At 68.4% G+C, this 230,686-nt stretch carries 204 protein-coding genes, 4 tRNA genes, 3 rRNA genes, 6 pseudogenes and 1 riboswitch (2 of these 218 only partly in view); of the genes and pseudogenes, 109 read left to right on the forward strand and 108 right to left on the reverse strand.

Translation table 11 applies throughout. The features are described from left to right. Both HNR23_RS21175 and HNR23_RS21180 read left to right on the forward strand, forming a co-directional pair. A protein-coding gene (locus HNR23_RS21175; RefSeq protein ID WP_184078050.1) for a metallophosphoesterase crosses the window boundary here: on the forward strand, positions 1-534 show its 3' portion. The gene continues 375 nt to the left of window position 1, outside the view; the window shows 534 of its 909 coding nt (coding positions 376-909); its start codon lies off the left edge, out of view; its stop codon occupies positions 532-534. Between the two features lie 67 nt (positions 535-601). Beyond that, positions 602-1,297: a DUF6597 domain-containing transcriptional factor gene (locus HNR23_RS21180; RefSeq protein ID WP_184078052.1), complete on the forward strand. Its 696-nt coding sequence runs from the start codon at positions 602-604 to the stop codon at positions 1,295-1,297. Here HNR23_RS21180 and HNR23_RS21185 read toward each other — a convergent pair. Both HNR23_RS21185 and HNR23_RS21190 read right to left on the reverse strand, forming a co-directional pair. Then, positions 1,284-1,688 (reverse strand): VOC family protein, encoded by a 405-nt coding sequence (locus HNR23_RS21185; RefSeq protein ID WP_184078054.1) that lies wholly within the window; start codon positions 1,686-1,688, stop codon positions 1,284-1,286. The genes HNR23_RS21180 and HNR23_RS21185 overlap by 14 nt on opposite strands. Positions 1,689-1,802: 114 nt before the next feature. Then, positions 1,803-2,228, reverse strand: coding sequence for a DUF1761 domain-containing protein (locus tag HNR23_RS21190; protein WP_184078056.1), 426 nt, complete (start codon positions 2,226-2,228; stop codon positions 1,803-1,805). Positions 2,229-2,608: 380 nt separating this feature from the next. On the opposite strand from HNR23_RS21190, the gene HNR23_RS21195 reads away from it, so the two are divergent. Then, on the forward strand, positions 2,609-3,853 hold the full coding sequence (locus HNR23_RS21195) for an MFS transporter (protein WP_184078058.1): 1,245 nt from the start codon (positions 2,609-2,611) through the stop codon (positions 3,851-3,853). 33 nt (positions 3,854-3,886) lie between these two features. Further along, positions 3,887-4,777, forward strand: coding sequence for a LysR family transcriptional regulator (locus HNR23_RS21200; RefSeq protein ID WP_184078060.1), 891 nt, complete (start codon positions 3,887-3,889; stop codon positions 4,775-4,777). A 45-nt stretch (positions 4,778-4,822) separates the two neighbouring features. Here HNR23_RS21200 and HNR23_RS21205 read toward each other — a convergent pair whose 3' ends face one another. After that, positions 4,823-4,996 (reverse strand): hypothetical protein, encoded by a 174-nt coding sequence (locus HNR23_RS21205; RefSeq protein ID WP_184078062.1) that lies wholly within the window; start codon positions 4,994-4,996, stop codon positions 4,823-4,825. Positions 4,997-5,765: 769 nt separating this feature from the next. On the opposite strand from HNR23_RS21205, the gene HNR23_RS21210 reads away from it, so the two are divergent. The 5 genes from HNR23_RS21210 (at position 5,766) to HNR23_RS21230 (ending at position 8,837) form a co-directional block, all read left to right on the forward strand. After that, complete coding sequence (locus HNR23_RS21210) at positions 5,766-6,005, forward strand: hypothetical protein (RefSeq protein WP_184078064.1); 240 nt, start codon at positions 5,766-5,768, stop codon at positions 6,003-6,005. Continuing rightward, a complete protein-coding gene (locus HNR23_RS21215; RefSeq protein WP_184078066.1) occupies positions 5,998-6,159 on the forward strand; it encodes a hypothetical protein in 162 nt (53 codons plus the stop codon). The genes HNR23_RS21210 and HNR23_RS21215 overlap by 8 nt, the downstream gene beginning before the upstream one ends. Before the next feature lie 96 nt (positions 6,160-6,255). Continuing rightward, positions 6,256-6,966 (forward strand): hypothetical protein, encoded by a 711-nt coding sequence (locus HNR23_RS21220; RefSeq protein ID WP_184078068.1) that lies wholly within the window; start codon positions 6,256-6,258, stop codon positions 6,964-6,966. Continuing rightward, the gene (locus HNR23_RS21225; RefSeq protein WP_184078070.1) at positions 6,963-8,081 is read left to right on the forward strand and encodes a methyltransferase domain-containing protein; all 1,119 of its coding nucleotides are present in this window, start codon (positions 6,963-6,965) and stop codon (positions 8,079-8,081) included. The genes HNR23_RS21220 and HNR23_RS21225 overlap by 4 nt, the downstream gene beginning before the upstream one ends. A gap of 168 nt (positions 8,082-8,249) precedes the next feature. Continuing rightward, positions 8,250-8,837 carry a DUF4352 domain-containing protein gene (locus HNR23_RS21230; RefSeq protein ID WP_184078072.1) on the forward strand — a complete coding sequence of 196 codons (588 nt, stop codon included), beginning with the start codon at positions 8,250-8,252 and terminating at the stop codon, positions 8,835-8,837. A gap of 129 nt (positions 8,838-8,966) precedes the next feature. Here the strand turns inward: HNR23_RS21230 and HNR23_RS21235 are convergent, their stop codons facing one another. After that, positions 8,967-9,158 (reverse strand): DUF397 domain-containing protein, encoded by a 192-nt coding sequence (locus HNR23_RS21235; RefSeq protein WP_184078074.1) that lies wholly within the window; start codon positions 9,156-9,158, stop codon positions 8,967-8,969. 4 nt (positions 9,159-9,162) lie between these two features. Next, positions 9,163-9,996 carry a helix-turn-helix domain-containing protein gene (locus tag HNR23_RS21240; protein WP_184078076.1) on the reverse strand — a complete coding sequence of 278 codons (834 nt, stop codon included), beginning with the start codon at positions 9,994-9,996 and terminating at the stop codon, positions 9,163-9,165. 186 nt (positions 9,997-10,182) lie between these two features. Here HNR23_RS21240 and HNR23_RS21245 point away from each other — a divergent pair, with 186 nt between their 5' ends. From HNR23_RS21245 to HNR23_RS21270, 6 genes are all read left to right on the forward strand, one after another. Then, positions 10,183-10,653, forward strand: a complete 471-nt coding sequence (locus HNR23_RS21245) for a hypothetical protein (protein WP_184078078.1) — start codon at positions 10,183-10,185, stop codon at positions 10,651-10,653. Continuing rightward, positions 10,650-10,895 (forward strand): hypothetical protein, encoded by a 246-nt coding sequence (locus HNR23_RS21250; RefSeq protein WP_184078080.1) that lies wholly within the window; start codon positions 10,650-10,652, stop codon positions 10,893-10,895. Before HNR23_RS21245 ends, HNR23_RS21250 begins: the two co-directional genes overlap by 4 nt. Next, on the forward strand, positions 10,892-11,335 hold the full coding sequence (locus HNR23_RS21255; RefSeq protein WP_184078082.1) for a hypothetical protein: 444 nt from the start codon (positions 10,892-10,894) through the stop codon (positions 11,333-11,335). Before HNR23_RS21250 ends, HNR23_RS21255 begins: the two co-directional genes overlap by 4 nt. Positions 11,336-11,805: 470 nt before the next feature. Beyond that, positions 11,806-13,026, forward strand: coding sequence for a helix-turn-helix domain-containing protein (locus tag HNR23_RS21260; RefSeq protein WP_184078084.1), 1,221 nt, complete (start codon positions 11,806-11,808; stop codon positions 13,024-13,026). A 124-nt stretch (positions 13,027-13,150) separates the two neighbouring features. Beyond that, positions 13,151-13,624, forward strand: a complete 474-nt coding sequence (locus HNR23_RS21265) for a hypothetical protein (RefSeq protein ID WP_184078086.1) — start codon at positions 13,151-13,153, stop codon at positions 13,622-13,624. Next, entirely contained in the window at positions 13,621-13,929 is a 309-nt protein-coding gene (locus tag HNR23_RS21270) for a hypothetical protein (RefSeq protein WP_184078088.1), read from the forward strand. Before HNR23_RS21265 ends, HNR23_RS21270 begins: the two co-directional genes overlap by 4 nt. 130 nt (positions 13,930-14,059) lie before the next feature. Here the strand turns inward: HNR23_RS21270 and HNR23_RS27295 are convergent, their stop codons facing one another. From HNR23_RS27295 to HNR23_RS21290, 4 genes are all read right to left on the reverse strand, one after another. Further along, positions 14,060-14,539: a phage terminase small subunit P27 family gene (locus HNR23_RS27295; RefSeq protein ID WP_281381862.1), complete on the reverse strand. Its 480-nt coding sequence runs from the start codon at positions 14,537-14,539 to the stop codon at positions 14,060-14,062. 264 nt (positions 14,540-14,803) lie between these two features. Continuing rightward, positions 14,804-16,015 (reverse strand): phage major capsid protein, encoded by a 1,212-nt coding sequence (locus HNR23_RS21280; protein ID WP_184078091.1) that lies wholly within the window; start codon positions 16,013-16,015, stop codon positions 14,804-14,806. 26 nt (positions 16,016-16,041) lie between these two features. Continuing rightward, positions 16,042-16,524 (reverse strand): hypothetical protein, encoded by a 483-nt coding sequence (locus tag HNR23_RS21285; RefSeq protein ID WP_184078093.1) that lies wholly within the window; start codon positions 16,522-16,524, stop codon positions 16,042-16,044. Then, positions 16,521-18,587: an AAA family ATPase gene (locus tag HNR23_RS21290; RefSeq protein WP_184078094.1), complete on the reverse strand. Its 2,067-nt coding sequence runs from the start codon at positions 18,585-18,587 to the stop codon at positions 16,521-16,523. The genes HNR23_RS21285 and HNR23_RS21290 overlap by 4 nt, the downstream gene beginning before the upstream one ends. A gap of 511 nt (positions 18,588-19,098) precedes the next feature. Here HNR23_RS21290 and HNR23_RS21300 point away from each other — a divergent pair. Together HNR23_RS21300 and HNR23_RS21305 are read left to right on the forward strand one after the other, a co-directional pair. Beyond that, complete coding sequence (locus HNR23_RS21300; protein WP_184078098.1) at positions 19,099-19,644, forward strand: helix-turn-helix domain-containing protein; 546 nt, start codon at positions 19,099-19,101, stop codon at positions 19,642-19,644. Then, positions 19,644-20,840, forward strand: a complete 1,197-nt coding sequence (locus HNR23_RS21305; protein WP_184078100.1) for a tyrosine-type recombinase/integrase — start codon at positions 19,644-19,646, stop codon at positions 20,838-20,840. Before HNR23_RS21300 ends, HNR23_RS21305 begins: the two co-directional genes overlap by 1 nt. A gap of 116 nt (positions 20,841-20,956) precedes the next feature. Here the strand turns inward: HNR23_RS21305 and HNR23_RS21310 are convergent. From HNR23_RS21310 to HNR23_RS21325, 4 genes are all read right to left on the reverse strand, one after another. Continuing rightward, positions 20,957-21,030 (reverse strand) — tRNA-Pro (locus HNR23_RS21310). A gap of 91 nt (positions 21,031-21,121) precedes the next feature. Then, positions 21,122-24,097 (reverse strand): BTAD domain-containing putative transcriptional regulator, encoded by a 2,976-nt coding sequence (locus HNR23_RS21315; protein ID WP_184078101.1) that lies wholly within the window; start codon positions 24,095-24,097, stop codon positions 21,122-21,124. Between the two features lie 192 nt (positions 24,098-24,289). Then, entirely contained in the window at positions 24,290-24,523 is a 234-nt protein-coding gene (locus tag HNR23_RS21320; protein WP_184078103.1) for a hypothetical protein, read from the reverse strand. Positions 24,524-24,569: 46 nt separating this feature from the next. Next, a complete protein-coding gene (locus HNR23_RS21325; protein ID WP_184078105.1) occupies positions 24,570-24,791 on the reverse strand; it encodes a hypothetical protein in 222 nt (73 codons plus the stop codon). A 461-nt stretch (positions 24,792-25,252) separates the two neighbouring features. Here HNR23_RS21325 and HNR23_RS21330 point away from each other — a divergent pair, with 461 nt between their 5' ends. After that, entirely contained in the window at positions 25,253-26,242 is a 990-nt protein-coding gene (locus HNR23_RS21330; protein ID WP_184078107.1) for an NUDIX domain-containing protein, read from the forward strand. 43 nt (positions 26,243-26,285) lie between these two features. On the opposite strand, the gene HNR23_RS21335 is transcribed toward HNR23_RS21330, so the two are convergent. Further along, positions 26,286-27,086: a PhzF family phenazine biosynthesis protein gene (locus HNR23_RS21335; protein ID WP_184078109.1), complete on the reverse strand. Its 801-nt coding sequence runs from the start codon at positions 27,084-27,086 to the stop codon at positions 26,286-26,288. Positions 27,087-27,444: 358 nt separating this feature from the next. On the opposite strand from HNR23_RS21335, the gene HNR23_RS21340 reads away from it, so the two are divergent. Then, positions 27,445-27,873 carry a hypothetical protein gene (locus HNR23_RS21340; protein WP_184078111.1) on the forward strand — a complete coding sequence of 143 codons (429 nt, stop codon included), beginning with the start codon at positions 27,445-27,447 and terminating at the stop codon, positions 27,871-27,873. Between the two features lie 101 nt (positions 27,874-27,974). Here the strand turns inward: HNR23_RS21340 and HNR23_RS21345 are convergent, their stop codons facing one another. Further along, positions 27,975-29,264, reverse strand: coding sequence for an activator-dependent family glycosyltransferase (locus HNR23_RS21345; protein ID WP_184078113.1), 1,290 nt, complete (start codon positions 29,262-29,264; stop codon positions 27,975-27,977). A 40-nt stretch (positions 29,265-29,304) separates the two neighbouring features. Beyond that, positions 29,305-30,576, reverse strand: coding sequence for a cytochrome P450 family protein (locus tag HNR23_RS21350; RefSeq protein ID WP_184078115.1), 1,272 nt, complete (start codon positions 30,574-30,576; stop codon positions 29,305-29,307). 723 nt (positions 30,577-31,299) lie between these two features. Between HNR23_RS21350 and rfbA the strand changes: the two genes are divergently transcribed. From rfbA to HNR23_RS21375, 5 genes are all read left to right on the forward strand, one after another. Then, on the forward strand, positions 31,300-32,193 hold the full coding sequence (gene rfbA / locus HNR23_RS21355; RefSeq protein ID WP_184078117.1) for a glucose-1-phosphate thymidylyltransferase RfbA: 894 nt from the start codon (positions 31,300-31,302) through the stop codon (positions 32,191-32,193). A 27-nt stretch (positions 32,194-32,220) separates the two neighbouring features. Next, entirely contained in the window at positions 32,221-33,213 is a 993-nt protein-coding gene (rfbB, locus tag HNR23_RS21360) for a dTDP-glucose 4,6-dehydratase (protein ID WP_184078119.1), read from the forward strand. 108 nt (positions 33,214-33,321) lie between these two features. Beyond that, the gene (locus HNR23_RS21365) at positions 33,322-33,900 is read left to right on the forward strand and encodes a dTDP-4-dehydrorhamnose 3,5-epimerase family protein (RefSeq protein WP_343070649.1); all 579 of its coding nucleotides are present in this window, start codon (positions 33,322-33,324) and stop codon (positions 33,898-33,900) included. Positions 33,901-33,957: 57 nt separating this feature from the next. Then, positions 33,958-34,908: an NAD-dependent epimerase/dehydratase family protein gene (locus tag HNR23_RS21370; protein WP_184078121.1), complete on the forward strand. Its 951-nt coding sequence runs from the start codon at positions 33,958-33,960 to the stop codon at positions 34,906-34,908. A 61-nt stretch (positions 34,909-34,969) separates the two neighbouring features. Continuing rightward, on the forward strand, positions 34,970-36,436 hold the full coding sequence (locus HNR23_RS21375; protein WP_246421821.1) for an NDP-hexose 2,3-dehydratase family protein: 1,467 nt from the start codon (positions 34,970-34,972) through the stop codon (positions 36,434-36,436). A gap of 107 nt (positions 36,437-36,543) precedes the next feature. Here HNR23_RS21375 and HNR23_RS21380 read toward each other — a convergent pair whose 3' ends face one another. After that, complete coding sequence (locus tag HNR23_RS21380; protein ID WP_184078123.1) at positions 36,544-37,653, reverse strand: DegT/DnrJ/EryC1/StrS family aminotransferase; 1,110 nt, start codon at positions 37,651-37,653, stop codon at positions 36,544-36,546. A 407-nt stretch (positions 37,654-38,060) separates the two neighbouring features. Between HNR23_RS21380 and HNR23_RS21385 the strand changes: the two genes are divergently transcribed. Both HNR23_RS21385 and HNR23_RS21390 read left to right on the forward strand, forming a co-directional pair. Next, positions 38,061-38,879 (forward strand): DUF2786 domain-containing protein, encoded by an 819-nt coding sequence (locus tag HNR23_RS21385; protein WP_184078125.1) that lies wholly within the window; start codon positions 38,061-38,063, stop codon positions 38,877-38,879. Positions 38,880-39,224: 345 nt separating this feature from the next. After that, positions 39,225-39,650 (forward strand): PPOX class F420-dependent oxidoreductase, encoded by a 426-nt coding sequence (locus tag HNR23_RS21390; RefSeq protein WP_184078127.1) that lies wholly within the window; start codon positions 39,225-39,227, stop codon positions 39,648-39,650. 19 nt (positions 39,651-39,669) lie between these two features. Here the strand turns inward: HNR23_RS21390 and dnaN are convergent, their stop codons facing one another. The 4 genes from dnaN to HNR23_RS21410 form a co-directional block, all read right to left on the reverse strand. Next, complete coding sequence (gene dnaN / locus HNR23_RS21395) at positions 39,670-40,824, reverse strand: DNA polymerase III subunit beta (RefSeq protein WP_184078129.1); 1,155 nt, start codon at positions 40,822-40,824, stop codon at positions 39,670-39,672. A gap of 177 nt (positions 40,825-41,001) precedes the next feature. Continuing rightward, positions 41,002-41,457 (reverse strand): DUF4442 domain-containing protein, encoded by a 456-nt coding sequence (locus HNR23_RS21400; protein ID WP_184080680.1) that lies wholly within the window; start codon positions 41,455-41,457, stop codon positions 41,002-41,004. A gap of 168 nt (positions 41,458-41,625) precedes the next feature. Then, on the reverse strand, positions 41,626-42,762 hold the full coding sequence (gene alc, locus HNR23_RS21405; protein WP_343070650.1) for an allantoicase: 1,137 nt from the start codon (positions 42,760-42,762) through the stop codon (positions 41,626-41,628). Between the two features lie 154 nt (positions 42,763-42,916). After that, positions 42,917-43,822 (reverse strand): LysR family transcriptional regulator, encoded by a 906-nt coding sequence (locus HNR23_RS21410; protein WP_184078133.1) that lies wholly within the window; start codon positions 43,820-43,822, stop codon positions 42,917-42,919. 502 nt (positions 43,823-44,324) lie between these two features. On the opposite strand from HNR23_RS21410, the gene HNR23_RS21415 reads away from it, so the two are divergent. From HNR23_RS21415 to HNR23_RS21430, 4 genes and pseudogenes are all read left to right on the forward strand, one after another. Beyond that, a tRNA-Ser gene (locus HNR23_RS21415) sits at positions 44,325-44,413 on the forward strand. A gap of 19 nt (positions 44,414-44,432) precedes the next feature. Next, positions 44,433-45,031 (forward strand): annotated as a pseudogene (locus HNR23_RS21420) (IS1634 family transposase); the annotation flags it as partial. Positions 45,032-45,121: 90 nt separating this feature from the next. Then, on the forward strand, positions 45,122-45,607 hold the full coding sequence (locus HNR23_RS21425) for a winged helix-turn-helix domain-containing protein (protein WP_184078136.1): 486 nt from the start codon (positions 45,122-45,124) through the stop codon (positions 45,605-45,607). Between the two features lie 16 nt (positions 45,608-45,623). Then, positions 45,624-46,175 carry a transposase gene (locus tag HNR23_RS21430; RefSeq protein ID WP_184080682.1) on the forward strand — a complete coding sequence of 184 codons (552 nt, stop codon included), beginning with the start codon at positions 45,624-45,626 and terminating at the stop codon, positions 46,173-46,175. A 123-nt stretch (positions 46,176-46,298) separates the two neighbouring features. Here the strand turns inward: HNR23_RS21430 and HNR23_RS21435 are convergent, their stop codons facing one another. Together HNR23_RS21435 and HNR23_RS21440 are read right to left on the reverse strand one after the other, a co-directional pair. Beyond that, complete coding sequence (locus tag HNR23_RS21435) at positions 46,299-47,228, reverse strand: IS3 family transposase (RefSeq protein ID WP_184078138.1); 930 nt, start codon at positions 47,226-47,228, stop codon at positions 46,299-46,301. A gap of 247 nt (positions 47,229-47,475) precedes the next feature. Then, entirely contained in the window at positions 47,476-48,342 is an 867-nt protein-coding gene (locus HNR23_RS21440; RefSeq protein ID WP_184078140.1) for an SAM-dependent methyltransferase, read from the reverse strand. Positions 48,343-48,565: 223 nt separating this feature from the next. On the opposite strand from HNR23_RS21440, the gene HNR23_RS21445 reads away from it, so the two are divergent. The 18 genes and pseudogenes from HNR23_RS21445 (at position 48,566) to HNR23_RS21520 (ending at position 63,447) form a co-directional block, all read left to right on the forward strand. After that, entirely contained in the window at positions 48,566-49,150 is a 585-nt protein-coding gene (locus HNR23_RS21445; RefSeq protein ID WP_184078142.1) for an ArsR/SmtB family transcription factor, read from the forward strand. A 132-nt stretch (positions 49,151-49,282) separates the two neighbouring features. Beyond that, positions 49,283-49,573: a transposase gene (locus HNR23_RS27680; protein ID WP_394353796.1), complete on the forward strand. Its 291-nt coding sequence runs from the start codon at positions 49,283-49,285 to the stop codon at positions 49,571-49,573. Between the two features lie 114 nt (positions 49,574-49,687). Then, positions 49,688-50,284, forward strand: coding sequence for a DDE-type integrase/transposase/recombinase (locus HNR23_RS27800; RefSeq protein ID WP_184078144.1), 597 nt, complete (start codon positions 49,688-49,690; stop codon positions 50,282-50,284). A gap of 246 nt (positions 50,285-50,530) precedes the next feature. After that, a complete protein-coding gene (locus HNR23_RS21455) occupies positions 50,531-52,498 on the forward strand; it encodes an AfsR/SARP family transcriptional regulator (protein WP_184078146.1) in 1,968 nt (655 codons plus the stop codon). 85 nt (positions 52,499-52,583) lie between these two features. Further along, positions 52,584-52,859: an acyl carrier protein gene (locus tag HNR23_RS21460; RefSeq protein WP_184078148.1), complete on the forward strand. Its 276-nt coding sequence runs from the start codon at positions 52,584-52,586 to the stop codon at positions 52,857-52,859. A gap of 3 nt (positions 52,860-52,862) precedes the next feature. Further along, positions 52,863-53,909 carry a methyltransferase gene (locus HNR23_RS21465; protein ID WP_184078150.1) on the forward strand — a complete coding sequence of 349 codons (1,047 nt, stop codon included), beginning with the start codon at positions 52,863-52,865 and terminating at the stop codon, positions 53,907-53,909. Positions 53,910-53,913: 4 nt separating this feature from the next. Further along, the gene (locus HNR23_RS21470; protein WP_184078152.1) at positions 53,914-54,189 is read left to right on the forward strand and encodes an acyl carrier protein; all 276 of its coding nucleotides are present in this window, start codon (positions 53,914-53,916) and stop codon (positions 54,187-54,189) included. Then, positions 54,189-54,641: an SRPBCC family protein gene (locus HNR23_RS21475; protein ID WP_184078155.1), complete on the forward strand. Its 453-nt coding sequence runs from the start codon at positions 54,189-54,191 to the stop codon at positions 54,639-54,641. Before HNR23_RS21470 ends, HNR23_RS21475 begins: the two co-directional genes overlap by 1 nt. Positions 54,642-54,696: 55 nt before the next feature. Continuing rightward, a complete protein-coding gene (locus HNR23_RS21480) occupies positions 54,697-56,226 on the forward strand; it encodes an amino acid adenylation domain-containing protein (RefSeq protein ID WP_184078157.1) in 1,530 nt (509 codons plus the stop codon). Between the two features lie 19 nt (positions 56,227-56,245). Further along, the gene (locus tag HNR23_RS21485) at positions 56,246-56,575 is read left to right on the forward strand and encodes a TcmI family type II polyketide cyclase (protein WP_184078159.1); all 330 of its coding nucleotides are present in this window, start codon (positions 56,246-56,248) and stop codon (positions 56,573-56,575) included. A gap of 97 nt (positions 56,576-56,672) precedes the next feature. Next, entirely contained in the window at positions 56,673-57,017 is a 345-nt protein-coding gene (locus HNR23_RS21490; protein WP_221308197.1) for a cupin domain-containing protein, read from the forward strand. Between the two features lie 2 nt (positions 57,018-57,019). Then, on the forward strand, positions 57,020-58,285 hold the full coding sequence (locus HNR23_RS21495) for a beta-ketoacyl-[acyl-carrier-protein] synthase family protein (RefSeq protein ID WP_184078163.1): 1,266 nt from the start codon (positions 57,020-57,022) through the stop codon (positions 58,283-58,285). Further along, positions 58,282-59,502, forward strand: coding sequence for a ketosynthase chain-length factor (locus HNR23_RS21500; protein ID WP_184078165.1), 1,221 nt, complete (start codon positions 58,282-58,284; stop codon positions 59,500-59,502). Before HNR23_RS21495 ends, HNR23_RS21500 begins: the two co-directional genes overlap by 4 nt. Positions 59,503-59,515: 13 nt before the next feature. Further along, complete coding sequence (locus HNR23_RS21505; protein ID WP_343070651.1) at positions 59,516-59,890, forward strand: antibiotic biosynthesis monooxygenase family protein; 375 nt, start codon at positions 59,516-59,518, stop codon at positions 59,888-59,890. Positions 59,891-59,942: 52 nt separating this feature from the next. After that, complete coding sequence (locus tag HNR23_RS21510) at positions 59,943-60,647, forward strand: thioesterase II family protein (RefSeq protein ID WP_343070775.1); 705 nt, start codon at positions 59,943-59,945, stop codon at positions 60,645-60,647. Next, positions 60,634-61,644, forward strand: coding sequence for a methyltransferase (locus HNR23_RS21515; RefSeq protein WP_184078171.1), 1,011 nt, complete (start codon positions 60,634-60,636; stop codon positions 61,642-61,644). The genes HNR23_RS21510 and HNR23_RS21515 overlap by 14 nt, the downstream gene beginning before the upstream one ends. 187 nt (positions 61,645-61,831) lie before the next feature. Then, positions 61,832-62,074: pseudogene (locus tag HNR23_RS26995) on the forward strand (transposase family protein); the annotation flags it as partial. A 197-nt stretch (positions 62,075-62,271) separates the two neighbouring features. Then, positions 62,272-63,447, forward strand: coding sequence for an ISL3 family transposase (locus HNR23_RS21520; protein ID WP_221308198.1), 1,176 nt, complete (start codon positions 62,272-62,274; stop codon positions 63,445-63,447). 175 nt (positions 63,448-63,622) lie between these two features. On the opposite strand, the gene HNR23_RS21525 is transcribed toward HNR23_RS21520, so the two are convergent. The 4 genes from HNR23_RS21525 to HNR23_RS21540 form a co-directional block, all read right to left on the reverse strand. Continuing rightward, the gene (locus HNR23_RS21525; protein ID WP_184078173.1) at positions 63,623-64,906 is read right to left on the reverse strand and encodes an activator-dependent family glycosyltransferase; all 1,284 of its coding nucleotides are present in this window, start codon (positions 64,904-64,906) and stop codon (positions 63,623-63,625) included. A gap of 227 nt (positions 64,907-65,133) precedes the next feature. After that, positions 65,134-66,606, reverse strand: a complete 1,473-nt coding sequence (locus tag HNR23_RS21530) for an MFS transporter (protein WP_184078175.1) — start codon at positions 66,604-66,606, stop codon at positions 65,134-65,136. Positions 66,607-66,726: 120 nt separating this feature from the next. Next, positions 66,727-67,806 carry an Lrp/AsnC family transcriptional regulator gene (locus HNR23_RS21535; protein WP_184078177.1) on the reverse strand — a complete coding sequence of 360 codons (1,080 nt, stop codon included), beginning with the start codon at positions 67,804-67,806 and terminating at the stop codon, positions 66,727-66,729. Positions 67,807-67,938: 132 nt separating this feature from the next. Further along, the gene (locus HNR23_RS21540; RefSeq protein ID WP_184078179.1) at positions 67,939-68,709 is read right to left on the reverse strand and encodes an SDR family oxidoreductase; all 771 of its coding nucleotides are present in this window, start codon (positions 68,707-68,709) and stop codon (positions 67,939-67,941) included. A gap of 242 nt (positions 68,710-68,951) precedes the next feature. On the opposite strand from HNR23_RS21540, the gene HNR23_RS21545 reads away from it, so the two are divergent. The 3 genes from HNR23_RS21545 to HNR23_RS21555 all read left to right on the forward strand — a co-directional run bounded on the left by HNR23_RS21545 (position 68,952) and on the right by HNR23_RS21555 (position 71,960). Further along, on the forward strand, positions 68,952-70,598 hold the full coding sequence (locus HNR23_RS21545) for an FAD-dependent monooxygenase (RefSeq protein ID WP_184078181.1): 1,647 nt from the start codon (positions 68,952-68,954) through the stop codon (positions 70,596-70,598). Positions 70,599-70,660: 62 nt separating this feature from the next. Continuing rightward, positions 70,661-70,990, forward strand: coding sequence for an antibiotic biosynthesis monooxygenase family protein (locus HNR23_RS21550; protein WP_184078183.1), 330 nt, complete (start codon positions 70,661-70,663; stop codon positions 70,988-70,990). 52 nt (positions 70,991-71,042) lie between these two features. Further along, positions 71,043-71,960 (forward strand): alcohol dehydrogenase catalytic domain-containing protein, encoded by a 918-nt coding sequence (locus HNR23_RS21555; RefSeq protein ID WP_221308199.1) that lies wholly within the window; start codon positions 71,043-71,045, stop codon positions 71,958-71,960. Between the two features lie 80 nt (positions 71,961-72,040). Here the strand turns inward: HNR23_RS21555 and HNR23_RS27695 are convergent, their stop codons facing one another. The 9 genes and pseudogenes from HNR23_RS27695 to HNR23_RS21590 all read right to left on the reverse strand — a co-directional run bounded on the left by HNR23_RS27695 (position 72,041) and on the right by HNR23_RS21590 (position 78,633). Next, a complete protein-coding gene (locus HNR23_RS27695; RefSeq protein ID WP_394353797.1) occupies positions 72,041-72,337 on the reverse strand; it encodes an NDP-hexose 2,3-dehydratase family protein in 297 nt (98 codons plus the stop codon). After that, positions 72,240-72,446 (reverse strand): annotated as a pseudogene (locus tag HNR23_RS27305) (NDP-hexose 2,3-dehydratase family protein); the annotation flags it as partial. The pseudogene HNR23_RS27305 and the gene HNR23_RS27695, both read right to left, overlap by 98 nt. Positions 72,447-72,516: 70 nt before the next feature. After that, positions 72,517-73,620 carry an ISAs1 family transposase gene (locus HNR23_RS21565; RefSeq protein WP_343070652.1) on the reverse strand — a complete coding sequence of 368 codons (1,104 nt, stop codon included), beginning with the start codon at positions 73,618-73,620 and terminating at the stop codon, positions 72,517-72,519. 119 nt (positions 73,621-73,739) lie between these two features. Beyond that, complete coding sequence (locus tag HNR23_RS26375; RefSeq protein WP_246422445.1) at positions 73,740-74,048, reverse strand: NDP-hexose 2,3-dehydratase family protein; 309 nt, start codon at positions 74,046-74,048, stop codon at positions 73,740-73,742. Beyond that, a pseudogene (locus HNR23_RS26380) lies at positions 74,031-74,684 on the reverse strand (NDP-hexose 2,3-dehydratase family protein); the annotation flags it as partial. The gene HNR23_RS26375 and the pseudogene HNR23_RS26380, both read right to left, overlap by 18 nt. Before the next feature lie 42 nt (positions 74,685-74,726). Further along, a complete protein-coding gene (gene rfbB / locus HNR23_RS21575; RefSeq protein WP_184078187.1) occupies positions 74,727-75,767 on the reverse strand; it encodes a dTDP-glucose 4,6-dehydratase in 1,041 nt (346 codons plus the stop codon). Continuing rightward, entirely contained in the window at positions 75,764-76,831 is a 1,068-nt protein-coding gene (locus HNR23_RS21580) for a glucose-1-phosphate thymidylyltransferase (RefSeq protein WP_184078189.1), read from the reverse strand. Before HNR23_RS21580 ends, rfbB (HNR23_RS21575) begins: the two co-directional genes overlap by 4 nt. 121 nt (positions 76,832-76,952) lie before the next feature. After that, the gene (locus HNR23_RS21585) at positions 76,953-77,543 is read right to left on the reverse strand and encodes a dTDP-4-dehydrorhamnose 3,5-epimerase family protein (RefSeq protein WP_221308202.1); all 591 of its coding nucleotides are present in this window, start codon (positions 77,541-77,543) and stop codon (positions 76,953-76,955) included. 40 nt (positions 77,544-77,583) lie between these two features. Beyond that, positions 77,584-78,633, reverse strand: a complete 1,050-nt coding sequence (locus tag HNR23_RS21590; RefSeq protein ID WP_184078191.1) for a Gfo/Idh/MocA family protein — start codon at positions 78,631-78,633, stop codon at positions 77,584-77,586. A gap of 204 nt (positions 78,634-78,837) precedes the next feature. Between HNR23_RS21590 and HNR23_RS21595 the strand changes: the two genes are divergently transcribed. After that, a complete protein-coding gene (locus HNR23_RS21595) occupies positions 78,838-79,257 on the forward strand; it encodes an ester cyclase (protein ID WP_184078193.1) in 420 nt (139 codons plus the stop codon). Positions 79,258-79,476: 219 nt separating this feature from the next. On the opposite strand, the gene HNR23_RS21600 is transcribed toward HNR23_RS21595, so the two are convergent. After that, positions 79,477-80,660 (reverse strand): IS3 family transposase gene (locus tag HNR23_RS21600; protein WP_246421823.1). Its coding sequence is split into 2 segments (ribosomal slippage): positions 79,477-80,414 and positions 80,414-80,660, totalling 1,185 coding nucleotides; the frame shifts between segments, so codons are not numbered across the junction. A 234-nt stretch (positions 80,661-80,894) separates the two neighbouring features. On the opposite strand from HNR23_RS21600, the gene istB reads away from it, so the two are divergent. Beyond that, positions 80,895-81,683, forward strand: coding sequence for an IS21-like element helper ATPase IstB (gene istB, locus HNR23_RS21605; RefSeq protein ID WP_184078197.1), 789 nt, complete (start codon positions 80,895-80,897; stop codon positions 81,681-81,683). Here the strand turns inward: istB and HNR23_RS21610 are convergent. Next, complete coding sequence (locus HNR23_RS21610; protein WP_221308203.1) at positions 81,598-83,064, reverse strand: reverse transcriptase/maturase family protein; 1,467 nt, start codon at positions 83,062-83,064, stop codon at positions 81,598-81,600. The genes istB and HNR23_RS21610 overlap by 86 nt on opposite strands. A gap of 615 nt (positions 83,065-83,679) precedes the next feature. After that, positions 83,680-83,934, reverse strand: a pseudogene (locus HNR23_RS21615) (DDE-type integrase/transposase/recombinase); the annotation flags it as partial. Positions 83,935-83,938: 4 nt separating this feature from the next. Between HNR23_RS21615 and HNR23_RS21620 the strand changes: the two are divergent. Next, entirely contained in the window at positions 83,939-84,202 is a 264-nt protein-coding gene (locus HNR23_RS21620; RefSeq protein ID WP_184078199.1) for an IS3 family transposase, read from the forward strand. Between the two features lie 256 nt (positions 84,203-84,458). On the opposite strand, the gene HNR23_RS21625 is transcribed toward HNR23_RS21620, so the two are convergent. The 4 genes and pseudogenes from HNR23_RS21625 to HNR23_RS21645 form a co-directional block, all read right to left on the reverse strand. Beyond that, positions 84,459-86,255 (reverse strand): BTAD domain-containing putative transcriptional regulator, encoded by a 1,797-nt coding sequence (locus HNR23_RS21625; RefSeq protein ID WP_184078201.1) that lies wholly within the window; start codon positions 86,253-86,255, stop codon positions 84,459-84,461. Positions 86,256-87,189: 934 nt separating this feature from the next. Further along, positions 87,190-87,576, reverse strand: coding sequence for a transposase (locus HNR23_RS21630; RefSeq protein ID WP_221308204.1), 387 nt, complete (start codon positions 87,574-87,576; stop codon positions 87,190-87,192). A gap of 86 nt (positions 87,577-87,662) precedes the next feature. Continuing rightward, a pseudogene (locus HNR23_RS27700) lies at positions 87,663-88,304 on the reverse strand (transposase family protein); the annotation flags it as partial. Between the two features lie 191 nt (positions 88,305-88,495). Further along, positions 88,496-89,230 carry a helix-turn-helix domain-containing protein gene (locus tag HNR23_RS21645; protein ID WP_184078207.1) on the reverse strand — a complete coding sequence of 245 codons (735 nt, stop codon included), beginning with the start codon at positions 89,228-89,230 and terminating at the stop codon, positions 88,496-88,498. A gap of 490 nt (positions 89,231-89,720) precedes the next feature. Between HNR23_RS21645 and HNR23_RS21650 the strand changes: the two genes are divergently transcribed. Further along, positions 89,721-90,620, forward strand: a complete 900-nt coding sequence (locus HNR23_RS21650; RefSeq protein ID WP_184078209.1) for a phosphorothioated DNA-binding restriction endonuclease — start codon at positions 89,721-89,723, stop codon at positions 90,618-90,620. 284 nt (positions 90,621-90,904) lie between these two features. Further along, positions 90,905-92,662 (forward strand): ATP-binding protein, encoded by a 1,758-nt coding sequence (locus HNR23_RS21655; RefSeq protein WP_184078211.1) that lies wholly within the window; start codon positions 90,905-90,907, stop codon positions 92,660-92,662. A 169-nt stretch (positions 92,663-92,831) separates the two neighbouring features. On the opposite strand, the gene HNR23_RS21660 is transcribed toward HNR23_RS21655, so the two are convergent. The 9 genes from HNR23_RS21660 to HNR23_RS27805 all read right to left on the reverse strand — a co-directional run bounded on the left by HNR23_RS21660 (position 92,832) and on the right by HNR23_RS27805 (position 102,861). Continuing rightward, positions 92,832-93,320, reverse strand: a complete 489-nt coding sequence (locus tag HNR23_RS21660) for an SRPBCC family protein (RefSeq protein WP_184078213.1) — start codon at positions 93,318-93,320, stop codon at positions 92,832-92,834. Then, positions 93,320-93,550, reverse strand: a complete 231-nt coding sequence (locus tag HNR23_RS21665; protein ID WP_246422450.1) for an acyl carrier protein — start codon at positions 93,548-93,550, stop codon at positions 93,320-93,322. The genes HNR23_RS21660 and HNR23_RS21665 overlap by 1 nt, the downstream gene beginning before the upstream one ends. A 25-nt stretch (positions 93,551-93,575) precedes the next feature. Next, a complete protein-coding gene (locus HNR23_RS21670) occupies positions 93,576-94,871 on the reverse strand; it encodes a beta-ketoacyl synthase N-terminal-like domain-containing protein (protein WP_184078217.1) in 1,296 nt (431 codons plus the stop codon). Further along, entirely contained in the window at positions 94,868-96,145 is a 1,278-nt protein-coding gene (locus HNR23_RS21675) for a beta-ketoacyl-ACP synthase II (RefSeq protein WP_184078219.1), read from the reverse strand. Before HNR23_RS21675 ends, HNR23_RS21670 begins: the two co-directional genes overlap by 4 nt. Then, positions 96,142-96,570 carry a cupin domain-containing protein gene (locus HNR23_RS21680; protein ID WP_184078221.1) on the reverse strand — a complete coding sequence of 143 codons (429 nt, stop codon included), beginning with the start codon at positions 96,568-96,570 and terminating at the stop codon, positions 96,142-96,144. Before HNR23_RS21680 ends, HNR23_RS21675 begins: the two co-directional genes overlap by 4 nt. Continuing rightward, positions 96,567-96,938: a TcmI family type II polyketide cyclase gene (locus HNR23_RS21685; RefSeq protein ID WP_184078224.1), complete on the reverse strand. Its 372-nt coding sequence runs from the start codon at positions 96,936-96,938 to the stop codon at positions 96,567-96,569. The genes HNR23_RS21680 and HNR23_RS21685 overlap by 4 nt, the downstream gene beginning before the upstream one ends. A gap of 113 nt (positions 96,939-97,051) precedes the next feature. Beyond that, complete coding sequence (locus HNR23_RS21690; RefSeq protein WP_246421824.1) at positions 97,052-99,001, reverse strand: AfsR/SARP family transcriptional regulator; 1,950 nt, start codon at positions 98,999-99,001, stop codon at positions 97,052-97,054. Positions 99,002-99,287: 286 nt separating this feature from the next. After that, positions 99,288-99,737, reverse strand: coding sequence for an anthrone oxygenase family protein (locus HNR23_RS21695; RefSeq protein ID WP_184078228.1), 450 nt, complete (start codon positions 99,735-99,737; stop codon positions 99,288-99,290). Positions 99,738-99,978: 241 nt separating this feature from the next. Beyond that, positions 99,979-102,861: a nucleotide-binding protein gene (locus HNR23_RS27805; protein WP_343070653.1), complete on the reverse strand. Its 2,883-nt coding sequence runs from the start codon at positions 102,859-102,861 to the stop codon at positions 99,979-99,981. A 239-nt stretch (positions 102,862-103,100) separates the two neighbouring features. Here HNR23_RS27805 and HNR23_RS21705 point away from each other — a divergent pair, with 239 nt between their 5' ends. Together HNR23_RS21705 and HNR23_RS21710 are read left to right on the forward strand one after the other, a co-directional pair. Continuing rightward, positions 103,101-104,084, forward strand: coding sequence for an NAD(P)H-quinone oxidoreductase (locus tag HNR23_RS21705; protein WP_184078230.1), 984 nt, complete (start codon positions 103,101-103,103; stop codon positions 104,082-104,084). A 54-nt stretch (positions 104,085-104,138) separates the two neighbouring features. Continuing rightward, positions 104,139-104,705: a bacterial proteasome activator family protein gene (locus tag HNR23_RS21710; RefSeq protein WP_184078232.1), complete on the forward strand. Its 567-nt coding sequence runs from the start codon at positions 104,139-104,141 to the stop codon at positions 104,703-104,705. Between the two features lie 88 nt (positions 104,706-104,793). Here the strand turns inward: HNR23_RS21710 and serS are convergent, their stop codons facing one another. Further along, positions 104,794-106,065, reverse strand: coding sequence for a serine--tRNA ligase (gene serS, locus HNR23_RS21715; RefSeq protein ID WP_184078234.1), 1,272 nt, complete (start codon positions 106,063-106,065; stop codon positions 104,794-104,796). A gap of 269 nt (positions 106,066-106,334) precedes the next feature. On the opposite strand from serS, the gene HNR23_RS21720 reads away from it, so the two are divergent. After that, entirely contained in the window at positions 106,335-106,517 is a 183-nt protein-coding gene (locus HNR23_RS21720) for a hypothetical protein (RefSeq protein ID WP_184078236.1), read from the forward strand. Between the two features lie 572 nt (positions 106,518-107,089). On the opposite strand, the gene pheA is transcribed toward HNR23_RS21720, so the two are convergent. The 7 genes from pheA to HNR23_RS21755 all read right to left on the reverse strand — a co-directional run bounded on the left by pheA (position 107,090) and on the right by HNR23_RS21755 (position 113,257). Then, the gene (gene pheA, locus HNR23_RS21725) at positions 107,090-108,037 is read right to left on the reverse strand and encodes a prephenate dehydratase (RefSeq protein WP_184078238.1); all 948 of its coding nucleotides are present in this window, start codon (positions 108,035-108,037) and stop codon (positions 107,090-107,092) included. Between the two features lie 78 nt (positions 108,038-108,115). After that, on the reverse strand, positions 108,116-108,685 hold the full coding sequence (locus tag HNR23_RS21730) for a DUF4446 family protein (protein WP_343070654.1): 570 nt from the start codon (positions 108,683-108,685) through the stop codon (positions 108,116-108,118). A gap of 43 nt (positions 108,686-108,728) precedes the next feature. Continuing rightward, positions 108,729-109,568 carry a glycosyltransferase family 2 protein gene (locus tag HNR23_RS21735; RefSeq protein ID WP_184078240.1) on the reverse strand — a complete coding sequence of 280 codons (840 nt, stop codon included), beginning with the start codon at positions 109,566-109,568 and terminating at the stop codon, positions 108,729-108,731. Between the two features lie 82 nt (positions 109,569-109,650). After that, on the reverse strand, positions 109,651-110,007 hold the full coding sequence (locus HNR23_RS21740) for an anti-sigma factor antagonist (protein WP_184078242.1): 357 nt from the start codon (positions 110,005-110,007) through the stop codon (positions 109,651-109,653). Between the two features lie 103 nt (positions 110,008-110,110). Continuing rightward, positions 110,111-110,611 carry an ATP-binding protein gene (locus HNR23_RS21745; RefSeq protein ID WP_184078244.1) on the reverse strand — a complete coding sequence of 167 codons (501 nt, stop codon included), beginning with the start codon at positions 110,609-110,611 and terminating at the stop codon, positions 110,111-110,113. A gap of 245 nt (positions 110,612-110,856) precedes the next feature. Continuing rightward, positions 110,857-112,761, reverse strand: coding sequence for a PAS domain S-box protein (locus HNR23_RS21750; protein ID WP_343070655.1), 1,905 nt, complete (start codon positions 112,759-112,761; stop codon positions 110,857-110,859). Between the two features lie 163 nt (positions 112,762-112,924). Further along, complete coding sequence (locus tag HNR23_RS21755; RefSeq protein WP_184078246.1) at positions 112,925-113,257, reverse strand: rhodanese-like domain-containing protein; 333 nt, start codon at positions 113,255-113,257, stop codon at positions 112,925-112,927. 89 nt (positions 113,258-113,346) lie between these two features. On the opposite strand from HNR23_RS21755, the gene HNR23_RS21760 reads away from it, so the two are divergent. After that, positions 113,347-113,820 carry an SSI family serine proteinase inhibitor gene (locus HNR23_RS21760; protein WP_394353799.1) on the forward strand — a complete coding sequence of 158 codons (474 nt, stop codon included), beginning with the start codon at positions 113,347-113,349 and terminating at the stop codon, positions 113,818-113,820. A gap of 98 nt (positions 113,821-113,918) precedes the next feature. On the opposite strand, the gene HNR23_RS21765 is transcribed toward HNR23_RS21760, so the two are convergent. Next, positions 113,919-114,485 carry a TenA family protein gene (locus tag HNR23_RS21765; protein WP_221308866.1) on the reverse strand — a complete coding sequence of 189 codons (567 nt, stop codon included), beginning with the start codon at positions 114,483-114,485 and terminating at the stop codon, positions 113,919-113,921. Positions 114,486-114,664: 179 nt separating this feature from the next. Continuing rightward, positions 114,665-114,747 (reverse strand) — tRNA-Leu (locus tag HNR23_RS21770). Positions 114,748-114,996: 249 nt separating this feature from the next. Here HNR23_RS21770 and HNR23_RS21775 point away from each other — a divergent pair. The 11 genes from HNR23_RS21775 (at position 114,997) to HNR23_RS21825 (ending at position 128,088) form a co-directional block, all read left to right on the forward strand. After that, the gene (locus HNR23_RS21775) at positions 114,997-115,758 is read left to right on the forward strand and encodes an FhaA domain-containing protein (protein ID WP_449406842.1); all 762 of its coding nucleotides are present in this window, start codon (positions 114,997-114,999) and stop codon (positions 115,756-115,758) included. Positions 115,759-115,823: 65 nt separating this feature from the next. Continuing rightward, positions 115,824-115,976: a hypothetical protein gene (locus HNR23_RS21780; RefSeq protein ID WP_184078251.1), complete on the forward strand. Its 153-nt coding sequence runs from the start codon at positions 115,824-115,826 to the stop codon at positions 115,974-115,976. A 50-nt stretch (positions 115,977-116,026) separates the two neighbouring features. Continuing rightward, on the forward strand, positions 116,027-116,494 hold the full coding sequence (locus HNR23_RS21785; protein ID WP_184078253.1) for an FHA domain-containing protein FhaB/FipA: 468 nt from the start codon (positions 116,027-116,029) through the stop codon (positions 116,492-116,494). Beyond that, the gene (locus tag HNR23_RS21790) at positions 116,491-117,936 is read left to right on the forward strand and encodes a Stp1/IreP family PP2C-type Ser/Thr phosphatase (RefSeq protein WP_184078255.1); all 1,446 of its coding nucleotides are present in this window, start codon (positions 116,491-116,493) and stop codon (positions 117,934-117,936) included. Before HNR23_RS21785 ends, HNR23_RS21790 begins: the two co-directional genes overlap by 4 nt. Next, positions 117,929-119,368, forward strand: a complete 1,440-nt coding sequence (locus tag HNR23_RS21795) for an FtsW/RodA/SpoVE family cell cycle protein (RefSeq protein ID WP_184078257.1) — start codon at positions 117,929-117,931, stop codon at positions 119,366-119,368. The genes HNR23_RS21790 and HNR23_RS21795 overlap by 8 nt, the downstream gene beginning before the upstream one ends. Further along, on the forward strand, positions 119,365-120,807 hold the full coding sequence (locus tag HNR23_RS21800) for a peptidoglycan D,D-transpeptidase FtsI family protein (RefSeq protein ID WP_184078259.1): 1,443 nt from the start codon (positions 119,365-119,367) through the stop codon (positions 120,805-120,807). Before HNR23_RS21795 ends, HNR23_RS21800 begins: the two co-directional genes overlap by 4 nt. After that, positions 120,804-122,399: a serine/threonine-protein kinase gene (locus HNR23_RS21805; RefSeq protein ID WP_343070656.1), complete on the forward strand. Its 1,596-nt coding sequence runs from the start codon at positions 120,804-120,806 to the stop codon at positions 122,397-122,399. The genes HNR23_RS21800 and HNR23_RS21805 overlap by 4 nt, the downstream gene beginning before the upstream one ends. A 333-nt stretch (positions 122,400-122,732) precedes the next feature. Further along, positions 122,733-124,079 (forward strand): FtsW/RodA/SpoVE family cell cycle protein, encoded by a 1,347-nt coding sequence (locus HNR23_RS21810; protein WP_184080698.1) that lies wholly within the window; start codon positions 122,733-122,735, stop codon positions 124,077-124,079. Then, positions 124,076-125,536: a peptidoglycan D,D-transpeptidase FtsI family protein gene (locus HNR23_RS21815; protein WP_184078261.1), complete on the forward strand. Its 1,461-nt coding sequence runs from the start codon at positions 124,076-124,078 to the stop codon at positions 125,534-125,536. The genes HNR23_RS21810 and HNR23_RS21815 overlap by 4 nt, the downstream gene beginning before the upstream one ends. A 338-nt stretch (positions 125,537-125,874) precedes the next feature. After that, positions 125,875-127,689, forward strand: a complete 1,815-nt coding sequence (gene pknB, locus HNR23_RS21820; protein ID WP_184078263.1) for a Stk1 family PASTA domain-containing Ser/Thr kinase — start codon at positions 125,875-125,877, stop codon at positions 127,687-127,689. 144 nt (positions 127,690-127,833) lie between these two features. Continuing rightward, a complete protein-coding gene (locus HNR23_RS21825; protein ID WP_184078265.1) occupies positions 127,834-128,088 on the forward strand; it encodes a cell division protein CrgA in 255 nt (84 codons plus the stop codon). A 210-nt stretch (positions 128,089-128,298) separates the two neighbouring features. On the opposite strand, the gene HNR23_RS21830 is transcribed toward HNR23_RS21825, so the two are convergent. Then, positions 128,299-129,159: a rhomboid family intramembrane serine protease gene (locus HNR23_RS21830; protein WP_184078267.1), complete on the reverse strand. Its 861-nt coding sequence runs from the start codon at positions 129,157-129,159 to the stop codon at positions 128,299-128,301. Between the two features lie 9 nt (positions 129,160-129,168). Further along, positions 129,169-129,696 (reverse strand): peptidylprolyl isomerase, encoded by a 528-nt coding sequence (locus HNR23_RS21835; protein ID WP_184078269.1) that lies wholly within the window; start codon positions 129,694-129,696, stop codon positions 129,169-129,171. A gap of 334 nt (positions 129,697-130,030) precedes the next feature. Here HNR23_RS21835 and HNR23_RS21840 point away from each other — a divergent pair, with 334 nt between their 5' ends. Continuing rightward, positions 130,031-130,729: a YtxH domain-containing protein gene (locus HNR23_RS21840; RefSeq protein ID WP_343070657.1), complete on the forward strand. Its 699-nt coding sequence runs from the start codon at positions 130,031-130,033 to the stop codon at positions 130,727-130,729. 96 nt (positions 130,730-130,825) lie between these two features. Here HNR23_RS21840 and HNR23_RS21845 read toward each other — a convergent pair whose 3' ends face one another. The 6 genes from HNR23_RS21845 to HNR23_RS21870 all read right to left on the reverse strand — a co-directional run bounded on the left by HNR23_RS21845 (position 130,826) and on the right by HNR23_RS21870 (position 137,371). Then, the gene (locus HNR23_RS21845) at positions 130,826-131,476 is read right to left on the reverse strand and encodes a DUF1707 and DUF4870 domain-containing protein (protein WP_343070658.1); all 651 of its coding nucleotides are present in this window, start codon (positions 131,474-131,476) and stop codon (positions 130,826-130,828) included. Between the two features lie 296 nt (positions 131,477-131,772). Further along, positions 131,773-132,693 (reverse strand): DUF6282 family protein, encoded by a 921-nt coding sequence (locus HNR23_RS21850; protein ID WP_221308209.1) that lies wholly within the window; start codon positions 132,691-132,693, stop codon positions 131,773-131,775. Beyond that, positions 132,677-133,399 (reverse strand): RraA family protein, encoded by a 723-nt coding sequence (locus HNR23_RS21855; protein WP_184078271.1) that lies wholly within the window; start codon positions 133,397-133,399, stop codon positions 132,677-132,679. Before HNR23_RS21855 ends, HNR23_RS21850 begins: the two co-directional genes overlap by 17 nt. Further along, positions 133,396-135,606: an isocitrate/isopropylmalate family dehydrogenase gene (locus tag HNR23_RS21860; RefSeq protein ID WP_184078273.1), complete on the reverse strand. Its 2,211-nt coding sequence runs from the start codon at positions 135,604-135,606 to the stop codon at positions 133,396-133,398. Before HNR23_RS21860 ends, HNR23_RS21855 begins: the two co-directional genes overlap by 4 nt. Next, positions 135,603-136,325: a hypothetical protein gene (locus HNR23_RS21865; RefSeq protein WP_184078275.1), complete on the reverse strand. Its 723-nt coding sequence runs from the start codon at positions 136,323-136,325 to the stop codon at positions 135,603-135,605. Before HNR23_RS21865 ends, HNR23_RS21860 begins: the two co-directional genes overlap by 4 nt. Before the next feature lie 113 nt (positions 136,326-136,438). Beyond that, entirely contained in the window at positions 136,439-137,371 is a 933-nt protein-coding gene (locus HNR23_RS21870) for a beta/alpha barrel domain-containing protein (protein ID WP_184078277.1), read from the reverse strand. Positions 137,372-138,104: 733 nt separating this feature from the next. Here HNR23_RS21870 and HNR23_RS21875 point away from each other — a divergent pair. The 4 genes from HNR23_RS21875 (at position 138,105) to HNR23_RS21890 (ending at position 141,514) form a co-directional block, all read left to right on the forward strand. After that, positions 138,105-138,302: a tautomerase family protein gene (locus HNR23_RS21875; protein ID WP_184078279.1), complete on the forward strand. Its 198-nt coding sequence runs from the start codon at positions 138,105-138,107 to the stop codon at positions 138,300-138,302. 44 nt (positions 138,303-138,346) lie between these two features. Next, positions 138,347-139,612 carry a multidrug effflux MFS transporter gene (locus HNR23_RS21880; protein ID WP_184078281.1) on the forward strand — a complete coding sequence of 422 codons (1,266 nt, stop codon included), beginning with the start codon at positions 138,347-138,349 and terminating at the stop codon, positions 139,610-139,612. Positions 139,613-139,848: 236 nt separating this feature from the next. Beyond that, the gene (locus tag HNR23_RS21885) at positions 139,849-140,805 is read left to right on the forward strand and encodes a LysR family transcriptional regulator (protein WP_184078283.1); all 957 of its coding nucleotides are present in this window, start codon (positions 139,849-139,851) and stop codon (positions 140,803-140,805) included. A 286-nt stretch (positions 140,806-141,091) separates the two neighbouring features. Then, the gene (locus tag HNR23_RS21890; RefSeq protein ID WP_184078285.1) at positions 141,092-141,514 is read left to right on the forward strand and encodes a helix-turn-helix domain-containing protein; all 423 of its coding nucleotides are present in this window, start codon (positions 141,092-141,094) and stop codon (positions 141,512-141,514) included. 84 nt (positions 141,515-141,598) lie between these two features. Here the strand turns inward: HNR23_RS21890 and HNR23_RS21895 are convergent, their stop codons facing one another. From HNR23_RS21895 to HNR23_RS21915, 5 genes are all read right to left on the reverse strand, one after another. Continuing rightward, the gene (locus tag HNR23_RS21895; RefSeq protein WP_343070776.1) at positions 141,599-142,738 is read right to left on the reverse strand and encodes an MAB_1171c family putative transporter; all 1,140 of its coding nucleotides are present in this window, start codon (positions 142,736-142,738) and stop codon (positions 141,599-141,601) included. Further along, entirely contained in the window at positions 142,735-143,277 is a 543-nt protein-coding gene (locus HNR23_RS21900) for a hypothetical protein (protein WP_184078289.1), read from the reverse strand. Before HNR23_RS21900 ends, HNR23_RS21895 begins: the two co-directional genes overlap by 4 nt. Next, positions 143,267-144,094, reverse strand: a complete 828-nt coding sequence (locus HNR23_RS21905) for an alpha/beta fold hydrolase (protein WP_221308212.1) — start codon at positions 144,092-144,094, stop codon at positions 143,267-143,269. Before HNR23_RS21905 ends, HNR23_RS21900 begins: the two co-directional genes overlap by 11 nt. Positions 144,095-144,701: 607 nt before the next feature. Beyond that, positions 144,702-144,962 (reverse strand): GntR family transcriptional regulator, encoded by a 261-nt coding sequence (locus HNR23_RS21910; protein ID WP_343070659.1) that lies wholly within the window; start codon positions 144,960-144,962, stop codon positions 144,702-144,704. Between the two features lie 43 nt (positions 144,963-145,005). Then, on the reverse strand, positions 145,006-145,296 hold the full coding sequence (locus tag HNR23_RS21915) for a GntR family transcriptional regulator (RefSeq protein WP_184078291.1): 291 nt from the start codon (positions 145,294-145,296) through the stop codon (positions 145,006-145,008). 311 nt (positions 145,297-145,607) lie between these two features. Between HNR23_RS21915 and HNR23_RS21920 the strand changes: the two genes are divergently transcribed. Next, positions 145,608-145,829 carry a hypothetical protein gene (locus HNR23_RS21920; RefSeq protein ID WP_184078293.1) on the forward strand — a complete coding sequence of 74 codons (222 nt, stop codon included), beginning with the start codon at positions 145,608-145,610 and terminating at the stop codon, positions 145,827-145,829. Then, complete coding sequence (locus HNR23_RS21925) at positions 145,829-146,053, forward strand: hypothetical protein (RefSeq protein WP_221308214.1); 225 nt, start codon at positions 145,829-145,831, stop codon at positions 146,051-146,053. Before HNR23_RS21920 ends, HNR23_RS21925 begins: the two co-directional genes overlap by 1 nt. Before the next feature lie 247 nt (positions 146,054-146,300). Here the strand turns inward: HNR23_RS21925 and HNR23_RS21930 are convergent, their stop codons facing one another. The 5 genes from HNR23_RS21930 to HNR23_RS21950 form a co-directional block, all read right to left on the reverse strand. After that, complete coding sequence (locus tag HNR23_RS21930; RefSeq protein ID WP_184078297.1) at positions 146,301-147,056, reverse strand: hypothetical protein; 756 nt, start codon at positions 147,054-147,056, stop codon at positions 146,301-146,303. Between the two features lie 194 nt (positions 147,057-147,250). Then, positions 147,251-149,671 carry a hypothetical protein gene (locus tag HNR23_RS21935; protein WP_184078299.1) on the reverse strand — a complete coding sequence of 807 codons (2,421 nt, stop codon included), beginning with the start codon at positions 149,669-149,671 and terminating at the stop codon, positions 147,251-147,253. A 54-nt stretch (positions 149,672-149,725) separates the two neighbouring features. Further along, positions 149,726-150,067, reverse strand: a complete 342-nt coding sequence (locus HNR23_RS21940) for a DUF6507 family protein (RefSeq protein ID WP_184080708.1) — start codon at positions 150,065-150,067, stop codon at positions 149,726-149,728. Then, a complete protein-coding gene (locus HNR23_RS21945; protein WP_184078301.1) occupies positions 150,064-150,462 on the reverse strand; it encodes a hypothetical protein in 399 nt (132 codons plus the stop codon). Before HNR23_RS21945 ends, HNR23_RS21940 begins: the two co-directional genes overlap by 4 nt. A gap of 280 nt (positions 150,463-150,742) precedes the next feature. Further along, on the reverse strand, positions 150,743-152,413 hold the full coding sequence (locus HNR23_RS21950; RefSeq protein WP_184078303.1) for a TIGR04141 family sporadically distributed protein: 1,671 nt from the start codon (positions 152,411-152,413) through the stop codon (positions 150,743-150,745). Between the two features lie 192 nt (positions 152,414-152,605). Here HNR23_RS21950 and HNR23_RS21955 point away from each other — a divergent pair, with 192 nt between their 5' ends. The 5 genes from HNR23_RS21955 to HNR23_RS21975 all read left to right on the forward strand — a co-directional run bounded on the left by HNR23_RS21955 (position 152,606) and on the right by HNR23_RS21975 (position 163,001). Further along, entirely contained in the window at positions 152,606-154,735 is a 2,130-nt protein-coding gene (locus HNR23_RS21955) for an N-6 DNA methylase (protein WP_184078305.1), read from the forward strand. Positions 154,736-154,826: 91 nt separating this feature from the next. Then, on the forward strand, positions 154,827-156,863 hold the full coding sequence (locus HNR23_RS21960; RefSeq protein WP_184078307.1) for a type I restriction-modification system subunit M: 2,037 nt from the start codon (positions 154,827-154,829) through the stop codon (positions 156,861-156,863). A gap of 350 nt (positions 156,864-157,213) precedes the next feature. Beyond that, the gene (locus HNR23_RS21965; RefSeq protein WP_184078309.1) at positions 157,214-158,164 is read left to right on the forward strand and encodes a restriction endonuclease subunit S; all 951 of its coding nucleotides are present in this window, start codon (positions 157,214-157,216) and stop codon (positions 158,162-158,164) included. Further along, positions 158,161-161,307, forward strand: coding sequence for a type I restriction endonuclease subunit R (locus tag HNR23_RS21970; protein WP_184078311.1), 3,147 nt, complete (start codon positions 158,161-158,163; stop codon positions 161,305-161,307). The genes HNR23_RS21965 and HNR23_RS21970 overlap by 4 nt, the downstream gene beginning before the upstream one ends. A 119-nt stretch (positions 161,308-161,426) precedes the next feature. Next, on the forward strand, positions 161,427-163,001 hold the full coding sequence (locus HNR23_RS21975; protein ID WP_184078312.1) for a protein kinase domain-containing protein: 1,575 nt from the start codon (positions 161,427-161,429) through the stop codon (positions 162,999-163,001). 106 nt (positions 163,002-163,107) lie between these two features. Here the strand turns inward: HNR23_RS21975 and HNR23_RS21980 are convergent, their stop codons facing one another. The 5 genes from HNR23_RS21980 to HNR23_RS22000 form a co-directional block, all read right to left on the reverse strand. After that, the gene (locus HNR23_RS21980) at positions 163,108-164,337 is read right to left on the reverse strand and encodes a restriction endonuclease subunit S (RefSeq protein ID WP_184078313.1); all 1,230 of its coding nucleotides are present in this window, start codon (positions 164,335-164,337) and stop codon (positions 163,108-163,110) included. Continuing rightward, positions 164,334-165,752, reverse strand: coding sequence for an N-6 DNA methylase (locus HNR23_RS21985; protein WP_184078314.1), 1,419 nt, complete (start codon positions 165,750-165,752; stop codon positions 164,334-164,336). The genes HNR23_RS21980 and HNR23_RS21985 overlap by 4 nt, the downstream gene beginning before the upstream one ends. A gap of 77 nt (positions 165,753-165,829) precedes the next feature. Next, a complete protein-coding gene (locus HNR23_RS21990) occupies positions 165,830-166,015 on the reverse strand; it encodes a hypothetical protein (RefSeq protein ID WP_184078315.1) in 186 nt (61 codons plus the stop codon). A gap of 385 nt (positions 166,016-166,400) precedes the next feature. Beyond that, on the reverse strand, positions 166,401-167,198 hold the full coding sequence (locus HNR23_RS21995; protein WP_184078316.1) for an aminotransferase class IV family protein: 798 nt from the start codon (positions 167,196-167,198) through the stop codon (positions 166,401-166,403). 261 nt (positions 167,199-167,459) lie between these two features. Beyond that, a complete protein-coding gene (locus tag HNR23_RS22000; RefSeq protein ID WP_184078317.1) occupies positions 167,460-168,494 on the reverse strand; it encodes a TRM11 family SAM-dependent methyltransferase in 1,035 nt (344 codons plus the stop codon). A 1,577-nt stretch (positions 168,495-170,071) separates the two neighbouring features. Between HNR23_RS22000 and HNR23_RS22010 the strand changes: the two genes are divergently transcribed. Both HNR23_RS22010 and HNR23_RS22015 read left to right on the forward strand, forming a co-directional pair. After that, positions 170,072-170,626, forward strand: a complete 555-nt coding sequence (locus HNR23_RS22010; RefSeq protein WP_184078319.1) for a PH domain-containing protein — start codon at positions 170,072-170,074, stop codon at positions 170,624-170,626. Then, complete coding sequence (locus HNR23_RS22015) at positions 170,623-172,467, forward strand: PH domain-containing protein (protein ID WP_184078321.1); 1,845 nt, start codon at positions 170,623-170,625, stop codon at positions 172,465-172,467. Before HNR23_RS22010 ends, HNR23_RS22015 begins: the two co-directional genes overlap by 4 nt. A 10-nt stretch (positions 172,468-172,477) precedes the next feature. On the opposite strand, the gene HNR23_RS22020 is transcribed toward HNR23_RS22015, so the two are convergent. Further along, positions 172,478-172,972: an NAD-dependent epimerase/dehydratase family protein gene (locus HNR23_RS22020; protein WP_221308215.1), complete on the reverse strand. Its 495-nt coding sequence runs from the start codon at positions 172,970-172,972 to the stop codon at positions 172,478-172,480. Positions 172,973-173,158: 186 nt separating this feature from the next. Between HNR23_RS22020 and HNR23_RS22025 the strand changes: the two genes are divergently transcribed. Together HNR23_RS22025 and HNR23_RS22030 are read left to right on the forward strand one after the other, a co-directional pair. Beyond that, positions 173,159-175,738 carry a BTAD domain-containing putative transcriptional regulator gene (locus HNR23_RS22025; protein ID WP_184078324.1) on the forward strand — a complete coding sequence of 860 codons (2,580 nt, stop codon included), beginning with the start codon at positions 173,159-173,161 and terminating at the stop codon, positions 175,736-175,738. Between the two features lie 14 nt (positions 175,739-175,752). Next, entirely contained in the window at positions 175,753-175,914 is a 162-nt protein-coding gene (locus HNR23_RS22030; RefSeq protein ID WP_246421827.1) for a hypothetical protein, read from the forward strand. A 94-nt stretch (positions 175,915-176,008) separates the two neighbouring features. Here the strand turns inward: HNR23_RS22030 and HNR23_RS22035 are convergent. From HNR23_RS22035 to HNR23_RS22045, 4 genes are all read right to left on the reverse strand, one after another. After that, positions 176,009-176,084, reverse strand: a tRNA-Ala gene (locus tag HNR23_RS22035). A gap of 176 nt (positions 176,085-176,260) precedes the next feature. Next, on the reverse strand, positions 176,261-176,383 hold the full coding sequence (locus HNR23_RS26385; protein ID WP_017595396.1) for a DLW-39 family protein: 123 nt from the start codon (positions 176,381-176,383) through the stop codon (positions 176,261-176,263). A gap of 274 nt (positions 176,384-176,657) precedes the next feature. Beyond that, a complete protein-coding gene (locus HNR23_RS22040; protein ID WP_184078326.1) occupies positions 176,658-177,491 on the reverse strand; it encodes a helix-turn-helix domain-containing protein in 834 nt (277 codons plus the stop codon). A gap of 305 nt (positions 177,492-177,796) precedes the next feature. Next, complete coding sequence (locus HNR23_RS22045) at positions 177,797-178,111, reverse strand: DMT family transporter (RefSeq protein WP_184078329.1); 315 nt, start codon at positions 178,109-178,111, stop codon at positions 177,797-177,799. Positions 178,112-178,133: 22 nt separating this feature from the next. Next, positions 178,134-178,200: riboswitch (guanidine-III (ykkC-III) riboswitch) on the reverse strand. 145 nt (positions 178,201-178,345) lie between these two features. On the opposite strand from HNR23_RS22045, the gene HNR23_RS22050 reads away from it, so the two are divergent. Beyond that, entirely contained in the window at positions 178,346-178,654 is a 309-nt protein-coding gene (locus tag HNR23_RS22050) for a hypothetical protein (protein ID WP_184078331.1), read from the forward strand. A gap of 312 nt (positions 178,655-178,966) precedes the next feature. Here the strand turns inward: HNR23_RS22050 and HNR23_RS22055 are convergent, their stop codons facing one another. From HNR23_RS22055 to HNR23_RS22085, 7 genes are all read right to left on the reverse strand, one after another. Further along, on the reverse strand, positions 178,967-179,395 hold the full coding sequence (locus HNR23_RS22055; RefSeq protein WP_184078333.1) for a DUF6176 family protein: 429 nt from the start codon (positions 179,393-179,395) through the stop codon (positions 178,967-178,969). Positions 179,396-179,496: 101 nt separating this feature from the next. Then, positions 179,497-180,567 (reverse strand): ABC transporter ATP-binding protein, encoded by a 1,071-nt coding sequence (locus HNR23_RS22060; RefSeq protein ID WP_221308216.1) that lies wholly within the window; start codon positions 180,565-180,567, stop codon positions 179,497-179,499. Then, positions 180,564-182,150: an ABC transporter permease subunit gene (locus HNR23_RS22065; RefSeq protein ID WP_184078335.1), complete on the reverse strand. Its 1,587-nt coding sequence runs from the start codon at positions 182,148-182,150 to the stop codon at positions 180,564-180,566. The genes HNR23_RS22060 and HNR23_RS22065 overlap by 4 nt, the downstream gene beginning before the upstream one ends. Then, entirely contained in the window at positions 182,147-183,187 is a 1,041-nt protein-coding gene (locus HNR23_RS22070) for an iron ABC transporter substrate-binding protein (RefSeq protein WP_343070660.1), read from the reverse strand. Before HNR23_RS22070 ends, HNR23_RS22065 begins: the two co-directional genes overlap by 4 nt. A gap of 344 nt (positions 183,188-183,531) precedes the next feature. Further along, positions 183,532-184,482, reverse strand: a complete 951-nt coding sequence (locus HNR23_RS22075; RefSeq protein ID WP_184078337.1) for a helix-turn-helix transcriptional regulator — start codon at positions 184,480-184,482, stop codon at positions 183,532-183,534. A 144-nt stretch (positions 184,483-184,626) separates the two neighbouring features. Further along, positions 184,627-185,523 carry a class I SAM-dependent methyltransferase gene (locus HNR23_RS22080; protein WP_184078339.1) on the reverse strand — a complete coding sequence of 299 codons (897 nt, stop codon included), beginning with the start codon at positions 185,521-185,523 and terminating at the stop codon, positions 184,627-184,629. Then, complete coding sequence (locus tag HNR23_RS22085) at positions 185,520-186,575, reverse strand: FAD-dependent oxidoreductase (protein WP_184078341.1); 1,056 nt, start codon at positions 186,573-186,575, stop codon at positions 185,520-185,522. Before HNR23_RS22085 ends, HNR23_RS22080 begins: the two co-directional genes overlap by 4 nt. Before the next feature lie 123 nt (positions 186,576-186,698). On the opposite strand from HNR23_RS22085, the gene HNR23_RS22090 reads away from it, so the two are divergent. Next, positions 186,699-187,292 carry a helix-turn-helix domain-containing protein gene (locus HNR23_RS22090; RefSeq protein ID WP_184078343.1) on the forward strand — a complete coding sequence of 198 codons (594 nt, stop codon included), beginning with the start codon at positions 186,699-186,701 and terminating at the stop codon, positions 187,290-187,292. Positions 187,293-187,319: 27 nt separating this feature from the next. Here HNR23_RS22090 and HNR23_RS22095 read toward each other — a convergent pair whose 3' ends face one another. The 6 genes from HNR23_RS22095 to HNR23_RS22120 form a co-directional block, all read right to left on the reverse strand. After that, positions 187,320-187,700 (reverse strand): VOC family protein, encoded by a 381-nt coding sequence (locus HNR23_RS22095; RefSeq protein ID WP_184078345.1) that lies wholly within the window; start codon positions 187,698-187,700, stop codon positions 187,320-187,322. Positions 187,701-187,849: 149 nt separating this feature from the next. After that, positions 187,850-188,779 carry a DUF418 domain-containing protein gene (locus tag HNR23_RS22100; RefSeq protein WP_184078347.1) on the reverse strand — a complete coding sequence of 310 codons (930 nt, stop codon included), beginning with the start codon at positions 188,777-188,779 and terminating at the stop codon, positions 187,850-187,852. A 444-nt stretch (positions 188,780-189,223) separates the two neighbouring features. Further along, positions 189,224-189,339: ribosomal RNA gene (rrf, locus tag HNR23_RS22105) — 5S ribosomal RNA — on the reverse strand. Positions 189,340-189,507: 168 nt separating this feature from the next. Next, positions 189,508-192,610 (reverse strand): 23S ribosomal RNA (locus tag HNR23_RS22110). A gap of 384 nt (positions 192,611-192,994) precedes the next feature. Next, positions 192,995-194,529 (reverse strand): 16S ribosomal RNA (locus HNR23_RS22115). Together the 16S, 23S and 5S rRNA genes form the textbook arrangement of a ribosomal RNA operon. Before the next feature lie 621 nt (positions 194,530-195,150). Further along, the gene (locus HNR23_RS22120) at positions 195,151-196,608 is read right to left on the reverse strand and encodes a cellulase family glycosylhydrolase (RefSeq protein WP_184078349.1); all 1,458 of its coding nucleotides are present in this window, start codon (positions 196,606-196,608) and stop codon (positions 195,151-195,153) included. Between the two features lie 70 nt (positions 196,609-196,678). On the opposite strand from HNR23_RS22120, the gene HNR23_RS22125 reads away from it, so the two are divergent. Together HNR23_RS22125 and HNR23_RS22130 are read left to right on the forward strand one after the other, a co-directional pair. Continuing rightward, a complete protein-coding gene (locus HNR23_RS22125) occupies positions 196,679-197,254 on the forward strand; it encodes a hypothetical protein (RefSeq protein ID WP_184078351.1) in 576 nt (191 codons plus the stop codon). A gap of 56 nt (positions 197,255-197,310) precedes the next feature. Further along, positions 197,311-198,012, forward strand: a complete 702-nt coding sequence (locus tag HNR23_RS22130; RefSeq protein ID WP_184078353.1) for a Crp/Fnr family transcriptional regulator — start codon at positions 197,311-197,313, stop codon at positions 198,010-198,012. 139 nt (positions 198,013-198,151) lie between these two features. Here HNR23_RS22130 and HNR23_RS22135 read toward each other — a convergent pair whose 3' ends face one another. After that, the gene (locus tag HNR23_RS22135; RefSeq protein WP_184078355.1) at positions 198,152-198,565 is read right to left on the reverse strand and encodes a hypothetical protein; all 414 of its coding nucleotides are present in this window, start codon (positions 198,563-198,565) and stop codon (positions 198,152-198,154) included. Between the two features lie 316 nt (positions 198,566-198,881). On the opposite strand from HNR23_RS22135, the gene wrbA reads away from it, so the two are divergent. Continuing rightward, positions 198,882-199,499 (forward strand): NAD(P)H:quinone oxidoreductase, encoded by a 618-nt coding sequence (wrbA, locus tag HNR23_RS22140; protein ID WP_184078357.1) that lies wholly within the window; start codon positions 198,882-198,884, stop codon positions 199,497-199,499. 113 nt (positions 199,500-199,612) lie between these two features. Here the strand turns inward: wrbA and HNR23_RS22145 are convergent, their stop codons facing one another. Beyond that, positions 199,613-201,034: an MFS transporter gene (locus HNR23_RS22145; protein ID WP_184078359.1), complete on the reverse strand. Its 1,422-nt coding sequence runs from the start codon at positions 201,032-201,034 to the stop codon at positions 199,613-199,615. Between the two features lie 223 nt (positions 201,035-201,257). Here HNR23_RS22145 and HNR23_RS22150 point away from each other — a divergent pair, with 223 nt between their 5' ends. Beyond that, complete coding sequence (locus HNR23_RS22150) at positions 201,258-201,809, forward strand: TetR/AcrR family transcriptional regulator (RefSeq protein WP_343070661.1); 552 nt, start codon at positions 201,258-201,260, stop codon at positions 201,807-201,809. Between the two features lie 54 nt (positions 201,810-201,863). On the opposite strand, the gene HNR23_RS22155 is transcribed toward HNR23_RS22150, so the two are convergent. Together HNR23_RS22155 and HNR23_RS22160 are read right to left on the reverse strand one after the other, a co-directional pair. After that, entirely contained in the window at positions 201,864-202,646 is a 783-nt protein-coding gene (locus tag HNR23_RS22155) for an alpha/beta fold hydrolase (protein ID WP_184078363.1), read from the reverse strand. Between the two features lie 57 nt (positions 202,647-202,703). Next, positions 202,704-203,675, reverse strand: a complete 972-nt coding sequence (locus HNR23_RS22160) for a LysR family transcriptional regulator (RefSeq protein ID WP_184078365.1) — start codon at positions 203,673-203,675, stop codon at positions 202,704-202,706. A gap of 118 nt (positions 203,676-203,793) precedes the next feature. On the opposite strand from HNR23_RS22160, the gene HNR23_RS22165 reads away from it, so the two are divergent. The 16 genes from HNR23_RS22165 (at position 203,794) to HNR23_RS22240 (ending at position 229,977) form a co-directional block, all read left to right on the forward strand. Continuing rightward, positions 203,794-204,999: an MFS transporter gene (locus HNR23_RS22165; RefSeq protein ID WP_184078367.1), complete on the forward strand. Its 1,206-nt coding sequence runs from the start codon at positions 203,794-203,796 to the stop codon at positions 204,997-204,999. Between the two features lie 551 nt (positions 205,000-205,550). Further along, positions 205,551-206,147 carry a GNAT family N-acetyltransferase gene (locus HNR23_RS22170; protein WP_184078370.1) on the forward strand — a complete coding sequence of 199 codons (597 nt, stop codon included), beginning with the start codon at positions 205,551-205,553 and terminating at the stop codon, positions 206,145-206,147. A gap of 284 nt (positions 206,148-206,431) precedes the next feature. Next, entirely contained in the window at positions 206,432-207,214 is a 783-nt protein-coding gene (locus tag HNR23_RS22175; RefSeq protein WP_184078372.1) for a 2,3-dihydro-2,3-dihydroxybenzoate dehydrogenase, read from the forward strand. A gap of 16 nt (positions 207,215-207,230) precedes the next feature. Beyond that, a complete protein-coding gene (locus tag HNR23_RS22180; RefSeq protein ID WP_184078374.1) occupies positions 207,231-208,427 on the forward strand; it encodes an isochorismate synthase in 1,197 nt (398 codons plus the stop codon). Then, positions 208,424-210,034: an AMP-binding protein gene (locus HNR23_RS22185; RefSeq protein WP_184078376.1), complete on the forward strand. Its 1,611-nt coding sequence runs from the start codon at positions 208,424-208,426 to the stop codon at positions 210,032-210,034. The genes HNR23_RS22180 and HNR23_RS22185 overlap by 4 nt, the downstream gene beginning before the upstream one ends. A gap of 7 nt (positions 210,035-210,041) precedes the next feature. Then, positions 210,042-210,710, forward strand: coding sequence for an isochorismatase family protein (locus tag HNR23_RS22190; RefSeq protein WP_221308877.1), 669 nt, complete (start codon positions 210,042-210,044; stop codon positions 210,708-210,710). Continuing rightward, positions 210,707-210,961 carry a phosphopantetheine-binding protein gene (locus HNR23_RS22195; protein ID WP_184078380.1) on the forward strand — a complete coding sequence of 85 codons (255 nt, stop codon included), beginning with the start codon at positions 210,707-210,709 and terminating at the stop codon, positions 210,959-210,961. Before HNR23_RS22190 ends, HNR23_RS22195 begins: the two co-directional genes overlap by 4 nt. Positions 210,962-211,037: 76 nt before the next feature. After that, positions 211,038-211,886 (forward strand): siderophore-interacting protein, encoded by an 849-nt coding sequence (locus HNR23_RS22200; RefSeq protein ID WP_184078382.1) that lies wholly within the window; start codon positions 211,038-211,040, stop codon positions 211,884-211,886. A 126-nt stretch (positions 211,887-212,012) separates the two neighbouring features. Next, entirely contained in the window at positions 212,013-213,011 is a 999-nt protein-coding gene (locus tag HNR23_RS22205) for an ABC transporter substrate-binding protein (RefSeq protein WP_184078384.1), read from the forward strand. Further along, positions 213,008-214,039 carry an iron chelate uptake ABC transporter family permease subunit gene (locus HNR23_RS22210; protein ID WP_184078386.1) on the forward strand — a complete coding sequence of 344 codons (1,032 nt, stop codon included), beginning with the start codon at positions 213,008-213,010 and terminating at the stop codon, positions 214,037-214,039. Before HNR23_RS22205 ends, HNR23_RS22210 begins: the two co-directional genes overlap by 4 nt. After that, positions 214,036-215,031: an iron chelate uptake ABC transporter family permease subunit gene (locus tag HNR23_RS22215; protein WP_184078388.1), complete on the forward strand. Its 996-nt coding sequence runs from the start codon at positions 214,036-214,038 to the stop codon at positions 215,029-215,031. The genes HNR23_RS22210 and HNR23_RS22215 overlap by 4 nt, the downstream gene beginning before the upstream one ends. Next, entirely contained in the window at positions 215,028-215,813 is a 786-nt protein-coding gene (locus HNR23_RS22220) for an ABC transporter ATP-binding protein (protein WP_184078390.1), read from the forward strand. Before HNR23_RS22215 ends, HNR23_RS22220 begins: the two co-directional genes overlap by 4 nt. Position 215,814: 1 nt before the next feature. Then, entirely contained in the window at positions 215,815-225,903 is a 10,089-nt protein-coding gene (locus tag HNR23_RS22225) for a non-ribosomal peptide synthetase (protein WP_184078392.1), read from the forward strand. After that, the gene (locus HNR23_RS22230; protein ID WP_184078394.1) at positions 225,900-227,309 is read left to right on the forward strand and encodes an MDR family MFS transporter; all 1,410 of its coding nucleotides are present in this window, start codon (positions 225,900-225,902) and stop codon (positions 227,307-227,309) included. Before HNR23_RS22225 ends, HNR23_RS22230 begins: the two co-directional genes overlap by 4 nt. Beyond that, on the forward strand, positions 227,309-228,382 hold the full coding sequence (locus HNR23_RS22235) for a 3-deoxy-7-phosphoheptulonate synthase (RefSeq protein ID WP_184078396.1): 1,074 nt from the start codon (positions 227,309-227,311) through the stop codon (positions 228,380-228,382). The genes HNR23_RS22230 and HNR23_RS22235 overlap by 1 nt, the downstream gene beginning before the upstream one ends. A gap of 137 nt (positions 228,383-228,519) precedes the next feature. Continuing rightward, entirely contained in the window at positions 228,520-229,977 is a 1,458-nt protein-coding gene (locus HNR23_RS22240) for an SDR family oxidoreductase (RefSeq protein ID WP_184080718.1), read from the forward strand. Between the two features lie 98 nt (positions 229,978-230,075). On the opposite strand, the gene HNR23_RS22245 is transcribed toward HNR23_RS22240, so the two are convergent. After that, a protein-coding gene (locus tag HNR23_RS22245; RefSeq protein ID WP_184078398.1) for a cryptochrome/photolyase family protein crosses the window boundary here: on the reverse strand, positions 230,076-230,686 show its 3' portion. The gene runs 712 nt beyond the window's last position; only the last 611 of its 1,323 coding nucleotides appear in the window; its start codon lies beyond the right edge, outside the window; the stop codon is at positions 230,076-230,078.

Raw genomic sequence — 230,686 nt, forward strand, 5'->3', positions numbered from 1 at the left:
AAGAACCCCGCCCGCTACCTGTGGCGCGACAGCAAGACCGACTACGGCGAGCGGGCCGAACCGGACCTGCCGTGGCAGGAGCTGGGAGCGGCGATGAGCGCGTCGGGGTGGCTGGACCTGAACAACGGCACCGGGCGGCTGAAGGCGGGCGAGGCGGACATCGCCTTCGGCGGCGTGCACGACTCGCACATCGGGCTGGACCGCTACGACGCCATCGCGGGCCCCGCCGCACCGGACGCCGACGTCCGCGTCGGCGTGCTGCACTCCCCCGAACCGGCCAACCTCGACCGCTTCGAATCCGACGGCTACGACCTCCTCCTCGCCGGCCACACCCACGGCGGCCAGATCTGCATGCCCTTCTACGGCACGCTGGTCACCAACTGCGGTATCGACCGCACCCGCGCCTGGGGCCTCAACCGCTACGGCCGCTCCTGGCTCCACGTCTCCGGCGGGCTGGGCACCTCCCCCTACGCCCCGGTCCGCTTCTGCTGCCGCCCCGAAGCCAGCCTGATCGACCTGGTCGCGCGCGGTTAGTCCGCCGATCCGACGCCTGGGGGTGGCCGTCCGGCAGCCACCCGTGCCGTGCATGCACACTGGAAACATGTACTCCGAACGGGGCTCACGTGTCCCCGGGGCGGTGGTGTGGCGGGGGAGGGCCGAGGGGCCCGACGCGGTCGAACAGCGCGTCCTGCCGGACGGGTGCATGGACCTGATCTGGGTGCCGGGCGCCCCGCTGCTCGTGGCCGGGCCGGATACCGTGGCGCACGCGGCGGCCTGGCGGGCCGATACCGAGGTCATCGGGGTGCGGTTCTTCCCCGGCACGGCCCCCGCGATCCTCGGGGTGGCCGCGCACGAACTGCGCGACCAGCGGGTTCCCCTGGTGGAGCTGTGGCCGTCGTCGGCCGTGCGCGCCCTGACCGACCGCCTCGCAAGGGCTCCGGATCCGGCGGACCGGCTGGAGGAGTTCGCGCTCCGACGGCTGGCGCGCGTCGGCCCCCCGGATCCGGAGCTCGTCGCGATCGCGGAGCTCGCGCGTGCGGGGGCGACCGTCGCGGAGACGGCGCGCGAACTCGGCGTCGGTGAGCGGCGGCTGCACCGGCGCTGCCGATCCGCCTTCGGCTACGGTCCCAAGACGCTGGCCCGGATCCTGCGGATGCAGCGGGCGCTGGCGCTCGCCCGCGACGGAGTCGCGTGGGCGGCGGCCGCGGCTCGCACCGGATACGCCGACCAGGCCCACCTCACCCGCGAGGTGACGGCCCTGGCCGGGGCCGCACCCACGGAGCTCATCCGGCGGTAGCGGGCAGGGGGGCGAACAGGTCGACGCTGTTCCCGTCAGGGTCGCCGAGCACCGCGTAGCGCATCCCCCAGAAGGCGTCCCACGGCGTGTGGCGCCCCTCGTGCCCGGCCGCGACGAACTCGGCATAGACCCGGTCCACCTCGGCCGGGTCGTCGCAGCGGAACGCCAACGCCACGCCGTGCCCGCCCTGGGGCGGTGTCCAGTCCGGTTCGAAGGAGCGGATGGTCTCCACCGTGTCCCAAGCGATCCGCAGGCCTCCGGGGAGCGGGGCTTCGACGTGCGGCTGAGTGTCGGCCGACTCCGGAATCTCCAGGCCGAGGCGACGGTAGAACGCCAGGGACGCTCCCATGTCGGCCACGACGAGGCCGACCAGATCGAATCGAGGTGCCATGCCCGCCACGGTAGGCCGCCGGCCCGCAGGGAGTCTTGAACGAATCGGACACCACGGAGATCCGGGGGCGCGGGGGCGTGGTGACGGGCACGCGCAAGGCTTCCGGTCCGAGCGTCACGTCCACAGCGACAGGATCAGACCCGCGATCGCCAGGCCGACGACGTGGTATCCGGCGGTGATGCCGAACCAGACCATGGGCTGCGGCTTCTTCGGGTCGAAATACCCCGCGACGAAGAGCGCCGAGGCGGACAGCCCGACCCCGACGAGCAGCGCGAGCGCGATCCCCTCCCCGACCGCGGCCACCCCGACGGCCGCCAGCAGCATCGCCAGAACGATCACCTGGATCAGGCAGACCACCAGCGGACCGATGTACATCGCCGCGCCGGGCTTCTCCTCGTCGTCGCCCGCCCAGTCGATGGCGCGCATCCACGCCTTTCCGAAAACCGGTCGGGCGAACCACACCGCGCCGAGCCCGAAGTAGACGAGTGCCGCCACGACGATGGCGATCCAGTTCAACTCGCCAAGAACACCGATACCCATGATTCCCCCTCGAACCCATGAGGCAGCGTGCACGGACAAGTATCTCCCGGCCGGTGGTGTGTAGCAATTCTCACGGCCACCCGCTTTCCATCGAGAGCCCGACCTCCACCTGGTCAGACGCCCCTCAGAGGGGAAGCCCGACCCACCCTCCCGCCACGGGGGACGAATTCTTGTCTCCGACCGCTCGCGGAGTGCGCTGATTCGATTCCTGCATGATGCATGCGTTCATGACATTTGTTCCGTGATTCTCGGTTGCCGTAATTTCGGCAGGCGCAGAAGAGCAGATCGGCCACACACCATCGACGACGGAACGCGAGTGGACGACATGCACGAGGAATCGTTCCTCCACCCCGGGAGGACTGGAACGGAGAGCCGCACCCATGAGTGAGGCACACGGCACCCGCACCTCCGAGGTCCGAGCCGACGGAGGAGAGTGGCGGAGGACGGCGCGCCGCGTGGTACTGCTGGCCCTCGGCGCGTTCGCGCTGGGGCTCGACGCCTACGTCGTGGCCGGGCTGCTGCCGTCCGTGGCCGCGGATCTGGATGTTCCGCAGGCGACGGCCGGACAGATGGTCACCGTCTTCACGCTGTGCTACGCCCTGGCCGCGCCGGTGTTCGCCACGCTGCTGTCCGGGCGTCCGGCGCGGGCCGTGCTCGGGCTGGCGCTGGCGGTCTTCACGGTGGCCAACGGGCTGTCCGCGCTCGCATTCGACCTGCCGGTGCTCCTGCTCGCGCGGGCGCTGGCGGGAATCGGCGCGGGTGTCTACTCCCCGATCGCGGCGGCGACCGCGGCGGCAATGGCTGGCCCGGAGCGTCGGGGGCGCAGCCTGGCGATCGTCATGGGCGGGATGAGCATCGGCACCGTGGTCGGGGTACCGGTGGGTGTCCAGCTCGCCGAGTACGTGGGGTGGCGCGGGACGCTGTGGCTGGTCACCGCCCTGGGCCTGCTGGCCCTGGTCGGGGTGGTGGCGTTGCTGCCCCGCACCGAGGCGACCCCGCCACCTCCTCTGCGCGAACGGGTCCGGGTGCTGGGCGACGGCAGGGTCGCCCCCATCGCCCTCGTCTCCTTCCTCGGCGGCGTCGCCAGCCTCGGCCTCTACACCTACCTGGCGACGTTCCTGTCCGATGCCGCGGACGTGGCCAACCCGGTCGGCCACCTGTGGGTGTGGGGTGTCGGCGGTGTGCTCGGCAGTCTCCTGGTCGGCCCCCTCGTCGACCGCACCAAGCGGGCGTATCCGGTCGTCGCCGGTCTCCTCGCCGTTCTCATTGCGGCGCACACCGCCCTGCCGACACTCGCCCCCCATGTGTGGGCCGTCATGGTCCCTCTGGTGCTGTGGGGCGCTGTGGGCTGGGCGCTCCAGGTCCCTCAGCAGCACCGGCTGATCGAGGCCCGGCCGGATCACGCCCCCGTCGCCATCTCCCTCAACAGCTCGGCGGTCTACCTGGGGAGCGCGGCGGGCTCCGCGCTGGGCGGCGCGGTCCTGGCGGCCGGTCTTCCCGCTGCCCGGCTCCCCTACTGCACCGCCGGGGTGGCGGTGCTCGCGCTCCTGCTGCACCTGACCGCGGCCCACTGGACGGGGCGGGGACCGGCGCGCCGGGCGAGCGGGACGTCGCGTCGGCGCTGAGGACTGCGGTCCACGGCCTCTAGCATGATGCGGATGGTTGTAGGTCTGCACCACCTCCGCTGCTTCCTCGCCCTCGCGGAGGAACAGCAGTTCACCGGGGCCGCCGAGCGGCTGGGCATCTCCCAGCCGACGCTGAGCCGCAGTATCCGCCGCCTGGAGGAACTGCTGGGGCGGACGCTCGTCGACCGCGCCTCGCGGCACACCCGGCTCACCGCGGAGGGCGTGCGCCTCCACGGCGAGCTGCGCGTACTCCTGCCCCGGCTCGAAACCGCCCTGCGGCCCGCGGGTGCGGAGGCGCCGCTGCGGCTGGGCTACGCGTGGGGTTTCCCCATCGGCTGGGGCAGGAGCGCCATCGGCAGGTTCGAGCAGCGCCACAACGTCCTGGTCCACACCGTGCGCCGCGATGACCGGCTCGCCGGACTGGCCGACGGCACGGTCGACGCGGCCCTCGTCTGGGGCGCGGTCGCCGACCCCGACATGACGACGACCGCGCTGCACACCGAACCCCGTATCGCCGCGGTCTCCACCCGGTCCACCCTCGCGGGCCGCCACGAACTCACCTGGGCCGAACTGGGCCGGCGCTGCATCGTCCTGAACACCGTCAGCGGGACCCTCACCCCCGACCACTGGCCCACCGACGCACGCCCGGAAGTGGGCGCGGAGAGCACCAACATCGACGAGTACCTGCACGCCGTGGCGTCCCGCCGGGGCGTGGGGGTCCTCCCGGTCTCGGTGTCCCTCCACCACCACGACCCGGACGTGCTCTACATCCCCATCACCGACGCCCCGCCGGCCGTCCTCACCTACGCGGTCCCCCGCCAGGCCGCCCACCCACTGGCCGAACACCTCGGAATTACGCTGCACGACCACGCACACAGCGCACCCCATGAGCGCCCGGAACTCGCCCGCAACGAGCGGCCGTAGTCACTGCGCACTTCCCCCTCCATGGGCAGGGTGCTGTGCACGTGGTCAGGCCGGGGGAGCCGCCGGCCGCAGTCCCGCAGCGTGCGGTTTCGGATGCCCCAGCACCGCGTAGGCCAGTGGCCACAGGGCGACGATCGCCGCGACGCTGCCCACGTAGAACGCCGTGAACGCGAAGATCCCCAGCGCAACGGCCGAGATGACCAGCGCGGCAACGACCACCCCGGCTGGAACGCCAGCAACACGGCGCTGGCGACGATGAACGGGAACGCCCACAGGCTCCACCGGTTCTCACCCGCGTCGCGGAGGTACACCCGGATGGCGAGGAAGGCGAGAATCACGAGAGCGGCCACACCCACCACCGCGATGTGCGCCAGCCCCCAGCGCGTCGGGGCGGCCGCCACCGCAGCGGCGAGCGCCGCGGTGTCCGGCGGCGCTCCGGGGAGGTAGGGGTGGTAGATGAAGCTGAGCAGCAGGGCCAGGGGGCGATGAAGAGGACGGCGGCTTGCCATCGTGCCTGGGTGTCGGCGGACATCGCGCCCACCTCCGAGTGATCGGCGGCCGGGGCACCGTGCCTGGGGCAGCGCCCCTTCACTGAGCCACGTTACGCCTCGCGCCACACCGGAACCAGGACAGGAATGCCCTGCCCACCTGCTCATACTTGGCGATCCGCAGCAGCAGCGGGCCGTATGGCGACAGCCCCGACGCACTGATTCCCGAAGAAGGTTGCCCGACAACTCCGACCTCAGAGTTTGGAGTAATAGCGGGTCATAGTGCATGAACCTCGCGGGATGGCGTGGTCTCGCGTGGTCCGGCGCGGAGTGACGTCTCCCGAAAATCTCCCGAAAACCGAAGCCCTCCCCGAGTGCGATCCACACCGGGGAGGTCTTCCTCGTCCATGACGGTTGGCCGTTTCCGGCCGACTGCAGTGACACACGGCGTTCAGCGGGCTACGGTCCATGTTCAGCATCGAAAAGATCAGTGAGGGCCTATGCGCGATTCCGACGACCCCCTGATGCCCGACAAGCAGAGATTCCCCATGGTGTCCGGGACGGCTCCTCCCAGCGACGAAGCACCGAGCCGGGACCGGCCCTTCGTCCTTCGCGGCGCGCCTACCGTTGTTCCCACCCAAGCCAAGCACCGCAGCCCGGCGCACAAGACGACGGTGCCCCAGACCACCAGCCTGGACAACAAGACCCAGGACGACTCCTACACCGTTCCCGATGACTGACCCGGTCGTCCTGGTCATCGGCGAAGAGGGGGACTGGTCCGCCGACGCGGTCGCCAATGCGGTCGCTGCCGCGGGCGCGGATGCGTTCCGACTGACCACCTACGACTTCCCGCAGCGCATGCCCCTGAGAGCCGACCTGCGCGGGAACGGCTAATCGGGGAGTATCACCACGGCCGCGGGAGAGGTCGAGCTGGATCAGGTGCGCGGGGTCTACTACCGGCGTCCTCGGCGGCCCGAACTTCCCGTAGGCATGTCCGGCCCCGAACGGACATTCGCCCACGCCCAAGCGCGCATCGGACTGGGCGGGGTGCTCGCGTCGCTCCGCGCGAGGTGGATCAACCCGCCATCGGCGCTGGCGGACTGCGAGTACAAGCCGCGGCAGCTGGCGGTGGCCGACGCGGTAGGGCTGCGGACACCGGCCACACTCATCACCAACGACGCAGCGGCGGTGAAGGACTTCGCCGCCGATGTCGGCGATCTCGTCGTCAAGCCGCTCGCGGAACCCTCGGTACAGGAGGCCGGCGGCCTCACGGTGGCCTACTGTCGGCGCATGAGCGCGGCGGACTACAGTGACCTGCGCGGGGTGGAAGCGACGGCCCACCAGTTTCAGGAGTGGATCGACCCCGACTACGCGGTCCGCCTGACCGTTGTCGCCGGCGAGCTGTTCCCGGTGGCCATCCACGCGCGGTCCGAGGCCGCCCGCATCGACTGGCGGTCCGACTACGGCAGCCTGTCCTACGAGGTGATCGACTGCCATGGGGCCGTGCGCGACGGCATCCGCTTGTTCCTGGAGGCGTTCGGGCTGGTGTTCGGGGCGTTCGACTTCGTTGTCAGCCCCAGCGGGGACTGGTACCTGCTGGAGTGCAACGCCGCGGGCCAGTGGGGCTGGCTCGCCGAAGAATGCGACCTGCCCATCGCAGACGCCCTGGCCGCCGAGCTGATCGAGGGACGAGCCCAATGACCGACACCGACACGCCCTGGCAGGCGCGCGCCGCGGCGCTGGCCTCCCACCTCGCCGACAACGGAACAGTGACCGGTAAGCAGTGGCGACGCGCCTTCGAGGATGTGCCCCGGCACCTCTTCGTCCCCGGCCACCCCGTGGCCGCGGCCTACGGCGACGAGGCACTGGCCGTGCAGTACAAGCCTGCTCGAACACCCTCCGGCGACGAGATCCGGCTGCCCACCGCCTCGGCCAGCCAGCCCAGCGTGGTGGCCGCGATGCTGGACCGGCTGGAGGCCGGCGACGGCATGCGAGTGCTGGAGGTCGGAACCGGAACCGGGTACAACGCCGCGCTCCTGTGCCACCGGCTCGGTGATGAGCTGGTGGCCTCTATCGACATCTCCCCTGACCTCGTCGACACGGCCCGGCGGACCCTGTCTGGACTGGGGTACCGCCCCGCCCTACACGCCGCCGACGGCCATGCCGGGTGGGCGGACCACGCACCCTATGACCGGATCGTCGCCACCTGCGCCGTCTCCCACATCCCGCCTGCCTGGATCCGCCAGCTCGCCGAAGGCGGGCGGATCGTCGCCCCCTTGCTGGGAGATGAGAACGCCCTGCTGGTACTGGACAAGACCGCCGCCGATGAGGTCACCGGACGCGTCGACATCTACCCGGCCGCGTTCATGCCGATGCGCGAGCGCGCCGACACTCCGCTGGCTCCCGGCCAGCACCTGGCCGCGTCCGGATCCCGGATCCCCTACTACGGAACGAGTCGGCTGAACCCTGCGCGTCTTGCCGACGCCGACCCCGACCTGCTGCTGTTCTGCCACCTGCATGTTCCCGGCCTGCGCGTCGGTACGGTCGAACGCGCCCACGGAGCAGTGCTCGTGGCCACCTCCGCGTCATCCCGCGCCGAGGTCCCCTTCACCGGGAAGGATGACCAGACCTGGGCCACAGTCCAGCACGGCCCGTACCGGATCTGGGACGTCATCGAACACGCCGTGGCCCGATGGGACTCACTGGGGCGCCCCTGTCGCACACGATTCGGCATCACCGCGCTCGACGACGCCGACCGGCAGTACATGTGGTTGGACTCCCCAGACGGGCAGTACGCATGGCCGCTCCCTCTCTAAGGGGCGCACACAGGCTGTGGATAGATGAGCCGGGGCGCGCGCTCGGCGGCTGACGGGCCGCAGACACTGGGCAGATCCGGCGTTCTCCGGACATGTGGCACAGAGGCGCCGTAGCATCCTGACGGCGCCCGCTCCGCCGACCATCCCCCGATTCGTGTGGAGCGCCGCATGCCCAAGAACCTGGCCATCATCCTCATCGCCGCCGCCTCTGCCGTCGGACTCCTCCTCGGAACCGTGATCGGATGGTTCGGCCACCAGCGGTACCTGGCCGGCCAACTGGAGGCGGCCTTCAGCGACGCCGCCGACGCGATCGCCGAGGATTTCGATGACATGGCCGACGACGACCTCGGCGAGACATCCCGGCTGACCGACGGCCCGCCTGAGGGCGACCCTGACGACGGCGCGTTCACTTACACCGCCACGGACGTCAAGAGCACCGGCACCTACCGCGACGACAGCTGCGGAGAGACGGTGAAGGCTGTCGGCGAACACGTCGTGATCAAGATGGAGGCCGAGAACACCGGCCGAGCCCCCGCAACACCACCGTCGGGGTCCTATGACCACGTCTACGCCTACGACGCCGACGGCGTCCAGTTCTCAGTGCACTCCGACATCTGCGGGTATGCCGACGAGACCAACCCCGGCAACTCTACGAAGTACGAGCTCGTGTTCGACGTGCCGGAGGGAACCGAGCTCACGGCCCTGGAACTCGGCTCGGACGCCGGAGGGGACATCGCCGTCGTCGAGCTCGGATAGCCCAGGATCGAACACGACGGGCTGGCTTCATCCCACGCTTCGGGAATGCAACGAGGTACGCTACCTGTGGGAATTGAGCGCAGAAGCCCCGCAGCCGATGGTTGCGGGGCTTGTGTCTTGCCTGCTGAGTCAGATCTCGTCGGCACCAAGGGTCGCGATGAAGGCGCGCCACTCGGCCGCAGGGAAGGTGATGTGCCCTTGGCCGGGGTGCTTGGAGTCACGAACGGCTGCGTCGTGCGGGGATCTGGCGACTTCGACGCAGTTGCCGCCAGAGGGCTGGCTGTAGCTGGACTTGTGGAATTCGGGAACTGAGCTGCTCATCGGGTCATTCGATCTCTTGCAGGAGGGCTATGGTCTCGCCGGGCCGCAAGGCCGCGAGGCGTAGGTGGGCGAAGAGAGAGTGATAGCGCGATATCTCATCCGGATCCTCTAGATAAATCCCGTCCGTATCAGTTTCCAGGTAGACCACCGTGGGGTCGACATCGACCGGGAATTCCAAGATGACGAACGGTCCGCCCGAGCCGGGGTTGAGTTTGTTCGCCCTGGTCATCTGGATCGTGACGTTGGGCCGCTCCGCCATCTCCAGCAGGTGCCGGACCTGTGCGCGGCGCACCTCGGGATAGTCGTCGAGCCGGTGCAGGGCGCACTCATCGAAGATCGCCGAGATCTCCGGTGGGTCCGCTCCGTCCAGGATCCGCTGACGCGTCATGCGCGAGTCGCAGATGCGTTTGATATCCGCGGGCTGTATGAGGGCCGCCCGGCCGGTGGCCTCGATGTACTCCGGCGTCTGCAGCAGGCCGGGGATCACAACCGGCTCCCAGGTGCTGATAGTGGATGCCTCGGCCTCGAAGCCGACGTATCTCGCTGCCAGGACGTCTCTGTACCGGGTCCACCATCCCCGCTCGCGGGACTGGCGGCACAGGTTCAGGATCTCCTCATACTCCTGACCCTTCGGCAGCTTGCAGGCGTCGAGAATGGCGCGGATCTCCGCGACCGTCGGTCGAGCCTTCACGCCGCTCTCGATGTTGCTGTACGTCGACTTGGTCAGCTCGGCCGCCGCCGCGACCTCTTCACCTGTCATGCGTGCGGACTGACGAACGCGCTTGAGCTCAGCTGACAGTCGGCGCCGCCGGATGGTGGGTGAGTACCTGCTGGTCATGGTGCCCCCGATCGTAGGGCCATGGACGACCGAATAGGACATTCTGGAATCCCGGAATTGAATATCGGACGTCGCACGACTTCTTGGACTCCAGGACTTGAAAACCTGGAATTTAAGTTTAGGCTAGGGGGTAGCTCAACTTCCCACGCCGGGCCTCCCATCCGGCACACCCCAAGGAGCTGCGCCATGCGCATTCCTCTTCTTCTGCTGCCCCCAATCGGTCTGCCACGCCGTCTGCCCGCCGTGTCCCGGCCGGGCACGCCTTCCTCCGCAGACGCTCTCACGCCCACGCGCCCCGAATCCCGCCTGAGTGGTGCTGAGCTTAAGGAGCTCACCGACATCGCCCTGTCGGCCGAGGACTGGGCGATCTCCTACAAGCCCGCCGCTGACGGCCCTTCCGTCTACAAGGCCGCACACGCCGCAAGCGGCCGCAGGATCAGCGCGCGGTCGCTGGTCGACTTCCACCGCCGACTCGACGCGTTCGCCAGGGACGGCAAGGTCCCCCCTCGCTCCGAGCGCGTCCGGACCTACCAGCTCGCCCATGAGACTCGGCAGGCCTTCGCCAATCAACGCCACGACGCCGCCTGCGCCGCGATCACCCACAAGGCCGAGCAAGACGAGATCGCCGAGCGCTGGATGGCGGTGGCCGGACGATGAGCCAGAGCCACGCCCGCATCTACGCGCTGCACGCTGACGAGATCGGCCTCTCCCGCCTGCCCGATGGCGATCTCTCCGGCCTGCGCATCGCAGATGCCGTCATCGTCCTGGACGACGCGTTCCTACTGGCCCGGCAGGACCGCATTCACGCCCTGGAGCGCCTCGCAGAGCTGGCCCGGCAGGCCGCCGGCGAACTGCGTACCGGCCGCCGCGACGACGAGGCGGAGGTGGACCGTCGATGACCCTGTACAGCCACGAGGCGGCCAGCCTCGCCGAGCTGAAGGTCTGGGCGTACTACCACCAGGCCACCGTCACCATCGCCGACGAGTCCTGGGACGCCATCACCTACCGGGCCGACGTGGTCTGCGACGACGGCACCCGATACCGGTGCTTGTACCGCGAGAAGTTCCCGCCGACCGTCGCGATCAAAAGGCGGCGCAACACCTTCACCATCGAAACGCGTCACGGGCCTGCAGGCACGCCGTGCTACCACGTCCGGGTCATCACCCCCCGCCTGAGCGGAAGGGAGCTGGTCGATCCCGGCTACCTCGCCGAGCTGGTCGCCGTCGCGACCATCGAGCGGAAGTGCCGAGCGAGGTGCGGGGCCACAGCGGAGAACCTGCGCATCCTCACCACCGAGCGCACCTACACCGCCGACCACCCGTCCGACTGGAGGGGGTGAACATGCAGCACGCCCTCTGAGCTCACTGCATGCAGGATCGCAACGGCCGTAGGCAGCCACTGATAGCTGCCGCAAACGCAGAATGCCGGGCCCGAAGGACCCGGCATTCTGACTGGTCGGGGTGGCGGGATTTGAACCCACGACCTCTTCTGTTATCAGGCCGTTCGCGCGACATGCGAAGATCCTCCCAATTTGGCCGGTGACCTGCGATATCTCATCACGGGAGATACTGCGGGATCACCGGCCATCCCGCTTCCATGTGCACTGAATATGCAATGCACATCGGCGTCTGACCGAGCGTTCTGTGGCTGTTCAGACGCCGACGTGATCACAGCTCATCCCTAGGATGCACGCTCGTCTACAGCGGGGATTGAGGCCCGGAGTGATCGCGCTGACTGGACTCCTGACACGACCCGAACCGCCGCCGTAGTCTGACGATGATGCGCTGACCTACAGGACGGGGAACGCCCGTGACGAATGATCAGACAGTCGCCGACCGCGTGAGAGAACTCCGGCGCCGTCGGGGACTGACGCAAGAGGAGTTGGCCGAACAAGCCGGGCTGAGCGCGAACGTCGTCCGCAAGATCGAACAGGGCGGCACGGCCCGGATGGAGACCTATAACGCGCTCGGGCGCGTTCTCAAGGTCCGAACGGTGTGGTTCATGACCGCCGAGTCCCCTTCCCCTAAACCCCAGCCGCAGGGGAGCCGCGACGCCGTTCTCGCCGACATCCGTTCGGCGGTGAACCCTCCGGCGGGTCTGTCCGGACGGCTCTACGCCGATGACGACACACCTCCGAACCTCCCGATGCTGTCCCACGCTGTGACGGCCGTCGCCGACGCCTACCAGGCCGACCGATACGACGACGTCGCGCGCATGGCGCCCGCGCTGGTGCGCTCGGCACACGTCCACGTGCGCGCGCTCGACGGCGCCGACCACACCGAAGCGGTTCGCCTACGCGGCGGGGCCTTGAGGATCACCGGCGCCTACCTGATTCAGATCCGAGAACACGACCTCGCCCTAATGGCCTTGCGGGATGCCCTCCGCGACGCCGTCGACGTCGGTGACGAGGCGTTGGCCGCCGCCGCGATCGGGCAGCAGGGATGGGCACTGCTCCGGCAAGCCCGCTTCGACGAAGTGGAACGGCTGTGCATCGCCGCCGCCGACCAGATGGAACCGCGCATATCCAAGGCGACCCCTCAACAGCTGTCGGCATGGGGCTACCTGCTCATGCGGGCCGCTGCCGCTGCCGCACGCAACAACCGCGTGGAGGAAGCCCGGGAGCTTCAAGGCGTCGCTGTATCCGCTGCCGGACCGCTGGCGCAAGAACACGAATGGTTGGGCCGCATGAGGTTCGGCCGCGTCACTGCCGCAATGAACGGCATGCAAGTCGAGTTGGTGACCGGACACCCCGACCGCGCCCTAGAAGTGGCCCGGGACCTTCCGGACAGTCCCGGCGTGACCCCGAACACGCGCCAGCGTCACGCGCTCGACGTCGCCAAGGCCCATGTGCAGCTGGGCGATGCCGACAAGGCCACGGAGATCCTCGGCAGGCTGCGGCGGACTTCTCCCAGCTGGCTCCGTCACCAGCAGTTGGGGCGCGATGTCGCCGAGGACATCGTCAACGGTCCGAAGCGGATGCCCACGCAGGAACAGCGGGAACTTGCCGACTTCCTCGGCGTCCCGATGTAGCTGCCACGCTACGTGGTAGTCCGGTACGGGGTGCGGTGAAACTACCGCGCCCCGTTTCTGTTCCCGCTGGTCTAGCGTTCGTAGCGTCGTCGGCACCCTTCCCCCCAGCGAGAGGTGACCGACGATGAAACGACCGCGCGCCGAGGAACGCGCCGCGCTCCATGGCCCCTGGCCGACCCCGATAGAGATCATCGCCGCCGAGTTCGCCGACTGGGATATCAGCCGCGACCTCGGGACGGACGGCACACACGGCGACTGGCAAGCCCGCCATATCCCGACCGGCGCGGAAGCCAAGGCGCCGACTCCGCGCGCCTTACTGGTCTGCCTGCGAGAACACCGGCGCGTCAACGACCCCGACCGGCCGGTCATCGACCGGCTGAACGACAGGTACCCCGACTGGAAGGTCTGGCGCTCGGTCGATGAGCACGGCCAACCTGCCGCATGGCTCGCTTCGAACAAGACCGCCGGGCCGGAGTTCGCCCCCACCCTGCACGCCGACACCGCCGACAAGCTCGAAGCCCAGTTGAAGGACCCCGGCCACGCGCACGGACTCGCGCACGCCGACGCCGTCACGCGTCGAAGGGGTGAGCGGCTGTGACCACCGCTGCCGACGCCCGATGGGGGCGCACCCCGGCTCACGCCGACCGCCACGCGCAAGCCGCGCGGCTGCAAGCCCGCTATCCGCAGTTCGTCATCTGGCACGGCGAGCACACCGGGGCCTGGTTCGCCATGACCGCCAACGGCCTTATCGAGGCGCCGACGCCCGACGCCCTGACGCGCACGCTGCGTTCACTGGCCGCTGCGTCCGCTGTGCCGCGCACCGACCGCCGTCCCGCGCTCTCCGGGGCAAGCACGGGCACATGGCGGCTCCTCCCCCGACCGCGTCCGCGCCGAGGGAACTGAAGAACGCCGCACGCGGCACGATGGCCCCGGCTCACGAGGGGGAGCCGGTGGCCACCGTGCCTCATCGGGGCGACTTCGACGAACGAAAAGCCAGCCAGCCGACACCACAGGGCCAGCCACTGGGGCCTTCTCAGGTGAAATACCGTTCTGCCCCATCAGGGTCGTCGCCTTCGACAATGTCGATCCCTGCGCGGTCGGAAGGCGAGAGCCCGAAGCGGGCACCGATGCGCGACATCATGTCGGCGTAGTCGCGCGCTACCTGAAGGGCCGGGTTCTTCACCAGATTCCCGCGCTGCCCCTCGACGAGGATCCCGCGACGTGCGACCTCGGCTGACGCTCGACGGTGATTCACCACCGCGTCGCAGTACACCGCGAACAGGTCCACGTCCCACGACGTCAGAACGCCCATTGTTTCCATGTCTGGGGCTAGGCGGTTCCATACGGCGAGTGCAGTATCTCCCCTATCGGTGCCGTCGTCGGACGCCAGCCACGCCGGAGGGTGTACGTCCCCCTCCGATGGGATGGGCTCGTTGGGGTTAATCTTCTGCGGTCGTGCACCTTCCAAAGCTTTCAGTGCGGTGGGGCGAGGTTTGGGGCCGCGTCGGCCCATACTTCCCTCCTGTGATCAGTTTCGAAAAACTCCGACGCGTGGAAGCCGTGTCACCCGCGCGCTGCCCAAGGCAATCGGTCTGGAAAGTGCGACCCCCTATCCCCAGTGGGAGCGGTGGTCACCACCGGGAGGGGGATCCGGTGGTGACCACCATTGGGCGCAGGCACCATGACCAGGCGTCAGTCATCAATCGTGGACAGTGGTGCTATCCGCTCCCGCTGGAACGAGGAGAGGAGGAGCGCACGGGGGGCGGTTGACGCCGGTCTAGCGCCCGTCTCCACCCTGGATGTCAATCACGGCGAAGGCCTGCGGACGCTGGACCGCGATGCCGTAGCGCCCTTCCGCCCGGAGCTGGACGAGGTTGTGGGTGAAGTTGTCGCCGGACTTGTCCGCGTCGAGGACAAGCGAGCCGAGAGACAGCAAGGTCGCCTGCCTCCAGTCGGCAAGGATCGCTGTTCCCTGCGGCACGACCGCAGAAGCGACGCGGGGGAGATTCCCGAAGACGTTGGACTCGGCGAGTTGACCGGATCCGACGAGGAAACCGCCGGACTCATTGCTGTTCTCCCTCATCAGGTCCACGGATTCGAGGTCGCGGGGGTGGAAGACCCACGCTGTCGGAGACTCGGCGAGCATCTCCATCTCCGTGCGCGCCCGGCGAAGGGTTCGCAACGGGTCACCAGCGAACGCCACGTTCACGACTCCGGACGTGTGCAGGATGCCGGTGAAGTTCTCCCCGACACCATCCCCCGCGATGGCCTGGGCTTCGATCGTGGTGAGGACGCCGTTGAACATCTCGGTTTCCAGGAACCGGACAAGGTTCGTGTAGTCCTCGAAGTAGCGCAGCGGAAGCGGCTCCGACACATGGGCGACCACCCGCGCACGATCTTCGACGTTCTCAAAGCTGAAACGGGACGTGGGCTTCAGCCCCCCGTCCGGAACGGGAGCGGCGTTGTTCTCCCTGGCAATCATGCGCAGGAACGAGAAAACCGGTCCGCCCAGCGGCTTGCGCGAGACCAACAGGTCAGTAATACGGCGAGGTGCGGACGGGAGGGTAACCGGGTCACCAGAGAGAGGGGCGGCAACCTCCACCGCCCCGAACGTCAGGGCTTTGACCCCGACCTGTCCGGCCGCCTTGCTGAGCTGGTCAGCAGTTCCTGACGCCCACGCGTCGCCGGTGGCTTCGGTTTTTCTCCACGCCCCGGAGAGGCCATTGTGAGACCATCCAGGCCCCCCGTTCATGGTGGGCGGACCGAGGCGCTCAAGGGGCTCAATAGCCTTCTTGATCTCCTCTTCAGTTTTCGCTTTTTTCAGTTCAGAGTTCAGGCGGTTCGCCCGTTCCACGCTGGCGCGTGCTTCTTCACGCTCCACCTGAGTTGGTTCGCGATTCTCCGCGTCCCATCTATCGGCAATTGCCGTTGCTTTCTTAACCTCAGCGGCCAATTCAGCCTTGATTTGAACACTGCTACGGCGACCCATGTCGGGACTCCTTGTGAAACTCGTGGTCATCGATAAAGGCGACGGCCGGGCGATGTTCCACGGACCGGAGGTTGGCCGGTAATGACGGCGGACCTCGACGGCTGGCGGTGCTGGGCCGAAGAGCACGAAGGGTCTGCGGCGACCTTCTGGCGGCCGCGACTCGTAGCGGTGGTGCGGCGATCCGCATATCGAATGCTTGGCGACACCACCGCTACGTTTCGAACTTCGATTATATTCGACCGCATTTCCGAACTTGCGACGACGCGCGACACCTCATATCCTCCTTCCCATTCGGTGATCTCCACCACGCCCGTCGCTAGCTGATAGGAACGTGATGCGTGGCCATCCTCAAGAGCCCAGAGCGCGATGTTTCCACCTCCTTCGACCGTGAGGACATTCCCGCTCCCCACAAGAGAGATGCGACCCATCACCACATCTGACGGAAGGTGTTCGGCGATGGAAGCGACATAGTCGCGCGCTTCGGCTTCTGTCATGTCAACGGTCTTCATGCTGCTTTCATCTCCTCTTGTGTCGTCTCACATTTCGGGAGCGGGTACGCCCCACCGTCTTCACGGAGGCGTCGGGGTTCCCCGCGCTCCGTCTCCATTTGAGAAGGGACTATCCCCGTAGCGGTCAGGGTCACGCCATGAGAAGCCCCAGTCCCATCCGTCCCACCCCTAAAGGGGTGTGGGACGTGGGACAGGGAACTGTCGGCTGAGCGGGACCGCGTGGGACCAGGTGGGACACCCGAACCCTCCACCACATCCATGGGCACGTAGTGAGCGTGCTTGGGCGTTCCTGCGTCACGGATCATTTCCCGGTTGATCAGGGATTTCACCGCACGATAGAAGCTGCTGCGAGGGACCCCGGAAACCTCACGCAACTGGCCCGGGTTCGCTCCGGCAGTCCCAAACGTGTCTCGCAGTGCCTTCCAGACAGCCCGTTCGGACTCGGTGAGTTCAACGCTGTGTCCCGCGATGGTCTGGGGCTGGAGCACCGCACCATCACCGTGCGGCACGAGCCGCAGCATGACAGGGGCGAAGGGCTCGGCGTCCTTCTGTTTCGTGCAGTCGACACGAACTGTCGTCTTGTCCTTCGTGACCCGAACGAGGGTGGTGGCAGCGCCTTCCAGCGCCGTCGATCCACGCAGGGTGTCCCCGCTGCGTGCCTCGTGATGGACGAGGAGCACACACGCCCGTGTGGCTTCCCGGATGGCGTCGGCAGCAGCAACCAGGCGTCCCATGTCAGTCGAGCTGTTCTCGTCGGCCCCCACAGTCACCCGGGCTTGGGTGTCGATGATCACGAGAGAGGGAGACAGGGACTCGGCGAGCTGAACGAAGGCGTCCCTGTCTGTGGCACTCAGCATCTGCACTGCTACTGGCAGGAACTTCACCTGATCCATTGGAACCCCGTTCCAGGACTCCCATGCCCGGACTCGGCGTCGGACCCCACTCATCCCTTCGGCGACGAGGTAGAGCACTGTTCCCGGAGCGCACACGCTCCGTTCTTGCCACGGTCGGGCGGTCGCGACGCATCCGGCCCAGTCCAATACCAGGAACGACTTCCCATTCCCGGGCTTGCCGTGAACCCATGCGAGGCTGTCCCGGAACAGCATGCCGTCAATGACCGGTTCCGGTTCAGGAAGTCCATCGAGGTCAGCAGAGCCGAGGAGCAGTGTTCGCAACTCAGCGAGCCGCTGAGACACCGCGTCCGACAGCTCGCCCTCATCGTTCCGGTCATCGCTGTCAGCACCATTGTCCGAGTCCTCGATGTCCACCAGGTCGGCAAGGCAGTAGCCGGCGTCGAGATGATCCGAGACATCCGCCCCCTTTCCTTGCAGCGGAGTACGTACCACCCGAACGGATCGGGCGAACCCGAGGAGCGCGCCAGCGACACCGCGCGCCCGTTCCACACCAGGACCGTCGTTGTCGGCGACCACGATCACCCGCGCCCCGTGAAGGGCTTGGCTGTAGGACTGTTCCCACCTCGCCATAGCTCCGTTGATGGCAGTCGTGGCCACGATGCCCACTTCATTGAGCCGGTCGGCGTCCTTCTCACCCTCCACCACATAGACCACACCGCCGCATGCGGCCGCCTCACGAACAGCCGGAAGGTTGTAGAGGACGCGCACCCCTTGAGGCAGGCCGTTCTTCCTGGTCTGCGGGTCATGAGGGATGAACACCTTCACATCGCCGCATATCGGACACGCGTACCGCCGCTGGTAGTAGAGAACTTCCCCATCCCCATCGACGTAGGGATAGATGGCCCTCGGTCGCTGGCTGCGCCACAGACCACGGTGATCGCACTTGGAGGAGCTTTGAGCATCCTCGGCGAAGAGATCGCCCATTCTCATGCCCAACGCTGTCACCACGTCGGCCGTGTCACATCCGGCGAAGCAGTGGAGCACGACCCGAGGGACGTCGTCACCGCGACCGTCCTTCCACGCCACAGACAGCGAAGGATTGTGATCGTCATGGTGCGGACACTGAGCTTGGAAACTGTCTCCACGATCCCGCTGGATCCGGAAGCCTCCGTTTACCAGCGCGTCCCGGATCCGTTCCAGCGGCCTCATCTGTCCACCCCCGACACACGTGAACACACCATCGGGTCACGGTGGCGTACCAGGTGCCGACACCACGGCAGCGGGGGAAGACGACGAGCCGCCGCGCGCCGTTGAGTCCACCCGGACTCAGCATTTACCCTGGTGGAAGTTCGGCAGGCAACTGAACTTCCACGACCCTCGGCGTTGGCGCGCCGGGGGTCGTTTGCGTCTTCGAACCTCACGCGGCAGCACCGCCGCCCTGCATCCGCTCCTCTTCATAGGCCTCGACGTCGGCCAACCGGTAGCGAACGAGACGACCGCACTTGATCCAGCGCGGCCCTTCCCCACGAACCCGCATGTTCGCCAGCGTCTGAGCGCTGGACTGCCACCTCTCCGACAGCTGCACCGGGGTGAGGTGAGGGTCCCCAGCAGACGGAACATTCTTCTTGGCAGGCAAATTTCATCCTTCCAGGCATCAACTGGCCCGCCCGACGATAGGGCGGTATCTTGACTTCTGTCAAACAGGATGTATTCTGCTTGCATGGAAGAATCTAAGCGAGGGCGCACCCACAGCACAGTCGGCCGCACCGGATCCCAGGTCGCCCGGAACCTACGCCGGTTCAGAACCTTTCGAGGCATCACGACTGAAGCACTCGCCGAACAGGTCGCCAACCGAGGCGTACCGATCCAAGCGAGCGCGATCACGAAGATCGAGAAGGAACAACGCCGGGTCTCCGTGGATGAACTCATGGCCCTAGCCGTGGCCCTCAACGTGACCCCGAACTCCCTGCTGCTACCCACAGACGTCGATCGAGATCAACCAGTCGAGATCACCGGCCTGCGCGAGAGTGAACGCATCGCCGCTGGCTATGCCTGGCACTGGGCAACTGGGCTCGGACTGCTCGACGAAGATGCCGGACCCCACCCGTCCGTATTGCCATGGTGGCTGCATGACCAGTTCAACGCCGAACACCTCACCAGCATCATGGAGCGGCTCACTCCGGGGGCCGGAGCACGGGTCACGCCTGATCTGCTCAGAGCGACTAGGGAGGGCGACCCGCAAGCACCCGAGGAGGATGGTAAGTAGTGGCACGGGCATGGGTTTATGACCGCACAAAGGACAAGACCTACTGCGAAGCGGTGAAGAAGGCGAAGGTGGCCAAGCGCACGCCTCCCGCACGATGGATGGTCCGCTACTACGACCCCGCTGGGAAGCTGAAGAGCGCGGGAACCTATAAGAAGAAGCCGGACGCCGAGAAGCGGCAGACGGAGATCGAGGCAAGCCTTCATGAGGGCACCTACCGGAACCCTGCGGACGGGAAGGTGACCTTCGGCGAGATCGCGGAGAAGTGGTTGGCGTCGCGGACCGACGTCAAGCCCGCCACGTGGTGGAAGTACCGGAGCCTGCTGGACAACCACATCCTCGACCGGTGGGGGGACCTTCCCCTCACCGCGATCCACACCGAGGACATCGCCGTATGGATCGCTGAACTTCAGAAGCCGCGTGATGAGGGTGGAAGCAACCTCGGCGCATCCCAGACGTGCCATGCGCATGCGGTGCTGTCCATGGTCCTCGGATGGTGCGTTCCGCGCCGGATCGCGCTCAACCCTGCGAGGGGTGTGACGCTTCCCAAGCCCACCGAAGCGGAGCACGTCTACCTGTCCTATGAGCAGGTGGAAAAGCTTGCGGACGCCGCCGCAAACCTGAGGACGAAGTACAACCAGACGTCAGCGGCCTCGTCGGCGAACCGTGTCTTGATCCTGCTGCTCGCGTACACGGGTCTTCGGTGGAGCGAGGCGGCAGCGCTCCGTGTCGGCAAAGTGGACCTTGAGAAGCGGCGCATCCGCGTCTCTGTCACGTTCTCCGACGTCAAGGGCGAGCTGATCGAGCAGCTTCCCAAGACCGGCGAGCGGCGCACGGTCCCCATCCCCGCCTTTCTGGTGGCCGAGTTGAAACCGCTGGTCGACGGGCGCGACGCGGACGCCTACGTGTTCACCACGAAGAGGGGCGCCCCGCTGCGTATCCACAACTGGCGGAACCGAGAGTTCAGCAAGGCTCGCAAGAGCGCCGGGCTCGACGGGATGGGGCTCACTCCGCACAAGCTCCGGCACACGGCGGCGTCCCTGGCGATCGCAGCCGGTGCCGACGTCAAGGTGGTTCAGCAGATGCTCGGCCACGCCACCGCAACCATGACGCTCGACACTTACGGCCACCTGTTCCCGGACCGGCTCGACGAGGTGGCCGACGCGATGGACGCCGGTCGGATCAAGGCGACTCAGTAGAAACGCGAAAGGCCGACCACCCCGAACCGTGTGCACTGAATGTGCACCGGCCCGAAGCGACCGGCCTTCGCCAATCTCCGGACCAGTCGTCTACCTGCGTAGACGCTGATCTCCAGTCGGGGTGGCGGGATTTGAACCCACGACCTCTTCGTCCCGAACGAAGCGCGCTGCCAAGCTGCGCTACACCCCGAAGCAACGTTGAACAGTCTAGCGGACTCCTAAGGGTGCTCGTGACTGCGATTCCGGAGGGCGGATGGGCCGGGCCGACCGGCCGGGAGGGGTCAGGCGTCGCCCCGGAGGCGCTGGAGTTCAGCCTGGGCGGCCTCGGCCTCGGGGACACCGAGCTCGCCGCAGATCCGGGCTGCGGCGGTGAGGTATTCGACTGCAGAGTCTCGATCGATGATGTCAGGGGGCAGGGTGCCGAGGCCGAGGAGGGCCCTACCCTCCGCGTGGCGTTCGCCGCGCTCGCGCGCGAGGTCGAGGGCCTGCCCGTGCGAGTCGCGGGCATCGGCATGACGAGCACCACGCGCGTAGGTAACCCCGAGTTCGTTCAGGATTTCGGCGTCTCCGCTCCGCTGTCCGGTCGACCGGCCAAGCTCCAGCGCGGTGATATGGGCCTCGACCGCAGCATCCAGGTCGCCGAACTCTCGGAAAGCGATCGCAAGCCCATTGCGCGTGTAGATTTCCTGGGCCTGCGAACCGAGGGTCTGAGCGGTCTTCAACGCCTCCTCCAGGTAACGGAACCCTTCGTCGAATTCACCCATGCCGACCTTGACTTCACCCATGATCCGAGGAATATGTGCATCGCCTTCGAGCTGTTCTTCCACGACAATCCGCCGCGCGACCTCACAGAATTCTATAGCCTTTGGATAGTCTCCTAGCACCTGGTACATCAACGCGATATTGGCGCGCTGCATCACCTCCAGCCGACGGTCTCCTTCGGACACGGCACGTTCAAGGACCTTCCATGCGCAGGAAAGCGCATCGTGGAAGCGGCCCATTCGTTCATACACCATGCCGAGATTTCCGTAGACCCGAAGCACGCCTCGCTCCTCGCCGATTTTGTTCAAAATTTCCAGCGCTTCAGACAGAAAACGAATAGATGTTTCAAACCGACCGGACAAGCAATGAGCGATCCCCAGTCCGACCAGCATGATGGAGATCCCTCGTTCATTCCCCTGCGCGCGGCTGATCTCCAGCGCTTTCCCCTGGATAGTGATGAGCAGCTCGGTGCGTCCCTGGAACGCGTAGAAGCGCCATATGGCATCAACGAGCAGCCACGATGCGTCTCCAGCTCCGTCCGATGCGAAAAAGTCGAGAGCATGGACCAGGTTCTCCTGGTGCACCTCGAACCACGCCACCGCCTCCGCCCGGCACGAGATCTCATTTCTGTACCGAGAAATCTCGGCCTCGTCCCTCTCGTAGTCGTGCCCTCTCGGTCCCATCAGGTCGGCAGCGGACTGCGACATGTCCAGGTAGTACTCTGCCATTCGCCTGCGCGCAGCCTCGATGTCCTCCTTGGGAATGATTTCCAGAGCCTTCTGCCGAGCGTAGGCTCCGATGAGGTCATGGAACCGGTAAACATCGACAGCCGACTCTTCCAGCAGGCAGACACTGACCAACTCCTGAAGGAGATCGTCCGCATCAGGGGGTTCATACTTCAGCAACGACGTCGCCCCATGCAGATCGACACTGCTGCCGATCATGATCCCGAGAAACAGGAATGTTCGCTGCTGGACCGCGTTAAGGCTCTGGTACGAGAGCTCGAAGACCGCCTCGACACTGTGCCCGTCAAGACGTAGTTCACGGAATCTCCGTTGGTGCTCTCTGAGGCGTTGCTCGACGTGCGCGAATGTCCAACGCGGTCGGCTGAGCATACGTCCGCCCACGATGCGCAGCGCGAGGGGGAGTCCCCCGCACAGGCTCACGACGACCTGTGCCTGCTCCGGTTCCTGTTCCACCCGCGCCGTGCCGAGGATCGCAGAGAAAAGCTCAAGGGAGGATTCCTCGTCCAGCATGCCGAGCGAGATGTACCGCGCCCCACTCACGACTGCGATGTCCTGGCGTGAGGTCACAAGGGTTAGCGATCCCGGAGCCGCCGGCATCAGTGGGCTGACCTGTGCCGAACTGACCGCGTTGTCGAGCACGACAAGTACGCGTTTTCCCGCGAGCATCGCCCTCCACAGGGCCGAACGTTCCTCCACCGACTCTGGAATCGCGTCCGGCTCGACTCCCACTGCGCGCAGCAGAACACCGAGAGCAGCGAGGGCATCCAACGGCTTCTGGTCGACAGTGAAACCGTAGAGATCGATGAAGAGTTGACCGTCCGGGAAATGTTCGACCAGTCGATGCGCGGCATGCACGGCCAGTGTCGTCTTTCCCGCACCACCCGGACCCGCGATCACGACGGCCTCAGCGCGGCCCGAGCTGTGTTCCCCGATATCGATGAGTTCCTGAAGGGGCCGTTCCCGACCGGTGAAGTCAGGGATGTCGCGGGGAAGATCATTGCGCGGAACGAATTCCGATGAGGGCTCCGCAGCAACATCACTGCGACCATCGGAAGCAGGATCTGCCGGTGTGGCAACAAGGCGGACCGCGCTCAACGAGCCGTCCACGCCGGTTTCGGTGTCCTTCAGAATCCGCTCGTAGAGCTCCTTGACGTCCGGGCTCGGGTCCACCCCCAGTTCCTCGGCCAGGTGCTGCCGGGTTTCGTGGAAGACGGCGAGGGCGGAGGCACGCTGGCCACTGCGGGAGAGCGCGGCGATCAGCAGGTACTGCAGGCGCTCCCGCAGTGGATCCTCTCGCACCAACGGCGTCAGGCGGGTCACGATCTCGGAGTAGAGGTGCAGAGAGAAGGCGCATTCAGCCCAGGCAGTGACCGCGGCCCAGCGCTCCTCCAGCAACGGCCGGCACACCGAGTACCAAAGCTGGTCGGATCCGGTCCCGGAGAAGGGCTGCCCCCGCCAGCAGGCCAGGGCCTTGTTCCACAGGACGAGCGCCTCCGCCGGATCTCCTGCTGTTCGCGCACGGGCAACCAGGTCACGATAGCGATGGAGGTCGACCTTGTCGGGCTCGACTTGCGCCAGGTACCCACCCGCCGTCGTCTGGATGACATCAGGGAATGCACGCCGCAGGTGCGAGATCTGCACCTGGATCACCGAACGCGCGGTGCGCGGCGGATCATCATCCCAGAGGTAACCGATCAGCCGTTCGACCGTCACCTCTTTGTCGAGATCCACCAAGAGCGCGCCCAGCACACAGCGTTGTCTCGGCCCTCCAACGGGAACCGATTCACCGTTGGACCAGGCCGTAATCGGACCGAGCACACCAAATTCCACAAATGGCACTGTAGCAAGACCATTTGCGGCAACTGGATAAATGTCGCAGCACCCGCAGCGCACCCCCTCCCATAGGCGCTGCGGGCGCGGAAACGTTACGCTGGGAAACCGTCAGACCCCGACCTTCTCGGGCTGCCCCTCCCTCCTCAGGGGATCTTCCCTGCCCTCGCGGGGATCCTCCCGGTCCATCTCACGCTCGGCAGGACGCGGGAACGGATCGATCTCGCGTTCGATCGGGTCCTTGAAGGGGGTTGCCTTCGCGATCGCACGCCACTTCAGACGTGCGACCATCGCCGCGACCTGCTTCTCCCTGCTGGTCCCCCCAGCAGCCATGAGCTGCGTCATTTGCACTCCTTTGTCCTGAAAGTAGCTCCTGTCAGGACGCGGAGCCCTACGGCCAGTCGACAGCTAGGTCGTCTAGCTCCTCGTCATCCCCCCAGGGCTCCATGTCCTCCTCGCGAGGAACATCGTCACCTGCAGGGCCAGCCTTCCCAGACGCCAAGGCCCCGAGCCCGCATCCCCCCGGATCGACCGTCTCGGCATTTCCGGCCAGGAGACCCGCCACGATCTCGTGGAATTCGATGTCGACACGGTTCGGCTCAGTGACCAGCATGAGACTTCCTCTGTTCTTTCTGGTGACCGGAAAGATCTGTCCCCTACGGCGGACTTCCCCCCTGGATGAACGCCGGACCGGTACCCGCAGGCCGTCCTCCTGCGGGGAACCGGTCGCGCCGAACACCCTTGACTCTAGGGAGGTCGACTTGCGAGCCGCTTTCGGTTCACTTACGGCAGCCGAGGCGACAGACAACCGGGTAATGATCAGCCCCTCCAGCGGGCACATGGCCTCCCGTTACACGCCGTCCGTCACCCTTCGCATTCTTCATGCCACGCTCCACGCGCCAGCTTTCTCCCCCATCGGTTCAGGGGCGCGATCGGGGAAGTGGGTGGTCAGTTCCGTTCCGAACAGGCAGTCTGGAGCGATGGGCGCAGATGGGTCGCCCCGGCCCCTGCCGCCTCGGTTCTGCGGTGGTTCGATGCCAGGCTCCGGCGCGGGGTTCTGGCCCGGGAGGTGGGATGAGCGCGAGTGACGGCGACGGCTGGGTGCGGCTGCCCGACGGGTCGCGGCGGTGGGGCCGTTTCGGTGCCTCGGGCCTGCTGCTGCACGCCGGGGACGGCGGCGGCGACGGGGCGGGCGGGAGCAGCGGCGGGTACGTGCTGTTGCAGCACCGGGCCCTGTGGGGCCACATGGGCGGCACCTGGGGGACACCGGGGGGTGCCCTGGACAGCGGGGAGTCCCCGGTGCAGGCGGCGCTGCGCGAGTTCGGGGAGGAGGTCGCCGGCGACCTCGGCGATGTGGCGCTCAACGGTGTGCACCGCCAGGAGCACGAGGTCTGGCGGTACGACACGGTGCTGGCGCATTCGGCTCACCGGTCGGCTTTCACCCCCGGGAGCGCGGAGAGCACCGAGATCCGCTGGGTCGCACTCGACGAGGTGGAGCGGCTGCGGCTGCTACCGCCGTTCCGGAGCATCTGGCCCGGGTTGCGGGAGGCGCTCACCCAGCGGCTCGTGGTCGTCGTGGACGCCGCAGCGGTTCTCCGCCACCGGCAGGGCGGCCACGGGGCATGGCCGGAATCGGCCGCCGGTGATGCCGCCGTCGCGGCGGCCGGGCGCCTGCGCGACGAGCTCGCCCTCCTGGCCGCGTCCGGAGTCGACGGAGCGCTGCTCCCCGACGCGCTGGCGCTGACCCCGCTGCACCGCTGGTTCCCGCACATCCTGCTGCTGGTCGACGGCGACGCTCGGTCCGTGGCGTCGGTCCCGGGCGTGGAGGTGGTGGCGACGCCTCGCGGGAAGGCTGCGAGCGGCGCGGCCTCCGGTCGGCCGTGCGGACCAGGTGCGAACGGTGCGAACAGTGCGAACGGTGCGCACGCCCCGCGCACCCTTGTCGTCACCACACCCGAGAGTGCGGACGGCGGACGCGCAGCGGCCGGTGCGGGCGATCCCGGTGGCGGGGGCTCGGCTCCGGTCGCGGTGCCGCCGGACTGGCTGCTCAAGGCGGCCACCTGACCCGGCCGGGTTCCGTCCGGTGTGGCCGCCCCTACCGGCCCGGTCAGCCCCGGAGATCGCCCTCGCTGACGGTCACGGCCGATCCCCCGATGAAGACGCGGTCCGGGGCGGCCGGCGGCATCTCCAGGTACAGCCGGCCGCCGCGCGCGGAGCACTGGAACGCGGTGAACGCGTTCTGCTTCAGCCTCCGCGCCCAGTACGGCGCGATCACCGTGTGCGCGCTACCCGTGACCGGGTCCTCCGGCACCCCGACCCGGGGGGCGAAGAAGCGCGACACGCACGCGTCGGGCGACCCCTCGTCGGCGCGCGCCGTGACGATCACCCCGCGGCAGTCGAGCGCGGACAGGGCGGCCATGTCGGGGGTGATCCCGCGGACGGTCCGCGCGTCGGCGACCTCGACGAGGATGTCGCAGGTACCCGCGGTGCCGGTCCACACGGGTGCCGCGCCGAGCGCCTCGGCCAGCCCCTCGAAGCGCTCGGGGGTGGGGGTGTTGGCGGGGAAGTCCATCCACAGCCGCCCCTCGCGGGGGGTCACGGTCAGCACACCGCTGGAGCGGGTGGCGAATCGGATCGGCCCGTCGACCCCGTCCTCGACCAGCGCGTGCGCGGCGGCGAGCGTCGCGTGCCCGCACAGCGCGACCTCGACGGAGGGGGTGAACCAGCGCAGCGCGTAGTCCGCGGTGTCTCCGTCGGGGACGATGAACGCGGTCTCGGAAAGGTTGAACTCGGCCGCGACCTGCTGCGCCCAGGCCTCGTCGTAGGGGCCGTCGAGCAGCATGACGGCGGCGGGGTTTCCGGCGAAGGGCCGGTCGGTGAAGGCGTCGATCACGCGGAAGCGACTCATGCCAGCAGAACCTATCTCCCTGCTCTGCCTCCACGTCCACCCCCTTTTCTGCCGACCGGGCACTTCGGCGGCGGCCCGATCGTTGGGAGGGTCGAGCCGGTCGACCGTCCGCCCGCGCCGCAACGCCCCGGATACCGGGGCGCGGACACGGGGTACGGACACCGGCGGAGACGCAGACCTGAACCGCAGGCTCGGCCGCGTCCGCGCCGCCCGACCTCCGGGGAGGGTGCACGGGGACGCGTCAGGGGTAAGTCAGGGATGTGCCCTGATGCGCCGTCGAGCGCCGCGGGGCATGCTAGGGAAACATGACCCGGCCGTGGGCCGGGGACGGGCAGCGCCCACGAGCAGAGGAGCGGACATGACGCTGGAGCGCGGCAACGCATTCACTCCCGTCGCCTCGGCGACGATGATCTGGCCTTGGGGGACGGCCGTCGCCGCCGGAGCGGTCACCGGTCTCGGTTCGTTCCTGCTGAACACGAGCCTTTCCTCCGGACTCACCACCGGGATCTTCTTCTTCGCCCTGGTCGGTGGCGCGGTGGCGCTGCTGGGCAGCAAGGGCGACCGCCGCGCCCGGCGCTACGCGGGCGCCTACCCGTGGCGCTTCGCGTCGGCTCCCGCCATGCTGGCGGGTGGCGGTGTCGCGGTGGTCACCTACCTGACGGCCGTGATCACCAGCGGGGCCATCATCGGCGGCCTGTTCGCCGCGGTCGGTACGGGTCTCCTCACCGCCGCCGTCGTCTGGGGCATCCTCGGCGTCATCGCGATGGTCGCGGGGAACCGGTCCTGACGGCCGCCGCCCGACGGAACTGAACATGCGGGGTCCCCGGGAGGTAGTACTTCCCGGGGACCCCGCATGTTCGGCGCACGGCTCCGGGCCGGGCGAAGGACTCACACCAGAGTGCGTGCGGCGACCTGGCCGCGGAACTTCGCGGTGAGGCGCTCCAGTTCGGGCACGAGCTCGGCCGGGGTGGGCTCGGACTCCTTCTCCCGGCGCAGCCGGTCGGCCTGCTGGGCGTAGGAGGGCCGGTTCAGCATCGCGATGACGCCGTCGCGAACGGCGTCGGCGGTGAGGTCGTCGGGGTGGATGAAGATCCCGGCGCCGGTCTCGGCGAACTTCCGCGCCTTGACCGGCATGTCCCACTGGTCGGCGACCATGAGCTGCGGCACGCCGTTCACCAGCGCGGCGCCGAAGGCCCCGGCGCCGCCGTGGTGGATGATCGCCGAGCAGGTCGGCATCAGTGCGTGCAGCGGCACGAAGTCGACGACACGGGTGTTGTCGGGGACGGTGCCGACCTCCTCGACCTGTTCGGCGTCGAGCGTGGCGATGAGTTCGATGTCGAGGTCGGCCAGGGCATGCACCAGGTCGGCGACGGACACGGCGTTGCCGCCCAGCCCCTCGCGGGCGGTGAGGCCCAGGGTCAGGCAGACGCGCGGCCTGTCGACCGGCTCGTCGACCCACGCGGGCACCTGCGCCGGGCCGTTGTAGGGCACGTAGCGGACCCCGATGGTGTGCTGGTCGACGGGGAGCCGCATGCTCGACGGCATGGTCGCGTCGATGGTCCAGTTTCCGGTGGCGACGTCCTCCGAGTAGGGGGTGTCGAACCGGTCCAGGGTCCAGGTCAGCCACTCGGCGAGGGGGTCCTCCCGGTGGGCCGGCGGCTGCCGGTCGCGCAGCGCCAGGAACTGCCGGCGTCCGCTCGCCTGGACGTCGAGCGACCAGAGCACACGCGCGTGCGGCACCCCGGCGGCGTGGGCGGCGATGCCTCCCGCGTAGAAGAGGTGCTCCCACAGGACGAGGTCGGGCTGCCAGGAGCGGGTGAACTCCACGAGGTCGTCGACGGTGGCGTCGTTGTTGATCAGCGCCAGCACAAGGGAGGTGGCGACCGTCTCGAATCCGATGGCGTCATCCCAGGTGAGCGGCGTCTCCATGTCGTCGGGCAGCCGGGGCGCCTGCACGGCGGCCTTGCCGGTGCGGCTCATGATGTGCTCGCGGATGTCGGTGATGGCGTGGTCCCGGCCGACGGGCACCGGGGTCATGCCGGAGTGCAGGACGGCGTCGGTGAGCGAGGGCTGGCCGGCGACCCGCACCTCGTGGCCGGCGGCGGTCAGCGCCCAGGCCAGCGGGACCAGGTTGAAGTAGTGCGATTGCATGGCGAACGACGTCAGGAGAACACGCATCGGGTCGTTGCACTTCCTTACTGGTGACGGCGGGGGCGGCTCAGGATGCGGACGCGGGGAGTTCGAGCGGGCCGCGGGTGACGGGCCTGCGCCGGGGGTGGACGACCGGCGCCGTTCGTCGCAGCCCCGGCAGGTGTTCGGCCAGCGCCCGCAGCCCGGACTCCGCCTGGAGCAGGGTCAGGGCGGCGACGGGCTCATGGTGCGGGCCGGCGGGGAAGGCGATCTGCGGTGCGGTGTGCGAGCGGGTGATGTCGAAGCGGTCGGGTCGCGGGTGGCGGCCGGGGTCGCGGCCGACGGCGGCCGTGAGCACGGCGACGTGGGCGCCCTTGGGGAGCCGTTCTCCGGCCAGTTCCACGTCGTGGCGGGCGACGCGCGTCTCCAGGTGCACGGGCGGGTCGTAGCGGAGCGTCTCCGCGACGGCCGAGGCGGCGAGGTCGGGTGAGGTGCGCAGCAGGTCCCACTGGTCGGGGTGGTCGAGGAGGGCGAGTACGGCGTTGCCGATGAGGTCGGCCGCGGCCGACACCCCGAGGGTCGACAGCAGCATCCGGACGGGGTGCGGGAGGGCCGCTCCGACGGGGGTGTCCGACTCGGCGCCGCCCGGAGCGGACAGGCGGGTGAGCAGGAGGTCGAGGTCGGCGAGGGCGGCGTCGAGCGCGCGCACCGTCTCCACGCGCTGGGCGGCCAACAGGCTGTCGGGCAGTGCGGCGGCCCCGGTGCAGCGGTCGGCGAATCGCTCTCGCTCGCCCTCGGGGACACCGATCAGGTCGGCTGTCACGGCGATGGCGGCGGGGCGGGCGAAGTCGCCCATCAGGTCGAAGCCGACGGCGGCGGCGCACCGTTCGGCGCGTCCGCGGTAGACCGCGTGGATCGCGGTCCGGTGCCCCGCCAGGGCCTCGGCGCCGACGTGGGGTTCCCACTGCGGGCGGAGGCGCTCGGCGTCGTCGCGCTCCAGAAGCGGTCGGCCGCTCCCGAAGAAGGGGAGGACCTGCGGTTCGGCGGCGCGGCCGGCGGCGTCGGCGAGGGCGAAGTCGGTGCCGTTCAGGACGCGTTCGGCGATGTCCGCGTCGGCGGTCACCCAGCTTCCGGCCATGCTGAAGTGCAGTGGACCCTGTTCGCGCGCCGCGGCGTACAGCGGGTGGGGGTCGTCGGTCTGGCCGCGCAGGATGAGGGCGTAGGTGTCGCCGTGGGATCCGAAGTGCCACTGCAGCGCCCGGGTGGTGCCGAGGTGGAATCCCAGCTCGCTGTCGGTGACGTCGGATACGTCATGGTCCAGAAGTCGTCGGATGACCGTTGTCTCGCGGTCTTTTTCCATCGGCCTTCTCCTCGTCGCCGTGCCTGTCGTCAATTTCGGGTCGCCTGTGGAATGCGCCCGCGCCAGCCGTACGGGCTGCGGAATGGTCGACATCGGAACAAGGCGGAGTCGGCCTTTGTCTGCGGTGGTCGTCAGGGCCGCGGCGTGCGGACAGGTCGCCCCTCCGCACCCCTGCGCACGGCCCCGGCATGGCGTTCGCGAATAGGCGGGGGTCGACCCCCGAGTCGCTCCACCGTCCACGGAGCGAAATCCACAGCCGCGCACTGGCTGTCGGAAAAATCCTACGGATCCGTTCCTGTGGCCCCAACCCCTAAGTCCGGATGCTCCACCCCTCACCACGGTGTCCGCGAGAGATTTTCGGTTTTCCGTGTACGGTGCGACACGACAAAGGTACAGAATGTCCATAATTGCGACACTGGGTCCGCAAATATTGGCCGAGCCCCGCTCGGTTCCATCACGCATTGCGGCCGCCCGATCGCAACGGCTTACGTCGACGTCAAGATAGTCGGCGGCGACCACTCCCACCCCTGAATAACGGCGGCAGCCACCCCTAGTTCACGACCGAACCCTGGCCCTCGTAGCGGTACGCGAGCTAGCTTCGGCACCGTCGGGCCGCGTGCGCATGCCCGGTCGCCTCCGGTCCGCGACCCTCGCGCCTTACACGGGCGCAGCACACCATCCCCATGTCCGACTCGTTGTCTGTCGATGTCTGGTGGTCGAATAGTGAAGGGCATCATCCTCGCGGGAGGGTCGGGAACACGGCTGCACCCCGTCACCCTGGGCGTTTCCAAGCAGCTGATCCCGGTCCACGACAAACCGATGATCTACTACCCGCTGTCCGTTCTGATGCTGGCCGACGTGCGGGACATCCTCATCATCAGCACCCCCGACGACCTCCCGCAGTTCCGGCGCCTCCTCGGTGACGGCGGGCACCTCGGGCTCCACATCGACTACGCCGAGCAGCCCCAGCCCAACGGCCTGCCCGAAGCGTTCACCATCGGCGCCGAGCACATCGGAAACGACACCGTCGCCCTCGCGCTCGGCGACAACATCTTCCACGGCAACTCCTTCTCCGACCTGCTGGAAAAGGAGGCGCGGCTCACCGAGGGCTGCGTCCTCTTCGGATTCCAGGTCAAGGACCCCGGCCGCTACGGCGTGGCCGAGGCCGACAGCGAGGGCCGCCTCATCTCCATCGAGGAGAAGCCCGCCTCCCCCCGCTCCAACCGCGCCATCACCGGGCTGTACTTCTACGACAACGACGTCGTCGACATCGCCAAGAACCTCCGCCCCTCCGAGCGCGGCGAGCTGGAGATCACCGACGTCAACCGCGTCTACATGGAACGCGGCACCGCCCGGCTGGTCGACCTGGGACGCGGCTTCGCCTGGCTGGACACCGGAACCCACGAGTCGCTGATGCAGGCCGGCCAGTACGTGCAGGTCCTGGAGGAACGCCAGGGCGTGCGGATCGCCTGCGTCGAGGAGGTCGCGCTGCGCAAGGGCTACATCGACGCCGACGCCTGCCACCGGCTCGGAGCCGCCATCGGCAAGTCCGACTACGGGCGCTACGTCATGAGCATCGCCGAGGAGTTCCGGCCGCACCGGCCGGAACAGGACTGACGGACCGCAGGCAGGAAACACGCGATCATGCGCATACTCATCACCGGCGGGGCCGGGTTCATCGGCTCCACCTACGTCCGCCGCCTCCTGGCCGGGGACTACCCCGAGCAGGCCGGGGCGGACGTCACCGTGCTCGACAAGCTCACTTACGCGGGCAACCGGGCCAACCTGGCACCCGTCGCCGACCACCCCCGCCTCTCCTTCGTCCAGGGCGACATCGCCGACCGCGCGCTCGTCGGCGACCTGACCGCCGGGACCGACCTCGTGCTGCACTTCGCCGCCGAGTCCCACGTCGACCGGTCCATCGCCGGCTCCGCCGAGTTCGTCACCACCAACGTGCTGGGGACCCACACCCTGCTGCAGGCCGCTCTCGACAACGGTGTGACCACGTTCGTGCACGTCTCCACCGACGAGGTGTACGGATCGATCAGCGAGGGGTCCTGGCCCGAGACCGACCCGCTGGAGCCCAACTCCCCCTACTCCGCCTCCAAGGCCTCCTCCGACCTGCTGGCCCGCGCCTTCCACCGCACCCACGGGCTCGACGTGCGCATCACCCGCTGTTCCAACAACTACGGGCCCTACCAGCACCCGGAGAAGGTCATCCCGCGGTTCGTCACCAACCTGATCGACGGTGAACCGGTCCCGCTGTACGGCGAGGGCGGCAACGTCCGCGACTGGCTGCACGTCGACGACCACTGCCGCGGCATCGCCCTGGTCGCCGGCAAGGGCCGCCCCGGCGAGGTCTACAACATCGGCGGCGGCACCGAGCTCAGCAACCGCGAACTGACCGAACGGCTGCTGGAGGCCGTGGGGAAGGACTGGTCGATGGTGCGCCGGGTGCCCGACCGCAAGGGCCACGACCTGCGCTACTCCGTCGACATCTGCAAGATCTCCACCGAACTCGGCTACACCCCCCAGGTGCCCTTCGACGACGGCCTCGCCGCCACCGTGGCCTGGTACCGCGACCACCCCGAGTGGTGGCGCCCGCTGACCGCCCCCACGGCGACCGCCGCGGGCTGACCCGACCGCACCCGCCGCCGCGCCCCGCACCGGCCCGGCGGCCCGAACCCGACCGACACCGGCCGACCCCGACCGGCGCCCCCGGAACACCGCAGGCACGAGGAAGAGATGGCCACCACCATGAAGTACCGCGAGCTCGCCGTCGAGGGAGCCTACGAGTTCACCCCCACCGCGTTCCCCGACGAGCGGGGGCTCTTCGTCTCGCCCTTCCAGGAGCCCGCGTTCCTGGAGGCCGTGGGGCAGCCCTTCACCGTCGCCCAGACCAACCACAGCAGGTCCACGCGCGGCGTCATCCGCGGCATCCACTACACCGCCGCCCCCGGGCAGACCAAGTACGTCTACTGCCCGCGCGGTCGGGCGCTCGACATCGTGGTGGACATCCGCGTCGGCTCACCCACCTTCGGCGTCTACGACATCGTGCAGGTGGACTCCGAGTCGTTCCGCGCCGTCTACTTCCCCATCGGGCTGGGTCACGCCTTCGTGGCGCTCGAAGACGACACGGTCATGTCCTATATGGTCTCCAGCAGCTACGACCCCGCGCGCGAGCTCGCCATCCACCCGATGGACCCGACCATCGGCATCCCCTGGCCCACCGACATCGAACCCGTCATCTCCCAGCGCGACCAGGCGGCCCCCACTCTCGACCAGGCCAGAGAACAGGGCCTACTGCCCACCTACGGCGGCTGACCGCCTCCGGGCCGCGCACGTCCACCCCTCGTCGTCCGGGATCGGAAGAACACCGCGATGCCCCAGGAACCCTCCACACCCGCCCGCTCCACCGTCGTCATCGGTGCCACGGGCAACCTCGGCCGCCACATCTGCACCGCGTTCAGCACCGCCGGCCACGACGTCACCGGGGTGGCCCGGTCCACGGCCGAGGGCATCGACGCGGCCCGCCTGCTCCCGATCGACGCCGCCGCCGACCCGGCCGAACTCAGGGACGCGCTCGCCGCCCACGACCCCGACGTGGTCGTGAACGTGAGCGGCGGCTGGGGCACCACCGAGCGAGAGATGCACGACGCGCACGTGCTGCTCGTCGAGCGCCTGGTCGCGGCGGCCGCCGGACTCGACCGGCGCCCCCGTCTCGTGCAGGTCGGCACCATCCACGAGTACGGCCCGGTACCCCAGGGCACCTCCGTCGACGAGCAGCACGACGGGGTGCCGCTCGCGGACTACGGGCGCACCAAGCTGGCCGGGTCGAGCCTCGTGCTGGAGGCGACCGCCGACGGGCTGATCGACGGGGTGGTGCTGCGCGTCGTCAACGTCTGCGGCCCGGGCACCCAGGCGGCGAGTTTCCTGGGGTCGCTCGCGGCGCGGCTGTGCGGCACCGAGCCCGGCGCGCCCATCGAGCTCACCATCGCCGAGGCCGAGCGCGACTACGTGGACGTGCGCGACGTGGCCGACGCCGTCCTCCGGGCCGGCACGGGCGGTGCCGAGGTCGTCGGCAAGGTCGTCAACATCGGCTGCGGCCGCGCGGTGAGCATGCGCACGCTCGTCACGACGCTGGTCGAGGCCGCGGGGCTGGACCCGCGGGACATCGTCGAGGTCCCGGCCGAGATCAGCAGCAAGGGCGGGGACTGGACGCAGGCCGACATCACCCGCGCCCGCGCACTGTTGGGCTGGGTCCCCACGACGCCGCTCCGTGCGTCGATGGCGGACATGTGCGCCGAGATCCGTTCCACGTCAGGCGCGTGACCGCCCCGGTCACGTGCGCCGCTCCCGACCGGTCCCGGTCGGCACGTCACGGTGAGGACATATGACGATTCAGGGCCTGTCCGTGCCCGGTGCGGAGGCCGCCGACGGCGCTCCGGCCGCGCGCATGGCGCGCTCGCTGCTGGACCCGCACGACTCCACCACCCCGCTGCCCGCGTTCCTGCGGTGGCTGGAGGAGTGCGGCCGGCAGAACGAGACCGAGGTCAGGCGGGTGCGCCTGGACGAGCTCGACCAGTGGAGCATCGATCCCGCAACCGGCAACATCGGGCATGCGAGCGGCCGGTTCTTCACGATCGAGGGCCTGCGGGCGCACCGGCCAGGGGGGCCGGTGGAGCGGTGGACACAGCCGATCATCCGGCAGCCGGAGATCGGGATCCTCGGCATCCTGGTGAAGGACTTCGGCGGTGTCCCGCACTGCCTGATGCAGGCCAAGGTCGAGCCGGGCAACCACAACGGAGTCCAACTCTCCCCCACCGTTCAGGCCACCCGCAGCAACTACACGCGGGTACACCAGGGGCGCGCCGTCCCCTACATCGAGTACTTCCGCGACACCGCCCGCCACCGGGTGCTCGCCGACGTGCTGCAGTCGGAGCAGGGGGCGTGGTTCTACCGGAAGCGCAACCGGAACATCGTCGTGGAGGTCACCGAGGACGTGGAGGTCCTCGACGGGTTCTGCTGGGTGTCGGTGGGGCAGCTGCACACCCTGCTGTCCACCCCCGACCTGGTCAACATGGACAGCCGCACGGTGATGGCGTGCATGCCGATGTCGGCGGCCGACCCCGCCACCGGGGCACCGGATCCGCGGGCCGACGACGGCGGGCTGCGCGCGGCCGTCGCCCGCTCCACCGCGGCGAGCGACGAGGAGCGGTTCCAGGGCACACTGCACTGGATCACCCGGACCCGCGCGCAGCACGACATGTGGGCCGACCTCATCCCGCTGAACCGGGTCGAGGGGTGGGAGCTGGCCGACGGCGTCATCCGGCACACCGACGGGCTGTTCTTCGAGATCATGGGCGCGGGCATCACGACCGGCGGGCGCGAGGTACGCCAGTGGACGCAGCCGCTGCTGCACCCGCGGGGGACCGGCCTGGCCGTGCTCTTCGTGCGGCGGATCGGGGGTGTGCTGGAGGTCCTGGTGCGCGCGCATGTGCAGCCCGGGCTGATGGACGTCCTGGAACTCGGCCCGACCGTGCAGTGCACCCCGGCCAACCATGCGCACCTGGCGCCCGAGCTGCGCCCCCGCTTCCTGGACGAGGCGCTGGCCGCCCCTGCTGAGGCGGTCCGCTTCGACACGGTGCTGTCGGAGGAAGGCGGCCGGTTCCACCACGCCCGGACCCGCTACCAGATCGTGGAGACCCCGCCCGACGGGTCGGTGGACGCGGGGCCCGAGCACCGCTGGGTGACCCTGCGCGAACTGTCCCGGCTGCTGCGGCACAGCAACTACGTGAACGTCGAGGCGCGCACACTCGTGGCGTGCCTGTACGGCCTGCTGGTGCCGGACGGCCGTTAGGGAGCTCCCGCCGCCGTCGGGCCGCCCATGGAAGCGGGCCGGGCCCTTCCTTTCACGGAAGGGCCCGGCCCGCTTCCGGTCGTGGGGCCGGAGCCGGTGAGGTCTCCTCAGAGGTTCTTGAGGACCTCGCGCAGCGACTCGATGACGTGGTCCTGCCGGTCGCGCGGCAGCGACGGGTACATCGGCAGCGAGAAGATCTGCTTGGCGAGGGCCTCGGTGACCGGTAGCGAGCCCGTCTCGTAGCCGAGCTTGGCGAAGCCGGTCATGGTGTGCACCGGCCACGGGTAGCTGATGTTGAGGGAGACCCCCTTCTCCTTGAGCCCCTCGATGATCCGGTCGCGCTCGGGGTGGCGCACCACGTAGACGTAGTACACGTGCTCGTTGCCGTCCTCGACGCGGGGGAACACCAGGTCGGTGTCGGCCAGCGCCTCCTCGTAGCGGCGGGCCACCGCGCGGCGCGCCTCCACGTACCCGTCGAGGCGGGCGAGCTTTCGGCGCAGGATCTCGGCCTGCAGGTCGTCGAGGCGGCTGTTGTGCCCCGGAGTCTCGACGACGTAGTAGACGTCCTCCATGCCGTAGTAGCGCACCCGGCGCAGCCGGGCGGCGACCTCGTCGTCGGAGGTGATGGTCGCGCCGCCGTCGCCGTAGGCGCCCAGCACCTTGGTGGGGTAGAAGGAGAACGCCGCGGCCCTGCCGAACGTCCCGGCCAGCCGCCCGTGGTGGCGCGCGCCGTGCGACTGCGCGCAGTCCTCCAGGATGGGCAGCCCGTGCTTGTCCGCGATGGCCGCAAGCGGCGCCATGTCGACGCACTGGCCGTACAGGTGGACCGGCAGGATGCACTTGGTCCGCCCGGTGATGGCCGACTCGACCTGGGAGACGTCCATGAGGAAGTTCTCCTCGTGGACATCGACGAAGACCGGGGTGGCGCCGATCTGGTCGATCGCGATGACGGTGGGCGCCGCCGTGTTCGACACGGTGATGACCTCGTCGCCGGGGCCGACGCCCAGGGCGCGCAGCCCGAGCACGATGGCGTTGGTGCCGTTGTCGCACCCGACGGCGTGCTCGACGCCGTGGTACGCGGCGAACGCGCTCTCGAACCCGCGCAGGTTCTCGCCGAGGATCAGCTGGCCGGAACGGAAGACCTGCTCCACGGCCTCGTGGATGTCGTCCCGTTCCTTCTCGTATTCCTCCAGGTAGCTCCACACGCGAATCGTCATGCGTCCCACCTCCAAGCGGGGTCGGTCGAGAGATGATGGACCGGCGGCGGGAACCTGACCCGACGGATACCTGCCGGCGCACGGCGCGTGCGGGCCGCCCCGGTGCGACCAGGTATCAATCAATCGCACGGCTTCTGGCCGGACAACCCCTAACTGCCTCCGACAACGCCCCTAATCGGCGCCCCCGCATGTCGCGCGCGACCACGCGGCGCACGTGCGCGATCGCCGCCCGTTCCGGGCACGGGAGGAGCCCGGGCCGACCGGTGCTGAGCGCCCGTCGCCGCTCCCCCCGTCCCCGGGCGTGTGGATAACGGCCCTCAGCTGGTCAGGCCGAGCCGGTAGTCTCGGTGGCGGTCGCAGAAAGGAGCCAGGTGCCATCCGACGCACGAAGTGAATCCCGTCGCAAGATGATCGAGCGGGTCCGTGGCCTGCTCCGGATGGCCGAGGACCCCGCGGTCACCGACGCCGAGAGCCAGGCGTTCACGGCCAAGGCCGCCGAGCTGATGACCCGGCACGCCATCGCCGAGGCCGAGGCGCGCGCCGAGCGCGGCGAAGAGCTGGAGCAGGTCACCCGGTTCGACTTCACGGTCTCCGGTGTCGGCGGGCACGGCAAGGCCCGGGTCAAGGCGCTGGCCGGAATCGCCGCCGCCTACGGCTGCCAGTCGGCGGTGCGCGGTAACACCTCGGCGAACACCGACCGCACCCTCATCATCGTGGGCACGGCCACGGCGCTGGACGCGCTGCGCGTCCTGCTGCCGTCGATCACCATGCAGATGGAGGCGTCGGCGCGGTTCACCGCCCGCAACCACATCGCCGACCTGCGCGAGATGCGCAACTACGACCGGTCGGCGCTGGCCACCGAGCGCAGCCGGTTCTACCGGTCGTTCATCCGCGCCTACGGCTACGCGGTGGCCGAGCGGATCCGCGAGTTCCGGGCGCGGCTGCGGGACGGCTCCGGGGCCGAGTCCCCAGCGCGGTCGGGCGGGACGTCGGCGTCGGGCGACGGGACGTCGGCGATCGGCGCCGAGGTGGTGCTGCGGACCGATGTCGACCGCGTGCAGGAGGAGTTCGAGCGGCGTTTTCCCCAGCTCCGCCCGACCCGGCCGGAGCGCACGCACCACCGCGCCGGGTACCGGGCCGGATATCTGCGCGGACGCAGCGCGCAGCTGGGTATGGAGACCGGTGTCGGGCAGGGCGGCGGCGCCGCGCTGACCGACGGCGAGTAGGCCCGAGGCGCCGACCGCCCGGTCGGACCGGATCTCACCCTGTCCCCTGTCGACACCCGCCGTGGGGTGTCCTTCCCCCCACCGACCGGGATTTCTGTGGATAACCCTGTGGACAACCTGGGGATAAGTCGGGGAAAACCTCACGCGGTCAGAAATGGCTGTGGATAAACCTCCGGAAGCGATTTCTTACGGCCACTTCTCGCGCGGGGCCGTCGGCGGTGAGCGGCGGCGTTCCCGCATCCGCCGGAGCCCACGCGAGAACCGGGTGTTGGAAGGTGACTCAGGTCACTCTGTGGGGAAGGGTGAGGGTAACGCACCGTATCCCCCGACCGGGAGTTGACGAGTATGTCGGCAGCCACCCTCCTCAGGCACTTTCATGGCTACAAGACGGCCCTTCTGACCACCTACCGCCGTGACGGCATGCGCTGCGTCAGCACACCCGTGAGCATCGTCGTCGACCGCGACCGGGTGCTCTTCCGCACCTGGGCGGATTCGGGCAAGGCCAAACGGCTGCGCGCGCACCCGGTCGCCGACCTGCGGCCCTGCACGTTCCGCGGCAGGCCGACCGGGCCGGCCGTCCGCTGCGAGGTGCGGCTGCTCGACGGCGACGAGGAGCAGCGCGCCGCGCGCATGCTCGGCCGACGCCACCCCTTCCTCCAGCGCTGGGCGGTGCCGATCTCACACCGGATGCTGCGCTACCGCACCCTCCACTACGAGCTGCGGCCGGTGGGCGACGAGACACCGCGCAGCGCCGAGGGGTGGCCCGACTGAGCCGCGGCCGGTGACGGGCTCACGACACCCGCAGCGGCATCACCAGGTAGCGGAACTCCGGGCGGCCGCCGTCGTCCGGGGGAACGTCGCTGATCACCGCGGGTTTGGTCGGGATCGTGAAGTTCAGGTGGGCGGTCTCCCCCTGCACCGCGCCCAGGCCGTCGAGGAAGTACTCGGGGCTGAAGGCGATCCGCATGGGGTCACCGTGGTACTTGATCCCCAGCGCCTCCACCGCCTGGGCGTCGTCGCCGGAGCCCGCCTCCAGCACCAGCTCGTCGGCGGTGAACGAGAGGCGCAGCGGGGTGCTGCGGTCGGCGACCAGCGCCACCCGCTTCACGGCCTCGATGAGCGGCGCGGTGGCGACCTCGGCGCGCGCGGAGAAGTCGCCGGGGAAGCGGGACTCGTACTTGACGAAGTCGCTGTCGATGAGCCGGGTGGTGGTGCGGCGGCCGTTGTTCTCGAAGCCGATCATGCCCTCGCCCGGCGACGGCGTGACACCGCCGCCCGCGGCGACCGTGGACAGCGCGATGTCGACGTTGGAGCCGGGGACCAGGGAGCGCGCGATGTCGTTGAGGGTGCGGGCCGGGACCAGCGCGGCGGCGGACAGGTCGGGGTGGGCCGGGCGCCACCACAGTTCGCGCACGGCGATCCGGTAGCGGTCGGTGGCGGCGAGGGTGAGCGTGTCGCCGGAGAAGGCGAAGTTGACCCCGGTGAGCATGGGCAGGGTGTCGTCGCGGCTCGCCGCCGGGGCCACCTGGCGGATCGCGGTCGCGAACGCGTCGGCGGCCAGGGAGCCGGTGGTGCCGGGCATGGCGGGCAGGCTCGGGTAGTCCTCCAGAGGGAGCGTGAGCAGGTTGAAGCGGGCACTGCCGCAGGTGACCAGCGCGCGGGTGGCGTCGCACTCCACGTCCACCGGGTGGGCGGGAAGGTTGCGGGCGATCTCGGACAGCAGGCGGCCCGAGACCAGGACGGCGCCGCCGGCCTCGGCCTCGACCTCGACCTCGGCGCGGGCGGACACCTCGTAGTCGAAGCCGGACAGGCGCAGTCCGGTGGAGCCGCCGGGCAGCTCCAGGCGCATGCCGGCGAGCACGGGCATCGAGGGCCGTGCCGGCAGGGCGCGGGCCGTCCACGCCACGGCGTCGGCGAACGCGTCGCGGTCTACTCGGAATCTCACGCGGTCCTCCTGCTGCTCGGCTCTCCCCTAACAGGACTTGCCCCGGTGGGGGTCACCGTATCCAGACCGGACGACATTTCGGCCGAACCGCCGGACGCACGCGCGTCGGCCCGGCCGGTCGGGCGGCCGGGCCGGAGAAGGGGACCGACGGCCCGCCCGTCGTCCCCTCTTCCACGGTCATTTCTTCGGCTTGAGCGTCCAGACCACGGTCATCGCGCCGGTGACGGTCCCGTCCTCGGTGCGCAGTTCGATCTCGACGGCGAACTCGGGCCGCTTGCCGGCGTCGAGCTCGGCGATGACCTCGTCGCGGGTGCGGGTGAGCCGCGCGTCGGCGATGACGTCGCCCATGGCGAGCTTCTGGTAGCCGATCTCCGCATTGACGGCGAGCGGGACGGCGCGGTTCAGCTGGTCGCCGAAGGCACCGATCACGATGGCGCCGGATGCCGATTCGGCCAGCGTGAACATGGCGCCGGCGTGCGGGCCGCCGACGTGGTTGTGGTGCTTGTCGTTGTCCGGAAGCCGCATGACGGCCCGGTCGTGGTCGAGCTCGATGAACTCGACGCCGAGGGTCCGGGCGAACGGCACGGCCGCGAGGAATCCGGACTTGACCAGCTCCGCCTGTTCGGCGCTCATGGTTGTCATGGCGACCAGGTTACTCGCCAGTAACCAGTGCGCCAAGATCCCCGGGAACCCGAATCGGCAGGCAGCACCGGAAAACCAGGAAAAAGGAAAACCCGCCACCTCACCCTCCGGACGAACCGGTAGGGGCGCGCGGGCGAGGCGGCGGGCGTCGAGGCGGGCTCAGCGGGAGTCGGCCGGCGCTCCGGTCAGCGCGCCCCACCGCTCACCGAGGGCCTTCTCCCCGGCCGGGGTCAGCGAACCGTACAGCCGGACGCGCGCCAGCCCGCCGTCCGGGAACACGTCCAGCCGGACGTGCGTGACGGGGCGGCGCTCCCGACCGCCGAGGTGGAGGCGGTGCACGGTGTCGGGCTGCACGGCCACCCGGTCGAGCAGCGGGAACCACGCCTCGGCATCGGCGGGGTCCGCCACCGTCGCGTCGCACCCGTGGACCGCCACCCAGCCCGGGGCGTTGCCCTTGTAGTAGGCGGTGTCGATCTCGATGGCCCGGATCTCGCCGTGCCCGGCGAGGCGCAGCCGGACCCAGTCATTGCCCCGGTCGCGTCGGCGCCGGTTCTCCCAGCCGTCGTCCATCTTGCGCGAGCGGTCCGGGAGGATCATGTTCGCCGGCGAGGAGTAGAAGCGGTCCGAGGCGTCCTCGACCGCGCCGCCGTTCTCCAACGCGGCCAGGTCGACGGTGCCCAGCGCGGCGATCCAGGCCGGATCGGCGACGACCTCGCCGTGGACGCGGAGCCGGGCGATGCCGCCATCGGGGAACTGCTTGAGCCGCAGGTGGGTGAAGCGACGCTCGGCATCGACCGCGAAGCCGTTGGCGGCATGCCCCCGGACCCGGCTGCGCGGGACGATCTCGACCCAGGTGACATCGTCGGCGAGCAGCCGCTCGGGGGAGGGCGCGCCGTCGACGTGGGCGGCCTCGATGGCGACCTGCTGCGGGTAGTTGCCGCGGAAGTGGGCGGTGTCGACGATGACGCCGCGGACGACGCCGGGCGCGCCGAGCCGGATGAGCGCCCAGTCGTGGTCGTCATCGCCGGGGTGCGGGTCGTCGGCGCCGGCTCCGCGTCGGCGCCGCGTCTCCCAGCCGTCCATGACCTTGCCCTTGTGGCCGAACGCCTCGGGGTCGAAGTGGGCGGGCTCGGGGCGCAGCAGGTTCTCGCGCTCGGCGAAGAACTCGTCGTTGGCGGCGATCACCGAGCCGCCCAGGCGCCGGTCGGCCAGGTCGACCAGGTCGGTGAACGCGAACTCGCCCCCGCGGTAGTCGGCGTAGGGGTCACCGCCGCTGTACGGACGTGCGTCGTTCACGTGCGGATCCTGAGCCGGGGATGCCACCAATGGGAATCAACCTCTCCACAAGTCGTGAATCACCACAAAACCCCTACACCACGTACTGTTGCACCGGCCGAACGGCCACGTACAGCCAAACTTTTCACTCACGCTGTTAAGCCGAGGTGAACACTCACCCACGGCCCGCCGCGGCCTCGCCCAGCGCCCGGAGCACCCGCGCCACATGCGGGCGGTCCTCGGCCCCGGCCCGAACCGCGGACACCACGTGCCGCCGCGGCCGGTCGGCCGGCAGTTCGCGGATGACGGCCCCGCCGCCACTCCGCGGCGCCGCCAGCCGCGGCACCAGCGCGACCCCCAGCCCCGCGCCGACCATCGCCAGGATGACCGCCCAGTCCGCGGCGACGTGCGCGCGCTCCGGGACGAACCCCGCGTCGGCGCACGCCGTCAGGGTGATGTCGCGCCAGGGCCCGGAGTCGCCGTAAATCCACGGCTCGCCGGCGAGATCGGCCAGCCGCAGCCCGGGCGCGTCGGCCAGCCGATGGTGGACGGGAAGTGCGACGTCCAGAGGGTCGGCCAGGAGGGAGGAACGGGTGAACCGCGCGTCGCCGGAGGCGGGGGCGTCGACGGCCAGCGACAGCGCGATCTCGATGTCCCCGCTGGCCAGCAGGTCGTAGACCTCGGCGGCCTCGGCCTCGCGGACGCGCACGGCCAGGCGCGGGCAACTGCTCCGCAACCGCTCGACCGCGGGGATCACCACCCCGGGGATCGCGGTCGCGAACGCCCCGACCCGCACCTCCCCGGCCTCGCCCCGCCGGTGCTCCTCCAGCTCCGCCCGCCCGCGCTCCACCTGCGCGAACAGCGCGTCGGCGTGCCGCAGCACCACGTGCGCGGAGCTCGTCAACCGCACCCGCCGCCCATGTGCTTCGAGCAGCGGCACCCCCAGCTCCCGGGACAGCACCGCCAACTGCTGCGACACCCCCGAGGGCGTCATCCGCAGCGCCTCGGCCGCCGCCCGCACCGTGCCCAACTCGTCAAGCGCCCGGAGCAACCGGAGCTTGCGCAGGTCCCAGTCGTTCATACATGAACACTAAACAAATCCGCCGCGACCACGCACTGGCGCCGCACACCCCACCACCCACCCCGGACACGGGAAGGCCCCCGCCACCCAGACATCACGCCTGACCAGCGGGGGCCTTCCCGAACGATGGCGGAGGGTGTGGGATTTGAACCCACGAAGCCCCGGAAGGACTTAGCGGTTTTCAAGTGCGTTACGATCAGTCACAGCAAGTAGTAATTGCAGGTCAAAAGCCATAAACTGACCAATCGACCAAAGATTCCAAAACCGTTAGCCATCCACCGCCAACCAACGGGCACGGACACCCCATGTAGTAATCACAGGTAGAAGCGGTGCATTTCATAACAGAACGTAACCAATCTCCGCCAGTACGACAAGGAGCGCGACACGATGTTTCCGTTCGGAGGGTCTGGGCTGCGGGCACCAGGCACCCCACCCTGGCCGCTTCAGCGAACGCGCCGCCGGTGAGCTAGCATGGCCGCGGAGAGCAGGATCCCTGCCCTCAGGAGGGTTCGCATAGTGGCCGAGTGCAGTGCTCTTGAAAAGCACAAGATCCTTAACGGGGTCTCGTGGGTTCGAATCCCACACCCTCCGCTTCAGCCCACATCAGCGATCGAACAAGTCCGGGTTCCGCACCTACGGCAAGTCCGAGGACTCCCGCGACGACCTGCCCCAGATCGTCATCGGCATGGCCGTCCCCCGGGAGGGCATCCCGGCGCGCTGCTGGTGCTGGCCGGGAAACGCCTCCGACCAGACGCTGATCCGCCAGGTCAAAGACAAGATGCGCGACTGGACGCTGTCCAAGATCGTGTGGGTGACCGACCGCGGCTTCTCCTCCGCCGAGAACATGCGCGTCAAGGAGGTCCGGATCAGCGACACCGCCTGGATCGTGATCTGCCACAACTCCGAGGCGGCTGAGCGGGACAAGCACATATGCGGGCAGCTCGTCCCCCGCCTGGAGGAGCTGATCGCCCCACGTCGTGCTGTGCTGGCTCGCCCCCCCTGCTCGTCCGCATCATCGAGCCCCGGGCCGACACGACCTGTGTCCGGGCCCGCCGCGAGCTCCAGCGCCTGCGCATCGGCACCTTGACCGGCCCCAACGGCACGTTCCTACAGGCCACCGATCTGACCAAGTCCCAGATCGACCTGCTGGCCAAGCTCGGCGTCCCCCGCCCCAAGCAGGTCCTCGACCTTCAGCCCGCACCCCGCTGACCGGCCGGGACACCACCGCCTAGAGAAACGCCCTCTACTGATTTTTGATCTCGGGGTTGACCTGCGACTTCGTCAGCGGTGTCATAAGGCATGGAGGTTCCCCCCGCCCCGAGAACTCCCGACGAACTCCAAGACCGCCGAATGAAGGCCGCCGCCCTGTTCGAGGCCGGCCACCACACCCAAGCCGAGATCGCCCGCCTGCTGGGCACCACCAGGCAGGCCGTCAACAAGTGGCACAAGCAGTGGAAGGCCGGAGGCACCCAGGCCCTGGCCTCCCGCCCCGCCGGAGCCGCCCCCCTGCTGGAAGCCGACCGGGAACACCGCCTGCTTCGCCTGCTCGACCAAGGCCCCGCCGCCCACGGCTGGAACGACCAGATCTGGACCCTGTCCAGGATCAACCGCCTGATCAGCGAACACTTCAACGTGGCCTTCGCCGACCCCTCCGGGGTCTGGCGCATGCTCCAGCGCCTGGGCTACTCCTGGCAGGTGCCCGCCGCCCGCGCCGTCCAACGCGACGAGGAGGAGATCGCCGCCTGGTGCACCGCCACCTGGCCGCAGGCCAAAAGACCGCGCTGAACAGCAGGGCGCCTGGATCGTCTTCGCCGACGAGACCGGGGCCTGCACCGACCCGCCGGTCCGGCGCACCTGGGGCCGACGCGGGCGCACGCCCCTCATCGCCGTCAACCGCGGCCCCCGGGCCAGGGTGCACGCGACCGGGTGGCTGTGCGTCGGCCCTGCGGGCCAAGCAGTGCGGCTGCTCTTCACCACCTCGCGCGCCGGATTCACCCACTACGACTTCCCCGAGCTCATCGACCGGGTACATCGGCGTCTGGGAGGCGGCCCTGTGGTGCTCGTGTGGGACAACCACGCCTCGCACAAGACGAAATGGCTGTGCGGGCGCCTGGAGGCGCGGGAGTGGCTCACGGTGGTGCTGCTGCCGCGATACGCCCCCGAGCTCAACCCTGTCGAGGCGCTGTGGTCCCAGCTCAAGCGGCGTATCGCCAACCGCGCCTACCGGAGCCTGGAGGAGTTGGAAGGTGCCATGCGCTCCTATCTGCTCTCAGCCCAGAAACGCGGTGAGGTGCTTGCTGGATTCGTCAGATCCGCTCACCTGACTCCAGATCCGATCCCGTCAACCACCTAATCAAAGATCAGTAGCTTGTTGATTAACCTCGGCCCGTGGCCCGCACATCGGTGTGGCCACGGGTTTCATTGTTCCCCGGACTGAGGGGTCCGCTGTTTCCGGACAGGGTTTGAACCGCTCATTTCACGCGGCCAGCCGCATCTCTTGATGAGCAGCGTACATCTCCGCTGGCGTGTTGCACCCCAAGGCCGAATGAAGCCGCTTGCGATTGTACCAGAATTCGATATAGCGAATGATGTCCCGGCGGGCGCGCCCCCGGGTGGGATACACCACGCGATTCACCCGCTCGTTCTTCAACACCCCGAAGAACGACTCCGCGAGGGCGTTATCGAAGCAAATCCCGGTTCGGCCAACCGACCTCCTAATACCTTTCCCCTTCAGGAACTCACCGAACTGGGCAGAGGTGTAGTTGCTTCCACGGTCTGAGTGGAAAATCGCCCCTTGCTGGATGCGACCTGCGCGCTCCGCGTGTTCCACGGCCCGCTTGATCAGCGGGGTGCGGTAATTGTCGCCCATCGCATATCCCACGACTTCCTTGGTACAGCAGTCGATCACCGTCGCCAGATACAGCCACCCTTCCCAAGTCGGCACGTAGGTGATATCGCCGACCAGTTTCATGCCCGGCTCGGGTGCGGTGAAGTCACGGCGCACCAGGTCGGGGATGGGCGCGGCCTCCTCCTGCTCGGTGAGCGAGGCGCGGTCCGGGCGCGGCTGGCAGGGCTCCAGGCCCATCTGGCGCATGAGCAGGCGCACCAGCTCGGGGCCGGCCTGCACGTCCCAGCGCTGGAGCTGGGCGTGCACCCGGCGGTGGCCGTAGGTGCCGTCGGAGTCGTCGAAGGCTTTGCGGATGAGCAGCATCAAACGGTCGCGGCGCTCGGCGGTCGCCGATTTCGGGCGGTTCCTCCATTCGTAGTAGCCGGATTTCGACACGCCGACGCGGTCGCACATGAAAGTGACGGGGAAGGCGTACTCCGCGGTGTCATCGAATCGAACCGACTCGATGAACTCGTATCTGTCGCTTACGGGCGATCCTTCGCGAAGTACGCCGCACATTTTTTCAGGAACGCGATTTCCATGTCCTTCTCGCGGTTGAGGCGTTCCAGTTCCCGCAGGCGTGCGCGCTCTTCGAGGTCGAGGCCAAAACTTCCCCTCGTTTCCTTACGGGACCATCTTATTGGGTCCCTGCCCGGAAGCCTCGGGGCACCTCACACCGAATTACGTCGAACCCCGGCCTTGGGCCCACCCGACCTCCTGATCCCACAGCAGCCAGTCCACGTTGCTCAGCCATGTTCTCGTGCTCTCACCGCGTTGCTCGAACCATCCACCAATTGCGGCATTCATGTACCGTGTGCGGATCGAGCAGCGAGGAGACTCTGCGTCCCGCCTCCCTGATCAGCTTCCGTAGGTCCACGGACTCCGCTGTCCAGCCATACTTCGCCAGCCAGGGCTCCGGTTCCCTGGAAGCCAGGCGCAGCAGAATCCCTGCGTCGGAAAACACGTCGACCACTTCCGAGTACCCGGCGTTCTCCTCAAGAGCAGCGCCAAAGTGATCCAGCAAGAGCCTGCTCCCCTTCACAGACATGGCGTTGATCGCGCCCATCAGTCTGTCGCTCTCCGCCTGATTCAGGTGCGGCAGTAGTCCTTCTAATAGCCACACGGTCCGCCGCCAGGGGTTGAACCCCGCGGCCCGCAATGCTCCGAGCCAGTCGCCACGCAGGTCGGCCCATACAGGAATGCGTGTGCAAGCAGGAGCACTCTCGGTTTCGTCGATGATGTGGTCCTTGAGCGCGAACACGTCAGCACGATCGACCTCGAAGAGCTCGATATTCTCCGGCCATAGCAGGCGGAAGGCCCTAGAGTCCAGCCCCGATCCCAGGAGAACGACCTGAACACAGCCGTGACGTGCGGCATCGAGAAGTTCTCGGTCGAAGTAGTAGGTGCGCAGCAAGACGGTGTCGCGAATAAAGGCCGAGATATCTGGGGAGTGTGTCGAGATCAGCCCCGCGACCTTAGCAAGCTTCACGAGGGTGATGCGGGACTGCTGGGCCAAGCGATCTTCGAACAGTCTGTCGTTCCGGTTGCTCTCAGCGGACCGGTCGAGTGCCGCCATCAGCGCAGTGAGACCGACGCCGCCCGGAAATGCCATCGCCTGCTCGTGGCCACCCAAGTCGTTACCCCTTTCAACTCTATCCAGCGGCATGCCCTGCATAGGTTTGCGGACTGAGCGGATATACCTCCAGCTACCTGCCCTGTGCAGACGAATTACTGCACAGTTTTGCCAGATTGAGACGAATTTCGAAGTCCGGACGCCTCAGGCGCCAGCCTCATGCAAATGATTCTTTGCAAAGTTCTCCTTGCAAAAGTTCGTTTGCACTCCTAGCGTGCAGAGCATGGCAGAAATCGAGCAGAGAACCACGTCCCACAACCCCCGCACATTGCAGGCTCTTGCACACCCGCTGCGCATCCAGCTCATCACCGCCCTGCGGGAATACGGACCGGCTACCGCCTCCCAGCTCGCGGCCAGGCTTGGCGAGTCGAGCGGCGCAACGAGTTACCATCTCCGCCAGCTCGCCGCGCACGGTTTCATTGAGGAGGCCTCCGAACGCAGCACGGGACGCGAGCGTTGGTGGAAGGCGACACACCGGGGTACCCGAACCGACAACATCGAGGACTTCATGCACCACCCCGATCCGGCCGTACGTGGTGCTCTGGGCCTGTTCATCCATGAGACCGCGCACACACACGCGCAAGAGCTGTCAGCCTGGCTGCACACGATGCACGAGTGGCCGGAGGCGTGGAATCGCAGCTGGGACCTCAGCAACTTCACCCTTCGGATCACTCCTGACCAGGCGCGTGAACTCGAGGGCAAGATTCACGACTTGATCGAGAGCTACCGCGAGATGGAGGAGGGAGACCCGTCGGAAGACGTCGCACTACGCATCCACGTCCACGCCTTCCCACACACCTCTGAATGACCTCACTGACCCGGTCGGCCCACTGCCCAGAGATTCCGTGAACGGGATTGAGGACCGGGAGCCGACCGGGGTCGCGTCCCGCAGAGTGGTGGAAGTTCGTTCGACTCTGAGGTCTCATCCTCAACGGCTTGCGTGTCAGAAGACCGCCTCGTTCGAATCGCCCATCGCTTTTACACCACTCGGAGGGACACGACCGCCGACCGCTGGGCAACCCCGCCCCAGGTTCCACGAGGGTGGCGTTCCGACCCGGCGCTCCCGGGCGCCTGCCCGGGAAAGGAGTCCTGCGGCACCTACGGCGCCCACAGGATCCAGGCCGACCTGCTCGACATCGACGACATCCGCGCCGGATGCAACCGCATCAGCCGCCTGATGCGCTGCGCGGACCTGGTGGGTGTGCACTGCCGCACCGCCGCAAGGGCCTAACTCGTCCAGGCTCGACGGCCACCGCGCCGCCCGACCTCATCGGACGCGACTTCACCGCCAGCGCCCCAAACGAGACGTGGACGGCCGACATCACCTACGTGCCACCGGTCAGGGTTGTCTCTGTACCTGGCGGTGGTCATGGACCTGTTCTCGCGGTGCATCGTGGGCTGGGCGATGGCCGGCCACATGCGCGCCGAGCTGGTGTGCGACGCGCTGGGCATGGCGATCTCCGCCCGCCGCCCCGGCCTGGGGCTGATCCACCACACCGGCAAGGGGTCGCGGTACACCGGCCTGGCCTTCGGCCGCCGCTGCGCCGAGGCCGGGATCGCCGCCTCGACGGGACGCAGTGGGTCGTGCTTCGACAACGCGGTCACGGAGCGCTTCTTCGCGTCGCTGGAGACCGAGCTGATCGACCGCACGGTGTTCGCCACCCGGACCGACGCAGAGCGGGCGGTGTTCTCCTACATCGAGGGGACGTCGGCCTTCCACTTCTTGCGCCAGGTGCTCACCGCTTGGTCGGAGACGCAGAGCAGGCGGGCGATGGCGGCTTGGGAGAGGTCTCCTTGTTCGAAGAGGGCGGCCGCGGTCATGCGGCGTTGTTCGAGCTGGTCGGGTGTGTGGGGGTGCGGTGTTCGGGGGCATCCCCTATTCCAGGCCGATATCGTTCAGAGTTCAACCATCAGATCAAAGGTCAGTAGCGTCGCCCGGTGATCCGCATCGTGTGCCGCGTGTCTCACGCCGTCCCATCACGTTTCTGACCTGAGCGGAGTCGTCGCCGACTCCGCGAGTGTACCTCCGTATAGTCGCGGTATAGCGATACTCCGCCTAAATATAGCCCCCTTCCGCATCCTTCCTGTCAGGGCTGGGGCAGGTGTTCGCAGACCATTCGGATTGAATGGTGAATTCCTTGTTCGGTGGGCACCTGGAACAGCCCCTTCTGGGCATTTGGAAATTCTCATGCCTTTTCGGACAATATTGTGGAAATGCGGTTCGTCGGCGTTTTCGCATCTGGAATTGCACACGCGTGCCGCATGCGAGGTGATGAAGTTGAAGTTCCGCTTGTTGGGAAATCTCCAGGTCGTGGACGGTCAGAAAAATTTTCTGTTGCCCCCGAAATTGCGCACGATTCTCGCTCAGCTATTAATATCGCGCGGCCAGACCGTGCCGGTGGAAAAGTTCATCGAAGAATTATGGTTGGATCAACCGCCCGCGACGGTCTCAGCCACCATGCAGACGTACATCTACCAACTCCGCAAGATCCTGGGCGCGGGCGGAGAGGCCGGGAAGGGTTACGCGAGCCTGGTGACGGACTCCTCCGGTTACGCGCTCAGGACTGCTCCGGAGGATGTTGACGTGCACTTGTTCGAGAGCCGCTTCACCGCGGGGAAGTTGGCGTTCGAATCCGCTGAATACGCGAACGCCGTCGAATCTTTCGAGGAGGCAGTGGCGGTATGGCGTTCGTCGGCCCTGGCTGACGTGCCCAGAGGGCCCTTCCTGGAGGCATACGCGGTCCGGCTCGAAGAAGCCAGAATGCAAGCGATCGAGCTGAGGATAGAGGCGTACCTCCGGCTCGGCCGTCATCTCGACGTCCTGCCCGAGCTCAAGGCGCTCACCTTGAACCACCCACTCCATGAGGAACTGCATGCGAAGCTGATGCTCGCGCTGCACCGCTCCGGGCGGCGGCCCGAGGCCCTGGATGCCTACCAGCACCTGCGCCACGGTCTCGCCGATGAACTCGGACTCGACCCCTCACCATCCGTGCAGCGGCTGCACCGGGCGCTTCTCGCTGGGGACCCGGACCTCGACCATGAGCGAGCCGTTGACCGGATCGCGGTACCTGCGGTCAACGCTCCTGCTCAGCTTCCCCCCGACATCGCGGAGTTTTGTGGACGCGAAGACGAACTGGCCCACCTGGAGCAGTGCTGTGGTCGGAGCGGGGGCGATTCCACGCCGCGCCTTGTGGCACTGAGCGGGATGGCAGGGGTGGGTAAGACTGCCCTCGCCCTGCGGCTAGCGCATCGGCTACGGCGGCGCTATCCAGACGGCCAGTTTTTCGCCTGCTTCACCGCAGGCCGTATCGACTCCTGTGACCATTCCGTCGATCCGCACGAGGTGATCGGCTCCTTCCTGGGCGGCGCCGGGTTCACTCCGGACCAGATCCCCGGCAACTTGGCAGGCCGCAGTCAGTTGTTCCGCAGCTGGTGTGCGGACCGGAGAGTACTCATCGTGCTGGACGACGTCCATTCGGAGGAGCAGGTCCGCCCGTTGCTGCCGGGCAACCCAGAATGCGCGGTCATTGTCTCCGGCCGCTCGCCTCTGTATGGGCTGGGTGGAGCCCGCCTGGTCGAGGTTGAGCCGATGCCTCCCGAGGACGCTGTCGAGCTGATGTCCATAGTGGCCGGCAGCTATTGGACTGCCCATGAACGCACCACCGCCAGGCGGGTCGCCGAGCTCTGCGACCACCTTCCGGTCGCCGTACGCGCTATCGGCTCCAAGCTGGCCGTCCTGCCGTGCCTATCCCTCGACGGAGTGGTCATCCGGTTGGCGGACCGACGTCACCGGCTCAACGAGCTCAGGGTCGGCAACACCGATCTGTGCCATCGGTTGGAGTGGTCCTACGCCCGCCTTGGCACTGATGCCAGGCACACTCTGCACTTGCTGAGCCGCATGGTCAGCGTCACATTTACCGCTGCGGAGGCCGCTCCTGTCCTCGGACTGCCCGTAGTCGCGGCCGAGGCGGCTCTCACGAGGCTGTACGACAGTCGGTTTCTGCTCGCGTCCTTCGATAACACCTCGGGTGCAACACGTTACCGCCTGCTTGATCTGGTGCGGCTGTTTGCACTGGAACACGGCGAAGAAGAACTGGAAGTCGGTCTTGCGAAGCGCGCCGATTTCGGGGGCCGCGTATCGGCCTTCACTGCCTAGTGAGGGCTTCTTTAGACACCGCTGCCACGATGCGTGACAGAAGCACAAAACGACTGATCGGCAGGGCGGTGAAGAGGAACTGACGATGCGACAACTGACACTCGAAGAGTTGATCGACCTCACGAGAACTCATGCCGGGGAGTCGGAGGCAGGGGCACTCGACGGCGACATCCTCGACGTGCTCTTCACGAACCTCGGGTACGACTCGCTGGCCCTCCTCGAGATCGTTGCTCAGATCAAGCAGCAATACGGAATCGACCTCTCTGACGAGGCGGTGGGGACGCTGCGAACGCCCCGCGAGGTCATCGCGAAGGTCAATGAGGTAATTCGGGAAAAGCAACCGAACCCAAGGGAGTGGTGAGTGGTGAGTGACGTTGAGGAGAAGATCGAGGACACGTTTCTCCCCAATGATCTGTACGGCCTCCAGCTGGTCCTGCTCGCCTCCGGCGGGCGTCTGTCCCAAATCGTGTACGCGCTGGCAGAGCTGGGTATCGCCGACATCTTGGCCGACGGTCCACTGCCGATCTCGGAGATAGCCAAGCGGGCTGGCGCGCACGAGCAGGCTCTGCAGCGGATCTTGCGCTGCACGGCCATGCTCGGCATCTTCGCGGAGGGACCGAGCGGGACCTTCCGTATCACGCCGGTAGCCAAGGCATTGACAAGTGACAACCCGCATGGGGTGCTGCCGCTCATCCGGTACAACCATATGGAGCTCACCTCCCGGCCGTTCGAAGAAATCCTGCATAGTGCCAGGACCGGCAAACCGGCGTTCCACAAGGCCTTCGGTGTTACCTTCAATGAGTACCTGGAGCAGAATCCGGAAGTGGATCGGTTCTGTGATGAGTTCCAGTCCTACTGGGCACGGCAGTTCGCCGAAGAGGAACTGGACCAGTGGAATCTCGGCCGCTTTGAGCGCCTCGCCGACCTCGGCGGCGGTGACGGCTACTTCTTGGCGCAGGCGCTCCGCCGGTACCCCGAGATGACGGCGTATCTGTTCGATCTGCCGTGGATGATCAACAAGGCTGAGCAGGTATTCGAGAAGCACGGGGTGAACGACCGTGCCGAGATCGTCGGTGGCGACCTGCTGAAGGACCCCATCCCCAAAGGTGCCGACTGCTATTTCGTCAAGGCGGTGTTCATGCGCTTCTCCGACGAGGAGGCGCAACGCGCTCTTACCACCATCCGGGAGGCAATCGGAGACACCGGCGCACGACTATTGATCGTCGATTCCGTCCTCAAAACCGGCAACGACTGGGATCACGGAAAACTGCTCGACATAGACATGCTCGTGCTGCACGGCGGCCGCAAGCGGACTCTCGACGAATGGCATGGGCTATTCTCCCATTCCGGCTTCCGCCTCCTAAACGAACCAGTTTTCCATTGGGACCTCCTCGAGTGCGAGCCGGTCTGACCACATGCTGACTTCCCTGGAGGGTGATATGGCGCCGGACGGCGTTTCCCCAATGAGGATTAAAGAAATTCTCACTACGAAGATCGGGCTCGAACAAGAGATTCTCAATGCGGCGGGAGCCGCATCGTTGAGCGAATTGGGGGTGGATTCGATCGGAGTTATCGAATTTCAGAAGGTGGTCTCTGACGAGTATGGGATCGACCTTCCCGACGAAATCTCTGCGATGAACCTTACCCAGATTATCAACTACGTCACCGAAACCATGAGGAGCGACTGCTGATGGCAAGCAGCACCGAAAATTCCGTATACATCGATGCACCCGTGGACGTGGTGTGGCGGCTGACAAACGAGGTGCGGTCCTGGCCGGACCTTTTCACCGAGTACGCTTCCGTCGACGTGCTCCACCAGGAGGGGAACACGATCCGGTTCCGCCTGACGATGAAGCCCGACGACGACGGAACCGTGTGGAGTTGGGTCAGCGAACGCACTATGGATTCGCGGACGAAGACCGTCAAGGCACACCGGGTGGAGACCGGTCCCTTCGAATACATGCACATCTACTGGTCGTACGAGTCTGAGGGGCAGGGCACACGGATGCGGTGGCGGCAGGAGTTCGAGGCCAAACCGGACGCGCCCTTTGGCGACGCTGACATCACAAAGCGCATCAATGACAACACGCGTATTCAAATGAATGTCATCAAGAAGAAGGTCGAGCTTGCCGCCGCGAGCTGAGGCTCGGCCGCTCGTGCCGGACGCTCAAGACAATACGGCCCGTGATTGGATCGCGATGTCAGACGGAACGTTGTATGGCTGGTTCGCGGATTCCGCCGCTCGCTACGGGGAGGCGGTCGCTCTCGAAGCCGAGGGCGTCAACCTGACGTACCGGCAGCTCGACCGGCTGACCGGGAACATCGTAGATGAGATCCTAGGTGTCGAGGGCAGCCTCCCCGACACGGTCGGCCTGTACGCGTCCCGGTCGCTCACCGCGTACGCGGGTTACCTGGCTATCCAACGGCTGGGCTCCACCGTGGTGCCGCTTAACCCGGCATACCCCGTGGGGCGCAACCAGCGCATCGTGCGAGCCGCACGGCCGACGGTAATCCTCTCTCAGGAACCGGACCCTGCGCTTTCTGCGCCGGTCCTTCCCCTAGACGCGGCGCGCCTGGACGAGTTGGGCGAGCGCCCCGTACCGCGGCTGCCGAAGAGGGACGTCCGGCCGACGGACACGGCATATCTCCTGTTCACTTCCGGGTCCACTGGCGCTCCGAAAGGCGTGCCCATCCAGCACCGCAATGTTTCAGCGTATCTGCGCCATGTTATTCCGCGATACGAACTCGGCCCCGGCTGCCGCGTGACCCAGACCTTCGATCTCACGTTCGATCTCTCGGTCTTCGACCTCTTCGCCACCTGGGGTTCGGGGGCAGCGCTCGTCGTTCCTAGTCGGCGCGAGCTGCTGGACCCTGCCGGTTTCGTCTCGGACCGGGATATCACGCACTGGTTCTCGGTGCCGTCGGCAGCCTCGGTCGCAAGGCGGTTGGGGCGTCTGGCCGAGGGCTCCATGCCGAATCTGCGCTGGAGCTTGTTCTGCGGTGAGCGGCTCACCTTGTCCCAGGCCCGGGACTGGCAGCGAGCCGCGCCGAATAGCGTCATCGAAAACCTGTATGGGCCGACCGAACTCACGTTGAGCTGCGCCCAATTCCGGCTGCCCGTCGATCTCGCTTCCTGTCCCACCACGCCGAACGGCACGGTTCCGATCGGCGAGATGTACCCGGACCTCGAGTGGCTGGTGGTTGACGCGGACGGACGTCCGGCAGAGGTCGGCGAGCTTTGCGTCCGCGGGCCGCAGCGGTTCGGCGGGTATCTCGACCAGGCGGACAATCATGGCCGTTTCTTGGTCGATAACGCCGGTCGGCTGTCGGAGTGGAAGGGGAACGGTTCTCCAGCGACCGACGCCTGGTACCGGACGGGTGACGTGGTGCGGTCGGCGGACGGTGCCCTGGTCCATCTGGGACGTGTCGACCATCAGGTGAAGGTTCAGGGCTACCGGGTCGAGCTGGGCGAGATCGAGGCCGAGATGCGGGACTACCCCGGGGTGGGCGAAGCAATCGTAGTCGCCGTGGCGGATCCGGGCGGGGCCACGGTGTTGCATGGTGTCTGCACCGGAGACGGGGATGGTGACGCCCTGCTCGCCGCCCTCCGAGCACGATTGCCCCAGCATATGGTGCCGCGGACCGTCACTTTCTGGCCAGAGCTCCCGCTTAACCCCAATGGAAAGATCGATCGTGACGCGATCACGAAAGAACTCGTAGGCGAGTGACAGATCGTACGGAGGGACAATGCAGCGCGTTCTTTTCATCGACCGCATGGATCCGCAAAACGCCGACCAGGTGGCGAAAATCTGGGCGACCCATGACGCCACTGGGCTTCCGCAGAAGATCGGTGTGGCACGTCGGACGCTCTACCGCTTCCACGGGCTATATGTGCACATGGTGGAAGCCGTAGACGATATCGAGGGCGACCTCGTTGACCGCATCTTCGACGCTCGCAATGTCCCGTCTTTCATCGAGACGGGGGACGCCTTGGCTGGCTTTCTGGAGCCGTACTCGCCCGATTTCCGGAACTTGAAGGACACCGCGGCCGAGGAGTTTTACCAGTGGCACGCCTGACCCGTCTTTTGCAGAGGAGAACCCCGTGTCGGGTCTAGCCAAAATTTCCATGGACGACGCCCCGGCCAGCTCGAGACTGGGCGGGACGATACGTCCGATGCTGACACCCTCGTCGGTGGGCGCGAGCTCGGGCTTTCTCGGAACAATGGTCCTGGAATCAGGTGAGTTCATCGCCGAGCACTATCACCCCTACTCGGAAGAATTCACGATCGTGGTCCAGGGGTCGGTAGTGATGCACCTGGACGGCGCGGAGCTCGTGGTTGACCGCAACGAAGCGGTGATGATCCCCAAGTTCGTGTCGCATCGTTACGAGAACCGCGGAACCGAGACCGCGCTGATTGTCTTCCAGATGTCTCCGCTGGCGCCTAGCCCGGAAGAAGGGCACGTCGAGGTCGAGAAGGCCCCGTTCCCGACCGAGGCTCCGCCAGCTGTGGGGAAGTGACCATGCGGAAAGCCGCCATCACAGGAATGGGTGTCGTCGCTCCTGGCGGAGTCGGCGCTAAGCCCTTCTGGGCACAAATCACATCCGGGCGGTCAGCGACGCGTCCCGTGTCGCTGTTCGACTCCACGGGATTCCGATCGCGGATCGCGGGTGAGGTGGACTTCGATCCAATCGCGTCCGGGCTGACACGAGAGCAGGTCGGCGGCCTAGATCGAATGGTCCAGTTCGCGCTAGTCGGCCTGGCCGAAGCCATAACAGACAGCGGAATCGAGCTCGACCGGCTGGACCCCGCACGCGTCGGGGTGAGCGTCGGCACAGCGGTCGGCCTGACGATGACCCTGGAGAGCCAGTACGCAACCGTTAGCAGGAATGGCCGGGACTGGCTGGTCGACCACACGCTCGCCGCGGATAACGTGTTCGATTGCTTTGTCCCGTCCTCGCTGGCCCGCGAGGTAGCGTGGGCAGCCGGGGCCGAGGGGCCTGCGACCGTCGTGTCCACGGGATGCACATCGGGTTTGGACGCGGTGGGCCACGCGCTGGACCTTATCCGCGACGGCACGGCCGACGTCGTGATCACTGGTGCCACCGACGCCCCGCTCTCGCCGATCACCTACGCGTGCTTCGACGCACTCCGAGCGACATCGCCGGACAACCACGACCCCGAGGGGGCCTGTCGGCCGTTCGACCGGACCCGCAACGGGTTTGCCCTTGGTGAGGGCGCAGCGATCTTCATCCTGGAGGACCTGGAGAGGGCCCTGCGGCGGGGCGCTCATGTTTACGCCGAGCTCGCGGGCTTCGCCACACGTTGCAACGCATACCACATGACTGGGCTCCGTCGCGACGGTGCAGAGATGGCCGCGGCGATCCGTGCCGCTATGGAACAAGCCCGCATACCGGCCGACAGCTTCGACTACATCAATGCGCACGGTTCTGGTACCAGGCAGAACGACGTGCACGAGACAGAGGCGTTCAAGCGGGCCCTTGGGTCGGCTGCCTACAACATTCCGGTGAGCTCGATCAAGTCGATGATCGGGCACGCGCTCGGCTCGGTCGGCTCCATCGAGATCGCGGCCTGCGCGCTGGCTATCGAGCACGGGGTTGTTCCGCCGACTGCCAACCTGCGTGAGCCGGACCCTGAGTGCGACCTGGACTACGTACCCCTGGTCGCCAGGGAAGATCCCGTGGACTCTGTGCTCACCGTCGGCAGCGGATTCGGTGGATTCCAGAGTGCGGCGATCCTACGGCGCCCCGAGGAGGATCGGAGATGACGGTACGTGTCGCCGTGACAGGGATAGGTGTCGTGGCACCGAACGGACTTGGCCTGGACGACTACTGGAAGGCTGTCCTCGCGATCCGCAGCGGAGTCCAGACAATCGACCGTTTCGACGCCTCGCCCTACCCCGTGCGCGTCGCCGGAGAGGTTTCGGACTTCAGTCCGACACAGCATGTGCCGGGACGACTCATTCCACAGACCGACCGGGTTACGCGGTTCGCGTTGGCGGCGGCGGAGTGGGCTCTTCAGGATGCGGGGGTCACCGTTCGGGATCTGGGAGACTTCGACGTCGGAGTGATCACGGCGAACGGTTGTGGCGGGTTCGAGTTCGGGCAGCGCGAACTGCAGAAGTTGTGGAGGGAGGGCCCGCACCACGTTAGCGCCTACCAGTCCTTCGCCTGGTTCTACGCGGTGAACACCGGCCAGATCTCCCTGCGGCACGGCGCCCGGGGAGCCGGGTCGGTCGTGGTGACCGAGCAAGCGGGAGGCCTGGACGCTCTGGCCGCCGCACGCAGGCGGCTACGAGCCGGAGATCTCAGGGTGGCGATCAGCGGTGGACTAGACGCCCCGCTTTCCCCTTGGGGGCTGACCGCGCAGATCCCCAGTGGCAAGCTGAGCAATGACCCCGACCCCGCCCGTTCCTATCTGCCCTTCGACGCCGCGGCCAAGGGGTACGTGCCCGGCGAGGGCGGCGCAATCCTCGTACTTGAGGAGCTTGAGGCGGCCCGCGAGCGCGGCGTACCGACGGTGTACGGGGAGCTTGCGGGCTACGCGGCCACTTTTGATCCCCGTCCCGTTTCCGGACGGCCCTCTACCCTGCCCGAGGCCATTCGGGGGGCGCTCTCCGACGCCACCATGGATCTGGAAGACATCGACGTGGTGATCGCCGACGCGAGCGGAGTTCCGGAGATGGACGCGGCCGAGGCTGCGGCCATCACGGAGGTGTTCGGGCCTCGGGGAGTACCAGTCGCCGTGCCCAAGACAATGACCGGCCGGATGTACGCGGGGGGCGCCCCGCTCGATGTGGTCAGCGCGCTGATGAGCGTTCGGGACGGAGTCATCCCGGCCGCAGCGAACATCGCCGACATCCCGGCGTACTACGACCTCGACGTCGTCGTCGAGCGGGTTCGAGAGGTCGAGGTCCGCGCCGCCCTGGTCCTGGCCCGGGGCCATGGCGGGTTCAATTCCGCGCTGGTCGTGCGCGCCATCTAAAGGAGGCTGCAACGTGGGAGCAATTTCCCGCGAGAACGACTACTACATCCTCGTCAACGTATTCACCGTTGCACCGGAAAACCAAGACCGCATTTACGACGCCATCGTCGACGCAACCGAGATCATTGAGCGGTTTCCCGGCTTCGTGTCGGCCAACATCCACAGGAGCCATGACGGCATGCGGGTCGTCAACTACGCGCAATGGCGCAGCCTGGAGGATTTCGAAGCGATGCGTCGCCACCCGAGCGTGCAGGACCACTTCAAGGCTTGTCGCGCCATCACCGGCGACATCGTGCCGATCTTCTGCGAGGTCGTTTACGTCCACGAGCCCACGTCGGGTGACCGGGCGCTCGGTGGTGACCGTGGGACGGACGACCGTGAATCCTGAGCGGTACGAACGCTGGTTCCTGGGCGCTCCCCCTCCGCCAGAGGCGCGGGCTGTGGTCTTCTGCTTTCCGAACGCCGGGGGCGGGGGCACCCAGTACCTGTCATGGCGGCGTGCATTGCCCTCATCCTTGTGGCTGCAGCCGATCCAGCTGCCGGGCCGAGACAACCGGATCGTCGAACCCCCGGAGTTCGACCCCGGAGAGATTGCGGAGGCCCTGATGCACCGAGTGGACCGACCCTATGCGCTCTACGGCCACAGTATGGGCGGAGTCCTCGCCTGCGAGGTGGTTCGGGAATTGATCCGCCGAGGTGGCCGTCTCCCTGACGTGGTGTACCTCGGGGCTTGCTTGCCACCGCACGTAGACCACGGGTGGGTCCGGCATTGGGCGGGGCTTGACGACGACGAACTGCTGGACGAGGTGGCCGGATTGGGCGGCATCCCGTCTGCGGTGCTCGAGCAAGCCTCGGTGCGGCGGCGCGTCGCCGCGGTTATGCGGTCAGACGTAGTGTGGCTCGACAGCATCCCGCCAGACAGGCTCGGTCGGCTTCCTGTGGCCATCGTCGCCTTTGCTGGCGCTGATGACCCGCTGGTCGGCCCTGCCGCCATGGCCCACTGGGACCGGTACACCTCCGAAGACTTCACGCTGCGGTCGATACGCGGTGGCCACCTCTTCCACATGGAGAACGCGCACGCCCTCACCTCAGCCATCGCGAATGACGTCACTTCCACAGGAGGAAATCTGCATGGGATCCGATGATCCGGATGTCGAACTTCAGTACGTTATGGACATCGCCAGCGGATTCTGGCGGGCGCGGGCGCTGTTCAGCGGCGTGGAACTCGGTCTGTTCACGCAGCTCGCCAAGGGACCCGCGACTGAGACAGAGCTCAGTCAAGTCCTCGGGCTCCACCCGAGCGCAGCGAGGGACTTTTTCGACGCGCTTGTCGCCCTGGGCCTTTTGAACCGGAACGACGACCGCTACGAGAATTCCCCAGCGGCTCACCGTTATCTCGACAAGGAGAAGGATTCCTACGTCGGAGGATTCTTCACCTTTATGAGCCACGCCCTCTACCCTGGGTGGCAGCGCCTCACCGAGCTTCTGCGCAGCGGCAGTCGCCAGGAAGGCGTCGACTCGTTCGATGACTGGTACCGCGATCTTGACCAGGTCCGCGGGTTCATGGACGCGATGGACAGCGTTTCGGCGCCGGTGACGCTCGAACTGATCGGGCGTTTCGACTGGGGGGCGTACGAGAGTTTCGCCGACCTCGGAGGAGCGCGCGGGAACCTCGCAGGGCACCTCGCGAAGGCCCATCCGCACCTGCGCGGCACCTGCTTGGATGTGCCAGCGCTCAGGCCGCTGTTCGACGAGCACATGGCCAAGCTCGGTACCTCGGATCGCATCGGCTTTCAGGGCGCTGACTTCCGCAGTGACCCATTGCCCGAGGCTGATGTCCTCATCTTCGGTCACGTCCTGCACGACTGGGACGAGGAGACACGCATATTGCTGGTGAAGCGGGCTTTTGACGCGATCCGGCCAGGTGGGGCACTGCTCATTTATGAGGAGTTGCTCGATGACGATCGCCGTGGCCCGGCACGGTCTCTGTTGATGAGCCTGAACATGAGGCTTGTCCGTAGCGGGGGTTCGGAGTACACCGTCGGCGAATGCCGCTCGTGGCTGAAGGCGGCAGGCTTCACCGGCATTTCAGTAGAGAACCTCACCGCGACGGAACGACTCGTCGTGGCGCGCAAGGCGTGACCTCAGGGCTACGTCCCACTGGCTCGGCGTCGCCGACCGTGCATCAGGCGCGGCGTGAAGGCGCCGAGCCGCTGCAGTTTGGCGGGAGCGCTGCATGCTTTGGCAATGAGGGTGTGAAATGGGATCTGGGATCTGGCCCATATTTCGTGACGGAAAACGGCCCCTTGTAGGGTCTGGCTTCGCCAGGATGTCCGACGTGTGCCGATCAGCACCTCGACGTCTCCTCCCACACCTCGCCGGAGTCACCCTGGACCGCGTCGAGCAGACCCCCGACCTCATCCGACTCCACGCCCACCCCCGCGCCACCAACGCCGCGTGTCCGGCCTGCGGCAGCACATCCATCCGTGTACACAGCCGCTACCGGCGCAGACTCGCCGACACCGCCCTCGGCACCAGGAGAACCGTCATCGACCTGCACGTCCGTCGGTTCTTCTGCGACACCCCTGCCTGTGAGAAGCGGACCTTCGCCGAGCAGATCACCGGCCTGACCACCCCGTATGCGCGTCGCACGCCCGTCCTGCGCCACGTGCTGGAGAAGATCGCCATCGACCTGGCCGACCGCCCTGGCGCCCGCCTGGCCCGTCTGCTCGGCCTGCTGATCGGACGCAGCACGATGCTGCGGCTGTCATGGTGCTGCCCGACCCGCCCGCCCCCACACCCCGTGTCCTGGGGGTCGACGACTTCGCGCTGCTGCGCGGCCATATCTACGGCACGATCCTCGTCGACTGCGACACCGGCGCCCCCATCGAGCTGCTGGACGGGCGCGAGGCCGAACCGCTGGCCTCCTGGCTGCGTGACCACCCGGGGGTGGAGGTGATCTGCCGCGACCGCTCCGGCGCCTATGCCGAGGCCGCCCGCAGCGGAGCACCCCAGGCACGCCAAGTGGCCGACCGGTTCCATCTCTGGCAGAACCTCGGCAAGGCCGTCGAGCGCTGCGTGGCCGAACACCGCTCCTGCCTGCGCGAACCCGCCGTGCAGGTCGACGACCAGCCCGAAGCTCCCGAGGCCGATGAGGCGCCGGAGGCAGCACCGGGCGACACCGAGCCGCGCGGCCGGTTCGCCGACCGGACTCGCACCCGCCACGCGTTGGTCCACGAACTGCTGAATCAGGGCAACAGCCTGCGCGGCATCTCCATCCAGCTCGGCTGGAGCCGCCACACCGTCCAACCCTACGCCCGCGCCGCGACATGGGAGGAGATGGTGGACGGCAAGTGGGAGCAGCCCCGCTCCACCAAGCTGGACGCCTTCAAGCCCTACCTGCACCAGCGCGTGGAGGAGGGGTGCACCAACGCCGCCCGGCTTCACCGGGAGATCACCGAGCGGGGCTGTCGGGGAAGCTACAGCATCGTGCGTGACTACCTGGGGCCCTCGTGCACCGAACCCGCCCCGGCTCCACCTCCTCCTCCCACGGTTCGCCAGGTCACCGGTTGGCTCACCCGCCACCCCGCCACCTTGGACCAGGACGAGAAGCTGAAGCTGAAAGCGATCCTGGAACACTGCCCACAGCTGCACACCACCGCTGACCAGGTGCGCCGGTTCGGTGAGATGCTCACCGAGCTGCGCGGCCAGGAGCTTCCCGCCTGGATCGCCTCGGTGCAGGAGGAGGGACTGTCCGGCCTGCGCGGCTTCGCCTCCGGAGTGGAGGCCGACTTCGACGCCGTTCAGCAGGGCCTGACCAGTGATCACAACTCTGGTGCGGTCGAAGGGCGGGTGAACCACCTCAAGACCGTCAAACGCCAGATGTACGGCCGAGCTGGGCTTCCGTTGCTCCGGAAGCGCGTGCTCTTGACGGCTTCCAGGTGAGGCCGCCGGGGCCGTTTCCGTCACGAAATATGGGCCAGATCCCAGATCCCAGATCCCGATCGCGGCAACATCGTAGCCAATGCTTCGGGAAACCCGAGAGCTGGCTCACTGGCGAGCCAGGGCACGAACATCGGAGAGCTGGCCTGCCCTCAGGCCAGCTCTCCGGGGACGAAGATCAGGCGTGGTGCTGAGCGGTGAGCCTCTCCAGGTCCGGGACGATCTCATTGGGGCTCGGCATGGCCTGGAACTCCTTGTGCAGGGCATCGGCCCCTGATTGGAAGGACGGGTTCTCCAGTAGTCGCGTGAGCTTCTCCTTCACGTCAGCCGCCGAGAAGTCCTGGCTCGCGATGTCAGGACCGACAAGTCCCGCGCCACGGTCAGCCACGTATCGTGCGATATCCATCGACTGGCCGGTCGCGCGAGCGCCGATCAGCTGCGGCACCTTGTTCGCCACGGCGGCCGCGAAGGTGCCGCCGCTTCCGTGGTGAATGATCGCCGAGCAGGACGGCAGTAGCTGATTGAGCGGAACATAGTCGACCGTGCGTACGTTATCCGGAACGCGGTCTACTGAGGCCAGCTGGTCGGCATTGAGCGTCGCGACCATCTCGACGTCCATATCGGCGACTATGCCGAGCAGCTCCGCCATCGGCAGCTGGCTCTCCTTGCTGAAGAACGCCCTGGTGCTGACGCCTAGGGTAAGGCACACGCGCGGGCGCTTCGGGTGCTCCTGCAACCATCCCGGAACCGCCTGTGCGCCCGTGTACGGGACCCGGCGGACCGAGACATAGTCCAGGTCGACGGGCAGTCTCATCTCAATTGGCATCGGATCGACGCTCCACTGGCCGACCAGCAGATCCTCGTCAAAGGCGATGCCGAGTCGGCGCAGCGTCGGTTCCATCATGTCCGCCATGAGGTCCTCGTGCGGTTCCACTCCCTGCGTGTCCAGGAGCTCGAGGAACTTCGCCCGGGTCCATGCGAAGTAGTCGGGGCCCCAGAGCAGGCGGGCATGTGCGGCGCCACATGCGCGAGCTGCGATGGCACCGGCGAAGCACATCGGATCCCACAGCACCAGATCCGGTTTCCACGCACGGGCGAAGCGTATGAGCTCGTCGGTGAACGGTCGCTCCCCTGCGCCGGGCGTCTCTCTCGGGTAGTGCATCCAGAACGGCGACATCAGCATGCTCCGGATCACCTTCCACAGGCCCGCCTCCGCGGGATCGACCAGCGGATCGATGATGCGGTCCAGCCGCTCGTCGGCAACGCACCCATCGACCGCGGCGGTAAGGTCCACCCGGTCACCGAGTGCCACCGCCGTCAGGCCCGCATCGGTGATCGTGCCCGCCATGTCCGGATGACCGGCGACGCGCACGTCGTGCCCCGCGCCCTGAAGGGCCCACGCCAGTGGCACGAACGGGTGCAGGTGTGTCGGCGAGGGCATTATCGCGAACAGAACTCGCATGAACGTCCTCCATTCATGATTTGCTGGACTGTGATTCCATTTTCCGCTGTTTTACGCGAGCATTTCAAAGTGCTATGCGAGAGTGGATTTCTCTAGAAAATTTTTAGTTAATCCCTATTGGAGTGTGAGAAAATTTGCACCCTGTGTTGCTCAGACTTATTGTGGAAACGGATGCGTCGGCGGGCCCCCGACGCATCCGTCGTTGTAGTTCGATCGGCCGGAAGCTGTCAGTGCACCTTAGTGGGCTTCTCGTTGAGGGACGTCTTGGTGGGGACAGGGCTGCGGATGCAAAACGCCGCGATCAGAGCCACCACGAGTGTGAGCGCCGCGGTGGCCAGGTAGACGGCGCTCACACCATGGGCGGCCGCTGCGTGCAAGATGGTCGGCGTGTCGTGCAGTCCGCTGGTGAGGGCGCGGGCGCCCGCGCCGGGGTCGCTGACCTTGCCGGTGAGCTCGTCGCGGATGGTGGTGGCGAAGACTAGACCCAAGATCGCCACGCCGAGCGCCTGGCCGAGTTGCCGGAAGGTGGCCAAGGCGCCGGAGCCCATGCCGGCCCGCTCGGGCGGGACGGAAGCGAAGACCGCGGATGTGGTGACGGGCATACCGACGCCGACACCGGCGCCCATAACCAGGAGGCCTGGAGCGAGGGCGGTCCAGTCGGCGTCGCCATGGACTAGCACGCCGTTGAGCGCCGCGCCCCCGCCGATGAGGACAAGTGACAGGGGGATGGTCACCCTGGGGGAGACACCGTGGAGACTGCGCCCGGTGAGCGTGGAGGACACAAAGGTGGCCACCGCCAGTGGGAGCAGTGCCAGCCCGGCCGTGATGGGCGTGAGCCCGAGCGCCGACTGCAGCCACAGCGAGGTGAAGACCAGGCAGGCGAAACCCCAGGCGGAGGCGACGGCGGTCAGCATTATGGCAAGGAAGGAGGGGTTGCGTATCAGTGCCAGGTCGAGCATGGGGTGGGACTGCTTCCGCTCGACGACGGCGAAAACCACCAAGGCCACGACGGCCAGAGCGAGCATGCCCAGGGTAGAGGGGGAGGACCAGCCATTCTCGCCGACCTGGATCAGTGCGTAGGTCAGCGTGGCCGAGCAGATCGCGAACGACGCGATGCCCGGGATGTCGATCCGGGCCTGCTCGGGCTGCTGGGACTCTTTGATGAAGGCCATGGTCAGCACGAATGTCAGTACGCTGATGGGAACGTTGACGTAGAAGATGGCACGCCAGCTCATGCCCTGGGTGAGCAGTCCACCGAAGATTGGGCCGACGGCCGCGGCGACGCCGATGACCGCGGACCACACACCCATAGCGGTGCCGCGGTCCCTGCCGCTGTATGTGGTGCCGAGCAGGGCCATGCTGGTGACGAACATGGCCGCACCACCGATCCCCTGAATCCCGCGGGCGGTGATCAGCACGGCTGGGTTGGGCGCGAGGCCGCACAGCAGTGAGGCCGCACCGAAGATGGCCACCGAGAAGAGATAGATCTTGCGTCGCCCGAACAGGTCACCGATCGAGCCCGCACTCAGGGTCAGAGCGGCTAGTACGAGGGTGTAGATGTTCAAGACCCATTGCAGGCTCGTCAGAGATGCGTGCAGTCCCTCAGCGATATCGGGCAGGGCAACGGTCACCACCGTGGTGTCGACGATGAGCATGAACGACCCCAGACACACCGCCGCAAGGGGCCACCACTTGCGCATGAGAAGTCCTTTCGTCCTATGTCTTCCATCGCAGGATCGGACTGGGAGCCCGTGAGGAACCAGCCAAAGGCCGCATTTTGACGAGTATCTGCACTGATAGCTACCACAGGACGAATATCATCATCCGCTGCTGGGCGGTCCGCCGCGCGTTGTAGAGGCCGCGACGTTGCTGGGACGTCCGGTGGTCGGGCGTCCACGCGCAGCCGACCAGTAGGAGGACGTCGGGCGGACCGCGCTCGGTTGGATGGAGCCGGCACGCTTGACGGTGCGGTCGACCGTCGCTGTCTCCAGGCTGCGGACGGCGTCCAGCGCTCCGATCCGCTCTGTCAGATAGCGGTACAGATCCCGGGCATCACGGCAGATCACCGAGGCCATCAGGTTGGTGGGGCCCGTAGTGACGGCGGCGAAGGAGATCTCCGGGTGCTCAGCGAGGGATCGCGCTACTGAGGCCAGAGCGGAGGGCTGCACCGACATCCACAGCCGGGCCTCAGCGTGGTACCCGAGCGCCGATACCGGGAGGTCGACCTCGTAGGACAGGATCCCGGTGCGCCGCAGCAGCATCAGGCGCCGTTTCACGGTCGACTCTGACCAGCCCGTCGCGTCCGCCAGTTCGCCGTAGCCCGCGCGTCCGTCCTGGGACAGGACCTCTAGCAGTGCATGGTCTTCCTCGGAGAGGGTGACCGAGCCTTCGTCCTGATCGACGGGCTCCGGGCGTATCACCTCGGCCTGCTCCGCGGTGAGCGCGACCAGTCCGGACCAGCCGCGCGGGCTGGCGAACCCCTGCAGCATCGAGTGCGCGGTCACCGACACCACACGGTTGGTGCGAGAAAGTCTCTGCAGCAGGAGGGTGTCCTCATCCCCCTGGAAACGGGCCTGAGTACTGCAGATGACCTCGGTTCCTCCCGAGAGCAGATGCACCCAGAATGTGTCGTTGCGGCGCGCGAGGGCGGTGGCGATTGCCTCGGACACGTCCGGTGTGCACTGCAGCCGGATGGTCCAAGCGGTGTACCCCAGGCGCGCGAGGTTGACCGACCCGACCACCCTCAGCAGACCGGCCGTGCGCAGCCGCCGGTAGCGTCGCGCGACGGTGCTGTCAGAGGTGCCGAGCACCCCGGCGATCTTGTTGAACGGAACTCTGCCATCAATCTGAAGCGCGTGCACCAGTTTGCGGTCGACCTGATCGAACGTGGCGATATCCATCCCTTAAGGCTAGTTCGGCGGCGGATTCTCGCGCATCTACCCTAACCTCCGCCGGAGGATGTCCTTGGGACCCTCCGGCAGCTCATGCGAGCGCCATACTGCTTGTATAGGTGCCGGAGGCTCGCTCGACCGCTAGATTCCGAGCCCCAGGCACATTCCCCCCGTGGCATCGACCACGTGGCCGGTGACCCAGCGCGCGTCGTCGGAAGCCAGGAAGGCGACAATGTCAGAGATGTCGGCGGGATCACCGATACGGCCGAGCGCCGTCGCCGCAGCGACGCCTGCCATGACCTCAGGATTCCGCCGCAGCATGGCGATCATGTCCGTGTCGGTGACGCCTGCCGCCACAGAGTTCACGGTGATGTTCCGGGCACCAAGGCTGTGGGCGAGTGTCCGTCCCAAGATGTCCAGGGCGCCCTTGGCCATCCCGTAGACAAGCTCGTGGGACACAGCGATTCTGGTCACCGAAGAACTGATGTTGATGACGCGACCTCCGTCATTTATCAGGGGGAGCGCGCGCTGGATGATGAAGAATGGTGCCCGGACGTTAACGGCGAAGACGTGATCGAATTCCTCCCGTGTAGCACTCTCGATCGACCCGGTGTGCCCGATGGCGGCGTTGTTGACCAGGATGTCGAGTGGACGACCGTCCAGCCCCTCTGCCAGCCCGCTGAACAGCGTTTCGACTTCATCGTCACTCTCCAAGCCGAACTCAGCCCGCACGAGGAAGGCCCGGCCATTGGCCGCCTCGATGGACGCCAAGGTCGCCTCCGCCGCGGCGTCGTTGGTCGCGTAGTGCACGGCGACCAAGGCGCCGTCTGCGGCGAGACGTCGGGCGATGGCTCTCCCGATGCCCCGCGAGGCTCCGGTCACCAGCGCGGCTTTCCCGGTCAGGTTCCCCATCCTGAACTCCTTGCGGGGGTCCGTGAAGTGAATCGCCTCAGTCTCTGCGTGCGGGCCAAAGGCCCGCTGAACGGTCTCTGAAGCCGGCCGGAAGCAGAGCGGGAGTCCATCGGCCTCACTGGGTCGACCTCACAGTGACGTGCCGGTTCATCTGATCTTCAGCGGGTTTGGAGAGACAGACGCGATTCTTTTCGGAGCCTTCCCCAAAAAGCGTCTTCGAGCAGCAGCGGATGGGAATAGCCATGCTTGATGTTCAGGTCCCTGTTCTGGTGGTGGGCGGTGGTCTCTCCGGCCTCGCCGCCGCCCTGTTCCTTAGACAACAGGGAATCGAATGCCACGTGGTCGAGCGCAATACGACCGTCTCCCAGATGCTGCGCTCCACCCATGTGAGTCCGCGCACCATGGAATTGTTCCGCACCCTGGGGATCGAACATAGGCTACGCGAGGTCGCGGAGAGATTCGTCCTCGGTAAGCGCTGGGCTGACCAGGACCTTCCACCGCATCATCTTCCGCGGGTCATCCTCAGGGCCAAGTCGCTGGCTGACGTCGTCAAGGGTGATGCCGTCGTCATGGCGGAAGGCGAGAACGACTTCCATGACATCGGCCCGGCAGAGGCGGTCTGGTGTGGCCAGGACAAGGTCGAGCCGATCATGCGGGACGAGGCCCTTCGTCGTGGTGCGCGGATCAGCTTCAACACCGAGATGGTGTCATTCACGCAGGACGAGGACGGGGTCAGCGTGGTCGTCCAAGACCGTGCCACCGGTGAGCGCCAGACGATCCGCGCACGTTACGTGATCGCCGCGGACGGGGCACACAGCCCCATTCGCAAGCAGCTGGGTATCGAGCGCAGGGGCCACGGCACCCTTGGCCACGTACTCAATGTCCTCTTCGAAGCGGACATCGAGCAGATACTCGAAGGTCGGCGCTTCATGATTCTTTATCTGACGAATCGCGCTGCCCCCGGCATGCTGTTCAAAGTCGACGACCACAGGTGGATCTACGGGATATTCGGCGACCCCGAGATGCTCGACGCCGACCGGCTCACGCCCGGCGAATGCGCGGACCTGGTCCGCACAGCGGCAGGAGAACCCGACCTGCGGGTGGACGTCCACGAGGCCAAGGGGTGGTGGATCGGGCACGGCATTGCCGATTCCTACCGATCAGGCCGGATCTTCCTCATTGGCGACGCATGCCATGTGCTTCCGCCCACCGGCGGATTCGGTGCCAACCTGGGCGTCCAAGACGCGGGCAACCTCGCCTGGAAGCTAGCCGCGGTCCTGCATGGCTGGGGGGGTGAGGAGCTACTCGACACCTACGAGGCCGAACGCCGCCCCATCGGCAAGGAGACCATCGACCAGGCGTGGATGCGGCACATGCGCTGGAGCGCCCCACAGGACACCACCGAACACGACGAGCGTGACCAGACGATCGTCACTACCGCGTACCGCTACTCCTCACCGGCGGTCATCGGACCGGATTACGGCGAGGCCCTCGGTCATGACCTAGCCATCGACGGACGGCCGGGTATGCGGGTGCCGCACGCGTGGCTGACGCTCGACGGCGTCAGGACCTCGTCCATCGATGTGGCCAGCGAGACATTTGTCCTGTTCGCGGCGGAAGAGGGAGACGAGTGGGTCGTCGCGGCGGGCGCCGCCGCCGGCCGGCTGGGGATTCCTTTGCGTGTGCACCGAGTGGGCCCGCGAGGCGACCTGCTCGACCCGCAGGACGAGTTCCGCAAGGCGAGCGGCATCACTCCGCGCGGCGCCCTGCTTGTGCGGCCTGACGGATTCGTGGCATGGCGGGCCGAAGACCTCGACGCCGATGCCGATCGGATTCTCGACGATGCCTTCGCAAAAATCACGGCGTGCGGCCGTTCCGTTCGCTCGTGATCCGTCCGTGCCCGCGCAGGCCGAGCTCGAACCACCTACCGAACGACGAGGAGCTCCCCGAATTGTCCACTGTCAGTATCGCCCCGGAGAATGACCACTTCACCACGATCAACATTTTCAACACTACTCCCGAGAAACAGGACGAGCTAACCGAGGCCCTACTGAAGGGCATGCCACTACTGGACCAGCAGCCGGGATTTGTGTCAACCAGCCTGCACAAGAGCCATGACGGTGCGCGCGTCATTGCGTACGTGCAGTGGCAGTCCAGGGAGGCATTCGAGACGATGCGGGCGCGACCAGACGCACAGGGTCACTTCGAGTTGGTCGGACGTCTCGTCACCTCTGTCGACGCCATTGCCTGCCGGGTCGCTTTCACACATGAAAAATCGTGAATAGCCGACCCGATTCTTCAGTCCGATCACATCTAGGAGCCATATGCAAGCAGTGACCATCTTGTCATTCGGGGGACCGAAGGTTCTGACGGTCGCCGATCTTCCCGTCCCCGAGCCCGGCCGGGGCGAGGTCCGGATCCGTGTGCAGGCTGCCGCGATCCACCCACTGGACATCGTCGCGCGATCTGGATTCCTCGGCCCCATGCTGCCTCTCGGCCCGCGCTATGTCCTCGGTGCCGATGTCGCCGGAGTCGTGGACGCCATCGGTCCCAGCGTGACCGATTTCTCTATCGGGCAGTCGGTGGTAGGTATGTCCAACTGGCCCGACACGAAGGTAGGAACACAGGCCGAGTACGTGGTGCTTCCCACGGAAGTTCTGGCGTCGGCACCCATGGCGGTCGAGCCCGCGCCAGCGGCCACCCTCCCGCTCAATGCCCTCACCGCCCGGCAGGCTCTCGACATCCTGGACCTCTCGGCGGGGCAGACGCTCGCGGTCACGGGGGCCGCTGGCGGTGTGGGCGGGTTCGCCGTCGAGCTGGCCCGGCACCGAGGACTCAAGGTCATTGGCGTGGCGGGCCCTCAGGACGAGGAGTTTCTGACTGGCCTCGGCGCGGATTTCGTTGAACGCTCGGAGGACCCCGGAGCCGCCATTCGCAAGGCCGCTCGCGCTGGAGTGGACGGCGTGCTCGACAGCGCGGCCATCGGGGCTGTGGTCTTGGCCGGTGTCCGTGACGGCGGTGCATACGTGGGCGTCACCCCTCCCTCCCCACCCGAGTCCGTACGCGGTATTCGCACAGGGGTGGTCCTGGCGCGCGGACTGCGATCGCAGCTCACCGAGTTGGTCGAACTTGTGGAGCAAGGGCGAATCACGCTGCGTGCTCCGAGGACCTACCCGATCGAGAGCGTGGCTGAGGCTCACACGACTCTCGCTAAAGGCGGTGTCCGCGGCGGCGTCGTACTGATCCCGTAGTCCTCTCATTCGGGAGGCAGATCGTGGTCCCAAGCCGTTCGGCTCGGGGTCACGATCACGGCGGATATCAAGCGACGAGCTCAGGTGGATGCCGGGATCGTGTTCAGGCAGGCGAGCAGCGTACGGGCCTTCACATTGACGTAAGAGGTGTGCCGGACCAGTGAGGTGAGTTGGGCCGGGGTGACCCAGGCATAGCCGGGTGGGGGAGCGAGGGGGGGTGCGCCTCTCGTCGGCCTCGATGATGACGTAGCGGCTCTCGGCATGCAGAAACCTCCCGCCTTCTTCCGAGTGGACGGCTGAGTAGAGAACGCAGTCCGGGTCGGCTTCCAGCACCTGATCCAGAAATGCCGGACGTGCCGGATATCCCAGGTGCGCATAGTTGCGGGGCGTGCACTGGACAGTAGGGCCGAGTTCAATGGTGCTGCGGAAGCCGCCTTCGACCCGAGCGCGTACCAGGACGTGCGGAATATCGTCGATGGTGCGGATGAGGAATGCAGTGACACCCGTCCCGACCCACGGCTAATGCAAAGTCGGTGCTCTGCGGGGTTCTTACTGGTCAGGGGAGTCCGATGAGGTCGAGTGGGCGTGTGAACGCCTCGTAGGAGACCCACCGGATGGATTCGGCGATGGTGGCGGTGTTCTCCAGCGAGGCGAGCAGGGGGATGGCGAGATTGCGCAGCATCGCCATGTTCTCCAGACCCCGGCCGCAGCGGACCTTGGAGGCGTCCTCGCCGAAGGTGGCGTCTCTGATGTGGTGGAGCGCTTCGATGCCCCAGTGCCGGCGAACGAGGCCCATCAGCCGCTGTGGAGACGCTTTCTCGCAGGTCATGTCGGTGATGTAGTAGCCGGTCCGGCGGGTTTGGACGCCGTCGGCGATGCGGGTGGTGGTGCGCAGCACCTGCACCGCTTGGGCGGCGTGGGGGAACAGCAGCCCGCAGGCGGACAGGACCTTGATGCTGCGGGTCTCGCGTCGGCCGTGCCCCGATTCGCGGGTGCGGGCCAGCACTGGCGCCTTGCCCCATGGGAGCTTCTTGACCTGGGAGAACAGGGTCGGCTGGTTGGCCTTGCAACCGAGCAGGTAGTGCGCGCCGCGCTCTTGGACCAGGTGGGCGGCGGTGGCCTTCTGGGTGTGCAGCGCGTCGGCGGAGACGACGGCGCCGGTGATGTCCAGACCGGCGAGCAGGTCGGCTAGGGCGTGGATCTCGCTGGTCTTGTCCGGCACCCGCAGCTGGGCGGCCACCTGGCCGTGGCCGGTCATCGCGGCCAGCAGGTGGGCCGGGCCGGACTGGCCGCGGGCTGATCCTCGGGCGCATTTGCCGTCCACGATGAGCACGGAAAGGTCGTCATCGCAGTTCAAGGCCGTCAGGTGGGCGGGCGGCAGGGCGATGAGCACACGGCGGATCGTGTCGGCTGAGGGCGGTTGGCGTACCGCGAGGGCGGGGTGGGTGGTGCGGGCGCCCAGGCGGGCCAGGGTGTGCTGGGGCGCGTTGGCCGCCCACTGGCCGATCGCGGCGAACGAGCGTGCTCCGGCCAGGATGGCGCACAGGGCGGTGAGGATGACGCAGCTCAGGGTGTGGCGGCGGCCGCGGGCCGCGCGGGGGTCGGCCAGAGCGCGGATCCGGGAGGACAGGGCGGGGGCGGGCATGGAAGACTGGGGCACCTGAGCTCCTGTGCGCAGACGTTCGACTTTGGAAGGTCTTCCGTCTTGTACAGGGGCTCTTCTGCTGCGCTCAGGCGTTTCCAGAGATCGTCACAGCCCCGTGACCTGGGGATCCGCTCTTATCCGACGGACTTTGCAAGAGCCGTGGTCCCGACCGGCTCGAAGAGAGGCTGGGTCCACCGGGTGACTTCGCGACTCTTCGCCTCTACGGTCACGGCGACGACCTTGAAGTACCGACCTTCCTGATGCTCAATGGCTGCCTGACGGCGTGTCCAACCGGTGACGGCGTCCAGCGGAATCAGGCTGGCCCGCACCTCGTGGCCCGCGCACTCCTCGGTGAACCAGGACAGCAGTTCGGTGTCCGAGAGCACGGCACGCCCGTGCCTGTCCTCGTGAGGCAGGCATGACAGAATGGTTCGGGAATCCATGTTGACGGTGTTCTCGAGGTGCAGCAGCTCGTTAATCTGCCCGAGCGTGAGCCAGCGGAAGTCATCGTGGAGCGGCACTTCCGCGTCCGTCTCGACGACCATATTGCGGTTGAACTTCCGGTAGAATCACGAGCCGTGTTCGGACTGGAGCACGTCGGCGATGACTCGGGATCTATTTGGTCGCATGAAGTGGCGTAGGTACGGCACATCCGCACCGTTGTGGACCTTGGTGTAGTTGCTGCGGGTGGCCTGGACCGTCGGGGCGAGCTGAACCAGCCCGAGGTTGCCCGGTTCCATCTTGGCTTGCAGTAGGAAGTGCAGAACACCGTCGAACTCCTTGGCCAGGATCCCGAGTATTCCCACCTCCGGCTGACTGATGATGCGCTGGCGCCATTCCTCGTGCGGGTTGTGCCCGACCTTGACGTGCAGTCCTTCAACGGAGAAGAAACGTCCGGTCTGATGGAGCAGCTTCCCGGTCCCCTCTTGGAAACACCATCTGTCTAGCTCGGCGAAGGGAATACGCTCCACACGGATTCCCTGCGCTCTACAGCGTTCAGTGAGCCAGTTGAGAACATCAGACGTCGCCGTGTGCGAGCCGTCGATCGCGGCCGACGAATGAGCAATGCGGGTGGTCAAGGCTGAGGGCCACGCGGGGGCGGGCCTCCATTCGGGCAGAGGTCACCGCCGCGCCTCCCCCCGTTCCGTGCCCACGGCCGATTCGCTCGGGGCTAATGCGTCAATGCATTTCAGGGAGGGGTACTTGACGGCCTTCCACCACCCGGGATTTTCTCGGTACCACGCGACGGTCTCGCTCAGTCCCCGGTCAAAGGGAATCCGGGGGGTATAGCCCAGCTCCCGACGGATCTTGCTCTCGTTGAGGGAGTACCGGAAATCGTGCCCCTTGCGGTTGGCGACCCACTGAATCATCGAACAGTCCGCCCCGCACAGCTCCAGGATGCGGTGGGTGATGGCCAAGTTCGTCCGCGCGTTCCCCCCACCGACGTTATAGATTTCACCGGAGCGTCCTTGGGTGAGCACGAGATGGACCGCCCGGCAGTGGTCGTCGACATGCAGCCATTCTCGGACGTTGCGGCCGTCGCCATAGAGTGGGATCCGCTTGCCCTCCAACAGGTTGGTGACGAATAGCGGGATGAGCTTCTCAGGATGCTGGTACGGGCCAAAGTTGTTGCAGCAGCGGGTGATCGAGACATCGAGTCCGTAGGTCTTCCAGTAGGCGTGGGCGATGGCGTCAGATCCTGCCTTAGAGGCGGCGTAGGGAGAGTTAGGCAAGAGGGGGCAGTCCTCAGTCCACGAGCCTTCCGTGATGGAACCGTAAACTTCGTCGGTGGAGACATGCACGATTCGCCGAACCCCGGTGTGTCGGCAAGCTTCCAGGAGGGTCTGGGTGCCCTCCACGTTGGCGGAGACGAACTCGGCGGCAGCCTCGATGGAACGATCCACGTGCGACTCGGCGGCGAAGTGCACCACCGCGTCATGACCGGGCAATAGGTTCAGCAGTAGACCGAAGTCGCGGACATCCCCGGTGACGAACTTCAGGCTCGGATGGCGTAGGGGAAGATTGGCCCTATTGCCAGCGTAGGTGAGTTTGTCGAGGACAGTGATCTGGGCATTCTCGCTACCCGCGTACCCGCCACTGAGTAGGGCCCGGACGTAGTGAGAGCCGACGAAGCCGGCGCCGCCAGTGACCAGAAGCCTCATACTGCCACCTCGACTTGGCAGTGATCGCCGACGACGAGCCGGTGCTGTTGGGTGACACCTCCGCTGGGACCGACCCTGGCGGACCTGCCGATGAGTGAGTGGTGTAGCCCCCGTACCCCTGTGATCACCGCGCCATCCAGGGCCATCGAGCCATCGAGCCGAGCGTCGCGCAGGATGCAGCCGCGCCCGATTGAGACGTGCGGGCCGACGTGGCTGTCGGTCAAAACGGCCGACGCGCCGACGATTACCGGTCCCTCAATCACTGAACGAGTGATCCGGGCCCCTGGCTCGATGACGACCGGGCCACGGATCACGCTCATGTCATCGACCTCGCCCGCCACCGCAGGGCTGAGGCCATCGAGCACTCTGCGGTTGCACTCCAGGACGTCTTCGACCCGGCCGACGTCCTTCCAGTAACCGGTGTATTCAGTGGCTGTGACCCGGATACCCCGGTCGAGCAGCCACTGTACAGCGTCGGTGATCTCCAGTTCACCGCGGGGACTGGGGCCGATGGCGCGGACTGCCTCGTGAATAGCCGGGGTAAAGAAGTAGACTCCGATTAGGGCAAGGTTACTGCGTGGATACGAGGGCTTCTCCACCAACCGCGATACCTCACCGTCCGGGCCAAGCTCGGCCACACCGAAGGTGGTCGGGTCCGACACCTTGTGCAGGACCACGTGAGCTGCGGGACGGTCCGCTGAGAAGTCGCTGGCGAGATCCGAGATCCCGTCCAGGAGCATGTTGTCGCCCAGATACACCACGAAATCGTCGTCACCAAGGAACTCTCTCGCCTGAAGGAGACAGTGGGCGAGCCCGAGCGGTTTCTTCTGGTGGAGATAGGTCAGACGCGTGCCCCATCGGGATCCGTCGCCCAGCGCGGTGATGATCTCGGGAGCCTGGCCCCCCACGACGACGCCTATGTCGGTGATGCCGATGTCTCGGATGTTCTCCAGAACATGATCGATCACCGGTTTGTTGGCGATAGGAAGTAGTTGCTTAGGCATGGAGTGACTGAATGGCCGCAGGCGGAGCCCGGAACCGCCCGACAACACCAAAGCCTTCATAGAGGCATCTCCTCAGAGGATGAAACGGTCTTACCGTGAAAACTGTGCGGAATACGACTGAGGAAGCTCTCGTACACCGGTATTGCTGCAGATCACCGCACTGGCTTCGGTAGGGGGAGCGTCATCCCGCCGCACCGAGTCGTGCATAGAGCGCGAGGCAGTCCTCATAGGTGGGCAACAAACCTGCGGCCGCTGCTTCCGACAGCGTGGGTGCGGCGGCATCCTTGTCGGACATTACCGGGGATTCCGCCAGGTTCCAGGGCAGCCCTAAAGCGGAGTCGAGCGCGTTGATCTCGATCATGGTGCCCGGCATGTACTCGGTGGAGCACAGGTAGCTCATGCACGTGTCATCGCTTAGGGCGAGGAACGCGTGGCCGAGGCCGTCAGAAAGGTAGACGGCGACGCCGGAATCCGCGTCCTGGTGGGTGACGTCGAACATCCCGAACGTGGGGGAGCCGACGCGGAGGTCCACCACGATGTCCAGGGCGGCGCCGCGAACGCACGTGACGAGCTTGGCCTGACCCGGAGGCAGGCGCGTTCCGTGAATGCCGCGGAGCGTATTGCACTGTGACACCGAGTAGTTTGCCTGACGGACACGCAGGGGGTGACCGATGATCCGGGAAATCGCTTCATGGCGGAACGCCTCATAAAAGCATCCACGTCGATCTGGGATCTTTTTGGGCATTATCCTGAAGGCATTCGACACCTTCATCTCGGCTATTTCGATCGTAGCCTTGCCGCTGAGAGCTCTCTCAGAAATCAATGACTCGGGCCTTCGCTCTAATCTCGTCGGACAGCATAGCGTGCCGGATGGCAGCGTTCTGGTGGGGAGTCACATCCGTTCCATCGAGGACTGCGTTGAAAAAGAACCGAAGGACGTTGGCGAACTGGCGGTCGGCCGGAAGGACGATCTCCTCACGGTGGTCTTGGCGGTCGATGTGTACCACTGGCTGATACGTATCGGGCGGTGTAAAGACCCTGTCGAGAAAGATTCGACCGCTACTGCCGGACAACTCGTAGGTTGTGCGGTAAGAGTGCTCCATCCCGAAAGAGACCTCGGCTATCACCCCCTCGGGGGTGCAGAGGAGGGCATTCCCCGAGACCATCACCTGCCGCCTGCTCTCACGACGCAGAACGGCTCCGACCACATCGAGATCCGGCCCAAGGAAGTGGAGAGCCGCCTGGAGGGGATACACTCCGATGTCGAGCAGGGCGCCACCCCCCACTTCTTCCTTATAGCGAATGTCATTTTCCGGCCTGGGGGGGATCGTGAAGCTGCTGGAGAAACACCTCAGTTCACCAATCGTATCCTGTGCCAGGAGTTTTTGCACTGTCGTATGCTGAGAATGGTGTAGGAACATCAGGTTGTCCAGCAGCACGAGCTGTCGCGACCGGGCAAGTTCGATGACCTCCGCTGTGCGCTGGCCGCTGTCAACCAGCGGCTTTTCCACCAGTACGTGCTTCCCCGCAGATAGAGCGGCGGTTATCCACTCGGCGTGCAGCATTGCGGGCAGCGGTATATAGATGGCGTCGATGTCGGATCGTTGCAGCAGATCCTCGTAGTGCGACAGGGCGGCGCAGTCGAACCGGTCGGCGAAACGCTCGCCCTTGGTCGGCTTGCGGCTGGCCACGGCCACGATGTCGATGTTGGGATCGGCACTCATCGCTGGCATAGTGCGGCGCCACGCGATGTCGGCGCATCCGAGGACACCGAAACGTAGGCGACGTTGCGAGTGTGTGGCTTCCACTTCGGGATACCAATCAGTGGTGGGAACAATGACAGGGCTGCGTGACTCGGGCATCGGGCCATCACTCCGCACGGTGAGGGGTAGGGAAGTCCATCGTAGAGGTGTTCCCACGTTAAAGGCGTCTAATTTCTGACGCAAGGCGTCTATCGGTCACCTCTACTCGTTCTCCAGAGCTTCTTTATGGTCGGATGCCGATAATATATAGAGCCGTTCATGCTGCGGACTGTTCCCCCGTTGTCTATACCAGGGAGTGAGTCGATGACGAACGCCGCTGAGGCCAACAAAGCCTTGATCCTGCGTCTGTACGAAGAAGCGGTTAATCAGGGATTATACGAGCAGGTGGCCGACGAGATCACTGCGCCGGACGCAATCATGCACAACGCCCTCTACTCGGGACAGGTCGGCCCCGAGGTCATCAAGTCGACATGGCGGTCGCTGCACGAGTCGTTCAGTTACCTGCGTTTCGAGATTGAAGGAATCGTCGCCGAAAATGACGAGGTAGCAGTGCGCGGGGTGACGACCGGATTGCACACCGGAACCTTCCGCGGGCACGCCCCAACCGGAAAGCGGATATCTCAGCGCGCCCATGTCTTCTACCGTATCAAGGGCGGCTGCATATCTGAGGTTTGGCCGCTGGTGGACCATATGGGGCTGCAGGCGCAGATCCAAGGAGACTGAAGGACGGCAACCCCCTGCGGCAGACGGGCACAAGGCCCGCCCGGCGAGCCTGTCCCAAAAACAGAAGTTGGGGACAGCCACCGTGAGGAGCAACGTGGTGAGGTTCCCCCCGCTTTGCTGGAGACCTGGTTATCTGGATTCGTTCAGCGTGGACGGGATCATAGGTGGTCGGGTGTGTGAGGGGTCCCGCTGTTGCCGGACAGGGTTGAACCGGCTATTTCACGCGGCCAATCGCATCTCCTGATGGGCTGCGTATACCTCCGCGGGCGTGTTGTATCCCAGTGCGGAGTGCAGGCGCCTATGATTGTACCAGTGCTCGATATAGCAAGTGATGTCGCGCCGGGCGCCTTCACGAGTGGGATACACCATGCGGTTCACCCGCTCGTTCTTCAGCGCACCGAAGAACGACTCGGCCAGGGCATTGTCGTAGCAGATCCCGGTTCGGCCGACCGAGCGCTGGAATCCGTGTTCGGCGAGGAATTCGCCGAAACCCCGTGAAGTGTAGTTGCTGCCACGATCAGAGTGGAAGATTGCGCCTGCGGATACCTTTCCGTTTCGCTGAGCGTTCTTCAGCGCTTGGATGATGAGCGGGGTGCGGTAGTGGTCGCCCATCGCGTATCCGATGACTTCCTTGGTGCAGCAGTCGATCACGGTCGCCAGGTACAGCCACCCTTCCCACGTAGGAATGTAAGTGACATCACCGACGAGTTTCATACCGGGCGCCGGGGCGGTGAAGTCGCGCTGGACCAGGTCGGGGATGTCGGCGGTGCCGTCGGGGTCGGTCAGGCACCCGCGGGCAGGGCGCGGTTGGCAGGGCTCCAGGCCCATCTGTCGCATGAGCAGGCGCACCAGCTCGGGGCCGGCCTGCACATCCCAGCGCTGGAGCTGGGCATGCACCCGCCGGTGGCCGTAGGTTCCCTCGGAGTCGTCGAAGGCCTTTTCGATGAGGAGTTTCAGGTGTTCTCGCCGCTGATGGGTTGCTGATTCCGGTCGGGCTCGCCATTCGTAGTACCCCGATCGGGACACGTCGAGGCGGGAGCACATGAAGTCGACGGTGAAGGCGTACTTCGCGGTGTCATCGAAACGCATGGTCTCGATGAACTCGTATTTGTCGCTTACGGACGATCCTTCGCGAAGTACGCGGCCGCTTTTTTTAGAAACTCGATTTCTTTGGCCTGTTCGCGGTTGATCCGTTCGAGTTCCCGGAGGCGGGCGCGCTCGCTCAGGTCGAGTCCGGGTTCTTCGGGGGCGCGGCTCTCTTGATGGCGTTTGACCCACGTGCGCAGGGTTTCGGAGTTGACACCGAGTTCCTTGGCGACATGCGCGATCGGACGCCCGGACTCGATCGCGATTCGTACTGCTTCCTCGCGGAACTCCGGCGAGTACTTGCTTGCCCTGCTCAATTCTTCCCCTCGTTTCCTTACGGGACCATCTTATTGGGTCCCTGTCCGGAAACCTCGGGGCACCTCACACGTCAGTGCTCACGGCCCTGCCCCCAGCCTGCCACCGGAACCCGAAGGCCAGCAGGTCACCAGCCTGACCATGCACCGTCGATCCCATCTTCCCGATGACACCCGGCCTCCGCCCCGGTTGGAGAGCTGGGACGATCTGCTGCGCCACGCCCGGAAGGAGACGCCGTGAACCGCCGCCATTCCCTGACCGAGCCGGCTTCTGATGCCGCGATCGATTCGGCTTGCCGGGCGCTTCGCCTGCCCACGATGCGCGCGCAGTTCTCCGAACTCGCCGATCGGGCCGAGCGCGACCACTTGTCCTACCGGGGGTTCTTGGCCGAGCTTCTGATGGCCCAGTGCGACGACCGGGACCGCCGACGCTCCGAGCGGCGGATCCGGGCGGCGAAGTTCCCTCGGGAGAAGTCGCTGCGCGACTTCGACTACGACGCCAATCCCAACGTCACCCCGGCGGTGGTCAACAATCTGGCCACCTGCGACTGGATCCGGCGGGGAGAGCCGCTCTGCCTGATCGGCGATTCGGGGACCGGTAAGTCCCATCTGCTGATCGCGTTGGGCACCGCGGCGGCGATGGCGGGCTTCCGGGTCAAGTACACCCTGGCCGCGAAGCTGGTCAACGAGCTGGTCGAGGCCGCCGATGACAAGCAGCTGACCAAGACCATCGCCCGCTATGGACGGGTGGATCTTCTCTGCATCGATGAGCTGGGGTATCTCGAGCTTGATCGCCGGGGAGCCGAGATGTTGTTCCAGGTGCTGACCGAGCGCGAGGAGAAGAACAGCGTCGCGATCGCATCGAATGAGTCGTTCGGCGGGTGGGGCAAGACGTTCACCGATCCCCGTCTTTGCGCGGCGATCATCGACCGGTTGACCTTCAACGGCACGATCGTGGAGACCGGCAGTGATTCCTACCGGCTGGCGCATACCAAGGCCCGCCAGCAGCAGGCCGCGATGAGGTAGTCGAGGGGTGGGGCCAGTTCGAGCCGTCATCGCGGGGCCGAATCAGGGCGTCATGACGGTCCGAAGTGGCCCCGGGGTGGGGCCAGTTCAAGTCGTCCTGGTGGGGCCATTTCACACCGTCATAGCCACAGCGCAGCCGGTGCAGCCGGAAGACGTCGCTGGCGAGGAGGTAGTACTGGACGATGCCCCGGTACTCGGCCCCGTAGCGGGCAACGATGCTGTAGTCGTGATCGTTGACCATCGGGTTCCGGCGTGCGGGTTGGCCGCGCGACAAGTACGGAGCGGACTTGGCCTTGACCACGGACGCAGGCACGTGCAGGACGATGGTCCCGTTCAGCGACCGGCGGTTGCGCCGGTCGGTCGCGGAGGGGCGCCGTGTTCTGCGGTTGCGGCTGGCGACCGAGATCTCATAGCCGAGGAACCTGGCCCGCTGGCTGCGGGCATGGGTGACCAGCGTCTTGTCTTCGGAGAGTTCCAGCTTGAGGTCCTCGCGCAGGAACCGCCTCAGACGCTGTTTGATCTGCTCGGCTTCGGCTTTAGGCCCGGCGAACCCGAGCAGGCTGTCATCGGCGTATCTGCAGTAGCGCAGCCTGCGGTAGCCCGGGTCACGGGGATCCTGGCTGGGCAGGCTATGCAGCTGCCGGTAGAGGGATCGCACCTGGGCGCGGTCGCCTCGGCGGCGGGCCCGGACGATCTCCTGCTCGGTCTTGCGGTACTCCGGGTTGCGTGCCCGGAGCCTGCCCCGGGTGAATTCCGGGATCAGCACTGTCTCGATGAAGACGTCCAGCTTGTGCAGGTAGATGTTGGACAGTACAGGCGAGGCGATTCCGCCTTGGGGAACCCCGCTGAGGGTCGCACCCCACCTGAAGTCCTCCAGGTATCCGGCCGTCAGCATGTTCCGCACCAGCCGCAGGAACCGGTTGTCGTGGATCTTCTCCGACAGGATCGCGATCATCACATCGTGGTCGAATGACCCGAAGCAGTCGGCGATGTCGCACTCGACGAACCAGGTGGTCCCGGTCCAGGTGTTGGCCACCTCCCGCAAGGCGGTGTGGCAGCCCTTCCCGGGCCGAAACCCGTGGGAGCGGTCGGAGAACACCGGCTCGTAGTAGGCCTCCAACAACAGCCGCACCACTTCACCGACGAGTTTGTCCGACCAGGTCGGCATGCCCAGCGGGCGCGTCTTCCCGTCCTTCTTGGGGATGTGCACCCTGCGCACCGGGCGGAACCGGTAGCGCTCCTGGCGCATTGCCGCAATGATCCGCTCGATCGTGCGCAGGGACATGCCGTCCACGGTCTCCTGCGTGGCCCCCGGCGTCATCGCTCCGCTGTTGGCGTAGATGCGCCCATAGGCCAGCAGATACAACTGCGGGTTGAACATCTATCGATACAGTTCCTCACACGGCAGGCCCCGCCCGCCGCGCTCACGCAGGACACCCAGCACCGTTTCGGCGCTCTGCATTACGCATACCTCCCGATTCCCGGGGTGTCCGATCACCTGGCCCCCTTCGCCCGTGCAGGCGGCTTTCCCGCCCTCCTTGTCCGGGCGTGACTCCGGCGACTACTACGGGGCCTCCGTCGCCCTGGGGCTCGCGCCCGGTAGGCGATCCCACGTTCGTCACGGTCGTACGTGCCAGCGTGATGTAGGCGTCCCACTCATCTCCTTGAATGCCCTCACTGGGCATCGCTCCTGGCCCCGAAGGGTGCCGCCTTGCTCCAACCCTCAGCGGCAGGGCCGGCGCCGGTTTCAGGCGTCTTTCCGGCGGATGTGAACTTCCATCTTCTGGAGATTGGGATTCAGGCAATCCAGCTTTCGCCATGTCACGCGGGTCCCCCAGAGCACCGCCCCCAACGCCTGGGCCCGGCCCCTGGTTAACTGGCATGCTCTGGTCCCTATAAGCCTTTCGGCATCAGGTCAGCCATCGAACCCAGGAACCTCCCTTCGAGTTCCTCCCGGCTGCGCCGGGGATACGACCGTGCGCCTCGTGGCGCACTTGAAGCGCTCGACCTTGCCGTTGGTCTGGGGCCGGTACGGGCGGGTGCGCTTGTGCTTGATCTTCTGGGCGGCGAGCAGATCGCGCCATAGGCGGGACTTGTAGCAGGACCCGTTGTCGGTCAGCACCCGCTCCACCGTGATCCCGACCGACGCGATGTAGGCGCGGGCGCGTTCCCAGAACCCGGCGGCGGTCTCTTTCTTCTCATCGGCGAGGTTCTCCGTGTAGGCGAGACGGGAGTGGTCGTCGACGGCGGTGACCTTGGTCTGCAGCATCGGCGATTCCTACGACAACGCGCTGGCCGAAGTGTTCCACTCGCTGTTCAAGGCCGAGCTCATTCGCAATCGGGGCCCGTGGACGAGCTTCGATGAGTTGGCGATCGCGGTGGCCGAGTACATCGACTGGTTCAACCGCAGCCTGCACGGAGAGATCGGGCTGGTCCCGCCAGCGGAGTTCGAATCAGACTTCTACCAGCACAAACACGTGTCAGCAGAGGCTGACGCGTCAGTCGGAAGTCTCCACTAAACCCGGCACGGGACAGCGCCGGGCGATGGTGTGGCTGACCTGGAAGCGTCCGGCTACTCGGCGAAGCGGCCACTGGTCGGCGACCACGCAGCGGGCGAGAGACAGGCGGCCGGGGGGTCAGTTTGGCTTCGATGTGGGTAGCGTGGGGGCACCGAGGGCCTTCCGGGTGGTGGGACGTGAGACATCCGGAGCGATCCCGGAGGGCCTCTTGTGTATCAGTCGGGGCTGGTGTTATCGACCTCAGTGACCAGTACATCTAGATCCCCTGCCCGTCGATGTAGGCCGCGATCTGAAGGCAGAACTCCCACAGCGAAGCGAGGCGGCTCGTCGAGATCCGGGACGACGACTCCGCCATCCATCGCTGCACGGACGCGAAGGAGAGACCCTCGCCGTTGTCGCTGGTAGGCTCCGCAGTCGGGAGCGCATCACTCGGGATCGGGGGCCCGGCGCCTGTGAGGGTGGCGAGTGCCCGCCGCTCGCCCACGCCCGCAACCCGCATGCGCGAAACGCAAGTCTGCAGAACACGGGTGTGCACAGCGGTCTGCTCGGCCTTCGCGTACTCCCGCTCCCCTTGCTCCATGAGAAGGAGCAAGAACAGCTCAGGCAGACGGTAGCGGAACCTTCCCTCCCGGTCAGGCCCACCGACGCTGATCACGCGCGCGTCGACTAGTTCCTCCAGCAAGTCTTCCGCTTCACGTTCCGGGACGTTCAGAGCCGCAGCCGCCGCCCAGACAGGAATGGTGTACGTTCCCAACAGCGCGAGGCGCTGCAGGGCCGCCTTCTTCGTAGCTGGCAGCGGGTCGTAGTTCTGCTTCAGGGCGGCCCTCAGGTCCAGATTAGAGATGCGCAACTCATCAAGGCGGCTCTGCGAACCATCGGACATTCGGCGCAGCAACCGGGCTAGTGACCAGTGGGGGCGAGCGGCCAGGCGGGCGGCCGCTATCCGGACTGCCAGTGGGAGATGCTCACAAAGCTCGACCAAGCGTTCCGCAGCCACGGTTTCCGCACCGACCCGACCAGGGCCGATGACCTTACCCAGCAGTTCGAGAGCCTCAGCGCGTTCGAATGGACCGAGATCGACACGTCGGGCGCCATCCAGGACAGCGAGCCGCACTCGGCTGGTCACGATGCCGCGCGCCCGCCCTATACTGGGCAGCAGCATCCGAGCCTGGCTCTCGTTTTGGGCATTGTCAATTAGGATCAGCATCCTTCGGTCCGCGAGTTTGGCGCGGTATAGCTGCGTCCTTTCCTCCAGCGACTGTGGCAGCTCGCCGTCCAATCCCAAGGCCTCGATGAACTTCCCAAGGACCTGGAATAGATCATCGCCCCCCTTCATGTTGACGTACAGGTGGCCGTCAGGGAAGTCCGGGAGGCATTGATTCGCCAGATGAACGGCCAGCGAACTCTTTCCAGTTCCGACCATCCCGGAAATCGCCAGAGGCCCCCTTCCCTCTGATCGCATTTCGGCGAAGAGCCTGCGGAGGTGGGACTCACGGCCGGTGAAATCGGCGAGGTCGGGAGGAAGCAATGCCGGACGCTCCGCCGTCCGCGATGTTACATTCAGTTTCCGCGTCGGCGCCCCGGGGACTTCGAGCGTAAGCTCGCCGTTGAGTATGGACTGGAAGACGTTGTTTAGCATGGCGCTCGGGTCTACCCCGAGATGTTCAGCAAGCAGCTCGCGCCCTCGGCGGTACACTTCCAGCGCATCCGCCTGTCGACCGCAGCAGTAGAGCGCTGTCATCAACTGGGCACGTATGCGCTCGCGCAGGGGGAACCGTTCGACGAGGTCGTTTAACTCCAACACGAGCTGATCGTGTTTCCCCAGCGCCAGGTCCGCCTCCACCCGGCCCTCGAGCGCGGCCATCTTGAACTCGGTGAACCTGGGCTGCTCGGCATCGGCGAGGAACTCCGTGGCACCGGTAAGTGCGGTACCCCTCCAGAGGGCCAAAGCTTCGGAAAGACGAGCCGATGCTGCATCGTAGCACCCTCGCTTCAGGTCATCATATCCGATGGCTGCCAGTCGTTCGAACTCGCCCAGATCAGACGTGATCACGTTGGCTTGCAGGAGGTAGCCAGAGTCCCTTCGCACAATATGGGCGCAGGGCTCGACGAGCTTACGAAGCCTGGATACCTGGGTATGGATCTGAGCACTTACTGTGGCCGGCGGACTATGCCCCCAGAGCAGAGCCTTCAGACGATTACTCGATAGAACACGGCCATCGGCTAGAAGCAATGCCGCCGCGACCGTCTTCGGCTTGGCACCATTGAGTGGCAGCGTCCTCTCATCTTTAACGATCTCAACCGGACCTAGGACTCGAAATTCCATTCTTTCCCGATCCAAGGCGCTCACGCTCACATAGGACTCCCAGCACCAAAGGACGCTCGCTGATCACAGGACACAGATGCATGCACGACCGCCTGGCGCGACAGCGCAGTATGGCTTTAATCTCTCCCCTCACATTGGCGATTGGTGGCCACACGTCACACCCCGCCGAATTTGATCCTCTCTCCTGACAGGACAAACCCACACACTATCTATGTCCAACCTACAATTTCCTCTCATTGCGGTAATTTTGACTGAATTTTGCATGATCGTGGCACAACTGACACCTTTCCACAAGGACCGTGGAACCACTAAAGGATCCGCTGCGCATCGTCATCCCAGCGTGCGCCCACTTCACGCCAGCGGGATGGGCAGCACGCAACCGAGAAATAGCATCCCAGGACACGAAAATGCTCAGCCGCCGGTGCACCAAGAGTCGCGTCATACAGCGGCATACGTGCTACTGATCTGCGATCCAGTGGTTGAAGGCTCAACCTCGATTCTTCAGTGGGGTGGGGCCATTGATCGGTCCGGCGTTTCACCCGTTATGTCCTCGGCCGGTGGAGGGCGGGCCGTCGCGTGACACTGCGGGGTGCGCCGGGCTCCACGCGCCCGGTGCCAGGCTTCTCCTCCTCTCCATTTCCTCCTTGAGTCCTGCCCGCCGTCAGCCGACGGCGGGCAGGACGCTGAGTCTGCTCCAGCAGGCGGCGAACACCTCCGCCCAGAGCCAGGTGCGCTCCAACCGCAGGAAGCGGCGTCGGGTGTGGCGGGCCAGCCGGGCTGGCAGGTGACAGAGGCGTAGCCGCATGGTGTCGGGCCCGGCCCCGGCGAGTGCGTCGTGGTCGTGCAGGGCGAGAAGGCACAGCCAGGCGTCCAGGTCGCAGGCGGTGTTCGCGGCCAGCACCCAACCGCAATTGACCTCCCAGGATGCCGACGCCAGCCGGTGCAGGCCCATCGCCTTGTTGGTGCGCACCCGGTCCTCGACCTCGGCGTGGTCGTGGTGCAGCACGTCGAGGAACTGGCGCTGGTGGGAGCCGGGGATGCCCCGCATCCGGCCGATGTTGGTGGCGGTGATCGAGTAGCGCCACCCAGTCGTGCGTTCGAAAGCGGTCAGGCTCTTGGCATGCCGTTTGGAGGGGCGGACCCGTCGCGCAGCACGGTCTGGACCCCGGGGTGGTCGAGTAGCCATTGCCGGAGGGTGTCGGCGCTGCGGTCGGGCGGGACGTCGATGCGCGCGTTGGTCACGGCGTCGGTGAGCACGGTGGCGTATCGGCGCCCCTTGCGCAGGGCGAAGTCGTCTACCCTCAGCACGCGCGGCACGGGGCGTTGCGGCAGGGGCAGGCGCATCAGCGCCCGAAGCGCGGTGTTCTTCGAGATCCGTGTGGCCGGGGCCGACAGTACTCTCGCGCCTGGCCGGCCAGCTCGCGCACCACCGCGCCGATCCGGGCGGCCAGTCGGGGCGTACGCCGCTGGTAGCGGGCCAGGACGCCGGGCAGCTGTTCTCGGAAGGTCTGCCGGTGGCAGGTGGGGGTGGGGCACACCAGGCGACGGACCCTGACGACGGCGAGCACGTTGCGGGTGTCGAGGGGTGTGTCGGCCACGGTGCGTTGGTGGAAGGCGTGCACTTTGGCCGAGCGGGCACCGCATACCGGGCAGGGGGCCGGTTCCTCGGGGGCGGGCGCGAAGCCGGATCGCTGCCTCGTCGCTGTCTATGTTCTCGATGGCCAGGGGGGACAGGCCGGAGAAGAGGGTCTGTACAAGCTCTATGACGTCACGCATAGCCGAGCGTGACAGGACGATGCCCTACGTCACCACCGGAATGGAGACAGAGCCGTTGTGTTTACAGACCCAAGGGGCGGCACCCCGTAGGAAAAGAGCGTCAGGGACTCGCAGCTGCCAGCGATAGCCGCACTTTGCTCAGTGACGACGGATGATGCCAGGCACGACACCACCAGAAGGAGATAAGGGCCTTAACGGTGGTACCCCCGGTGGGTGTTCTGTTCGATAAACTTCATCAGCGCCTCACGGGAGATGTATTTTCTCGATCCGATCAAGACATGCTCGATCTCCCAACGGTTCACGAGCTCGGTGACTGTTGAGTACGACAGGCCCAGGGCCTTGCCAGCGTCTTTGATACTGAGTAGGAGCGGCCCCTCCTTCGACAGCGGGTTCGGCTTGATCACCGTTGTCTGTTCGGCCTCGATGACCTCCACCTCGGAATTAGTCGTCTTCCATGAGCCGAAATACCCGTAGGGGCGGTCGAACTCCGCCTGCACCCTCTTGGCCGCGTCCTCTTCGTCCGCGGCGCGAACGTAGCGTTCGGCCACCTGTACCCGAGTCACCATCACGCGGTATCGCATAAAGGTCTCCCGAATCTCCACATGGCGGGTCTTGACCGCCCGAGGCTTCTTGGCGGCGGTCCTCCGCACCGCGCGGACCGTCGCGTCCTGCGATTCGACCTCATCTGAGGCTGGGCCTTCGCGTTGGGGGTAGGTGCCGTGCTCCAGGTAGTACCTACCGTCATCGGTCACCGACGCAGACCACGAACCTCTGCGCTTGCTGACCACCACAAGACGCCGACCCTGCAAGGCAATGGCGGTGGCCTTGTAGGTGAAGCCCTTCATGACGCCCTCAGGGCAGCCGTCGCTGATCCATTTCAGGACCTCAAGCTGCCAGGAACTGAGAGGCGGAAACCGGCGCGCCATCCCTCAAGTTGACCACAGCCACCGCGTGACATGGGCGATTCTCGAAAACCAACGGCGTCGCGCACATGTCAGCCGCAGACGACTGCCCCTGATGGCTCCTGCCGTCCGGTTCCCGGAGCTGAAGGGTCTTGACGTGCTTCAAGGAACGTGATAAGCGAGATCGGCCCGGTGTTTCCGTTCTGTTTCCGACGCGGGGTTCCCCGCTCTCATGGCTCACCGAAGAGCAGAAGGCGGGCCAAAAACCCGCAGGTCAAACGGGCTTCCGCTGCGGCTTTCCTCGCGCCGGACGTCGCTTGAGCAGCGCTTTTCAAGACCGCCGCACTCGGCCGCTATGCGAACCCTCCTGGTGGTGCCTTGAGACACCGGAACAGATGCTAGCTCACTTCACGAGGAGCGTGGCGTCCACGGTTCGAGAGCGGGGCCGACCGTGGTGGCCGGTGCCGTGCTCGGCAGCGGATGCCCGTTGCGGTGGGGGTCGTAGACTCCCGCTGTGGATTGGGTCGAGCGGATCGCCGGGATCAGGCGGTGGTCGCGGAACGGGTACCGGGCTCCGCACAAGCCGTTGCTGATCCTGTATGCGCTCGGCCGGTTCCAAGCGCGCGGGGATGAGCCGATCGCCTACCGCACCGCCGAAGGGCACCTGTCGCGGCTCCTTGAGGAGTTCGGGCCGCCGAAGGAGACGACCCCCGCCTACCCGTTTCACCACCTGACCACCGACGGCCTGTGGATCGTGGACACCGCCTACGCCCACGGATCCCCCGGGCCGTACGTCACGCGGCTGCGGGAGTGCGATGCCCGAGGGCGGTTGGCTCCAGAGCTCGTGAATGCGCTGGGGAACGACCCGCCTCTGCTGGGGCGCATCGCGCGGTCGCTGCTGGAGGCCAACTTCGAGCCCTCACTGCACGCCGACATCTGCATGCTCGCCGGAGTGAGCCCCGGCGCGGCCGAACCGGGAGCTGCGGGAGTTCGGCGAACGGTCCGGTCCCGGGACCCGGCGTTTCGGGAGGAAGTCCTCGATGCCTACGGCCACCGCTGTGCGTTCTGCGGCTTCGACGGCCGACTCGACAGGAGCACGGTCGCGCTGGAGGCAGCACACGTGCAGTGGTGGGCCTTCGACGGCCCCGACCACCCCGGCAACGGGCTGAGCCTTTGCTCGCTCCACCACAAGCTGTTCGACCGCGGAGTCCTCGGACTCACCGGCGAGCGCTCGATCGCGGTCTCGCAACGGTTCACCGGCACCGGTCGCAGCGCCGAGGAACTGGTCCTGGCGCTCCACGGCCGCCCGGTCGCCCTTCCGCAACCCGGAGTCCCGGATGTCGAGGTCGAACGCATCGACTGGCACCACCGACAGGTCTTTCGCGCCCCCGCCCGGTCGGCGGCCGCCGCCTGAGGCGGCCGACAGGCGGCATCCGCGCAGGCCTCCGACGCGCCTCGCCCCCAAGGCCGCGTCGCCGCACATCGGTCCATACGACCACCCGGTCAAGGCCTTTCCGAGACTCACCCGAGGTGGTTCCAGGAGCGTTCGAGAGCAGCTGTAGAAAGCCGGGGCATTCTGACTCCCCGTGGCACAGCAGCCGACGGACAGAGCGGAAAGCAGGGAACGGGCCGGAAACCCCCTGCTCGGCCGGTCGCATCGGACTTTCACGCTCAGGATCGAAAGGGAACCAGCCTCCCGTGCGTAAAGTTCTGATCGCCAACCGCGGCGAGATCGCGGTGCGGATCGCCCGCGCCTGCAAAGACGCCGGACTCACCAGCGTCGCCGTCTACGCCGAACCCGACCTCGACGCCCTGCACACCACCACCGCCGACCAAGCCCACGCCCTCGGCGGAACCACCCCCGCCGACAGCTACCTCGACATCACCAAAATCCTCACCATCGCCCAACGCACCGGCGCCGACGCCCTCCACCCCGGCTACGGGTTCCTCGCCGAGAACGCCGACTTCGCCCAAGCCGTCATCGACGCCGGACTCACCTGGATCGGCCCCCCGCCCGCGGCCATCACCGCCCTGGGCGACAAGGTCCAGGCCCGCCACATCGCCCAGAAGGTCGGCGCCCCCCTGGTCGCCGGCACCCCCGACCCCGTCGCCGACGCCGACGAGGCCCTCGCCTTCGCCCGCACCCACGGGCTGCCGATCGCGATCAAGGCCGCCTTCGGCGGCGGCGGGCGCGGACTCAAGGTCGCCCGCACCCTGGACGAGGTGCCCGACGCCTTCGAGTCGGCGGTGCGCGAGGCCACCACCGCCTTCGGCCGCGGGGAGTGCTTCGTGGAGCGCTACCTGGACCGGCCCCGCCACGTGGAGACCCAGTGCCTGGCCGATGCCCACGGCAACGTGGTAGTGGTCTCCACCCGCGACTGCTCCCTGCAGCGCCGCCACCAGAAACTCGTCGAAGAGGCCCCCGCGCCGTTCTTGTCGCCGGAGCAGACCGAGCTGCTCCACACCTCCTCCAAAGCCATCCTGCGCGAAGCCGGGTATGTGGGGGCGGGCACGTGCGAGTTCCTGGTCGGGGCCGACGGCACCGTCTCCTTCCTGGAGGTCAACACCCGCCTGCAGGTCGAGCACCCGGTCACCGAGGAGGTCACCGGCATCGACCTGGTCCGCGAGATGTTCCGCATCGCCGACGGCGAGGAGCTGGGCTACACCGACCCCCCGGCCCGCGGCCACTCCTTCGAGTTCCGGATCAACGCCGAGGACGCCGGGCGCGGCTTCATGCCCGCCCCGGGCACCATCACCGCGCTGAACCTGCCCGGCGGGCCCGGGGTGCGGGTGGACACCGGCTGCCAGGCCGGGTTCACCGTCCCCCAGGCGTTCGACTCCATGGTCGCCAAACTGATCGTGACCGGCGCCACCCGCGCCCAGGCCCTTGAGCGCTCCCGCCGCGCGCTGGGCGAGTTCGAGGTCGGGGGGATGCCCACCGTGCTGCCCTTCCACCGCGCGGTGGTGGAGGACCCCGCCTTCGCCCCCCAGGGCGATGCGCCGTTCAGCGTGCACACCCGGTGGATCGAAACCGAATTCACCACCCCCATCGAGCCCTACACCGGGGAGACCGAGCAGGCCGAGGCCCCCGAGCGCGACACCGTGACCGTGGAGGTCGGGGGCAAGCGGGTCGAGGTCGTCCTCCCCGCCGGACTCGGCGCCGGGTCGGATAGAGCCCTCAAGAAGCCGCCCAGGCGGGGACGGGGCAGAACCGGCCGAGTCGGGGCCTCGGCGGGCGGGGATGCGCTGGTCTCGCCGATGCAGGGCACGGTCATCAAGCGGGTGGCCGAGGACGGCCAGGAGGTCGCCGAGGGCGACACGGTCGTGGTCATCGAGGCCATGAAGATGGAGCAGCCGCTGACCGCCCACAAGTCGGGCACCGTCACCGGCCTGGCCGTCACCGCCGGCGAGACCGTCGCCAACGGCGGCGTCATCTGCGAGATCAAGGACACCTGACACCAGCCCGCCATGCGCGGGGTCCTATGGTCGTCCCTGTGGGCGGTCACCCACGCGGTGTCCCGGGGTGGAAAGCAGCACCGACGAGGGCGGCAGGGGCCTGGGGTGGCGTTCGCCCTACGGTGGGCCCGTGGCCGGGGCGGGGCCGCCCAGCACGACCCTCCTCTCCTCAGGCCGATCCGTCCGTGCCGGATTTCCCCTGGCCATCGGCACGGGCGGCGGCCTCGACCTTGGCCTTGATGATGGGCATCTGCACGCGCGTGTTGCGGTCCAGGCGCGCCTTCATCGCCATGTCGTCGAGAGGGGCGTGGGGTTTCATCTCGAAGTCCTGCTCCCAGCGCATGCGGACACCCTCCGGTTCCTGGACGTAGGTCCAGCGGATGTTCATGTAGCGGAAGACGCCCGTCTCGACCCGGTGGGCCAGAACGGTTCGGGTGGCCTCGTCCATGGTCCGCCGGGAGACCCAGCTCCACACCGTGCCGTTCTCGTCGGGGTGCAGCGCGAGCCGGAAGGTCACGGTGTCTCCGTCGCGTTCGAGGATCTTGGCCTCCGCGTACTCGGTGAACAGCCGCGGCCATTCGGCCACGTCGTTGGTCATCGACCACACCAGGTCCATCGGCGCGTCGATGACGATCGAGTTGTCGGTTCTCGCCGCCATCAGGGGCCTCCCTCCGCCAGTCCGCTGTTGACGTACGCGACGACGTCGCGCATGGTCTGGCCGTTGTCGAGTTCACCGTCGGGGATTCGGACGCCGTACTCCTGCTCGATGCGGTTGCCGAGCTCCAGCACGGCCAGCGAGTCGTAGCCGAGTTCGGCGAAGGTGGTGTCGCCCACCTGTCCGCCGTCCATGTCGACCGCCTCATCGGCCCCCGCGACCGCGAGGAGCATCCGTTTCACGTCGTCTACCGTGATCTCACCGATCCGACCCATGTCCGCCTCGCCTTTCGTCGGGTTCCTGTTCACTCCGGATCGTCCGGTCGCCCGCCCCGAGTACCAGGGCGGAGGTGAATCCGCCGTGGCCGCGGGCCAGGACGAGCGCGGTCCGCGGCCTGATCCGCCGCGGGTGGTCGAGGACCAGGTCGAGCCCGCAGTCCGCGGTCGGCCGCAGCCCGCCGGCGGTGTGCGGTACGACGCCGCTGCCGAGCGCCAGCAGGGCCGTCGCGGCGTCGAGCGCCGCCCCGCCGGCGTACAGCCGCCCCGTCAGGGTCTTCGGCGCGGTCACCGGGACCCCGCCGGGACCGAAGACCTCGGTGATCGCCCTGGCCTCGTCGCGGTCACGCTCGGGTAGGCCGAACGCGTCGGCGAAGACGACGCCGACCGCACCCGGTTCGAGCTCCGCGTCGGCCAGTGCCCGACGGATCACCGACGCCAGCACGGGTGGCCGACCCGCCCATGGGGCCGGGTCGAACCCGGCCGCGTAGCCGAGCAGCGCTCCGTAGTGTCCGGCGCTGCGCCGATCCGCCGACTCGACGGTGAGGAAGGCGCCGCCTTCCCCTGGGACGTATCCGGATGCCGCCGAATCGAAGGGGCGGTAGGCCGCGCCGGGGTCGCTGATCGTCGAGAGTCCGCCCGCCGTCAACTGCGCGACGAGGCCGTAGGGGCACAGCGGGGCATCGGTTCCGCCCGCGAGCACGAGCTGTGAGCCGGTCGACAGCAGCCGCCGGGCCTGGCCGAGTGCGTCCAGCCCGCCAGCCTGCTCGCTGCAGAGCACGCCGCACGGGCCGCGCATTCCGTGCCGGATCGACACCTGTCCCGTCGTCGCCGCGTAGAACCAGGCGATCGACTGGTACGCGCCCACCCACGAGGGTCCCTTCCGGTAGAGGTTCTCCATCTCGTGCTGGCCGAACTCGGTGCCGCCGGACGAGCTGGCGGTGACCACCCCCAGCTCGTACTCGGGCAGTGCCCCGGGGTCGACGCGGGCGTCGTCCAGTGCTTCCTGCGCGGCGGCCAGTGCGAGGTGGGTGAACCGGTCGGTCTGCGGGATCAGCCGTCCCGGGATGTGGTCGCGCGCCTCGAATCCCGGGACCTCGCCGGCGACCTGGACCGGGTAGCCGGAGGGGTCGAAGCGGGTGATCCGGCCGAGACCGCTCGTGCCCGCCAGGACCGCGTCCCAGTGCCGTCGCGCCCCGATCCCGGTCGGTGCCACCACCCCGATACCGGTCACGACGGCCCGCACGCGCCGCCCCGTTGGCACCCCCGTGGCGCTCACGCCGGTATCGCCCTCCTCACCTGGAATCGGCCCAGCACCATCGCGGTCTGGAAGCCGCCGAAACCGCTGCCGACGCTCAGTACCCGGTCCATCCGGTGGGAGCGTGCCTCGTTCGGCACGTAGTCCAGGTCGCAGACGGGGTCGGGCACCGTGAGATTGGCCGTGGGCGGCACGACCTGGTGTCTCAGCGCCAGGGCGCAGGCGGCGACCTCCAGGGACCCGATCGCGCCGAGGGAGTGCCCGATCATCGACTTGATCGAGCTGACCGGGACCTCGTAGGCGCGCTGCCCCAGGCTGCGTTTGAAGGCCGCCGTCTCGTGCCGGTCGTTCTGCTGCGTTCCCGATCCGTGCGCGTTGATGTAGTCGATGGCGGCGGGATCCAGGCGGGCGCGGTCCAATGCGACCCGGATCGCCTCGGCCATCTCGCGCCCGTCCGGTTTGAGACCGGTCATGTGGTAGGCGTTGCTGCGCCCGGCGAAGCCGAGTACCTCGGCGTAGACGGTTGCGCCGCGGCGCCGTGCCGCAGCGGCCTCCTCCAGCACGACGACGGCGGCGCCCTCCCCGAGCACGAATCCGTCGCGCCGCGCGTCGAAGGGCCGCGACGCGTGCCGCGGGTCGGCGTTGTTCGGTGTGGTCGCCTTGATGGCGTCGAAGCACGCCGAGGTGATGGGTGCGAGTGGGGCGTCGGTGGCGCCGGCGAGGACGACGTCGGCGGTGCCCTCTTCGATGAGCTGGACCCCGTGGCCGATGGCGTCCAGCCCCGAGGTGCAGCCGGTGGAGACCAGCGCGACCGGCCCCTCGGCGCCGACCTGCCAGGCGACCTCCACGGCCAGGGTGCTGGGGACCATGTAGCCGTAGAGGTGCGGCACGCCGTAGGTGTGGTCGACGAGCCAGTCGCGTCCGTCGTCGGCGAGGACGGCGTACTCCTCCTCCAGGCTCATGGTGCATCCCACGGCGCTGCCGATGCTCACACCGGTTCGGGAGGGGTCGCGGGCGCCCGGGTCCAGCCCGCTGTCGGCGACGGCTTCCCGGGCCGCCACCACGGCGAACTGCGCGGCGCGGTCCATGCGCCGCACTTCCTTCGGCGTGAGTCCGGCCGCCGACGGGTCGAAGTCGCATTCGGCCGCGACGCGGGACCGGAATCCGGACGGATCGAAGAGGGTGATCCCGCGGGTGGCGGTGCGCCCGGACGACAGCAGGTCCCAGTAGGCGTCGCGGCCGATTCCGCCGGGCGCGACGGCGCCGACCCCGGTGATGACCGACCGACGGCTCACCGCGGGCGGCCCACGTCGGGGTTGGCGGCGTTCGGGTTCGGCGGCCGCTCGGTGTCGACGTGGCCGAGCTCGGGCCGGGGGGCGAGCGGGGAGAGGTGGAAGACGGCCTCCGCAGGTGCGTCCCCGACGTTGACCAGCCGGTGGCGTACGCCGGTCGGGACCAGCAGCGAATCGCCGGGGCCGAGCTCGACGGGCTCGCCGTTCAGCCGCATCTCCAGGCGTCCCGCGACGACGTGGAGGAACTCCTCGGAGTAGGGGTGGTAGTGCTCGGTGACGAATTCTCCGGGGCGCAGCCGCACCACACCCCCGAAGCCGGATGTCGACCCCACGGTCTTGGGGCTCAGGGTGACGCGGATGTCGCCGCCCCGCCTGGTGTTGGGTGTGATCGAGTCCGCGGCGATCCTGGTCGCGGTCGTCGGTGTCACGGCGTTCCCCCCAAGCTCGGTCCGGTGACGGGCGTGATCAACGGTCCCTGGTGCGGAGTCCACGAATAGAAGGGGACCGCCATCGCGTCCCGGGGTTCCTTCCAGTCCGGGTCGAACGGTGAGATATACCGGTAGAGACGGGTGTGTATGTCCCGGTACAGGGGATGGCCGCGCACCTTGTAGAGATCCTGCGTTATGTCCTTTTCGGACTCGACCAGGTGGAAGTAGAGCCCGTGGAACGCGAGCAGGGTACGCCGGTGGACTCCGATCATGGCCGGCAGATCGGAGCCGTCGGAATCCGCGAATATCCCGGCGACGTTCGGCGCGTCCGCGCGGTTCATTCTCGCGACGATCAGAGTTCTGTGCACCGCACCCCCCAGGTCCGCTATTCGTGATTCGATCTTCGGCCGGGAGGCTCAAAATTCTCTTGAAATGGCCTGGAAGTCGCACCGCGGACACGTGCAGCGGATGTCACGGTGGTTCACGCGCTGGGGAGCAGCCATTTCCGGTTCATATCCTGCGACCCATGGCCGATCAGGGATTCGGAACCATGTCCGGGGTCGTTCCGCAACCGTTCGACGGCCAGCCGCACCAGGGGAGGAACGGTGTAGACGGGTTCGGATGCCGCTACCGGATCGGGTCCATCCGGCGCGGTGAACGTCTCCTCCACCAGATAGGCATCGATGAGTTCTTCCAGCAGGCGCTCGGCGAACGTGTTCTTGAGGCCACGCACCGCGTCGCTCGCCTGCCAGTGGACGCGGCCGTCCCGAGCCAGGCGTTCGAGCAGTTCCCGGGACGGGGCGGACAGGTGTCCGTGACTCGCCGCGATCGTCCCCAGCAGCGACTGGGTACCCGCGGGCACGTCGAGCAGGAGGCCCCGGTCGTGGAGGAGGCGGTCGAGCAGCCACTCGGCCGACCGGTCCGGGCGCAGCGCGAGCCGGCCGGCGATGGCCCGAACGGTCAGGGGGAGCCCCTCGCACAGGTCGAGCAGGTGCCGGACCGCCTCCATCCGGTCGCCGGCCTGCCGGCCCCCCACCGCATGTGCGTACAGCTCCACCATCTGCTCCAGCGAGAGCCGGGGCACCATCACCTTCCGCCCGGCCGCCAGGCCGCGACCGCGGAACCGGTTGGTGGCGATGACCGCGGAACCGGTGCCGGCCGGCAGGAACTCCGACAGGCGGGAGACCACCGTGACATCGTCGGCGACGATCAGGACGCGTCGGCTTGCCGTCCAGCTGCGGAACATCAGGGCGAGATCCGCCGGTCGGGTGCGAACGTTCGCGCGTGGAGCCCCCCACGACTCCAGTGCGGCGGCCAGCACCTCGGCGAACCGGATACCGCCCTGCCCGCCCTCCGACATGTCCAGGAAGAGTTGGCCGTCGGGGAAGTGGCGGCGCAGGCGATAGGCCGCCCGCACCGCCAACGCCGTCTTTCCCACTCCCGGTGGACCGTGGATCTCGGCGATGCGCAGCCCGTCGCCGCCCTTCCCTCCGGCTTGCAGGTAGGAGGTGACGGCGGCCAGCTCGGCCGACCGTCCGACCAGGCCGTCGGTGTCGGCGGGCAGCAGGCATGGCCCGGGGGCCGAGCACGCCCGGGCCGGCGGGGCCGCCGCGGGTTCGCCTCCCCTCGGGACGGACGCCGCCTCTCCTGGGTCGACCAGCACGTCCTTGTGCAGTTGCTGCAGCGCCGCCGACGGCTCGATGCCGAGCTCGGTGACGAGCCGGTCGCGCAGCACTCGGAAGACCTCCAGTGCTTCCGGGCGGCGACCGCATCGTTGGAAGGCCCGCATGAGCTGCCCGGCGAGGCCCTCGTGCATGGGATGGGCGTCGACCGCGGCCGACAGGCCGTCGAGGATCGCCCGCTCATGGCCGAGCCGGAGCTCGATCTCGAAGCGCTGCTCCAGCACGCTCTGGTGCTGCTGCTCCAGGCGGACGGACCAGGCCGAAAGCCGCTCGCCGCGGATCACATCCACCAGGGGGCTCCCGCGCCAGCGGTCCAGTGCCTGCCGGTAGGTGGCGGATGCCGCGGCGACGTGGCCGGCACGGCACTGGGCCCTGGCCTGCCGGGCCAGGTGCTCGAACTCGTAGGCGTCGATGGCCAGCCGGTCGGGGAGGCGCAGTTCGTACCCTCCGACCCGGGTGAGCAGCGCCGGTGACGCATCGGTCGCACTGCCGGGGCCGCCCCGACCGGTGTTCCTCCCGGTGGACAGCCCGAGGCTGCGTCTCAGCTGGCAGATGTAGGTCTGGAGAGTGGTCTGCGCGCTGACCGGCGGCCGGTCCGCCCACAGCTCGCTGTAGAGCTGGTCGACACTGACCGATGAATCGACGTTCAGCGCCAAAAGAGCGAGCACTTGTCTCAGTTTCGGCGCCCCGGGGGTAATATCAGTGCCGCCGGAAAATACGCGGAATGACCCCAGCAGAGAAATCTTCATGTCGTCCTTTCCCGCGATCCACGACAGTTCCGATACATCGGCCACCACAGCGCGCAGGAACGGGGAACCCGACCCCAGAGAATGACAGATAGATGCTCCGAAGCTCCTCAGGTTATCCGCACCGAAAGTCCCCCGTTTCACTCCACCCCCGCTTGTGCCGTCTACCGGCAATTCCAGAATAAGCAGAACACGCCGGATCGCGCCATAGCTCGCGCCATGGTTCTTCGAGGTCGAACCGGCGGCCCGGAGTTCTACGACGCGCGGTATCGCCCTTCCACTCGCGAAATCACGCCAGTACCGCTCCGACAGCGGCCAATGTGCATCCCGCGAATGCGAATACGGTCCGAACCAGATGCCAGTCGCGCAATCTGGTGCGCGGATCGTTCCAGTCCGGGCCGATGTCTTCCGGACGAAGCCGCTTGACCTGCCTGTTGAGCGGCACATTCCTGGTCCGCGAAACCACCATGACGCCGGCCATGCAGGCGGCTGCGAGCGCGAAGGACCAGCGGGCCGTACCGGCCGTGCTCACGGCGAGGGCGATACCGAGCACGGCCGATCCGAGCACGAGGAACGGCATGACCCGGTCGGAATAGCGTCCGAGAAGATCGTGGGTGTAGACATACCGGTCCGGCGGCATCGCGTTGAGGGCGGGGACGATGGTGATCGCGACTGCGAAGAAGCCCCCCATCACCACACCTGTGCCGAGGAGCGCGAGGACGCTGAGCAGCTGTGTCACGGTATCCGCCTCCCACCGTGCCGCGGCCGCCCTTTTCGAACACCCGCGGATTCGGATCGAGCGTGCGCGGCTCTCCTCGATTTTCGCTGGAGGATGCCTCGACCGGCCCGCGCCCCGGCCGGCGGCGCCGGGCTCCGGCGGAGGCCGGGCGGACGGGATCCTGGGCATACACGCCGGCGCCCGCTCCCCGGGCTTCGGGAGAGCGGGCGTGGGCGTGGGCGTTCCGGTCGTCCGTCGGCGCCTAGCGCGGCCAGGCGAAGGCCTCGCCGACGGTGGCGGCGAGTTGGAGGTAGGCGTCGCGGGTGGACGGGTGGAGGCGGTCGAGGTCGACCTCGGCGCCCTCTTCCAGGTGGGGGTCCCACGGGACGCGGACCACCGCGCGGCAGCGGCTGGCGAAGTGCTGCTCCAGCCGGTCCAGGTCGATGGTGCTCTTACCGTCGGTGCGCACCATGGACAGCACGACGACCGCGCCCCGGACCAGGTAGCCGTACTCGTGCGCCTCCAGCCAGTCGAGGGTGGCGCTGGCGCTGCGCGCGCCGTCGACCGACGCCGAGCTGACCAGCACCACCTGGTCGGCCAGGCCCAGCACCCCGCGCATGGCCGAGTGGAGCAGCCCGGTACCGCAGTCGGTGAGGCAGATCGAGTAGTAGTGCTCCAGGATCCGGGTGACCTGGCGGTAGTCCTCCTCGCTGAACGCCTCCGACACCGCCGGGTCGCGGTCGGAGGCCAGGATCTCCAGGCGGCTCGCCGCCTGCGAGGTGAAGCCGCGGATGTCGGCGTAGCGCCGGATCGTGTCCCGCTCGTTCAACAGGTCGCGGATGGTCGCCGCGGTCTGCAGCCGCACCTTGTCCGAGAGCGTGCCGCGGTCCGGGTTGGCGTCGACCGCCAGGACGCGGTCGCCGCGCAGCGAGGCCAGCATGGAGCCGAGCGCGACCGTCGTCGTGGTCTTGCCGACCCCGCCCTTGAGGCTGAGCACCGCCACCCGGTGGTGCCCGCCCGCGACGTGCGTGGTGGCACGGGCGGTGAGTTCGCGGCGCCGCACCTCGTTTGCGGACTCACCGGGGTTCACCAGGCCGAACGTCGCCGACTGCACGACCTTGCGCCACCCCTTGGCCTGGGGCTTGGGGCGGTTGCGCACCAGCGAGTCGGCGTCGAGCATGTCGGACGTCTCGCCGGCGCCCTGCTGCCCCTCGCCGTCTCCCACGATGTGGGCGCGGTACTGGAAGGGATGTGCGGCGTCCGGGTGGGGCATGGCGGAGGTCTGCGGACCGTGGGCTCCGGGAGCTCCAGGAGGTCCGGGAAATCCGGGAGGTCCCTGCTGCTGCGGCCCCCAGGGTGCGTTCGGCCCCATGGGCACCTGGCCGCCGGTCGCGTAGCCCTGGGGCGGCCCGGCCGAGGAGGGCCCCGGCTGCTGGGGTCCGGTGTGCGGGTGGCCTCCCGGCCCAGGCGGCGCGTGCGGGCCGGGGCGGCCCTGCCGGCCCGGGTACGGCGCCTGGGGCGGTGGCCCCTGCGGGTGCGGCCCCGGCGCTTGCGGACCGGTGTGCGGCTGCGCGGGGTACGGCTGCTGCGGACCCGTGTACCCGTGTCCCGGGGGCGGCCCCGGCTGCGGGGGGTGCGGGTGCTGCTGCGGGCCGGGATAGGGCGGGTAAGGCTGGGGCTGCTCCGGGCCGTGCGGGGCCTGCTGACTCGGGGCGGACTGACCGTTGGGGAGGTGCGGCGGCACCTGCGGTCCGCTCGGCGACCCCTGGGGAGCCGGGGCGTGGGCGTCCGCCTCGGTGGGCTCGGTGGGCTCGGTGGGGTCCGTGGGGTCCGTGGGCTCGACGGGCGACGCGGACTCCTGACCCACCTGGTCGGTCCGCTCCTCCGACGGCAGGGGTGCCCCCTGCGGGGCCTCCTCGGCGGGGACGGCGGCAGCGTCGAGTGCAGGGTCGACGGTGGGGTCGACGGTGGGGTCGGCCATGGGGTCGACGGACGGTCCCTCGGCCGTCGTCTCCGCGACCGACCGGTCCGGCGTCGGCTCCTCGTCGGCCGCGAGGTCGTGCGGTCCTCCCGCTGACGCGTACTCGGCGGGGGCCGACTCCAGCGGGGGCAGCGGCTCGGGCTCGGGCACGTCGTCGAACGGCGCGTAGCCGGCCGCCTCCGGCTGCTCGTCCGGGAACGCCGGGGGAGCGCCCGTGGGATCGGCGCCCCCGGCGGGGCCCGAGTGGGGCGTCGTCGGGGGGACCGGTGGCCCCCACGCGCCCGGGTCGGACTCGGGCTCCGGCGCGGGCTGCTGCCCTCCGGAGTGCCGGACCTCGGGGTGCCGGGGGTCGGGGAAGGCAGGGGCCTCGGGAGGCGCGGGCGCCTGCCACGCCTGCGGCGGCCCCGCCGGCGCCTGGGGCGCCGGGTACGGAGGTGCGGCGGCCTGCGACCAGTCCGGTGCGGGGTGGCCGTCCTGGGGCCACGCCTGCTGGGCGCCCGACGCGGGGCCATACGGTCCGGGCGGCGCGGGAGGTGCCGGCGGCGCGGCGTGCTCCGGCCATGCCGAGGGCGTGCGGGGCTCTCCCGGCCACGTCTGCGGCGTATCCGACGGAGGCTGGGGTGCGGGGCCGCCGGGCCAGGGGCGGTCGCCCTCCGGCTGCGGTCGCGGCCCGTGCACGGGAGGGGCCGGCTGCGCGGGCGCGGCCGGAGCGGCGGGGTCGCCCGCGTGCGGCGCCGGGTCCCAGGGCGGCACGTACCCGGACTCCGGTGTCGCGTAAGCAGGCGGTTGAGCCGTCTCCGGCCCGACCGCCTGCTGTGGCTGCTGTGGCTGGTAGTGCTCTCCGACCCCGCCGTCCGAGGGCCCCGGGCCGCCAGGCCGGTCCTGGCCCGGTGGTGCGTGCGGGCCGTTCATAAGTGGGGACGCAGCGTCATGCCCGCCCACCGCGTAGGGCGGCGGAGGCGGCATGTCCCCGATCGCGTAGGGGGGCGGGGGAGGGAACCCGCCGTCGCCGAACCAGTCGTCGGCCGGAGACGCGGGCCCCGGACCACCCGGCTGCTCACCCTGTTCCGCGTAGGCGTTCTCCAGCGCGGTGTCGCGGTCACGTTCCCCGTCTCGCGGACGCGCACCCGCGAACTTCGAACCGTCGTGTTCTCTGTGTGCCACCGCGGTTCTCCTCAAGACGCTCTCTGTGGGGGCGTGAACGTTCGCAGCCGGGTGCCCCTTTCCTTCGGGTCGGATCGTGGGGACCGATCCCCCAGCCTCGCGATTTTCTTCAGCTCAGTCAACAAACATAAAACCATCCGAAGGCGACGCGGACACCGCGTACCGACCGACTTCGGACCTGCGTCACACGGCCCTCCGGCATACGCCGACCCCATGCGCATCCTGGGTAGCGTGCAGTCATGCATGCCATCGTGATCAGCGAGCCGGGTGACGCCGACGTCCTCGTGTGGAGCGAGGTGCCCGACCCGGTTCCCGACCTCGGCGAGGTCCTCGTCGACGTCCGCGCGACCGCCGTCAACCGTGCCGATGTCGCCCAGCGCCAGGGCACCTACCCGCCGCCGCCCGGCGCCTCGGAGTACCCCGGGCTGGAGTGCTCGGGCACCATCGCGGAGCTCGGCCCCGGAACAGAGGGCTCGGGCTGGTCGGTCGGAGACGAGGTGTGCGCGCTGCTGACCGGGGGAGGCTACGCCGAGCGCGTCGCCGTGCCCGTCGGCCAGCTGCTGCCCGTTCCCCGCGGGGTCTCGCTCGTCGAAGCGGCAGCGCTACCCGAGGTGGCCTGCACGGTGTGGTCGAACCTGTGCATGGTCGCCGACCTGCGCCCCGGAGAGACACTGCTGGTGCACGGCGGGGGCAGCGGCATCGGCACGTTCGCCGTGCAGTTCGCCTGTGCCCTGGGCGCCCGCGTCATCGTGACGGCGGGCAGTGAGGCCAAGCTCGAACGCTGCCGGGAACTGGGCGCGGCCGTAGCGATCAACTACCGTGAAGAGGACTTCGCCGCACGCGTCAAGGACGCGACGGGCGGCGCGGGCGCCGACGTCATTCTGGACATCATGGGTGGCTCCTATCTGGAGTCCAATGTCCGGTCCCTGGCCGTGGGCGGCCGCCTGGTCATCATTGGGCTGATGGGCGGACGCAAGGCCGAGCTCGACATCGGCCGGATGCTGGTGAAGCGGCTGTCCGTGCAGGCCACGACGTTGCGATCGCGCCCCGCTGAGGAGAAGGCGCGGATCGTCGCCGGGGTCGCGGGGCAGGTGTGGCCACTTCTGGCCGCCGGATCGGTCCGCCCGGTGGTGGATCACACGCTTCCGCTGCACCAGGCCGCCGCAGCACACCGCATCATGGAATCGAGCGCACATGTCGGCAAGCTCGTGCTGACAGTCTGATGACCGACGGCCTGACAGCGCCGGGATATCGAAAAGCCGCAAGGTGAGGGTTGAATGAACGACGCAGCCAACAACCAGCAGCAGGTCCTGATCGTCGGCCCCGGCGGCGCCTCCCTGGGGCCCGCTTCCGACACCGGTGACCCGGAGCAGGGGAAGGCGGGCGCGACCGAGGAGCGCTCGCTGAGCGAGATGGTGGAGCAGCCCGCGAAGGTGATGCGGATCGGCAGCATGATCCGCCAGCTCCTGGACGAGGTGAAGGCGGCCCCGCTGGACGAGGCCAGCCGCGTGCGGCTCCGCGAGATCCACACCAATTCGATAAAGGAACTTGAGGACGGCCTGGCTCCGGAGCTGATCGAGGAGCTGGAGCGCCTCACCCTCCCGTTCACGGACGAGGGCACCCCGACCGAAGCCGAGCTGCGGATCGCCCAGGCCCAGCTGGTGGGCTGGTTGGAAGGGCTCTTCCACGGAATCCAGACGACCCTGTTCGCCCAGCAGATGGCGGCCCGCGCCCAGCTGGAGAACATGCGCAAGGCCCTGCCCGCGGGCGGTTCCGTGCACGCGCAGGAGCAGGGTGCCGACCACATGGGTCCGGGTGGCGCGGGGTCGGGCCCCTACCTGTAGGGGCAGGGGAACCCCAGCCGTACACCGAGGGCCGGGAGCGTCGACGACGCTCCCGGCCCTCGCTCGCGTGATGGCTCGCCCCCCGGGGCTACTTCTTCGTGTTCACCGGTTCCAGCACGTCACGCCCGACGAAGGGGCGCAGCGCCTCCGGGACCACCACGGAGCCGTCCGCCCGCTGGTGGTTCTCCAGGATCGCCACGATCCACCGGGTGGTGGCGAGCGTGCCGTTGAGCGTGGCGGCGAACCGCGGCTTGCCGTCGGCGTCCCGGTAGCGGATGTTCAGCCGCCGGGACTGGTAGTCGGTGCAGTTGGAGGTGGAGGTCAGCTCGCGGTAGCGGCCCTGGGTGGGCACCCAGGCCTCGCAGTCGAACTTGCGGGCCGCGCTCGACCCGAGGTCGCCCCCGGCGATGTCCACGACGCGGTAGGGCAGCTCCAGCTTGTCGAGCATCTCCCGCTCCCAGGCCAGCAGCCGCCGGTGCTCCTCGTGCGCCCGGTCGGGGTGGGCGTAGACGAACATTTCGACCTTGTTGAACTGGTGCACCCGGATGATGCCGCGGGTGTCCTTGCCGTACGAGCCGGCCTCGCGGCGGAAGCAGGAGGACCAGCCGATGTAGCGGTTCGGCAGCGCGTCGGCGGCCAGGATCTCCCCGGCGTGGTACCCGGCGAGCGGGACCTCGGAGGTCCCCACGAGGTAGAGGTCGTCGGCCGGAAGCCGGTAGACCTCGTCGGCGTGCGCACCGAGGAACCCGGTGCCCTCCATGGTCTCGGGCTTCACCAGCACCGGCGGGACCATCGGGGTGAACCCGGCCGCCACCGCCTGCCGCATGGCCATGTTGAGAAGTCCGAGTTCCAGCATGGCGCCGACACCGGTGAGGAAATAGAAGCGCGCGCCGGACACCTTGGCGCCGCGCTCGGTGTCGATGGCGCCCAGCATCTCGCCCAGTTCGAGGTGGTCGCGCGGGGCGAAGTCGAACTCGGGCGGGGTGCCGACCTCCTCCAGCACGGTGAAGTCGTCGACGCCGCCCTCGGGCGCGCCCTGCTCGACGATGTTGGGCACGTCCTTAAGGGTCGCGTCGAGTTCGTCGCCGAGCCGCCCCGCCTCGGCCTCGGCCTCCTTGACCTCGGTGGCGAGCGTCTTGGCGCGGGACAGCAGTACGTCGCGCTCCTCCGCGGACGCCTTGGACACCGACTTGCCGACGCTCTTCTGCTCGGCGCGCAGGGTTTCGAAGCGCGTGAGCGCGGCGCGGCGGCGCGAGTCCAGGTCGAGCAGCCGGTCGACGACGGCGTCGTCTTCCCCGCGGGCCCGCTGCGATGCGCGAAGGCGGTCAGGGTCGTCTCGGAGTGCGCGAAGGTCGATCACGTTCAGCAGGTTACCGGGGATGGGCCGCCGAACCACATCGATCACCCCCGCGAAACCGTCACCACCCTCCCCTAGCGTTCGATGGTGGGCGGGACGCACCGGCGATCGGGATCACAGGGAGAAAATCCGCCGAAGCAGCGTCATGACCCGCGGGAACGCGCGTTAGTAGGAGTGGCGGACGCGACTCGTGAAAGAGCCGGGTCCTGATCCGCCGCCGGTCGCCCGCGAGGCTGCGGCCGGATCGCCCGCGCGGACGAAGGAGGAGCAGGATGACGCGATCGTGGCCGATGAAGCCGCTCGCCGAGATGACGGCCGCTGAACTCGTGGCGGCGCTGCGGCGGCTGGCCCACGTGTCACCGGACGACATCGCACTGGAGAAAGCGCTGCGCGGCCGTCTCGCCCTCGTCCTGGGCGAGGAGCCGGCGGCCCGGCCCGAATGGAGCATGGCATGAGCGTTGGGAAGCAGGAAGAGCGTCACGTCACCCCGCACCTGGGCTGCCGCCTGTGCGCGCGCAGCGGGCGCACCCGTTCGACTCGGTCGACACGGTGGAACGAGACGGACCGGGGCCATGGCCCGCGCGCCGGCCGCACCTCGGCGAAGGGCACGCCCCCGAGGCCGTGAAGACGCGCTCTTCCCGTTGGTCTCGGAGATATCGGGGTGAAAATCGCTCGTGAGACCCCAACATCTCCGAGATCAACGGAGGCAGAAACGGGAAAGCGCCGTGCGCGGGTCAGGGGCGCCCGAATCGGGAGATCGAGTCGATCCGGGACTACTCCCCGCGGTGATCGTGGGAAACAGTCGGGCGAACCGGACGCCGTGAGATGTGCGCCCATGGTCAGCCCGGGGAGAGCCCGAGGCTCCCGGATCGCGGAAATCGCTGCACGCGAAGCGGAAACCCGTGGTTCCGGGCCGCCACGAGTACCGGTCTCGCACCCGCAGCCGCCTGCCTACCTGCCCTGAAAGGCAACCTGACTGCGCTCTCGCGCCCCCTTCCCCGTTGATCTCGGAGAGGGAGGACGGGGGTCAGGCCACACCGCCGCTGCGGATGCGTTCGAGCCAGAGTTCGGCGTCGTGGTAGTCGGCGTTGCTGGTGGCCCGGGGCCGGGTCGGCCGGGCGGGGCCGGTGGACTCGTCCGCGCACGGGTAGCTGCCGAGGAAGCGGACGTCGCGGCAGATGCGGCGCAGGCCCATCAGGGCCTCGCCGAGGGCGGCGTCGGCGACGTGGCCCTGTGCGTCGATGCAGAAGCAGTACCGCCCCAGGCCGTCGCCGGTCGGCCGGGACTCCAGCCTGGTCAGGTTCACTCCGCGCAGCGCGAACTGGTTGAGGAGTTCGACCAGGGCACCGGGGTGGTCGTCGGCGATGAACGCGACGAGGGAGGTGCGGTCGGCGCCCGTGGGGGCGGGGAGTGCGCCGGGGCGGCTGAGCCGGATGAACCGGGTGGCCGCTTCGGACCGGTCGCCGATGTCGTCGGCGAGCGGGCGAAGCCCGTAGCGTTCGGCCGCGATGGGCGCGCAGACGGCGGCGTCGTAGGGCGCGCCGGGTTCCGCCACGGCCTGGGCGGCCGCTGCGGTGGAGGAGACGGTGAACGTCTCGGCCTCGGGCAGGTGGGCCGAGATCCAGCCGCGGACCTGGGCGAGCGCGTGCGGGTGGGTCGCGATCCGCTTGACGTCGGCCAGCGCGGCGCCGTCCCGCGCCGCGAGGGTGAACCGAACGGGGACGGCCGCCTCGGCCGAGATCAGCAGCGGGACGCCGTTGATGAGCTCGGCGATGGTGGTGGTGACACCGCCCTCGACGGAGTTCTCCAGCGGCACCACCCCGCCGTCGACCTCGCCCTTGCGGACCATGGCGAAGACCGCGTCGACCCCGGAGCAGGGCACGGACGCGTCCTCGGTGAGGCCGGGGTGCAGCTGCCGGAGCGCGGCTTCGGTGAACGTGCCCGCCGGTCCCAGGTAGGCGTAACGGTTCGGCATATGCGTCAGGCTATACCCGTCACCGTGCGTGACGTGAGGTAACGGTGATGTGTGCGGCCGCTTCGGTGGCGGCCCCCGTCACGTGGCGGACTCGGGGACCTCCCGCAGCCGGACCGCGGGGCCGGGGTCGGTGACCACATCGCGGGGGTTGCGCGCGTCCTCGCGGCGCTCCGCGTCCTCCTCCGCGGCGGCGCGCCGCGCCGGTTCCAGCGGTGGGATCCGGGAGACGGTCTGGGCGTCGCCCACGGGCACCTGCCCGAGGCCCTGTCCCAGGCGGGCGGCGCGGATGGCGCGGTACTCCTCCGGAGACAGCGTCTCGGCCGCGCGGCCGGCCTGGATGGCCTTGGCGTAGGTACGGGACTCGGTGCGCCCGTTGATCGAGGAGACGACGATGCCGTCGCCCGCGGCGTTGAGCAGCGCCAGCGAGAAGGACCGCGCACCGGACATCTCCTCCAGCGCGTCGTAGCGCACCACCGCGACGTCGCGGATGGCGCGGGTGTCGACCTCCCCGCTCTCGGGGATGTGCCGCGGGACCAGGGCCTCGCGATCACCGATGGCGGTGCGGGACTGCATGAGCGCGTACCCGCCGACGATGAGCCCGCCCATACCGGTCAGCGTGCCGAAGACGGCCAGGGTGATAGTGAACACAATGCGAGCGTAACCGCTCGGCCACGATCGACGCAGGATGCTGCTAGCGTTTCCCGCCCTTGTGGCGCGGGATTTTTCGCGCCACGGACGCCGTGGTCGCACGGACGTTCTCCCGGGCGCGCCGCAGGCGGCGGACCATCGCCGGACGTAGCTCGCGTGCGGCCAGTGCGCGCGCCACGTCGGCGAACTGCCGTGCGCGGTGCAGCTGGGCGTGGAGGTCGGTCCCGGTGGCCCGGTGTTCCAGGGGCACCTCGACCTCGACGACCCGGAATCCCAGGTGCAGCACGTCGATGGTCAGCCCGGTCTCCACGCCGAACCCGGGGGCCAGCGGAAGCGCGGTCTCGAAGGCCGCGCGCGTGACGCATCGCTGCCCGTTGAGGGGCTGCTCGGGCTCCCACCCGGTGGCTCGGCGGATACCGTCGCGGGCAAGGCGCACCACGAACCCGTGCCCGCCCAACCGCATCCGGGTGGCGGGGAAGAGGGCGATCGTCATGTCGGCCTCGCCGGAGACGACCGGCTTGATCAGCGGCGCCGCCCCGGAGGCGGTGGACCCCAGGTCGGCGTCGAGGAAGAGCAGGTGGCGTGGGGGGGCGACGATACCCTCGGCGGCCTCGTGCTCCTCGATGAGCCGAACCCCCTCGGCGCCGGTCTCCATGGCCGCGCCCTTGCCCCGGTTGCGGCTGTGCCGCAGCACCCGGGCCCCGGCCTCGGCCGCGGACTCGGCGGTGGTGTCCCGCGAACCGTCGTCGACCACGACGACGAGGTCGACCCCGGGAAGCTCGCGCACGGCGCGCACGGTCCGGGCGATCCGGACCTCCTCGTCCTTGGCCGCGATGACGACCGCGACACCCGCCGGGCCGCCGCTCGCCGAACCGTCGCTCATGGTGTGTCTCCCGCTCGCCCGCGGGGCGTGTGGCTCCTCGCCCACGCCCGTGTCCCGCCCGGAGGTCCCGGGCGGTCGAGGACTACTTGGCCGCGTTGGTGCCGGCGGTGATCGGAAGGGAGTCGGTCGAGTCCTTGAGGGTGAAGACGGCGTTCAGGCCGGTGACCTCAAGGATCTTCATGACCGCCGGCTTGGGCGCGACGAGTTCGAGGTCGCCCTCCTTCTCGCGTGCGCGCTTCATCGCCGACAGCAGGACGTTCATCCCGGTGGAATCGCAGAACTCCACCCGCGACATGTCGATGATGAGGCGGCGTGCCCCGTCGTCGAGCGCGTCGACCAGCTCGCTGTGCAGCTGCGGTGCCGTGTAAAGATCAATCTCGCCGGACACGGCGACAACCGCGTAATCGGCGCGAGACTGACTTGAGATCTTCAACTCCACAGTCGTGACTGTAGCGGCCGCAGAGGTCGCTGGCCACCTCGTTGGCGGCGTTTCACGGTTTGGGTCACGATCCGACGGTTAGAACCCCCCGATCCGGGGAATGTCATGCCCTCGCGGTCTGCGGCTCGCCGACCCCCTGCGGCACGGCCGCACTCCCGGCCCCCTCCGCCCGCGCGCACGGCTCCAGCGCGTCCACGGCGACCTCCAGCACCGCCCACACCGTGGTCACCCCGCCGTCGACCTCGGTCCCCCACTTGGCGGCGATGTGCTGCACGATCTCCAGGCCCCGACCGCCCAGCGCCGACCTCGACGGCCGCGCGACGCGCGGCAGGGTGGCCGCCCCGCCGTCGGTCACCGCGATCTCCAGCCAGCCGTCGCCGCTGTCGGCACCCACACCCCATGACGCCTCGACGCAATCAGGGGGGAACGGCTCGGGCAGCGGGGCGGCGTGCCGCAGGGCGTTGCTGAGTAACTCGCTCAGGACGAGCGCGGCGTCGTTCACCCGCGCCGAGTCGAACCCCGCGTCGTGCAGGTCGGAACACAGGCGTCGGCGCGCGGTGCTCACGCTCGACGGCGCGTGTGGCAGCAGTACGGCCCTCGACACGTCCCTCTCTCCTGTTCCCCGGCGCCCTTGTGTGCGCTCGGTTCGCCTCAGCACCGACCGGAACGTGACCAGGCCTTTGCCGATGACCGACTCCGGGCGCGCTCGGTATTCCGTTGGCCGGTTTTCGGCAAAGTCGCGACAGTGAACCTCGCCAGGGCCGAAATGCCCCGTTAGGTCCCAGTGGAAACACCCGCGTGCCGCAGAAGTCCCTCGCCGGGAGGATCAGGCCCCGCGGAAGCGCCGACTCATCGCGCCGGATCCGCCGTCTCCGCAGGCAGGTCGGCAATCGGGCCGTCAGCCGACTGTAATGTAAATCTCATTCTCGTGCCACGCTCCCGTGCGTGGGCGGTGACGTCGCCGCCCTGGGCACGGGCCAGGCGGCGCACGATGTAGAGCCCCAGTCCGATACCGCCGAACCTGCGGCGGTCCCCGGCCTCGCCCTGGGCGAACCGGCCGAAGACGCGCTCCTCGTCCCCGGGGGCGATCCCGATCCCCTCATCCTCGACGGTGACGACGAGCCGCCCGTCCTCCGCCTGTGCGCGCAGGCTCACCCGGCCGCCGTCGGGCGAGTACTTGAACGCGTTCTCCAGCAGATGGTCGACGATCACCTCGGTGGCCATGGGGTCCCCGGACACCGCGGGGAGGTCGTCGGGCAGCTCCAGGAGGAGGGTGTGGCGGTCGGAGTAGCCCGCGAACGCCTCGGCGTTGGCCCGCAGCAGCCGCGCCGGGTCGAACGGGGCACGATGCACCCGCAGGTCGCCGTTGCCCGCGTGCGAACCCAGCAGCAGGTTCTCCACCAGCTCGGCCAGGGTCCGGGCGCGCTCGGCGATGGTGTCGACGGCGTTGCGCCGCGCCCCCTCGTCCAGCCTCCCCCACCGCTGGACCAGCGTCCCGGCGAGCCCCTGGATGACGGTGATCGGGGTGCGCAGCTCGTGCCCGGCCGTCGCCAGGAACAGGTCCTTCTGCTCCTCCAGCTCCTTGGCTTCGGTGATGTCGCGGAAGTCCACCACCCGCTCGGCGGTGGCGGGGATGTCGGTCACCAGGATCTCCAGCCAGCGCCCGTTGTCGAGCCTGTGCTTGATCTGACCGTCCACGGACACCGGGAGCGGGAACGGGGGCAGCCTCCCGATGACGTCGGTCGCCGCGTACCCGGTCAGCTCGGCCGCCGACCGGTTCCACTTGCGCACCCGTCCGTCGCGGTCCAGCACGGCGATGCCGTCGGCGCTGGAGTCGACGACGGCGTGCTCGTAGGCGCGCTGCCGCACCATCTCCTGGTAGGCCATGGCGTTGGCGAGCGCGCTGCCGGCGTGGGCGGCCAGCAGTTCCAGCAGCTCCAGTTCGAGGTGGCCGACCTTGCGGCGGCTGTAGAGCGCGTACAGCGCCCCGTACGGGCGCCCCTGCACGTTGGACACGCCCAGGGCGATGGTGTGCAGACCCTCCAGGTCGGCCCAGATGAGGTCGTCCAGGCTGCGGGTCTCGTTGGTGGCCAGCAGCACGGTCTTCCCACTGCGCAGCAGCTCACCGAAGAGGCTGGACTCCAGGGGCGCGGTGTACCCGCGCAGGTGGTCGGAGAGCTGGGTGAGGCTGACCAGGTGCAGCCGGTCGTCCTCGATGAGGACGAAGCCCCCGGCGTCGGCTCCGGTCAGCTCGGTGAGGCTGTGCGCGATGCGGTCGAGCACCGCGCTCAGGTCGAGTTCGGCGTTGATGTCGGCGACGACGTCGGTGAGGCGGCGCACCAGGCGCGCCCGCTCGGTCATGTGCGCCTGGACGGCGTCGTCGGCGGCGGCCGACGTGCTCTGGTAGGGGTGCAGGACGGTGACCCAGCCGGTGGCCTCGCCGGCGTCGTCGAACAGGCAGCTGGTGTCGATCCGGACGTCGATGACGGTGCCGTCGCGGCGCTGCCGCCTGGTCACGATCGACAGCGGGCCGCCGGTGCGCACCCGCTCCAGCACCGCGTGCTGCTCGGCGAGCAGTTCGTCGGGGATGATCGGTGGCGCGCTCCCGGCGATCTCCTCGGCCGACCACCCGAACATCCGCTCGGCTGCCGGATTCCACAGCACGACACGGAACTCGGTGTCCACGGCGACGATCGCGTCGGCCGAGAACGCCAGCACCGCGTCGGCGCTGAGGGGAGCTCGATCGTGGGCCACGCCGTCATAGTGCCACCGACCACCGACCCCGCGGCTGCCGTTTTCCCAAAGCGAGACGGGATAGAAAGACGGGACCGGAGCGGCGGAACGACCGGAATCGGGTAGTTCGCGAGACCGAAAACCGGCCCGATCGCGCCCTGCCTCTTCGGCCCCGTCCCCGGCCTCAGACGACCTGCGGCTGCCCGCCGCCCTCGCTGACCATGGCGCGGCGCGACAACGCCCACGCCTGCATCCCTCCGGCGACGTTGGCCGCCTGCCAGCCCGCCTCGTTGAGGGCCCGCACCGCCTGCGCGGAGCGGCCGCCGACCCGGCACACGACATAGACCTGGCGGTCCCGGGGCACTTCGTCCGCCCGCTGGGCGAGCTCACCGAGCGGGATGTGCACGGCCTGCGGCGCGTGCCCCGCGTTCCACTCATCGGGTTCCCGGACGTCGAGCACGTAGCCGTCGTCCGGGACCGAACCGACTTCGACGACCGGCACGTTGGATTCGAACACGCTGAAAACCCCTCTTCGCTCCATTCGACCGCGGGGAGTGTGATCCAGGGAACCCCGCCGCGACCCCCCGCGTCGAACAGAGTATGCGCATGCACACACGCACCGTGCTGGCACGTCTCGCGCCGCTCGCGGCCATCGGCGTCCTGGTCGCGGGCTGCGGCGGCGATGCCACCCCGGTCACGCCCGCACCGGACACCGCGACCGAGAACGGCGCCGAGGGCGCCGGCACCGAACTGACGATCGAGATCACCTACGAGGAGGGGTCGGAGCTGACCCCCGAGGACGCCGCACCCCGCGAGTGGACGCTCACGTGTTCACCCGCGGGCGGCGACCATCCCGACCCGGAACAGGCCTGCGCCGACCTGGAGAAGGCCGGTGGCCCGGAGGCCTTCGCGGAGGTCCCGGACGACCAGGTGTGCACGCACATCTACGGCGGTCCGGAAATCGCCGCGGTGAGCGGGCACGTCGACGGGACCGAAATCGACACCGTGTTCAACAGGTCCGGCGGGTGCGAGATCGCCCGCTACGACGACATGGGCGCCGTCCTGGAACCCGGCACCTGACGTCCCCGCCCCTCCGTCGATCTCGGAGACACCGGGATGAGAACGGCCCGCGAGGCCCCGAGGGCGACGAGGTCGACGGAGGGCACGGGCGAGCAGGATCAGGGGACGTCCCAGAAGGCGAGCTCGTGGCGCATGCCCTCGGTGAAGAGCCGCCGCGCGCGCCGCGGCTCCGGCTCGGCTTCGTCGAGCATCTCCGCACACCTGCGGGTGAGCTCGGCGAAGCCGGGGTCGGCGTAGGTGTCGATCCAGCGCCGGTACCGGGCGTCGGCGGGCTCGGCGTCGGCCAGCAGCGCGCCCAGTGTCGAGTACCCCCACATGCACGGGTACAGCGCCGCCAGCCCGTCGGTGTAGTCGGCCGCCGCGTCCAGCAGCCAGGAGGTGTAGGCGGCGCAGGCCGGCCCCTTGACCGCCCCCTGGAGGTCGGCCCCGAACTCCAGGGCGAGCGAGCGGTGCAGGTCGAGCTCATCGTGCAGGGTGGAGTGCGCCAGATCGACCAGGTCGCCGACGCGCGGCTGGGGCGCCTGCCAGGCCAGCCGGGCGAACACCCGCACGTAGTCGAGCAGGTAGAGATAGTCCTGTTCCAGCCAGGACGCGAACACCCGCTCGTCGAGGTCGCCGCGGGCGATACCGGCGACGGTCGGATGGCGCAGCTGCTCGGCCACCATCGGGCGGCCGATCTCGTGGAGTTCCTCGCTCACCGGCACACGCACAGTGTGGCACGGCGGGCTTCGCCGCGTGGAGGCGGAGCGGCCGAAGGAGAGCACAGCGGCGGCACAGGGGAGAGAACGCGAAAAGACCCCGATCGGGGAGAACCAACTCCACCGAACCGGGGTCTTCCTCAGTGTGGGCGAGGAGGGATTTGAACCCTCACATCCTTTCGGACACACGGACCTGAACCGTGCGCGTCTACCGTTCCGCCACCCGCCCGAGTGACATATATATAGAGTGTTCGCATCAGGTCCGACCCCCGGTGTTCCGGGCTGTCCGCCTGGCGACAGAGATAAGGCTAGCACGGTCGTGGCACCGGTCGTGCACACATATCCGATGCCTCCCGGCCCCTGCCCCTTCGCGGCCCCCACCGCGAGAGGTGGTGAGAGGTGTGCGTGAAACCAAGGGAACGATTACCCGGTTACGATCGACCAGTAAAAGACCGGAGTAGAGCAAGGGAGGTACCTCGTGGGAGTGCTCCAACGCTTCGAGCGCAGGCTTGGCGGCATGATCGAAGGCACCTTCGCGCGAGCCTTCAAGTCCAAGCTCGAACCAGTGGAGATCGCCAGCGCCGTCCAGCGCGAGATGGACGAGCGGGCGGCCATCGTGGCCCAAGGCCGGACCCTGGTTCCCAACGACTTCGTCGTCGAGCTGTCGGGCGAGGACAAGGAGCACATGGAGGCCCTCGCCGACACCATCGGCCAGGAGCTGGCCAAGCTCGCCCGCGACTATGCCACGGAGCAGGGGTACTCCTTCGTCGGCCCGGTACGCGTGCACTTCAAGTCCGACGAGACCCTGCAGATGGGCCGGTTCCGAATCCGTTCCGGTGTCATCCGCGGGTCCACGGTCGAGAGCGGCGAGATCCGCCAGCCGGTGAGCGACCACCCCCGCGGCGGGCAGCAGGTGCAGGGCCAACCGCGGCTGCTGATCTCCCCCGGCAGCGGCGCGCTGGAGGACAGCCCGGCCGGCCAGGGCATGCAGCAGTCGTTCGAGCTCAACACCCAGGTGACCCTGCTGGGCCGGGGCACCGACTGCGACCTGAGGCTGGTGGACAACGGTGTCTCCCGGCACCACGCGGAGATCCGTGTCGAGGACGACGACGCCGTCCTCGTGGACCTCGGCTCGACCAACGGCACGTTCGTCAACGGGCAGCAGGTCAAGCGGGCCCGGTTGGTGGACGGCACGCGCATCAGCCTCGGCCGGACGACCATGACCTTCCGCCGGGACTGATTTCCCCCACGAACCCGGGGATGCGGGCGAAACCAACAGCGCCCCCCAGGCGTCTGATGGGGCGTATGAAGGACGCGACGGACACCGACGTGATCGTGATCGCCGGCCGCGGGACGCAGACCCGTTCGACCGGGCACAATGGCGGCAGCCCGTGGGACCGCCGTGCCGTGCCGCACGATCCCGCGGTTTCGACGCCGAGTAGACGCGGTGGCGACTGAAGACGGCCGCCATCACAGCCGGAGCACGACAGGGGCCGAAGAGCAGATCAATGTCCGAATTGACCCTCATGCTGATCAAGATCCTGTTCCTCGGGGTGCTGTGGCTGTTCGTGATCATGGCGGTCGGCGTCATCCGCACCGACCTCTTCGGTCCCTCGAAGTCCAAGGACAAGCGCCCGAAGAAGGCCCCGCAGCGCAAACCCTCACTGCCGCGCGGGCGGCGTAACGAGCCGCGCGCCCTCGTCGTCACCAAGGGCCCCCTCACCGGAACCACCCTCAACCTCGCCTCCCAACCGATCACCATCGGCCGTGCCGGCGACTCCACCCTCGTCATCAACGATGACTACACCTCCGGCCGCCACGCGCGTATCTTCACCGAGAACGGCCGCTGGTTCGTCGAGGACCTCAACTCGACGAACGGCACCTTCATCGGCCAGGAGCGCCTGACCCGTCCCCAGCCCATTACGGTGGGACAGCCCATCCGCATCGGCAAGACCGTCCTGGAACTGCGCAAATGACAATCGCTCTCCGCTACGCCGCGTACTCCGACGTGGGATGCCTCCGCGAAGGCAACGAGGACTCCGCCTACGCCGGCCCCTACATCCTCGCGGTCGCCGACGGCATGGGCGGGCACGCCGGCGGCGAGATCGCCAGCTCGATCGCGATCTCGACGCTCATGGCGCTCGACGACGACGTCCCACCGGCCGACGAGATGGCCTCCTCCCTCCAGCAGGCGGTCGACCTGGCCAACTCCACCCTCGCCCAGCGCGTCCGCGAGGAGCCCCGGCTGGAGAACATGGGGACGACGCTGACCGCCATGCTGTGGTCCGGCGCACGCGTGGCCCTGATCCACGTCGGTGACTCCCGTGCCTACCTCCTGCGCGACGGCGAGTTCGGCCAGATCACCCACGACCACACCCTGGTGCAGACCCTTGTCGACGAGGGCAAGATCACCGAGGAGGAGGTCGCCACCCACCCCCAGCGGTCCCTGCTGCTGCGCGCGCTCGACGGCCGCAGCCAGGTCGACCCGGACATCTCCATCAGCGAGGCGCGGGTGGGCGACCGCTACCTGCTGTGCTCCGACGGCCTGTCCGGTGTCGTCAGCAAGGAGACCCTGCACGAGACCCTCACCTCGGAGACCAACCCGGACGCCGCGGCGCGGCGGCTGATCGACCTCGCCAACCGGGGCGGCGGGCCCGACAACATCACGGCCGTCGTCGCCGACGTCATCGACACCGCCACCGACCCGCGCGGCCCGACCCAGGAGCCGGCCGTCGTCGGCGCCGCCGACCAGCGGCGCGAGCCCGTCATGACCCCCGACACCCCGGCAGGGCGCGCCCAGGGGCTCAACAACCGCAGCGGCGACACCGCCGAGATGACCCGGCCGCCGGAGTTCGCCGCTTCCGGCGACGACTCCGAGCCCGAGCGGCGCACCCGCCGCTGGTGGCCGATGGTCGCCGCGTTCCTGGCGGTCTCCGCCCTCGTCGCCGGGGCCGGCTACTACTACGGCTCCAACTACATCAACAACCAGTACTTCATCGGCCCCACCGCCGACAGCAAGCACGTCGCGATCTTCCAGGGGATCAACGAGGACATCGCCGGATACAGCCTGGCCGACCAGGTCCAGGACACCGAGATCCCGCTGGACCGGCTCCCCGAGAGCGAGCGCAACGCGGTCACCAACACCATCCCGATGGGTGACCGGGCCGCGGCCGACGAGCGCGTCGAGGAGCTGCGCGCCAAGGCGCAGGACTGCGAGCGGGACCCGGAGTCCTGCGGGCTGCCGGCCGCGGCGTCCGAGGCCGACGCCGCCGACACGTCCGAGGCCACCGAGACGGCCGAGACGGCCGACCCGGCCGGCGGCTCCGATGACAGGGGCGCCGAGGCGAACCTCCCGCAGGGCGGCACCGGCGGTGCCGGCAACCCGGGCGAGCCCGCCACCGGGGGGCGCGATGAGTGAGCCGACCACCGCGCTGCCGCCGGTCAAGCGGCGCAACGCGGAACTCGTGATGACGCTGTTCGCCATCGGCATCACCCTGTTCGCGATGATCGCGACGGGCCTGACGCGCAACGGCGAGGTCCCGCCCGACCTCATGCTCTACGGGGCGCTCTTCGGCGGGCTGGCGATCCTCGCGCACGTCTTCATCCGCTTCTTCGCGCCGTGGTCCGACCCGCTGCTGCTGCCGCTGGCCGTCCTGCTCAACGGCCTGGGCATCGCGATGCTCTACCGGCTGTTCGAGTCCACGGGCGACACCGACCACGGCAGCGCGTCGAGTCAGCTGATGCTGACGGCGATCAGCCTGGTGGTGTTCGCGGGTGTCGTGTACTTCCTGAAGGAGCCGCGCACGCTGCAGCGGTACCCCTACCTCTTCGGGCTCGCCTCGATCTTCCTGCTGCTGCTCCCGCTGATCCCCGGCCTGGGCATGACCGTCCTGGGCGCCCGGCGCTGGATCAACGTCGGCTTCACCACACTGCAGCCGTCCGAGTTCGCGCAGATCACCCTGGTGATCTTCCTGGCCGGCTACCTCGTCAGCAAGCGCGATGTGCTCTCCCTGGCCAGCAAGCAGATCAAGATCGGCCCGCTCAAGATCCTCGACGTACCGCGGATGCGCGACATGGCGCCCATGGCCGCCATGTGGGGCCTGTGCATCATCGTGCTGGTCATCCTGATGAACGACCTGGGCACGTCGCTGCTGCTGTACGGCACCTTCCTGGCGATGATCTACGTTGCGACGCACCGGTCGTCCTGGATCATCATCGGGCTGACCGCGTTCTTCGGCGCCTGCGCCGCGCTCTACCCGTTCGTCTCGCACTTCCGGGTGCGCATGGTGACCTGGCTGGATGCGTTCAACCCCGAGGTGTTCTGCACGGACGCGGTCCGGTCGAACCCCGAGGCCTACTGCATGATCCCGGGAAACGGCAACAGCCAGCAGCTGGTGCAGGGCCTGTTCGCGATGGCCGAGGGCGGTGTCACCGGGCAGGGGATGGGCGGCGGCAAGCCGGGCTTCGTCCCCGAGGTCTACAACGACTTCATCATCACCGCCTTCGGTGAGGAGCTCGGCCTGGCCGGGCTGATGGTCATGTTCATGGCACTGGCCCTGCTGGCGCAGCGGGGACTGCGGATCGCGCTGGCCTCCAAGGAGCTCTTCATCAAGATGCTGGCCTCGGGCCTGGCATTCGTGATCGCCTTCCAGAGCTTCATCGTCATCGCGGGCGTCACCCGGATCACCCCGATGACCGGCGCCGCCCTGCCGTTCATCGCCAAGGGCGGCTCCGCCCTGCTGTCGAGCTGGATCATGCTCGCGCTGCTGGTGCGGATGAGCAACAACGCGCGCAAGCCGGCCCCGCAGGCCATCCAGGACGAAGGCATGACGCAGGTGATCTCCCGATGAACACGCCCATCCGACGCCTCGCCGTCTTCGTTCTCGCACTGTTCGGCGTGCTGATGCTGAACGCCACCTGGCTGCAGCTGTTCCACGCCGACGCGCTGCGCACCCACGAGTTCAACGGCAGACAGTTCGCCGACCGGCTCAAGGAGCCGCGCGGCACGATCTTCGCCGCCAACGAGACCAAGGTCGCCGAGTCCGAGCCGGTCGGAGGCGACAGCGACAACCTGCAGCGCGAGTACCCCGGGGGTCCGCTGTACGCCCACGTCGTGGGCACGTTCAGCCCCACCGGCGCCACCGGCATCGAGGAGGCGCAGAACGCCCTGCTCACCGGCGACGACGACCGGCTCGCGGTGCGGAACTTCGTCGACACGCTCACCGGCAACGAGCGCGAGGGCGCCAGCGTCGAGCTGACCATCGACCCCAAGGTGCAGGAGGCCGCGCTGGAGGGGCTGAGCGCGCTCGGCAAGAACGGCGCCGCGGTCGCGCTCGACCCGAAGACCGGTGCCGTCCTCGCCTCGGTCAGCGTCCCCACGTTCGACCCCAACGAGGTCACCAGCGTCACCGACCCCGAGGACTCCCTGAAGAAGTGGAACGAGCTGGAGCAGGACAGCGACAAGCCGCTGCTCAACCGCGCGTTCAACGAGCGCTACCCGCCGGGCTCGACGTTCAAGGTGGTCACCGCGGCCGCCGCCCTGGAGGACGGGGCCACCCCGGAGTCCACCAAGGACGCCCCCGCCTCGCTCGACCTGGGTGCCCCGCTGCCCAACGCGTGGGGCGGGCCGTGCAACGGGGGGCAGCCTGACTCGCTCGCGCACTCCATCGAGCAGTCCTGCAACACCTCCATGGCGAACTGGGCGATCGATCTGGGCGGCCAGAAGCTGTCCGACCAGGCCACGGCGTTCGGATTCAACAGCGGCAAGGTGCAGACGCCGCTGGAGGCCGTCGAGAGCCTGTCCCCCGCAGAGACCGACCGCAACACCCTTGGCCGCGCAGGCATCGGCCAGGGCAACAACGAGGCGACCCCGCTGCAGATGGCCATGGTCGCCGCCGGCATCGCCAATAAGGGTGAGGTCATGAAGCCCTACCTGGTGGAGTCGGTCAAGGATTCCGACGCGTCCGTCGTCGAGTCGGCCCAGCAGGAGAAGTTGTCCACCGCCGTCAGCGCCAAGACCGCCCAGGAGCTGACCGACATGATGGTCCTGGTCACCGAGGGCCAGGACGCATCCGCCCCGGGCGCGCAGATCCCGGGGGTGCAGGTGGCCGGCAAGACCGGTACGGCCGAGGTCGGCGACGGATCCACGCACAACTGGTTCATCTCCTTCGCCCCCGCGAACGATCCCAAGATCGCCGTCGCGGTCGTCGTGGAGCGGGGCAACGACAGCGGTGGCCGGGCCGCCGCTCCCGTCGCGAAGAAGATGATGGAAGCGGTGATCAACGAGTGAGCGACCACGGCGCGGACTCCCCCGGGCCTTCCGGTTCCAACGACCTCCAGGACCTCATCCTCAGCGGCCGCTACCGGCTCGACGAGCAGATCGGCTCGGGCGGCATGGGTACGGTGTGGCGGGCCACGGACAACCTGCTCAACCGCTCGGTGGCGGTGAAGCTGCTGCACCCGGCGCAGATGGCGGAGCCCACCGCCCGGGAGCGGTTCCGCACCGAAGGCCGGATCACGGCCGGGCTGTCGCACCCCGGCATCGCCCAGGTCTTCGACTACGGCGAGCAGGACGACCGGGCCTTCATCGTCATGGAGCTGGTGCCCGGCGAGCCGCTGTCCTCCATCCTCAAGCGCAACGACGGCCTGGAGCCGGGCGTCACGCTGGACATCGTCGCCCAGTCGGCGGCCGCGCTGGCCGCCGCGCACGCGCGCGGCGTCATCCACCGCGACATCAAGCCGGGCAACCTGCTGGTGACCGAGGACGGCACGGTCAAGCTGACCGACTTCGGCATCGCCCGCGGAAACGAGTCGGTGACCCTGACCCAGACCGGCATGGTCATGGGCACCGCCCAGTACATCTCCCCCGAGCAGGCGTCCGGTCGGCCGGCGACCTTCGCGTCCGACATCTACGCGCTCGGCGTGGTGGCCTACGAGTGCCTGGCCGGGCGCCCGCCGTTCACCTCCGACACCCCGCTGGCCCTGGCGCTGGCGCACACGCGCGAACCCCCGCCGCCGCTGCCCGACGACGTTCCGGAGCAGCTGCACGCGTTCGTGTTCGAGTTGCTGGAGAAGGACCCGGAGCAGCGGCCCGGCTCGGCGGGCGAGATCGCCCAGGCGGCCCAGCGGCTGCGCGCGGGTATCGGCCCGGACCTGGGCGGCGCGACCACCGCGATGAACCTCGCCGACCCCGGGCAGACCGCCGTGTTCGGCGCCGGCGGCACGGCCTCCACCCGGCCGTCCGGCCTCTCCCCGGCCGTGGGCCGCACCGGCGCGCACACGTCGGCCACTGCGGGCGCCGCGGGCGCCGCGAGTGGCGGGGCGAGCCCGCAGGACGCCGGGCCCGGCCGTCGCTCCAGGCAGCGCGGTCGGCCGAGCATGCCGGTGGTGATCGCCGCGGTCGTGGCCGCGGTGGTCGTGGTCGTGGGTGTGGCCATCGCCGGCAGTATGTGGAACGAGGGGGCCGAGAGCCGCCCCGTCGTGGAGAAGGACCGCAACACCACCCCGAGCCCGAGCCCCGAGACACCGGAGCAGGAGTCACCGGAGCCGGTGCAGGAGCCGCCGCCGCAGCAGGAGGGCAACCCCGGCGGGTGGCAGCAGCCGGACCACAACACCGGCGGGTACGGCCAGGCACCCGACTCCGGGGAGAGCGTGAGCCCCGGCGGTGACTCGCCGGATCCGACGGAACCGGGCGACCAGGGGTCGGACGGCGGCGACGGCGGGGGCGACCCCGGCAACGGCGGCGACCCGGGCAACGGCGGGGGCAACGGCGGTGACCCCGGCCAGGGCGGTGGCGGCGGTGGCGACCCCGGCCAGGGCGGTGGCGGCGGTGGCGACCCCGGCGGCGGTGGCCACGTGGGCGACCCCGGCGGAGCGCTGTAGCCGCACCCGTAGCAGGCACCTCGGCGGTGCCGCGCGCCAAGGCGCGCGGCACCGCCGTGTCGTTGTTCTCGGCGGAGTGCACCGGAAATCCGCCGCCGGAATCCGGTGCACTCCGCCGAGAACAACGGAGCGACGGGGTGGCGTCGGGCGGAGCTCAGGCTTAGAGCGGGGCGGACGGGGACATATAGATCGGTGTGAGTGGATCACTCACACGGCCGCACGGTCGGCAGGCCGGCCGGTGCGCACGGTCGGCACAATGCCCTGGCGGAGGCCGTCGTGGCTGCATCTTCTACCGCACTTCCGCAGGTCAAACGGCGCAACGCCGAACTGGTGATGACGGTCTTCGCCATCGCCATCACACTGTTCGCGATGGTCGAGGCGGGGCTGACCCGCAACGGGGAGATCCCGCCCGACCTCGCCCTGTTCGGCGGCCTCTTCGGGGGGCTGGCGCTCCTCGCGCACGTCTTCATCCGCTTCTTCGCCCCGTGGTCCGACCCGCTGCTGTTACCCCTGGCCGTCCTGCTCAACGGCCTGGGCATCGCGATGCTGTGGCGGCTGTTCGAGGCCACCGGCGACACGGAGAGCGGCAGCGCGTCGAACCAGCTGATGCTGACCGCGCTCAGCATGGCGGTCTTCGCCGGGATCGTGTTTTTCCTCAAGGACCCGCGCAAACTGCAGCGCTACCCCTACCTCATGGCGGTGGGGGCGGTGCTGCTGCTCATGCTGCCGCTGCTGCCCGACCCGATCGGGCGGACGGTCAACGGCGCACGGCAGTGGGTGAACTTCGGCTTCACCGCACTGCAGCCCTCGGAGTTCGCCAAGATCGCGCTGATCATCTTCCTGTCGGGGTACATGGTCACCAAGCGGGACGCGATGGCGCTGGTGAACCGGCAGATCAGGGTGGGGTCCGTCAAGCTGCTGGGGCTGCCCCGGCTGCGCGACACCGCGCCGATGGCGTTCATGTGGGGTTTCTGCATCATCGTGCTGGTCGGCCTGATGAACGACCTGGGCACCGCGCTGCTGCTGTTCGGCACCTTCCTGGCGATGGTGTACGTGGCCACGCACCGGGCCTCGTGGATCGTCCTGGGCCTGGTGCCGTTCTTCGCGGCCTGCTATGCGCTGTACTTCGTCGTCCCGCACTTCCGCGTGCGGGTCAACACGTGGCTGCACCCGTTCGAGCCGGGCATCATCGACGGTCCGGTGGGCGGCAACAGTGAGCAGCTGGTCCGCGGACTGTTCGCGATGGCCGAGGGCGGGGTGGTCGGCACCGGGTTGGGCGGCGGCCAGCCGGGGTTCGTCCCCGAGGTGCAGAACGACTTCATCTTCTCCGCGTTCGCCGAGGAGCTGGGCCTCACCGGCGTGATGACGATCCTGCTGGTGCTGATGCTGCTGGTGGAGCGGGGGCTGCGGATCGCGCTGGCGTCCCAGGAGCTGTTCGTCAAGATGTGCGCCTCGGGGCTGGCGTTCCTGCTGGGCTTCCAGACCTTCGTGGTCATCGGCGGGGTCACCCGGGTCATCCCGCTGACCGGCGCGACCATCCCGTTCGTCGCCAAGGGCGGGTCGGCGCTGCTGTCGAGCTGGATCATCCTGGCCCTGCTCGTGCGGATGAGCAACAACGCGCGCAAGCCGGGACCCCAGGCTCTCCAGGACGAGGGGTCGACGCAGGTGATCTCGCGATGAACCGGTCGATCCGCAGGCTCTCGGTGTTCCTTATGGCGCTGTTCGTGGTGCTGCTCCTCAACGTCACCTGGATCCAGGGTTTCCAGGCCGAGGAGCTGCGGGAGAACGAGCACAACACCCGCCGCTACCTGGATCGGTTGCAGGAGCCGCGGGGGCCGATCGTCATCGGGGAGACGCGGGCGGCGTACTCCACGCCGCTGGAGAGCACGAGCGGCGGCGGCCAGGTGCGCTACCAGCGCGAGTACCCCGAGGGGCCGCTGTACTCCCACGTCGTGGGCACGTTCCGGACCACCGGCGCCTCGGGGATCGAGGACAGCGAGAACGAGCTGCTCAACGGCACCGACGACCGGCTCGCGGTGCGCAACCTCATCGACCTGCTCACCGGGGAGCGGCCCACCGGCGCGACCGTCGCCCTGACCCTCGACCCCGCCGCACAGCGGGCCGCCCGGGACGGCTTGGCGCAGCTGGGCCGCAACGGGGCGGCCGTCGCCCTGGATCCGTCGACCGGGGCGGTACTGGCCGCCTACTCCGCGCCCACCTTCGACCCCGGCGAGGTCACCAGCGTGACGCACCCGCAGGCAGCGGCGGATCGCTGGGAGCAGCTGTCCGCGGCCGACAGCCAGCCGCTCCTCAACCGGGCGTTCAACCAGACCTACCCGCCGGGTTCGGCGTTCAAGATCGTCACCGCCGCAGCGGCGCTGGAGAACGGGGCGACCCCGGAATCCACCCAGCCCGCGCCGGCCGTGCTGGCCCTCCCCCAGGGCGGGACCCTCCCCAACGCGTTCAGCGGACCGTGCAACGACGGCGCCCCCGACACTCTGGCGCACTCCATCGAGATCTCCTGCAATACCTCGATGGCCAACTGGGCCCTGGCGCTCGGCGAGGACGAGATGCGCGAGCAGGCCGAGCGCTTCGGCTTCGACCGCCCCGGGCTGGAGATCCCGTCCCCCGTCGCCCAGAGCGTGTATCCGACGGGGATGGGCGGCAGCAGCCTCGCGCAGACCGGGATCGGCCAGTTCGACGTGCGGGCCACTCCGCTGCAGATGGCGATGGTCGCCGCGGGTGTCGCCAACGGCGGCGAGGTCATGAGGCCCTATCTCGTGGACCGGATCGCCGACGCCGACCTGGAGCCCATCATGCGGACGCGGCCGGAGGCGTACGGCGAGGCGATGAGCGCGCACACCGCCGAGCAGCTGACGCGCATGATGGTCAGCGTCACCGAGGGCGCCCAGGGATCCGGGCGCTCGGCCGCGATCCCGGGGGTGCAGGTGGCGGGGAAGACCGGGACGGCGGAGACGAGCGGGCCGACGCACAACTGGTTCATCGCCTTCGCCCCGGCGGACGACCCCCGGGTGGCGGTGGCGGTCGTGGTCGAGCACGGCGGCGGCAGCGGGGGGACGCTGGCCGCACCCATCGCGCGGTCGATCATCCAGGCCGTACTGGACGCGCCCTCCTGAAGCGAGCCACCGCAGCACACCCGTGAGCAGGGAGAACTCAGGCGGGGCGGGTGAAGGGCCGAGTTGCCCGGGTTCGGCCAGGCGATCCGCGGGTCGGTAGACACGCCACGATAAGCTGACCGACGGAGAACTACACTCCTGTACCGATCGGCGGGATTCGGGTGCCATCGGACGCGGCGAACACCCAAGATGGTACAGCGCACGCGCGCGCCGCCACGAGGTCCGCGGACGCGGGTCCGGCTGTCGAAGACGAGTGGTAAAGGCACCAGACACGAGAACTCACCAGGTGACGGCGGACCGCTGCCGCCACCGCGGAGATACGAGGAACAGTTCACGACATGTCCCAGCCACGGCTACTCGGCGGCCGCTACGAACTCGACGGTGTCATCGGACGCGGTGGCATGGCCGAGGTCTACCGCGCCCGCGACCTGCGTCTGGACCGCATGGTGGCCGTAAAGACGCTCCGCCATGACTTGGCCCGCGACCACACGTTCCAGGCCAGGTTCCGACGCGAGGCGCAGTCCGCCGCGTCGCTGAACCACCCCTCGATCATCGCCGTGTACGACACCGGCGAGGACATGGTCGACGGCGTCTCCATCCCGTTCATCGTCATGGAGTACGTCGACGGCCGCACGCTCAAGGAACTGCTCGACGACGACCGGCGGCTGCTGCCCGAGCGCTGCGCCGAGATCGCCGACGGCATCCTGCGGGCGCTGGAGTACAGCCACCGCAACGGCATCGTGCACCGCGACATCAAGCCGGCCAACGTCATGCTGACCCGGCAGGCCGAGGTCAAGGTGATGGACTTCGGCATCGCGCGGTCGATGGACGACAACCAGGCCACGATGACCCAGACCTCCCAGGTCATCGGCACCGCCCAGTACCTCTCCCCGGAACAGGCGCGCGGCGAGCGGGTGGACGCCCGCAGCGACATCTACTCGACCGGCTGCGTGCTCTACGAGCTGCTCACCGGCCGACCCCCGTTCACCGGCGACTCCCCCGTCTCCATCGCCTACCAGCACGTCCGCGAGGAGCCGGTGCCGCCGGGCGACATCGACCCGGAGATCCCCGAGTGGCTTGAGGACATCACCCTGCGCGCGATGGCCAAGGACCGCGAGGAGCGGTACCAGAGCGCCGACGAAATGCGCCAGGACATCCAGCGCGGCGTCCAGGGCATGCCGACCTCGGCGGCGGCCATGGCGGCCGCGGGGGCGACGACCGCGATGGACCCGGTCGACGACGGCCGCGACGACGGCTACGACGACTACGAGGAGGAGCGCCGGGGCAGCGGCAAGAAGGCGGGGCTGTGGATCGCGCTCGCGCTCGCCGTCATCGCCGCGGCCGGCGTGCTGGTCTGGATGTTCCAACAGGATCCGCCGGAGACCACGGCGGTTCCCGACGTGGTGAACATGTCGCAGTCGGAGGCCGAGCAGAAGCTGAGAGCCGACGGCTTCGAGAACATCAAGGCCGAAGAAGAGAACAGCGACGACGTCGACGAGGGCAATGTGATCCGCACCGACCCGGGTGCGGGGCGCGAGGTGCGGGCCGACACCGAGATCACGCTGTTCGTCTCCACCGGCCCCGGGTCGGTGGAGGTCCCCGACGTGACGGGGATGTCGCAGAGCGATGCCGTCGCCGAACTGCAGGACGCGGGCTTCAAGATCGGGGGCCCGCATAGCGAGACGTCTTCGGCGGTCGACAGGGGCAACGTCACCCGGACCTCTCCCGAGGGCGGCGCCACGGCCGACCCCGGCAGCAAGGTCGACATGTGGGTGTCCACCGGCCCGGAGAAGGTGAAGGTCCCCGACCTCGCCGGGATGACGCGGGACCAGGCGGAGTCGGCGCTCCGGGAGCGCGGGCTGAGCGGGTCGTTCTCCGAGGAGGAGAGCGACGAGCCCGAGGGCCGGGTGATCCGGCAGAGCCCGGGGAGCGGCAGCGAGGTCGACCCCGACAGCACGGTCAACGTGGTCATCGCCAAGAAGAAGCCGGACGAACAGCCTCCGGAGACCCCGACGCCGCCGGACAACGGCGACAACGGGGACAACGGCGACGGCACCCCGGGCTTCCCGCCCGGTTTCGGTGACGGTGGCGATCACAGCGGCGACGACCAGGGCACGCCCTGGTGGGAGTACCCGTTCCGGGGTCGCCCCTGACCGTTCCGGATCGCCGGGCGGTTTTCGGCGAGATGCAGCGCAGCGGCGGTCGGCGGGCCGTCCGGATGCCGACCGCTGCGCAGTGCGTACACTGGGGTAATCTTCACGCGTAAGTACCGGCCGATTCGTTTTGGAGCAGCGACCGTGCCCAAGTCCCGCAACGATCGCAAGAAGAAGGCCGTCTACACGCCACCGCCGTCGTCGGCGAAGCCGAAGGTCAGCCCGCGGTGGCTGGTGCCGACGATGCTCGGGTTCGGCATCCTCGGCATCTTGTGGATCGCGGTGTACTACATCGCCGGGACGATGGTGCCTATCATGCAGGATCTGGGCAACTGGAACCTGGCGATCGGGTTCGGCGGAATCATCATCTGCGTCATCTTGTCCACACGCTGGCACTGACGTCGCATTTCCCGTGTTTCCCCTGCTCAGACAGGGCAATTGGGGCCATCACAACAACCGGTGAACGTTGTATCCACAGAGTTATCCACAGCCTGTGGGGAGTTGCGTCCTGCGCACCGAAAAGCCGTTTCCCGTCCACCACGGGAACACGTGACGGGGCCGGGGAGCAGTGAACTGCTCCCCGGCCCCGTCCGTTTCTCGGCGTCGCCGTCAGCCCAGCCAGTACAGGGTGCCGGCGTAGGCCAGCACCACCAGCAACAGCGCGCAGACACCCGTCGCGGCCGCGTGGATGGCCGTCCGGTGCGGCGCCGACTGGCGCGGCAGGTAGGCGTAGACGCCCGCCAGGGCGAGCCCGGTGACGAGCCCACCGATGTGCCCGGTCCACGAGATGTTCGGGACCAGGAACGTGATCACCAGGTTCACGGCCAGCAGGCCGACGATGAACCGGGTGTCGAGCCCGAGCCGCTTACCGATCACGAACACCGCGCCGAACAGGCCGAAGATCGCGCCCGAGGCACCCACCGACAGCTGGGTCGGCTGCACGAGCAGGGTGAGCACCGACCCGCCGATGGCGCTGAGCACCCACAGGGCCAGGTAGCGGGCGTGGCCGAGCCATCTCTCCAGCTGCGGGCCGATGACGTACAGGGCGAAGCCGTTGAACAGCAGGTGCATCACCCCGCCGTGCAGGAACGCGGCGGTGATCAGGCGGTACCACTCGCCCTCCACCATGGCTGCGCCGCCGTGCATCCCGAACAGCACCGTCAGCTGCGGGGAACCCATCTGCGCCAGGAACACGGCGACGATGAGACCCAGCAGCGTCCACGTCACATAGGGGCCCTGCACGACCTTCCCGCCGAAGGCGGTGCGCGCCTGGCGCATCGACTTCTGCCCCTCGGCGACGCACTCCACACAGTGGAAGCCCACGGCGGCGTCGCGCATGCAGTCGGGGCAGACCGGCCGCTCACATCGGGTGCACCGGACGTAGGTCTCCCGGTCGGTGTGCCGGAAGCAGGTGGGGACGGCGTTCTCCCCTGCCCCGGATCCGGGGTGGGGAGTCGGGGGGAGGCTCATCGGCCGGCCCTAGCCCCGCTCGATCTCGACGGACGTGATGGTGACGTCTTCAAGCGGGCGGTCCTGCGGGTTGGTCGCGACCTTGGAGATGGCTTCGACGATGTCGGTGCCCTCGACGACCTCACCGAAGATGGTGTGCTTATTGTTCAGCCAGTCGGGCGTGCCGACGGTGATGAAGAACTGCGAGCCGTTGGTGTTGGGGCCGGCGTTGGCCATCGCCAGCAGGTACGGGCGGTCGAACTTCAGACCGGAGTCGAACTCGTCCTTGAACTTGTAGCCGGGGCCGCCGCGGCCGTTACCCAGCGGGTCGCCGCCCTGGAGCATGAACTTGTCGATGACCCGGTGGAAGATCGTGCCGTCGTAGAGCTTGGCGGTGGAGGGCTGGCCCGTGGTGGGGTCGATCCACTGCTTCGTGCCCTCGGCAAGGCCGACGAAGTTCGCGACCGTCTCCGGGGACTCCTCGGCGAAGAGCCGGACGACGATCGTTCCCTTGGTGGTGTTCAGCCGAGCATGGATTCGGCCGTTGACTTCGGACACCTGGGTGCCTTTCCGTTGCGATTACGTGCGGTCCCACGTTACCCGCCGTCGTCAGGGGACGGCCGCTCCCCCGGACCATCGGGCAGCCTGAGCGGACCCGTCCGATCGGGGCTCAACAGGGCCAGGCGAGCGAATGCGGGTGACCGTCGCGTCGCGTGTCGAACCGTCGATTCGTGGACGGAGTGGACGTATGTTGAGATACCAGGGGAGATAACACAGGGATAACGGCTGCGCCCGAGCCGTACGACCAGGTCCGAATAGCCGAACATACGCATAAGGACCGGCACGAACGGGCAGGGGGCTACCCACATCCGTCATCGCATGGGAGGTCATTGTGCGCAAGAAGCTCAAGCGTCGCGCGGGCAACGCCGAGGCCGAGGCGGCTCTCGCCCGCCTGCAGGAAGTCGCGCGCGAGCAGGCCGAACGTCTCGGACCCTACGCAGGCCAGGCCAAGGAGAGCGCCGCCCAGGGGCTGCTGCAGGCCCGCGGCTGGACGGCACCGCGCCTGGAGACCGCCGCGCACCGTGTCGAGGACACCGTCGCACCGCGCGTCGCCGACCTGCTCACCGCGGCGGCGGCCCGCGTGGAGCCCAACCGGGCGCGCCGCCGCATGATCACCGCTCGCAAGAACGGGCGCCGGATCCCACGCGTCGTCGTCTTCGCCGGGGTGGCCGCCATGGGTGCGGCGGTGCTGTACGGGGTGCTCAAGCTGCGCCAGGCGTCGCAGGACGCGGAGTGGCAGGAAAACCTCGACCAGGCCCGCGAGCAGGTGCGCGAGACGCGCGACAAGCTCGTCGGCAAGGCGGAGGAGGCCAAGGAGAAGGTGTCCAAGGCCGCGTCGGATCTCAGGGACGAAGCCGGGGACAAGGCGGAGGAAGCCCGTGAGAAGGCGTCCAAGACCGCCTCTCAGGCCAGGAAGAAGGTCGAGGAGGCCGGGGACACGGCCGCCAAGACGGCCACGGAGGTGAAGGAGAAGGCCGAGGAGAAGGCGGAGGAAGCCGCCCAGGAGCTCAACGGCCGCGTCAAGAAGTGACGGCACCCACCGGTCCGGCGATCGGCGCCACCGCGCCGGTGGCGGGGCCGGTGGCGGCGGGGGCCGTCGCCGCGGGGACGGCGGCCGCGGCGACGGTCAATCCTTGACGGCCCGCCAGGTGAAGGGGTACTTCCAGCGCCCGCCGACCAGGGCGACGAGTCCGGCGATCGCCGGCATGAAGACCCACCCGATCATCATGAGCACCCACAGGATGGCGGGGATGACCAGCCACGCCAGGCCGATCATCACGATCGACGCGATCAGAACGGTGAGCTGGTAGTTGAGCGCCTCATAGGCGTGCCTCCGCACATAGGGGGAGGTGCGCCCGCTGGCGAGCACGACGATCAGCGGACCCAGCGCGCTCAGGAAGTACCCGGAGACGTGACCGCCGGCGGCCAGCAGCCGTTCCGAGCCGTTCGGCGGCGCTTCGGGCTGCCCGGGCTGCGCCGGGGGCACGGCGGAGGCGTGTGGCGCCGGGGACTGGTGCGCGTTGCGCGGGACGATGTCGTTGAACAGCGGTTCGAGGTCGGCCGGGAACTTGGCCTTCATCGCGAGCCCGAGCCGCTCCTCGAACTCCTCGTCGTCCAGGCGCCCGTCGGCGTAGGCCTCTTTCAGCGTCTCGGCTGCGGCGTCACGCTCGGCATGCGTCAGGCGGATGGCCGGCTGGGCGGGATCCCACCTGCGATCGGGCACCCTCCCGTCGCGGCCGCCGTGACCCGGTGAGGACATCGGTTCATGCACTGCCACACTCACTCCTCACAGACCACCGGATACCGCGCCCAAGGCCCGGCGGGACAAAGTCCTCCCACACTCAATGCTCCCCTCCATAATGCGCCCGGCCCGCCGGCCAGACCATGGGGGATAGCCCTGAGAAGACCCTGGTTCACCTGAGGACCAGTGCCGACGATAGTCGGATGCGCACCCACAACCATGTGGAGGGGAGTCCGGATGTGCTCGATGAAGCCAATACCTCGGGTGTCTAGCCTCCAGAACCAAGCAACAACCTGCACGTGAGGCGGAGATCCAGATCCGTCAAGAGGACGTCACAGACTCAGCATGCGCAATGGCCCGGTGCGGGTGATTTCGACGATCCGTTCGGCGGTGAGCCCTGCCTCGGTGAAGCAGCGCTGCGTCCAGTCCATCCAGGGCCCTATGTCCATCTGGGATGGCTGGCCAAGGTCGGAGCTGTACACCACCCTGGGAAGGCGGGAGAGAACGGCGGCGAAGTCAGACCAGCTCTGGTAATCGAGCAGCCGCGTGAGCGCGGTCTGCTCCGCCCACACCTGATCCGGTGCGGCTACCTCCACAAGGTCCTGGTAGGCCAGCCCGGTCATGGGATTGGCCGGCTGGTTGAGCAAGAGACGGGGCAGGTCCAGCCGTACCGCCTCCTCGACCAGCAGCCGTACCTCATATCCGTTGCTATGGCCGGTGGAGATGACTATCGGCAAGTCGCGGGCGGCGTGCAGCAGTGCACGGACGTCGCGGCGAAGAACTCGACCATCTTGAGTGACGGTCAGCGGGCGTAGGCCTTCGGCCAACAGTGGGTGTGAGGGGCTTCGGCGCAGGCGGCTGCGGTGGGCACGGCCGGTGACTGTGGGCAAGTGGACGATCAGGCGCAGTCCGCTGTCGTCACCGTGCTGGATGACAGCCTGCTCCACTGCCCGCAGGTCAAAGCCGCCAGCGAGATCGTTGAGCACGAGTGAGCCGGAGACGGGGAGGCCTTGCTGTCGGGCCTCCCATGCCTGGGCAGCAGTCGAGCCGAGGTGGTTCTTCAGAACGACCCAGCCGCCGTGCTCCGCGTAGATCGCAGCGGCAGTGGCGGCATGATGGCGACGCACGTACGCGTCCGGTCCGACGTGGTAGTGGACGTCGATGAAGCGCGCTTCGTAGGCAGAAAGCTGGTCGGTCTGTGCAGTGAGGCAGTCGCCCTTTCCTGCCTCAGCAGACTCAGAGGTCACCATCATCGCCCCCGTCCTCCCACGGCCGCGCGTAGCCGAAGCGGGCGCGTGCCGCGTCCAGCCTGCTGCCACCAAGGACAGCTCGGCGGATACGGGACTCCGTACGTTCCACAGCTTCGGCACGTCGGATGACTTCCGGAAGCGCAGAAGCTGGGATGCGCAGCGCCCCGTTGTCGTCAGCGAACACCCAGTCACCCGGCGCGACCACCGTGCCCTCGATGTCTACCTGCACACCGGTGCGGTCCAGCACGACGCGGTTCTTACCGCTGACCATCGTCACTGCCGTACTGAACAGCGGGTAGCCCAGGGCACGGCCTTCTCGCACATCTCGTACCGAGCCGTTCACGACCGTACCTGCCACGCCGTTTTCCTGGGCGACCGTGCTGAGTAGGGAGCCCCAGTTGGTACAGGTGCGGCTGCCGCCATTGTCAACGACGATGACCGAGCCGGCGGGTACTTCATCGATGTAGTTGGCGGCATTGCGAAAACCGGCAGTGTCCGCAACGGGCCGATAGCGGACGGTGAACGCGGGTCCGCAAGCCACGGTGCCCGGGGTTCGGGGTCTGATATGGGGCAGCATGAACGGTGCGGCGTGCAGACTGTCCATGGCGTGGAGACTGTCCATCGCGTCGGAGACAGCGGCCGTGTCCAGCCGGGACATTCGCTCGCGTAGCGCTTCGAAGTCAGGGTGTGCGGGAGCAAGAGCAGTCATTCGGATACCTCCGGGACGCGGTGGTCAGTGAGGTGCCGGACAACGGACCATCCAGCAAACTCGGTGAAGTAGGTGCCGACCTCGGCTCCGCGATTGGGAATGGTCAGTCCACGTGTGCGCTCGCCGGATGCGTCGCGAACCGTACAGCTCAGGGCGACTGTGCCGGTGTAGTTCTCGCGGTCCCCGTCCTGCCATGTCCCGGACAGGGCGACGCTGAGGGTCTGCGAGCCGCTGCTACGGCGTTCCTCGGCCAGCTTGGCAGCGAAGGCGCCTTCAGTGAGCTGGTCATCGATGTCCAGCGCCAGGTCGTGTTGGTCCAACAGCAGTGCCAACTCCTGGACAGCCGTGCGGTGCTGGTCGGTAACGATGTAGTCCATCAGCGCGGAGTCCACGCGCTTAGCGAGGGTGCCGACCGCGTCTGCCGAGCCGTCCAGCCGGATATCGACGTACGGGTAGTGCCAGCGATAGGCCGACTTGATCGGCAGCCGACTGTCCCGAACAAGCTCGTCCACCAAAGCCGCCACATCTGCCTCGATGATGCCGAGCGTGCGCCGGAAGACCGTGGTCCTCTCGGGCTGGCGAGGCAGGTGTGCGAGGGCCTCGTGCATTGCCTCCGCCAGCATCGGGAGGCATTCCCGGGGCGGGCCAGGAAGCATGATCACTACGCTCCCCTGGGCCTCGGCGCGGCATCCCCATGCCGACCCGTTGGGGTTCGGGAGCAGCTCGGCGCCCTCAGGGAACAGGGCTTGGCGGCGGTTGTCGACGTGGATAGCGACACCGAAGCGGGTAAGGCGTTCCACGACACCCTGCCAGGCTCGCTCTCTGTGCTCCAGGGGACGATTGAGCGCGCGGGCTACGGCACTGCGGGTCACATCATCCGAAGTGGGGCCAAGTCCCCCCATGACCACGATGACGTCGTCGCGCCCGAGGCAGCCTTGGATCGTGTCCGAGATCGCGGCCTCGTCGTCGCGGACGGTGTGGCGAACTCGGACCGCAATCCCGTGCTCGCCGAGTACCCGTGAAGCGTTCCTTCCATTGGAGTCCTCCAGGTCACCGCTGAGGAGCTCGTCACCGATGGACAGGATCGCGGCCGTGGGCATGTCCGGCGCCGAACGACAGGCGTCGATGATTGACGCTGCTGCCTCGGTCGTCGTGGCGGTACCGCCGAGATCGTAGGTCACCCGGTCGCGGCGGCGGGCCACGTGCCTTACGGCCTCCTGAATGCCCTCGGCCTCACTGGCAAAGCCGAGATGCTCCAGCATCAGACCGATGGTCAGGAACGCGGCAGCAGGGTTGGCGCGCCCCTGACCTGCCATGGCCGGGGCACTGCCGTGCACCGGCTCGAAGTAGCCGCCGGCTTCGCCGATGTTGGCGCTGGCGGCCAGACCCAGCCCACCCATGACGCCACCGCCGAGGTCGGAGAGGATGTCACCGAACATGTTCTCGGCAACAACGACGCCGAAGCGTTCAGGACGACGCACCATCCACAACGCGACCGCGTCCACATTGAGCACCTCAGAGATGATCTCCGGGTAGTCCGCGGCGATCGTCTCCAGACGCTGGCGGACGTAGGCGCTGCTATGCCGTAGAACGTTGGGCTTGTCTGCGAGAGTGACCCGCTCGTAGCCACGGTGACGGGCGGTTTCGAAGGCGAACCGCAGGATGCGGTCCAAGCCGTGCGATGTCTGAAGGCGGATGCTGGCCGTGGTGTCGGCATGACCGCTGCGGAGCACGTTGGGATGTTCGGCGACCAGGGGCCACATCTCGTCCGGTACGTCGCGGAAATCGAGACCCGCATACAGCCCCTCTGTGTTCTCCCGGACCACGCAGAAGCGGTAGGGAGTACCGCCGCCGAGGTAGTTCTCCACGGGGCGAAGGTTTGCGAACAGGTCCAGTTGCTGGCGCAGTTGGATGATCGGCGAGACATACTGCGCCCCGCGCTTGCGCAGTTCGGGCTCCAGTTGCGCTGCTGCCTCGCGAGGCGGCTTACTCGTGGTGGCTCCCAGCAGAACGGCGTCGCTGCGGCTGATCAGCTCCCATGTGCGGTCCGGCACGGGGTTTCCCTCTGCGCGCCAGCACTCCCAACCGATGTCGCCGAATTCCAGATCGAGGGGTACGCCGAGGTACTCGATCACCGGAAGCGCGGCATCCAGGACTTCCGGCCCGATCCCATCACCAGGCAGTACTGCGATGGTCTTGCGGTTCATGTTTTGTCGTTTTCTACAAATTGAGCAACGGCGTTGCTGGTCAGGTCAGGTTGGTCCGCCCACGGACGCATACCCGCACGTGGGATACCCGTGTACCCGTGGTTCGACTGTGTCCCGGTGGCGAGGTGCGTGCGCTGTACGAGCAGCGACTGTTCGCCGTACACGTGCAGCAGAGATCCAGGGAAGCCCCGGACACTGGAACGGACATCGAGATCGCGCAGGAGCCGCAGGCCTGCGGCCAGTCGTCGGCCTGCTCGCTCCTGCTCATGCGAATCCGGTCGCTCAATGCTGTCGCTGTCGCGACCCGACCCGACGCCCTCCGGCTGGTGGTCAGGGCCCCTCACGACCTCACCGAGCCGACGCAGCGCTGCGGCCAAGCCGCACGTTCCAACGGTGGCGGCGATCCCTTCCAGCCTGGAATTCAGAGCGTCGTCGGCGACGGTGGGGGCGGACAGGAGCAGGACCTTCGCCTGGTGCGTCCATTCCTGAGCGAGGATCGACTGTACGACCGCCCCGCCAAGCGCGTTTCCGACCAGAACGTCTGGCGCGGCGTCACTGCTCGACGCGAGCAGCCGCACCCACCGATCCGCCAGGGTGCCCAGGTCATCGCCCTCTCTCCAGATCGACAGCGTGTCGTACACGGTGATCCGGTGCCCCGAACCGAGCAGGGATTCTGCGATGCGCTGGAAGAAAGCGCCATGGTCCCAACGGGGCAGCACTGGACTCAGGACAACCGCGTGGAGCGGTGCACCACCCTCGCCAAGGAGAAGGCGGGCAGGCACAGCGGTCGGGTTCTCCACCTGCACAGGTCCCGCTACCGGAGGACGTGGCGTCACCGGGCCCCCGCAGCCTTCAGTTCGCGAGCTGCCGAGAAGGCGTCACCGATCCAATGCGTGGGCAGCTTGCTGCGCTCTTCGACGGACAGGTCGAAGTGACCCAGGATCAGGTCAGGCAATGGAAGAGAAGGCACGGCCTCTTCGAATTCCGCCTCCATGCCATGGGCGAGACTCAGGATTCGGCCCAGGTCATATCCCTGTCCCCGCCCGTGGCGAGCGAGGTAGGCGACCCATTGTTCAGTGACGAGGTTGCCCGGCCCCTTACCCATCCCGAGCACGGAGGAGTCGATCCAGGTCGCTCCCGCATCCACCGCGGCAATCGCGTTGGAAAGCGCCAGACCGAGGTTGTTGTGCGCGTGCAGGCCGATAGCCGCATCGGTCACCGACCGGACCAGAGTGACAAGTTCGGATACCTCATGCGGTAGCAGGCTGCCATTGGAGTCGGCCAGGTATACGACGTCAGCACCAGCATCACCGGACATCGCAGCGAGCTCCGCCAGTCGACGTCGCGGAAGTTGGCTGACTCGCGTGATGTTGACAGTGGTACTGAAGCCAAGGTCTGCGGCCTGCGAAAGCATGGCCAAACCAGGTCCGGGCGCGCCGGACGGCAGGCAGAACCGCACTAGCCGGATGCCGGCCTCGTACATACGAGGCAGGTCGTCCTCCGTGATGTTCTTGGGGTGGAGGATCATACAGAGTCGTTCCGGGGCGACCACGTCGGCAATCGCACGAATGTAGTCGTCTGCTCCCAACCCGGTGATGCCGATATCTGGCATGGGCTTGAATGAACCGTTCCGATATCCGATCTCGATCCACTCCATCCCCGCAGCGGCACTCTCCTTGGCATGGCGAATCGCGTAGTCGAGTGGGAATTCAAAGTTGTTCCTGTATCCACCGTCGCGCAGAGTGACGTCAAGATTGGTAATCATTTTCCCTCCATATGACCTCATCAGGTTCAATGCTTGGCCGAGGCGACTATGGCGGCTGACAAAGAATGTTCTCCGGCTATAACCAAGCCCAGCAGGGCAGCCCGCGAGAAATACCGTTGCCTCCGCCGAAACCGCCCACCTGGGCCCCTCGCCCGACGCTTCGACCTGCCTGCTTCTCGCACCGCCCCCAGACTCAGGACACGCAGGCACCAGGCCACACGAACGCGAAGACCCGCTTGCGTGACCTCGCACTCCCCCTTGTGGCCCTCGATAGCAGCGGGACGCCCGTTCAGGATGCAAACCCCATCGACCGCAAGCGGATGAACTGTAAGCCAGAGACGACAAGCATGTCAACGAATGCAGACATTCCATCCGAATGCGTCAACTATGGCTGTCGCTGCGGGTGGGCCCTTTGGGCAGCTGAGGCCAGGAGTGGGGACCTTCGGGTGTTGCACCGACCTGGCGATTCGTCTGAGCATGAGCGTCGTCACATGGAGGGTCGCCCGACACAACCCAGCAGCACCGCCCGCCGCTGAGTAGAACCCAAGCTCATAGGCGTCCACCGCACCCGAACACCTCACCCTGGCCTCATTAATCGCAATTCGTGATGAGTGTCAGCGCGATTTGCGTCTTGGACGTCACCTCACCTGCTGCTGAAGTGGTTCTCGCCGCCCCCGGTGGAGTAGCCGGGGGCCGCGTGTGATGAGACCACCCACGATCCCGGAGAATCCCGATGCCTCTTATCCAGGTGCAGCAGACCCCCGGCAAGACCGCCGAGCAGAAGGCCGAACTCGTCCGCGAACTGACCAACGCCTACGTACAGGCCACTGGCAGCAAGCCGGAAAGCGTGTGGGTGACCGTGCAGGAGATCGACACCGAAAGTTGGTCGATCGCAGGAGAGACGCTCGCCGCCCGCGCCGCCAAGCGCTGATTCACCACTGATTGATCAGTGAGGCCAGGAGATTGACACGCTCGATGAAGTCCTCCGAGACAACACGCACGCCTTACGCCCTGCTGCTCGCAGTGCTGTGCTCCCTCAACGCCGGAGGGCTGTTCGCCTCCGACATCAACTTGCCAGGGGTGCCGGCCACCGCGCACGCCTTGGACACTCCGGTCGCGTCGGTGCAATGGACGTTCAGCGCCTTCATGATCGGTATCGCGATCTCACAGGCGGTCTACGGGCCGATCTCGGACGCCTACGGGCGCAAGCGTGTCATCGTCTCAGGACTCGGCCTGTTCGTCCTGGCCTCACTGGTGTGCGCGGCGGCGCCGACTGTCGAGGTCTTCGCCGCGGGGCGGCTGTTGCAGGCCCTCGGCGCCGGATCCGGCATGGTCCTCGGTCGGGCGGTGATCAGTGATCTCTACGACGAGAAGGACGCGGCGCGAATGTTCGCCACGGTCATGCCGATCGTGGGCGTCTCCCCGTCCATCGCCCCCCTCATCGGTGGCTACCTGACCACGTACGTGTCCTGGCGCGCTCCGTTCCTGGTCACCGCACTGATCGGGTTGGCAACGCTGGTCGTCATGGCGCGCTCGATCCCCGAAAGCCTGCCGCCGGAACGCCGTAGCAGGCACCTGGGCGCCACGCTCCGGGGCTACCCCAGGCTGCTGGCCCAGCCCTTGTTCTGGGCCTACACCATGAACCTGGCAGTTGCCTACGGTGGCTACTTCGGGTACCTCGCCGCCTCGCCCCTGGTCTTCGAACGAATGGGTCTCGCCACCGAAACCACCAGCTACTGCTACATCACCGTCTCGATCGCCTACGTGGTGGGGAACCTCTCCTCGCGCAGGCTCGTCCGCACCCGACCCATCAACCAGTTGCTGTGGCTTGGTCACGGATTCTTCTTCGCCGGCGCACTGATGATGCTGGGCCTGGGCATCGCGGGAGTCGGCGCACCCTGGGGTCTGCTGGTGCTGGTCTTCATGCCGGTGATGACCTTCGGCAACGGGTTCCTGCTCCCGCTGTCGATGAGTGCGGGCGTAACTGCTTTCCGCACGGCGGCGGGCTCGGCCTCTGGGCTGATGGGAGCATTGCAACTCCTGGGTGCATCGCTGGGGATCTACCTCTCCAGCCTGCTGCCGGCCGGCGACCTGTTCGCTCTGGGCTGGTTCGTGGTGGGAGCCTCGCTCGTGGGAATCGCGGCCTTTGCGGTGTTCCTCTCGCAAGCCGCACAACGGGCCACTACGCAACCAACCGGAGGAGAGCCAACGCACACCATTGCCCCCAGAGGGGATCAGTAGGCGCTCCCAGCATCTCGACGCATGGAGTGACCGACATCATTCCAAGGTTTCGCAGTGAGCCAACGTACCCTGTACACAGGTCGTCGAAGAGCACAGTCATCTCCTGGTATGTTCTCGATCATGCGAACTCCCCACCCGGGGTTCCGGGTTTCGCTGCACGACTGAAAAGGCGGCGAGCGTCATTGGATGGCACTCCCGGCCAGTAGAGACAAGGTCGGAGAAAATGCGGGGATTCAGTGGAACTACGGCAGATCCAGTACTTCGTCGCCGTCGCTGAGCAGTTGCATTTCGGACGAGCGGCGGAACAGCTACACATAGGGCAGCCCACAGTCAGTCAACAGGTGCGTCGGTTGGAGCGCGAATTACGCACTCAGCTCTTCGATCGCTCCACCCGCACGGTCAGCCTCACCCCGGCCGGTCAGGCCCTGCTTCCCGAGGCTCGCGAACTGCTCACGGCCCTGGACTCCCTCACCGCCAAGGCTCAGCACCTGGCCGCCTCTGATACGACCACTTTTCGTGTCGGAATCGGCTCTGCCGTAGGACAGCGCCTGGACGACTTCCTCGATGCGCTGACCACCGCCAGTAACGGCGCATGCTTCGAGTTCCAGACGCTTCCGGCACGTACTCGCCTGGAGCAGTTGCGCGCGGGGCGACTGGACGCGGCGTTCATCCGTGGTATCGACAGTGCCCCGGGTCTGCGGCTTCTCCCACTGTGGTGCGACCCCATGGTGGTCGCACTACCGGCATCACACCCCCGGGCCGCCGAGTCCCGATTGGACTTGGCGGACCTGGCCGAGCTGCCACTGCTTGTGGCCTCCCGCACTGCGAACCCGGTGCTTTTCGAAACCGTGACCGCAGCCTGTCGCAAGGCGGGTTTCGAGCCGACCGTTGGTCCTCCCTCAACCGGGTTACAGGACACCCTGGCCGGAATCAGCGCCGGCACACCGGGCTGGACCCCGATCTACCCGACAGCGGTCAACGCGGTCTCCTCCCGTCGAGTGATGGTGCTCCCTCTCGACGGAGATCCCATCACGATTCGGATGTCTCTCGCACTTCGGGAAGATGCAGATCCCAACCTCATGGAATTGCTCGCCACGGCCAGTGCCCAACTCCGAGATACGATCGCGCGCGAGGGCGAGACGTGTGCTGAATTGACACCAGAGGTTTCGGGCAGTAACGAAATACGCACCTGACGGAGTCCAGGGCCATCAGCGCCGGTCGCTAAGGGAATGACCACTTCCCATCCGATTATTGTGCGTCTTTGTGTGATTTTCCAATCTCGCCTGTCGGCTCACACCGTGAGCCCCGCCGCCGCAGATCGTCCTCTCGCCCCAAGCCTGCACGACGTGTCAACGGGCATGCGGCTCTACCCGCGATGCCAACCACAGGCGACGCAATGTAAGTTGTATATGACACAGCGATACAGGTAGTCGGCTACTGTTGTCCAGGTAGTGGATCACGGGTAGCGAGGTGGTGAGCGTGGCTGACAGCATGACCGACGAGCAGGACACGTTCGCCGCTCGGCTGCAGAGGTTGTTTCACGTGGTCCCGCGCCCGCCCGAGAAGGGTGGCGGTAGCTACTCGGTGGCCGAGGTCGCATCCGGTGTCGGCGTCAGCCGACAGCACCTCTACGACCTGTTGTCCGGTAAGAAGCAGCGGCCCGCGTGGGAGCTGGTCAACAACATCGCGAATTTCTTCGGCGTCTCGGTGGTCTACTTCGGCGACGACACAGCAGCAGAAGAGTACGCACAACAGTTGGAACTGCTGGTTGCCCTTGGCAAGTCAGACGTCAAGGATATAGCACTGCGCCTGGGGCAGCTGTCTCCCCAGCACCGTGGGCTACTGATGAACATGATGGAGCAGCTTCAGTCCCTGGAACAGGACGATGCTGATCAGGATTGAATCGGATTCACAGCAATGAGGACAGCCAGCACCAGAAAACGCAGTTTGCTTTCGTTATTCAGATCAGGCGGACCTGCTGACCTCCTATACGGCACTGTTTCCGACGCGATCAGAAAACTTCCTCCAGGCGCAGGCCAACGCAAGCAATTCCTGAACATCTGCCTCCATCCCGGAGACCGCCGGGGCGGCGATAACGGATGCCTCCGAAACGGGCCCCCGTCCCTCTGATCGGCGTACGATAGCATCCCGCACAAGCTCTGCTTGTCGGATAATCGTTTTGTCGTCGCCAAGGTCAGCAATGTAGGGGCTGAGCGATACAAGGCCATCGCGGCACTCGATGATCCTCCGATAGTAACGGAACCGCATAGACCGGAAATGCAGCATCTCCCGCAAGGGGTGCACCGGAGGAAAGAGCGCGATTTCGGGAAATTGCGAGGACAGCGCCGACCATAGCGGGCGCAATTTACGGTAGTCGCGGCGAGCCTCAAACCAGAGTCGTATTTTCACGACGAGTGTTCGCCCCCCGGGATATCCAATCCCGACAAAGAATGCGATTATGCCAATCGCCAAGATGGGGGTTGTCCATGTTTCTGTACCAGGAATCGGATCGATGCCCAACAGAAGCCGTCCCGACGTAGAAACTACGCGTGGGATATGGGTACCGATACAGTTCACTGCCAGTCCCGCAGAGGCCAGACGGAGACTCAGACGAGCACGCGACCGGGTGTGGTCGGACGCGGTCCACGCGAGGTGAGCACCACGCGCCGTCGCATAGCTCATGTACAGATTCCCAAGCGCATAGAACGCCAGTAGTCCCGGAGTCTGGCCAGCGTCTTCATAATTCACGGCCCCAACGTCGGAATCGATCGAGGCGAATGTGCTGATCAGTGCGAGGCAGGTCAGTAGTGCAATGGCAACCTCGATCCAGCCATGTTTCGGCTTGGCGACTGGAGAAACGGCAGACTGCAGCAAGACAATGAGCAACGCGAAGAAGAGCGTCAGAATTACATTCTGAATGAGCTTAGGCGACTGACCCGGAAATACCTCGGAAGATCCAGCCGCACCGACCATGAGTTGCGCCGATAGCGCCAGGAAAACCATGACAGTGCAAACTACGACGATCCGAAGCCAGTTATCGCGCGGAACGCGAACAAGCTGGACTAGTTTCCACATGGCAGCAAGGCCGGAAGCAGCCCACATAAGGAGATTCGGCAAAAACATCATAGCCACCCTTGGTGATCATCGAATGCGGATCGAAGCCGTCGGGCGGAATGTGTCTTCCGATCCGGAGAGAACTTTAATCGTTCGAGCAGGGTCGACCACTCTTTTATGACTGTCGCTACCATCTCAGCTTCGCGCTCGTGCTCGGGGCCGTAGCCGTCTCGCATCAGTATGCGTCGAATCAACTCGGGAGGAAGGTCCGGAAACACCTGACTCCATAGGTCGGCGTCGTTTTTATTTCCACCGTGGCCACTTATGATATGGCCAATCTCATGCAGAATAATGTGATCTTGGTGGGCAGGCGTTGTTTCTTTTTGGTAATAGATATGATCTGCCTGCGCTGTGCCTACCCACAACCCAAATGCTCCGGGCACCGGTAATGGGTGAGGAACAAGCTTGATCGGGCGTCCGCGATGCTCACCCAACCGCTCACATAGCACACGAACATCCAGGGGCGCATCGAGATCCAGTTGACGCAGAAGCTGTTTCACACCACGTCGAAGCTGAAGATCATTGCGCCAGCCTCTGGCATCACCTTTCATCTGGCCCTGTCTCCATGAACAGACGCTTCAGCTCGACGGCAAGTGCCCATGGGTGACTGACGAGACTGTTGTGACCGCCTGGCATTTCAACGAGGTCGTGATCCAGACGTCGGGCCAGCTTCTGCGCACAGCGGTACTCCCACCCGCCTCGTGACTCCACACCGCCGGTAGCAATGACCGTCGTGGTGTTCGCAGCGGCCACGATCTCATCCGCGCTCAAGGCCGAACGCCGCACCGCCGGAAAGTCCTGGGCGAAGAACCAGCGCAGGTTCTCGTCGATATCACCGACCAGGGGACCCGAGCGCGCTCCCTCCTGCACCGAGTCCTGGCCACCGCCGGTCAGTGAGGCCATGTGGCCGATCGCCGCTCGGACGTCCACCGTCGCAGCAGCCGCGACCTTGTCCAGCTCTGCTTCACGCTCATGGTCCAGGACCAGAGAGGCCATCGGCGGCTCATGCGCTACCAGCATCGAGACCCGATCTGTGTGCCGAACCGCCAAGTGAAGTCCGATGAGCGCCCCGATACTCGCCCCGATCACTCGGGCCGGCTGTGTCGTCGCGGCCGACAGGACCAGCGCCGCGTCGTCAGCGTGGCGCGCCATAGTGATCGGGACAGCGCCTCCGTCCGTGCTTCTGGACAGGCCACGACGGTCATAGGAGATGACTTGGTTGTCCCGAGCGAGTTCGTCAGCGAGCTGTTCGGTCGCGCCCGCTTCACCCATGCCACCCTGGATGATCAAGACAGGTGGGCCCTCGCCGCGTGTCTCGTAGTAGAGCCGGGCTCCGTCGGCCTCGATGGTCCCCTGAAGCGCCCCCACTGCCCCTCGCTTCCCTGGCCGAATTGGTGATCAACTTGCTGACCACGAATGACTGACGACGTGCCGAGGGTAGTCGGACGCGCAACCGTCCAAGAGCAGGATTGTCTGCACAGCCATTCAGGGACGCGATGCTCCGATGATGCTGCTTCGTCTCGGAAGGCGCCCGTGAGCACGGGTGTCGCGCGGCTTTCGACAACGCAGCGCGCTCCTGTTCAGAAGCCTGCGTGTGGCAACGTTCATATGCGACGGGGCTGCTCTGACCGACAGCCTGGTGTTCTCCCGCCTGTCACGAGTGCCGATCGACAGCCATGGCAAACAGGTGTCCGGACGTTGCTGATGAGCGTCACCGGCAGCCGAAACCGCAAACGACATCGTCGAACCCCTGTACCAGGACCTGTGCCTGATCGATGTCCCGGACCACGAGGAGAGCCAGGACATCGGGGACATGCTCGCGCGAGCACGCCTCGCCGACGTCTGACTCATACGACGGTAGGTGTCAAATCAAGTGAGACAGCGGGCTGGTTACGGGATCTGTAGCGTCGCCTCGCGGCGTCTGGCCGGGCCGTTGCCTGAGACCGTGTTGCTCGTACTGCCGCCCGGCGTCCCATCAGTCGCCGTCGGGCTGCTTCACTAACTCATGCCTCCGCGAGACGAACGACCCCATGCCCGGTCTCGTGATCAGTAATCCCTCTTCTCTCAGCGCCCGCACGGCCTTCCGTGCCGTCATCCTGGCAACGCCGAACTCCTGCTCCAGCCGGACCTCGGACACCAGATGCTGCGGCGGGTATGTGCCGGACGCGATGCGTGCCCTGAGCACGTCGGCTATCTGCTCCCACTTCGGACGCGTTGGATCCCAGTCGTCGATCACGATGGCCCCTTCCGAGGCACAGGAAGCGGGGGACAAGGGGACTCTATGACTCCTGGCCAGCTTCGCCTGGACGGTTGTCAGCTGAACGCTTGGCAACAAAGGTGCCGCGTTGCGGGACGACGAACAAGACACCGTCCTCAACAAGGACCTTGATCGCACGCCGGACGGTGGTCCGGGCTGGCCCGTACTCCTGCACGAGGCGCGCCTCGGAGGGAATCGCGCGGTTCGGCGCCCAGTCACCGCGGGCGATGCGAGCGCGCAGGATCTCCGCCAGCTGCCGGTACGGAGTCACCGGGCCGTCGTAGTCGATCTGGTCATCAGGGCCGAACTCCATGGTCACGACGCTAGAAGTGTCTACACCAAGAGAATGTAAGAGCTACGTATCTGTACGTAGCGCTACCAGTTCAGTTATCGTGAAGAGAACATCGACAAACGACAGACCCCGGCGAGTGCGCGAACACTCCCGGGGCACGGCCGATCTACCAAGGAGATCGACATGCAGCAGCCTAGCTGTGCCCGAACCCGATCAGCCAACCGCATCCGGCCCTACATCAGGGTTCTGGAACATCACCGCGCCATCGACGCCGACCGGTTCCGGCGGTTCGCCGCGTCCCTTGCCTCCCCCTCCTCCTCGGAGGCAGAGCGATGACGTCCCCCGTCACCCGCGCCGCGCTCAGCGGCATCGCCGTCACCTACGACCCGCGGCTCCCGCTCCTCCAGCGCTTCACCATCCGCGAGCGCAGCGGTCGCCTCATCCGCCTCCGCGCCCCACGCGGCGAAGCCCACCGCGCCCTCATCCACGAATGCGGCCTCACCCGCACCCAGGCCGCCCGCCTCCTCAACCGACTGGACGGGGGCACAGGGTGATGACGACCAGGGACGACCCACTCCTCCGGCTGCTCCACAAGCACTACGGCCACCGCTGGTCGATCCGTCGCACCAAGAGCCTCTGGATCGCCACAGCACGAGACCCCGACGCCGACCACGCCCCCACCGTCATCCACGACAGCATCGAAGCCTTCGTCCACGACCTCGAAAACCCACCCGCCCGAGCAGGCCGCCCGTCACGACCGCACCCGTCGTCGACCTGACCCTTCCACCCGCGCGCCCTCTGCCCCACCAATCCGCAGAGGGCGCGCGGACACACCTCATTCCGAACTTCTCACTTTATCTGCCGCACTCTCCACCTACTCAAGATGTACGACTTTCACATTTGGGGCTCCGTTTTGCGCGAACCAACCAGAAAGTTCGTTTCCTCCAATTAGCTGGCACTCCTCGGATTCTCCAACGTGGATTTTTGTCCCCTGACCCCTTCCTTCGGGCATTAATCCACACACCTCATCCTCTTATCCTCTCCAGGGCGGAGAGCAAGAGATCTCCAACTTCCGCTGTTGCTGCAGGAAGAGTGCTCCGCTGGAGTGGTGCTTCTCGCTGGATTAATCGAGGAAGCGCGAACTCCTCCCCCTCCACCGATACAGGAATGTCAAATACAGTAATTTCTCCTCCACGAATCTGGACTAACAGACACTCCGTGTTCCTGGAAAGATCCTCTGCGGTTTCACCAACCACAGAGAGAAGTAGTTCTGATGTTTCTTTGAACGACTTCCGTGGATACCTCTCCAGATGGGACCGGCTCGCCGTTTGACAGACCACAGCGCCGAGCAGATCGGCGGTTACTAGGTCTCTCCTGATAAAGCAGAGGGGAAGCAGTGTCGCCTCACCTTTGTCTTGAGATATTCGCTCAACAGCTACCGCCTCGCCAACCGAATAGATACGGAGAAAAACGTCTGTTCCCAGTGAAGTCTGAGGCAAGGGCGAACGAGCTCGCTTCAGCTGATCCGCTACTTCCTCTCTTGCTTTCTCGTCTTCCACAGCCACCGTCGGAACAAACCGACGAATCCCCCGCCCAGGAAGGTATGAAGAGTGAAGTTGATCGTCTCTCACGAGATAACTAGCTGGCAGTCCAAGTTCGGAAATCTTCTCAAACTCCCGAAATCCGATCCCATCCAGCTCGTCATAACTTGCATCCGGGAATCCGCGAAGTTCGATAGATATCTCATAGTCATAGCCCTCAAGAGCCGTGCCCGAGTGCATACCCGGATCTCCACTCTCACCCAGGTCAGTGAGACAAACCGTGAATTCCCCCAGACCTGGATCTCGCCCTTCCCCTCCGAGCCTGGATGTAAAGAAAGCGCTATCAGACGTCACCCAATAGAGATTTGCCCGACATGCTGCTGCAGCGACGTCCGCCAAGCCCACAATCCCTCGCGCCCCGCGAAGAAATATGCTTACATCGTATGCCACGATTCCCCCCTCCACTCACGCATCCCCACACCGTTCTTGTATATTACCCCATCCTCATATATCAGAACATCCCCGTCCTTGGTATAGAAGTACATTCGACCAACTCTTCCAACTCTACCCCCACCCGATTTGAGATCCCTTCCGAGTCGACCCTCCATGCCTTTGAGTGCGTTCTCGGTGGCCGCTTTATCCCGGCCATCGATGACAATGTCGCCACCAGTTACGGGAGAATCTGTATCTTGCTTGAATTTCTTTAGGGCGTTGCGAATCTGCTGTTCGATCGCATTATTACTTTCTCCTTGCACAGTCTTGTACTCTACTAGCCGCCCCGGATCATCTGGCCCGGACCTCTCGCGTACATCCATATTCTTAACGCCATCAATACCACTTTCCTTGATTCCAGTCACGTGCCTACCCTCGTCAGCGCGAAGCCGAGCGATCTCCCATTCATGCTGCCCGAACTTACTTTTCGGATGCTGGACCACATCGCGCTTGAAGTCATCGCCAAGGGGGCCGTCTTTCACGAGGCCGTCGATGTCGCGATTCACAGCCCCAGGAGTTCCATCGCCCTTCGGCGCATCCTTCGAGGTGAGGACTTCCAGAGCGCTGGGGCGCTCACCGAAACTGTTCCCATCAGAACGAGAAGTTCCAGCCCCGTCACCAAGTCCTTCGGGGCGTGCTTGAGATTCGCCCCCGGTTATAGAATGAGGCCTGCTCGCCTCCTCAGGCTTCGATTCACGGGTCGAAAGATCTTCCGCCTGATTTCGGTCTGTGTTCTCTGACTTGTGCCGATCAGCGGGCGCGGCGTCCGCCCCACGAGATCTTTGCTCTCCATCGTAATCCGGAGATTTTTCAGATGGAGCGTGATTGCGAGGACTGTTCCCCCTCCAGTGTGGGGATTCACCTCCCATCGGGTCACTTCCCCGTCCGCCAGCCGTACCGCCCTTCGGCTCACCCGTTGGAAGCGAAGTGGGAGACGAAGATCCCCGCGCGCCTGACTGCGAACTGTTAGGCGCGTCCATGTTGGACCCACCGCCCGACCTGGGCGGGGGTTCACCGCCGTTTCCAGCTGAAGCGGTGGGCGACGGATCGCCCCCGCGGGCTCCGGCTCCGACGGGTTCGAGGGCGGGAGTCTTCGACTTTTCCCACTGGGCGAAGGCCTTGTCGTAGCTGCCGAGCTTGTCGGCGAGCTGCTGGAACTTGTCGACCTCCTCCTGCAGCTGGCGGGTCGTGGGGTCAGCCGAGGCGTTCCCCTGACTGTGGGCGGGTGTCCGGGGGTTGTGGGGGCTGTTCGAGCTGTGGGAGCCAGTCGTCCCCTTCTCTCCGTTGCCCCCTCGCAGACCGCGGGCAAGCTGCCCCACCTTCGCCGTCGCTTGCGTTGCGGTTCGCGCAGCCCCGACGCCGCCACCCACCAGCAGCGGCAACGTATTGCCGAGCGTGGTGTAGGCGGTGTACGCGGGACGGTCGTGACGCTGATCCCAGGCGGTGAACCCATTGACGACCGCCCCCCAGGCGTCACCTGCCGTGCCCAACGCCCATGACGGCCTCCAGTTCTCGTCGAAGGACACACCGATCAGCTGTGCCCGGCCCTGGAACCCCGCGATCTGATAGTCGATGGCGTTGTCCAGCATGTCGCCCAGTGACCGGGCTCGGCCGTGCTCGCCGATAGCCCCGGTCGACCACACGAGTTGCTCGACCAGCGCCCCGACCCCCATGTCCATCTGAGCGTCGATGATGTCGCCCCACCAGGGTTTGTCGACTGCACGCACCGCACCCCAGGCGTCCTCGATCTGCACCCGGGTATCGGGCGAGCGGTCGTCCATTCCGTAGGCGAGCTGGCCGTCGCCGACCGGTTTACCGGTGTCGGGGACGAAGGTGGGGCCGTCGTAGAGGTCGGTGATCTTGTTGGCGCAGTCGCGCTCGGCGTCCTGGTACTCGGCGATCGCCTTGTTGACATCGGCCTTGAACCTCAGGTTCCGGCCGACTTTCTCTGGATCTTTCTGCCAGTCCTCCCCGGCCTCGGCGACGAAGACCTCGGCTGCCGCCTTGATCTTCCTCAGCCGGTTCGTGATCCGCTCAGCAGCATCGGCGAAGGCGGCCAGGGCGGAGGCCACGGTGGACAGGGCGTCGTTGACCTCCTCACCACGGTCGGCCACCGGGTCGGTCGCGGCGAACAGCTCGCCCGCCTCCGGGGCCCGGTAGAAGTTCTGCAGGATCTGCCAGGTGTGGCGGATGCTGTGCCCGGTGTCGGCCAGTTCCTGGCCGTCGCCGCGTATGCCCCGGGCGGTCGAGTGCAGTTCCTCGACCGCCACACCGGGCATGGGGATCGCTTCGGGGACGATCAGGCTGGCGCCGTCCAGCCCGATGCTGCCCACAGCCGGGCCGGGGGTGGGATCCGGAATCACGGGGGGTCCTCGTCCTCACGGGGGTGGGGGGTAACGGGGGGCTCGGGGCGGGAGCTAGAGGCCGAGGTCGCCGACGTGCCGCGCGCTGGACTGGGCTTCGGCCGCCATCTCCGTATCGCCGTCAAGGTAGGCGCGGGTCGCCTCGCCGCACCCGATGACCGCGCCCCCGCTCTTGGCCGCCATCCCGTGCATCTTGGGGGCGAAGGCTTCGAGGAACCCACCGAGGGCGTAGCTGACCGGTCCGCTGTTGGAGCAGCTGGAGGCGTACTGCAGGTCCTGGGTGACGCTGGCCGTGGTCCCGACCAGGCCGTCTCCGCCGCCCTCGCCACCGATCATCTTCCCTACCGCCTGCAGGACGGAGTTGACGCCCGCCGGCTCGATGTCCCACGAACTCAGGCGCTCTCACCACCCTCGCCGGTTCGCGCAGCGTCTTCTCGATCCGCCTGAGTGGGGGCTGCGCCGCCCGCGCGGCGGAACTTCTCGGGGCGGAGCACCAGCGACGGGTCCGCCCCAGCGTCGGGCAGGGGCGCGCCCGACTCGGCCTGGACCTCCTCCATGACCCGGAGTTCGAGGCGCCGCAGGGTTTCGGACAGCGGGGTGATGACGCCCCTCGCCTGTGCGGCCATCTCGTCGGCGACCGCTTTGAGATGGCCGTTCGCCTTCGGGTCGGGCAGCGTCACGGGGGTGAGTGCCGCGGCCGCGGGCCGGACAGGGGCCGGCGCGGCTTCGTCCTCCTCGGCCACCGGCGACTCATCGTCCCAGTCCGGAGGGTCGATCATCTCGAACTTCATCGCCTCGCCTCGGCGTAGGTAGGGGGTACCGATCGTCGTCGGGCGTGCCTCGGCGCGTCGGCGGGACCGCCGCAACGTTTCCGTTGGCTGCCGATTGCACGGTGTGACGGATTCAGCCAACGCGAACCTATCTATCGGGACCAATAAGGGGAAGCCGTCAAGCCCGCAATGGCCGGAAGCGGACGCCGACCCATGGAGCGATGACCATGGCGAAAGGCGTCAATCCTGTCGGTTTCGTCCCGCCGTTTGCCATGGTCATCGCGGAAGGGCCAGCAAAGGGCTAGGCAGCTGCCGAGGCGGGTCCGCTCTCGGCGCCCGCGATACCGACCACCTCGACCTTGATGTTCCGTGTCTCCAACAGCCGGGCCGTCTGGACCAAGGTGACCTGCGAGAATGGAAACAGCGTGTCGGCCGTGAGCTCAGTGCCGCGCTTCAGCAGGATCGCGAAGACGACCTTCGACGGCTGGAAGTCCTCGGTCGACGCTTCCCCCTTCCGGGCCGCGGCCACCTTCGCCACGAACTGCTCCCTCGCCTCCGGGGAGTGCTCCAGCGTCTGCACGGCCACGAGCCCCTGGCTGAAGAGGTGGCTCAGCGCGTCGGACCCCTTGGCGCGTTTCACCATCACCAGAACGTCGTCCGGGGTCAGCAGGTCGCAGATCTCGACGCCGTTGTGGCTGTGCAGGGAGGTCTTGACGTTGTCCCGATCGAAGCAGATGTACCCGGGGCGCTTGCGCGCGACCGACCTGTTGTAGTCGCGCTCCTCATCGCTGAGCACCCACGGGGGCAGGTCGACGGAGGGAGAGGTGGTGATCAGCCGCTCGACGTGCGCACGGAGCGCCGTCAGGTACTCCTGGTCGATCTCGTACCAGCACCCGTCCGTCAGGAAGAACCGCCGGGAGCCGAGCGGTACCTCCGCCTCGATCCACTTCAGTGCCTTGGAGGTCCGGATGACGTCACGCTTGTCGGCACTACTGCTCCGGTAGAGGGTGACCGCCCCCTCCCGCAGGGCCTTCACTCGACTCCCGCTGCGCTGGACGCGGGCCCGGTCGAGGACGTAGGGCAGGTCGAAGTCATCTGTCGGGGTTCCCGCCGCATAGCTGTTGATCCGGGCGGTGAACGCCCTGGCCGCCGTGTAGTCGGCCCAGTGGTCGACAGGAACGGCCGCCCTGATGCGGCCGTCGGGCGGCTGACCGAGCATGTCGTCGAAGGCACTCTCCAGTCGGACACGGAGCCGGTGGTCCTTGACGGGCACGACATGCTCGACGAACTCAAGCTCAGGGCTCGGCTCATCCTCACTCAGGACACGGGCGACCGCACGGATATCGGCGACCAGGTCGTCAGGGTCGACTCCCAGGCGCATGCACAGGCCGACGCCGCCTTCGACGCTGGACACCTTCTCCGGGTTGTCGCGCGCGATGGTGAGCGGCAGACCGTCCAGCTGGCCCCCGAGACGGCGCACGATCTGCGCGTGCTCACTCACGCCGAGGCTCCGCACGGACGTCCCGCCCGGAACCAGGGTGATGTCGGTGCGCCCGCCGCCGGGGGTGTGGGAGACCAGGTCACGGATCTTGTCCGGGTTGACGCGGCGGACGGCGAAGCTCAGCCCGAACCGCTGATCCTTCAGGCGGTCGGGGACGAGGCGGAAACCCTGGTCGTAGCCGATGGCGTACACCTCGCCGTCGACCGCCAGCATCAGCAGCCCGGCCGAGCGGTTGACCGGCCGTGACACCTCGCAGCCCGTCGTGCGGAGGACATCCCCACACCAGGACGCGACGGGCTGCTCGAAGCTGCCGCTGACGAAGATCGCCGGCTGCGCGAGGCGCTCGGGGAATTCGAGCTCCGCGCCGATCTCCTCCAGCTGGTTCGGATCGAGGGCGTCGAACATCGCCTCGGGCGTCGGTGCGACGCCCCTGAGTCGGTAGAGGGTCCGCTTGGACGTACTGGTCGTCATGGTGTCACTTCCTCGAAGAGTGCATCTGGGCACAGGAGGCCCGGGGAAGAGGGAGACCCGCGAAGTGGCCGATGAAAGCACTTCCAGTAGAGCGAAGCATGAAAGCGTTGTCAAACAGTATTCTCGGATCGAATGGCGGTGTATGCTGTTAACATCCGGAGCACGCACCATCCGAACCGGGGGCAGGAGTCCATGAGCCAGCAGGCCAACACCTTTGTGACCGCGGCCGACATCGGACGCCTGGCAGGAGTCACGCGGGCCACCGTGAGCAACTGGCGCCGTCGGCACGCGGACTTCCCGGCACCGGAGGGCGGCACGGAGAACCGCCCCCTGTATGACCTCGAAGCGGTGCGGGCGTGGCTCGCCGAGCGGGGCCAGCTCCCCGAGGAGTCCGCGAGAGACAAGCTGCGTGTCGTCCACATGGCAACGGGCAGTGGCAAGACCGAGGCCTTGTTCGCCGGCGTTCTCGCCGCCTCCCTGCTCGATCGGCAGAAGCTCGACGCCCTGCCGAAAAGGTCCGACGACGAACTGTTGGCATGGTTCAGGTCGGCCGCCGCCGCAGCGAGCGACGAGATCCCCGGTGCCGACGCATCCGCGGTCGACTCCCGGACCGTCGAGCCGCTGCGGACCGTGCTGCGGTCAGTGATCTCTGAGGGGCCAGAGGCAACCACGGACGTCTTGGCGGAGCGTCTGATGGAGGCCGGCGCCACCGGCGCATCCGCCATGCCCCCCGCCCTTGTCGACCTCATGGCCGACCTACTGGGCGACGGGACCGGCGGCTATCCGACCACAGTTCTCGACCCCGCCTGCGGCAACGGAACTCTGCTCGCCGCGGCATGCCGCAAAGGGGCCTCCAAGCTGTTCGGACAGGATCTTCGCAAGATCCAGGCCGCGCAGACGGTCGTTCGGCTTCGGACGGCGGCGGAATCGGATGTGGACGTCACAGCGCGGGTCGGGGACAGCCTGCGCGCCGACGCGTTCCCCGAGCTCGCGGCCGACGCCGTGCTGTGCAACCCCCCGTACGGCGTCCGCGACTGGGGGCACGACGAGCTGGCCTACGACGAACGCTGGGCGTACGGGGTGCCACCGAAGGGAGAATCCGAACTCGCCTGGGTGCAGCACTGCCTCGCCCATCTCGTGCCCGGCGGCCGGGCCGTCCTTCTCATGCCGCCTGCGGTCGCGGAACGCGCCGGAGCCCGCCGGATTCGCGCTCAGCTCGTCCGGGACGGGGCGATCCGGGCGATCATCGCGCTCCCCCAAGGCGCCGCGTCCCCCCTGCATGTGGGCCTGCAACTGTGGGTGCTGCAACGCCCCGGGGGGCAAGAGGCCACGGCCGAGAACCTGCTGTTCGTCGATGCGGCAAGTACCTCCGTGTCCGCCGACAGCCCCAGAATCGACTGGGACGGCCTCAGCGAAAGCGTGCTTTCGGCATGGCGGCAGTACAGCGAAGATCCCGGTGACTTCGAGGGCATACCCGGTTCCGCGAGAGCACTCGCGGTGATCGACCTCCTCGACGAGGTCATTGATCTGACCCCGACGCGTCATGTTCACGCGGGCACGCCCATGACCTCCCCGGCGCAGCACGCTCAGAAGGCAGCGGAAGCGCATGCCCGTCTGCGCACGCGGGGGGAGGAGTTGATGCGTCTCCTCAAGGATGGGGAGTGGCAGTCGTCCGGGGACAAGCCCCGCGAGTGGCGTACGGCCACGGTCGCGGACCTGCTGCGAGGCGGAGCGCTCGATGTGCCGTACACCGCCGGCCACGGTCGCCGCACCCGGAGCGGGCGCTCGGACCAGCGCCCCCGAAAGCCCCAGCGCAGCGAACGGCCGGTGTTGACCGTCGACGATGTCCTGTCCAGCCGCGCACCATCAGGGAATGAGGCCGACGTCGACGCCGAGGTCCCGCTGCCCCACCTCCAGCGCGGTGACGTGCTGCTCCCGGAAATAGTCCGCAGTGGTGCCCCGCACGTCGCCCGCGTCGCCTCGGCCGAAGAAGAGGGCTGTCTCTTCGGGCCCCAGCTTCTGCTTTTCCGCCCGGACCAGAGTCGGCTCGACCCGTGGTTCCTTTCCGGGTTCCTGTCGGCCGAGCAGAACGTCAACGCCGCGACGACTGGAACGTCCGTGATCCGAATCGACCCGCGGCGGCTCCGCGTACCCCTTCTCTCTCTCGCTGAGCAGCAGCGCTACGGCGAGGCGTTCCGCCATCTGCACGCCGTACGCACCGCAGCCCGAAGCGCGGCCGAGGCTGCGGAAGAGACCACCCGGATACTCAGAGCCGGACTCACCACCGGCGCCCTGACGCCGCCAGAGGACGAAATGTCCTGAAAACCTGTCGCGGCAACACCTCGACGGACGACACTTGACGTACCCCCGGCGCCGCCCGCCCTCAACACAGCCGATCAGTGGAAGGACCCCCTTGAACAGCAGTAAGCACACGGAGCTGGCGAACCACGCCTGGTCCGTCGCCGATCTCCTGCGCGGCGACTACAAGCAATCGGACTACGGAAAGGTGATCCTTCCGTTCACGGTGCTGCGGCGCCTGGAGTGCGTACTCGAACCGACCCGGGAGAAGGTCCGTGCGCGACTGCTCCACTTCGCGGGCCAGGAGATCGACACCGACCGCTTCCTGCGGAAGGCCTCCGGGCACGACTTCTACAACACCAGCGAATACACGCTCAAGAGAATCCTCGACGACCCCACGCACGCCGCGCGGAACCTGACGGCGTACGTCGCCGCCTTCTCCGGCAACGCACGCGAGGTGCTGGAGAAGTACGATTTCGCCCAGCAGATCCGACGCCTGGCCGGGGCCGGGCTGCTCTACCAGGTCATCGGCAAGTTCGCGGACTTGGATCTGCGCCCCTACCTGCTGGATGAGAACAACAACGTGGTGCGGGGAGACGACGGCAAACCCGTCACGATCGTCTCGAACCACCAGATGGGTTACGTATTCGAAGAGCTCATCCGCCGGTTTGCGGAGCAGTCGAACGAGACCGCCGGTGAACACTTCACCCCGCGCGAGGTCATCGAGCTGATGGTGAACCTGCTGGTGGCCCCTGACGCCGATGGTCTCAGCACGCCGGGCGCCGTGCGCAAGGTCCTGGATCCGGCCTGCGGCACGGGCGGCATGCTGAGTGCCGCCGAGGAGCACATCACCGCCCTGAACCCGGACGCGACCGTCGAGGTGTACGGGCAGGAGCTCAACCCCGAGTCCTGGGCGATCTGCCGATCCGACCTCATGATCAAGGGGCAGAACCCGGACAACATCGCCTTCGGCAACTCGTTCTCCCACGACGGGCACAGGAGCGCCACGTTCGACTACCTTCTCGCCAACCCTCCCTTCGGCGTGGAGTGGAAGAAGGTGAAGGACGCCGTCGAGTGGGAGCACGGGTCGCTGGGCGAGTCCGGCCGCTTCGGCGCCGGCCTGCCGCGGATCAACGACGGCTCGCTGCTGTTCCTCCAGCACATGATCTCGAAGATGAAGCCCGCCCATAAGGGCGGGAGCCGCGTGGCCATCGTCTTCAACGGCTCGCCGCTGTTCACGGGTGCGGCGGAGTCCGGGGAGTCCAGGATCCGTCAGTGGATCCTGGAGAACGACTGGCTGGAGGCCGTCGTCGCCCTACCCGACCAGCTCTTCTACAACACGGGGATCTCGACCTACTTCTGGATCGTGACCAATCGGAAGTCCCCCGACCACAAGGGCAAGGTCGTGCTGCTGGACGCCCGCGACTACTGGCAGAAGATGCGCAAGTCTCTGGGCGACAAGCGGAAGTACGTCGCACCGGACCAGATCGCTGAGATCACGCGTTTGTACGAGGACGCCTTGGCGGTCGCCGAGGATGCAGAGCACCCCCTGCACGGCAAGGTGAAGGTCTTCCGCAACGAGGACTTCGGTTACCGGAGGATCACCGTCGAACGCCCGCTGAAGCTCCGTTTCGAGGTGACGGAGGAGGCGCTGGCTGCGCTGGAGGCGTCGAAGCCGATCCAGAAGCTTTCCAACCCGTCCGCTTTCCTCGATGCCCTGCGCGCCATGGAGGTCCGGTCCTGGGCGACGAAGCAGGAGGCGTGGCTCGCCCTGAAGGATGCGGTGATCGCGTCCGGCCTGACCTGGCCGTCGGGGGCGCCTTTCAACAAGGCTCTGCGGGATGCGATCGGCGTGCGGGATCCAGAGGGCGAGGTCCAGTTGGTCAAGGGCTCACCGGAACCGGACCCAGAGCTGCGGGACTTTGAGAACGTGCCGCTTGAGGAAGACGTGGAGGACTACCTGAAGCGCGAGGTCCTGCCACACGTTCCGGATGCGTGGATCGACCACAGCAAGACGAAGACCGGATACGAGATTCCGTTTACGCGGCACTTCTACGTCTACGAGCCACCCCGGCCACTTGCAGAAATCGACGCAGAGCTGAAGGCACTGGAAGTGGAGATTCAGGCGCTGCTGGGCGAGGTGACCGAGTGAGCGTGCACAAGTACACAGAATCTCTACAGCGAGCGAAGTGGCTCTTGCGCGCGATCGACGAGCGTGTCGGCAGGAGCCAACTTCCACTGCTGTCAGTTTCGATCCACCAAGGAGTCATTCGCCGAGACTCCATCACTAATGACTTGCCACGAGCCGAAGATCTAAGTAACTACAAAGTTTGCCGTACTGGCGACGTCGTTCTAAATCGGATGCGTGCATTTCAAGGAGCAATCGGAGTATGCAAAGAGGACGGAATTGTCAGCCCTGACTACCTCGTCCTGAGGCCCGCAGGTTCGGCAGATCCTCGCTACCTACACCATCTCTTCAGGTCCGAATGGTTCATATCCGAGATGACCGCACGTCTTCGCGGAATTGGATCCTCCGACCAGGGAAACGTGCGCACACCTCGAATTAACTATGCAGACCTGGGGAGCATATCGATACCCATTCCTCCGCTGCAAGAGCAGAGCCGCATCGCCGACTTCCTCGACGCCGAAACTGCTCGAATTGAAAAAATCGCAGCCACAGCTAAACGCGGTCGAAGACTTCTCGATGAACGCCGCTGGGCAACAGTCCATTCATTCGTTACGGGGGCTGATCGTTCCGGGCCTCACTACGACCCAATGCTAGGTTGGGTTCGGCAAATTCCCGATGATTGGCCGGTTGTGCGGCTAAAGCATGTCGCCGATTTGGGAAGCGGCCACACTCCCAGTCGGACCCATGCAGAATACTGGAAAGATTGCACGATCCCTTGGATCTCGCTCTTTGACGTAGGCGGAATGCGAGATGTTCGCCAGACACGTCTAACTGAGACAGTTCAGAAGATCAGCGAACTTGGCATGGAAAATTCCTCGGCATGCCTGCACCCGGCCGGAACGGTCGTGTTGTCACGAACTGCATCCGTTGGATTCTCTACGGTCATGGGCGTTGACATGGCAGTGAGCCAGCACTTCGTCACCTGGACCTGCGGGAACTCGCTGCTGCCTGACTACCTCCTACATACGCTTCGATCCATGCGCCAGTACTTCGAAAGTGTTCAGGTCGGCACAACCAACGTTACGGTGTTTATGCCGGATCTCCAATCAATCAAGATTCCCCTTCCTTCGACAACTGAACAAAATTCGATCGTCAAGCGCATCGGCGCCATCACGGACAATATCGATTTACTTGCTGCACGGTTCGACAGCCAAGTTTCGCTACTCGCCGAACGCCGCCAAGCCCTCATCACCGCCGCCGTAACCGGCCAGATCGACGTCTCCACCGCGAGCGGACGCAACGTAACGGAGGGAATCACGTCATGAGCCCCGTTCACCACGAGTCCGCGTTCGGTGATGCGATCGTCGCCGCCATGGTGGAACGCGGCTGGCAGGAAGGAAACCCGCACGACTACCGCCCGGACCTCGGGCTCGATACCGCTCAGCTGTTCACGTTCATCGGTGCCACTCAGCCCGCCGAGTGGGACGAACTCCTTGCCCTCTACGGCAACGACGCCGACGCCGCGCAGGTCGGGTTCGCGAGACGGTTGGACCAGGCGATCACCGCCGACGGCCTGCTCACCGTCCTCCGCAAGGGTGTGAAGGACCGCGGCGTGCTCATCCGCGTCGCCTACTTCAAACCCAACCTCGTCCTCTCGGACTCGGTCCTCGACAGCTACCGGGCCAACCGGCTCACCGTCGTCCGGGAGCTCGAATACGCGACGAAGCCGGCCGACAAGGGAAACCGGCTCGACCTGGCTCTCCTCCTCAACGGCATCCCGATCGCCACCGCCGAGCTGAAGAACCCGCTCACCGGGCAGGGCGTCGAGCAGGCCAAGCAGCAGTACCGGTCGGACCGCGACCCGACCGAGCCGATCTTCACGCGCCGCGTCATCGCGAACTTCGCCGTCGACCCGGACCTCGTCTTCGTCACCACCCAGCTCCGCGGCGCGAAGACGCAGTTCCTCCCCTTCAACACCGGGTCGAACGGCCCCGGCCGCCCCGGCGGCGCGGGCAACCCCGCCCCCACCGCCCCCGGCACCTACGCCACCTCCTACCTGTGGGAGCAGATCTGGGAGCGGGACAACTGGCTCGACCTCCTCGAACGGTTCGTCCACCTCCACAGGTCCAAGGCCCCGGGCGGCGCCACCACCAAGACGGTGATCTTCCCGCGCTACCACCAGTGGGACGTCGTCAAGAAGCTCACCGCCCACGCCGCTCGGCACGGCACCGGGAACAACTACCTCGTCATGGCGTCGGCCGGCTCCGGCAAGTCGAACACCATCGCCTGGCTGGCCCACCGGCTCAGCGACCTGCACGCCGCCCCCGACGCGGTCGACGGCGCCACGCCCGGCACCCCGGTGTTCGACAAGATCATCGTCATCACCGACCGCCGCAACCTCGACGCCCAGCTCCGCGAGACCGTCGGCAGCTTCGAGCAGACCGCCGGCCTGGTCGTTCCGATCGACGAGAAGCACGGCGCCAAGTCCGAGCAGCTCGCGCAGGCGCTCTCGCAGGGCTCCGGGAAGATCATCACGGTCACCCTGCACACCTTCCCCGCTCTCCTCGACTACCTGAAGCGCGACCCCAAGGAGATCCACGGGAGCAGGTTCGCGATCATCGTCGACGAGGCGCACTCCTCCCAGTCCGGTGACGCGGCGTCCGCCGTTCGCTCCGCCCTGCGCGACCTCGGCCTGGACGCCGACTCCGACGACGACGGCGCCACGACCGTCGACGCGAAGCTGAAGAAGAAGGCCGAGGAGCGCAGCCAGGCCAAGAATCTCTCCTACTTCGCGTTCACCGCCACGCCGAAGGCCAAGACCCTGGAGAACTTCGGCACCCTGGACACCATCGACGGCGTGACGGCCTACTGGCCCTTCCACACCTACTCCATGCGACAGGCGATCGAGGAGGGCTTCATCCTCGACCCGCTCCGCAACTACGTCACGTACAACACCTACTGGAAGCTGGTCAACGAGAACCCGGATGAGCGGGAGGTCGACCCGACGAAGGCCAATCCGCTACTCGCGCGGTACGCCCTGACCCATGACTCGACCGTCGCCCAGCACGCCAAGGTCATCGTCGAGCACTTCCGCGCCCACACCAAGGGGCGCCTCGGCGGGCGCGCCAAGTCGATGGTGGTGACCGCCTCGCGGCACAGCGCGGTCCAGATGGCACGCGCCATCAAGGAGTACATCGGCGACCGCCGCTACCAGGGCGTCGGCGTGCTCGTCGCCTTCTCCGGCAGCCTCACCTACGAGGGCGAGGAGGTCACCGAGTCGAAGGAGAACGGCGGCCTGGCGGAGAGCGCCCTGCCGAAAGCGTTCGCCTACACCCGCGCCGATGACAAGGCGACCCGGTCCGGTGGCCCCGGAAAGCCCGAGTACCGGATTCTGGTCGTCGCCGAGAAGTACCAGACCGGGTTCGACCAGCCGCTGCTGACGACGATGTACGTCAACAAGAAGCTGACCGGGATCTCGGCCGTGCAGACCCTGTCCCGCCTCAACCGCACCGCCGAGCGCAAGGCCCAGAGCGACTTGGCGGTGCTCGACTTCGTCAACGAGGCCGAGGACATCCAGGCGGCCTTCCGGCCGTACTTCGAGGAGGCGGAGACGCTCCCCTCCGACCCCAACCTCCTCTACACCGCGCAGAGCCGGGTCATGTCCCCGCCGATCCTCGTCGGCCAGGAGATGCAGGACTTCGCCGGGGCGTACCTGGCGGCCGAGGAGAAGGCCGCGGGTTCGCAGGCGAAGTGGCAGAAGCTCCACGCCGAGCTGTACCGGTTCCTCGGCCCGGCGGTGGCCCGGTTCACCGACCTGATCGACAGCGAGGACGAGTACGACCGCGAGACCGCCGAGCAGTTCCGGGCGGACCTCAACGACTACATCCGCAAGTACGGCTTCCTCGCGCAGATCGTCCCCTACCAGGACGCCGAGCTGGAGCGCCTCTACCTCTACGGCCGTCACCTGCTCAACCGGCTGCCGCGCCGCGCCGACGGCGGGGTCGACGTCGGCGACATCGACCTCAGCCACATGCGCGTGGAGAAGACCGGCGAGCACAACCTGAGCCTGGCCCCCGAGGGCGCAGCGGAGCTACCGGGCTTCGGCGACGGCTCCGGCGGGGCGAAGGAACCGGAGAAGTCCCTGCTCTCCGAGCTGATCGAGCGGTTCAACGAGAAGCACGGCACGGAATTCTCGGAACATGACGTCATCCTCCCGTTCAACGCGGCCGTGGCCGAGCCCAGGGTCCGGCTGGCCGCTGTCGCCAACAACGACCAGGAGAACTTCGGGGTCGTCTTCGACGAGGTCTTCGAGGACAAGATGGCCGACCACATCGACACCATCGCCGGGCTGGGTCGCCAGTACTTCGGGGCGGACCGGAGCTTCCGCAGTTCGCTCAACCGGAGCGCCCGCAGCGCCGCGTGGCGCCTGATCCGCGAACAGGAGGGCGTCATCGACGACGTGGCCTGACGGCCCTCCCATCCAGCGCCGCCGGGCGAACCCGAACACGCCGGGCGCTGGATGGGCTATTTTCACCGTGAGCAACACTTGTCCCACAACGTGTCGATACGAGCGCAGTCGGGGGAACGGTGCCGGACGAGCCGATCGCTGGACGCTACGAGCTGATCGAAGAGATCAGCTCCGGTGGCATGGGGACGGTGTGGCGCGGCTACGACGCCGTGCTGGACCGCGAGGTGGCGGTCAAGCGGATCCGCCACGACGAGATCACGTCGCCGGAGGCCGCCGAACACTTCGCCCAACGCTTCAAGCGTGAAGCCCGGGTCACCGCGCGCATCCGGCACCACGGCGTACCCCAGGTCTACGACGCCGTCCTGGAGAGCTCATACGACCAGGTCTACCTGGTGATGGAACTGGTGCGAGGCGTATCCCTGCGCGCGTTCATCGATCCGGACCGCCCCCTTCCCATCGCGTGGGCCGCCGCCATGGCCGCGCAGGTCTGCACCGTCCTCTCCCACGCCCACGCCGTGCCCGTCGTCCACCGCGACCTCAAGCCGGACAACGTCCACGTTGCCGACGACGGCACGGTCAAGGTCCTCGACTTCGGGATCGCGGCCATCCTGCGCAAGGGCGTCACGAAACTCACCGTGGATGGGAGCTACGTGGGAAGCTCCCACTACATGGCCCCAGAACAGGTGCGATGTGCGACGATCACGCCGCAGACCGACCTGTACGCCTTGGGTTGCGTCCTGCATGAGCTGCTGTGCGGCCGTGCCCTGTTCGACGGCGCGAACGAGTTCGATATCCGGCAGCAGCACGTGTCCGCGCAGCCCCGGCCGCTCCGTGAACTGCGCGCGGACGTCCCACCCGAACTGGAGCGGCTGGTCCTGGAACTGCTGCGGAAGAATCCCGAGCGGCGGCCGATCGACGCCTACGCCGTCTACGAGCGGCTTCTGCCCTTCCTGCCACCTCCCGGCTCACCCCCGCCCGCGTCGGATGAGCGGCTGCTCCGTGTCCCGGACCCCACCCTCATGTACCGGCGGCCGAACGCCCCGCGTCCGCGGGCCGAGGACACTCCTGCGGTGCCCGGCCCCACCGCGGTCGGTCCATCGGCGTCGCCGAGCTCCGCGCCCGACACCGCGCTACGGGACGCGATCAAGGCCGCGGTGGAGCACTCCGACGCGCTGTTGGAAGACGAGCGCTTCGGCCAGGCGGCGCAGGTGTTGCAGGACGTGATCACGCCCGCGGCGGACCTCCTTGGCTCGGAGAGTCCGCGTGTCTTGCGGCTGCGTGTACGGCGCGCGGCCATCCTGCAGGTCGGCGGCGACTCCCGGCGCGCACTGGCCGAATTCGACGCCCTCGCCGCCGCCTACGTGCGCACCGGGGGCCAGGCCAGCCCGGATGCGCTGAAGTGCCGTCGCCTCGCCGCCTACTGCCGTGCGGAGCTCGGGCAGGCGACCTCCGCCTTGAAGCAGCTTCGAGAGGTACTCGGGCGAGTGCGCGCGGATGAGGGCGACGCGTCCACCACCGCGCTGGAAGTGCGCCGGTATATCGGGTTCCTGCTCCTGACCGAGGGAAACACCGAAGCCGCCATCGACGTCCTCGAACCGCTCCACCAGGACCTGTGCCTCGTCAACGGGCCCGACCACGAGGAAACACGGGAGATCGAAGACGTCCTCGCCCAGGCGCGGTCGGCCGAGGGGTGACATCGCGCCGGCGCCCCGAGCGATGCCCGGGGCCGCGCGGCGCTACAGGTGGAGGGGCAGACGTCGCGTCCGGGGACACCGCCACGCGGGAGTCAGCGTCACCCGATCAGAGGGCTGTGTCCCGGGAGGCGCCGTTCCGCGGGGCCCGCGAGATATCGAGCAGCAGCGAGTCGCGGAGCTCTACCAGAGTCCGGTTCTCGTCGAGCGCATGCAGCGCCCGCCGGTGCAGCGGTTCCGCCACCTGGTGGAACCGCTGCCGCACCTCGGGTTCGGGCCATGCGACCTCCAGGCGGGAGAAGGCGCGCCGACTGATCTCGCGGCCGTGTCGCCCTTGCGCGGCCCGTGACAGTTCATCGCTTCGGGAACGGAGCTCGTGCAGGAGCCACCACTGGTCGATGCTCTCGGCCGGACGTACTGCCAGGGTTCCGCGATTCGGGGCCATGGAGATCAGGGTGACCGCGACTCCGGCTCCTTCGGGGCGGGGCGCGACCAGGATCGTTCCCGGGTCGCACACCGATCGCGGCTCCGCATGCCCATGGTCGCCCGCCTCGACGATGTAGGGGAGTGGGGCTTCCAGGACGTGGGCCGCGGCGACGCGTGGCACGGTGACGACGTCGCTGTCGGTGGACGGCTTGGCAGGGGCCTTCTTGCCGGTCACCGCGTCGGTCACCGCTCCGAACGTGCAGGCCGTCCAGCCTGCTCGGTGCCGCGTCCGTTCTCGATGGTGGGCGTCGGCCAGGGCGACGGCGTCGGCCGCGATCCCCACGTTGAGTTCGATCTTCGCTGCGATCAGGTCGAACAGGCGGAAGATCGTATCCATCTGCTCCTGCGGCGGAACGGCCACCGGCAGCTTCTTCAGCGCGTCGATGCTGAGCGTCGCCTCGACGTGTGCCGACGTCTCGCGGGAGATCTGCGCGCGGGCGGCCGGTGTATGGAGCCAGATCCTCAGCCAGCGCATGGTCCTGTGGTCCGTGGATCTGAGGATGCCGACGGAGCGCGTTGCGATCCAGCCGTCGTGCAGCGGCGTGACCAGAGCGGTCTCCCCGACCCTGGCGCCGACCAGAACGAGGACCAGGTCGCCCTCGCGCAGAATCGCCCGCTCGGTCGCCGTTGCAGGACGTACGGGATCCGCGGCGTGCTCCGCGGTGATGCGGCCTCCGCGGATATCTCCCGCCCGAACGATCGTCTGATCGGCGGGCCGGGGCTCATCGTTGAGCCCGTATGTCGCCGTCGCGTCCGCCAGACCGCCGACCGTGGCATGGCTCCATCCTTCGAAGAGCCCTGGCGCCTGGGGAAGGGGAAAGAGCGGAGGGGTGGCCGCGCAGTCGTGCGTCATAGCTCGTCCAAGGCCCTTCGCAGCTCGATGTCCAGATTCCACGCTTCTTCGAGCTTCTTGTAGAGCTCCCATCTGATCTGGGCTATGCGCTGCCGGGAGTCGGCACCCGTGTCGCTCGGGTCGACGGCGTGATTGGGCGGCAGCAGATCGCAGTGCCCGTCCACAAGCTCGTGGAGAGAGCGGGACCGACACCACCCGGGCTGATCCTGATAGCCCTCGGCGCCATCGACGTCAGCGAAGCGCGGCGCCCCTCGCCAGGCGGCCAACGTGTGCAGGATCCGTTGGGTGCCGTCCCGCTCCAGCCGCCATCTGCGGCTGGTGCCGATCTGCTCGGATACCTTCCGGGCGTTGATGAACAGGACCTCGCCGCGCCGGTCGGTTCCGCCCCTACCCTGTGGACTCTTGTCGCGGTTCAGCAGCCACAGGCAGCAGGGGATCCGCACATGCGGAAAGAGTCCCGGCGGAAGCGCCACCACGCACTCGACCAGGTCATCGCGGACCAGTCCCTCGCGAATGCTCTGATCGGCCTTGCGGCGGTTGGTCGCGGCGCCGTCGGGCATCAGCACCGCGGCTCGTCCGTGAGGTGCCAGGCCATGGACGATGTGCAGGAGCCAGGCGAAATTCGCGTCGCCGCGCGGCGGGGGAACGTGGTCGCTCCATCGCGGGTCGTGAGGATTCGGCGCGTCGGCCGTCCAGGAAGGCATGTTGAACGGCGGATTGGCGAGCACGATGTCGAACGGCTCGGTCATCGGCTCGGCGAGGCTGTCCATGGGTGGTGCCAGGTCGGCCTTGACGCCATGGGCTTCGAGGTTCATCTGCGCGATCTGCAGGGTGCCTGCGTGCAGGTCCTGGCCGGTCAGTCGCGCCCGGACATCGAGGGATGTGTGTCGGCGCAGGTAGCGAACGGCTTCGATCAGCAGGCCCGCTGAACCGCAGACAGGATCGCAGATCCGGTGCGCGTCACGCGGCTGCACCGCTTCCACCATCAGCCGGGCGATGTCGCGGGGGGTGAAGTAGTGCCCGCCCTTCGCCTGAGAGTCCGAGAGCTCCCTCAAGCAGTGTTCGAAGAGGTCGTCCAGTCTGTCCGCCCTGTTGATGGTCGAGATCAGGCCCCGCAGTTCGTTGTCGACGGTCGGGTGAAGGCTCGGCACATCGGCCTGGCCTGCGTCGGGGGTGTTGGGGGCGGCGTCTCGCGGCAGCCAGTGGTCGAGGAACTCTCGAACGCGCGGCCCCACCCGGGGCTCGCGCTCGGCTACGGCGACGAGCCACGACCAGGTCGGCCGGGGAGACTCCCGGCCATCGTCCTGCTGTGCCGCCCAGCGCCCGTAGACCAGGGAGACGACGATGCGCCAGGCGTCGTGCTCGTTGAGAGGGTTGCTCAGACCCTGCACCAGTCGCCGGACGTGGGGCGCCACGTCAGCCGGACTTCTCACACTCACTCCCCACCGGTAGCGTTCTCCGTCCGCCATGGCGCCCCTCGTCTCGCGCACCTTTACACGAGCCCGAGAGTGGACATGACCCGAAGGACGAGCGACAGCGTAGCGCCGAAGGCTGCCACCCCCGTTAGGATCGTTGTCGGCGCACCCGCCCCGCCAAGGGTCATCAGGATCCCCGCCAGAAGGGCCACGATCACGGCCACCAGCGCCGCCACGGTCACGAACAACAGCTTCCGCTCCATGCGCAACTCCCACGGTTTCGGTACGGCGTGCGGCGCCGGCACAGCGCCGCACGGGAAAGGGTCACTCCCGGCGGTGTCGCCCACCGGGCACTGGCCAACGTAGAAGCGTGCGAGAGTCGAGCGGGGATAGCACTGCGTTTGGGATTTTCCCTTGCTTCAGCCCCCCATGAACCCGCTGGATTCGAGGGGCACGCCGTTTGGGATTAATGACGACACAAGGGCGCCCACCGGAGTCGCGGAAAGATCCAACCGACCCCGCAAGCCCGCTCCCGCGATGCCTCTGGCTCCAGCTCGCCACCGCCCGCGAGTGCTGGCCCCACGGGGTATCCGTCCACATCCCGCCTCATGTCGGCGCCCGGAACTACCGACCCCACGCGGCCCGCGACTAGATGCCCTCCAGGGGGAGCTCTTCGTATTCCTTCCGAAGGATCTTGAACAAGCGGTGGTCCGGCGGCATCCGTACGCCGTCGATGGCGCTGATCGGGCGCACACCCACCGACGCGTTGGTGGCGAACGCCGCCTGCATGCGCGGCACATCCGTGAGGTTGACCGGGACGTCCACACTGCTCCCGTGAAGATCCTTCAGCAGTCGCATGGTCACGCCCGGGAGCACCGGCTCGTCGGGCCATATGACGCGCTCGCCATCGAAGAAGGCGATGTTCCAGGTCGCGCCCTCCGACACGAACCCCGAGCCGCTGGTGAAGAGAACGTCGTCGAAGCCGTTGATCTGGGCGCTTCGGCGGTGGTGGAGCAGGCCGAAGAGTCCCACATGTTTGACCGACGGCAGATCGCGGGCGTAGACGGCCGTCTGCACGCTCATCGGGGCCGGCGGCCCGGCCCCGGCGGTGCGGGTGGTGACGAGGATATGCGGCTCTGCCCGTGCCGCCGGGGACCCGATCTCAAGCTGGGGATCGAAGACGGTGACCCGAACGATGACGGTGACCCGAACGATGACGGCCCCGCGTTCGTGACCGAGGGCACAGCGAATGAGATCCCGGACGCGGTGGGGATCCAGCTCGGTGCCGAACAGCTCGCGGCAGTCGGTGACGAGCCGCTCCAGGTGCAGGGACAGACCGCGGACACGCCGGTCCTCGACCCGCATGGTGGTGAAGTGACCGTAGTTGGTCAGGGCCAGTGCTTGCAGCTCATCAGGTGTGGCGGGCGAGCCGTTGAGTTGCGCCATAACGGGAGTCTGACACCCGCTCACACCTTCCCCAGTTCATCCAACGCCTACGCCCCGGAAAACCGGCTGTGCGCTTCGGCCCCGCGCCAGGCCGGATACGACCGGCAGAACCCGGGGCCGATCAGTACACGCACACCCTCCTCACACAGAGTCTCCACGCTTCTGTGGAAGGAGAGACGGTCGGCGTAGGCGGTGCCCACGAATATCTATCCAAGTCACCGCCCGAACGCGCCACGACTCGAGGCCCGGAGGCGGCCTCCGTCAGGGCTTGCGCGCCACGATCACGTCGCGCAGGATCGCCTGGTCGACCCGATGCTCGAAATTCCGGTAGGGGCCGGAGTCGAACACCTCCAGCCCAGCCGCGCGCAGCTCGGCGGCGACCTCCTCGCGCTTGGCCACCAGAGTGTTCCACGCGATGCCCATCGCACCGCCGGAGCGCAGCAACTCCATCCACACCGGAAGCCCTGCCCTGAGCAGGTCCAGCGGTGCGCGCCGCAGGCCTTCACCCTCGGTGCGGCTGCCGTGCTGCACGCCGTAGGGGGCATCGGTCACGAGCAAGTCGAAAGAGCCCGCGGCGTAGACGTCCCGGGCCTCGGTGGTATCGATGTTGCAGAAGCTCAGCCGCTGCGTATCGCCGGCCTTATAACGCTCCTTGCTCGGCGCCAGTGTGACCTCCAGTTGGCGCCCCAGGACCCGGCGCTGCCGGCGCACGGGGGCCACCTCGGCCTGGTGCTTCAGGCGCTTCCGCTTCAGATAGGTGCGGATGAAGCCGGAGTAGGCCTCGAAGTCGCGCTTGTCGATATCCACGCCGGCGGCATCGTAGCCGTACATGATCGCCTGGTTCAGGGTCGTACCCCGGCCGCCCAGCGGATCGAGCACCGAGAATCGACGCCGGGCCATCTCACCGGCGAAATTCGAACTCCACAGGGTGACATTGAGCAGCAATTTGGTGAACTGCTCGTTGGTCTTGCCTTGGTATTTTTGAATCGTGATGAGATCATCATCGTACAGATCGAGCCTGTGCAGCTCCTTCGGTGCAAGCAGGTCCCCCTCGATGCGGAACATTCCGTAGATCGAGGAAAGGTTCGCCAATAATGCCAGATCGGCCTCGGAAAGCTCGTCGGCCTCAAAGGTGAGGTAGGGGACTCCGCCGATCGAGGTCTGCTTGATGTCCGATATCCGGCCCTCCAGCGCGGCGCGGTTGAGCACCCCCAGCTCCGCCGTCATCAGACGCGCCGACGAGTCAGCGTACACGCGGTTGGCCGAAGGGAGCAGGAGGGTCGCATAGGTGGCCATCGGGTGTCCTTCAGTTCGGGTCGGTGCCGCGTCGTGTACGGCCCGTGCTCAGGCCGACCCGCGGTGCGCCCCGCGGCGTGCCCGGCGGTCTCTCGGGCCGTCGTCCCGCTCCATGATCCCCGAAGCGCTGCCCCCCGCGCAAAGCCCGCGGCTGACAGGCCCGGCACGACCCGACAACGCGACAAGCCGGGTGTCATCCGCAATGAGCACCACGAGAATCCTGGTTTCGGGAAACTTCCACTGGAACGCCGGGTACAGCCACACCCTGGCGGAGTACGTGGCCGCCGCACCCACTCTCGGCTGTGAGATCGCGGTTTCGCGGCAGCTCTCCTGGTTCGACGACAGGGTGGGGCGGCGCCTACCCGTCCGCAACGACCTGGCCTGGGGCACCCATCTGGTCTTCATGTTCGAAGCCCGCCAGTACCTGGACGACGAGCAACTCTCCCTCGCGGGGCGCTTCCCCCGGCACCGCAAGGCGATCATTGACTTCGACACCCACTGGGCCCCGCCACCTCTCCGTTCGGGGACGACTCGGCCGCCGGCTATCCCGCGGAGAGCTGGCACGAGCTGTACCGGACCCGCAGCGACCTGGTCCTCCAGCCCCGCCTGCCCGAATCCCTGCCTGGCGGCGCCACGTACTTCAGCTGCTATGGGCTTCCCGAGAAGGTCGTCGCACCCGCGGACTTCGGTGGCCCCGGGGCGCGAGACTGCGACATCCAGTACATCGGCAGCAACTGGTACCGGTGGGAGAGCCTGGTGAGGGCGGTCGAGGCCGCGCGTGCCGCGGATCCCCCGATGACTCGGCTGCGTGCCTGCGGCCGCTGGTGGGACGGGCCGCCCTGCCCGGGGTACGAGTCCGCCACCGCGAACGAACCCGGTCTGCTACGCGCCATGGGCGTGGACGTGCATCCGCCCGTTCCCTTCGACCGCAACATCGCCGAGATGGGCGCGGCCGCCCTGACACCCGTGCTGGTGCGTCCACTGGTCGCCGGGGGTCGGCTACGCACCCCGCGGATGTTCGAGACGCTCGCCTCGGGCAGCACCCCCGTCTTCGACCTGGCTGCTGGCCCGTCCCCGCTTCCATCTGCATTTCATCCCGACCTACTCCAGTTGGATGAATCCGGTGGAGCGGTTCTTCGCCGAGATCACCCGCCGGATGATCCTGCGGGGAAGTCACACCTCGGCCAAAGAGCCGGAGCTGGCAGTGCAGGCATGGATCGACGGCTGGAATGAAGATCCCAATCCGTTCGTGTGGCCAGGACCGCCGAGGAGATCTTCGAGACCATCACCTCATACCTTCATCGGATTAACGGCTCGAAACGCTAGGGCGTGTTCGCCCCTGCGCTATCATCACCGGCAACGCATTCGTCTTCCGATCCACAGAGGGTCCGTCGCACTCCGGGTGAACGTCCCGGTGTCTCCACTCCGCGAGAGCCGCGCACAGTGCGGGAAAGCAGCTAAAGACGCAGGCAGCCCACGCTTGGGCGCCGACCAGCGCAAGCCTCGCCGCGGACCCTTCGGATCGTCCCGCCGCACCAGTGCTGCAAGCCAGTCACAACGGTACGGAAAGAAACATCATGGTCGAACACCGAAGCGTGATCACCTGGCTGGATGAGGATCCAGATCCGATCTGCCTACGCCCGCCGCGCCACCGCATCGAACAGCGCGCGATCGTGTGGTGGACGTTGCGGTCGCTCCTGGGAATCGCAGGCTACGTCGGCCTCCCGCTGGCCGCCTTCCTGATCGCCGAGCGGTTCTGGCCCTGGCTGGCCGATCACCGCCCCTGGGCGCTCGGGGCGGCCACCGCGCTCGCCGCGCTGTTCGCGCTCTACGCGGTGGTCGTGCCCGTCTGGCGGTACGCGGTACACCGCTGGGAGGCCAACGAGGCGGCGGTCTACGCCCGCTCGGGGTGGTTCATTCGACAGTGGAAGGTCGCCCCCTTGGCCCGTGTCCAGACTGTGGACACCACGCGCGGCCCGCTGGAGCAGTTGTTGGGGTTGTCCACCCTCGTGGTGACGACCGCCTCGTCCTACGGACCGGTCGCCATCCCCGGGTTGAACCACGAGGTCGCCTCGGAGGCCGCCCAGTACATCAGCGAACTGACCCAGGCCATACCAGGGGACGCGACATGACCGCTGCCACCGAACCCGGTGAGCCGACACCTGCGCCGACACGCGCACCGACATCGGCACCTGCACCGTCCGAAGCCGACACCCCCTGGCGGCGCCTCGACGTCCGTATGGTGTGGGTCGACGCCCTGTGGGCCCTCGTATCGTTCATCCCCGCCGTACTCGTGTGGGTCCTCTACGGTGTGGACGCGGGTTGGGGGCTCTACCTGGGTGTAGGCATGGTCCTGGTCAGCGGGGTCGGTGCCGCCACCCGGGACTTCGTGCGTTGGCTGCGCACCCGCTACCGCATCACCCCTGATCACGTCGAGCTGCGCACGGGCCTGTTCGTCCGCTCCCACCGGGCGGTGCGCCGGGACCGGATCCGCGCCGTGGATATCTCGGCCAAGCTCCGGCACCGCCTGGCCGGGCTGCGGCTCGTGGTCATCGGCGCGGGCCAGCAGGGAGCGGCCGACGCCGCCTTCGAGATCGACGCGGTGTCGCCGGACACTGCCCGACGGCTGCGCCAAGAGCTACTCGGCGCCGGGGAAGCCGATGCGGGCGCCGACCCCGGCCCGGCGCGGCCGGGCCGGACGCCAGAGTCGGACGTCCAGGAACTGGCCCGGTTCCACTGGTCCTGGGTGGTGCTGAACGTCGTGGGAATCTGGATGTTCCTGGTCCCCCTGATCCTGCTGGGCATCGGCTACATCGTGTCCTGGCTGCTGGGCCTGGGGCCGCTGGTGAACGGGTGGATCGCCGCCGGCTACGGGCTGGTGACGCGGCACGGGCTCCCCGCCGTGCTGGCGGGTGTCGCCGTGCTCGGCCTGTTCGGCCTGTTCTCCTTCGCCGCCCTGTTCGTTTCCGAGCACTGGCGGTACCGGCTCTTCCGGGGGACGACCGCTCGGGGCACGGCGCTACGCAGCAGCCAGGGCCTGCTCAAAACCCGCGAGGTGAGCCGGGACGACCACCGGCTGCGCGGCGTGGAGATCATCGAGCCCCTGCGATGGCGGTGGCTGGGCGCCGGCGAGGTCGGGGTCGTCTCCACTGGGCTGGCCGAGGACAGCTGGGAGGAGAGCAGCGCCAGCACGATCCTGCCCTGTGCGCCCATCGGGCAGGCACGGCGCGTCGCTGCCGCCGCGCTCCAGGGCGACCGGCCGCTGGAGGCCGCTTTGGCGGCCCACCCCCGGGCGGCGCTGCGCCGCCGCCTCCTCTGGGCGGCCCTGGCCTCCCTGGGCGCCGCGGCAGCGGTCTGGGCGCTCGGGGCAGCGGTCGCGCCGGTACCGGCCTGGCTGGGCCCCGCGCTTCTGCCGGTGCTGCTTCCGGCGGCGCTGCTGCGCGCCTGGCTTGCCTACCGGGCCATGGCCTACACGGTGACCGGCGGGTACCTGGTGACCCGCTCCGGCGTCATGCCACGTCATCTGGCCGCGCTGAAGTGCAAGGCGATCAGCGGCCTCACCCTGCGGCAATCACTGCTCCAGCGCCGACTGGGCCTGGCGAGCGTGGAGATGTCCACAGCTGCCGGATACCAGGTCTACGGCTGTACCGACGTGGGGGTCGAGCGCGCAGGGTGGCTGCTGGCCACGGTCGGCCCGGGGATCGTCGCACCGTTCCTGAAGCGGTCTGATCCCGGGGACGGCCCCGGCCCCCTGGGGGAGGGGGGCGCGCGGGGCGGCACGCGCACCTTCGCCGACCGGCGGCGGTCGCAGATCATGTCGGCAGCCCGCGCCGTAGCCGCCGACACCGGGGCCGAACGGGTGCGGCGGACCGAGGTTGCGGCCCGGGCAGGGATCAGTGAACGCGTCATCGGCCACTACTTTCCCGATGCCCAGGACCTGGTCACGCCCGTGCCGACGAAGGCTGCGGAGTGAGGCGCCGCTGTCAGGCCCTACCCGTCAGGAAGCTCACGGTCCGGCGCAGCCCCTCGTCCAGGGAAACCTGAGGGACCCACCCTGTGGCGCGGTGGAACCGCGAGGGATCGACGGTGAAGCTGTGCGTGTCGGTCGCGGCCGCGCCGTCTGGCGGGTCGACCCTCACCACAGGCACCGGAGGACGCCCGCTCTCCTCGGCGACGGCGGCGGCGACGGCGGCGACGGCGACGGCGGCGAAGAGGTCGCTCAGCCGGGTCGGCCGCCACGTGCCCACCAGCCAGTGCCGCCCGGCAAGCACGTCGGCATGGTCCGCGGCGGCAACGACGGCCCTCGCCGCGTCCTCGACGAAGAGCAGGTCCCGGTGGACGCCGCCGGACCCCCAGAGGGTCAGCGGGACGTCGGCCAGGGCGCGCCGGACCATCGCGCTCACCACGCCGTGGTCGTCGGCGGTCGGGGCGGCGGCGGGGCCGAAGACGGTGGGCAGCCGGACCCCCACCCCTTGCACCACTGCCTTCTCGAAGGTGGCGCACCGTGCGCGCCACTGGCGGACGCCCAGAGCCGGTCGGTGGGAGGAATGGCCGGCGAGGTGAAGTGAGTGCCAGGCGAACCGGTCAGAGCCGTTGCCCCGGAGGCTTTCTGCGCCGCGTCAGTGGCCGGAGGGCCGTCGGTCGGCCGTGGAACAATCAGCCGGGTGCAGATCGGGATACTCGGGCCGTTCGAGGTCCGCAGGGGCGATGGCGGTTTCGCCGACGTTCCGGGGACACGGTTGCGGGTGTTGCTGGTCGCCCTCGCGCTCGAAGCGGGGCGTGTGGTACCGAAGGCGGCGCTCATGGACTGGATCTGGGGGGAGCACCCGCCCGCGGGTGCTGCGAACGCCCTGCAGCGCTTGGTATCCCGGCTGCGGAATGTGCTTCCGGAAGGGGCGGTCGAGGGACGGAGGGACGGCTACCGGTTGCGGGTGGCGCCCGACGCCGTCGACGCCGTGCGGTTCGAACGCCTCGTCGGCCAGGCCCGCACCGACGAGGGCCTTCGTCGGGTACGGCTGCTGCGTGAAGCCCTCGCGCTGTGGCGCGGTGCGCCCATGCAGGATGTCGGTTCGCCGGACAGCGCAGCGTTCGACGCGGCGGTCACCCGGCTCGAAGGGCTCCGCCTGAGCGCCCTGGAGGACCGGTTCGATGCGGAGATCCGCCTCGGCCACGGCGCGGAACTGGTCGCGGAACTGACCGACCTCGTGGCCGCGCACCCGCTGCGCGAGCGTCTCGTCGCCGCGCTGATGCGCGCCCTCGCCGCGACCGGCCGCGGCAATGAGGCGCTGCTCACCTACGAGCACACGAAACAGGCCCTGGCCGACGCGTTGGGCGTCGACCCTTCACCCGAGCTGTCCGCCGTGCATGTCGCGCTGCTGCGCGGCGAGCTTGGTCAGCGGGAGGAGCACCGGAGAACCAACCTGCGTGCCGAGCTGACCAGCTTCGTCGGCAAGGACGCCGATATCGCCGCGGTCCGCGAACTCGTCACCGACCACCGGCTCACCACGCTGGTCGGGCCGGGCGGCTCGGGCAAGACGAGGCTGGCCGCGGAAACCGCGCGCATGCTCCTCGGCGACCTGCCGGACGGGGCCTGGCTGGTGGAGCTGGCGTCCATCGGCGCGGACGGTGACGTGGCGCAGTCGACGCTCACCGGGCTCGGCCTGCGGGATGCTCTGCTCGGCGAGGCACCGGACGCGGAGCCGACGGAGCGGGTCATCGCCGCGTTCCGCGAGCGCGAGGCACTGCTGATCCTGGACAATTGCGAGCACGTGATCGGGTCCGCGGCGGCGTTCGCGCATCGGGTGCTCGGCGAGTGCCGATGGCTGCGGATCCTCGCGACGAGCAGGGAACCCCTCGGAATCACCGGTGAGGCGCTGTGGCCGGTCGCGCCGCTGCCCCTCCCCGCGGAGGACGCCGCCCCCGGCGCGATCGAATCCGCTCCGGCGGTCCGGCTACTGCGGGACCGAGCCGGGGCGGTGCGCAGGGAGCTGGCGACCGACGTCCGCGCATTGCCGACCATGGCGCGCGTCTGCCGGGCCCTGGACGGGATGCCGCTGGCCATCGAGCTGGCCGCGGCCAGGTTGCGCACCATGTCCCTCGGCCAGCTCGCCGACCGGATCGACGACCGGTTCCGCCTGCTGACGGGCGGCAGCCGCACCGCGCTGCCGCGGCACCGGACGCTGCGTGCGGTGGTCGACTGGAGCTGGGAGCTGCTCACCGACGCCGAGCGGGCGGTCCTGCGCAGGCTCGCGGTGTTCTCCGGCGGCGCGAGCCTGGAGGCGGCCGAGCGGGTCTGCTCGGGCGACGGGGTCGAGGCGCGGCAGGTGCTGGAGCTGCTCACCACGCTGACCGAGAAGTCGCTGGTGGTCGCCGAGGGAGACGGTGTCCCGCGCTACCGGATGCTCGGCACGATCAGGGAGTACGCGGCCGACCGTCTGGCGGAGGCCGGCGAATCGGAGTCGGCGCGCCAGGCGCATCTCGCGTTCTTCACCGAACTCGCCGAAACCGCGGAACCGCACCTTCGCCGCGCCGAGCAGCTGGAATGGCTTGCCGCGCTGGAGAGCGAGCACGGCAACACCTCCGCTGCGATGCGCGGTGCGCTCGCGGCGGCGGAGGCGCACGGCGCGATGCGGCTCGCAGCGGCCGCCGGCTGGTACTGGTGGCTCGGCGGGCACAAGGCCGAGGGCAGCGAGCTGATCATGGCCGCCGCTGCCACGCCCGGCGACGTGCCCGACGAGGTCCGGGCCGTGGTGTACGCGTTCGCCACGGGGTTCCTGACCTCCGGGCGGGCGAACGACCAGTACCAGGCGGAAAAGTGGATCCGCGGGGTGCACGAGATCAGCCGGCGTGCCCGCAGCCGCCACCCGGCGGTGCGGCTCACCGTCGCACTGGAACGCATGTTGGAGGCGCCGGAGGCGTTCCTGCCCGCATTCGAACCGCTGCTCGCCGACGAGGACCCCTGGGTCCGTGCCCTGGCCCGGCTGCAGCTCGGCAAGATGCGGATCCGGTTCGGCTGGGAAGGACCGGACGCGGAGGAGTATCTCGAAACGGCGCTCGCGGAGTTCCGCGCGATCGGCGACCGGTGGGGGATCTCGTTCGCCCTGACCGAGCTGGCGGATCGGATCGCCATGCGCGGCGATTTCAGCAGCGCATGCGAGCACTACGAGCACGCGATCGCCGTCGTCACCGAGGCCGGTGCCCTCGACGATGCCGTGCCGATGCGGTCGCGGCTGGGGCGGACGTGAAGGTCATTCAGACGATGCTCGGTCACAAGACGGCGACCATGACCCTCGACCACTACGGGCACCTGTTCCCCGATCGCCTCGATGAGGTCGCGTCGAAGCTGAGCAGTGGGCGCGCTGCCGCGCTACGCAAGGCGAAGGACGCGGCCAAGGCGAAGTCGAGGAAGCGCGCGGCCTAGAGCGCATGTGTACTAAATGTGTACTGAGCCCCTGGTACACGAAAGCGGGGACCCCGAAGGATCCCCGCTCAGGTCGTCTGACCTGCGTATTCGTTGGTGGAGCCAAGGGGAGTCGAACCCCTGACCTCCGGTATGCAAAACCGGCGCTCTGCCAGCTGAGCTATGGCCCCAGACGCGGCTGATCAGAGCATACCGCTCTGCCGGACCTGGCCGGTGCCGGTTTTCGGGGGTGGCCCGGGAGGCGCGGGCGTCGTAAGGGGACGAAACCGCCGCCCACGGCCCCAGGGACAGCAGTCGACAGCCACTGACACGTCGGACGTGCCGTGGCTGACGACCAGTGGTATTGCTAGTTTTCGCTGGCCGCCGTGGCTTCCGTCCACAGGTCGAGCTCGGCGCGGTCGGCCTGGATCTTGCGATAGACGGCGAACGCCCCGAGGGCCACCAGCACCAGGACGATGATCTTCTTCACGGTGTTGGACCCTTTCTTGTATCACGGATATACGGGTCGGTTGACGTCACGCGACTCTTCAGACCGGGTGGGATCGCCTCGGACGAACTGTGCCGGGCGTCTCCCCCGTCTACCGAGCGGTAGGCGTCACTAGAGAACTTTATGGGGTTGTCACCATGCAGACTAGCAACACCGACGGCCCCGGCTCCGACTCCCGGTGTGTTTCGGGACTCTTCGACCGATCGTTGCTGGTGTGCCCGTGTTTCCGACCGTTGGGTGGCGTGTCGCCCGGTGTTCAGGTCAGCAGGGACAGGCGTTTCAGTGTGGTGACCGTGGCCTCGGGCGAGATCGCGGAGGCGACCACCTGCCGCCAGACCTGCTGGCAGTCCTTCACCGCGTCCTCCGACTCCACGATCGCGCCGCCGTGGGTGGCGTCCACGAAGGCCAGCGACGCCTCGCCCTCGTCGAATTCCAGCACGGTGAACGGCCCCGCCGCACCGGCGTGCAGGCCGGTCGCGGTGGGCAGCAGCTGGATGGTGACCCTGTCATGGTCCCGTGCCAGTTCGATGAGGCGGCGCAGTTGGGTGTGGAGCATGTCGGGATCGGAGCCGACCCGCCGCAGCGCGTCCTCCTCCAGCACCGCGTGGTAGCGCAGCAGGTTGTCGCGGTCGAGCACCTCCTGACGTTTGAGGTAGGCGGCCACCATGCGCTCCGCGGCCCGCTCACCGCGCCCCTGGGCGCGCGCCACCGCGGCGGTGTACTCGGGCACCTGGAGGAGGTCGGGCACGAGCATCCCGGCATAGGTGTCGATGGCGATCGCGCCGGCCTCGTTCCCGACGTAGGCGGAGGACAGCACGTCCTCGTACTCGGTCCACCACGGGCGCAGGCGGGACTCGCGGACCATCGTGAGGATGGCCTCTCGTTGGCCGCCCGTCACCCCGTAGAGCTTGAGCAGCGCGGAGACCTCCATGACCGACGGCCACTTGCGGATCCCCGTTTCGATATGCCCGAGTTTGGCCGGCGACCATTCGAGCACATCGGCAACGTCACTGAGTGTCATTCCAGCTTGGACACGCCGCCGACGCAGTTCGGCGGAGAGGCGGCGGCGTCGAACAGTGGGGCTCGTCATGGCGTCTAATCCGTACACGCTGAGTACCGGTCCTGTAGCAACTAGAGAAGCACTTGACCTAGCCTCTAGCAATGCGTTTCTAGAAATCGGCCCCGGATCGGTGGTTTTTCTTTGTTCCCCGATGTCACCAACGCGCGTCGAAGCCGCAGCCAGGGGGAGGTGGGGCGAGCAGGGTGACTCAGGTGGCGACCGGTGGCGCACCGCGCGGCCGCGACGGGGTTCCGGCCTTCCGGGCGGCGTCGGAACGCGCGACCGGATTGAGCGAACGATCCGTCTGCGAGCGTGCGGTCGCGCCCGTCGGTCCGTCAGTGCAGGAGCTTGAGGCCCACGATCCCGCTGACGATCAGCAGCAGGCAGAGCACCCGGGCCACACTCACGCCGTCACCCTGCCACGCCATTCCGACGACAGCCGTACCGACCGCGCCGATGCCCACCCACACCGCGTACCCCGTTCCCACCGGAATGGTCCGCAGCGCCAGGGCCAGCCCGGCCATGCTCAGCACGAGCGCGACGACGAAGACGACCGACGGCCACAGGCGGCTGAACCCCTGCGACGCCGACAGGGCGATCGCCCAGACCGTCTCCAGCAGACCGGACACCAGCAGCAGTACCCACGCCATGACGCACCCCCGACTTTCCAGGTCCGCGCCGTCTTGTCGTACCGGGTACGGCGCACCTCGTCCGGGGCGGGCTCACACGGCACCGCCGATGCCTGTGACGATAACGCGGGCGAGGGCGTCCACGCTGCCACGCGGGGCGGTGATCCACGCCACCACCGTCTCCGAGGGGGGGAAAGCGCGTACGATGCTGGGTGGATTGCCGGGGGTATGAACCCCCTACACGCTAGGAACCCAATGAGCTATCCGATTGACGACACCGAGCAGCTGATCGCGAACGCCGAGGAGGAGCTGCCGCCCTCCACTCGCTCGCGGTTGATCGCCAAGCTGCGCAAGGGCATGCACATCGACGATGCCGCCCGCGAGCTGGGGGTGAACCCGCAGCGGATCTTCTCCGCGGCGCGCATCCTGGGGCACTTCGGCGAGCAGCTCGACGCGACGCTGACCGCTGAGCGCGACCCCGACCTGCCCCACGGAACGGTCACCGGCTACAACAAACGCTGCCGCTGCCCGCAGTGCCGAGCCGCGGTGAATCGTAGGATCTGACGCTCTTCGGCCCTTTTCGACGCCTCGGCAATCCCATCATTCACACAGAATTATCCGTTGCGATACGGCGCCCCAGGCTTATCGATCTTGATCCTGGGGAAACCGCACACCATGAACGAGCGTGTGGACTGGGCCGCGATGAGCGACGAAGAGTTCATGGCGCTGCTGCGCCAGCTGATGGAATCCCCCTCCGGGGTGGAGTCCGAGGAAGACTAGAGCAGCCACCGAGCCACCACCGCACCACCCCGCGGAGGGCGCCGCCCTCCGCGGGCCCGCCGTATGCACGGGCCTTCTCACCGCGGTCCGCGGTGTTCACCGCCCTGATGCGTCCGGCCGCTTGGCCGACGCGGCACCCTCCGGCACCGCCCACGACGCGATCGCCTCCCGGACCGGGTCGGGAAGCAGAAGCAGGCGCAGCTCGGCGCTTTCGTGCCCGGGGATCTTCGCGCGCTCGGAGTAGGCCACATGGTCGCGGTCGATCGGAACGCCGGTGTCCGGCCCGCGGCCGCCCTCCCCGTAGATCTCCAGCCAGAAGATCCACTCCCCGTCCGCGTCCTCGAAGTGGAAGACGCATTCCACGGCCATGCGCTCGGCCTCCAGAGTGGCCACGCACTCCTCCCGGCGCTCCTCCAGCATCCGCATCCACGCGTCGAACTCGGCCCGCCGTCCCGGGCGGATGCGGTGGCGGGTCAGTTCGACCTTGAGCCCGGGCGGCAGCGAGGCGGTGCGATCGTCGGGCATGGGCGTCCTCCCAGCGGTGGCCAGGGGCGCCCGTCCTCTCCGTCGGAGAACGCCTCCCCGGTCGGCGACACCGCCGATCCTGCCGGGCCGACGCCCCGCTGTCACACCAATATTCCGCGGGCGGGCAGTTCCGAGGTGGGGAAGACCGCGGGGGCACCCGCCAGGTGCACGCGGACCGTCTCGCCGACCAGCGGCGCCGGGTAGACGTGCGACCGCACCCACAGCTCCGTCCCGTCGCCGTCCAGGGCCAGCTCCACAACGGTGTCGTGGCCCGCGAAGGTCACGTCCTTGACCACGGCCAGGGCACCCTCGTCCGCGTCGGTCCCCAGGACCAACCGCTCGGGCCGCAGCACCACGTCGCACCGCCCCGCGGGCACCTCCATGCCCTCCACCGGCGCCAGGCGCCCCAGGGCGCAGTGCACCCGACCGGCGCGGAACTCGCCCGGCAGCACCACCGTCTCCCCGATGTAGGCGGCCAGCTCGGCGTCGGCCGGCCGCTCGTACACCTCGCGCGGCGCCCCCGACTGGGCGACCCGACCGTCGCGCATCAGCGCCACGAGGTCGGCCATCGACATGGCCTCCTCGCGGTCATGCGTCACCATCAGCGCCGTCACCCCGGCGGCCCGCAGCACCCCCCGCACCTCCTGGCGCAGGGTGGCCCGCAGCCCGGGGTCCAGGGCGTTGAACGGCTCGTCGAGCAGGATCAGCGACGGTTCGGGCGCCAGTGCGCGGGCCAGCGCCACCCGCTGCTGCTGCCCGCCGGACAGCTCGTGCGGCATCCGACCGCCGTACCCCGCCAGTCCGACGAGCTCCAGCACCTCGGCACTGCGCAGTCGCGCGTCCCGGCCACCGCGCAGCCCGAACTCCACGTTCTTGGCCACCGACATGTGCGGGAAGAGCGCGCCCTCCTGCGGCACGATCCCGATACCGCGCCGCTCCGGCGCCACGTGCGTCCGGCCGCCGTCGGCCAGCCGTCGGCCGCCGACGTCGACGAGGCCCGCATCCGCCCGCTCGAAGCCCGCGACCACGCGCAGCAGGGTCGTCTTGCCGCATCCCGACGGCCCCAGCACCGCGGCCAGGCATCCGTCGGGGATCTGCAGGTCGACCCCCCGCAGGACCGGGGTGGTGCCGAAGGACTTGGTGACACCGGTGACATCCAGCAGGCCCATCATCGATCTCCGAATCCGTTGACCTTGTATCCGAGGAGGAAGGCGGGCACCGCCGCCAGCACGATGAGCAGCACGGCATACGGCGCGGCGGCCCCGTAGGCGCCGATCTCGGTGTGCGCCCACAGCCGGGTGGCGATGGTCTCCATCCCGGTGGGGCGCAGCATCAGCGTGGCCGGGAGCTCCTTCATGCAGGTGAGGAAGACGAGTGCGGCACCGGCCGCCACGCCGGGGGCGGCCAGCGGCAGCGTCACCCGGGTGAACGCGCGGCCGGGGGAGGAACCCAGGGAGCGCGCCACCTCCTCCAGTCCCGGCGGGGACTGGCCGACGGCCGAGCGGACCGCGCCCACGGCCGCCGGCAGGAACAGCAGCGCGTAGGCGAACACCAGCAGCGGTGTCTGCTGGTAGAGCGGGTAGGCGTAGCGGACCGAGAGGAACACCAGTGCCAGCGCCACCACGATGCCGGGCAGCGAGTAGCCCATCCACGTGGCCCGCTCCAGCAGCCGCGGGATCCTGCCCGGGTGGCGCGCGGCCAGCACCCCCACGGGCAGCGCGAGGAAGACGGCGAGCAGCGCGCCGCCGGCGGACACACCCAGTGTGGTCGCGGCCGTGGTGCCGAGGAGGGGCAGGTCCAGCCCGGCCGAGGAGCCGATCGTCACCCAGTAGGCGAGGCTCACGATCGGGAAGCCGAGGGTGAGGGCGGCCAGTGCGGCGCACGCGCCCAGCGCCGGGACGGTCCAGGCCCCCAACCGCGCGGGCGGCCGCACCCGGGTGGCCCCGGAGCCGACGCGGCTGAACCGCGCGCGGCCGCGGGCCCGTGCCTCGCCCCACAGGATGAGCAGGGTGACCGAGACGAGCACGACGCTGAGGACCGCCGCCGGGGTCCGGTCGAAGCTCGCGGTGTAGGAGGTGTGGATGACACGGGTGAAGGCGTCGAACCGCATGATCGACACCGACCCGAAGTCGGAGAGAACGTACAGCGCGACCAGCAGCGCACCGGCCGCCGCGGCGGGCTGCACCTGCCGCAGGGTCACCGTGAAGAAGACGGCCGCCGGTCCCCGTCCCAGTGATCGTGCCACCTCCTCCTGGTCGCGGTCGGCGCGTTCCAGGGCGGCGGCGACCGGGAGGAAGACGTAGGGGAAGCAGCACAGCGTCAGCACGATGGCCGCGCCGGCGAAGCCGCGCAGCCCGGGGAAGGCGGCGATCCACACGAATGCCGCGACGTAGCTGGGGATGGCCAGCGGGAGGGTGGCGAGCAGCGCCCACGCGCGGCGGCCGGGCAGGCGGGTGCGGGCGACCAGCCAGGCCATGCCGACGCCGATGACCAGGCAGGCGCCGGTGACGGTGGCGGCCAGGCCGAGGCTGCGCAGGATGAGCCGCAGCGTGCGCTCGCGGAGCAGGATGTCGGCGGCCGCGGGCAGCCCGTTCTCCAGCGCCCGGACGAGCACGTAGGTGAGCGGGAGCAGTGCCAGCAGCGCGGTGAGCGCGGCGAGCGCGACCAGCAGTGGGGGCAGAGACGCCGAGCGGCCGGGCCCGCCCCTCTCCAGGGCCGGCCCCGGCGCGCCGCGGGTGCGTTCGGTCGCCGTCACACCAGGCCGGATTCTTCGATCATCTTGAGGGTCTCGTCGAGCGTGTGCAGGTCGCTCAGGTCGATGTCGGGCTGCTCCAGGTCGTCGAGGGGCGGCAGGTTCTCGCCCGGCTCGACGCCCTCGGCCAGCGGGTACTCGGAGGTCTCGGTGGTGAAGTAGGCCTGGGCGTCCTCGCTGAGCAGGTACTCCAGCGCCTTCTGCGCCTGCTCGGGGGAGTCGCTGGAGGAGAGGATCCCGGCCCCGGCGACGTTGATCAGCGCGCCGGCGTCGCCGCCGGGCAGGTAGTGCAGCTCGGACTCGACGGCGTCCTCGCCCAGCTCCTTGACCCGCTCGTACCAGTAGTAGTGGTTGTTGAGGCTGATCGCGATCTCGCCGGCGTCCAAGGCGTCGAGCATGAGCCCGTTCTTCTCATAGGACTGGACGCCGTTGCCGGCCATGTCGTCGAGCCACTGCTGGGCGGCGTCGTCGCCCTCGATGATCCGCAGGCCGGTGACGAAGGACTGGAAGGAGGCGTTGCTGGGTGCGATGCCGACCTTGCCCTTCCACTCGTCGTCGGTCAGGTCCATGACGCTGTCAGGTGGCGTGTCCACCTGGCGGGGGTCGTAGGCGATCACGCGGGAGCGGCCGGAGATGCCGACCCACTGCCCGTTGTCGGCGTTGAACTCGGCGGGTACCAGGTCGAGCACGTCGTCGGGCAGGTCGGTGAGCATGCCCTCCTCGCCGAGCGCGCCCAGCGCGCCGGCGTCCTGGGCGATGAAGAGGTCGGCTTCGGTGCGCTCGCCCTCTTCCAGCAGCTGGGCGGCCATCTCGGCGGTCTTGCCGTAGCGGACCTCGACCTTGAGGCCCGTCTCGTCCTCCATCTTGTCGATGAGGGGCTGGATGAGCTCCTCGTCGCGGCCCGAGTAGATGGTGATCGAGTCGTCGGACGACGCAGCGTCGGTGCCGTCTCCGTTTCCGCCGCATCCGGCCGCCACAAGGGCGAAGGCGGGCAGGGCGACAGCCGCGAGGCGGCGATGCCGAGACAGGAAGGTACCCACGGTCAAACTCCTGGTGATCTAGACGGGGGGATCCGGGGGGGTCGTGGAGCTCAGCCGGCCAAGCCCTACCAATGTAAGTGAGGCTAACCTAGCTAAGGCTCACCTTCCCAGGGATATCCGCAGGTCGTGATCGTTTCGTGTCGTCCGACCACTCGTGGGGGAGAAGGAGATACCGGTTCCCCGCGTGAAGATCGCCTTAACACCGGGCGTCGCGAACGCGACACCACTCGCGGTGACGATCCGTTGGCGGATCCGTGACGATCCGGCGACGTGTCGACACCGCGACCCGGCGTGGTGTCGACATCACCCCGAGTCGACCTCGTCCCTCAGAGACGGGCACGCCCTCAGCGGACGGCCCGGCCGAGCCGCTCGGCCATGGCCCGGATGTGCTCGACGAGCTCGACCGGCTCCACCACCTCGAACTCGAAGCCGATCATGGCCAGGTGAAGCACGAGCATGTCGAGCGTCCCCGCTCCCGTTCGCAGCTCGCACGAGGTAGCGTCGAGGGGCTTCAGCACCCCCGACAGCGCGGACACGCGCTCCTCGGCCACCGCCACCGGAACGCGCAGGATCACCCGCGCCTGGAATTCGTAGGCCTCGCTCGAAACCCCCCGCCGCACCAGGTCGCCCGCGTCCTCCGGCGGGGTGCGCGGAACCACGCGCGGCCCCGTCGACAGCGGCGGCTCGATCCGGTCCACCCGGAAGGTGCGCCAGTCGTCCCGGTCGACGTCCCACGCCACCAGGTACCACCGCCCGGACGCGTTGACCATCCGGTGCGGCTCCACAAGGCGCCGGGACTCCGAGCCCGTGTGGTCCCGGTAGGCGAACCGCAGCCGCTCGGAGTCCCGGCACGCCCCCGCGATCACCGTGATGACGTCGGCGTCCACCGTCGCCGCCGACCGCAGCAGCGGAACCGTGAAGGTGTGCAGGGCGTTCGCCCGGCGCCTCAGCCGCGCGGGCAGCACCTGCTCCAGCTTGGCCATGGCCCGCACCGATGTCTCCTCGATCCCGGTGACGGACCCACCGGCCGCCGTACGCAGCCCCACCGCCACGGCCACGGCCTCGTCATCGTCGAGAAGCAGCGGCGGCAGCACGGCACCGGCCCCCAACCTGTACCCCCCGGCCACCCCGGGCGTGCCGTGCACGGGGTAGCCGAGGTCGCGCAGCCGCTGTACATCCCGCCGGACCGTCCTCGGCGTCACCCCGAGACGCTCGCTCAGGTCCGCACACGACCAGTCGCGACGGGACTGCAGGAGAGCGAGAAGTCGCAGGAGGCGCGTTGAGGTGTCGGACATGCCTCCCAGCTTCCCGCACGCCGCGGACGGACGGTGACCGCGATCCGGGCCGACGCGCCGACGCGCGGGTACGCCGACCGCACCGGTGCGCCCACGCATCGCGGCCCGGTCGCGGTGGGCGGCCGGTGCCCGGGGGACGTGCGGTCAGAGCGCGGGCCGACGGCCGAGGTGTACGGTCCTGGCCGTCAGCAGGAACAGGTCCTCCCGTCGGTCGACACCCGCCGGGTCTGCGGGGTCGAGCAGCCGGTCCAGCGTCGCCAGGTCCTCGGCGTCCAGGAACTCATCCGACGCCGCCCGGTGCCGCTCCAGGGATCGCCGCACGAACCGCCGCGGCCCCTCGGCCAGCGGCGCGGGAAGGTCGACCAGGAAGGTCCGGCTGCGCACATCGGTCAGCCCCGCGGCACGCAGCATGCCCGGCCAGTCCTCGACCACGGCGACCGACCCCGGTAGCTCGGCGCGCATGCGGTCGAACCCTTCGGCCATCGCAACGGTCAGCCGCTCCTGCAAACCGGGACGCCCGAACCCCAGGTCCCGGGGGAGCCAGCGGGGCGGGAGCCCACCCTCGACGACGGCGAGGACACCGCCGACGTCGAGCAGGGCGGCCAGTCGGCGCAGCGCGTCCTGCTGGTCGCCGACGTGGTGCACCACCTGTGCCGACCACACCAGGTCCGCCGGCCCCAGCTCGGCGAGGTCCTCCGGGAACCGCGCCTGCCTGGTCCGCAGCCGGACACCGAGCCGCTCCGCCCGCTGTTCGGCACGCGCCAGCAGCTCCGGCTCGCCGTCGACCGCGACCACCTCGGCCTCCGGGAACATCGAGGCCAACCGGCACGCGGCCACTCCGGGGCCGCTCCCGATGTCCAGGACCCGGTGCGGGTCCAGGTGCCGCAGCTCCGCCAGGGCCTGGCGCACATAGGGGATGAGCGTCTCGCCCTCCAGCTCCAACATGTCGGCCATCGCCGCCCAGTCGAGGTCGTCGCCGTGGCCGTGGCCGTGGCCCTCCCTGTGACCGTGATCGCCGCCCCGCTGCCCGTGCTGATTCATCGTGCTCCCTCCACCACGTGCAGTCCGTCCTCCGCAAGGTCCGCCTCGACCAAGTCCGCGTTGACGGCGACCGCCGCCTTCGCCCCGGCCGCAGCCGCTGCCACCACAAAGGCGCGCGGGTCCACCACGTTGCCGACCGCCCACACCCCGGGCACGCTGGTCCGACCGTTCGCGTCCACCCGGACCAGGCCATTGTCGTCCCGCCGACACCCCAGACCGGTGAGCAGCGCGTCGTTGGGCACGAACTCGGGCGGAACGAACAGCGCCGAACGCCCCACCACGGTCCCGTCCGCCATCCGGACACCTCGCAGCCGGTCATCCTCGACCACCAGCCCGCTCACCTCACCGTGCACGATCCGGACCCCGCTCGCCGCCAGCTTCGCGCGGCCTGGCGCGTCGAGGTCCCTGCCGTCCTGGGCGAAGAACACCACGTCGTCCGACAACCGCCGCACCAGCAGCGCCTGGTGCACCGCCTCCGGCCGCCACCCCAGAACGCCCAACCGCTGGTCGCGCACCTCCCAGCCGTGGCAGTAAGGGCAGTGCAGCACATCCCGCGCCCACCGCTCCCGCAGGCCGGGCAGGTCGGGCAGGGCGTCGCGCAGGCCTGTAGCCGCGATCACCCGCCGCGCCCGGACCACGCTCCCGGTCAGCTCGGCCTCGAAACCTCCGGCCGCCGCATCCGGGCCGAGAGGAACGTGGTCGGCGCGCCGCACCACGCGCACCTCGTCGGCGACGACCCGCCCGCCGTAGTGCTCGACCTCTCTCCGGCCGACGGCCACCAGCTCGGCCGGCGGCATGCCGTCGCGGGACACGAACCCGTGCACCTGCCGCGCGGGCGCGTTGCGCGGGCGGCCGCCGTCGACCACCAGCACCCGGCGGCGGGCCCTGGCCAGGACGAGCGCGGCGTTCAGCCCGGCCGCGCCGCCCCCGACCACCACGACGTCGACGGAGCCGGCCCCACCGGCGCCCTCCCTGCGGCACTCGTCCCTGCCACCCCTGACGCCACCGTCACCCCTGACGCCGCCGTCACCTCTGCCTCCGCGGTCCTCCACCTCGGCCTCCCTCAGCTCTCGTATCGGCGGCCGCTCTTCGGCACCGACCTCGGTTCCTGGGTCCGACCTTGCGGCAACGGGAGCTCATTTGACAAAGTTTGTTGCTGTTTCTGCAATAGGGGGATGGACGACGTACTCGCCGCGGTCGGACCGCGGCTCAAGCGCCTCCGGCAGGAGCGCAACTGCACCCTCGCCGCGCTGTCGACGACCACCGGGATCTCGGTCAGTACGCTGTCCCGGCTGGAGTCCGGCGGGCGCAAGCCCAGCCTGGAGCTGCTGCTGCCCATCGCCCAGGCCCACCAGGTCCCCCTCGACGAACTGGTGGGCGCGCCCCCGGTCGGCGACCCGCGTGTCCGGCTGAAGCCGGTCAAGCGCGGAGACTCGACGATCGTCCCGCTGACCCAGCAGCCCGGCGGCCTCCAGACGTACAAGATGGTCATCGGCGCCACCCGCACCACCCCCGACCCATGCACGCACGAGGGCTACGAATGGCTCTACGTCCTCAGCGGCAGGCTGCGGCTGGTGCTCGCCGAACACGACCTCGTACTCACACCGGGAGAGGTCGCAGAATTCGACACCCGGTTGCCGCACTGGTTCGGTAGCACCGGCGAGGCGCCGGTGGAGATCCTCAGCCTCTTCGGCCCGCAGGGTGAACGCATGCACGTCCGAGCCAGGCCCCGCCCCAGCGGCGGGCGGGTGGCCGGCAGCCGACCCTGACCGCGTTACAGATGCCGACCGATACCGTCACAGTGGCTTAAGGCGAGCCTTGAGCAGGCAGAACTCATTGCCCTCGGGGTCGACGAGAACGTGCCAGGACTCCTCGCCGGTCTGGCCGATGTCCACCGGGCGCGCCCCGAGCTTCAGGAGGCGTTCGAGCTCGGCGTCCTGATCGCGGTCGGTGGCGTTGACGTCGATGTGCAGCCGGGGCTTCCCCGGCTCCGGCTCGTCCCTGTAGCTGAGGATGATCGTCGGCTGCGGGCCGCCGAACCCTTCGCGTGGTCCGATCTCAAGGGTGCCGTCCTCCTCGCGATCGAGCACCACGAAGTCCAGGACCTCGCACCAGAACCGCGCCAGCACCTCAGGGTCGCGGCAGCCGAGCACGAGCTCACTGATGCGACATGCCATGGACACGACCTACTTTCAGCGTGGGGACCGCCGGGGCGGCCATGCGCGGAGCTCCATGGCTCCCCGCAGTGGAGACATGATCGGGACCGTACCGGGGGAGGCGGTCAGGGACAAAGGGTTTTCAGAGGCCTCACCCCGCCGACTCCCGGCTAAGCCCTCGGGGCGGGGGCCGGCGACTCGTTCTCCGGGTTCCCCTTGCCCTGCGCGGGACGGTCGGGGATCTTGGACAGCGCCCACTTCTGCGCCAGCTCCGCCGGGCCGTGGGAGAAACGGAGCAACCACAGGTACGAACCGCCCATGAGCAGCGCGCAGACCGCGACGCCCAGGCCCAGCCCTCCCCACGGGCCGAAGGCGTCCAGCATCAGGGCCTCCAACCCGAGAGCGGGAATGAGGACCGATCCGAGCAGATTCTGGGCCACGTACCCGGTCAGGGCCACCTGGCCCAGCGACGTCAAACCGATGGTCATGGGTCCCGGCCGACGCACGCGGTCGAGCACAAGACCGGCCAGCCCGATGTAGCCCAGAGCAAGGATCGCGGAGACCCCGTACCGGTGGATCATGGCCAGATCGTCCATCGTGGACAGCTCGGTGAACACGGCGAGGGGAAGCCCGAGTCCCACTCCCCAGACGAGAAGGTGTCGGCGGATGCGCCGACCCTTGGCATCGTCGGCGAACACCCCCGCCCGATACATCCGCACACCCAGGAGGAACAGGAACACCGTCATCGGGAACATCTGCCACGGCTCGTCGCCCCACCTCAGCTGGAGCAGGTGGTGGAAGCGGTCGTAGACCATATCCCAGTACGAGTCTGCGAAGGACGAGAAGCCGGTGCCTTCGCCACCAGCGGGCAAGAGCCCATCTTCGCGTGCCCCCATCCTGGCGGGGTCGGCACCAGGGAACATCCGGAGATCCAGGGTGGATGCGGCGATGACGGCCAGGTGCAGAGCGCCTGCCGCCCACATCACCGCATCGCACACGCCCTGGGACCGATTGAGCAGCCAGGCAACCAGCAGCGCGGTGACCGCGTAACCCATCAGCACGTCCAGATCGAAGATCAGCACGAAGTGCAGTAGGTTCACCGACGCCGCGGCGCTATCCGAGAACGGGAGGCACGGCCTGCTGGGCGGCCTTGCCGACGGTCACCCGCGGCACGTCCAGCGGGGAAAAGCAGCACCGAGGAGCAGGGGCGGGGAGGGGCGCCCTTCCACCCCTCTCTCTCCCGTTGATCTCGGAGATATCGGGGTATCCCACACGGTTTTCACCCCGATATCTCCGAGATCAACGAAAGAAGACCCGACCCGGGGCGGCAAGGACGCCCTCCCCTCTCCTCCTCGCCGCTGCTTCTGCGTACGGCCCCAGAACCGGACAACGGAGACCGCCCCACACCCGGCCCGCCCGACCACCCAGCACACCCCCCGAACCCCACCCACCCACGGGTTCACACAATCACAAACACAAACACAAACAACAAAAAAGTGGAGGGCCACCCCCACAAAAGGGGGCAACCCTCCACCTCAAAGAATGCGCGGCGGCGACCTACTCTCCCACCCCACCACAGGGCAGTACCATCAGCGCAGGAGGGCTTAACGACCGGGTTCGGAATGAGACCGGGTGTTTCCCCTCCGCCAAAACCACCGCAACCCTCAACCACCACCAACAGGAACAACCCCGCCAGCGTGGAAAACCAGGGCCGCAACAGCGGCACAATATGAAAAAACAAACGATTCGTGTGCGATCTTCGCCAACCACCCCACCACCCACAAGCGGTGAAAGAAGTCGATAGTGTGCGCGAGCACCCAGCATCTGCGGTGGACAAGCCCTCGGCCGATTAGTACCGGTCAGCTCCACCCCTCACAAGGCTTCCACACCCGGCCTATCAACCCAGTCGTCTACTGGGAGCCTTACCCCCACCGAAATGGGGCAGGAGACCTCATCTCGAAGCAGGCTTCCCACTTAGATGCTTTCAGCGGTTATCCCTCCCGAACGTAGCCAACCAGCCATGCTCCTGGCGGAACAACTGGCACACCAGAGGTTCGTCCGTCCCGGTCCTCTCGTACTAGGGACAGCCCTTCACAAGTCTCCAACGCGCACAGCGGATAGGGACCGAACTGTCTCACGACGTTCTAAACCCAGCTCGCGTGCCGCTTTAATGGGCGAACAGCCCAACCCTTGGGACCAACTCCAGCCCCAGGATGCGACGAGCCGACATCGAGGTGCCAAACCATCCCGTCGATACGGACTCTTGGGGAAGATCAGCCTGTTATCCCCGGGGTACCTTTTAGCCGTTGAGCGACACCGCTTCCACACGCCGGTGCCGGATCACTAGTCCCTGCTTTCGCACCTGCTCGACACGTCCGTCTCACAGTCAAGCTCCCTTGTGCACTTACACTCAACACCTGATTGCCAACCAGGCCGAGGGAACCTTTGGGCGCCTCCGTTACCCTTTAGGAGGCAACCGCCCCAGTTAAACTACCCACCAGACACTGTCCCCCACCCGGATCACGGGTGCGGGTTAGATGCCCGAAACAGCCAGAGTGGTATTTCACCAACGCCTCCACCACCACTAGCGTAGCGGCCTCACAGGCTCCCACCTATCCTACACAAACCATCCCAAACACCAATGTCAAGCTATAGTGAAGGTCCCGGGGTCTTTCCGTCCTGCTGCGCGAAACGAGCATCTTTACTCGTAGTGCAATTTCACCGGGCCCATGGTTGAGACAGCGGGGAAGTCGTTACGCCATTCGTGCAGGTCGGAACTTACCCGACAAGGAATTTCGCTACCTTAGGATGGTTATAGTTACCACCGCCGTTTACTGGCGCTTAGATTCCCAGCCTCGACCCCCGAAAGGAATCTAACCGGTCCTCTTAACGTTCCAGCACCGGGCAGGCGTCAGTCCGTATACAGCGTCTTACGACTTCGCACGGACCTGTGTTTTTAATAAACAGTCGCTTCCCCCTGCTATCTGCGACCCCACCCAGCTCCAGAGGAAAACTCCTTCACCAGACAGGGCTCCCCTTCTCCCAAAGTTACGGGGACAATTTGCCGAGTTCCTTAACCATGGTTCACCCGAACGCCTCGGTATTCTCTACCTGACCACCTGCGTCGGTTTAGGGTACGGGCCGCCCACACACTCGCTAGAGGCTTTTCTCGACAGCACGGGATCACTCACTTCACCAAAAACGGCTCGACATCACGCCTCACCCTAATATGGAGCACGGATTTGCCTATGCTCCGGGCTACACGCTTATCCCGGGACAACCACCGCCCGGTAGAGCTACCCCACTGCGTCACCCCATCACTTACCTACTACCCTCCTGGGTCCCACGCCTCCACGGAAAAACACCCGAAGGTGAAAAACCGCTTCAGTGGTGGTTAGCATCAAAGGATTCGATACTGGACGCGTGCGAACGGGTACGGGAATATCAACCCGTTATCCATCGACTACGCCTGTCGGCCTCGCCTTAGGCCCCGACTCACCCTGGGCGGATTAACCTGCCCCAGGAACCCTTAGTCAATCGGCGCACACGTTTCTCACGTGTGTCTCGCTACTCATGCCTGCATTCTCACTCGCACACCCTCCACCACACGATCACTCGGCAGCTTCACCGGATGCACGACGCTCCCCTACCAACCAGCACCCTAGGTGCCGGCTCCACAGCTTCGGCGGTGTGCTTAAGCCCCGCTACATTATCGGCGCAGAACCACTTGACCAGTGAGCTATTACGCACTCTTTAAAGGATGGCTGCTTCTAAGCCAACCTCCTGGTTGTCTCAGCAACTCCACAACCTTTCCCACTTAGCACACGCTTAGGGGCCTTAGCTGATGATCTGGGCTGTTTCCCTCTCGACTACGAAGCTTATCCCCCGCAGTCTCACTGCCACGCTCAACTTAACCGGCATTCGGAGTTTAGCTGACCTCAGTAACCTTGTCGGGCCCATCAGCCAACCAGTCGCTCTACCTCCGGCAAGCAACACGCAACGCTGCACCTAAATGCATTTCGGGGAGAACCAGCTATCACGGAGTTTGATTGGCCTTTCACCCCTACCCACAGCTCATCCCCCAGGTTTTCAACCCTGGTGGGTTCGGGCCTCCACGACCTCTTACAGCCGCTTCACCCTGGCCATGGGTAGATCACTCCGCTTCGGGTCTACAGCATGCGACTCAAACGCCCTATTCAGACTCGCTTTCGCTACGGCTACCCCACCCGGGTTAACCTCGCCACACACCATAACTCGCAGGCTCATTCTTCAAAAGGCACGCCATCACCCACACAAAAGCACAGGCTCTGACGGCTTGACAGCACACGGTTTCAGGTACTATTTCACGACCCCTCACCGGGGCACTTTTCACCTTTCCCTCACGGTACTAGTGCACTATCGGTCACCAGGACGTATTCAGGCTTAGCAGGTGGTCCTGCCAGATTCACACGGAATTTCACGGGCTCCGCGCTACTCGGGAGCATGCCCAGCAGCCAGTGCTCTGCCTTCACCTACGGGACTCTCACCCACTCCGGTACCGCTTCCCAACGGATTCAGCTAACAGAACACACAACCACCCCAGGCCGGCAGACCTGAACAGGCACATCCCACAACCCCGCACACGCAACAACTGCCGTCTATCACACGCGCACGGTTTAGCCAACATCCCCTTTCGCTCACCACTACTCAGGGAATCACATATTGTTTTCTCTTCCTGCGGGTACTGAGATGTTTCACTTCCCCGCGTTACCACCAACCGCCCTATACATTCAGGCGGCGGCAACCCGACACAACTCGGGCTAGGTTTCCCCATTCGGACACCCGCGGATCAACGCTCGGTTGACAGCTCCCCGCGGCCTATCGCGGCCTCCCACGTCCTTCATCGGCGCCTGGTGCCAAGGCATCCACCGTATGCCACACATACTTGGCCACCACAGATACAAGATGCTCGCGCACACTATCCACGAATCAAAAAACCAGCCACACACCCAACCACAACACCAGACAGCAGCAGCCGGAACCTCCCACCAACTCCACCGGCCAACAACCAGCGAACAAGCAGGACGACCGCAACCCGGGTCTTCATCGGGGTGGCAGCGGGAAGACAACCACACGGTCGCTCCCTCAGACACCCAACAGCGCGCCCACACCCCTCTTCCAAACGGTGCAGGACGTTTGCTTCTCAAAACCCAGCCATCCCAGGCAACCCCGGTCCAGAAAAACCAGACCAGGAACCCGGGTCCACTTCCGAGTCCGCCGACCAATCGGAAAAACCCTGCGAACGCAGGAACCGTCGGCTATCAAAGACTCCTTAGAAAGGAGGTGATCCAGCCGCACCTTCCGGTACGGCTACCTTGTTACGACTTCGTCCCAATCGCCAGCCCCACCTTCACCCACTCCCTCCCACAAGGGGTTAGGCCACAGGTTTCGGGTGTTGCCGACTTTCATGACGTGACGGGCGGTGTGTACAAGGCCCGGGAACGTATTCACCGCGGCAATGCTGATCCGCGATTACTAGCGACTCCACCTTCATGGGGTCGAGTTGCAGACCCCAATCCGAACTGAGACCGGCTTTTAGGGATTCGCTCCGCCTCACGGCATCGCACGCCCACTGTACCGGCCATTGTAGCATGTTTGCAGCCCAAGACATAAGGGGCATGATGACTTGACGTCATCCCCACCTTCCTCCGAGTTGACCCCGGCAGTCTCCCATGAGTCCCCACCACTACGTGCTGGCAACATGGAACAAGGGTTGCGCTCGTTGCGGGACTTAACCCAACATCTCACGACACGAGCTGACGACAGCCATGCACCACCTGTCACCGATCCCCGAAGGACCCGCTATCTCTAACGGATTACCGGTGATGTCAAACCTTGGTAAGGTTCTTCGCGTTGCGTCGAATTAAGCAACATGCTCCGCCGCTTGTGCGGGCCCCCGTCAATTCCTTTGAGTTTTAGCCTTGCGGCCGTACTCCCCAGGCGGGGCGCTTAATGCGTTAGCTACGGCACGGGAACCGTGGAAAGCCCCCACACCTAGCGCCCAACGTTTACGGCGTGGACTACCAGGGTATCTAATCCTGTTCGCTCCCCACGCTTTCGCTCCTCAGCGTCAGGTAAGGCCCAGAGACCCGCCTTCGCCACCGGTGTTCCTCCTGATATCTGCGCATTTCACCGCTACACCAGGAATTCCAGTCTCCCCTACCTACCTCTAGCATGCCCGTATCCACTGCAAAACCAGGGTTGAGCCCCAGCCTTTCACAGCAGACGCGACACACCGCCTACGAGCTCTTTACGCCCAATAATTCCGGACAACGCTCGGACCCTACGTATTACCGCGGCTGCTGGCACGTAGTTAGCCGGTCCTTATTCCCCACCTACCGTCAACCCGAAGAAAACCCCGGGCCTGCGTGAGTGGTAAAAGAGGTTTACAACCCGAAGGCCGTCATCCCCCACGCGGCGTCGCTGCGTCAGGCTTCCGCCCATTGCGCAATATTCCCCACTGCTGCCTCCCGCAGGAGTCTGGGCCGTGTCTCAGTCCCAGTGTGGCCGGTCGCCCTCTCAGGCCGGCTACCCGTAATCGCCTTGGTAGGCCGTTACCCCACCAACAAGCTGATAGGCCGCGAGTCCATCCCCAACCGAAACAACTTTCCACACCCCACCATGCGGAGGGGCGTCGTATCCGGTATTAGACCGCGTTTCCACGGCTTATCCCGGAGTCAGGGGCAGGTTACTCACGTGTTACTCACCCGTTCGCCGCTCGTGTACCCCCGAAAGGGCCTTACCGCTCGACTTGCATGTGTTAAGCACGCCGCCAGCGTTCGTCCTGAGCCAGGATCAAACTCTCCATCAAAGGCCAAACAACCGCACGCACCCGAGGGCGCGGCGGTAAACCTGGAAGAGATAACCCTGACCGACCAGGTATCACCCTGGCCAATCAAAGGAACCCCGAGCACCAACCGGACACCGCAATGCATCCGTGTGCTCTAAGGGGCCAAAACAAACTTGGCTGAAAGAAAAACAAACACGCGCTGTTGAGTTCTCAAGAAACAACCGCTCATCCCATACAAGCCGACCCGCAAACGATCCTGATCAGGCTTTTCTGTAGAGGCGGTGCTTTCCGCTTTGTTGTGTCTCCACTTTATCAGGTGGGCCCGGAACCGCCAAACCGGCGGGCTTTCCGCATCCCGACCCCGATAAACCGCCCCCGAGGGATTTCCCCGCAGAAGACCACCGGGCACACAGAAGTATGCCGGTCGGATCTTGTGCTTCGAACCCTGCGGACGCGGCCGCCACCACCAGGCCAGGGGCCCAGGAGCGACCGGAGAGAAGACCGCCGCCCCGGGGCGGCGGGAGAACCCGACCGCTTCAAGGCGACCCGGTCTACTGTAGCCCCGCGGATCGATTGAGCCAACCGAACCGGCGTGTGATACGAGTCACATCATCCGAGATGGGTTCCGCGCAGGTCATCCACTCAGCTCGGAGGGGTGATGACCAGCTCGTGCTCTTGTCGGCGGGGGTCTGACTCGACCTCCCACACACTTCGCTCTGCGTCCCACTCTGCCGTCCATGCGCCCTCCGGGTCGCTGGAACTGATCGTTCCTCCGCCCGGATACCTGTCCTCCGGTACGTAGATCTCCGTCGGGCCGGTCACGTCCTCGTCGCTCTTCTCCGCGAAGGACACGGTCAGTGTCAAGGTGTCGTGGTCGTAGCGCACCGCCAAGGGCTCGCCCGCGATGGCTCGTGGGTAGGGGCGGTTCATGACCTCGACGAGGGCACCCGGCGAGATGTCCTCTCCGCCGTTGCCGTAGTCCCACGGCCCCCACCCGTCGAGGTCATTGGACCAGTAGGCGCGTCCCGCGCCCATCTCGTCGCTCACCTCCAGCAGGCGTTCGACGTACTCCATGGCTCCAGGGCTCGTCGTATCGAGCCCGAACTCTCCGAGCACCACGGGCGCTTCGAGCCGTTCCGCCGTTGCCTGGACATTCGTGCGCCAGAGGTCGACGCTGCGATCGATCCACGCCCGGCTCGTGTCGTCACCGTACGACTCCCCGAGGTCCATCGGCAGTGGATAGATGTGCGGCGCGTAGACGATGCGCGGTTCGCCGTATCTCGGGTCGGCGAGGTGGGGGAGCGCCGACGGCAGGCCCCAGTTGGTCCCCACGGCCTGCGGCTCGACGAAGATCCAGGAGTCCTCATCGGCGCCGCGGATCGCGTCGATGCACCGCCGGTAGAGCTCGGCGAGCGGCCCGCGTTCGAACGCCGGTCCCTGGAGAGTGCCGCCCCAGGGCTCGTTCATCAGGTCGTAGCCGATCACCGACGGCTCGTCGGCGAAGCGTTCGGCCACGTGCCCCCACGCCCTGACGTAGTGGTCCATGAGCTCCGGGTGTTCTCCGGTCGTGTTCCAGAAGTGGTCGAAGGAACGCATCGTCCCCGGTTCCAGGTAGACGAGCTCCCACTGCTCCTGTTCCGCGACCGGCAGGCCGTCGGTGTGGGTGGCCCACGGTGGCGCGCCGTTGCCGACGTTGCCCTCGGCTGTGATGCTCTGCCCCCACAGGTCCTGGTGCATGTCCAGGAGCACGTGGAAGTCGCGGTCGGCGTACCAGGAGACGCGCTCGGCGACGGCGTCCAGGTAGTCCTCGTCGTATTCGTCCGGCGCGGGTTCCAGCGCACTCCACTGCAGTAGGAAGCGGACGAAGTTGGTGCCCATGAGCCGGTACTCGTTCTCGACGTCCTGCTCCTCGATCCACGGCATCGAGTCGGGGTCGCGTTTGGTCGATCCGGAGGTGTTGAAGCCGTGCAGGATGAGCGCCCGCCCCTGATCGTCGGTGATGAAGCGGGGGTTCTCGGGGGAAGGGCGGGCGATGGCCGCGAGGACTCCCCCGACCAGGACGAGCGTGACGACGGCGGCGAGCCAGGGGAGACGTTTCATGGAGCGCGATCCTTCGTGGGGGAAGGCGGGGGGCTATCTCGATGAGACGTGGATCACTATCATCCGGAACGTGAATCCGTTTCGCAATACCTCTCCCTCGACACCTTTCGCCTTCTTCCGCTTACCTCTTTCCCCTCCGGCGCCCGCGACCGCTGCTGTGGTCGTCGCCGCGTCGGGCATCTGCCTGGTCTTCGGGAGCACGCGCCTCATGGTCGGGCTGACGGCCCACATCCCCTGGCTGGTGGCGCCGTCGGCGCTGGGTGCCCCGTTCGGGTTGCCCGGACTGCGGGCAACGCCCTTCGGCGAACAGGGCTGGAAGGTGCTGCTCACCGAACTGGTCGCCGTGGCCGTGCTCGCGGCCGTCGCCGGGGCGTACACGGCGCGCGGTCTGCGGCGCCGGTCGGCCGGCCGGCGCACACGCACCTGCCTGTCGGCGTGGGCCGGGTTCGTCCTCGGTGCGGTGGCCGCCAATGCGCTCAGAGCGATCGACGTCGGTGTGACGCTGGGCTTCGGCCCGGTCGGATACGGGTTGATCGTGGCCGCGGGTGCGCTGACGGGCGTGGTGTGGGGGGTCGCGCTCGGCTGGATCCCCGGTCTGGCCGCCGCCGTGGCCACCCGTTCACCCGACCCTGGACAGGCCAGGTGAAGTGAAGGAAGATCGATGATGGAACGCCTGCTCCGAGCGAGGAGCCATGGTGCACGATGGCGCATGATCACCGGGGTGTGTCCGAGGCGGCCGTCTTCCACGAGCTGACCGATGCGGAGATGGCTTCCGTCGGCGCGCAGGTACCCACGCGTTCACTTCCGGCGGGGCGGACGATCTACTCGCCCCGGGACCGCGCCGAGACGATGTACCTGGTGAAGCACGGGCGCGTGCGGCTGTACCGGGTGTCCGACGACGGCCGCACGATTACGACGGGCCTCCTGGGGGCGGGCGCCATCTTCGGGGAGATGGACCTGCTGGGACTGCACATGGGCGGCACCTGGGCGGAGGCGTTGGAGGACAGCGTGCTCCACCTGCTGAGCCACGACGATGTGCGGGGCCTGCTGCTGTCGGACCCAAGGGTCGTCACCCGGGTCGCCGAGCAGCTTGCGGCCCGGATCGCCCAGCTTGAGCGTCGGCTGGTCGACATGGCCTGCAAGTCGGTGGCGGAGCGGACCGCCGCGACGCTGTCGACCCTCATCGTCCCCGACAGGGGCGCGGGTCAGGGCGTGCGGCTCACGCATGAGCAGCTGGCACGCCTGACCGGCACCACGCGGGAGCGCACCACCAAGGCGCTCGGCGAGCTCGCCGGATGCGGGCTGGTGCGGCTGCGCCGGGGACAGGTCGTGGTGGTCGACCCTGCCGGGCTGGTCGCGTACGCGGACGGCGGTTACGGGGCGCCGGATGCCGGGGCCGCCTGAGGCGGTGCCGACCGGGCCGGGTGGAACCGGAGTTCCGCCTGCGGCCTCACGTGTCGACAAGGTGATGTGGCGGCAGACGGACCTGTGGATGTGGGGATCCGTCTCCTTGTCGCGAACGCGCGATGGGGGCGAGACCGGTTCAGGCCGCACCGCCGTTCGTCCACGCGTAGATCAGGCCGTCGCTCAGTACCGCGTTGAAATCGCCGCACCGCTGGGTCAGGGAGGCGGGTCTCTTCGGGAACCAGTCGGCCGTGAGTCTCGGCCCCTCGGGGTCGACCTCCATGTCCTCGCAAGCGTCCGGCAGGCTCCGGGACTCGACCGTGAACGTCAGGAGTTGGGCGTTGGTGTCGAGGTCGCGTTTCGCCCGGATGTCGCGTGCTTCCTCGGGAACCCACTCCGGGACCCATCCCTGGTCCACTGCGCCCTCCTCCCGCGCGTGCTCCAGGTCGTCGTAGTGCGATTCCCGAACCTCGGCGGCGCAGGAGGCCAGCAAGGCCATGGCGGCCAGGGGGGCGACCACGCCCAGGGCGGCTTCTCGTCGGGGTCCACGCATGCGTTCAGCGCCTCCATGGTCCGGGTGCGTTGCTCTCCGGCCGACCGGCTCCGGGGCGGGGTCGGTCAGCCGTCGGTCAGGGCATGCGGCGCCACGTCCGCAGCTCCTCGCACAGAGGACGCCTAACCCCACCCCTCTGGTTCGCCTACTTCTCCACCCATTTGCCCCCTACGTTCCACGCGCTCCGGCGAGGCGCCCCTGGGTCCGCCCGTTGCGCTCGTCACATCGGGCCCGAACGGGTCGCGGAATGAATACTTACGCATTATCTTTCCAAGAAGATAGTTCGTCGCACCGCGACTACCAGGAGAGGTACACCATGAGTGAGTCCGTGAAGCTGAGCGTCATCTACTACTCGTCGACCGGCACCGGCTACGAGATCGCCCGCGAGATCGCCGAGACCGCGGAGAAGGAAGGCGCCGAGGTGCGCCTGCGCAAGGTGGCCGAGCTCGCCCCGGCCGCCGCCATCGAGGGCAACCCGGCCTGGGCCGCCAACGCCGAGGCGACCAAGGACGTCGCCGAGGCCGCCGCCGACGACGTCGTGTGGGCGGACGCTGTCGTCTTCGGCTCACCGACCCGGTTCGGCAACGTCGCGTCGCAGCTCAAGCAGTTCATCGACACCCTCGGCGGCGAGTGGGCGCAGGGCAACCTCGCCGACAAGGTGTACAGCGCGTTCACGTCCTCCGCAACCCAGCACGGCGGGCAGGAGTCCACCCTTCTCGCGCTCTCGAACACCTTCTACCACTTCGGCGGATTCATCGTCCCGCCCGGCTACACCGACGCCAGCAAGTTCGCCGACGGCAACCCCTACGGCACCTCGCACGTCGACGCCCAGGGCGACAACCCCGTCGACGACACCACCCGCACCGCCGCCCAGGTGCAGGCCAAGCGGGTCGTCCGTGTCGCGCGTGCGCTGAAGGCCGAAGGGTCGCTGTAGCCCCGGCCGCGCTCGATCCGGCCCGGCCGCACCACCGCGGGAGTGGGGTGGGGACCTCGTTCCCACCCCACTCCCGCGGTCGTCGTGTGGGGGCGATCGCTCGTGGAGAGAGGTCAGGTCCGGTGAGCCGGTCCGGCGGGGCGCTCCGGGGCGCCCACGGACCGCCGCAGCGCGGCCGCGTCGCTGTCGGGCCGGATGAGCAGGAACGCGGCCAGGCCACCGACGAGCAGGAGCAGCCCGGCCAGGTCGAAGGACAGGGAGAAGCCGGCCATCTGGGACGGTGCCGCGTCGATGATGCGGCCGGTGATGTAGGGGGCGAGCACGCTGGACACCGTGGCCGCCGCGTAGGAGGCACCGAGCACCGCGCTGCGCTTCCGTTCCGGGCAGATGTGCGACATCGCGGCGTTGGAGAGCGGAGTCTGCGTGTTGCCGATGGCGAACGCGACCGCGAAGCACAGCAGCACCAGTGGGACCGCCTCGACGCGGGTCATCGCGAGCATGAACACACCGCCGATCGTGACGGCGGTTCCACCCACGCAGCCCTGCGCGACCCGGTAGGAGACGCCCCGGCCGATCAGCCGCTGCGCCAGGCCGCCACCGCTGAGCACGAGGAGGATCGCGCACAGACTGGGCAGACCGATGGCCACGCTCAGCCCGGCCTTGTTGAGTCCCACCTCGTCCTCCAGGTAGATGGGGATCCAGGCAAGGGCGAGTGCGAGGGACCACAGCACCGTCGCCGTCGCGAAGGTCGCGCCGAGCCACGTCCGCGTGGCGACGATGCGCAGGAAGGGCACGTGGTCGGGCATGGGTTCGTGCCCGTCCTCGTGCTGCACGGCGGTGTCGGCCGTGGGCCGGGAGCGCTCCTGGTCGGACACATCGCCGGTCCGGCCGTCGACCTTCTCCGGTTCCGACCGCATGGGCACCGACGGCGCCGCTGCTCCGGCCGATGTCGATCCTCCGGCTGCGTAGGGACCGCTGCCGCCGTACCGGAGCCAGGCGACCAGCCACACCAGGCCGATGGCCCCGAGGGCGCCGAACGCGGCACGCCAGCCGAACACCTCGGAGATGAGGATGGTCAGCGGGCCGCCGACGACCGCGCCGAGGGCGCCGCCGATGGTGACCATCGCCGCGGGGAGGGACCGCCGGTGCGAGGGGAAGTGGGTGAAGGCGGTGTGGTTGGCGAGGGGGAAGGCGGGGCCTTCGCCCGCTCCGAGGAGGATGCGGGTGACGAGGAGGAAGCCGAAGCCCGCGGTGGGGATGAGGATCGGGAGCTGGGCCACCGACCAGATGAGGACCAGGCCGGCGAGGAGCGGTTTGGCGCGGACGCGGTCGCCGACGAATCCGATGAGGAGGGCGGAGACGCTGAAGAGGAGGTAGAAGGAACCCGCGATGGTTCCGAACTGGGTGGCGGAGAGGTGGAGTTCCGCCATGATCGCGTCGGCGGTGAGGCCGAGGACCGCCTTGTCCGCGAAGTTGATGATCATGAAGACGACCAGGAGGGCGAGTACGCCGCGGGGACCTGCGCGTGCACTCATCACATCCGCCTCCCGGAGGCGCACGGCCCGGTGGGCGTGAGCGGGTCGGGCGGGTGTCTCATCCGGTCCCCTTCCGCGTGATGACGGAACGGATCCGTTCCGTTCTAACTACTGAACGGTAACCTTCAATGGTTCGAAACGCAACGGTTCCGTTCTGTAATAGCCTGCGCATATGTGCAGGACAGCCCAGCCACCGCGGGGAAACGCCCTGCTCCGGGAATCCGTGACGGCCACCATCCGGACGGCGGTCTTCGAAGAACTGGCCGGAACCGGCTACGCGCGCATGTCCATGGAGGCGGTCGCCCGGCGGGCGGGCGTCGGCAAGGCCGCCCTGTACCGGCGGTGGGCGTCCAAGGAGGAGATGCTCGTCGGCCTGGTCTCCGCGGAGATGCGCGACGAACATCCGGAGCCGGTGGACACCGGATCGCTGCAGGGCGATGTGGCGGCGTTCGTCGCCGCGACTGCCGACCTCCTCGGCCGCCCGCACATCCGACGCATCCTGCCCGACCTGTTGGCCGAGGCCCAGCGCAGCCGCGCCCTGGCCGACGCCATGTGCACCGCCCTCCTGGCGCCCCGCCGCGCGGCCGTCGACGCGATCCTGCGCCGGGCCACCACTCGCGGGGAACTCCCGGTCGACCTCGACCACGACCTGGCCACCGATCTCCTGGGCGCCCCGCTCGTCTTCCGCATTCTGATCACCGACGGCCCCCTCGACCCGGGCTACCGGTCCCGCCTCACCCGATCCCTCGTCGCCGCGCTGGCCACCGCGCACTGACGGCGGCCAGGACGCCACGGCCCGCGGTGGCGGAGGAGTCGGGCCCGCCGGATGTCAGCTGCCGGTGGCGGTGAGGAAGCCGGTGATCAGATCGGCCCATTCCGCGGGCTTCTCCGCCGCGATGGCGTGGCCCGAGTCGAGCCCGACCAGCCGGGCGCCGGAGATGCCGGATGCCAGTTCCCGCGCGTGGGACGGCGGCAGCAGGAGATCGCGCGTGGGGGAGACGACGAGGGTCGGCACCGCGACCTTGTCCAGGTCGGCGCGGACGTCGACGCGGGCCAGGAGTTCGAGGTGGTCGCCCGTTCCCTCCGGTGTTCCCGCCGCGAACTCGGCGAGCTGCGCCTCGATTTCGTCGGGGGTGCGATCCCCCAGCCACTCCGGGCTGTTGACGAGCAGGGACAGGTAGGACGCCAGCGCCCTGCGGTCCGGGGAGGCGGCCAGCGAACGCCAGGTGTCGGCGATGAGTCGGAGACGGGCGTCGGCGCGGGCCAGGCCGGCCGACAGCACGAGTGCGGTCACGCGCTCGGGGAAGCGGACCGCGGTGCGGACCGCCACGGCGGTTCCCATGGAGAAGCCGGCGACGGCGAACGTGTCGACACCGCGGTCGACCGCCGCCGCGACGATGTGGTCCGCCAGGTCGTCGAGCTCCAGCGGTGCAGGGGCCGAGGGTGTCCGCCCGGAGCCCGGGTAGTCGGGGCCGACCACGGTATTTCCGCGGGTGAGGCGGTCGAGCACCGGGCCGAAACTGTCCTGGACATCGCTGCCCGCTCCGTGCGCGAGCAGGAGTCCGGGGCCTGTTCCGCCGACGAGGACGCCACTGTTTCCGTGCGAAATCATGGAAGCCGATTCTATCGACCGCGCATTTTTCGACCGCTGCCGGTATGGGTGGCCAGTTCACCGTTTCTGGTAGGCGTGGGAGGACCGCGTGTTCTTCGACATGCGCGGGGACGGGGATTCTCGGGCCCGGCGGGGAATTCGGACCGCGGTCTCGGAGATCGCCGCGGCGAACGATTCCAGCCGGGGCGCTTCGCGGCCGCGCGGCAGCACCAGGCCGAGCGCCGAGTCGGGCAGTCCCGAGACGGGGACGAAAGCGACGTCGCTGCGCCGGTTGTACTCGGCGGTCGCACCGCACAGCAGCATCGCCCCGCGCCCGGAGGCGATCAGGGTCAGTCCCTCCTGCAGGGTCTGCACGCCCTCCTCCTGAGGGATGGGGCAGCCCTCGGGTGTGGCCGTCGGGGAATGGACCTTCTTCCAGTAGTCGGGGGCGGGGCCGTCCAGCGGGATGAGGGGGATTCGGGCGAGGTCCTCCGCCCCGATCCTGGGGCGCCGGGCGAAGGGGTGGGACGCGGGCACCGCCAGGGTCACCCGCTGCTGTGAGAACACCACTCCCGCCACCAGGTCCGGCTCCTCGACCGGGAGCAGCACCACGGCGGCGTCGACCTCGCCGCGGCGCAGTGCTCCGAACGGGTCGGAGAGCGGAATCTCGGTCATGTCGATGCGGTGGCCCGGGTTCCGCTCGTGGAACACGGTGATGGCCCGGGTGACCTGCTCGTAGATGGCGCCCTGGAAGCCGATGCGGGTGCGTGACCGCGCGCCGCGGGCGACGGCCCTCGCCTGTTCGACCGTGTCGGCCAGCGCCCGGTAGGCGGGCCGCAGGGAGGCGGCGAAGTCCGCACCGAAGGGGGTGAGGTGGACGCGGCGGCTGGTGCGCTCCACCAGGCGGGCGCCGATACGGGACTCCAGGGATCGCAGCAGCTGGCTGACGCGGCTCTGCGAGATGTAAAGGCGCTCACCGGTACGGCCGAAGTGCAGTTCCTCCGCGAGGACGAGGAAGCACTCCAGTTCCCTGATCTCCAGCGCCGCCATCGTTTCCCCATCCTCTCCCAGAACTCCTCAGACGTTACCTGCATCGATAAGCCTGACTCATTGAAGCATGAGTGATTCGTCGTTGTTCCCGATGATTCGCGACGTTTTGATGATCGACATGTCCAACGTTTCCGAAGCCGGTCGGCCGGCACCTGCGGAGACGCTGACCCCGACACGGGGTTGGCTCGCCGTCATCGCTGTGGCCATCGGCACGTTCACCGTCGTCACGTCCGAGATGATGCCGGTCGGGCTGCTCACTCCGATGGGCGCCTCACTGGGGGTCACCGCAGGCACCGCCGGGCTGACCCTGACGATCACCGGCCTGGTCGCCGCGGTGGCCGCACCCGCGGCTCCTCTGGTCATCGGGCGGGCCGACCGGCGAACCGTACTGATCGCCCTCATGGTGCTGCTCGCCGGCGCCAACCTGCTGGCGGCCTGGGCGCCGAACTTCACCGTCATGGTCGTCGCCCGCGTCCTCATCGGCCTCGGCATGGGCGGCGTGTGGGCACTTGCCGGCGCCCTGGCGCCGCGGCTCGTCCCCGAGCGGTCCGTGGGAGCCGCCACCGCGACGATCTTCAGCGGCATCGCGGTGGCCTCGGTCCTCGGCGTGCCGATCGGGGCCTACATCCAGGCGCTGTTCGGGTGGCGCGAGTCGTTCGTCGCGATCGCCGGGCTGGCCCTGGTCGTGGCCGTGGCGATGGCCGTGCTGCTGCCGCGGCTCCCCTCCGAACGGGCCACCCGTCTCAGCGGCGTCACCGGAGTCCTGGCCAACCCCCGGGTCACCACCGGGCTCATCCTGGCGCTGCTTCTGGTCACCGGCCACTTCGCCGCCTACACCTACATCCGTCCGGTGCTGGAGGGCGTGTCCGGCATCGGCGCGGGAGTCATCGGCACGATGCTGCTCGTCTACGGCATCGCGGGCATCGTCGGCAACTTCGTGGCCGGCCCCCGGGCGGCCGACGCCCCGCGCACCACGATCGTCGTGCTGAGCGCGGGCCTGGGCACAGCCGTTCTGCTCGTCCCGTTCTTCGGCACCGCCGCCCTGGGCGCGGGCGCGCTCATGGTGCTGTGGGGCCTGGCCTACGGCGGTGTGTCGGTGAGTGTGCAGACCTGGATGATGAAGTCCGCCCCGGAGGAGGCCGAAAGCGTCACCGCGCTGTTCGTGGGCGTCTTCAACGCCGGCATCGCCCTGGGCGCCTTCGCGGGCGGCCAGGTCATGGACTCGTTCGGCGGCGTCTCGGTCATGTGGCTCGCCGGTGCCCTCGCGATCGGCGCCCTCCTCGTCGCTTCGGGAGGCCGTGCCCCGGCCGCGGTCGAGCGGTAGTTCCCCATTCCCGCCCGCGCACCGGGGGCGGCCGAGGATCCGGACGAGAGGATGACCCCGTCACCGAGGTCGGCGAGCCTCCGAAATCACGCCCTCAATCTCGATATCGGGATTGAAACGGGGAATCTTCCTCGCCATTTCCCGGCCGACGATGGGGACCTCCGGGCAGACCTCGGCGGCGAGGCGAAGGGGGGACGCGTTGTGCGACTCCGCTGTCGGGGCGGGTCGCAGGGGAGGTCGAGGAAGCCGCGCGGCGTGTGTGCTCTCACGCCCAGGGGAGGCGGCCGCGCCTGTGCTACGTTCCAACGCCGGATCCGGTCGGCAGAGCCTTCGGGGGAGAGAGAATCATCCCATGATCTTATAAACGCCAGAACCCATGTTTCACGGTGAACCGAGTGCACGGCAGAAGGCATTTATTTCGCAGGAAACGGGCGGCCGGTGCGTCACCGGCGACGGGCCAGGCCTCGCCGGCGCTCGCTTTCGCCCCCGGATTCGCCTTCCGCACGGGTCCGTCACCACGATGCCCCGGACCGCCGAGAGAAGAGGAATCCATGACCACGAACGAGCCCGACGTCCGCCTGGCCACCCCCGCCGATGTCCCGCGGGCGGTCCGGACTCTGTGTCACGCCTACGCGGAGTACCCCTTCACCCGCCACACGATCGCCGCCGACGACCACGAAGTCCGCCTCCGACGGTTGAACGAGCTGTTCATCTCCCGCATCGGGCTGGACCACGGCCGGGTATGGGTGGCCGACGGCGGCGCCGCAGTCGCGGTGTGGACGACGCCGGACACCACCCCCGACATCTTCGCCGAGCTCGGCGCGACGTTCGCCGAGATCTCCGGGGACCGAGCCGAGGCGGCCGGGAAAGCCGAGGCCGCCATGGCCCCGCACCGCCCCACGCAGCCGGTGTGGTTCCTCGGCTCGGTCGGCGTCGCCCCCGACCGGCAGGGCTCGGGCCTGGGTGGCGCGGTGCTCCGCCCCGGTATCGAGGCCGCGGACCGGGCGGGGGTCCCCGCCTTCCTGGAGACCTCCGACGTGCGCAATGTCCGGTTCTACCGGCGTCTCGGCTTCGAGGTGTCGGCCGAGTACGAGATCCCCGACGGCGGCCCGCGCACCTGGGCCATGACCCGCGGTCCGGGCGGCTGAGCCAGCCCGCGCCGGTGGCACCGGACCGACACCCGCGAGCTTTCGCTTCCCCCACGTCTGCTGCCCGGCACCGCGCGCGGTGCCGGGCAGCGGCCGCGCCGGAGGCCGGGAAACTCACGTGTGACGTTCACCATCGCGTGATCCACGGCTCCGGGACCGACGCCGACGTGCAGTGATCACACAGGGTCAGAAGTGAGACACTTTAGGCATTCTTTGTCCCCCTTGCCACCATTTGCACCACATGGTTAAGGTTAGCCTGCCCTAACCCCAAGGAGTGCTCATTCATGCTGACCCTGGACCCGAGGGCCGCGGGACCGGTGGCCCTGGTCACCGGGGCGGCCAGCGGAATCGGCGCCGCCGTCGTCGGCGCACTGGTCCGCGAGGGTGCCGCCGTCGCCGCCGTCGACATCGACTCCGACGGCCTGGCGGAACTCGCGGACCGCACCGACGGCCGGGTGGTGCCGTTCACCGCCGACGTGGCGGACGCCGCCGCGATCGCCGATGTCGTGGACCGGACCGAGCACGACCTCGGACCGATCGGCACCGGGGTGTCCGCAGCGGGCATCCTACGGCCCGGGCGGTTGTGCGAGACCACCGACGCCGACTGGGCGGACACCTTCGCCGTCAACACCACCGGGGTATTCCTCGTCCTGCGGGAGATCGCCCGCCGGATGGTGCCCCGCGGCCGCGGCTCGCTGGTGACCGTCGCATCCAACGCGGCCGGCGTCCCGCGCGCGGGCATGGGCGGCTACGCCGCGTCCAAGGCCGCGGCCGCCATGCTCACCCGCTGCCTCGGCCTGGAACTGGCCCCCCACGGCATCCGGTGCAACGTGGTCTCCCCAGGATCGACCGACACCCCGATGCAGCGCCTGCTGTGGGCCGACGAGGACGACCGCGCCCGGGTGATCGCCGGCACCCCCGAACAGTTCCGGGTGGGCATTCCGCTGGGCCGCATCGCCGACCCCGCCGACATCGCCGACGCCGTGCTCTTCCTCGCCTCCGACAGCGCCCGGCACATCACCATGCAGAACCTGTACGTCGACGGCGGCGCGACGCTGCGCGCCTGAGAGAGGAATCGCTGACGTGTCCACACCAGCTCTGGTGCGCCCCACTCCCGTACACCGGGCCGCCGACCTGCTGGCCGCCTACCTGACCGGCTCGTTCTACTTCTCCTCGGCACGCGGCGCGCTGCTCGCCGACGGCATCCACACCCGGGTCCGGGCCGATGCCGGCGGGTACGCTCCGGCCGCCGCCCAGGCGATGCAGGCGGCCAGGGCGGCAGGGGTGGCCGACCCCGTGGTCGCCGGGGCCGTCGGGTTCCGCCCGGGAGCCCGGGCCGACCTGGTGGTGCCCACCGTCGTGCGGCGCGCGGGAGCCCCCGCCGGCGCGCAGGCCCCCGGTGCCGATGCCGGAACCGCGTGGACGGTCACGCCGCGCCCCGAGCCCGCCGACTACGCCGACGCCGTCGGCCGCGCGCTGGAGCTGATCGGCGGCGGCGATCTGCACAAGGTCGTACTGGCCCGCTGCCTGGAGTTGACCGCCGACGCACCGGTTCCGGTGCCCGCGCTACTGGCCCGCCTGGTACAGGCCGACCCGGCCGCCTACGCCTTCGCCGTCGACGTCACCGCGCCCGGTGATCCCGCACCGCGCACGCTGGTCGGCGCCAGCCCCGAGCTTCTGGTGTCCCGGCGCGGCGCGACCGTGACCGCCAACCCGCTGGCCGGGTCGGCCCCCCGGTCGGGCGATGACGCGACCGACCGCGAGCGCATCGCGCGGCTCCTCGACTCCGCCAAGGACCTCGGTGAACACGCCCACACCGCCGCGCAGGTGGCGGATGTCCTCGGCGGGTTCTGCGTCGATCTGGAGGTGCCGCCCCGCCCCGAGGTGATCGGCACACCGACGATGTGGCACCTGTCGACCCGCATCACCGGACGGCTGGCGGACCCGGCGGACCCGGCATCCTCGGCACTCGGGCTCGCCGAGGCGCTGCACCCGACCCCCGCGGTCTGCGGCGTGCCCGCGGATCGGGCGCTGTCGGCCATCGTGGACCTGGAGGCCGAGGACCGCGGCCACTACGCGGGCCTGGTCGGCTGGACCGGTCCGGACGGCGACGGCGAGTGGGCGGTGACGATCCGCAGCGCCGAGGTGTGCGACCGGACGGTCCGCCTCTTCGCGGGCGCCGGGATCGTCGCCGGCTCCGACCCCGAGGCCGAACTCGCCGAGACCACCGCGAAGTTCCGCACGCTGCTGCGTGCCCTCGGTCTGGGGGATGTCGCGTGAGCGGGGATCACGTGCCCTGGCCGCCGGAGGTCGCCGCGCGCCACCGGGCCGCGGGGCACTGGCGCGGACAGACCTTCGGGGCGCTGCTGACGTCGCTGGCCTCGGCGTACGCCGAGCGCACCGCCGTCGTGGGCGGCGACGTCCGGTGGAACTACACCGAACTCGACGAGCGCGCCCACCGGATCGCGGCGGGACTGGCCGACGCCGGGCTCGCACCCGGTGACCGGGTCGTCCTGCAGCTCCCCAACATCCCCGAGTTCCTCCCCGTGGTGTTCGGGATGTGGCGCGCGGGCCTGGTCCCGGTGTTCGCGCTGCCCGCGCACCGCCACAGCGAACTGCGCTACTTCGCCGCGCACAGCGAGGCCGCGGCCATCGTCACCGTCGGCGAACACGAGCGGCACGACCACGCCGCCACCGCCCGCGCCGTCGCTTCCGACGTGGACTCGGTGCGGCGGGTGCTGGTGGTCGGGTCGGAGGAGTTCGCCGACCTGGCCGCGGCGGAACCGCGCGAGCTTCCCGACCCCGACCCCGAAGGGGTGGCGTTCCTGCAGCTCTCCGGAGGCAGCACCGGAATGCCGAAGCTGATCCCCCGCACCCACGACGACTACATCTACAGCGTCCGCGAGAGCGCGCGGATCTGCGCCCTGCGCCCGGACAGCGTCTATCTGGCCGCACTTCCCGTGGCGCACAACTACCCGCTCAGTTCACCCGGAGTCCTGGGGGCACTGCACGCGGGCGCGGCGGTGGTGATGGCTCCGCGACCGGACGCCGACACCGCGTTCCGGCTGATCGAGGCCGAACGGGTCACGATCACCGGGGTGGTGCCGCCACTGGCCGCCGCGTGGGTACAGGCCGCCGCTCGCACCGAGCGCGACCTGTCCTCGCTGGAGGTCCTGCTGGTCGGCGGGGCCAAGTGCGGGCGTGAGCTGGCCGAGCGGATCGGCCCCGCGCTGGGCTGCCGGCTGCAGCAGGTGTTCGGGATGGCCGAGGGCCTGGTCTGCTACACCCGCCTGGACGACCCCGAGGAGACCGTGCTCGGCACCCAGGGGCGCCCCATCTCCCCCGATGACGAGGTTCGCGTCGTCGACCCGGACACCGGGGCCGATGTCGCGCCCGGGGAGACGGGCGCCCTGCTGACCCGCGGCCCCTACACGATCCGCGGCTACTACCGGGCCGAAGAGCACAACGCCGCCGCGTTCACCCCGGACGGCTTCTACCGGACCGGTGACCTGGTGCGCCGCAGGCCCACCGGGCACCTGGAGGTGGTCGGCCGGGCCAAGGAGCAGATCAACCGAGGCGGAGAGAAGGTCGCGGCCGAGGAGGTCGAGAACCACCTGATGGCCCATCCGGGCGTGCTGGATGCCGCCGTCGTCGCGGTGCCCGACCCGTACCTGGGCGAGCGGACGTGCGCCTACGTGGTGCCCGCGGCGGGGGCGTCGCCCACCGGTCCGGAGTTGCGCGGGTTCGTGCGCGAGCGGGGGGTGGCCGCGTTCAAGGTGCCGGACCTGGTCCAGGTCGTCGAGCGCTTCCCGGTGACCGGCGTCGGCAAGACCAGCAAGCGCGAACTGAGGGCGGCGCTGGCCGCGCTCGCCCGGACGAAGGAGTGAGATGACCATGGCCCTGCCCGAGATCCGGCCCTACGATCTGCCGACGGCCGCCGAGCTGCCCGCGGGGCGCGTCCGGTGGCACCCCGAAGCGGATCGTGCGGCCCTGCTGGTCCACGACATGCAGCGCTACTTCCTGGCACCGTATGCCGGGGCGCCGGTGCCCGAAGTGACCGCCAACATCGCAACGCTGGTCCGGACCGCCCGCGAGCGCGGGATCCCGGTCTTCTACACCGCGCAGCCCGGCCGCCAGGAGGCCGCGGACCGCGGCCTGCTCACCGAGTTCTGGGGCGACGGCATCGGCGCGGTGATCGACTCCGACCCCCGTGCCGCCGACATCGTCGCCGAACTCGCCCCGACCGCGGCGGACACCGTTCTGGTCAAGTGGCGCTACAGCGCGTTCCAGCGCAGCACGTTCGCCGAGCGGCTGGCGGAGCTGGGTCGCGACCAGCTGCTGATCACCGGCGTCTACGCGCACATCGGCTGCCAGGCCACCGCCGTCGAGGCGTTCATGCGCGACGTCCGGCCGTTCCTGGTGGCCGACGCGGTCGCCGACTTCTCCCGCGAACGCCACGACCAGGCGTGCGAGTACGTCGCCCAGCGCTGCGGCGTCGTGACCACCACCGCCGAGGCGATGACCTCGCTGTCGACCCCGATCCCCACAGGAGCCACCCGATGAACCAGGCACCGCCCCCAGAAGCGCTGTCGCCCGACCGCGTCCGCGCCGATGTCGCCGAGATCCTCGGCTGCGACCCCGCCGAACTCGCGCCCGACGAGAACCTCCTCGACCGCGGCCTGGACTCGATGCGGATCATGACGCTGGTCGAACGCTGGCGCGCCGCCGGGGCGGCCACGGTGGAATTCCCCGACCTGGCGGAGCAGCCCGAGCTGTCGCACTGGACGACGCTGCTGACGGGCGGCACCCCCTGATGCCGGCACCGAGCGACCGGCGCGGCGGCTTCGGCCGCGCACGGCGTGCGCAGCGAGCGGAGAAGGGCGGGGCCGCATGAGCCGGCCCGATCACCGGCACCGGCACCTGGACCGGATCGCGGAGGTCCGGGCGGGCCGCCACGCGGAGAAGGTGGGCTATCCGATCCGCATCCGCGAGGCGGAGGTCGTGCGGACCGCCATGGTCGGCGCCGGCCTGCTGCGGGTGACCCTGGGCGGTGCGGGCACCGCGGGGTTCGAGTCCCACGCACCGGACGAGCACGTGAAACTGATCTTCCCGGAGCCGGACGGCTCGGTGCGGCTCCCCGAGCCGAACGGCCTGATGCTGCGCTGGCCGCGCCCGACACCCACCTCGCGCGAGTACACCGTGCGCCGCTACGACCCGGCCTCAGGCGAGATCGACATCGACATCGCCCCGCACGAGGGCGGCCTGGCGTCGGACTGGGCACAGGCCGTGGAGCCGGGCGCCGTCGTCCACGTCGCCGGACCCCCCGGCGGGCTCATCGTCCCCCACTCCTATGACCGCTACCTTCTGGCGGGCGACATCACGGCGCTGCCCGCGATCGCGCGCCGCCTGGAGGAGCTGCCCGGGAGCGCGAGGGGTTGGGCCTTCGTCGAGGTCGCCGACGCCGCGGAGGAGATCGGGATGTCCGCGCCCGAAGGTGTCGAGGTGCGCTGGCTGCACCGCGGCGACCGCCCGGCCGGCACCGGCGGCGCGCTGGCGCGGGCCGTGACGTCGGTGTCCGTTCCCGAGGGTGAGCGCCTGTACGTGTGGGCCGCGGGCGAGGCGGGGCAGATCAAGCCGCTGCGGCGCTGGGTCCGCGACGAGCTGCGGCTGGAAAAGGCCGACCACGACATCACCGGCTACTGGAAGCGGGGCGTCGCCGACTTCGACGACGACCACTGACACCCCGGCAGAGGGAGCACAGGGGAACGCCCCTGTGCCCGATCACCCTGCCCGCAGAACCCCTGAGTAAAGCAAGCCTCACCTCGGCAGGCACCCGTATCCGCCTGCCTCGACAAGGAGTCGCACATGTTCACACGCAGATCGCCGGGCCTGGTCGGCGCACTCGCTCTGTCCCTCGCCCTGGCCGGGTGCGGGTCGTCGACGGGCGGGGAGGACGCCTCCGGGGAGAGTGGCGAGACCCGCGTGTTCACCGCGGACAACGGCGAGATCACCATCCCCGCCGACCCGCAGCGCGTGGTGGCCACCGGGTACGCCGTCCCCGTCCTGATCGAAGCCGACGCTCCCCTGGTCGGGATCTCGTCATGGCAGCGCGGCGAGCCGCTGATGAGCGAGGAGGACCTGGCCACCTACGAGGAGCTGCCGAAGGTGGCCGGCGAGCAGGCGGCCGAGACCAACTACGAGGCGATCGCCGAGGCCGACCCCGACCTCATCGTCATCGGCGTCCCGGCCCCGGTGCTCGGCGACATCGACGTCGAGCGGCTGGAGTCCATCGCCCCGGTCGTGGCGATCGGCCCGACCGTGCCGTCGGCGTGGCGCGAGCTGTCCCGCAAGCAGGCCGACGCGGCGGGCGCGCTCGATCGGTTCGACGCCGTGCAGGGGGAGTACGAGAACAAGGCCGCCGATCTGGCCGAAAAGTACTCCGACGTGCTGCCGCAGCTGAAGCTGGGGCACATCGGCGAGTACGGCGAGGTCGCCAAGGGCACCTTCCAGCGCGAGTTCAGCGGCTCGTGGGGCACCAACATCGCCGAGGACATCGGCGCGGCGTACTACGGCGAGGTCAAGGAGCCCGGCCCCGGTTCGCGCGCGGTCAGCGAGTACCCCTCCGTCGAGGAGCTGCCGGACTCGCTCGGTGAGGCCGACGCCATCACCTACTCGGTCAAGGCCGACGGCAGCATCCCCGAGTCGGTTCAGTACGTCATGGACTCGGAGCTGTGGAAGAACCTGCCCGCCGTCAAGGACGGGAAGACCTTCCCGATCCAGCACACCGAGGCCGCGACCTACGGGCAGGCCATGCGGACCCTGGACGCGATCGACGAGTCGTTCGCGCCGCTGCTGGAGCAGTGACCCCCCTAGGCCGGACGTCCGAACCGGCGCAGACCACCAGGCGCACACCGCGGATCGGGCGGGTCGGACTGCTCGCCGGCGGGCTGGTGCTGCTGGCCGCCGTCGCCGTGCTCAGCATCGGCGTCGGCGCCCGCCCGATCCCTCCCGCCGATGTGGTGCGGGCCCTGTTCGACTTCCAGGGGACCGACGACCACGTGGTGGTGTGGAATATGCGGGCGCCCCGCGCGCTGCTGGCCGTCGCCGTGGGCGCCGCGCTGGCGGTGGCGGGCGCGCTGATCCAGACGCTGGCCCGCAACCCGCTGGCCGAGCCCGGAATCCTCGGGGTCACCGCGGGGGCCGGGTTCGCCATCACCCTCGGGTCGGCGCTGGGCCTGGCCGCCGGGCAGGCGGGCGAGCTGGGTTGGGCGATCGTCGGCTCGGTACTCGCGGCGCTGCTGGTCGCCGCCGTCGGGCGGAGCTCACCGCTGCGCCTGGTGCTCACCGGGGTGGCGCTGACCGCGGTGCTGAACGGTGTCGCGCTGGGCATGCGGCTGCGGTTCCCGGACGTCTTCGACGTCTACCGGTTCTGGTCGGTCGGCTCACTGGCGGCCCGGGAACAGGCGCCGCTGGGGCTGCCGCTGGCGGCGATCGCGGTGTGCCTGGTCGGCGCGGTGCTGCTGAGCCGGGCGCTCAACGCCCTGGCGCTGGGCGAGACCGTGGCGCACACGCTGGGCGCCGGCGTGGCGCGGGTGCGGGCGCTGGCGCTGGTGCTCATCACCGTGCTCAGCGGGGCGGCCACGGCTGTGGCCGGGCCGATCCTGTTCGTCGGGCTGATCGTTCCGCACCTCGTCCGCCGTCCGGCGGGGGGCTCGGTGCCGTGGCTGGTGCTCTATTCGATGGTGCTGGGCGCGATCCTGCTGCTGGTCGCCGATGTCGGTTCGCGGGTGCTGCTGCCCACCGGTGAGGTGCCGGTGGCGATCGTGACGGCGTTCCTCGGCGGACCCGTGCTGATCTGGGCCGTCCGCCGCTACGGGGCGGGGTCGCTGTGAACACACGTCTTCTGCACGCCGAACACCGCACGGTGGCGGTATCGGCGGTGCTGGCCGCCGTCATCGCGGGCCTGGGTCTGCTCGGGCTCTGCTACGGCGCCTCCTGGGCCACCCCCGGCGAGGTGCTGGCCGCGCTGACCGGGGCGGAGCGCTCCGTGGTGATCACGGAATGGCGGCTGCCGCGGGTCATGGCCGGGCTGGTCTTCGGCGCCGCGCTCGGTGTGGCCGGCGCGATCTTCCAGAACCTCACCCGCAACCCGATGGGCAGCCCGGACATCATCGGGCTCGACGCGGGTGCCTACACCGGCGCCCTGATCGCCATCACCGTGCTGTCGGGCACGTCCGCGCAGCTGGCCACCGGGTCGGTGGTCGGCGGGCTGCTCGTCGCGGCCGTGATCTACCTGCTCTCCTCCGACCGGGGCTTCTCCGGGCTGCGGCTGGTGGTGATCGGCATCGCGGTCAACGCGATGGTGACCGCGGTCAACTCGTGGATCGTGCTCCGCGCCGACCTGGAGATCGCCATCGCCGCGGTGGGGTGGAGCGCCGGCTCGCTCAACGGCGTGGACTGGGCCGACCTGCGCGTCCCGTTCGCGGTGATCGCCGTCCTGCTCGTGGGCATGGCCGCGCTGTCCCGCGACATGCACCAGACGCTGCTCGGCGACGCGGTCGCGGTGACCACCGGTGTCGCGCTCAACCGGCTGCGGCTGCTGATGGTGCTGATCGGCGTCGGCTGCACGGCCACGGTGACCGCGGTGGCCGGGCCGATCGCGTTCATCGCCCTGGCCGCCCCGCAGATCGGCCGCAGGCTCGCGGGCGCCGCCGGAGTGCCGCTGCTCCCGGCCGCGCTGACCGGGGCCGTGCTGCTCCAAGGCGCCGACCTGCTCGCCCAGATGCTGCTGGCGCCCGTCGCACTTCCCGTCGGCGTGGTGAGCACCGCGATCGGCGGCTGCTACCTGATCTGGCTGCTGACCAAGGAGGTGAGGCGCGCATGACCGCACGCCTCAGCGCGCAGGAGATCACCCTGCGCTACGGCGAACGCGTGGTGTCCACACGGCTGAGCCTCGACATCCCCGACGGCGCGTTCACCGCCATCGTGGGTCCCAACGCGTGCGGGAAGTCCACCCTGCTGCGGGCGTTCGTCCGGCTGCTGCGCCCCGACACCGGGCAGGTGCACCTCGACGGGCGCGAGGTGGGGGGCTACCCGTCCAAGGCCCTGGCCAAGGTGCTCGGCTTCCTGCCGCAGGACCCCCTGGCCCCCGACGGCATCAGGGTCCGCCAGCTGGTGAGCCGGGGGCGGTTCCCGCACCAGTCGCTGCTGGCCGCGTGGTCGGCCCGGGACGAGGAGGCCGTCGGTGAGGCGATGATCGCCGCCGGCGTCGACGACCTGGCCGACCGACCGGTCCAGGAACTGTCCGGCGGGCAGCGCCAGCGGGTGTGGATGGCCATGGTGCTCGCCCAGCAGACGCCCTACCTGCTGCTCGACGAGCCGACATCCTTCCTGGACATCACCCACCAGTACCAGCTGCTCGGGCTGCTGGCCCGAATGCGCGACGAGGGGCGCACGGTCATCGCCGTCCTCCACGACATCAACCAGGCCTGCCGCTTCGCCGACCACTTGGTCGCCATGCGCGACGGCCGGGTGGCCGCCGAGGGCGACCCCGCCGAGATCGTGGACGCCGCGCTGGTCAAAGACGTATTCGACCTTCCCAGCGTCATCGTCCCCGACCCGGTGACCGACACCCCCATGGTCGTCCCCACACTCCAAGGAGACTGAGTTGACCACCCCGAGCGTGCCCTCCGACGGACTGCTCCCCCTGACCGGCGCCCAGGCGGGGATCTGGAACGCACAGCGCTTGGAACCGGACTCCCCCTACTACCTGGTCGGCGACGTGGTGGAGGTCTCCGGCGACGAGCCGGTCGACGCCCGTGCACTGGCCGAGGCGGTCCGGGCGACCACGGACGAGGCCGAGGCCCTGCGGCTGCGGGTGTACGACACCCCGTCGGGCCCGCGTCAGGCGGTCGACGACGCGCCGGTGAAGACGCCCGAGGTGGTCGACGTCAGCGGCGAGGCCGACCCCGCGGCCGCGGCCACCGCGCTCGTCGACGCCGAGCGGGCGCAGGCCGCCGAGGCATGCCGGGGGATGGTGGACCGACAGCTGTACACCCGCACGGTCATCCGGCTGTCCGAGCGCGAGGTCTGGTATACCCAGCTCGGCCACCACCTCGTCTTCGACGGGTACACCGCCGCGATGCTGGCCCGACGCACCGCCGCCCACTACACGGCCCTGGTGCGCGGGGCCGAGCCGCCGCCGTCGACCTTCGGCGCGTTCGCCGACCTCGTCGCCGCCGACCGGGCCTACCGGGACAGCGACCAGGCCGCCGCGGACCGCGCGTACTGGGTCGACCGGTTCACCCCGCTGCCCGACCTCGGCGGCACCGACACCTCCGCAGGGCCGCCCGACCGCACCCTGACCGCCCGCGCCACCGTCACCCCCGAGGAGACGGCGCGGCTGCGCGCCTTCGCCGAACAGGAAGGCGTCACCTGGGGCGAATCACTCGTCGCCTGCTACGCCGCGTTCCTGCACCGCATGCTGGGCCGCCACGACGTGGTCTTCGCCCTGCCGCTGATGTGCCGGGTCGGACCGGCCCAGCTGCGCACCCCCGCGATGGCGGTCAACGTGCTGCCGCTGCGGGTGGACGTCCACGGCCGGGACGGGCTCGGGGAGCTGAGCCGGCGGGTCGCCGCCGCCATGCGGGAGATGCGCGAACACCAGCGCTACCGCGGCGAGGACCTGCCGCGGGACCTCTCGGCGCCCGGCGCCGGCGCGCTGCTGCACGGGCGCGGCATCAACCTCAAGGCGTTCGACCTGGAGATCGACTTCGCCGGGGCGCGGGGCGTGATGCGCAATGTCGCCGGCGGTCCGCCCGAGGACATGGGCCTGAGCGTGCTGCCGAGCCGCGACGGCGGCCTGCTGCTCGGCTTCGAGGTCGACGCCCTGACCGACGACCAGGCAGCGGTCGACGGCAAGCTGGCCGGGTTCCGGGCGCTGCTGGCCGGACTGACCGGCGGCCTGCCCGTGGGCCGGATCCCCCTGGCCGGTGACACGAGCGGCACGGTCGGCACTGCCGGGCCGCCTGCGGAGTGGACACCGCCCGCCCCGCCCGGAACCCCGGTCGACGTGGCGACCGCCTTCGACGCCATGGTCGCCACCGACCCCGGCGCCACCGCCCTGGTGTGTGGGGACGACCGGTGGTCCGCCGGGGAGCTGGCCGACCGGGTGCACCGGCTGGCCCGTGCCCTGCGCGCCCGCGGCATCGGCCCCGACGACGTCGTGGCGCTGGCGCTGCCCCGATCCGCCGACCTGGTCGGCGCCCTCCTGGCGGTGCTGGACGCCGGCGCCGCGTTCCTGCCCCTGGACACCGCCCACCCGCCCGAGCGGCTGCGCGAGCTCATCACCGACGCCCGCCCCGCTCTGGTCGTGACGGCCGTCGAGTCGGTCGACGGGCTCGCCTGGGGCGACCTGGTCGACGAGGCGGCCGGGCGGTCCGGCGCGCCGCTGCGGGCCGATGAGCTGGCCGCGCCCCGGCACCCCGAGCACCTGGCCTACGTCATCCACACCTCCGGGTCGACCGGTCGCCCCAAGGGCGTACTCGGCCGGTCCGGCGGGCTGTCCGCCCTCCTGCACCACCAGCGGTCGACCGTCGTCGCCGAGGCCGAGCGGGCCGCCGACCGGCGGCTGCGCGCCGCCCACACCTACTCCTTCGCCTTCGACTCGGCGTTCGACCACCTGGTGTGGTTGCTGTGCGGGCACGAACTCCACGTCTACGACACCGAGACCTGCCGCGACGCCGACGCCCTGCTCGCCGCCCACGCCCGCGACGCCATCGACATCGTCGACACCACACCGTCGATGGCGGCACCGCTGGTCGAGGGCGGACTGCTGGACCGGCGGCCGACGCTGCTGGTCCTCGGCGGCGAGGCCGCGCCGCCCGCGCTGTGGCGGCGGATCGCCGACTCCGGGGTCGCGGCCCGCAACATCTACGGGCCGACCGAGGCGACCGTGGACAGCACCGCGGCGCGGATCACCGGCGAGACCCCGACGATCGGCCACCCGCTCGCGGGCACCCGGGCCTACGTCCTCGACGCCGCCCTGCAGCCGGTACCGCACGGCACGGTCGGCGAGCTGTACCTGGCCGGAGGGCACCTGGCCCGCGGCTACCTGGGCAGGCCGGGGGCCAGCGCCGAGCGATTCGTCGCCGACCCCTACGGCCCCGCGGGCGAGCGGATGTACCGCACGGGCGACCTGGCCCGGTGGGTGCCCGGCCGCGGCCTGGAGTACCTGGGACGCGGCGACGGGCAGGTCAAGATCCGCGGCCACCGGGTGGAGACCGGCGAGGTCGAGGCCGCCCTGGGCTCGGTGCCCGGGGTCGCGGCGGCGGCCGCAGCCGTGCGGTCGTCCCGGCTGGTCGGCTACGTCGTGCCCGCCCCGGGCACCGGGGGCTCGCTCACGGGGGACGCCGTCCGCGCCCACCTGGCCGGGCGGCTTCCCGACCACATGGTGCCCTCGGCGGTGGTGGTGCTCGACGAGCTGCCGCTCACCCCCAACGGCAAGCTCGACCGCGCCGCGCTGCCCGCGCCCGCGGCGGCCGGCGGCGGTCGGGAACCGAGTACCGAGCGGGAGCGGCTGCTGTGCGCGGCGGTCGCCGAGGTGTTCGAGGTCGACCGGGTCGGCGCCGACGACGACTTCTTCGCGCTGGGCGGGGACAGCATCACCGCGATCACGGTCAGCAGCAGGCTGCGGGCGGCGGGTATCGAGCTGCGGCCCCGGGACCTGCTGGCGCGCCGCAGCTTCGCCGCCCTGGCCGCCTCCGCCCGGCGGGTGGCGGACACCACCGCCCCGGTCGACGAACCGACCGGGCAGGTGCCCGCGCCTCCCATCGTGCGCGGTCTGCTCGACCCGCACCCGGACGCCAGCGCCGTCGCCTCCTACGCGCAGTGGACCGCCCTGCGCGTCGACGACCTCGGACACGAGGACCTGGTCCGAGGCGTGCAGGCGGTGCTCGACCGGCACGACGCGCTGCGGCTGCGGGTCGGCGACGGCCTGGAGGTCCCGCCCAGGGGTGCGGTCCGGGCCGTCGTCCACGAGGTCCACGAGGTCCACAAGGTCCACGAGGTCCACCGGGTCGGTGGAGCGGGGGTCGAAGCGGTGGCGCGGCGCCTGGCGGGCGAACTCGACCCGCGGTCGGGCGACCTGCTGCGGGCCGCCCTGGTCCGCACCGGCGACGGCGGGCCCGACCGGCTGGTCGTGGTCGTACACCACCTCGCCGTCGACGGCGTGTCCTGGCGGGTGCTCCTGCCCGACCTGCACGCCGCCTGCACGGGAGGCACACTCTCCCCGGCGGGTGCGTCCTGGCGGCAGCACGCCCTGCTCCTCGCCGAGCAGGGGAGCAGCGGCGCGTACCGGGGCGAACTGGACCACTGGCGGACCGCTCTCGGTTCCGCGACCCGCCTGGGCGACCGTCCGCTCGATGAGAAGCGGGACACGGTGTCGACCGCACACAGGTCGGTCACGGTGGCTGCACCCGAGGTCACCGAGGCGCTGCTGACCACACTGCCCGCGGCCTACCGTGCCGGCGTCGACGAGGTCCTGCTGGCCGCGCTCGTGCTCGCGCTGCGGGATCGCGGCGTGTCCGGCGACGCCGTGACCGTCACGATGGAGGGGCACGGCCGCGAACACCTCGACCTGTCCCGCACGGTCGGCTGGTTCACCAGCGAGTACCCGGTCCGTGTCCCCATACTCCCCGGACCGGCGGGCGGCGACGTGGGGCGGGTGCTGCGGGAGGCCAAGGAGGCCAAGCGCGCCGTCCCCGGCAACGGCATCGGCTACGGGGTGCTGCGCTGCCTCGACCCGGAGGCCGGGCCGGAGCTGGCCGCCACCCCGGCCCCGGATGTGCTGCTGAACTACCTGGGCCGGTTCGCCCCGCTGTCCGGCACCGGGTGGCGCCTGCCGGAGCGGGACGCCTTCTCCGTGATCGAGCCCGACGGCAAGGCCTTGGAGCAGGTGCTGGCCCTCAACTGCTTCGTCCACGAGGAGGGCGCGCCCCGGCTCGCCGTCGAGTGGACGGCCGCGACCGGGGTGATCGGCCCTGAGGCGGTGGCGGCCCTGCAGGACGCCTGGGCCGCGGCGCTGGACGCGCTGGCCGAGCACGCGCGGGACACAGCCGGCGGGCTCACCCCCTCCGACATCCCGCTGGTCGACCTCGACCAGGACACCATCGACGCCCTCGAACGCACCGGCCCCGTCCAGGACGTCTGGCCGGCCACACCGCTGCAGGTCGGCCTCTCCTTCCACACCCTCATCCGCGACGAACAGGACGCCGACGTCTACGTCGTCCAGGCGGTGACGACGCTGGCCGGCGAGCTGGACCCGGATCGGATGGCCGCGGCCGCCCGGGAGCTCCTGCGCAGGAACCCGGCCCTGCGCGTGTACCTGGCGCCCGTCGGGGACGACGTGGTGCAGGTGGTCCCCGCCGACGCCGCCCTGGAGTGGCGGCGGGACGACCGGTTCGAGGCGGCCGCCCGCGCCGAACTGGAGCGCCCCTTCGACCCGGCCCGGCCGCCGCTGATCCGCTTCCTGCTCTCCCGAACCGGCCCGGACGAGCACAAACTGGTGATCACCAACCACCACGCGCTGCTCGACGGCTGGTCGATGCCGCTGGTCGGCCGCGCACTGCTGGCGATCTACGCCGAGCTCGGCGGCGGCCCGGGCGCTCCCGCCGCCGCCGACGTGTCGGAGTACTTCCGCTGGCTGGCCGACCGGGACCCGGAGGCGTCCCTCGCGGCGTGGCGCGACGCCCTGGCCGGCGTCGACGACGCCACGCGGCTGGCACCGGCGAGCACCGCGACCGGCGTCGAACGGCCCGGCCGCGTGACCTTCGGTCTGGGCGGCGCGTTCAGCGACCGGCTGCGCGCCTTCGCCCGTGAGCGGGGCGTCACCCTGACCACCGTGCTCCAGACGGCCTGGGGCCTGCTGCTGGGCCGGCTCACCGGGCGCCGCGACGTCGTATTCGGCTGCCCGGTGTCAGGCCGACCCGCCGAGGTCGACGGTGTGGAGTCGATGATCGGCCAGCTCGGCACCACCATCCCCGTCCGGGTCCGGCACGCCCGGGACGAGACCGCCGGGGACCTGATGGCGCGCGTGCACGCCGAGAGCGTCGCGCTGACCGACCACCACTATGTCGGCCTGCCCGCGATCCAGCGGGCGGTGGGCGTCGGCGAGCTGTTCGACACCATGCTGGTGATGGAGAACTTCCCGCTGTCCAGCCGGAAGCGCACACCGCTCGCCCCCGGGCTCGACCTGGCCGGGGTGGACATCACCGACGCCACCCACTACGCGCTGACCGTGATCGTGATCCCCGACGACGAGATCACCATCGGCCTGGGCTTCCAGCCCGGCGCCTTCGCGGAGGCGACCGTGCGCGACTACGGCCGATGGCTGCGCAACATCCTGCGGGAGATCGTCGACGACCCGCGGCGGCCCGCGATCGGACTGCCCGTGCTCGACCAGGACGAGCGGGAGCGGATGCTGAGCACCGGAACCGGGGCCGCCCCCGCCAAGGTCCGCGGCCACTGGCTGGAGGAGTTCGCCGCCTGGGTCCGCCGCACCCCCGACGCCGAAGCCCTGGTCTGCCGCGACCGCAGCCTCGACTACGCCGAGCTGGACCGCCAGGCCAACCGGCTCGCCAACGCGCTGATCGAGCGGGGGGTGCGGCCCCAGGACCCGGTCGCGGTCCTGCTCGGGCGCGACATCGAGATGACGGTGGCGCTGTTCGGCATCGCCAAGGCCGGCGCCGTGTACGTGCCGATGGACCCGGACTACCCGCGGGACCGGCTGGCCTACATGCTCGACGACATCGCCCCGGCCGCCGCCCTGACGACCGGCGCCGACCTGCCGGCCGAACACGGAATCCCGGTGCTGCGGCTGGACGACCCGGCCACGCTCGCGTCCGCGCCCGACACCGACCCGGTCGAAGCCCGGGCCGCCCTCACCGAGGACGCGCTGGCCTACGTCATCTACACATCCGGTACCACCGGGCGGCCCAAGGGCGTGGGTGTGCCCCACCGCGGCGTGCCCGACCTGATCGCGCTGCAGGAGGAGGTCGTCGGCATCACCGAGCACGACCGCTACCTGCACTTCGCGTCGACCGGCTTCGACGTGGCGTTCTGGCAGACCATGGTGCCGCTGCTGTCCGGCGGGACCTCCGTGATCGCCCCCGAGGAGGTGCGCGTCCCCGGCGACGAACTGCTCGACTACATCGTCGAACACCGGGTGACCGGGGTGAACCTGCTGCCGTCCTTCCTGGCGGCGATGCCCGACGACCGGACGGTCGACCCCGATGTGCTCTTCGTCGTCGGCGCCGAGCGCCTCGACCCCGCGCTCGCGCGGCGCTGGGGTGCCGGCCGCCGGGCGCTGTTCAACGCCTACGGGCCCACCGAGGTCACGATCAACTCCGTGACCTGGCACTACGACCCGGACGACCCCGGCCCGCTGCCGATCGGCCGCCCCGACCCGGGCGTCCGCGCCTATGTCCTGGACGGCGGGCTCCAGCCGGTCGGCGCCGGTGTGACGGGTGAGCTGTACCTCGGCGGGCCGAGCCTGGCCCGCGGGTACATCGGCCGCCCCGGCCTGACCGCCGCCGCGTTCGTCGCCGACCCGTTCGGCGCCCCCGGGGAGCGGATGTACCGCACGGGCGACCTCGTGCGGTGGCGGCCCGACGGGCAGCTGGTGTTCCTCGGCCGCGTCGACCACCAGGTCAAGATCCGCGGCTTCAGGGTCGAGCTCGGCGAGATCGAGTCCACCCTGACCCGCCACCCCGATGTGCGCGCCTGCGCGGTGATCGTACGGGAGGGCAGGCTCGTCGGCTATGTCATCCCCACCGACGGCGCCGCCCCGGCAGCGGCAGCGGCCGCGGCAGCGGACACCGAGCGGCTGCGCGCGTACCTGGCCGAGCGGCTTCCCGACCACATGGTGCCCACCGCCCTGGTGCCGCTCGACCGGTTGCCGCTGAGCCCCGGCGGGAAGCTCGACCCCACCGCACTGCCCGCCCCCGAGGCCGCGGCCGCCGAGCGGCGCGAACCCGCCACCCGGGCCGAGGAGGTGCTGCTCGGCATCTTCACCGACATCCTCGGTACCGGCGGTGCCGGTGCGGCCGTCGGCCTGGACGACGACTTCTTCGCCATCGGCGGGGACAGCATCGTGTCGCTGCAGGTGGTGTCGCGGGCCCGCCGCCACGGGCTCGGCCTGACCGCCCGCGACGTGTTCGAGGGCGCCACGATCGCCGGGATCGCGGCGCGGGCGCGCGCCCTCGACGGCGGGGACGCCCCCGCCGTCGGCGACGCGCCGCTGACCCCCATCATGCGCGACCTGCTGCGCCGCGCGGGCACCGCCGCGGACGGGTTCTGCCAGTGGGCGGAAATCTGCGTCCCGCCCGGCGGCGACGAGGCGGCCTGGCGGGCCGTCCTCGACGCCGTCCTGGCCCGCCACGACGTGCTGCGCGCCCACCTGGTGGGCGACGCACTGCGCATCCCACCGGTCGGCGCCGTGACCGGCGCCGACGTGCTGACCCGGGTGGCGGCCACGGGCGACCTGCGCACCCTCGTCGACGAGCGGACCGCGGCGGCCCGCGCCTCGATGGACCCGCGCACCGGCCCGCTGCTGCGGGCGATCTGGGTGGACGCCGGACCGGACCGGCCGGGCCGACTCGTCCTCGTCGCCCACCACCTCGTCGTCGACGGCGTGTCCTGGCGCATCCTGCTGGACGACGTGGAGCACGCCTACTCCGGCGGCCGACTCGCGCGCCACGGGCAGTCGTTCCTCGGCTGGGCGCGCTCGCTGCGCGCCACCGACCGGCGTTCCGAGCTGCCGCACTGGCGGCGGATGGCCCCTGCCCGGCCGACGGCCCGGCCCCTGGATCCCGCGCGGGACACCGCGGGCACCGCGGCGCACCACGAGATCCGCCTCGACGCCGCGGCGACCCGCGCCCTGATCACGGTGCTGCCCGCCGCACACCGCACCACGCCGGACGCCGTGCTGCTCTCGGCACTCGCCCAGGCGGTACGGGCCTGGCGCGGGACACCGGAGCTGCTGGTCGCGCTGGAGAGCCACGGCCGCCCGCGTGATGTCGACCTGTCGCAGACCGTCGGCTGGTTCACGGCCGTCCACCCCGTGCTGCTCGACGCCGACGACGACCCGAAGGCGGTCGGGGAGCGGCTTCGCGCCCAGGGCGACGGCCTGGGCTACGGCATCCTCACCGCGGCGGGTCTGCTGGACCCCGTCGAGCCGGAGGTCGCCTGGAACTACCTCGGCCGCTTCGCCGGCGCCCCGGAAACCGAGACGCCGTGGCAGGCGCCCCCGGACGCCGACCCGCTCGGGTCGGGCGCCCCCGACGCCATGCCCCTGCCGCACGGGCTGATGGTCAACGCGCTGGTGCGCGACGACGCGCTCGGGGTGCGGATCACCTGGCCGGGCGCGCTGTTCACGGCGGCCGAGATCGAGGACCTGGCCGAGCACCTGCGGACCGCGCTGCTGCGCACCGCCGCAGCGCCGGAGGCCGGGGCGTTGGACCGGGGCGGCCCGGTCGCCGAGGTGCAGCCGCTGACTCCCCTGCAGGAGGTGATGCTGCGGCACTCGCGCACCGAGCGCCCCGACCCCTACACCGTGCAGTCGACCTTCTCGCTCGCGGGGCAGCTCGACCTCGACGCCCTGCGGGCCGCCGGTGCCGACCTGATGGCGCGCCACCCGAACCTGGGTGCGGTGTTCCCCGCCGACCTGGCGGTGATCCCCGCGTCGCCCCGGCCGGACTTCCGCGTGGCCGACGGGCCGGCCGAGGAGGTGCTGGCGGCCGACCTCGCCGAGCCGTTCGACCTCGCGGAGGGCCCACTGCTCCGGCTGACGGTCATCCGGCACCGCCCTGAGCGCGCCGACCTGGTCCTGACCAGCCACCACGTGCTCTCCGACGGCTGGTCGGCACCGCGCATCCTCACCGAGCTCTTCGCCCTCTACACGGCGCGGGTGCGCGGCGAGGTGCCGGACCTGCCCCCGCCCGTGCCGTTCGCCGACTACCTGCGCTGGCGCGCCGACCACGAGCCCGACCTCGCGGCCTGGGCCGCCGAGCTGGAGGGCGTGGCCGAAGGCGACCACCTGGGCGGCGGCGACGTCGGCCCCGCGTGGCAGGAGCCCGCGATCATCACGTTCGACGCGGCGCTGGTCGCCGACCTCACCCGCATCGCCGCACGGCGCGGACTGACACCCAACACCCTGCTTCAGGGCGCGTGGGCGGTGCTACTGGCCCGGCGCTCCGGCCGGACCGACGTCTGCCTCGGCGCCATGGTCGCCAACCGTCCGCCGCAGCTTCCGGGGGTCGAGGAGATCATCGGGCTACTCGCCAACACGGTGCCCGTGCGGGCCCGGCTGGCGGGCACGCTCGCCGACACCCTCGCCGACCTGCAGGCCCGGCAGCGGGCGCTGGTCGAGCACCACCACGTCGCCCTGTCCGACTTGGAACGGGTGACCGGTCGGAGCAGGCTGTTCGACACCCTCGTGGTGTTCGAGAACTACCCGGTCGACCCGGACCGCCTGCGCGAACCCGCCCCCGGGCTCACGGTCGTCGGGACCCGGTTCCGCGAGGCCACCCACCACCCGGTGACCCTGACGGTCATGCCGGACGGCGACGGCTGGACCGGCGTGCTCGCCCACCGCGCCGGAGCGGACGTCGGCGGCCTCGCCGAGGAACTGCTCGACCTGCTCCGCGGACTGGGCGACCACCTCGACGGCGACGTGCACGACCTCCTGGGGCACCGATGAGCGGGAGCACGAGAGACACCGCCGCGACCACCGACCGGGTCGACCGGCGGCTGCTGGGGATCGCGTCCATCCTGGTGCTCGGCACCTTCATGGCCACGATCGACGCCACCATCGTCAGCGTCGGCATCGACACCCTGGCCGGCGAGTTCGACGCCTCCGTCACCGAGATCCAGTGGGTCTCCACCGCCTACCTGCTGGCCGTCGTCACGGCCGTGCCCGCCTCGGGCTGGCTCGCCGACCGGTTCGGCGCGCGGCGGACCTGGCTGGCCGCCGTGGGGGTGTTCCTCCTCGGCTCGCTGCTGTGCGCGCTGGCCTGGTCGGCGACCAGCCTGATCGTGTTCCGGGTGATCCAGGGTCTGGGCGGCGGCCTGCTGCCGCCGACCGGGCAGGCGCTGCTGGCCCGCATCGCCGGCCCGGCGCGCACCGGGCGGGTGATCAGCATCGTCGCGGTCGTCCCCCTGCTGTCCCCGGTGCTCGGCCCGCTGGTCGGCGGCGCCATCCTCGGCGTGGCACCCTGGCCGTGGCTGTTCTTGGTCAACCTGCCGATCGGGGTGGCCGCGGTGCTGCTCGCGCACCGCCACGTGCCGGCGATCGCGCCGTCGCCGCAGCGCACCGCGTTCGACTTCCGAGGGGCCGCGCTGCTCTCCCCTGGCCTGGCCGTGCTGGTGTACGGGCTGACCGAGGCCGCCCACGGCCGCACCCTCCCGGCCGCGATCGGGGTGGCCGCCGGCGCGGCGATGCTGGTCGGCTTCACCGTGCACGGGCTGCGGACCCGCCGGACCCCGCTGATCGACCCCCGGCTCTTCGCCCGGCCGCCGTTCGGCGCCGCCGCCCTCGCGCTGCTCGTCCTGGGCGCGTCGGTCTTCGGCACGATGTTCCTGCTCCCGCTGTACTTCCAGACCGGCCGCGGCCTGTCGGCGTGGGAGGCCGGCCTGCTGCTCGCACCGCAGGGAGTGGGCGCGGCCGCGGGGGCGGTACTGGTCAACCGCACCATCGACGCGGTCGCCCCCCGGACCCTGGTGGTCACCGGCATCGTGCTGATCCTCCTGGGGACGGTCCCCTTCACCCAACTGGACCACGGGCTTGCGGACGGAGCGATCGCCGCGGCGCTCGTCGTCCGCGGCCTCGGGATGGCCATGATCGGCGCCCCCGTCATGAACATCGTCTACAGCCGTATCGAGCCCGACCACCTCCCCCGCGCATCCGCGGCGCTCAACCTGCTCAACACCGTCGGCGGAGCCGTCGGCACCGCGGCCCTCGCCGTGGTCCTGCAGGACCGCCTCTCCGCCCACGGCCCCGACATCGCCGGGGCGTTCGCCGACACCTTCTGGTGGGTCGTCGGCCTCTGTCTGCTCGCCGCCGCCGGGGCCACCAGGCTGCCCCGGACCCACGCTAGGAAACCGTGATGCATCCCCTGCCCACACCGGCCGCCCTCACCGCGGCCCACCCGCTGACCCCTGCGGCGGCCGACGCCGTCGCCGACCACCGCGCCACCGTCGCCGCCGTCCTCGACCGACGCGACCCCCGCCTGCTCGTGGTCGTCGGCCCCTGCTCGGTCCACGACCCCGCCGCCGCCCTGGAATACGCGGGGCTGCTCGCCGACGCCGCCCGGCGCCTCGCCGACGACCTGGTGCTCGTCTTCCGCGCCTACCTGGAGAAGCCGCGCACCATCACCGGCTGGACCGGCCTGATCGCCTGCCCCGGCCTCGACGGCAAGGGCGACCTCGCCACCGGCCTGCGGCTCGGCCGGTCCTTCCTCACCGACGCCGCCGCCACCGGCCTGCCTCTCGCCTACGAGTTCGTCGACCCCGCCCTCGCCCCGTACGTCGCCGACACGGTGTCGTGGGCGGCCGTCGGCGCACGGACCGTCGCCAGCCAGCCCCACCGCCACCTGGCCTCCTGGCTCCCCATGCCGGTCGGCATGAAGAACTGCGTCTCCGGCCGCCTGGACACCGCCATCGCCGCGGTCCAGGCCGCCGCCCACCCGCACACCCTCCCCACCGTGTCACCCGACGGGTGCCTCACCGCCCTCGACAGCACCGGAAACCCCGACGCCCACCTGGTCCTCCGCGGCGGCCCGACCCCCAACTACGACATGACCGGCGTCGCCCAGGCCCGCTCCGCACTCGCGGCGGCCGACCTGCCGCACCGCCTCGTCGTCGACGCCGCCCACGGCAACAGCGGAAAGGACCACGACCGCCAGCCGCACGTCATCACCGACCTGGCCGCCCAGATCGCCGACGGCGACGACTCACTGGCCGGTGTCATGATCGAGTCCTACCTGTCCGACGGAAGACAGGACCCGGGAGCCGCAACCCTCCGCCCCGACCTCAGCATCACCGACCCCTGCCTCGGCTGGTCCCGCACCGTCCCTCTCCTCGACCACCTCGCCCTGGCCTCCCGCCGCCGCAGGAGCTCACCCCGCGCCGTCGCCGACCAGGCCGACCGACCGGCGTCGACCTCCGGCGCCGCCCCCTAGGAGGTGCCCGTGGGACGGGGGTAGTCCCGCGAGGTCAGCGGGTATACCGGCTGCCAGGGAAAAGGCGGCGGTGGCGCGGCGCCCGGGGGTGGCGGCTCGGGGCCATGGGGTCCGGGAACGCCGGAACGGGAGACGGCATGCGCGTGCTGGTCACCGGAGCGACCGGCTACATCGGCGGGCGCCTGGTTCCTGGGCTGCTCGACGCCGGGCACGACGTGCGGTGCATGGCGCGCTCACCCGGGAAACTGCGGGACCTGCCCTGGCGGGACAGGGTCGAGGCGGTACCCGGCGACGTGCTGGACCCCGCCGGCCTCGCCCCGGCGCTGAGCGGTATCGACACCGCCTACTACCTCGTGCATTCGATGGGCGGCGGGGACTTCCGCCGACGCGACCCGCAGGGGGCGCGCAACTTCGCCGACGCCGCCGCACGCGCCGGAGTCCGCCGCATCGTCTACCTGGGCGGCCTCACGCCGCGCGGCGAACCGCTGTCGGCCCATCTCGCCTCCCGGGACAGGGTCGGTCGGCTCCTCCTCGACTCACCGGTTCCCACCGCGGTGCTCCGCGCGGCCGTCATCATCGGCTCGGGCTCTGCGTCGTTCGAGATGCTCCGCTACCTCACCGAGCGGCTGCCGGTCATGACCACCCCGCGCTGGGTGCGGACACGGGTGCAGCCGATCGCCGTGCGCGATGTGCTGCGCCTGCTCGTGGAGTCGGCGGAGCTGCCCGCCGACGTCGACCGCGCCTTCGACATCGGCGGCCCCGATGTCCTCACCTACGCCGACATGATCCAGCGCTTCGCACGCGTCGCGGGTATCCGCCGACGGATCATCCTCCCGCTGCCGGTTCTCACGCCCTGGCTGTCGAGCCTGTGGGTCGGCCTCATCACCCCGGTCCCCGGTTCCATCGCCCGGCCGCTGGTGGACTCGCTGCGCAACGAGGTCGTCTGCGCCGAGGACGACCTGGCCGACCTGCTCGACGACCACGAACGCCTGGGCTTCGACGAGGCGGTACGGCTCGCCCTGGGCCGGGTCCGCGAGGCCAGGGTCGACACCCGGTGGTCGTCCGCGGACTGGCCCAGCGCGCCGTCCGAACCCCTGCCCACCGATCCGGGGTGGACGGGCGGCTCCCTGTACGTGGACGAGCGGCGGCGCGAGGTCGACGCGCCGCCCGGGGCGCTGTGGCGCGTCATCGAGCGCATCGGCGGAGAGCGGGGGTGGTACTCCTGGCCGATGGCCTGGGCGGCGCGCGGCTGGTTCGACCGCCTCTTCGGCGGGGTGGGGCTGCGCCGCGGGCGCCGGGACCCGGAGCGGCTGCGCGTGGGCGACTCCGTGGACTTCTGGCGGGTCGAGGAGATCGAGCCCGGTCGGCTGCTGCGGCTGCGCGCCGAGATGCGGCTGCCCGGTCTCGCCTGGCTGGAGCTGCGGGTGGAGCCGGGGGAGCCGAACACCGTCCTGCGGCAGCGGGCGGTCTTCCACCCGCGCGGGCTGGCGGGCCAGGCGTACTGGTGGGGCATCGCGCCGTTCCACGGCGTGGTCTTCGGCGCCATGGCGGACAACATCGCCGCCGCGGCGGAGTCGGACGGCACAGCCGACTGAAGCGCGGGCGGTGGGGTCTCGCCCACCGCCTCCGCGAACCGCGCGCCCTGTCCCCTCCTCCTGCGGGACCGCGGCTTCCGCGCCGCCGGGCCCGCGGCTCACTCACCCAGCTCCACCAGCGGCTTCGGGTAGCCGATCGGCGGGGTCCGCGCCCGCCACGGGGTGTGGACGTCCGCACCGGGAAGGTCGGCGAGCTCGGCGACGTGGCGGCGGATGTAGGTGCCCTCCGGGTCGAACCTCCGGGACTGCCGCAGCAGGTTGAACCTCCGGTTGGGGCGGGTGTCGTTGCCGGTCCCGGCCACCCACTGCCAGTTGCCGCAGTTGTCGGCGATGTCGCCATCGGTGAGCAGGGTGTGGAAGTGGGCTGCGCCGTTCCTCCAGTGCACGCGCAGGTACCGGGTGAGGAACGCGGCGGTGATCATGCGGGCGCGGTTGTGCATGAAGCCCTCCGACATGAGCTGCCGCATCCCCGCGTCCACGATCGGCACACCCGTCCGGCCGCGGCGCCATGCCTCAAGACCTTCCTCGTCATCGCGCCACCGCGCACCGCGCGGCCGGTAGTCACGCACGGCGATGCCGGGGAAAGCCGCGGTGACCTGGTGGTGGAAGTCCCGCCACGCGAGCTGGCGGACCCAGGCGCGGCCGCCGGGGGTCGCACAGGCGGCTTCCGCCGCTTCCAGCGGGGACAGGCAGCCGAAGCGCAGGTCGG

The sequence above is a fragment of the Nocardiopsis mwathae genome, from assembly GCF_014201195.1.
Classification (GTDB): Bacteria; Actinomycetota; Actinomycetes; order Streptosporangiales; family Streptosporangiaceae; genus Nocardiopsis_C; species Nocardiopsis_C mwathae.

Coding starts and splice junctions, on each gene's coding strand:
- HNR23_RS21390 (WP_184078127.1), top strand. CDS start 39,225: ATGTCGGCAGCCACCCTCCTCAGGCACTTTCATGGCTACAAGACGGCC.
- HNR23_RS21485 (WP_184078159.1), top strand. CDS start 56,246: ATGCAGCGCGTTCTTTTCATCGACCGCATGGATCCGCAAAACGCCGAC.
- HNR23_RS21240 (WP_184078076.1), bottom strand. CDS start 9,996: ATGACCAGCAGGTACTCACCCACCATCCGGCGGCGCCGACTGTCAGCT.
- HNR23_RS21375 (WP_246421821.1), top strand. CDS start 34,970: ATGACGATTCAGGGCCTGTCCGTGCCCGGTGCGGAGGCCGCCGACGGC.
- HNR23_RS21860 (WP_184078273.1), bottom strand. CDS start 135,606: ATGAACCGCAAGACCATCGCAGTACTGCCTGGTGATGGGATCGGGCCG.
- HNR23_RS21710 (WP_184078232.1), top strand. CDS start 104,139: ATGAACGACGCAGCCAACAACCAGCAGCAGGTCCTGATCGTCGGCCCC.
- HNR23_RS21920 (WP_184078293.1), top strand. CDS start 145,608: ATGACGTCCCCCGTCACCCGCGCCGCGCTCAGCGGCATCGCCGTCACC.
- HNR23_RS21590 (WP_184078191.1), bottom strand. CDS start 78,633: ATGCCCGAGTCACGCAGCCCTGTCATTGTTCCCACCACTGATTGGTAT.
- HNR23_RS26375 (WP_246422445.1), bottom strand. CDS start 74,048: ATGGATTCCCGAACCATTCTGTCATGCCTGCCTCACGAGGACAGGCAC.
- HNR23_RS22120 (WP_184078349.1), bottom strand. CDS start 196,608: ATGAAACGTCTCCCCTGGCTCGCCGCCGTCGTCACGCTCGTCCTGGTC.
- HNR23_RS21630 (WP_221308204.1), bottom strand. CDS start 87,576: ATGCGGGGCATCCCCGGCTCCCACCAGCGCCAGTTCCTCGACGTGCTG.
- HNR23_RS21335 (WP_184078109.1), bottom strand. CDS start 27,086: ATGAGTCGCTTCCGCGTGATCGACGCCTTCACCGACCGGCCCTTCGCC.
- HNR23_RS22175 (WP_184078372.1), top strand. CDS start 206,432: ATGCTGACCCTGGACCCGAGGGCCGCGGGACCGGTGGCCCTGGTCACC.
- HNR23_RS21210 (WP_184078064.1), top strand. CDS start 5,766: ATGCGCGATTCCGACGACCCCCTGATGCCCGACAAGCAGAGATTCCCC.
- HNR23_RS21795 (WP_184078257.1), top strand. CDS start 117,929: ATGAGTGAGCCGACCACCGCGCTGCCGCCGGTCAAGCGGCGCAACGCG.
- HNR23_RS21400 (WP_184080680.1), bottom strand. CDS start 41,457: ATGAGCGCCGAACAGGCGGAGCTGGTCAAGTCCGGATTCCTCGCGGCC.
- HNR23_RS22160 (WP_184078365.1), bottom strand. CDS start 203,675: ATGGCGGCGCTGGAGATCAGGGAACTGGAGTGCTTCCTCGTCCTCGCG.
- pheA (WP_184078238.1), bottom strand. CDS start 108,037: ATGCCGAACCGTTACGCCTACCTGGGACCGGCGGGCACGTTCACCGAA.
- HNR23_RS21610 (WP_221308203.1), bottom strand. CDS start 83,064: ATGTTCAACCCGCAGTTGTATCTGCTGGCCTATGGGCGCATCTACGCC.
- HNR23_RS21180 (WP_184078052.1), top strand. CDS start 602: ATGTACTCCGAACGGGGCTCACGTGTCCCCGGGGCGGTGGTGTGGCGG.
- HNR23_RS22060 (WP_221308216.1), bottom strand. CDS start 180,567: ATGATGGGCCTGCTGGATGTCACCGGTGTCACCAAGTCCTTCGGCACC.
- HNR23_RS21290 (WP_184078094.1), bottom strand. CDS start 18,587: ATGAGGCCGCTGGAACGGATCCGGGACGCGCTGGTAAACGGAGGCTTC.
- wrbA (WP_184078357.1), top strand. CDS start 198,882: ATGAGTGAGTCCGTGAAGCTGAGCGTCATCTACTACTCGTCGACCGGC.
- HNR23_RS21370 (WP_184078121.1), top strand. CDS start 33,958: ATGCCCCAGGAACCCTCCACACCCGCCCGCTCCACCGTCGTCATCGGT.
- HNR23_RS21760 (WP_394353799.1), top strand. CDS start 113,347: ATGCACACACGCACCGTGCTGGCACGTCTCGCGCCGCTCGCGGCCATC.
- HNR23_RS21665 (WP_246422450.1), bottom strand. CDS start 93,550: ATGCTCCTCGCGGTCGCGGGGGCCGATGAGGCGGTCGACATGGACGGC.
- HNR23_RS21320 (WP_184078103.1), bottom strand. CDS start 24,523: ATGACGCAGCTCATGGCTGCTGGGGGGACCAGCAGGGAGAAGCAGGTC.
- HNR23_RS22200 (WP_184078382.1), top strand. CDS start 211,038: ATGAGCCGGCCCGATCACCGGCACCGGCACCTGGACCGGATCGCGGAG.
- HNR23_RS21995 (WP_184078316.1), bottom strand. CDS start 167,198: ATGGCGCAACTCAACGGCTCGCCCGCCACACCTGATGAGCTGCAAGCA.
- HNR23_RS22240 (WP_184080718.1), top strand. CDS start 228,520: ATGCGCGTGCTGGTCACCGGAGCGACCGGCTACATCGGCGGGCGCCTG.
- HNR23_RS22155 (WP_184078363.1), bottom strand. CDS start 202,646: ATGATTTCGCACGGAAACAGTGGCGTCCTCGTCGGCGGAACAGGCCCC.
- HNR23_RS22190 (WP_221308877.1), top strand. CDS start 210,042: ATGGCCCTGCCCGAGATCCGGCCCTACGATCTGCCGACGGCCGCCGAG.
- HNR23_RS21330 (WP_184078107.1), top strand. CDS start 25,253: ATGAGCGCGAGTGACGGCGACGGCTGGGTGCGGCTGCCCGACGGGTCG.
- HNR23_RS22195 (WP_184078380.1), top strand. CDS start 210,707: ATGAACCAGGCACCGCCCCCAGAAGCGCTGTCGCCCGACCGCGTCCGC.
- HNR23_RS21500 (WP_184078165.1), top strand. CDS start 58,282: ATGACGGTACGTGTCGCCGTGACAGGGATAGGTGTCGTGGCACCGAAC.
- HNR23_RS21280 (WP_184078091.1), bottom strand. CDS start 16,015: ATGGGTCGCCGTAGCAGTGTTCAAATCAAGGCTGAATTGGCCGCTGAG.
- HNR23_RS21385 (WP_184078125.1), top strand. CDS start 38,061: ATGATCGAGCGGGTCCGTGGCCTGCTCCGGATGGCCGAGGACCCCGCG.
- HNR23_RS21815 (WP_184078261.1), top strand. CDS start 124,076: ATGAACCGGTCGATCCGCAGGCTCTCGGTGTTCCTTATGGCGCTGTTC.
- HNR23_RS21230 (WP_184078072.1), top strand. CDS start 8,250: ATGCCCAAGAACCTGGCCATCATCCTCATCGCCGCCGCCTCTGCCGTC.
- HNR23_RS21990 (WP_184078315.1), bottom strand. CDS start 166,015: ATGGAGCGGAAGCTGTTGTTCGTGACCGTGGCGGCGCTGGTGGCCGTG.
- HNR23_RS21525 (WP_184078173.1), bottom strand. CDS start 64,906: ATGCGAGTTCTGTTCGCGATAATGCCCTCGCCGACACACCTGCACCCG.
- HNR23_RS22015 (WP_184078321.1), top strand. CDS start 170,623: ATGACCGCTGCCACCGAACCCGGTGAGCCGACACCTGCGCCGACACGC.
- HNR23_RS21185 (WP_184078054.1), bottom strand. CDS start 1,688: ATGGCACCTCGATTCGATCTGGTCGGCCTCGTCGTGGCCGACATGGGA.
- HNR23_RS21480 (WP_184078157.1), top strand. CDS start 54,697: ATGTCAGACGGAACGTTGTATGGCTGGTTCGCGGATTCCGCCGCTCGC.
- HNR23_RS21765 (WP_221308866.1), bottom strand. CDS start 114,485: ATGGTGGCCGAGCAGCTGCGCCATCCGACCGTCGCCGGTATCGCCCGC.
- HNR23_RS21945 (WP_184078301.1), bottom strand. CDS start 150,462: ATGAAGTTCGAGATGATCGACCCTCCGGACTGGGACGATGAGTCGCCG.
- HNR23_RS21255 (WP_184078082.1), top strand. CDS start 10,892: ATGACCCTGTACAGCCACGAGGCGGCCAGCCTCGCCGAGCTGAAGGTC.
- HNR23_RS21245 (WP_184078078.1), top strand. CDS start 10,183: ATGCGCATTCCTCTTCTTCTGCTGCCCCCAATCGGTCTGCCACGCCGT.
- HNR23_RS21190 (WP_184078056.1), bottom strand. CDS start 2,228: ATGGGTATCGGTGTTCTTGGCGAGTTGAACTGGATCGCCATCGTCGTG.
- HNR23_RS21900 (WP_184078289.1), bottom strand. CDS start 143,277: ATGAAAGGTGATGCCAGAGGCTGGCGCAATGATCTTCAGCTTCGACGT.
- HNR23_RS21595 (WP_184078193.1), top strand. CDS start 78,838: ATGACGAACGCCGCTGAGGCCAACAAAGCCTTGATCCTGCGTCTGTAC.
- HNR23_RS21545 (WP_184078181.1), top strand. CDS start 68,952: ATGCTTGATGTTCAGGTCCCTGTTCTGGTGGTGGGCGGTGGTCTCTCC.
- HNR23_RS21950 (WP_184078303.1), bottom strand. CDS start 152,413: ATGACGACCAGTACGTCCAAGCGGACCCTCTACCGACTCAGGGGCGTC.
- HNR23_RS21535 (WP_184078177.1), bottom strand. CDS start 67,806: ATGGATATCGCCACGTTCGATCAGGTCGACCGCAAACTGGTGCACGCG.
- HNR23_RS27695 (WP_394353797.1), bottom strand. CDS start 72,337: ATGCGCACCTGGGATATCCGGCACGTCCGGCATTTCTGGATCAGGTGC.
- HNR23_RS21580 (WP_184078189.1), bottom strand. CDS start 76,831: ATGAAGGCTTTGGTGTTGTCGGGCGGTTCCGGGCTCCGCCTGCGGCCA.
- HNR23_RS21980 (WP_184078313.1), bottom strand. CDS start 164,337: ATGACGCACGACTGCGCGGCCACCCCTCCGCTCTTTCCCCTTCCCCAG.
- HNR23_RS22030 (WP_246421827.1), top strand. CDS start 175,753: ATGCTCGGTCACAAGACGGCGACCATGACCCTCGACCACTACGGGCAC.
- HNR23_RS22045 (WP_184078329.1), bottom strand. CDS start 178,111: ATGGCGTGGGTACTGCTGCTGGTGTCCGGTCTGCTGGAGACGGTCTGG.
- HNR23_RS22205 (WP_184078384.1), top strand. CDS start 212,013: ATGTTCACACGCAGATCGCCGGGCCTGGTCGGCGCACTCGCTCTGTCC.
- HNR23_RS21530 (WP_184078175.1), bottom strand. CDS start 66,606: ATGCGCAAGTGGTGGCCCCTTGCGGCGGTGTGTCTGGGGTCGTTCATG.
- HNR23_RS21215 (WP_184078066.1), top strand. CDS start 5,998: ATGACTGACCCGGTCGTCCTGGTCATCGGCGAAGAGGGGGACTGGTCC.
- HNR23_RS21470 (WP_184078152.1), top strand. CDS start 53,914: ATGCTGACTTCCCTGGAGGGTGATATGGCGCCGGACGGCGTTTCCCCA.
- HNR23_RS21235 (WP_184078074.1), bottom strand. CDS start 9,158: ATGAGCAGCTCAGTTCCCGAATTCCACAAGTCCAGCTACAGCCAGCCC.
- HNR23_RS21490 (WP_221308197.1), top strand. CDS start 56,673: ATGCTGACACCCTCGTCGGTGGGCGCGAGCTCGGGCTTTCTCGGAACA.
- HNR23_RS22095 (WP_184078345.1), bottom strand. CDS start 187,700: ATGGCATGTCGCATCAGTGAGCTCGTGCTCGGCTGCCGCGACCCTGAG.
- HNR23_RS21540 (WP_184078179.1), bottom strand. CDS start 68,709: ATGGGGAACCTGACCGGGAAAGCCGCGCTGGTGACCGGAGCCTCGCGG.
- HNR23_RS22145 (WP_184078359.1), bottom strand. CDS start 201,034: ATGAGTGCACGCGCAGGTCCCCGCGGCGTACTCGCCCTCCTGGTCGTC.
- HNR23_RS21350 (WP_184078115.1), bottom strand. CDS start 30,576: ATGGAAAAAGACCGCGAGACAACGGTCATCCGACGACTTCTGGACCAT.
- HNR23_RS21780 (WP_184078251.1), top strand. CDS start 115,824: ATGAAGGACGCGACGGACACCGACGTGATCGTGATCGCCGGCCGCGGG.
- HNR23_RS21425 (WP_184078136.1), top strand. CDS start 45,122: ATGGAGGTTCCCCCCGCCCCGAGAACTCCCGACGAACTCCAAGACCGC.
- HNR23_RS22130 (WP_184078353.1), top strand. CDS start 197,311: ATGGCGCATGATCACCGGGGTGTGTCCGAGGCGGCCGTCTTCCACGAG.
- HNR23_RS21785 (WP_184078253.1), top strand. CDS start 116,027: ATGTCCGAATTGACCCTCATGCTGATCAAGATCCTGTTCCTCGGGGTG.
- HNR23_RS21460 (WP_184078148.1), top strand. CDS start 52,584: ATGCGACAACTGACACTCGAAGAGTTGATCGACCTCACGAGAACTCAT.
- HNR23_RS21345 (WP_184078113.1), bottom strand. CDS start 29,264: ATGCGTGTTCTCCTGACGTCGTTCGCCATGCAATCGCACTACTTCAAC.
- HNR23_RS21875 (WP_184078279.1), top strand. CDS start 138,105: ATGCCTCTTATCCAGGTGCAGCAGACCCCCGGCAAGACCGCCGAGCAG.
- HNR23_RS21870 (WP_184078277.1), bottom strand. CDS start 137,371: ATGATTACCAATCTTGACGTCACTCTGCGCGACGGTGGATACAGGAAC.
- HNR23_RS21475 (WP_184078155.1), top strand. CDS start 54,189: ATGGCAAGCAGCACCGAAAATTCCGTATACATCGATGCACCCGTGGAC.
- HNR23_RS21660 (WP_184078213.1), bottom strand. CDS start 93,320: ATGGCGGCGAGAACCGACAACTCGATCGTCATCGACGCGCCGATGGAC.
- HNR23_RS21220 (WP_184078068.1), top strand. CDS start 6,256: ATGTCCGGCCCCGAACGGACATTCGCCCACGCCCAAGCGCGCATCGGA.
- HNR23_RS21925 (WP_221308214.1), top strand. CDS start 145,829: ATGACGACCAGGGACGACCCACTCCTCCGGCTGCTCCACAAGCACTAC.
- HNR23_RS21965 (WP_184078309.1), top strand. CDS start 157,214: ATGACCGCACGTCTTCGCGGAATTGGATCCTCCGACCAGGGAAACGTG.
- HNR23_RS21855 (WP_184078271.1), bottom strand. CDS start 133,399: ATGACTGCTCTTGCTCCCGCACACCCTGACTTCGAAGCGCTACGCGAG.
- HNR23_RS22235 (WP_184078396.1), top strand. CDS start 227,309: ATGCATCCCCTGCCCACACCGGCCGCCCTCACCGCGGCCCACCCGCTG.
- rfbB (WP_184078187.1), bottom strand. CDS start 75,767: ATGAGGCTTCTGGTCACTGGCGGCGCCGGCTTCGTCGGCTCTCACTAC.
- HNR23_RS21930 (WP_184078297.1), bottom strand. CDS start 147,056: ATGCACTCGGGCACGGCTCTTGAGGGCTATGACTATGAGATATCTATC.
- HNR23_RS21435 (WP_184078138.1), bottom strand. CDS start 47,228: ATGTGCGGCGTACTTCGCGAAGGATCGCCCGTAAGCGACAGATACGAG.
- HNR23_RS21410 (WP_184078133.1), bottom strand. CDS start 43,822: ATGAACGACTGGGACCTGCGCAAGCTCCGGTTGCTCCGGGCGCTTGAC.
- HNR23_RS21195 (WP_184078058.1), top strand. CDS start 2,609: ATGAGTGAGGCACACGGCACCCGCACCTCCGAGGTCCGAGCCGACGGA.
- rfbB (WP_184078119.1), top strand. CDS start 32,221: ATGCGCATACTCATCACCGGCGGGGCCGGGTTCATCGGCTCCACCTAC.
- HNR23_RS21955 (WP_184078305.1), top strand. CDS start 152,606: ATGAGCCAGCAGGCCAACACCTTTGTGACCGCGGCCGACATCGGACGC.
- HNR23_RS21690 (WP_246421824.1), bottom strand. CDS start 99,001: ATGAAGATTTCTCTGCTGGGGTCATTCCGCGTATTTTCCGGCGGCACT.
- HNR23_RS22075 (WP_184078337.1), bottom strand. CDS start 184,482: ATGTCCGACACCTCAACGCGCCTCCTGCGACTTCTCGCTCTCCTGCAG.
- HNR23_RS21520 (WP_221308198.1), top strand. CDS start 62,272: ATGGTGCTGCCCGACCCGCCCGCCCCCACACCCCGTGTCCTGGGGGTC.
- HNR23_RS21705 (WP_184078230.1), top strand. CDS start 103,101: ATGCATGCCATCGTGATCAGCGAGCCGGGTGACGCCGACGTCCTCGTG.
- HNR23_RS21285 (WP_184078093.1), bottom strand. CDS start 16,524: ATGAAGACCGTTGACATGACAGAAGCCGAAGCGCGCGACTATGTCGCT.
- HNR23_RS21200 (WP_184078060.1), top strand. CDS start 3,887: ATGGTTGTAGGTCTGCACCACCTCCGCTGCTTCCTCGCCCTCGCGGAG.
- HNR23_RS22050 (WP_184078331.1), top strand. CDS start 178,346: ATGAGCTATCCGATTGACGACACCGAGCAGCTGATCGCGAACGCCGAG.
- HNR23_RS22165 (WP_184078367.1), top strand. CDS start 203,794: ATGTCCAACGTTTCCGAAGCCGGTCGGCCGGCACCTGCGGAGACGCTG.
- HNR23_RS21645 (WP_184078207.1), bottom strand. CDS start 89,230: ATGGCGCGCCGGTTTCCGCCTCTCAGTTCCTGGCAGCTTGAGGTCCTG.
- HNR23_RS21455 (WP_184078146.1), top strand. CDS start 50,531: ATGCCTTTTCGGACAATATTGTGGAAATGCGGTTCGTCGGCGTTTTCG.
- HNR23_RS21365 (WP_343070649.1), top strand. CDS start 33,322: ATGGCCACCACCATGAAGTACCGCGAGCTCGCCGTCGAGGGAGCCTAC.
- HNR23_RS22135 (WP_184078355.1), bottom strand. CDS start 198,565: ATGCGTGGACCCCGACGAGAAGCCGCCCTGGGCGTGGTCGCCCCCCTG.
- HNR23_RS21880 (WP_184078281.1), top strand. CDS start 138,347: ATGAAGTCCTCCGAGACAACACGCACGCCTTACGCCCTGCTGCTCGCA.
- HNR23_RS22090 (WP_184078343.1), top strand. CDS start 186,699: ATGGACGACGTACTCGCCGCGGTCGGACCGCGGCTCAAGCGCCTCCGG.
- HNR23_RS21380 (WP_184078123.1), bottom strand. CDS start 37,653: ATGACGATTCGCGTGTGGAGCTACCTGGAGGAATACGAGAAGGAACGG.
- HNR23_RS22000 (WP_184078317.1), bottom strand. CDS start 168,494: ATGGCCACCTATGCGACCCTCCTGCTCCCTTCGGCCAACCGCGTGTAC.
- HNR23_RS21810 (WP_184080698.1), top strand. CDS start 122,733: ATGACGGTCTTCGCCATCGCCATCACACTGTTCGCGATGGTCGAGGCG.
- HNR23_RS21970 (WP_184078311.1), top strand. CDS start 158,161: ATGAGCCCCGTTCACCACGAGTCCGCGTTCGGTGATGCGATCGTCGCC.
- HNR23_RS21850 (WP_221308209.1), bottom strand. CDS start 132,693: ATGATGGTGACCTCTGAGTCTGCTGAGGCAGGAAAGGGCGACTGCCTC.
- HNR23_RS21495 (WP_184078163.1), top strand. CDS start 57,020: ATGCGGAAAGCCGCCATCACAGGAATGGGTGTCGTCGCTCCTGGCGGA.
- HNR23_RS21225 (WP_184078070.1), top strand. CDS start 6,963: ATGACCGACACCGACACGCCCTGGCAGGCGCGCGCCGCGGCGCTGGCC.
- HNR23_RS22230 (WP_184078394.1), top strand. CDS start 225,900: ATGAGCGGGAGCACGAGAGACACCGCCGCGACCACCGACCGGGTCGAC.
- HNR23_RS21265 (WP_184078086.1), top strand. CDS start 13,151: ATGAAACGACCGCGCGCCGAGGAACGCGCCGCGCTCCATGGCCCCTGG.
- HNR23_RS22220 (WP_184078390.1), top strand. CDS start 215,028: ATGACCGCACGCCTCAGCGCGCAGGAGATCACCCTGCGCTACGGCGAA.
- HNR23_RS21300 (WP_184078098.1), top strand. CDS start 19,099: ATGGAAGAATCTAAGCGAGGGCGCACCCACAGCACAGTCGGCCGCACC.
- HNR23_RS21830 (WP_184078267.1), bottom strand. CDS start 129,159: ATGAGCCTCCCCCCGACTCCCCACCCCGGATCCGGGGCAGGGGAGAAC.
- HNR23_RS21735 (WP_184078240.1), bottom strand. CDS start 109,568: ATGAGCGACGGTTCGGCGAGCGGCGGCCCGGCGGGTGTCGCGGTCGTC.
- HNR23_RS21515 (WP_184078171.1), top strand. CDS start 60,634: ATGGGATCCGATGATCCGGATGTCGAACTTCAGTACGTTATGGACATC.
- HNR23_RS22170 (WP_184078370.1), top strand. CDS start 205,551: ATGACCACGAACGAGCCCGACGTCCGCCTGGCCACCCCCGCCGATGTC.
- HNR23_RS21340 (WP_184078111.1), top strand. CDS start 27,445: ATGACGCTGGAGCGCGGCAACGCATTCACTCCCGTCGCCTCGGCGACG.
- HNR23_RS22080 (WP_184078339.1), bottom strand. CDS start 185,523: ATGAATCAGCACGGGCAGCGGGGCGGCGATCACGGTCACAGGGAGGGC.
- HNR23_RS22040 (WP_184078326.1), bottom strand. CDS start 177,491: ATGACGAGCCCCACTGTTCGACGCCGCCGCCTCTCCGCCGAACTGCGT.
- HNR23_RS21250 (WP_184078080.1), top strand. CDS start 10,650: ATGAGCCAGAGCCACGCCCGCATCTACGCGCTGCACGCTGACGAGATC.
- HNR23_RS21720 (WP_184078236.1), top strand. CDS start 106,335: ATGACGCGATCGTGGCCGATGAAGCCGCTCGCCGAGATGACGGCCGCT.
- HNR23_RS21585 (WP_221308202.1), bottom strand. CDS start 77,543: ATGAAGGTGTCGAATGCCTTCAGGATAATGCCCAAAAAGATCCCAGAT.
- HNR23_RS21790 (WP_184078255.1), top strand. CDS start 116,491: ATGACAATCGCTCTCCGCTACGCCGCGTACTCCGACGTGGGATGCCTC.
- HNR23_RS27295 (WP_281381862.1), bottom strand. CDS start 14,539: ATGGGCCGACGCGGCCCCAAACCTCGCCCCACCGCACTGAAAGCTTTG.
- HNR23_RS21325 (WP_184078105.1), bottom strand. CDS start 24,791: ATGCTGGTCACTGAGCCGAACCGTGTCGACATCGAATTCCACGAGATC.
- HNR23_RS21895 (WP_343070776.1), bottom strand. CDS start 142,738: ATGATGTTTTTGCCGAATCTCCTTATGTGGGCTGCTTCCGGCCTTGCT.
- HNR23_RS21445 (WP_184078142.1), top strand. CDS start 48,566: ATGGCAGAAATCGAGCAGAGAACCACGTCCCACAACCCCCGCACATTG.
- HNR23_RS21800 (WP_184078259.1), top strand. CDS start 119,365: ATGAACACGCCCATCCGACGCCTCGCCGTCTTCGTTCTCGCACTGTTC.
- pknB (WP_184078263.1), top strand. CDS start 125,875: ATGTCCCAGCCACGGCTACTCGGCGGCCGCTACGAACTCGACGGTGTC.
- HNR23_RS22010 (WP_184078319.1), top strand. CDS start 170,072: ATGGTCGAACACCGAAGCGTGATCACCTGGCTGGATGAGGATCCAGAT.
- HNR23_RS21915 (WP_184078291.1), bottom strand. CDS start 145,296: ATGGAGTTCGGCCCTGATGACCAGATCGACTACGACGGCCCGGTGACT.
- HNR23_RS22055 (WP_184078333.1), bottom strand. CDS start 179,395: ATGCCCGACGATCGCACCGCCTCGCTGCCGCCCGGGCTCAAGGTCGAA.